Source organism: Halobacteriovorax sp. CON-3, assembly GCF_043196995.1.
Classification (GTDB): domain Bacteria; phylum Bdellovibrionota; class Bacteriovoracia; order Bacteriovoracales; family Bacteriovoracaceae; genus Halobacteriovorax_A.
Genome location: NZ_JBEBNA010000001.1, coordinates 1,258,557 through 1,433,312 on the forward strand (window position 1 = coordinate 1,258,557; position 174,756 = coordinate 1,433,312).

The window sequence follows — 174,756 nt, forward strand, 5'->3', positions numbered from 1 at the left end:
GAAACCGAGTAACAGAAAGGCCATATGTGCAAGAAAGTTTGCGTTCTGCTTCAGCTCAAGAGTTAAAGGCCGTTGTTCGCTACGACGAAGAAGGGAATGCGGAAATTGTTAAGATTCTAAAATCGTCTGAAGATGATGATATTCATAAGATCTTTGAAACAGCTCTCGGCAAGATGAATAAGATCCCTAATATTGTCAAAGACCTAAAAGACGAAGATGGTAAGTACTATGCGATCTTCACTCTCTCAGTAAATACACGCCGCTAAGAATAGCGCGGCCACAATGATCAATTGTAATTTTCGTGGAATTCCAAAAGTAATAAAGACAAAGAAATCCTTTAAGGCCAGGTTGTACTGACGCTTTCTTATAATAGGACTCCCCTTTATCTGATCTTCTTCTTGCTCTGGGATTAACTCATCAAGCTCACGTAAAAGAATCTCTTCGACTTCGGTGTTGGCCTGATACGAATTAAAGTCATTTATGAGCTGCTGCTTTTTAAGCTCATATTCCAGTAGTTTTTGGCGACAGTCTAGGCATTGAGAAATATGTTGTTCATTTTTAACAAAGTCACGACTTTCTAAATAGGTCATCTGCTTTGAAAAAAAACATTTATTCAGATTACTATTAATTAATTGTTCTTCCATCGAAGCTCTCATTTAGATTAATGCTCTTATGCGGTAGTTGATCAATATATGATAGGACTTGCTGCTGTGAAATCTTTAAACTCTCTGAGATATGATCAACTGACTCCCCTTTAAATTCAAAAAGGTAAATACATGCCCTTTGCTCAACAGTATTTAAGCTACCACTTCTATTACTTAGGATTTGTTCACTTCTTTGCTTGGCCAGCGATACTAATTTTAATAAGAATTGGCGCTCAAAGTATTCATTATCAATCTTATAGAGAGTCTGACTATCTTGGGCAACGAAGCCTGTTGCCACATCAATAATAAGTTGCATTGCCTGCAACTGATCTTGAATCAAGTAATTGGCAACTTGATAAAATTCATCCACTAATTTTCGAATAAGTTCTTTTTTAACTATCACAAGATAATTCTAGCAAGCTTTGGAAAAAATGCTACTGAGATTTTAAACACTTAAGTGAAGATTAAAGTATATTCAATAGATTACCGATAAAATAGTGAGGAAATGTAAGAACGAGGATTACATGAGAAAATTTTTATTATTGGGAACTTTAGTACTCATGACATTAACGAGTTGTACTCAGCCGACTAATTCTAGAGCGAATTATAATAGCTCTAATGGGAATGGTTGGGACAACAACGGTAACACAGGAACAGGCAATGGTAGCTGGGACTGGGGTGACGGAAGTGGTGACAGCGGTGATGATAGCGATAATGAGCAAACTGATCCAGGTGATGGCTACGGTGATGGTAACGAAGAGGGTGATGCCGATGGTGGCCAAACTCAAAACTTCTATACTGTCGGAAGCATTATCCTACACGGAAATTCACGTGCTTCTTCAGGCTCCAATGTAAGATGGTCCTCAACATCTCTAGGAACAGGTCAGGCAATGCTCTATACTGACTCTCGTTTTAATATTCGCGTTCGTCCAAGAACAGCTCCTTCTCAAGGAACTTATGACGATAACGGCGTTAAATGTCATTACAATCCACAACAGTATAAGAAACTACAAATTAAGCTTTGTATTCGAGCGGAAGGACAAGCTTGTAACTTAACAAGAACTGTAACTTTTGGTGATATTGCAAACGGAGAAGTTTCAAAAGTTAAGGAATTTTCTGGCTCAACACTACCGTCAACATATGGGCCAATGATCGTTGATATTCTTGATGTTCAATGGGATTGGTCATGCCAATACTACCTTAATCAAGGCTATAGCCAAAGTGATGCCGTGACAAATGGCTACTGTCCTATGGCCACAGTTTGGCCTAACGACTGTGTTGCCTTTGACATTCAGTTTTCAACTGACTCGACAAAGGACTTCCCTGCTTCGGCCCCAAGAATGTAATTACTTAAATAATTCGAGTGCGAGGTTTCTTTTCATAGCAGAAGAAACCTCCACCATGAGTCCTGGACACGTCACATTTACTTCAGAAATTCTTCCACCCAAAATATCAAAAGCAATTAAATCAACCCCATCCGCCATTAGCTTTTCGCAGATATGCTGACATTCTGCTTTTACCTGAGCATCTAATTCTACTGCCGAATACTTTGCACCTTGAGCAATATTGGCAAGGAACTCTCCTTCTTTAGGAACCTTAAGAATTGTTCCCAACTCCTTGGCGCGGTAGAAGATCGTACGAATTTCACCTTCAACAACTGAGTTATCAAATTCCTGTACAACAACAGGTCCTTTAAACTCATCGCATTTGGCCTTAAAATGCCCTTCAAATTCGTTCAAGCTCACTTTTTGAACACCAATGCCCTGATAAAGATCTAAAGGCTTTAAAATCAATTCTTGAACGCCACGGGCCTCAAGGATAGAAATAAATTTCTTTGCACCGGATAAAGAAGTTCCAACATAACTGTCGAGACTTAACTCTCTTGTGTACGCCGCAAGCTTTTCATTGTGCTTCATAATCCCCAGTGGATTATTTAAAACTTGAACACCATACATATCAGTAAGGAAGTTAAGCATCCAAAGATAGCGCTGGTAGCGCGAGTCATATGGCGGGTCGATTCGCATGTGAATCGCCGTATTTGAATCAATCGAAACAACTTCTGGAGAATCCTCTACTTTGAAGTCCTCAACATAGAAGCTTTCATTAATCTTTCCACTAATTCGGTAACAGTCAAACTGAATACCGTTAGCATTTTGAACAAAGAAGTCCTTTTCAAAAAGAACGTAAACATCCTCACCTCTTTCTTGCATTGTTAAGGCAATTAAGATTGTCGAATCTTTCTTTGTGACAAGTTTTTCAATTGGATCGATAAAGAATAAGTGTTTCTTGTTTTTCATAACAAGAAAGATATCACTAATTTAGCGATTTGGAATTAAAAAGATAGTCCTCAAAACTCCCTTCGATATCTTCGTTGAGGTACTTTTCATAACGCTGTTCTATATTGGCAAAAAGAGCTTTAAGATCACCTCGAAATTGCTTTGCGTACTCAGAGATATGCGATTGGCTTTTCTCGTAAGTCATAAACGCAGCTAAAGATGCCGTGTTCCACTCCATTTTTGAAGGCCAACAATTTGTCACCTCAAGTTTAGAACAAAGATTGGCAAGCTCCTCGGGCATTGTCTTAGAGAGATACTCTTTCTTGGCACTCACCCAATCATCTTGCTTAAGAATATCCTTAAGCTTTTGAGCATGATTTGTGACGGCCTTTTTAAGCTTAGAATTTAGCTCTAGATTTTTGAAGTAGCCATCCAACTCTTTATCATCCTTGTAATATTCGATGAGCATTTGTTCGCCAAAGTAGTTGGCAAGATTTTCATTGAGGTCAACCTCACTCTTTGCAAAGAAGATAGTGTGAAATAGTTCATGAAAGACAGTTTCAGTTAAACTGTATTTTCCGTATTCAAAGAAAGAAGAAAGAATGGGATCATCAAAATTTCCCAGCGTCGAGTAAGCGAGAACATCTCTTGTATAGGTCTCATACCCTTCTCTTTCAAGCTCCTTAGCAAATTCTGTTGCAGACTCTTCTTTAAAAAAACCAAGGTAAGGAAAACAGCCATAGAATGTGAAACACTCTTTACGGGCCTTAATTTCATTTGGTCTTGAAGCAATAACGAGATAAGTAACGGCACGAGACTTCAAGAGAGTCGTCTTTGAATAAATATCTGTCGATGGCCTTTGCCAATAATTATAGAAGTAAGTCTTATAAGTTTCGATTTGTTTAATTTTCGTCTTATACTCTTCACTGACTTTTGGGTCCTCTAAAACTTCATGATTCTTTCTAGCACTCCAAAGAATATCCACTTGGCCAATACCTTGTTCTGTTAGATAGCTAATCTTGGCACATGATAGACAACTTAATAAAAGAGAGAATTGAAAGATTCTTTTTAGAATAACCATGAGATCCCAGCGCTGTAACTTAGCTGATCCCTCGCCTCTTCAAATTTGAATGCGCGAAAGACCGTTCTTACTGAGCCCTTAATTGAGAAAGTTCTCGTTAGCATCATTTTCAGTGCAAAGGCACCAAACATGGCATCGTAACTCGACTTCTCTTTTCCGGACTTAATGAGATATTCGGTTGAAGTATCCAAGTCCTTAACTAAAGTTGTTGAATAAAGAGTATATTGTTGTCTACTCCATCCCAATGAGATGAGCGGTTGAAGAAATGATTTACGGCCAGAAAGCGCCTGTCTAATACCAATCCCAAAGCTTTGGGTTTTAATATTAGTATATTCATTTTCAATTACTAGGCCTGTCGAAAGATCAGAGTTGTCATACTTTCCAATAATTTCATTTTCAGATTGAGAAATATTAAACTCGATACCTGTTTTGGAAAGAAAGTAGAATGTAACTGATCCAGCATATGTTCTCTTTGTTTCATACGACTGGCGATCAAGCCCAAAGATATTCTTATTGTAATTAAAATCCAGATCCAGTTCTGTAAGGGCCATTGAATTCAACGATAAAAAGCCTAAGAACATAATTTTACAAAGTAAGGGTAAGCGTAATTTCATAATATCCTCAAAATATACTCAAGGATATTTTACAACTTACGAACTCATCAATGCCTATTTAGGCAAAGAACTCCATTTTACTTTGTCATTACAACTACTTATTTAAGCGGCGTCCATGACCTTGAAGTAGTTCACCCTGACAAGAAAGAGCAGTTGTCGAAATACACTTAACGTCAACCCAATGCCATTTAAGATTAAGATCTTCGTTTTCTGCTGGTCCCTTAAAGTGAATAAGGCGATTACAATTTGTTCTCCCCTTCCACTTCGTTTCACCTTTCATTGTGTTCGAACCTTCGACTAGCACGCGGTATTCATTGCCAACCATCTTAGCGCGAATCTTTTCTTGGATTGCAAGTTGAAAGGCCTGTACTTCATGAAGACGTGACTTTCTAATTTCCTGAGTTAGGAAATCTTCCATTTTTGCGGCACGAGTTTTACTTCTTTGTGAGTAAACATAAGAATAAATGAAATCAAATTGAGCTTTTTCAAGTAGATCAAGTGTTTCTTTGTGTTCTTCGTCAGTCTCATTAACGAAACCACAGATAATATCAGTTGAAAGAACAATATCAGGTCTGGCAGCACGAAGTTTTTCTAGGAGTCCTAAATAGTGTTCTTTCGTATACTCACGATTCATTCTTTGAAGAACTGTATTTGATCCAGATTGAACTGGTAGGTGTAAGTGTTTTGATAATTTTTTCGCTGCTCCGTGAGCTGCAATTAGGTCATCCGACACATCATACGGATGTGAAGTTGTATATCTTAAAATTTCTAGGCCGTTAATTTGGTCAAGATCCATGATTAGATCACTTAATCTCTCTCCATTTTCTTTTCCAAATGAGTTTACGTTTTGGCCAAGTAGCATAACTTCTTGAACACCTTGGTATTCAACTAGTCTTCTTACGTCCTCAACAATCTCGGCCTGTTTTCTTGAACGTTCACGGCCACGAGTGTAAGGAACGATACAGTAAGTACAATATTTATCACAACCTTTGATAATATTAACGAATGCTTGAGGTGTTCCGTGATTGATTTTAGTTTCAATCGAAAAATTACTTGAGCGGTCCCAAGTATTAACAGAGAATTTATCATCCCCTGCATATGTGCGGTAAACCATATCGTTTATTGTATCAATTGTATCTGGTCCGAAGGCAAAGTTTAGATGCTTGAATTTTTTAACAAGATCCTTTCCTTCTGTTTGGGCCACACATCCGCCGACACCGATGACAAGATCATCACCTTTTTCTTGCTTTAAGTGCTTTAACTCACCTAATTGTGAATAAAATTTATTATTGGCAAGTTCCCTAACAGCACATGTATTGAAAAGAACAAGACTGGCCTCTTCCAAATCTTCAGTATGAGAGAAATTCAAATTCTTTAGGTGTGAAAGAATTCGTTCAGTATCATGATAATTCATCTGACAACCGTAAGTTTTCATCCAAACTTTTCTTGGTGGAAATGTCACATCACCTAGTTGAACGATGCGATCACCAGACTTTTCATCAATAAATGATGAAGCTACGTGATTTTGCTTACTTACACCTAGACCTGTTGGAGAAATATCTGTTGTCATGAACTTTTCCTTCTAACGCCTTTCTTTTCATTTCCCCTGACCAACCTACGGGCAGAATTAAGAGATGAAAATCTTATAAGTAACTGAAATGACAAGAAAACCAAGGAGATAACTACAGTTCAAAGCACTGTAACGTGTTGAAATCATTGAATTATTCTTATCGTATCAGCTATAAAATCTGGCGATAATATGGTCTTTTTTTAGATGTTTTTGGGTGGAATGTAAATAGATTTGAAAATAAGAAGGCCCGCTAATAGCGGGCCGACTCATTATTGAATTAAGAATTGTGCTTCTTATTTCTTTTTAGCAACTTTTTTCGTAGCTTTTTTAGCTGTTTTCTTAGCTGCTACTTTTTTTGTAGCTTTTTTTGCTACTTTCTTAGTTGCTTTCTTTGCAGTTGCTTTCTTAGCTACTTTTTTAGTAGCTTTCTTTGCAACTTTTTTCTTAGTAGCTTTCTTAGCTACTTTTTTTGTAGCTTTTTTAGCAACTTTTTTCTTTGTTGCTTTCTTTGCTACTTTCTTAGTTGCTTTTTTTGCTACTTTTTTCTTTGTAGCTTTCTTTGCAACTTTTTTCTTTGTTGCTTTCTTTGCTACTTTTTTCTTAGTTGCCTTCTTTGCAACTTTCTTAGTTGCTTTCTTTGCTACTTTTTTCTTTGTAGCTTTCTTTGCAACTTTCTTAGTAGCTTTTTTAGCTACTTTTTTCTTTGTAGCTTTTTTTGCAGTTTTCTTTGCTGCTTTCTTAGCTACTTTTTTTGTAGCTTTTTTAGCTACTTTTTTCTTAGTTGTCTTTTTAGTAGTTTTCTTAACTGCCATTGACATCCTCCTGGTTTTTTCAATACTTATGTTTATGGTAAACATAATTTTATTTGTGTGCAAATAAAAAATTACTTTTTGATAAGCATAAGCATCTTTTTTATTTCCCTATGTTCCTTTTTAACTTCGGATTAATTTTGAAATTACTTTACATTATTTTTAAAGAAAACCTCGAAACGAGCCGACAGCAAGGCTTCTCCATAAAACATAAAACTTTCTAATCTTCCTGATAGACGTTAGTTTCGGACTTACTCTTATAAAAAAATTAAGCGAATTTTTTTTTCATTTTTTTTCAAAAGAATAAGCAAAAACTGCCCTTTCAGGGCAGTTTCAGCATTTAAAAAATGTAAGTTTGATTGTAATTTGTCTTAGAAAAATTTTAAAAATTCAATTTTAGATCATCGTTTTCAACGACAACTTCTATTTTTCCACCGTGAGTTAAACTTCCAAATAGAACTTCAGTAGAAATTGGCTTCTTAAGCTTCTGATCGATGATTCGAGCGATTGGTCTTGCTCCCATTTTTTCATCAAATCCATTTTCGGCAAGCCAAATTTTAGCTTCTTCACTTAAAACGATCTCAATATTTTTAGCAGCTAACTTAATTTCAAGTTGTGAAACGAATTTTTCAACAATTTTAACAATGTACTCAGTAGAAAGTTTCTCAAAGTGTACAATTCCATCTAAACGGTTACGGAATTCAGGGCTAAAAAAGTTCTTAATGGTCTGATCTCTCTTACCAGTATTCTTTGAAGATGACTTTGCAAGGCCAATAGATCCACTATCCATTTCCTTAGCTCCAGCGTTCGTCGTCATGATTATCACTGTGTTTGTGAAGTCTGTTGTTCTTCCTTGAGAGTCTGTTAGAGACCCATGATCCATCACCTGGAGAAGAATATTATAGATATCCACATGTGCTTTCTCGATTTCATCAAGAAGTAGAACAGAATGTGGGTTTTTCTTAACAGCATCTGTTAATAAACCACCTTGGTCATGGCCAACATAACCAGGAGGCGAACCAATTAGCTTACTGACTGAATGTTTTTCCATGTATTCAGACATATCAAAGCGCTCAAGGTGACAACCTAGTTGGATGGAAAGTTGTTTAGCTAATTCTGTCTTCCCTACTCCCGTTGGGCCTGCAAATAGGAAGCTTGCAATAGGTTTTCCTTCATCGCCAAGGCCAGATTTTGACATATAAATGGCCTGAGACACTTCATCTACAGCGTGGTCTTGTCCAAAAATGAGCATTTTAAGATTTTTATTTAGATCCTTAAGCTTATCTTTTTCAGTCGTCTCAACTGTAATCTTTGGAATATTGGCCATTTTGGCCACAACATCTTCAATATCTTTCTTTGTAATCGAAGATTTCTTCTTACTTTCAGGTCGAATTTGATTTAAAGCACCTGCTTCATCAATGGCATCAATTGATTTGTCTGGATTTTTACGATCCATTAGGTAGCGAGATGTTAGAGCAACGGCTTCCTTGATGACATTGTCAGAGATCTTAACACCATGGTAAGACTCAAACTTAGGTCGAAGTCCTTTTAAGATGGCAATTGTGTCTTCATTTGAAGGTTCATCCACATCAATTTTTTGGAATCGACGGTTAAATGCCGGATCTTTTTCAATAAACTTTCTATGTTCAGCATATGTTGTTGAACCAATGATACGAACAACTCCACGGCTTAGTGCAGGCTTTAATAAGTTAGAGGCATCCATACTTCCACCAGAAGTTGCCCCCGCTCCCATTACGGTATGCATTTCATCGATAAATAGAATGGCCTTCTTACCATCTTTATCGAGCTTTTCCAGATCTTTAATGACTCCCTTAACTCTTTGCTCGAAGTCACCTCTAAACTTTGCTCCTGCAACGAGAGCGGCCATATCTAAATTGAAAATCGTCGTACCTTTTAAAATGTCAGGTACTTTTTCTTCAACAATACGCTGTGCTAGTCCTTCGACGATCGCAGTCTTTCCAACTCCGGCTTCTCCAACAAGGAGAGGGTTATTCTTACGACGACGACAAAGAATTTGAACAATACGTAGCGCCTCTTCTTCTCGGCCAACAAGAGGATCAATACGATTCTCCCTGGCCAGTTCATTTAAGTTCACAGTGAACTTAGCTAAGAATGAATCTCCCTTCTTTGAACGAGATTGAGGTTCTTCACCTTCCACATATTCAATGCGAGGAACTTCCTCTTCATCATCGGGGCCAAGTCCATGAGAGATGGCCTTAACAATATCGAATCTTTCGATCCCCTGCTTTTGCAGAGAATAAAGAGCAAAGCTTTCTTTCTCTTGAAATAGAGAAACGAGTAGGTTGATCCCTAGAATCTGACTTTTTCCACTTGATTGCACATGAATTGCGGCCCTTTGAATGACTCTTTGTAGAGACATCGAAATTTCAGGCTGGTAAACAATTCCATTTTCTCGTGCCAACTCCCTTAACTCATCGTTAACGAATTGTTGTTTAGAAAGAGATTCGATTTGGTCATCTGATAGAATGCTAAAGTTAGATTCATCGTGGATAAACTCGTTAAGCTCACTTTCAATTTCTTCAAGATCACCACCACAATATTCAATTATCTCTCTTACATTTTCATCTGCAAGTAGAGACAAAAGGACATTTTCAAGAGTCAAATATTCATGCTTCAAAGTATTTGCTCTTTGAATTGACTCATTAATGATGGTTTCTAATTTTTTTGACATCATTTTATAATTCTCCTGTGCCTATTCAGGCTCAACAGTACAAAGTAGTGGGTGCCCTTCTTTCTTTGCTTCAGACATAACCTTATTCATCTTTGTTTCTGCAACTTCATATGAATAAGTTCCACATACCCCTCGTCCATTATTGTGGACATCGAGCATAATCTTCATGGCCTCTTCTTGACCTCTATTAAAGATATGCATCAACACCCAAATGACAAACTCCATTGTCGTATAGTCATCATTGTGTAGGATGACATGATATTTAGAAGGCTTCTTAACCCTTACTTTATCTTCTAGTGCTACATCACCATCCTCTTCTGTACTAAAGATGGTATTCATTTTTCTAATGTCAATATCGCCAACTTCAAACTTATCCAATTTACTTCCTCGACTTTGCTAAATTTTTTTTCTTTTTTTCCATTATCGCCCATCTGTGTTACTCTTTTCAAGGTATATACGACTGAAAATCTCTAAAAAAGGTCCATAATGAACTTCTTCGAATTTTTCAAATCACTGAAGGCCGATCATCAATCAAATTCTATAAATCAGATACACGCATACTTAAATAAGAAATTTCCAAATATGAACGATGAAAGAAAGGTAATCATCTCATGTATCTGTGGACTCCTTGCCCGTATCGCCTACTCGGACTTTCACGTCAGTCAAAATGAAAAATCAAAGATGCAAAAGATTATCACAGGTATGACACAATTAAATGCCGAGGAAGCCGAGTTAATAACTGAATACTCTATCGAGAAAATGAAAGAGCTTTCTGGACTTGATACCAGAAGTTACTGCAAGCCACTTGTTGAGATCATGTCACAACACGAGCGCTATCAAGTTTTAAAGGCACTCTTTGCAATTGCCGCTGCCGACGGCGAGGTCGACAATGTTGAATCCAATGAGATTAGCTACATTGCCAATGCTCTTGTACTTGAGAAGAAGTACTTCTTGAGTGCACAAGCAGATGTGAAAGAGTATTTAAAAACTTTTCAAGTCTAAAACTATTTTCTACACTCTTTAAGTAATTAAAATTTATGACAAGGAAGTTTAATGAAAGAGAGTGTTGATTCTAACAAAAATCTAGAGAACTCATTAAAGAAAGCCGCGCAATTTATGAATGACGATTTTCAAGGTAATTTTAACTTTTCAAACCTACTTGAAAAGAATGAGAAAAAGATCTCAAAAAGCCCTATATCAAATCTCCTTCAATCAACAACTCAAACAGTAGTCCCTTCAGAAGATGTTGAGACACATGTGGCCAATATAGAACGAGAAGAGAAGAAAGATAATCTCTATAAGAAGATCGAAGATCTTGAAAGAAGATTTGAAACTAAAGAAGTAAATGAGAAATTTGAAAGACTCGAATCACTTCTACAATCAATAATCATTAATCAAAAGAATGTTCGTGAGCAGATCGAACTTAAGTCTGCCCCGGAATCTTCTCCATCACCTAAAGAGTCAAAAGACCCAAAGGCACTTTATATTGCAGCCTCTATTATTGCACTTTCACTTATAGCAAGTGCGATGATTTTCAAGTCTGAACCAAAGACTCAAGTTGTAGAGAGAGAAATCGTTAAGCCTGCTGTCGTTTCAGTCCAAAAATCATTTCACACTCCAGTTAAGTACCTTAACTTAAGAGCGATCCCAAGTACAAAGGGTGAAAAACTTGAAGTTGTCGCACCAAATACTCGTGTTGAAATCTTAAAAACAGATGGTGACTGGGTTCAAATTAAGTATAAGAATTATCTAAAAGGATCAACTCACGAAGGTTGGGTTTACGATTCTAAGAACTTAAAATCTATTTAATATCAATAACATACAATGGGAATTTCGACTCTTCGAGATTCCCTACCTTGACATCACTAAATCTCATCCCATCTTATAGGTACACAAAAATAAATGAGGTACCATGTTTCCAATATTAGTTATGTTATTCACAGTTATTCCTGCAATTGAGATCTACCTACTCTTTTCAATTGGTGGCCAAATCGGTGGAGGAAATACTTTTCTACTCGTTCTAATTACTGGTGTAATCGGAGCGGCCCTAGCAAAATCGCAAGGAGCAGCACTACTGGCCAAGATTCAAGGAGAACTTGCCCAAGGACGTGTTCCTGCCAATAGCTTTATCCATGGTCTTCTTGTCTTTGGTGGAGGTCTTCTCCTCTTAACTCCAGGCTTTCTGACAGATGTCCTGGGTCTATCAATGGTTCTTCCACTAACTCGTCACATCTGGCTTATTTACATGAAGAAATTCTTTATGAGCTCAATTGAAAGTGGCAATATGCAATTTTATTCATTTAAAAATGGTGGTGGATTTTCTTCTTATTCAGGAAATGCCTATAATTCTCAGGCCCGTCACGAAGGCACTCAAAATGGCCCGATCCAAGTGGATGAGAACACATTTGAAGTTGATTACGAAAAGAAGTAAGATCTCATTATGACAACAACGAACGTAACGCTAAGTGATATTCAAGATGCAAGGCTTGCTATTGAAAATCGTATTATTAAAACACCATTAACTTACTCGACAACATTGAGTGAGAAGTTTGACTGCCAAGTTTACTTAAAACTTGAAAATTTACAGTTAACGGGAGCCTATAAAATAAGAGGGGCCCTTAATCGTCTTTCTAAACTAACAAAAGAAGAAAAAGTTAAGGGTGTTATTGCATCCTCAGCAGGAAATCATGCTCAAGGTGTTGCTCTTGCAGCAAAACAACTTGGAATTCAGGCAACAATTGTTATGCCTGAATCAACTCCCCTAGCAAAAATTCAAGGAACAAAGAAATTTGGTGCAGAAGTTATCCTTCACGGAAACTTCTATGATGATGCCTACCAAAAGGCCCTTGAGATTCAAAGAGAGTCGGGACAAGTTTTTATTCATCCTTTTAACGATAAAGATATTATTGCTGGCCAAGGAACAATTGGTTTAGAAATTATTGATGAGCTACCTGATGTTGATCTCGTTGCTATCCCTATTGGTGGCGGTGGCCTCATCTCAGGTATTTCAACGGCCATCAAAGAAAGTGGAAGTAGAGCGAAGATCGTTGGAGTCGAAGCAGTCGAAATGCCTGCAATGAAGACATCCATCGAGCAAGATAGAATTGTTACCGTGGATAAGAAAAAGACAATTGCTGACGGTATTGCTGTCACAACTGTTCTTGATAATACATTTAATACTGTAAAAAAATATGTGGATGAGATTGTAACAGTTAAAGAAACTGAAATCTCACACGCAATAGTGACTCTTCTTGAGTATGAGAAGGTCCTTTGTGAAGGTGCTGGAGCAACTTCTGTTGCGGCCCTCTTATATGACCAGTTCAAGGATATAAAAGGAAAGACTGTTGTCCTAGTTGTCAGCGGTGGAAATATTGACTTAAATATCCTCGACCGCATTATCGAAAGAGGTCTCATTACTTCTGGGCGCTCTTGCTCAATTATTGTTAATGTACCTGATACACCTGGAACAATTGCAAGAATTTCAAATATCATCGGTTCTAAGCAGGCCAATATTTTAGAGATTCACCACAACAGGGCCTTCACAACAAGTGTCCTAGGTGAAACAGAAGTTGAATTCTCTCTTGAAACAAGAGGCCATCTTCATATTAAAGAAATTGTTGATGAGCTCAATTCAATGGGCCTTAGTGCCAAAAGAGTCTAGGATATTCTAATGAGTGAATTAAACTTCCTAAAGACAACAAGAAATAACGAAGATACCCTAGCGCCAAGCACTTTTGACGGTGAGAATTGTCACTTTCAAATTCATGATACAGGTATTATTGAAGTCACGCCAAAATCCGTGACAACAGATGATATCTACATAATCTCTTGTGGTATACACGGCAATGAAACTGCACCTATAGAATTTACAAATGAGACACTCGAGAAGATTTATCGTGATGAACTTAGCATCAACTCTCCGACTCTCTTTATCTTTGGTAATCCAAAGGCCATGAATATTGGTAAACGCTTTAGTGAATACAATTTAAATCGTTGCTTTAATGGAGCCTATAAAGATTTAGCTGAGAACTATGAAGTTAAAAGAGCAAGTGTACTTGAAAAACAATGCTATGACTTTGTTGCTAAGTACGATGGGAAACAACTCTTCCACTTTGACCTTCATTGTGCCCTAAAGAAAAGTGAAATGGAGCGCTTTGCACTTGTACCAAAGTCAGCTGATCGACAACGAGATCATCACTTTAACTTGGCACTCGCAAATATGGGCGTTCAAGCTTCTTTATTTTCTCATAAAGAATCAACAGTATTTAGTTCGTTTAGCTTTGAAAAGCTAAATGCCTATAGTGCCACCGTTGAACTTGGCAAGGTCTATCCCTTTGGGCAAAACCCTGAAGGTAAATTTAGAGCAGCACAAGAGACAATCGAATCACTACTAAGCTCTAGGCAATTAGAAAATAAGGTTCTTCCAAAAGCATTTACAATCTATGCTTCAATCAATAAAGAATATGATGACTTTAGTTTTACTTTTGAAGAGGAAGAAAGCGCAAACTTTACTCTCTTTAAAAAAGGTGATCATATTTTTACGCAAAATAACGAAAAGTACCTCGCTGCGGAAGATAACTTACGTATGATTTTTCCAAACTCTAAAGTTATTTTAGGGCAAAGAGCATTACTACTTATTAAAGAATTAGAATAACAAATCAGGAGAGAAAATGAGTGATTTTTTAATCGTTACTTCAAGTGACGGAATGAATCTAAAGATGGCAGACAAGATTCTTGAACTAGCACAAGAAACTGGTAAGTCTTTTGAAATCGTAAAACTTAGTGATTATAAGCTTCCACTATATACAGCTGAAGAAGAAAAGAATGGAATTCCAGAAGATGGAGTTAAACTAACAGAGAAGTTTATCGCGGCCAAAGGTTTTGTTTTCTTAACACCAGAATACAATGGCTCTGTTACACCATCATTTATCAATGCTATTGCATGGGTATCTCGTTCAGGTGGAGAATCTTGGCGTGAAGCATTTGTTGATAAGCCAGCTGTTCTAGGAACACACTCTGGTGGTGGCGGACAATACGTAATCCAAGCAATGCAAAATCAACTTTCTTTCATTGGAATTCATATTGTTGGCCGTAAACTTCTAACGAATTACAGTAAGCAATTAAATGAAGATGGTGCAAGAGGTGCGCTAGCTAGTTTAGTAAAACTTGCATAAGTTTCAGATAAAGAAAAAGCTCCGAAAGGAGCTTTTTTTATTTCTTACATGATTTTAATAAGACTAATTTCTTTGGCGGTTCAATAACAGAAGCACAGCCATCCCCTTGCTGGGCCCTTTTTGAGACATTGATATAGAAGCGAAGGCTATCTTTTACAACACTCTTCTTTCCTTTTAAGTCTTCTACATTTACTGTGTACTTTGCTTCGTATGTATGAACATCTTTATCAATAAGCTTCACTTCTGAAATCTTAATTGATTTCTCTGAAACTGCAAGATATTGCAACGACTTTGGAGCATCATAATCAGGATCTTTATTGAAACGATAATACTTTTGATATTTTTCTTTTAAGCATTCATCCTTTGCACCGCTAATGAGTCTAATGCCACTCATTTCAATTTCGGCCAATTGAGCAGCTACTTTTTTAACATCTTTATTGAAAGGACAAATCTCTTTAGCATAGATAAATTGAGAAAATATAATAGTAGCAATTAATAGTTTATACATTCCTTGCTCCTCTTACTTCTTCTTGAAGACATTGATTGATACAACTCTCGCCCTTAAGCTTTGCTGGCTCTTCATACCAACACTTAGAGTTTGAAGAATCATGTCTTAAAATACTGAATCGTCCCGACATCATTTCACTTGAATGCTCTTGCTTAGCAATGATTGCTTTACATGAAGCAACTGCTTTTGCTCTTAAAGTAGAAAACATCGTTGAACGATTCTTTGCGTGAGTTTTTGCATCAACTCTGGCAGGGCCATAATTCTTAAGAGCACCACTATGGATATAAGTAAAATTAAAGTCACTAATTGTAATATCATCACAACGGCCTAGTTCAGAAAATCTTCTAATAGCCAGAGGATCTTCTCCAATAGTATCTACCATCACAACATGGCTTCCCTTCACATTAATAATATCACCTGAATGAAGTGAATAAGGTAAATTAAACTTAACCGGCTTAATACATGAGTTCTTACTTTTAACAGTATCGTGAAGTGATGTTGTCGTTAGTGAACGATAGTCTCGATCATTAGTTGTAAATTTTAATCCCTCTGCTGCATAAGCTGCAGAAATAAACTCAGAACAATCAATACCTGATGCTTTTGCACCTTCTTTTGAAACACCTTGCCCACGAGTAAATAGATTAATCTCCTTACTACGAAGTCCTTTACGTGAGCCATAACCATAAACAGGTGGAACCTTAGTTGCATCCATACATCCTTCACCAGGATAATCAGGATCTTGATCAAGCTTTCGTAAAACCTCATGAGATCTCACCATTGCAACACGATCATGGACAACTCTTTGTTTAAAGTCTGTTCCATTACTGAATGTCGCTTCTTGAGTTGAAACTCCACTTAAACTTGGAGTATCTGAATTAATGATTGTATTAATTGGCCGACACGACTGATAAATCGTGGCCAAAACCTTACGAGCACCAAAAGAGCCAGTACCTACATTTTTAACAAATGACCATTCACGCTCTTGATCAGTCATCGCACACTGTGTCCCCATCGCCGCGACATTACCATTTATATAATCTGAAATATCGTATGATGTTGGGAAGTTTGAAAAGTTGTCTGTTAGGTCACGCAGGTCTTCATTAACACCTTGGCCCTCTTCTTCACGCACAACATCATCAACCACATCGAGAATATCACTTTCACGTGAAACCCTCTTTGCTTGACTCTGGGCCTTTCCACTTAAAAAGTCGCCATTGGTTAGCTGACAAGACGTATTTAACGCGGCCAAGAATATAAAAGTTAAAATTGTATTTTTCTTCATAAGTCTCTCATCTTAAGGACTTATCGGATTTGGCCACAGATAACTTTAGATGTGATTATCAACACTTATAACTCAACGTAAATAATTTACATGGAATGTAAGGATTTGTAATTTTTTATTGAAGGCCCTTTTCTGTACTTTTCAACGCCTCATTGTTTTAATGCGCCACTCACAAAATAAGGATAAATAAATGAACTTTTCTCTTGCCCTGCTAGCTGTTGTTTTTACTGTTAACCTTTCATCGATGGCCATTGATAAAGTTGTTTATGGTGAAGATAATCGTCTGGACCAATTCGAAGTAACTGATCAAAATAAACTAGATGCGCAAAGATCTACTTTAGCAATGATCCCAAAATCAAAACTTAAAAAGAACACTAAAAACACTTACCTTGCAGCAGATTCAAAAATTGAATTATGTCAGGGAGAGAGATTTAATAAGCAAGTTGATGTTGCTGACTGTTCAGGATTTCTAGTTGAAAAAGATAATAGACAATATGTTATAACGGCCGGCCACTGTATGACTTCAAAGTCTGACTGTTACGATAACTACTGGGTATTTGACTACGCTAAGAAGTCACCAAAGGATGATGCTAGAACAATTCATGAAAAGAATGTTTATAGCTGTCGTCGAATTGTTGCTCAACGTCTAGAGCGTGTAAAGCCAGACGGTGAAGACTTTGCAATCATCGAACTTAATCGTGAAGTAACTGATCGCAAGCCACTTGAGTATCGTAAAGAAGGTGATGTTCATGGTGGAGATATTAAAAAAGGTGAAAAGATCTTTGTTATCGGACACCCATCAGGGCTTCCATCGAAAGTAGCAACAGATGCATATGTACGTAAAAAAGACTGGAACAGCTTTTCAACAAATCTAGATACTTTCTCAGGAAACTCTGGTTCAGCTGTTTTCAACGAAGAAACAGGACTAGTTGAAGGTATCCTTGTTCGTGGTGACCAAGACTACAGATACAATCCAAGAAAAGATTGCTACGAAGCAAATCACTGTAACATGAATGGTTGCGGTGGCGAAGATGTGTTTAGAATTACAAGAATTCTATTCCTTAAAGACTAAAAAATCTAAAAACTAAACTTACCATCCAAGCAAGAGTTCACACGTTCTTTTGCTTGGTTGATATCTTCATTAAAGACTGCACCAACTTCCACAGATAAATTTTCTAATAGCATTTCTAAGTACTTTGACTCGGCCGAACCTTTGTCCGTAATTTGAAGTAACTGCTGAATATTATCAACGAACGTATCGATATCTTGTTTTTGAATATTTGATTTAAAGAAATTAATACGATCTTTTTTAGAATCGAATTGCCTAATCTCACTATTTTGAGAAAGTTTATCAAGAGTTTCTTCTAATTCTGTAGGACTACTTAAAGGTCTAAACGCGTCTTCCTTCACTGTTGGAATCATCGTTGTTGAGCGTCCTTGGGAAGATTCAATAATGTAGAACTCCGCTCCACTCATATCTTTTATTTCAGTAATTACGCCAACTCCAAAGTTAATCGATACTACCTCTTGTCCTATTTCTAATTTTGGCATAAATCCCCTTTCGTTAGATAAGTATTATAACACAAGTGAATTAGAATTTCTCGAAGGCAATCTATTCGTTAATAGGTAGCGTCAATTGACGCTCAATCCTTTTTACTTCATCCCAAAAGTGATATATGTCTTCTAATATACTTTATTTTAAGGGGATTTAAGAATGAGTACGGATAGTTTTAAAGAAGCTATATTAGAGGGTATTCCTAAGACTTTACCAAATTATAAGAAATATGAAGAGGATATTAACCACGCTCCAAAACGTAAACAAATTCTATCTCAAGAAGAAGAAAAGCTAGCACTAAGAAATGCACTTCGCTACTTCCCAAGTGAACAGCATGCTGAATTACTTGCAGAATTTAAAGAGGAGTTAGAAAAGTACGGACGCATCTATATGTACCGCTACCGCCCTGATTATAAAATTCATGCTCGCTCAATTGAAGAGTATCCACATAAGTCCAAGCAAGCTGCTGCAATCATGCTAATGCTTTCAAATAACCTAGACTACGCTGTTGCACAACACCCTCATGAGTTAATTACTTATGGTGGAAATGGTGCCGTTTTTCAAAACTGGGCACAATATCTTTTAACAATGCAATACCTTGCGACGATGACTGATGAACAAACACTAGTTCTCTACTCTGGTCACCCTGCGGGATTATTTCCATCTCATAAAGATGCCCCAAGAGTTGTTGTCACAAATGGAATGATGATTCCAAATTATTCAAAGCCAGATGACTGGGAAAAATTCAATGCCCTTGGAGTGACTCAATACGGACAAATGACTGCAGGTTCATTTATGTATATTGGGCCACAAGGAATTGTTCACGGAACAACAATTACAGTTCTAAATGCTCTAAGAAAAATTTCAAAGGAAGCGGTTACAGAAACTGCTGGAAAAGTTTTTGTGACAGCTGGACTTGGTGGAATGTCTGGAGCACAACCGAAGGCCGCAGTTATTGCAGGTTGTATTGGTGTTGTTGCGGAAGTAAATCCAAAAGCTGTTAAGACAAGACATGAGCAAGGATGGGTTGATGAAGTTTTCACTGACCTTGATGAGCTGATGGCAAGAATTAAGAAAGCACAAGATAATAAAGAAGCTGTTTCACTTGCCTACCAAGGAAATATAATTAACCTTTGGGAAAAGATCGCTGAAAGCGATATTTATATTGATATTGGTTCTGACCAAACATCTCTTCACAACCCATGGGCCGGAGGCTACTACCCTGCGGGCCTAACATTTGAAGAATCAAATGAGATGATGGCAAATAACCCAGAACAATTTAAAGTTGAAGTTCAAAAGAGTTTAGTAAGACACGTGAATGCGGTTAATAAACTTGCCGACAAAGGGATGTACTTCTTTGATTATGGAAATGCATTCTTATTAGAAGCATCTCGCGCTGGTGCCGATATCATGAAAGAAGGATCGACTGAAGATTTCAAGTATCCTTCATATGTTCAAGATATTATGGGCCCAATGTGCTTTGATTATGGATTTGGACCTTTTAGATGGGTTTGTACTTCAAGCACACAAGAGGATCTTGATCTAACTGACAAACTAGCAACTGAAGTTTTAGAGAAGCTAATGCAAGAGTCACCAAGTGAGATCACGCAGCAAATGCAAGATAATATCACTTGGATTAAGGGTGCAAAAGAAAATGATCTCGTCGTTGGATCAAAGGCCCGCATCCTTTATGCAGATAGTGATGGAAGAATTGAAATCGCTCTCGCATTTAACAAGGCCCTTCGCGAAGGAAAGCTTAAAGCGCCAGTTGTTCTAGGACGTGACCACCACGATGTATCAGGAACAGACTCTCCATTTAGAGAGACTTCAAATATTTATGACGGCTCACGCTTTACTGCAGATATGGCCGTCCAAAACTTTGTTGGCGACTCATTTAGAGGAGCAACTTGGATTTCACTTCACAACGGCGGTGGTGTCGGATGGGGTGAAGTTATGAACGGTGGTTTCGGAATGGTTCTCGATGGAAGTGAAGACTGTGATCGTCGTATCAAGTCGATGCTTTTTTGGGATGTAAATAATGGAATTAATCGTCGAAGTTGGGCCCGTAATGAAGGAGCAACTTTTGCAATTAAGAGAGCGATGGAAAAAGAGCCTCTTTTAAAAGTAACGCTTCCAAATTTAGTTGATGACTCTTTACTATAAGAAAAAAAAAGCTCCCACTATGGGAGCTTTATTTTATGCCGCAGCTTTGTAATTTAAACTAAAGGGGTAGTAAATTTCCTGGGCATCTTTATTAATAATATCCTCGACCAAGGATATAAATTCAAATTCGTCTAGGCCATTTAATGAAGCCGCTGTCCAAATTGGCGTTAGTTTTTCAGAAAAAAGGTCTGAATTAAAATCTCCGTCAGTTGTTGTTTCTAAGTAAATTCCCTGAACCTCATTTCTTGTTTCATTTAAAAAAGTTTGTTTAAAATTATCTTTTTGCATTCGAACGTCCCCCGTAAAATAAGTACATGTACTTTATTTCTACTCATTCATTTTGCAGCAATTTTGAAATTTTAAGAATTAATTCATGCAATTCAATAAATTCAATGACTTATTTTTATTCATCTGAATAAAAATACATGAGCATATGGTTATTTTTTGTCAGCTTTCCTTGGCAATAAATAAAAACTAATGAACTTGTCCATTTGTCTAAACTCTTCGTTGTTTTCTTTTTAAAAGCGAATTATATTGTCGCCATGAAAGGTATCATCTTATTAAGTATTGCTTGTGCAATCTGGGGGCTCGGCTTTGCCGGAACTCGATTTACACTTACAGACTATTCTCCAGTGTGGTCAAACTCGCTACGCTATATCTTCGCTGGTTCATTCGCTTTTCTAATTCTTTTTTTTAGAAATGACTTTAAGAAACTTGCCGGAAAAAAGAATGAAGTTCTAGGTGGGCTAATTTGCTCAGCACTTCTAATGATGGCCCTGCAACTTCAAACTGTTGGTATCGCCATGACAACAATGGCCAAGGCCGGCTTCTTCACTGTCTTCTACGCTATTATTACTCCTATAATCTCTGTGATATTTCTAGGACAAAGAGTTCGCAAAACATTCTGGTTTCTGCTTTCAACATCAATGCTTGGAATCATGATGATGAATGGGATGGATTTTAGTAATTTTAATATGGGAGATATCTTTGTTATTACTTCAGCAGTCTTCTTCTCTCTCCATATCATTGCAACTGATCGTTATGCCAATGATGTCGAAGCCGTTCGCTTTAACTTTCTCCAATGTATTTTTATGGGAATCATGGGACTAGTTTTTGCACTACTTTATGAAGGGCCAACGAGCTTAGCTGTTCTCTATACGAACTCACCCCTAAACTTCCCTTCTCCACTGTGGGGATTTTTAATACTATCAATTTTCTCATCACTAATTGCCTTCTCTCTTCAGATTACGGCACAAAGAAGTATTCCGGCCCATATTGTAGGACTAGTCTTCTTAAGTGAATCAATCTTTGCTGCATTATTCGGCTATATCTTATTTGGAGAGACGCTAGATCCGACAGCAATTGCTGGTTCGATCGTCATTGTTATATCAGTAGCTCTTGTTCCAAGATTTACAAATATCAAAAAAGATGAAAGCGAAGATGGTGAGTTAATAGAAAATACCGGGGTATCGTCTGTTGTCAACGATACCCGAGCATAGTTTATAAACAGCGCTAGGCTGCTAGTGGTATATCGTTTGTGAATGGAAAGATAACATTATCGATTTGAGTTGGGATAACTTCTTCAACAATAGTTGCGAACTCATCTTCGGTAAGGCCATTGATTTGTGCTTCTGACCAAATGATTGTTAATTTCTCATTAAAGACACTGCAATCAAACTCACCTTTAATTTTTGATTGAGAAACGATTGATTTAATCTCATCTCTTGCATGGGCAATAAAAGTCTCTCTAAAGTTCTCAATATTCATTTGTGTTCTCCTCGTCATTTAACCAACTGGCAACCCTCTGGAACCGCTTTGGCTATTTAGCTATTATGCAAAGGTTTTGGTTAATTCTGATGAGAAAATTAATTTAATCTAATTACAGATACTTAAATTATGAGCAATGAGATAAGTCGTAGCTATTTTATTGATTAGAGTAATTTCAAAGTGCCATCTTCCTATGTCACACTCAATAAAAACATAGACTTATAAATTCACCTAAATTTATAGCGAGCAACTCGTAAGTCCCTTCTTTTTCAAGTACTTCTGATGATACTCTTCGGCCTTGATGTAATTATTCAACAATTCAAGTTTAGTCACGATAGGATTTTTAAAGCAACCACTTTCTTCAAGCTCTTTTATGGCCTTTGCTCCAGCTTCCTTTTGCACTTCGTTACTATAGAAGATCACACTTCTGTATTGAGAACCGACATCAACTCCCTGACGATCAAGGGTAGTTGGATTGTGGTTATTAAAGAAGATATCCAATAGGTTTTCAAATTTAATTATTGATGGGTCGTAAGTAATTTTAACTACTTCAGCGTGACCAGTCGTATCAGTACAGACCTCTTCGTAAGTCGTATGATCACTATTTCCACCAGCGTAGCCAACTTCGGTTTCAACAACTCCCGCAAGCTTTCTAAAGGTTTCTTCAACACCCCAAAAACACCCTGCTCCAAATACTGCGACTTCAATATTGTTCATTGCAAACCTCCGATTTATTTCGTAATTTAACCGACATATGAGCAAGAAAACAAGAAAATTCTTAGAAAAGAAATTTGAAAAAGAGCTAGAAATAGCTAAAGAAAAAGCCGTTCATGGGCAACATGAAATCATCATTATTTTAGATCATCTTAAGGGTGGCTTTAATATTGGGAAGATCTTGAGGTCATGTGAAATCTACAGTGTTCACGAAGTCCATATTGTTGGGACGAAGTTCTTTGATGTCACAATTGCAAAAGGAGCTCTTAAAAGAGTTAAGACTTTCTTCTACGAAAATATCGAAGAGTCGATTGAGCGCATAAGTGAACTTGGCTACACTCCCCTAACTCTGGACTCTAATGCACAAACGTATCTGAATAAGAGTGAACTTCCTAAGAAGTCGGCCTTTATTTTTGGCCATGAAGAATTTGGTCCTCTAAAAGAAATGCCAGGGATCGAAAGACTTAAGATTAAGCAATACGGAATGACAGAATCGTTAAACGTTTCTATTGCTGCAAGCATTGTCATGTACGAGTACACTAACCAACACGCTAGCGAGTAAGATTAAAATGATTGAAACAAATAACCTCACAAAGAAATTTACAAGTTATAAGAAAGAAGAAGGATTTAAAGGAAGTATCAAGTCTTTCTTTAATCGAAATCCCATTACGAAGTATGCCGTAAACGACTTTAGCTTCAAGGTCGAAAAAGGTGAAATCAAAGGTTTACTAGGTCCAAACGGAGCAGGAAAAACGACACTCATGAAGATGCTGACAGGAATTATTGTTCCTTCAAGTGGAGAGGTCACAATTGCAGGATACAAGCCTTGGCAACGTGACAAGGAGTTTAGAAAGAAGATCGCTCTTGTTATGGGACAAAAGTCACAGCTGTGGTGGGACATCCCAGCAATGGACTCATTTCAACTACTCCAAAAATATTATGAAATTCCAGATGACCAATTCAAGAAGAAACTTGGTTATATGGGAGAGCTTCTCGATGTCACAGAGCTATTTCATATCCATGTAAGAAAACTTTCTCTTGGTGAAAGAATGAAGCTAGAACTTATGGCCTCACTCTTACACGAACCAGAAGTTCTCTTCTTAGATGAGCCTACAATTGGACTTGATCTAGTGGCACAAGAGAATATGAGAAACTTCCTAAAAGAATATCATGCCAGGAATGACCTCTCGATTATCCTTACATCTCACTATATGGCCGACGTACAGGCTCTTTGTAAGGACCTTGTTCTAATTTCAAAAGGACAAAAAGCATATGATGGGCCACTTCAAAATCTCGAAAAAATCCTTGGAGATAAGAAGTCAGTCTACTTCAGTTTTGATAAAGCAATTGATTCCAAAGAAGATTTTTGGTCAAAACTTGATTGTGATTTTCTAGATAATGGATCAAGTGTTGAGCTAAGAGTTGATAAAGAAGAACTCTCTGAAATCTCTGCGGCCATCTTATCAAAGTATCCAGTTATTGATTTTCATACAGAAAAGCTTCCAATAGAGAAAGTAATGAAGAAGATTATGGAGAACCCGGAGATTCTAAGTAATGTCTAATCTTATCAAATGGTGGCAAACCATTAAGATCTCCATTGTAAAGTACACGGCCTATCGTTTAAACTTCTTCCTTCAAATTATTGGACCAGCGCTAGTCTTTCTTTTTATTAAGTACAACTTGTGGACGGCCATTTTTGAGAGTACAGGAAGTGGTACAATTAAAGGCTATACACTGAAGGCGATGCTTACATACCATGTTTGGGCCTTTGTCGTGTCACAACTTGCCCAAGGTCACACAGCTCTTAACTTGGCCCTTGATATTAGGATGGGAAGAATTTCAACTTATCTCATCTATCCGTTTAACTTTTGGGAATTTCACACGGCCTCATTTATTGGCTTTCAAGTTATTCAACTCTTTGTTACAGGGTTTGCAATATTCTTTTTTTCAGTAATTGGTATTTTACCAAGTGTCGACTTCCCTACACTACTAAACGGTGTTGGCGTTTGTCTCTTTGTTAGCCTCTTTTGGTTCTCGCTACAATACTTAACGGGTGTTATGGCCTTTTGGTTAGAAGAGACTTGGATCTTACGAGTAATGCTTCAGATGATTACAGTATTTCTTTCGGGTGCAATTATTCCACTTGAACTATATCCGGACTTCTTTAGGGAAATCCTAATGTATACACCATTTCCTTATTTAACTTACTATCCAATTAAAGTCTTTATGGGAGAGGCCGTAAGTTATGCAACATTCTTTAGTGTCTTATCTCCATGGCTAATTCTTGTTAGTCTCATTAGCGCACTAACGTGGAAACGTGGAATTAAACTTTATACAGCGGCGGGGATGTAATGAGACTTGGTTCTTTTAGTTCAGAAGTTAAACACTATCTATCAGTATATAAGAAATTTATTTCAACAAGTACGGCCGTGGCCATGAGCTTTCGCACAAGCTTTGTCCTCATGGTTATGATGGATCTAATGTTCTTTGGTTCAGCTTACTTTACTGTTGATTTTATCTTTGATCACGTGGATATGGTTATGGGCTGGAATCGAAACCAATTCATGCTATTTCTATCTTATGTCTTACTTGTTGATGGTTTTCACATGATCATCTTAAGTCAAAATTTTTGGCGCTTCAGTGATGATCTCAAGTCAGGGCAATTAGACTACACAATTCTTAGGCCTCTTAGCTCAATCTTTAGCGTCTTTTTTCGCAATATTAGACCTTCATCAATTCCAACACTAATTCCAGCAATAGCGGTATTTAGTTACTATGCAAATCTTAATGGATTTAACATATTACAATGGGCCCTCATTCCTCTGCTTCTAACACTTTCACTAGCATTACTTGCTGTCGTGGAGTTTGTTATTAGCTGTGCTATGTTTTGGTTAGTTGAAGGTGTCGGGATTAACTTCTTTAGAATGCAGATGCAGCAACTTTCGCGCTGGCCTGATCTTATTTATGGGGCAGCGACAAAGAGAGTGTTCTCGACACTCGTTCCAATACTACTAGTAGGTTCGGCACCAATTCATTTCTTATTAGATATGAACAAGTGGCACTACCTTCTTATCATGGTAGTTGCCACTGGTGTATTCTGGTTTATTTTATTAAAACTTTGGGAGAGAGGACTACAAGTCTATGACTCGGCGTCTTCGTAGCCTCAACTTAAGCTGCTTGTTTTCTTTCTTCTTCACCTAAGAAAACAAGCTCGATCTCACCAATTGAGCGATTGACGAAGCTAACTTCATTCAATAATTGATCTGCAATATTTGATGCTCCCTTGGCAATTCCTGTATTGGATTTTGAGGATACATCAATGCTTGAAATTGAGCCTTGAAGTTCGGTAATCCCCTTTGATTGCTCAAAAGTTGCAGATGAAATTTCGGTAATTGAGTTTGTCACATTCTCCACACTAACAACGATTTCTTCAAGTATTTGCCCACATTCATTTGCCACTTCAGATCCAGATGTCACACTATCTCTAACCTTTTTAACGAGATCTGATAGCTTCATATTTGACTCTGCTACAATTGAGTTAACCTCATTAACACTTGTACTAACCATATCTGAAATTTCGACAGAAGCATTACCACTCATCTGCGCTAGTTTTCCAACTTCTTCGGCCACAACAGCAAAGCCCTTACCTGCTTCACCGGCCCTTGCTGCCTCAACTGATGCATTAAATGAAAGCAGCTTTGTTTGGAAAACAATATCGTTAATAACTTGAGTCCTCTCCTCAATACGATTGATTAGCTCTACGATGTGAAGCATCTTCTTGTTATTATCAGAGAACTCCTCCACCATAACATCAATATCGCTGTCGATTCCATTCATTGAATGAATCATTTTCTTTACAATCTTCTTCCCAACGGCGGCCTTACCTAAACTCTCTTGCGCAAGGTTATTAGATTTTTGTGCATTATCAGCTGTCATTCTTACCATTGAACTAATTTCTTCAAGTGAACTTGATGACTCTTGCAGTGATGAATCTTGTCTCTCACTTGAAAGAGAGAGTTCGTTAGAAGTCGAAGCAATACTTTTTGCACTCTTCGTTAGTGAACGAGATGTATCAGTAAGAGCAGAAATTGTAGCTTTAATTTTTTGTGAAATATTTGATGCGTACGCTACTCCAATAGAGAAGCCAAGGATAATTCCTATAAATGAAACAACCACGAGAGTAATTTGTAAACTACGTGCTGTTGCACTAACGACTGATGCCGAAGAAATAACTTCTTTTGATAAGCGAGTATTGTATTTATCTAGAACTCTTTGGTAATTTTCAGCGGCCTCTGGACAATGAACTAAGAAAATTTCTAGGAGTTCAGCTCTAGCTGTAGGATTATTAATTTTTGCAAGTTCAAGTGCTCTAGCACCAACTTTCTTAAAGTCACTCCACTGTACTTGAAGCTCATTAAATATTTTTTGTTCTTCAGCATCAGTGATAATATTACGTAACTTATTTGCAGCTAACTCATAATTATCAATCATCTTTATCGTATTAGAAATCGCATTATTCCGATTCTTACTATCTAAGTCCTCAAGCCCTAGGGTTCTCACTTGAATTCGCGTTTTCTGATAGCTAACATCCATCTCGCTAAGTAGAGAACTACGTGGAATAATATTTTCGCTAAAGAAATTTGATTGCTCGCTTAAGTCACTTACACCAAAGTAAGAAACAGTACTGATAACAATACTGACGACCGACAAAAAGAAACATAATAAAATCAGTTTAACTTTAAAATTCTTATTTTTCATTAATCCTCCAGAACACACTGAAGTATCGTACAAAGACATTTTCAATTAAAGTTCAGTCTTTAAACTAAACCTATACAAAGTGAAAATAAATAGAATTGAACCTGTTGAAAATTCACAGTTTACATCGAAAAAAAAGTTGAAAAAAAATTAAAAAACTAAAAAGTAAAATTAGTGGGTTTCAATCTTCTCGCATGCCCCCTGGTGCTTTATTTGCACTTTTTCACAGTTTGCATTACAAGCGCTACCATAGGTCTTCCCATCCACTCCACACACAGGCATCCAAATCATGGGACAAATACACGGAGCTTTTACCTGCGGACGATGAGGTTTCATCGGAGAAGTTGCTTGTGGCCTTAAGTGTTTTTTATTTGTAGACGTATTTTTATCATTAGAACAAGGGCCATCCTTAATGTCAGTGGCATCTACCACTTGGGCCATGCAACGATTTGAATAGGTTTTTCCGTTAGCACAAACTGGACGATATTCTTTTGTACATTTAAATGCATAACTATTTATAGCTAAAATTAAAACCAAAAGGAATTTCATACCGACCTACTTTTTTCGAAGTTTACACATATAGAGTGGACCAATTGATCCCTCTTTATCAGGTAGAAATATTGTACCATATTCAGTTTTTTCCCCAAAACCGAAAGTATCTAGGTCATGAACAAGCTCAACTTGTTCGCCTTTCTTTTTCAGGACCTTAGCGATCACTTCATCATTTTCAAGACTAGAAATAGAACATGTTGAGTAGAGAACTTCGCCACCACTTTTCAGTGTTAGAAGAGCCGAACAAAGTAGAGAGTATTGAAGGCCAGCAAGATTTCGCGTTCTCTTCTTTGACCACATATTAAGATATTTTTGATCGTTTAGCGTATGGCGCTCTCCAGAACAAGGAGCATCGAGAAGAACGAAGTCAAACTCATCTTTTAAGTTAAGCCCGTACTTATTCCCATCAAAACCGCGGATATCAATGATATCCCTCATCTCTTGTGGGACATACTCTGATACCACTCGACGTAGACGCTCTTTACGATTACGTGAAAGCTCATTCAGGACAAGGTGCCCCTTGCCCTCCATTTCCTCAAACAGCACTAAACTCTTACCGCCGGGTGCCGCACACATGTCGAGAACTTTGGACCCAGAGGTTGGTTTGAGATTGCGAGCAACGATAACACTGGCAGCATCCATCACATAATGAGACTTTAGATCTTTAGATTCCGTTACCTCTCCCTTGGCATACACCCCAGGAATTAGCTCACCTGAATCAATAAATTCTCCTGAAAACCACTTATTTCGACGATAGGCCTTCTCTTCTTTTTTAGTAAAAGAATCTTTTAAGGAACTCCATCGAGAACCCCACATTTTTGAGTAAAAATATTCAAAGCCCTCAGGCCCTTTCGTTGCTGCAGCTTGGTTTTTCATGCGCATCATGTTACTAAATATGACCTAATCGAGCAAAGAAAAGGATGTTGAAATGGAAAAATTTATTGATCAAATTATCAAGAATTTAAGTGCCAATGGCTTCCCAGAAAAGAAAGTATCTCTTCCTACTGAAAAGATGTATGAAGTTGCAGATAATAAAGGTCTAAGCCTTAATAAAGTTCTCGAAGAACTAAGAGAAAAGAAAATGATCGACAGTGAAATTGGTCCTGAGAAGATCGTTTTTACAATGCAAAAATTTGAAAACCAGCAAGACATGTATGCTAAGGCACAAGAGATGATGTCTCAAATGTCTCCAGAGGAGCTACAGAAGATGCAAGAGATGGTACAGAATATGTCTCCAGAGCAGCGTGAGCAAATGATGGAGCAAGCAAAGAAAATGGGGATGATCTAATAGAATCATTCTTTTCTACCCCACTTTCAAGTCTTGAAGACTTTATCATTGGGCATGGATTTACAAGAGTCCATGCCCAGACAATCTATACCCAAGTTTATAAGCATGGGGCAGTATCCTTTAAGGAAATTACTGGCCTACCTCAAAAGCTCTACTCTCTCTTAGAAGAAAAGTACTGTTTTGATTTTCTTGAAATTGCCAAGACCCAAGAATCAGTTGATGACAAGACTGTTAAGCTTTTATTCAAACTAAGTGATGAACGAACAGTGGAAACAGTATGTGTTCCCTTTCAAAAGAAATATACCCTATGCCTATCCTCTCAAGTTGGATGTGCCATGAAGTGTTCATTCTGTTTTACAGGAACACAGGGGTTAACACGTTCGCTAGAGAAGAAAGAAATTATTCTGCAATATATGCAAGCCTATGCCTATATCAAAGAAAAGTTTGAAGGCCATCAGGCGGCTCCTAATATTGTCTTTATGGGACAAGGTGAGCCTCTACATAATATCGATAATGTAGCGGATGCCATTGAAATCCTAAAGACAAAAGAAGGCATGGGATTAGGCCCAAGACAGATCACACTATCAACGGCCGGTTATTTACCAGGTATCAAGAGATTCAGTGAACTAGGGAATGTTAACTTTGCCCTCAGCTTCCACTCTCCATTTAATGAAGAAAGAAATGAGCTCATACCACTCAATAAGGCCTACCCTATTGCAGAGTTAATAAATGAGCTTAAGACGATCAAATTAATGAAGCGCCAGTTTCTAACTTTTGAATACTTAATTATTCGCGACTTAAATCATACAAGAAAACATGTGGAAGAGATTGGTCGACTATTAAAAGGAATGCCCGTTATTTTTAATCTCATTCCTTTTAATGAATTTCCAGGCGCTCCTTATAAGAGACCAGAGATGGCGGCCGTCGAAGAGTTTAAGAAGGGCCTCATCGAACTTGGCTTTCACGCCATGATTCGCACAACTAAGGGCGATGACATACTAGCGGCTTGTGGCCAGTTAACATCACAAGATTCATAGAAAGCGACTTGCTAAATCCTTATCAGGAATCGGACAAGTCTCTAACTTCTTACCAAGTCGGTAACGATTTTCTGCAACGACTTCATAGAGCCAATTTCTTAGTGGCCTAGGTATTATTTTAAAGACTTTAAAATAGCAATGACCTAACTCCACCATTACCGCAATGGCCGCATCTGACTTCGTTGAAATCTCACCATTTTGATAGAAAACCACTGTTGAGAGATTCTTAACAAAATCTTGTTGAAGATAATCCAGCGCTTTTGGGTCCTGTAGATGACAGAATTTAACCTTCTTCTTGCGATCGATTCGATAAATAATCTTGACGAGGCCATTACATATTAAGCACTTACCGTCGATAAAGATAATATTCATACTCTCCATTCTACACCATCTGGGAAATTGTAAAAATTATATTTGCTGAGTTAGAACTACATTGTTCATATTTATTATGCTAGATTTTGCCAACTTTTACCCTATTATCGAGAGAGCAATCTATGAAGAAAATTCTACTTCTTGGTGTTAGTGCCATTACCCTTTTAAACCTAACTTCATGTGGGAACCGTTCAAGTATTTATGAGGACAAGGGACCAACTATTAATAGCCAAGGGCTAAAGGGTGACGCTGTTGCATCAGAAGTTGCAGGAGCTAATTTCGTATGTGACCGCTTCTCAAAAAATGGTTGTATCGACCAAGTGTTAATGATGGGTAAACTGAATCGTGGAAAGCTTCAAACATGTGCGGCCTTCTTTGTTGGCGATAACCTAATTGCAACAGCTAAGAAATGTCTTCCAAGTAGACAAAAAGATCAATCATACTCAGACTGGCTAGATTCAGCTTGTTCAGAAGTTGCTTTCAAAGACCTTAAAGGCTTTACATATACTTGTTCTTCAATTGAAAACCAAAAATATTCAGAAATAGTTCTTGTTTCAACAAAGCAGAAATCAAAAGTTGGATTTCTTGAAACAACTAACCAAGGTATCAACTTCGGTGGAGAAAATAAGATTTTTGAACTTACAAGTTTCAAAAGAGGATTTGAAGTTAACTACGCTGTTTCTGAAGGGAAATACACAAGAGCAAAGAAGAAGTGTAACGGTCTAACAGATTCACTACTAACAACAATTAACGGATCAAAAGATTCAAAGAACTTTGTTCTTTCAAACTGTGCTATCGACTGGAACTCAACAGGTTCTCCTGTCCTAGTTGATGGAAAAGTAGCAGGTATGCTTCACGGTAAAATTGAAGGTGATGCAGACTTTGGAACAAAAGTAAGTGACAGAGATGGAGTTGCACTTGCAGAAAATTTTGCATGTCAGACTAAGTTCTATGCAGAAACTCCAGCGGCATGTGATCTACATAAACTTGGGGATAAAATTAGCAGCTTAAAAAATACTCTAAAAAGTACCCTTGTTAATAATGGGACTGCTTTTGATACTGTTACTCAAGATATTACAATCTTTAGAAAAGATTCAAATCTAATGGTTCTAGCAACTGAAAAAGCAACGACTTGTGCTACAGAAGGAGAAAAAGGAAGTTTCCAAGCTTGTAAGGTAAACTTACCACTTAAGAACAAATTTCTTTCAACTCTTGATCTTGCAAATGTCGCTCTTGATTGTGACAACGCTGTGACAACAAATTGGAAAACAATCAAAGTTGATGAGAAGCTTACAAGACAGTTTAGCTTTGAAGATTATACGCTAGATGGATACCATGCAGATAGATTTTGGGTAGAAGTTCCAGCTTGTGAATAAGTAGTAAAAAGAAAAAAATATAAAGGCCGCTCAATGAGTGGCCTTTTTTATTTAAAGTGTATTCTGTAGAAACTCTCTCATTAAATCCCAAGACTCTTTATCTGCCTTTTCATTATAGGCCAAAGGAAGATTAAATTTCTTTCCATTCTCAGTCGCCTTTGGATTTGTGAAGGCATGAGTTGCACCAGGTAGATTCACAAACCTCATTGGTAGTTGTGATCTTCTAATAACCTTCTTAAAATTGGTAATATCATCTTTTGTTACAAGTGGATCGTCGGCACCATTAATGACTAAAAGCTTTGCTTTTGAGTTCTTCGTCACTTGTTTTATACCTGATAAAGACCCGTGGAATGAAACCACTCCTTTTAGGTCAGCTCCTTGAGTCGCATTAAAAAGAACAACGGCCCCTCCAAAGCAGTATCCAATAGCACCAATGCGTTCAGCATCGACACTTGGCTGTTCTTTTAAAAGATCCACGGCCTTATTGAATTTTGCTTTAAGAAGTGTTGGGTTCTTAAAGGCCTCAGATGAAAACTTCATAGCATCTTTTGGGTGGTTTGCCGTCTTTCCATCTCCATACATATCAAGGGCAATAGCATTGTAGCCAAGAGCTGCAAGCTGGTCTGCACGCTTTCTCGCATAATCATTATGTCCCCACCATTCGTGAACAACGACAACGCCTGGCTTCTTATTATCCTCGTCGCCAGTAAGGGCCATATAGCCTCGATAACTCTTATCCCCTACTTTGTAGTCAACATCCTTCGTTGTCACAGATGAACAGCTTGCAAAGCCCATCACCATCAAAATTGGCAGTAAAATTCTCATTTTTCCTCCTAAAATATTGACTGCCACAACGCAATCAGATAATTATGCATTATGACAAAAACAAGCCTATATAATTTAACTTTAGAAAGTTTCCCATATGATGAAGCAAAAATCATGGGAAAGTGGGTCTATAAAAAGTTAAATTTTAATCCTGACACTTGGGAGAATGCCCCACGTGTTGTCAGAGAAAAGGCAAAGGAATATGACTTATCGCTACTTAAGATTCTTTGGCAGGGCCTTTCCAAAGATGGTACGCGAAAATTTCTCCTTGGTTTAGATGATAAGAACTCAATAGAGGCCGTACTTATTGAAAGCGAGAATGATAAGCGCCTAAGATCGACTCTGTGTATTTCCTCACAAGTCGGCTGTGCCATTGGTTGTACTTTTTGTCATACGGCCACACAGGGACTAACAAGACACCTAGAAACATCAGAAATCGTCGGACAGTACCTAACTGTCTCTAAGTGGATGCAAGAGAATGTCGATCCGAAGTATCAGATTTCAAATATCGTCTTTATGGGTCAAGGTGAACCCCTTCATAACTTTGAAAATGTTAAGAAGGCCTGCTACCTTTTAACAGACCCACTTGGAATCGCTCTTAGTAAGCACAAGGTTACGATTTCCACTTCAGGACTTGTCCCAAAGATCAAGCAATGGGAAGAGTTACCTGACGTCAATGTGGCCATCTCTCTTCATGCTATTAGAAATAATCTACGCTCGGAGCTGATGCCAATTAATAAGCGCTACCAAGTTGATGACCTTCTTGAGGCCCTAAGATCAATTCCAGTTAAGAATTCTCGACGAATTATGTATGAGTATCTCTTAATAAAAGACCTTAATGATACTCAAGAAGATATTGATGGGCTTATTGAAAACCTTCCTAAGAAGGAATCAAAGATTAATATTATTCCTTTTAATGAATACCCAGAAAGTAAGTTTAAGCGCCCAAGCGATGAACATATTGAATGGTTTCAAAGATCTCTACAAGCAGCAGGACTTACTTGTACCGTTAGAGAGACAAAAGGTGATGATATCTTAGCAGCTTGTGGCCAATTAAAAACACAATACGAAAAACTTAATTTGCCTTCTCAGAAGTAGTTTCTTCTTTAAGCTCCCAGCCTCCTCCGAGTGCCTTATAGAGATTTACATAAGCGATGAGATTATCTTGCTTTATACTTATATAATTAAGTTCACTTTCAAAAAGCGCTCTTTCACTGTCAAGTACCTCAAGGAAACTAGTCACACCATTATTATAACGATTTAAAGAAATCTTCTTAGCTTCCCTAAGGGCCAATACCTGCTCTCTGAAGTTAATGGATTCACGATTAATCGTATTAACTGCAACAAGAGAATCTTCGACATCTCGAAATGCCCCTAGAACTATTTGTTTATAAGAGTAGAGTAATTGTTTGTACTGTGCTTTTTCCACATCAATCAAATCAAGATTTCGTCCCCACTGAAACAGAGGCCCAACTAAATTCGCTCCTAGGTTCCATATAAATTCGCCGCTAAAAGGATTAAAGCTACTATCTGAATTTCCAGCAACACCTGTTAAGCTAATGGTTGGAAAGAGATTGGCCTCGGCCACTCCTATTTCTGCATTTTGGGCCCTAAGACTTGCTTCGGCCTGGGCAACGTCTGGCCTTCTTCTAAGTACATCAGAGGGGATTCCGATAGGAATATCAGGCACCATCATGGCCTGTGTTATGTCTTGGGTTACTTTTATCTTAAGCTTACCTGGATTATGGCCAAGTAGAATACGAATAAGATTTTCACTGGCAATAATCGCCCTTTCAAATCGAGGGACTGATGCTTTTGCAAAAGATAATTGTGCCTGGGCCTGATTTAAGTCAAACTTAGAAACAGTTCCATTGTAGAATCGTGCCTTAACAATTCGATAGGACTCTTCCCTTGTATCGACTGTTGCCTTAGCTATTTTTAAAGAAACCTTATTCTTTAATAATTGAAAATATGCTGTAGCAATAGCAGCACTTACTTGTAGTCGAACTGAATCATAAGCATACGTAGTGGAAAGTAGCTGGCCACGGGCCGCTTCGTTAGCATTTCTAAGCTTTCCCCAAAAATCGATTTCCCACTGAACGGAAGCAGCAAGAAATGATGACTCAACAGAGTCTGGGAATACTGCTCCTTGAGAATAATTGCCCTTTTGGAAATTACCTTGATAATTGAATAAAGGATATAAATCCTTCTTTTTAAATCCATAAAAAGCTGCCGCTTCTTCTATTCTGGCCAATGCAATCTTAATATCAAAATTTTGCTTTAATCCAATAGCGACTAATTTTGACAATTGTTTATCATTAAAGACCTCCCACCACTGTTCATTCATTTGAATATCTTTCTTATTATTATCGTAGCGATACTTAGAGGGAGCTGGCATATCAGGACGTTTATACTCAGGGCCAACAGCGCAACCAAATAAAACCAGTAAGAATAAAGAAAGAGATACTCTATTCACTATCCTTCTCCTTCTTCTCATAACCAAATAACTTGCCAATAAAGACGAAGAGCATAGGATAGAGGAAGATTCCAATAACAGTAGCAATGGTCATACCTCCTAACAGAGACATTCCCATTACTTTTCGAGATTCCGAACCTGTCCCGGTAGCAAAGACCAGAGGTAGAACCCCTAAGATAAAAGAGACGGCCGTCATAAGAATTGGCCTTAAGCGCTGCTTGGCCGAATCCATTGCTGAATCAAATAAGCTCATCCCTTCTTCTCTAAAATTTATATTAGCAAATTCAACAATGAGAATTGCATTCTTTGCGGCCATTGCTATAAGCATAACGAGGGATACTTGCATAAAGACATTATTTTCATAGGTATTGCTAAAAAGACGGGCCAGATAAACAAAGAGCATTGCTCCAAAAATCGCAAAAGGTGTGCCGAGTAGAATACTTAGAGGTAGAGACCAGCTTTCATATTGGGCAGACAAAATGAGGTAGACAAAAATTAGAGCAAAAACAAATACAATTGCACCTGAGCCTTGTGATCTCTTTTCTTGAAAAGACATATTTGACCACTCATAGCCCATCCCTTCATCTAGTGTTTGGCGTGCAACTTCCTCCATAACCTTAAGGGCTTGGGCCGAAGAGTAACCAGCAGCAGGACTGCCAGTGATTTCGATCGAGCGGTATAGATTGTAGCGAGTGATATAATCTGGCCCACTGCTTTCTTTAACTGTCACGATTGAAGAGAGAGGGATTTTGTCTCCACTCCTATTGACGACATAGAAAGTTGAAAGTTTTGATCCATCGAGACGATATTGTGGCTCGGCCTGGATATAGGCCTTATACAATTTACCAAATCGATTGAAGTCATTAACATAAGAGCCACCTAGAAAGGCCGAAAGAGTCACATAGATATCATTTAAGCGAATCCCCATTTTCAGTGCCTTTTCACGATTAATTTCAATTAATTTCTGTGGAACAGATGCCTTAAATGTCGTAAAGACCTGTGATAATTCTGGTCTCTTATTAGCAGCGGCAATAAGCTTTTGGGCATTTGAATATAACTTTTCAACAGATGTCCCTAAGCGGTCTTGAAGCATGAAGGTGAAACCCGAACCGTTACCAAGGCCAGGAATAGCAGGAGGACTAAGGGCAAAGATTTGAGCTTGTGGAAACTTTGTAAAGAAGACTCCATTTGCTTTTCTAACGGCCATATTCAGATCCACGCTTCGCTCACTCCAGTCTTTTAGTTGGGCAATAACAAAAGCTGAATTAGTTGACTTTGCACCGGATAAAATAGAGAAGCCCACAACAGAGGTCACAAATTGGATTTCTTCAAATTTCATCAAAGTGTCTTCAACTTTTGAAACCACTGCATCGGTTCTTTGCAGTGAGGACGCCTCTGGAAGTTGAACATTGATAAAGTAATAGCCCATATCTTCAACTGCAATAAAGCCCGCCGGTAGGTACTTCCCAATAACTGCGATACAGCCAGTAAGAATCAAGATAAATAAGAATCCCCTCTTTGTTCTTCGTGCAAAGACTTCAGTTAAGTTCATATAACTTTTTGATGAGCGATCAAATGCCTTATTAAAAAGATGAAAAAAACCGCCCAGAATACCTGAGTACTCCTTTTTCTCTTTTAATAAAAGAACACAAAGAGCAGGTGACAAAGTCAAGGCATTAACAGAGGAAATACAAACAGAGACAGCGATTGTGATTGCAAATTGCTGATATAATAATCCAGTAATACCGGCCATTCCAGCAACAGGAACAAAGACGGCCACAAGAACAAGGGTTGTGGCCATAACCGCACCAGTTACTTTTCTTATGGCCTCAGTCGTTGCTGTCTTCACGTCCATTCCATTTTCAATATTTACTTGTACAGCTTCAACCACAACAATGGCGTCATCGACAACAATTCCAATGGCCAAAACCAGGCCCAATAGTGACAAAGTATTTATTGAAAACCCTAAAAAAGGAAAGAAGATAAAAGCCCCAATAAGAGATATCGGTATCGCAATCGTCGGGATCAAGGATGCACGCCAGTCTTGAATAAAAATAAAGACGACAAAGATAACAAGAAGAAGAGCGACAACTAAAGTAATGACAATTTCTTTAATACCCGCCGTAATCGGTAGAGTTGAATCATATGAAACTTGATAGGACATCCCAGGAGGAAACTTCTTGCTTAATTCATGAATCGTCTTTTTCACGTCGTTAGCTAATTCAACACCATTGGCGCCAGGGGCCTGATAAATCGCCACAAGAGCAGATGGATCAGCATTGACACGAGCGAATGCTTCATAATTTTCGACACCTAGTTCAATACGGGCCACATCACTTAAAAAAACCTGTGAACCATTCTCATTTGTGCGAACAACAATTTCTCCAAACTCTTCTGGGGTCTGCAATCGATCTTGCATCTTTACACTATAGGTAAAGTCGGTTCCTTTCGGAGCTGGCTCAGCACCAAATTTTCCTCCGGGGACAATCACATTTTGCTCTCTAACAGCATTTAAAATCTCTGGAACAGTGAGGCCGTACTTTGCAAGTAACTCAGGTCTTATCCAAAATCGCATTGAATAATCACTAGAGCCGAGCATATCAACCCTACCGATTCCCTTAAGCCTTGCTAAGACATCTTTGATGTTGAGAATTCCATAATTTGAAAGAAACTCTCGAGAATAACGATTATTCTCACTTGTAAGCGTGATAAACATGAGCATTGTTGGAAGAGACTTTCTAGTATTCACCCCTAGCCTCTTTACTTCTTCGGGAAGTTTGGCGGTAGCAGAAGCAACACGATTTTGGGTAAAAACTGTATTCATATCTGGATCAGACCCAACTTCAAATGATGTTGAAATATTAATCGTTCCATCATTTGCATTAGTGGATTTCATATATAGCATATTATCAACACCGTTAATTTCCTGTTCTAATGGCGAAGCAACAGAACTTTCCATATTCATTGCATTTGCACCAGTGTAGGCCGTCGTAACAGAGACCACTGGAGGTGTGATATTGGGATATTGTTCAGTGGCCAAGTCAAGAATAGAGATTCCACCAAGAATGAGGGTAAAGAGAGAGATGACAAATGCAAAAATTGGTCGCCTAACAAAGAAGATATGCTTTTTATCATCATTATGATTCATAAGGTCTATCCTAATTTTGCTTAAATTTAACGGAAGCCTGCATAGGAGCAACAAGCATTCCGTCTCTTACCTTTTGAAGTCCTTCATAAACAATGGTATCCCCCTCATCGAGCCCATTTACGATGATCCAAAAACCATTTATTTTTCGTCCAACAGTTACATTTTTAATTTGAACTTTATTTTTCTTATCCACGACAGCAACTTGATAGATTCCCTGTAACTCCGTTACACACCTTTGTGGAACAAGAATTGCTTCATCTGACGTTGCTACTTTTGCACGTACGGTAGCAAATAGACCCGGCCTTAAGATTCCCTCAGGGTTTGGAAATGTTGATTGAATAAGAATTGTTCCAGTTGAAGGGTCCACATTACGATCAAGAAAATCAATTTTACCTTTATGAGGATACTCAACACCATTTGCTAAGATAAGTGTTAATTCAATATTTCTTGTACTCTGTGCACTGGCCTTATCTCGTCTAAGATGAATTACATCCAGATAAGTATTTTCAGAAATAAAAAATTCAACACGTACATTTTCAAGAGATGAAACAGTATTTAGATCACTATTATTTGGGTTACTTCCAACCAGATCTCCGACCTTAAAACGGGTTTTACCAATAACACCCTTAATTGGAGAATAAACTTTTGTGTAACCAAGACGAACCTTAACTGATTCAAGATTTGCTTCTTCGGCCTTTAGTGCTGATTTCGCAGCATTATAACTTGCGATGGCAGCATCGAGATCGGATCTTGCAACGGCATTCTGCTGGGCAAGTGGACGAATTCTTCTTAGGTCATTTCTTGTTTTAACAACCTGGCTCTGTGCCTTTGCAACTCGTCCCATCTGCTCCTGAACAGCGGCCTGATAGCTATCGGACTCAATTTCATAAAGAAGCTGATCCTTTTCCACAAACATACCTTCACGAAACCTTAAGGATCTTATATACCCCTCAATACGAGCACGAATAATAATATCCTTCTCACCATAAACTTGTCCGACAAAATTATTATAGAGAGATACTGTTTCAGGTTTAACAAGATAAACTTCAACCGTTGGAGGAGAAAAGCTCACCCTATCCTTCTGACATGAAGTCAGAATACTAAAGATGAAAAGAATTAATAATAATGTAAATGAATTGCTCACTTGATACCTCTTTTGGTTTCAAGTGAGCCTATCGATTATCTATGACTTTTTTTAAAGAGAGATTTGGATAAGAAATTCTTAATTAGATTAAAGAGTCTTTTACAATCTCTAAGATATCCTTAACTAATAAAGAATTCTTCTTCTCGACACGATAAACCAATGAGATTTGATCTTTAACAATTGGAGAATCATTTATAGGAACAAGGTTCTTATAATTAGAGGCCACTCGGCTTGGAAGAAGACCTATGCCTACTCCTTCGTGTGTAAGTTTTGCGATAACTTCCAAATTATCACTTTCAATATGTCCATCAATAAAGATTGAGTCATCTTTTAACTTTCTAAGTAAGTCCTGACTTTGTGCCAATTGAGGATTATATATTAACTTATTATTCTTTCTCTTTGGACGAGCTGATTCAAATAACTTAACTTCATCAACTCCCATTTCATTAATAATTAAATCAGGATGTTTAATTGGATTAACGACAATACCAAAATCAACTTCAAAATTGATTACTTTACCAGCAATGACACGAGAAGAGTCATGAATGAGATTGAAATTTAAGCGTGGAAATTTCTCATAAATTAAAGGTAGTACATTTGGGAGAGAGTAAATTGCAACAGAAGGGTGAATTCCTACTTTAAATTCACCAACAATATCTCCCCCCTCTTGATTAAAGATATTCTTAGCATCTTGCCAGTCTTGTAAAAGCTTATTGGCACGATGATGAAACTCTTCTCCAAACTTTGTATGTTCAATACCACTTTTTAGACGAATAAAAACAGGGGCCCCTAATTCTTCCTCTAGTCGCTTTATTGAATAACTTAGGGCCGGCTGAGTTAAGCCTAGCTGCTCAGAAGCTCGCGTTACATTCTTTAACTCTGAAACCACAATAAAATTTCTCAAATCATCTAATTTTAATGACATCTCACACCTACTTTATAATTTCATTAATGAGTTTCTGATAATCCATTCCAGCTAGCTTTGCGGCCATAGCAAACTCGTCTTTACTGGCCACATTAGGATTCGGATTGGCTTCAATAATATAAGGCTCTCCCTCCGGACAAACTCTTAAGTCAAGACGAGCATATCCCGTCAGTTCCAAAACTTTATAAGTTCTCTTACATATTTTTATAATTTTATCTTCTAACTCTTTCGTAATTTTCGCCAGGCCAGTTTCGATCCCTTTTTCTTGACGATATTTCATGCTCCACTTTGCTTTTTCTGAGTAGAGCTGGGCCAGTGGATTTTCTATATTATTAAAAGAGAGTTCCAAAACCGGCAGGACTTTCAACCTCTTTGTTCCCATAACTCCAACAAAGAATTCACGTCCTTCAATAAATTCCTCAACGATCACATCTTCATCGTACTTATCCATGAGATAAATAATTCTTTCAATTGCCTTCTCCGGTGTTTTAACGATTGAAGCAGAACTAATTCCCAGTGAAGCATCTTGATAAAGACATTTTACAATAAGTGGAAATTTTAATTTCTTCGATATCTTCGTCACCTTGGCCTTAGATCGACTTGTAAAAACCTGAAAGCCTGGAGTTTTAATTCGGTGATAAGAGAGAAGTTTCTTTGCAAGGGCCTTATCTCTAGCAATCATCAATCCTCGTGGATTTGCCCCTGTGTATTTAACTTTTAGTAATTCTAAATATGAAACAACATTTTGATCTAATAGGACCTTGCCATCAAATTCTTCTAAAAGATTGAAAACAATATGTGGCCTGAATTCATCAATGGCCACTCTTAATGGCAGAAGGTCTGAATAGACACCGACAACTTTAACCTCATGACCAAGCTCATTAAGTGTTGATATAACATTGTATTCCGTTATCCACGGCTTAAATTCAAACTCTTCTTTTTGCTTATCTTCTTTAGAAATATTCTCAGGCGGGATGAGGTCCGAATGAACAAGAACTAAGACCTTTTTCTTTCTTTTATTGCTTCTTACTTTTTGGCTCACATGACTATCCTGTCACGCCCCTCTTTAAAATATTTATCAGCATGTGATAGAACAATTTCCTGTACAGTTTGAGGGCCGTACTTTTCTGGAATCATAAGCTTCTTCTTATTTGAAATATCTTCCAGATCATTTACAACAGATTCTATTTTATATTGATATTCTTTTGTCAGCAAGGAGATATCCCTAACCAGATCCCTTCTTAAGCTACCTATGAGCTTGTCGAGTTCAACACCGCTAGTCTCATTCTGGCTAAGATATTGTTGAATATGCTGGACACTTCGTCGTGCCTGCGAACTCTTACGAAGTTTTCTTCTTTTTTGGAGTAGATACTCTCTTACAGTTAATTCGCTTTCATCGATACTATCGATTTCTTTATAGCAAATAACATTAGGTTTCTTATTGCTTAATGATTTCATCAACTGATCAACATATTTTAATTTTCTAAGTGCTGGCCAATTTTCATAAACACGCTTCCAATTTGAACGCGGTGTAAGCCATACTGAGAATGTCTCAGCAAAGTCTTCTTCAGGGTGCGCTTGCGCGTAATTGTCCTCTAGATGATAGACATACTTTTTAGAGAACTTCTTTGGCCCATATGAAGAAGGATAAGATTTATCGTGATCACCAAATATGGTTTTACGATTATTTTCGTCTTTTAGAAAATAGGCATTATCCATAACGTGGCCACACTCATGTCTCATGAGTTTCATAAACCAGTCATGACCTTCACCTTCGCAAACTCCAGTGAATTCTTTTTCTAACTCGATTAGTTTTGGATGCATTAATGAGAAAGGAATAGCAATTCCAGAAATTGCTTCAGGACAGAACCACTCATCACTTAGCCAAACCTTTGGTCTTACAAGTAGCTTCTTAGCGTCTAATTCACGTACTAGCTGATCAAGGCAAGGAGCAAACTTGCTTTTTTCAAAGCAAATATCCAGCTCCCACAATTGAGCATTGAGAATGTCTTCACGACACGCATGTTCCAAATCTAATTTAATCATATCAATCTCTTCAAGGTAGAGGCGATTATAGCTCTAACTGAAAGAAATTAAAGAGATAATGAGGACCTATGAATTATTTATCGACTCATAAGTCGTTAATGCAAACCTGGCCATTGCGATTGATCTTGATCTTGAAATCAACACCTTTAATTTTTGCACGGATATGGGATAAGTGAGTATTGATTGTCTTATTTGTAACGACAACTGGGCCCCACGTCCCTAGTACTAACTCCTCAAGAGTGTAGATACGTCTTTGGCTAGAAATTAAAAAGTTTAGAACTTTAAATTCCGTCTTTGTTAATGAGATTTCCTCTTCATTGACAAAAACCGCCTGCGTGTTGGTGTTGATTCGCAAATTACGAAATCCAATCCACTCATTTTGAAAAATAAATGACATTTTTTTCTCTCCTCCCCCCTTAATTAACTAGATTAAGTGGAAGTAAGATATTTCTCAAGTCGTAAAATCAATAAGTTACGAATCTTATCGCCGCTAACAAAAATAAGTTTATTTAGGCTAACAATTACGGTTATTTGACGCTTTTTTCTTTAGAGGTCGTGCAAACATATCTGATTATTGCGATTAATACGTATTCTAAAGTCAACGCCTTTTGTTTTATGTCTTAAGTGAGTCAGGTGAGTATTGACAGTTTTATTTGCCACTTCTACATCACCCCAAATATATTCAACTAGTTGCTCGCGTGGGTAGATCCTTTTTCCACCATTTAGCAGAAAGTAGAGAATTTTATACTCTGTCTTAGTTAATTCGACCTTGCGCTCATCAACAAATGCGACTCGCTTTTCTGGATCGAGAGATAAGTTTCGAAAGCTTAGCTGCTTTTCTACTTGGGCCTTGTCATTATCAAAAGCGTGCATAATTATTCTCCTCTAAAGCTATACTTGAGAGAAGTTTATTCCATTGAACAAGTCCATGTTTTTGAGGTAAAAAAAGACACGTAAAGAATATTCAGTTATTAATTATTATTAATCAAAAGATAAGAGTTATTCATGAAAAATAAGAAGGCACTCTTTTGGAGTGGAGGCTTAAGCTCTCTAAATTGCTTAAAACATTTAATAAAAGATGGTTGTCCAAAGAGTGAAATCGTTCTCATTACTCTACTTTCAAAAGAGGGGAACGAAGTTGGTTATACCGGAATCCCTGAGGAGATCATTTCCCTTCAGGCCAGATATATGGGAATGAAGCTCGTTAGATTGTATAACGATGAAATGAGTAACAAGGTCATAAAGAAACTAAGTGAACAAGGTTATGAGTTCTATAGTGGCCAAAGAAATGAAGAATTCACAAAACAATCAGTTTTAGCAGATATCAATATTAATACTCCTTTTATGGGCCTTGCTTATACAAAATTCCTCGAAGACCAAAACAATCGTACCATACTTACAAGTGTCGATCGTGAAGACCATCAACGCTTCCTAGGAAAAGAGCTTAAGGATATTGATATAGACTTTAATGAGATGGATATTGATACATTTGTTATCTTTGATCCCCTTATACGTATTCGAATTCCATTTTCAAAAAATATCATTGTGGAAAGGGATAATCATTTTATCTGTAAAATAAGAAATGTCTGATGCCATAGCATCAACGTGAACTTTGAGGTTTCTTTAACATTAACTCCATACTTGCTTGCCCCTTCGACAATATAATCATTAGTGATCATATTTGGAGGTTGTATGAAGAATAAAAAGAAATTCTTATTTGTAGGTGCGCGAATTCTCATGGGTGCGACCTTACTCTTGGCCGGTGTCACCCCAGGACTTGGCCTACTCACGGAATCTCAATTTACACCAGAAGCTTTGGCCTTTATCAATTCCCTTCAGGATACAGGTTATCTTTACTACATGATTAAAGCTCTTGAAATTGTCCTTGGAACGATGTTCTTACTTAATCTCTTCGTTCCACTGACGGCCGTAATAACCGCTCCCCTAGTTATTAATATTTTGTTCTTTGAGCTCTTTCTTTGTAACTCGTATCTGATTGCACCAATTATCCTTATTGTGTGTGAGTTTATGGTTTACCGCGAGCACCGTAAGTTATTTAATTGGCTCTTTAAGTATCAAGTCCACACTCATACAAATGATCTCGATGCACCTGATATGATCATTCTCTCAGACCTAAAGGAGAAAGACCCTAAAATGTACAAGAGTGTCGTCGATTCGCAGTACTACCACAATATTTAAGACTTAATTCCATTGGGCCTATTATCTGTTTATTGACAGATAATGGGCTTCTTGTAACTATCTTTGCTAGTAAATACAGCACAAAAGGTGAACTCTGTGAAATTCAGAGACTGTCCCGCAACGGTTAGAGTCCGAGCCCTTCAATATTTCTATGTCTCGGAGGAAGATCATAAAAACACTATTTTATTACGCCACTGCATTTTTACCATTAACATCAATTGCACAAATTACCATTAAGGCCACAAAGCTTGAAACGAGTTCAGAACGAGTAACGAGTGCCGTCACTGTTATCACTCGTGAAGAAATTGAAAATACTGATGCCACAACATTACAACAGCTACTACAAAGTAAAGCGAGCATCTTTATTGGACAGTCTGGCCAAATCGGAGCGGCTTCAAGTTTACGACTTCGCGGTTTACCGACAGGTTTTTCAAAGGTTCTCATTGATAATATCGAGCTTACAGATCCAACTGATATCAATAACTCGTATCAAATTAACCACATCAACTTGGATAATATTGAAAGTATAGAGATCCTAAAAGGTAGTCAGTCAATTCTATACGGCTCTAATGCAATTGGTGGTGTTTTAAAAATCAATACAAAAAAAGGTATTAAGAGCTCAAGAGTTAGTGCAGAGTATGGGAGTTATAACACAGCAAAGGTTGCGGCCCAGACGAGCGGACACATGGAAAGGTTAAGTTACGGATTTAACTTTTCTTACTTACATTCTGATGGATACTCTTCAGTTAATGAAGATAGGCTAACTAATGCAGAGGCTGATTCTTATAAGAACCTTAGCTTCTCTTTGAATACAAGCTACCTCATTAATAACCAACTTGAATTAAACTACCAAGCACAATTTATCGACTCAGAAATTGAAATTGATGGATTCAATTTTGCACCTCCATTTAATCCAATCGATGTCGCCGACAATGATTTAAATAAGTACAATCAATACAATAACTTCCTTAGTCTTAACTATAATAGTGCAGATGAAAGGTTTACTCTTACTCCTAGTATTAGGTACTCAACAATAAGAAGAGAAGACCCTCAGGGCTTCACTCCTCTATTTCGTGGGGAAGAAACAGATTTAAAGCTTGATGCTACTTATGAGTTTTCAAAGAATTTAAATTCTTTCTATGGTGTTCAATACCTTAAGCAAGATGACCTGACTCTTGGTAACTATAGTGAATTATTCTCACTCTATACAACATTCAATTATGCATATAAAGATTGGTTTTCAGATATAGGACTGCGTTTCGACAAATTCTCAACATTTAATTTAAATACCATTGCAAGCTTTGGTCTTGGTTATAACTTCACAAGAGAACTCTCCCTTAAAGGTCATTTATCAAGTGGATATAAACTTCCAACGCTTTATCAAATCGCTAATCAACTTGAAATGCTTGACCCGACTGATAGTATTAATAGTGAACTAACTCTTTCGTATAAGAAGATTACTTATCAAGCAGAACTTACGATATTCAACTACGACCTAAAAAATCAAATCGATTACGATACGATTAATATGGGCTACTTAAATATTACAAAGTCACAAATTCAAGGAATCGAGTTTAATTTCAACAAAGAATTTCAAAACTCATTTAGCATTGCAACCTCAGTAACAATTCAGAAGGCCACAAATAAAATAACCGACTCAGACCTTGCAAGAACACCAGAAGCACTGGCAAGCCTAGAGCTTGGCTATCAAATTAATGATAACCAGAGTATTTCAAATTGGTGGCAATACGTAGGAAAACGAGAGGACTTTGGAAGCATGCCTTCTTATGTGATTGGTAATATCAACTACGAATATCAAAACTTAAATTTCAAAATAATAAATATTCTCGATAAGGATTATGAGAATATTCGCTACTACGGGACAATGGCCCGTAGTTACTTCCTAGGCTACAAGCTCGACTTCTGATGATATTTCTTTACCATTGCAATTGCGATGGTAAAGAAAATTATTGATCCAATATTTAAGAAATAAAAGAAGTTAATCGCATTCTTTGCACCGTAGTTGTCTGCGATGGCACCAAATATAAAGTGCATAATCGCGATACTGACACCGATATAGCTCATCGTTTGAGCAAGAACGACATGGTTCTTCTTTGGAAAACTATTTGAAACCCAATCAACGATGACAGGAAAACAAAAGGACATAAATAAAGCGGTCATCGGATAAAATATATGATGAAATTGTCCTAAGCTAAAACAAATGAGGCTTGTTACCAGTGAAATATAAATCAAGCGATTCGACGATAACTTAATATTTAAGAAAGCAAACCCTAATCTCCCCAACATTAAGAATAGAAAGAAATAAGATAAGTAATTATTAGCGACAATATCTGAATACTCATGGGCCTCCACCAAATAGAATTTTAATCGCGACGAAAGCATAATTTCAGAAGCAACATAGAACCCCGCAAATAGGCCAATCATAAGATTCATAAAGAAAGCATTAGGCATTGATCCATGATTTTCTTTTATTTCTTCATGGTGTGTATCATCCACAAAGAAAGAATAGATAAAAACTAAAGCACATGGAATGAGTAAGAACTTAAAGAAGTGAATCCAATCTGAATTTAAAAAGTAAAATAGAGAAAGAATTTGAGGGGCCATTAATGAGGCCACTCCGTAGACACCATGAAGTCCTGATAAGTAGCGCCTCTTATGCTCGGCCGGCGCTCCATTATCAACCATGAAATTCATTGTAATTCCAGTAATCCCAAAGCCAAATCCGGCCCAGGCTCCGAAGAATAAACTCAAGTCAAAGTTGAGAAAGTCTCCACCAAGTCCAATTCCAAACGTCCCTATTCCCATCATGACCATGGCCATGCGAGTTGCCTTAACCGGGCCAAAACTTGGTAGCCAAAAAGACGTTGTCAGGTAAGCAATGAAAGAAGTGATCGACATCAAGGAAAAGATTAACGATCCCTTATCTGGTCTGATTTGAAAATATTGTAAAAGCTCAGGATAGACACTTCCGCGTCCATTATCAATAAGACTTAACGCCACAAGTGACAGATACCCTAGCGAGACATAACCAAAATTTTTCAAATCAACTTCCTTCTAATTCAAATTAAGCAATAAGTGTCTTATCTTTGAATAGAATCCAAAGTTGGTGAATTGCTCTTGTCGCAGCAAGGTGAAGCCTCTTTCTTGCTGTATTATTTGCAGGATAAAGGTCCTTATCACAGTCTGGAATAATAACGTAATCAAATTCAAGACCTCTAATTTGCTCAACAGTTGTCACATCAACACCTGGCCTTAGAGAAAAATTCTCATCAAGAACAAGTCGAATACTTCCAACTTCTTCAATTTCAGAATATAGCTCTCTTGCAATGCTCTCTTTTGAACAAATGATTGCAATTGATGCTTTCGGCTCACGATTCATTAGCTCAACTAGCGCACTACTAATTAGCATCGAAGCATGCTCAAGATGTTGAACTGATGTTTCAATAATTGGTCCACCATCTCTCTTCGACTCTGGAAGCTCCTTAGGTGCTAGAGGTCCAAGAACCTTATGCGCAAAAGAAACAATTTCTTTTGGAGAGCGGTATGAAACATTAAGTTCTTCAACTTGCATATCATCCACATCAAGCTCAAGCGTATGACAAACGTCGTGCCATGAAGTGAACTCAAATGTGCTATCAATTTGTTGAACACTGTCCCCTGCAATTGTGAAGTTTCCATCTTGATGTTTAATTTGACCAAGCATAACAAGCTCAGACTTAGATAGCTCTTGTGCCTCATCTAAGAAAATATGACGATAAGACTTAAACTCACGGCCAAAGTATTTAAGGTGTCCAAATTGTTTTACAATTAAATAGTTAAATAATGGCAGGTCGTATTTATCAACAAATCCTGAAAGGTCTTGTCCCTGATTGGCATAATCAGAGTCTTTATCTAGGCCTTGAATTTGTTTTGCCGTATAGAATTTTAAGTCATTTAACATGTGAGTCGTTACCATACGATTTGTCATCTCAGGTAGCTTCTCCATAAGCTTCGCATCAGAGAAAACATTTAAAAGCTCTTCTCTTACATTCTTAAAGCCATTTAAGATCTTCTTCACTTCAACTTTTAAAAGAGGATCACGTGTATTCTCATAAAGATTCTTAACACGTACATATAATGGACGAGTGCGATTCTTTGTAAAGAACTCAAGGTCTGTTCCCTTAAGTTTCTTTTCAATATTCAATTCTTTTACTGCCAAGTACTCATCAATCAATTCAAGAAGCTTAGGGTTTCTCTTAATTGTGGCAATTGAATCAAGTGGGTTGTCCTCAATCTTCTTAGGAACTGAGCGCATATTTTGGAAGACGATCTTTTTAATTAGGTCATCAAGTGTTGAAACTCGAACTTTCTCAAGTTGTGACTCAACTAAGAGCTTCTTAGATAATTTCACAAGGCCATTATTTGGAACGATAACCATAACCTCTTCTTGACGAATTCCATCTTCACGACAAAGCTTTGCAATACGATAAAGAGCAACTGTCGTCTTACCAGAACCGGCCCCACCAGTGATAAGAAGCGGCTTCTTTGCACTTTGATTAACAAGATCATACTGAGTCTTATCAAGAAGAGAAATAACCTCAGGGCCATCAAATCCAGTACGGCCACTACCAAGACTTTGGTTAGCGCTTCCTTCTCCACCAGCAAGCTTTTGTGCTGATTCATTTAGAGAGATCCACTCACTTTCTCTTAGGACACTAGTGTTACCTTCTCGGTCAATTCTTACCAGTTGCTTCTCTCTAACTGTTAGAATTGATTTCTCTAGAATATGACCTTCAATAATTCGGTCATCTAAGTCGAAATCAAAATCATCACCTTCGCCGTACTGGTAAAAGATACGTGCCATAGGAGATTTCTTCCAGTCGATGATTTTAAACTTTAATTCCTTATGTGAAAAAGGAGTGTGGCCAATGAGAAAATCCTTAAGCTTTCCATTTTGTTTAATTTTAAAATGGCCAAAGAATGGAGATTCAATATTTGGTAAACTTTGGTGTTGTTCATAGCGATCTGCGAGTTGATTTAGAAGGTTCATCTGCTGAATAATTCCAGGCAGATCATCTTCTTTACAGTTAAGAGATTCGTCTCTTAAGGCCCTAATATTGGCCGCAATATCGGCCAATGCCGCAGCATTTAAATCTGGAACTCTATCAATTAAATCAACGGTTTGCGCAAGAAAATCATTAATTTTTTGGATATATTTTTGATTTACTAATTCACTCATTCTTTATTTGCCTTTAATCATCTAGCTTGTTAGTGTTGAACTTTATTTACTATATTAATAATCAACAATTAGAGGGCCCTATTATGCCAAAAGTTATCGGATTTCACTACACATTAACGAACTCAAAGAACGAAGTTTTAGACAATTCTGCTGAACATGGTCCACTAGTTTTCTTAGAAGGTGTTGGTCAAATCATTCCAGGTCTAGAAAAAGAGATCGTCGCAATGAATATTGGTGATAAGAAAGTTATCAATGTACCAGCTGCTGACGCATACGGTAACAAAAATGATGAATTAGTAATCACTGTTCAACGCTCACAATTTCCAGAAGATGCACAATTAAATATCGGTGACGTATTTCAAGTTAACCAAGATCAAGGTCTTCCTCCATTTGCAGTTATTGCAATTGAAGGCGATGAAGTTACTTTAGATGGTAACCACCCTCTTGCAGGTGAAGATCTAAACTTTGATATCGAAATCACTGAAGTAAGAGAAGCGACTGAAACAGAAGTTGCCCATGGTCACGCTCATGGACAAGGTGGATGTGGCCACTAATCAATCTTTACCTTTCTTAAGTTAAAAGATCGCATAGATCCTTACTAAAATTAATTTATCGATTATTGATTTGAGTGAGGATTCTATGTGGGTTTTAAATTTAAGAAAGTCTCTCGCGTTTTCTCTATGTGCGAGTTCATTTCTTTATTCTAATTCAATTTCAGCAAAGAACCTCGGTGACAATTTTGAGCTATACGGAAAAATTTCAATGGCGGCCATTGGCCAAGCCGGAGCTCAATCATTAAATAATAACTCTTCTCGATTTGGGTTTAAATATAAGAGAGATGACCTACTCGAGAAGTTCACCACTGGTCTTCGTGCTGAGTTTGGAATCAATACCAGCAATACGAGCCAAAATATACAGAGTATCCCGAACACAACGGGACGATTTCAAGTAGACGATACTAGCGACCGGCCCTTCTCAACGAGGCTTGCTTATCTTTGGATAGAGAGAGGAGATTTTAATGCAACTCTTGGGAAGAGCTGGTCTATCTGGTATCAAATCTAGCTCTTTTACTTGAAGGTGATTTACCTATTTAGACAACCTTAAGGCGAATGAAACCTAATAAGATATAGCTTTGATTATAGCACCAAGACAGTAAAGATGTATCAATCAAGCTCAATAAACAGTTTACTTAATTTTTTACTTTCTTACTCATCGTTATTCTCCCCTAGGATTATTGTAATAGGCTACTTCTTAATTAAGTAGCCCTTTTATTACACTAAAGTTTTAAAAAATTTAGATTAAACACCAGAAAATTTTAAAGCTTCTGTAAATTATCAAATAAAGTATAGAAGAAACCAATTGTTTTTGCGTATTCATCTACTTTGATTCGTTCATTTACACCATGAAACCCTTCAAACTCTTTTGTATTCTCTAATTGAATTCCTGTGATTGTATAAACATCAGGAGCAAATTTTCGTGCTTGGAAGTGTTTAGAATCTGATCCACCAATGACAAAAAATGGTGAAACAATTAATTCATTCCCCCATGTTTGACGGATTGTTTTTTCTAGTAATTTGTAGCCTTGTCCCTCAGGGTTTGCAACGTTAGTAGCAGGAGTTGAAGCAGAAATATCACGAATTGTAATTCTATCATCTTTAATAACATTCTTTACATAATCAATGATGACATCAGGAGTATCTCCAGGCATCGGTCTGAAGTTAACGACAGCTGTCGCTGATGGAGGAAGAACATTATCTTTAATTCCTGCATTAAACATTGTTACTGCAATCGTTGTATGAAGCATGGCACGTGTAACTTGATTCGTTGCCATCTCATCAATAAACTTCTTTTCTAATCTCGTAGGACTGCCGTCTTTTCCATATGCGACAGCGGCATACATATCTTGCTTACTCTTATCGAGTTCTGGCCCCATATAGCGATACTGATGTCGGACAGCTTCATGAATCTTGTATGGAAACTGTGCTTTTTGCAATTTACTTACAGCGTCTGCCAGAATAACAATATTTGCCTCCTTAGGAGGTTGAGAAGAGTGTCCTCCTACATTGTCAATCTTCATCTCAAGGCTAACATATCCCTTCTGTGCAATACCAATAAGAGCTGTATTGTCTTTAATGCCAGGAAAAATACCAGGTGTAATCGGTGCAGACTCATCAAGCACAAAAGCAACTTTTTTAATTCCTCGCTTTTCTAACAAATCAGCTGCATGCTTTGCCCCTTCTGGCCCTCCTACTTCTTCATCATGACCAAATACAAAGTATGTTGTTCTCTTGGGGCGAAAGCCTTTTTTCAATTTCATTTCAGCCGCTTCTAGGATTCCGTGAATTTGGTTTTTATCATCGAGTACTCCACGTCCCCATATATAACCATCTTTAATTGCTCCCGAAAAAGGAGGTACCTTCCACTGATCTTTTGAGTCTGGTGCAATAGGTACAACATCCATGTGTGCCATAAGGACGACTGGAGGTAATTTTGGATCCGTTCCTTTCCAAGTATAAAGTAAACTATATGGACGAGGACTACCAATCCTCTCTCTCTTTAAATGTTTATGAACAAGTGGATATGTCTTTTTTAAATAATTATGATATCCACGAAATGCTTTTTTATCAAAGTCACTTCGATCTTGATTTGAAATTGTTTTGTACTGCACGCCTTTTGCTAACCTCTTTGCCGCAGCCATCTTATCAACCTTAACAGTGACCTTTTCAACACCTTTCATCTGCAATGATGTAAATTCTTTTGTACTTGTTTCACTATTAGCACAAGAAATTAAACTAGTTGCAACCATAGCAGTACTCAAAAAGTTGTATAACTTTTTATAAATATCCATATGAAACTCTCCTTAACAACAAACAATAAACTATATAAGTACAGATAATAAAAATCTTACTTCATGAAAGAAAATAAAAATAAGTAAAGTTTAAGAACAAAAAACTTAACAGTTCTTTTAGGATCAAGACAACTCTCGACATAATAGCCCAATCTTCAAACAAATATATGAATATCTGTACTTTAACAAAAGGCTGTTTTAAGTACTTTTTTACCATGTCATACTTTCTGTAAAGTTCACATAGTAAACAAGTATTTCTGCTTTAATTCCGCTGTAGCCAACCTATATAAAACAATAGATAAAGGTTTACCATATACAAGATCCAAATACTTTAATTGGTAAAGAATTAGCTTAGTGCCCTTATTTAGATGATCTAACGAAATATAAAATTTTTAGAAAAATATAAGTTTACCCATTTTGAATACAATTTTTAATATAACTTATCGTCGTAAAGTAAATAAGAGGTAAAATGAAAAAAAATCTACAAATTTTCATTCTAATAATTGTAGCTTCATTCAATATGAAGGTTTTTTCTAAGGATGAAGTATCTGATTTCGTTGTTCAGCCTGGTGAAATAAGAGATTATCATCGCGTTGACACAGGTACAATGCTTGAGAACAAAGACTTCCCAGGGTCTTGGCCGATGTTTGGAACAGATATGCGTATGAAGATTGGCGGTTATTTTAAGGCTGATATAATCGGAGATTTTGACGGATCGGGAGACAAGGATCAGTTTTTAATCAGTAAAATCCCAGTTGATGGAACACCTGAAGCGAATAACGATGGATATTTCAATGCTTTAATCAGAGAAACACGTTTTAATTTTGATATTCGAAAAAACACGGCCGGAGAACCTCCACAACAATTCTTCTTAGAAATGGATTATTTTGATACCGATAAAACCTATGCAAGGGTAAGACATGCTTACTTCGTCTACGGTAAGATTGTAGTAGGTCAAACCTGGACAAACCTATCCGAACTTCGCTCACTTCCTTTTATGATCGACTTTGCTTATGGTGATGCACTTTATGGTGGACGAACTGTACAACTTAGATGGCAAGACCAAGTATCGTCAAGTACGAGATGGGCTATCGCACTAGAGAAAATAACGGAGGCTGCAATAGATAATCCAGCGAACTTCAACGGAGAGGCAGTTATTCAGCTCCCTTCTTTATCTGCTCGAATTGATTTAGAACGTGAAGACGGTTTCATCATGCTTGGAACACAAATTGCGCAACTTAAATGGGATGGACAAAATATCGGAAAAGATGCAACGGCGACACAATGGTCAGCAGTATTTGCAGGTCGACAATACTTTGGGCAAAAAAGAAGTTATTTCACCTGGAATATCTCGTACGGTGATGGTGCGGGAGCCACTATTCTCGCACTAGCAGGAAGTAATGCAAATGCAACACTAGTTGCCGATGGCATTTTAAAAACGAACAAAGGCTATAGTGCAACATTTGGGTATGCTTTCAAGCTTACAGACACGCTTTCCACAAACTTTGCGATTGCTTGGACTGAGCTTGAAAAGTCTAGCCAACGGCCTGATGATGCAATCGCAGGAGGTGGAGTTCTTCACGTTAATTTAATAAAAGAACTGGCCAGTAAAGTTTCAACAGGAGTTGAATACATGTACGGAGTTCGTGTTAACAACAATGATGATGATGGCGATGCGAGTCGTATTCAGGCAATGATAAAATTCGACTTTTAAAATATAACAGATCAGCGATACAACCTATAATAAACTCTATGAATAAGAATTCAAGAATAAACTAAAGAGGAAAAGTGAAGTGAAAAAATACCTTGGAATAATAATTCTTTTAATAAGCTTTAGTATATCAGCACAAGACAAAGGATTTAAAGATATGTCTGATCCTCTCGCTGTCTTCACTTCAGTAGGGTTTGGCGCCACAAACAGAGGACTTAATGCTAAATTCACATTAGCATACCCAAGTGGCGAACCAGGAATTGCATCACTAAACGCATTAGAAATTAAAGGCTTCCTTGGCGAAGAACTTGGATGGGATAGAACATCGAGAAAGTCTAATGACATTGATACTGTACGCTTAAGAAGATTTTCGGTAAATGGAGCAAAGCAGACGGCAACTCAGATTGATGCGACTTATAATTTTAAAGGCAACAATCTCGCGGAACAAAATATAAGTGCTGCTTATTCATACGTGCATGGTATACCTGAGTTCTGGAATATCAATCTTTATCCTCTAGGTGGAGTTGGACTCGAAATTGGAAAGAATGCCATTGAGGATGATGATACAATTGACAGTGGATATTCCATAATGGGTATTAACGCAGTTATTGGTATGTTTGCAAAACTTGCTATTACGAAGAAAATTTGGTTGAACTATAATCCTCTCTGGATTGTTGCAATATCTGGTTCAGACCGCTTTGAAAATCATGCTTATGGTAATAAAGATAATTTACTTACTCATGAGTTCGCAATTGGCTACCAAATCAATCCTCAGTTAAATCTTCGCTATTTCGCGAATTGGAATAACTTAATCGATTACACTGATGGCGATCATCGTTTGGAATTTAATTATCAATTCTAAAGAGTAAATGCTTCTTAAGAAGTTGCAACTCTACTCTCTTTGTAAACTACTGTAATCACTTTAGACTTAGCTTAAAAATCAAGCCAAAGACCTGATTGAGCAATTGAACGTGGAGTTTTTCGATAGCTCAACATAATTAAGTATTCATCAAACTAATATATACGCAAAAGAATCAAATATATAAGACACTTGGCCAGAACAAAATATCTAAAATACTAAAGATAGAAGCAAATAAAGTAGTCAAAAAAATTCAAAACTTTTGGAATATTTATTTTAGCAGATGACTTTCACTTAATTTTCCTACCAAAACAAACAGATTAATTTTAAAGTAATACTAATCCATATTTACTCATTCCCCTTAAGTACCAATTAATATTTTTAGCTTTCTTTACTTAAATAACAACATAAAACCTTATTAAAATTAATTAATTTTTTAATGAGGGTACTATGCAATTAAATAAAGTAAGACTTGAAATCATCCTTTGTTCATTTCTTCTATCAAATACGATTTTCGCAATAGAACTCGCTGATGGCTTCGATCTTTATGGAAAGATCTCAATGGCTTTTGTCGGTAAAGACGGAACACAATCATTAAATAATAACTCATCTCGGTTTGGATTTAAATATAAGAGAGATGACTTAATTGAGGGGTTCACCACTGGTTTTCGTGCTGAGTTTGGAATCAATACCAGTAATACGAGCCAAAATGTTCAGGGTTCAAGCGACCCCCTAAATACAGGGCGCTTTGTAGTCGACAACACAAGTGACAAACCCTTCTCTTCACGTCTTGCCTATCTTTGGTTAAGTAAAGGTGACTTTGAAGCCACAATTGGTAAGAACTGGTCCATCTGGTATGATATCACAGGCTTTACCGATATTTTTATGATCACTGGAGCCTACACATCTTCAACATATACGGCCAATAGTGAAATCATTGGTACTTCACGTGCTGTTGACGTATTAGACCTTCGCTATAAACTTGGATATTTCCACTTCGGTGCTCAATATAAGCTGACAGGTGATGTCTCAACTGACTACGATTCGGATGGAGATGGAATTGACGATGCGAATCTCACTCTTGAAAATTCAACGGCTGCTTCAATTCGCTACCTAAGAGAGAATATGATTATCGGTATCGCGGCTATTCACCTTGAAAGCAATAATAATGGCAATAAAGTTGATAAGGTATCGGTCTCAATTGGAACAAAGTTTATCTACAAGGACTTCTTCTTAGCAGCCGTTTATGGCGATGCAAAAGATCTAGAACTAATTGAAGGACAATTTATTGAAACGGATAATCTCGAAGCTTTAGTCGGTTGGAGGCTTAATAAAGAGAATCAATTTATGGTTGGTTACAATTGGCAAATATCTAGTGAAATAGGTTATGAAAATTATGAAATTGGTAAATACTTAGCCTCTTATATTTATGCTTATAAGACGATGGAGTTTGGAGTTGAATTTGTATATGATGACTCGACAGCCGTTGACGGCGGTTCCCTTGAAGACCATGAGGTCTTCGTGGGAGCGACGCTATATTTTTAAATTCTAATAATTTTCAGGTGGTACTTTTTTAAACATAAAGGCCGGTATTACACTTGAAACAAGAGTGTAGATAACAAGACCTGAAATAATCTCTAAAGGAACTTCAAAGCGCTCCCTAGCAATCTGGGCCATAACTAAACCAAAGATTAGAGTTGGTAGTAAAGAAACTGTAATCTCTTTGCGGTCTGGCCAAAAATCCTGCATAAAGAATTTCATATTTGAGTATGTGTTAAAAATTCTTAAAGGAATGAAAATTCCTAAGAAAGCTAGTCCAATATAAAGTCCGTCTAGTGTAAATAGATCTTGCGTAAAGCCAATACCGGCCTTAAAGAAATAAAATGGAATGAAGAAAGAGAAGAACATTTGTAAATTCTTTAAAATTTCTTCTGACTTTTCTGACTTACCAAAGTGCTTAAATTCTGAAGCAATAAATCCAACAAGGAAAGCCCCAACAAGATAGTAAGTTCCGATTTTCTTTGTGATCACTCCGCAGATAAGGGCCGTAAGAATTAAGAAACCAACTTCTGAATCCTTGGCATATGGAGCGATATATTTGAAAAATAATTTATAAGATAGAGGTAAGAAAATACTGAGGGCAACTAAAATAAGGGTAGAACTACCAAGGTTTACTAAACTCTCCGACTGAAGAGTAATAAATAGCAGTAAGATGGCAGAGATCTCCTTAGAAATTGCTTTTGAACGAATCCAATACTCTTGCCCTTCACTAAATCCATAATTCTTTAGAGAGTTTAAAATAAAACCAGTTGAAGGAGTCATAATCCCTAGAGCAATTAAAGTTGCTGCACGAAAGCCAATTGAGAAGAATAAGTGAATGATGAATGCCACAACGAGTGTTATCGACATTGTCTGCGCCACTCCTCCTAAAAGCTCCTTCCAATTTTGCTTAAGTTCTTCGAACTCAACTTCAAAACCTGCGAATAAGAATAAAGAAGTGATCCCTAGACGAGAAAGCATAAGAAGAAGGTCATCACCTTGAAACCAGCCAAGACCAAGCCCTGCTCCAATTCCTAAAAAGATTGATGAAATACCAATCGGAATTTGAAAGCGAAGTAAAAGTTTTGGAAGAATGAGAAGAATTGTGAACAGTAGTAAGTACTGCACTTCCGTATTCTGCAAGTTAATCATTATTGTCTCTCCATGTATTCAACGTATGAACCCGGGAAGATGCGAACTTCCCCCTTATCCACTTCATAAACATTTTCTGCTAACTCGCTCAGAAAGTGTCTATCGTGGGATACAAACATCACTGTTCCCTCATAACGTTTTAGTGCATCCAGTAGAACCTCTCTTGATTTAATATCAAGGTGGTTTGTCGGCTCATCTAGAACTAAGAAATTATTATTTTGTGAAAGGAGTACGGCCATCACAAGGCGAGACTTCTCCCCTCCAGATAGGTACTTAACCTTCTTATCAACGTCTTGGCCTCTGAATAAGAAGGCCGCAAGTAGGTTTCTAATATAGCCATCACTTGCTGTAGGAAGATCCTTTCTCACTTCATCAAAAACACTTGCTTCAGGGTTTAAAACCTCAAGTGAATACTGAGAGAAGTAACCGATCTTAATACTTGGGCCAATAGCAACGCTACCAGCAGTTGGCTCCGTATGAGCAGTAATACATTTTAAAAGTGTCGACTTACCGGCACCGTTAACTCCAACAACTGCAATTTTATTTGTTCTTTTAACTGTTGTTGATAGGCCATGAAAGACTTCATGTGCACTACCGTCAGATAGTGGCCATGATTTTGAAAGGTCTTTGATAATAACAACATCATCCCCACCTCTTGGAGGCGTTGGGAATTGAAAATTAATTGTTTCTTCTTCGGCCGGAACTTCAATACGATCAATCTTTTCTAGCTTCTTAACACGAGATTGAACTTGGGCCGCGTGAGAAGCACGTGCCTTAAATTTTGCAATAAACTCTTCTTCTTTTGCTAGCATATCAGCTTGGCGAGAAGCTTGAGCAATTAATTGTTCACGACGTAGGTCCCTCTCCTTCTCATAGAAGTCATAGTTTCCTGTATAAGTCGTGATCCTTTTATGAGCGATTTCAACAATCTTATTACAAACATTATTCATGAAATCACGATCGTGGGTTGTCATAAAGATCCCACCTTTGAAATTCTTTAACCACTCCTCAAGCCATAGGATAGATTCCATATCAAGATAGTTGGTAGGCTCATCCATTAAGATTAGTTCTGGATTGATAACGAGAACACGGGCAAGAGCAATACGCATCTTCCATCCACCAGAGAAGTCTTCGATCATCTTATTGTGATCAACTGGCATAATCCCTAGACCTGTTAGCACTTCTTCTGCGCGTGTTTCTAGATCGTATCCACCACGCTTTTCAAACTCCGATTGAACATCACCCATTTTCATTAGGACATCATTCATTTCATCGTCGCTCATATTAGCGCAGTCTACTAGCTTTTCTTCATACTCTTTAAGCTTAACACCAAGTTCAGAAATCTTTACGTCACCAGACATAACAACTTCTTTGGCCGTCTGACCTGCCATTTCCCCTACTTTTTGAGAGAAGTAGGCCCAGCGAAGCTTATCAGGAAAAGAGACTTGTCCTTCATCAGGCTTCTCTTCACCAATAATCATACGAAATAGAGTTGTTTTTCCTGCACCGTTTGGACCAACAAGCCCAACTTTTTCACCAGGATTTATCTGAAAGGTTCCACCACTATATAGGGTTTCACTACTTTGAATTTTAGAAATATTGGAAACATTTAACATATGTGATAAATCCCACTCAACGTTTTGTATTTATTTAGCTATTTAATCTGAATATACGAATTAGTTCAGTCTAGCATGGCACTCCTAAATCTGTCTTTAATATTCGACACTTTTAACGCATTTAATCGTTTGGAAATTAGCTATTTGGCCTTATAATTTCGCTATGACTTTAGATAATATATTCGTCGACACACAGGGTGATATTAAGAAATCAGTACATGTAATACTTGTGCTGATTTTGTTTTATTTAACAAATCATATTTTCTCTTTCATCTTAAAGAAAACAAGCTCAATTAATATTGAAACCAAAAGACGATATGTTGTTAATACGAATATTTCTTTAACGATTATCTTCGTTTTTATAACGCTCTATATCTATTCAACTGAGCTAAAGAACCTCGCCTTCTCTCTTGCGGCCCTAATGGTAGCCATCGTCCTTATAACAAAGGAATTATCTCTAAATATCATGGGTGGTATTTATAAGACTTTCTCTGGTGGCTTTATTATCGGTGACACAATTGAAATCGAAGGAAAGCGTGGAAGTGTTATTGATCGCGACCTCTTTACAACAACGCTCTTAGAAGTTGGGCCAAATAAGACGTCTCACAATTATACGGGACGCTCAATAATTGTTCCCAATTCTATTTTTTTAACGAATCGAGTAACAAACGAGTCATTCCTAAAAAGTTTCGTTCTCCATACTTTTAAAGTGATCCTCTCTCCTGATTGTGACTGGGAAAAGGCGGAGAAAATTCTTCTTGAGAGATCCGAGTTCTACTGTTCCGAGTACTTTGAGCAGGCCCAAGTTGTGCTAAATAAGCTATTTACAAAGTCTCACTTAGAAACGCCAATCTTAAAGCCTCGTGTTCAAATCAACTTCACAACTAAGGATGAAATTGAGCTAAATGTGCGAATTACGGCACCGGCAAGGACGAAAGGATCTGTTGAGCAGAAAATCCTTAAAGATTTCTTACGTGAGTTTTATAAGTAAGAACCTGGTGCCAAACTGTCTCTAGACGGCCTATTTCAATATAAGATATTTATCTTCTACAATTTCAGTAGGGAGAAATTATGACGAAGAATATCTTAAGATTGTTACTATTTGTGACTATTTCAATTACATGTATCCAGGCCAGTGGAGCTCCAACAGAGTTGGCCCCATTTGATCAAGCGGGCTCATACTTTGATGAAGACCAAGGTCTTATTATCGGAAGTGATGGACTAAGATATTGGCACCAAACTAACAATACAATGAAGAATGAAAATGGTGTTATTTTCAAGTTCAGACTCTTCTCAATTAAGGCATCTGATGGAAAAAGATATAAGAAGGCCTCAAGATCTCATATCAAAGAGAACTGGGAACTCAAGCGCTATCCAGTAAAACTTAGTCAACGCATGCTTACAATCAGAGAAGATGCTGGAGTTGATTTTAAAGAGCTATCTAATGCTATTGAAAATGGTGATAGCATTTACCTTTCAAAGCAAGAAAGAGATTCTCTATCGGCTTACTTAAGGGTTAGACAACATGAGCAAGACAGCTGGGATGGAAGCTTTAGAACAAATCGTACAGGTCGAACAACTTGTACAACTGTTGGTATGAATACTGTTTGTACGACGACTTCATATTAAAAAAAAAGCCTTCGTAAGAAGGCCTTTTTTTATTTTTAATTTAGATCTTTATTTAACTTTTTGAATTCTTCACCAATTCGTATCTCAAGCTTCTTATCTGATTCGTTGAACTCTTTTACGATTGCATCAGTCGTTGTTAAACGAAATGCAAAAACTGGAAGCTTATTGGCCTTATTATTCTTATACTCTTTATCCATTGTCTTCATATGCTTTAGACGATCATCTAAAAAGAAGACGGCCTTATACTTCTTTTCAAGTCCTGGGCGGTTAATTAAGTGAGTCAGCATTTGTCCTTTATTAAGGCCAGAAGTCATAAAAACGCCATCAGCATAGCGTACTTCTCTTCCATAAAGCTTCGTAATAAATGGAAGCCTTGGGGCATTGGCCTTCTTTAGATCAATTCCACTCTTATTAAGTTCACGAATTGTTGCAGGATAATTAACAGGTCCTCTTGAAGTAATTGAAGCGACGCCGTAGCCAGACTCTTGTAGTTTTTCAATTAGACTTGGAATTTCTTTTTCAACAAGAATCATATCAGAAATAAAAGTTGCCTTATAAGAATAATCCAAAAGCCCACGAACAGACTTAGCAATACAGTGAACAGGACAACCCTTCTTTATTTGATCATTCTGCCAACCATACCATTGGTCACTTCCAAAACTCGTTTTAAATCTTAGAAGAGTGTTATCAATATCGTAAACAACAAGGACATCACTTGTTTTAAGTTTATTCTTCTTCGTATACTCTACAATCTTCTTGTAGAAATTCGTATGGGAAGAGATCTCTTGATATGAAAGTGCGCTGAATGTGATCAGAATTGAAATAATTAACTTCATCTTGTCTCCTTTTCTTGACCAGCAAGCATACCAGTATCGGAGGCAAAATAAAAGCCTTCCATTACGGAAGGCTTTACGTGACTTTATATACAGAAAGTATGTTTATATTAAGTGATTAAGACGCCATATCGTCGTAGTCCATCCACGCATCATTTGGATCGAGGATTTCCATATCTTTATGTGGCATCTTCTTCTTATTAAGCATCTTCTCTTTCTTCTTCTGTACCTGCTTTTCAATCTTAGCAACAACAAGATCAATGGTCTTATATAGGCTATCAGAGTGAGCTTTTGCATGATAGTCAAACTTAGGTCCAATTACTTCGACCTCAGCGTAATGCTCGCGACCATCCCTTACTTCGCAACTCCATTTCAGATGAAGATTTCCATCAAGGTACTTGGCAATTTTAGCTGATTTCTCTTGGATTCTCTCATCAAGTGCTGGCGTATGCTCAAGGTGTCTAAAACTTACTGTTACTTTCATAAAATACGTTCTCCTCTATGTGTATAGTATCTTGGGTAAACCTATCGGCAGTTTCTCCAAAATATCGAGCTATTTTACTTTTCTTTTTGATGACGACAAAATCCCAAGCATTTCTCTATACTTAGCGACCGTACGCCTCGCAACCTTCACATCTTCTTGGCTCAAAAGGTCGGCAATCTTCTGATCCGATAAAGGCTTCTTCTCATTTTCGTTATCGATAAGTTCCTTAATTTTTAGTTTAAGAACTTCACCTGCAACGTCGATTCCACCCTTGTCTCCACCAATTCCTGCATTGAAAAAATACTTTAATTCAAATAGGCCAATTGGTGTGTGCATATACTTATTTGAAGTAGCACGAGAAACTGTCGACTCGTGAACTCCCAGCTCATTAGCAACATCTTTAAGAACCATTGGTTTTAAAAGCTTCGGTCCCTTTTTAAAAAACTGCTGCTGCTTTTTCACAATTGACTTTGCCACAAGATCAATTGTTCGCTGTCTCTTATTTATAGACTTTATTAGCCATAAAGCCGACTTAAGTTTTTCTTCTACAAATTCTTTAGCTTCTTTATTTTTCAGGGATTCTGCTTGATTAAGCATATCCTGATACATTTTAGAAATTCTTAATCTTGGTACACCATCGTCGTTAACCTGAACAACGAACTCTCCACCAACTTCAACAACAAAAACATCAGGAGTTACATAGTGAGTATCTCCACCACCAACAAGGCGACCTGGCTTTGGGTGAAAATTATGAAGCAGTTTAGCTGTTTCAATAATCTGCTCTTCCGACACTCCAGTGTCTGCAGTAATTTTTTTATAATCTCTATTTTTTAGGTTCGTTAAATGGAAACGAATAATCTTTTCAAGTAGTGGTGAACGCTCTTCTGCAATTCTTGCTTGCGCAAGAAGACAGTCAACTAAGTCTTGGGCACCACAACCAACTGGATCGAGACGTTGAACAACTTCTAAAATATGAAGAGAGTGTTCACGATCAAGATTCCCTTTTTCAATAAGCTCATCAAATGCACATGAAAGGTAGCCATCATCATTGATATTTCCAATGATCTCAATAGCAAAATCAATCTCTTGATCATCAAGATTTTCCATACGAAGTTGCCACTCGAGGTGTTCTGCAAGAGATTCACTCTTAGAAACCATATTCTCGTAATTAGGCATATCATCAGGACTTAGAGAAGGTGCGGCCATATTTGGTTCATAAGTTGTCGAGTTATAGCTATCGACATACTTTTGCCAATCCATATCGTCGCCACTACTCATCATGGCCTCTTCTTTAAAGTCGTCGGCCTTGGCTTCTTTTGTTTGATTTTCTAATTTATCAAGTTTGTAATCACTTTCACCAGGTGAGAACTCTTCCAGCATTGGGTTTTCCACCATCTCCTTAGCGATAACATCTGTCATTTCTAAATGGCTTAATGTCAGTAATTTAATCGCCTGCTGAAGCTGTGGCGTCATCACGAGCTGTTGAGTTTGACTGAGATTCTGCGAAAGTTTTGTGGCCATATTGGTTCCTTATTTCTTAGTAACCAGATCAGCTTATTTGCTTAGGTCTAGCTACATTCTAAATTCTTCACCAAGATAGAACTTCCTTGCTCTTTCGTTGTTTACAATTTCATCCGGTGTCCCACTTACAAGTAATTCTCCACTACTCATAATAAACGCTCGATCAACTACTCCTAATGTTTCCCTTACGTTGTGGTCGGTGATCAACACACCGATATTCCTTCTCTTTAGGCTGTTAATAACACTTTGAATGTCATTAACTGCTAATGGGTCAACTCCAGCAAAAGGCTCATCGAGAAGTACAAACTTAGGCTCAAGTGCCAGAGTTCGTGCAATCTCAACTCTTCTTCTTTCACCACCGGAAAGAGCTGAACCAAGAGATTTTCTAATATGTCCAAGTCCAAAATCTGCTATCAAGTTATCAAGAAGTGTCTTCTTCTTGGCCCTTGGTAGGTCTCGGTTTTCTAGAACCGAAAAGATATTGGCCTCAACCGTTAAATCTCTAAAGATGCTGGCCTCTTGTGGAAGATAGCCGACACCCTTTAATGCCCTAATATGAATTGGTTGTTCAGTTAAGTCTTCGCCAGATAAATCAATTTTTCCTTCATCTGCCTTAACCAGCCCTACCATCATATAAAACGATGTTGTCTTACCTGCACCGTTTGGGCCGAGTAGTCCTACAACTTCCCCTTGCTTAACATCGATGCTTACGCCTTTAACGACTTCTCTGCCGCCGTAGACTTTCTTTAAACCATGAGCTGATAATTGTGCGATTTCTTCAACCATGCTGCTATTACCTTATTTTAAAGTTCGTATTAGCATCATCAACTTCTATGGTCTCGATGTCACGCCTAAGAACAATTGTGTTTCCTTTTAAAACGTCTTTCTTTTGATAAACCCTTGGAAGGCCAAGCAGAACGATTTTATCCTCTGCCATATACCCTTCAAGCCTCTCACTGAAAGCCTTTCTTTTAAAAGGAATTTGTCCCTTAGGAGAAACAGTTTCCTCAATGACCACATCGTCATAAAGTGCATAATACTTGAGTTTTTTATTGTAGTTATCTAGATAGATTTCGCCATTTCGGGCACTTGCAAGTAGTTGAGATTTTTGAAATTTTACATTTCCACTCATGTTGGCATTGCGATTGCTTTTATCAACAACAATTGAGTCAGCAAAAAACTTAACTGAGTCCTCATAGGCCCTCACTCTCTGCACTCTTCCCTCAACATTTCCATCGTAGGTTCCAACCTCAGAAACAAGGTTGTAGCTTAGCTCATCTGCATTAACCGCAACCTCATAAGCAGAGTCAAAGTCTTTTGAAATTGACTGGGCCTTACCACGAAAATTTACGATTTGAGAATTGTCAGAGTAATTCATGCTTTCAGACTTGATGCTCATATTGCGATTTCTAAGAACCACCTTCCCTCTTAGCGAAAGGTATTTTTCTTTTGCATTTAAAACACCTGTGTAAGCATCGTAGTACATTGGATCAGCTTGGTGGTCATTAATAAGGACACCATTCGGCTCTGTAAGGATGAGCACGTCTGTTGTTAAGTTTTGTGAAACCTCTGCGGCCTCTAAATGGTAGCGCGCATCTTTGTCTGTCATCTTAAAATACTTCACATTCTTAAAATACGAGTAGATATCTTGGTTCAAAAGATCCGTCATCGACTGGTCGAATTCATTTTCTTCGTAACGACTAAAGAGACCAAAAAGTGTAGATGAGACGATGCCAATGAGAAATAACCAAATTGACAGATGTTGTCCAACGCTTAGCAAAAAGAGCTTCCTTCAGTTTATGTAAATAATCAGCTATTTACGTCCTTCTATTTTACGACAAATAAGTGCGTCATGCCAATTGTAAGTATTGAAGTCTTTTCCATCGGTGGCGCATTTGGTAGAGTTAATCGCTCAAGAATACACAACACTTAAGGGAATCAACAATATGACTTTAGAGATTGAAAAAATCGTTGCCGAAGGCGTTAAGCTTACACCAATGATGACCCAATATCACGAGATAAAAGTTCAGTATCGTCACCACATGCTGATGTTTCGCATGGGCGACTTTTACGAAGTTTTCTTTGAAGATGCCATTAATGCTTCAAAGATTTTAAATATTGCCCTCACTCACAGAGGAAAGCTTGGTGATCACAAAATCCCTATGGCCGGAATTCCACACCATGCTGCTGCAACTTATATCGATCGCTTCTCAAGTGAAGGCCTCAAAGTTGCTATCTGTGAACAAGTTGAAAATCCTAAAGAAGCAAAAGGAATCGTAAAGAGAGCGGTAACTCAAGTTGTCTCTCCAGGAATGCCATACGATCTTGATAAGACCGATTCAAAAGAAGACCAATTCATTATCGCGTGTAATGAAGTAAACGGCCGTTTTGAAATCGTTGCCATTGATTTCACAACAGGTTTTTTCAAAGGCTTCATTCTTGATAGCTTTGAAGACTTCATTGAAAAGATTCGTGTTCTTCACCCTAAGGAATTTATCACTTACTTAGGTCAGTGGGATAAGTACGAAAGTGTTGCAACTCTTAATGAGCACAATGGAACACTTGTTACTCACCTTTCTGAAGAGTATTTTGATGAGAAGTATTCAAGTGTTTATCTTGAAAAGCTAATTCCAACTTATAAGCGTGATCAACTCTTAAAAGAGAATGAAACAGTTCTTAGTCCGATTGGCGCGCTTTCATATTATATTTGTTCAACTCAAAACCATGAAGAGTTCACTCACCTTCATGCTTTCAGTCTCTCTGACCGCACGGGTGCGATGAAAGTCACAATCCCAACTCTTACAGGACTTGAAATTCTTCCAAAGTCACGTGAGACATATAAAGATTCACTTCTTGGCTTCATGGACAAGACAAAGACTTCAATGGGTTCTCGAAAACTTAAAACAGTTTTTACGAGTCCACTAACAGATAAGAAAGAGATCACAAATCGTCTTGATACAATTGAATTCTTTTTAAAGAATGATGATCTTTTACAAGACACTCGTGAAGCACTTAATAATGTTCGTGACCTTGAAAGAATTCTAGCAAAGGCCGCAACAAATCGTGCTAATGCAGGAGACCTTCTTAATATTGCAAGTGCCGTTGATGTTTTTGAAGAGTTAGTAAACTCTCTTCATAAGCTTCCAACAAATGTATTCACAGACCTAGAAGAAAACGCAAAGAAAGAGCTCTTCTCTCTACGTGATGAAATTAAGAAAACAATTAATGACGAAATCGGTGCCAACCTTGATAAAGGAAACTTAATCAAAGAAGGTGCAAATGAAACTCGTGACCATCTTGCTAAGATGTCACAAAATACAGCACAGGCCCTAGTTGAACTTGAAAATCGCTACCGCGAAGAAACAGGGATTCAAAAGCTTCGTATTAAATCAAATAACGTAGCTGGCTACTTTATTGAAGTTTCAAAAACTCATACTGATAAGGTTCCTGAAAACTTTATCCGCAGGCAAACTCTTGTAAACTCTGAAAGATACGCGACAGAAGAGTTAACTCAATTTGAAAAAGAAGTTGTTGTTGCTCGTGAAAAGCTTGAAAAACTGGAAAGAGAAATCTTTAAAAGTCTTATCAAGCAAATCACAAATCTTAGCCTGGCCATTCAAACACTGGCCAATATCTTATCGGCAACAGATACTCTACAGTCTCTAGCTTGGATTGCTCGTAACGAAGAGTTCTCAAGACCTACAATTTCAGATAAGTCTCGTGACATGGATATTCGAGGTGCATGGCACCCGCTAATTAAAGCGGCCATTAAGGATCAATTTATTCCACACGACTTAAAACTTAATGATGAAACATACTTTGGTCTTATCACAGGTCCCAACATGGCCGGTAAGACAACTGTTATGCGCGAGATTGCCATTATTCAACTTTTAACTCAGATTGGTTCATACGTTCCTGCTGATAATGCTAAAGTTAGCATTTGCGACTTCCTCTTTAGTCGTCTTGGTGCAAGTGATGATATCTTAAAAGGTCAATCGACTTTCATGGTTGAGATGGCCGAGACAGCAGAGATCTTAAGACACGCGACTGATAAGTCTCTTATCATTCTTGATGAGGTTGGACGTGGGACATCAACTTATGATGGCCTTTCAATCGCATGGGCACTCGTTGAGCACTTCATTGAAAATACAAAAGCACTTTGTCTCTTTGCAACTCACTACCATGAGTTAATTGATTTAGCGGATCGCTACCCTCAAGCAAAGAACCTGACGGTAGAAACACAGAACCATAGAGGTAATGTTAAATTCCTATACCGTCTTGTTGAGCAAGCGGCATCACAATCATTTGGTATCTACGTTGCCAAATTAGCAGGGCTTCCTCCAACAGTTCTTAAGCGTTCACAATCAATTCTTAAGAGCATGGAAAAGGAATCAAGTGTGTCTCAAGCGTTACTTGATAGTGACCATAGTGAACAATTAGATTTCTTCAGTGTACAAACACCAGCAGAAATACCTGAGTACTTAAAACAAGTTGAAGATCACTTATCAAAAGTTGATATCAACAACTTAACTCCGATTCAGGCGCTAAATAAGCTCAATGAATTAGTTGACCAAATTACTTTAAACTAGAAATAATTTCCAAGGGCGCTTTCTTAAGCGCCTTTTTTTTACTCTCCTGCGTTCATACCGATAAATACTGTATGAGCACGAATAATAAGCTATCTGAAATTTACGATTACTATAAAAAGAGCAAAGCAGCTAAGAAGGTTCGACAAGACCGTCTTAGAAAGAGATTCTATGCTTTCATCCTAGATATCTACATCGTCGTTTTCGCAAATAAGGCCCTAACTTTTATTTGGCTATCATTTGTAAATAATTTCATTTCAAATATTTCAACTTCACCAAAAGTTTCATCGATGGCCTTCCAAAGCCAAACGACGCAGCTATCACTTGCAATCATGTTCTTTAGCTACTTCTTCTTTTCTTACTATCTAGGAAATGGACAGACCCTAGGGAAAGCATTTTTCAAGTTAAAGGTTGTGAAGTCACACAATGTAACTGAGCCACTAAGCGCTCTTGATTGCTTTGGCCGCTCTATTGGTTATGTTTTCGCTAACCTACTTTTCTTTCTACCACTTGTGATTAATTTCTTAAGACACGATCAGAAGGGTGTTCAAGACTTCATTTCACAAACTCATGTGATCAGCACAGAAGAGTTCGCTTATGCACTTGCTGAAATCCAAGCTGAAAGTGAGCCTGTCGAAGAAGTCGAGCAAATCAGCCTATTCGGTTAGGGGGAGCCCCTAAAGACCTAAAGATCAAGGTTGGCGAAGATTTCGCTAGCACGGCCCACAACTCGTGACTTTAGCTTTTCGTCACAGCTCACTGACTTACTCGGGCGACTCCCCTCATTCTCTTTTTGATATGGCTTCATGACCGTTTTATTTGCGACCTTAGACTTGTTATAACCTTCACTACTTCCATTAAAGAGATCTCGCTGAGAACTATCATTTGAGTCCCACGGTCTTTTCACACAGGCCTTATGCTCACCTTTTTGGGTACGACGAGAACGCTCCTCTTTATGATCGAGAATTATCTCAAGTAAAGATTCATCAGAGTTTTCAATACGATTTTTAATCTTATTCTTTGTCGTTTTAATAAAAGTTTTTTCTAAACTAAGGGCCATAATATTCTATTTTATCTGCCCCTATGATTTCGTGCAACAAAGAACTTACTGGTCTCCGTAAAGGCTATTAATACTGGCCTTTAGCTTCTCCATACTCTTGGTTCTTAAAATTACTTCATCACTATTTAAGAGAACTTCAACTTCACGATCAACAGTCTTCCCACCTTTTCTCACAATATTATCAAGAACAGAAATACTACAACCATTTCTCCCCTCATTATAATTGTGTTTAACATTTGAGTTTTCTGTACGCTCAGACATTTGAAGATTTCGATTGGTCTGTCTTTCAAGAATATATGCAATGGAAGCAGCATCACATAACTTCGCTAAATCAAGGCGAGAAACATCTTTGTAGCAATCATCCTGTACAAGCCCAAGAGAGATAAGCTCCTCTTTAGCAAAATTAGCAAGAAGCCCTTCTCTATGGGCAACTTCGAGATAATCCCTTGGATACATACCATCTGCACAAACCGTATCAATACTTCCGCCTAGGGCCTGGTAATGAAGAAGGCTATTCATATTATTAAAAATGGTAGAACTTTTGAGCTCTTCCATCATCGCCTGCTGCTCATAAGAGCCAAACATATTACCTGAACTGGCGATTGCTGGATATGTCGAACTTATCGTTTCTTTCATATGATCAGTATTAAGATAAACCCCTTTAGCAAATTCACATGCCAAATTATCTCCTAACCCATTTCGATAAGACTCTGCTACATCAATATGCTTTGATATTAAATCAGAAATTGGTGAGGGCTTCCCTCCAAGTGATCTTAATAGAATCTCTTGTCTAATTAATTGCATGACCTTTGTATCATCAAGTCCCCCAGATTCGAGAGAAAGCTTTAATAATTTATAATAGTCGTCTGAAAGGTTCCCATTGGCATCCATACCGATATAACGAGGATATTGATTTGCTGCCTTTGCAAGCTTGGCCCCTTTATAATTTTCTTTAAGATAACTAATTAGTCCATCCACATCACCTTCATAAGTAATGTAGGCCTTTGCTAATTCTAGGTCTTTATATGACTCATCATCAACAATATAGCCAGAAGCTTGGGCCGAACGAATTAGACGCTCGATAGCGGGATTAACTTTATAGAAACCAGTATTTGTTTCTACATTATATTCATAATATGGAGCTGTGGAGTTACTTATAATTTCAGTGACTAATTTTTCACGCTCACTACGACTTAACTCATTCTTTGGATCAACACTTGCGAAATAACTTTCTAAGTCCACTGTATCATTAGCTGGCCGAGATATATGATGCTGTAATTGATTTTTTGCAAATGCTGATGCAATCGCTTTTTCATCTGGCATCTCCAGATTAACACCATATTTAGTGAAGCTGCCCCCCATGCCTATTCCCATACCAGGATAGCTCCCCCCAGAAGAGTTCATATTTTGATTCTGTTCTTGAACCATGACACATTCGATACATGCATCCATCTCGGCAAAGTCTTCGAACTTGTCATCAAAGGAAAAAGTAAAAAGAGAACAAAGTGATAATGTGGTGATTTTTAGTGCTTTCATGCTCTCCTATTCGGAAAGAGCAATTAGTACGCTTAAATAATTAATGAACTAAATAAAATTAGGAAGAAAATGTCAGAGCTAAGATAGCATCACAATTAAGGCCAAACTAATAAAGGCCACAATATTGAGAATAACGCCAAAGCTAATCATACGGTTCATCGGAACGAGACCTGTTCCATAGACAATCGCATTTGGTGGTGTGGCAACTGGTAACATAAAGGCCATATTACAACTAAAGGCCACCACAAAGGCGGCAGTAATACTTGAGAAATTTGCTTGAGTTGCTGCTGCAATCAGGATTGGGACCAGAACATTGGCCGCGGCCGTATTGCTCACAAGCTCAGTGAGTAATATTGAAATTCCAACAACAAGAACAAGAAGAGCTGCAAAGCTCCAGTTGCTAAAAATACTGATCAGGTTATTTGCCACAAAATCAGCAATTCCTGTTTTAAAAAGTGTCGTTCCTAGAGAGAGACCGGAAGCGAAGAGTAATAGTGTTCCCCAATCAATCGTCTTAATATCTTCTTGATCCAATAATTTTGTACGACTATAAATTGGTGCCATAAAGAGCGTACAAGCAGCAATGATAGCAACCATTCCCGCTGTTAAATACTTTTGTACATAAATTGAAACGATATGTTCCTTACCTAATATGAGGGAGCATAAACTTGGAGCAAACCAAAAGAAAATCGTAATCGCAAAAATAACCATTAAGCGAATTTCGTTATTTGTAATTTTATTATTCTTTCCTAAGCTCATCATGAGATCATTCTTATCAACTTTCTTAATATCTTCAGTAATTTTTCTCTTTGCATAGAAGAATAAAATAATTGAAAAAAAGATTGTCAGGGGAAACCCAAACTTACACCAATCCCAAAAAGTTAAAACTTGATCTGTATGCTGCTCAAGTAGTCCCATTGTAATAAGGTTTGGAGGTGAACCAATTGGAGTGGCCATTCCACCAACCGATGCGGCATAAGCAACAATTAATAGAAAATACTGCTTCGTTGTTTCTTCTTTCACTTTAAAAGACTTAAGTAGCCCAAAACCGATTGGTAACATCATTGCAGTTGTAGCGGAATTTGAAACCCACATCGAAAATAGACAAGTGACACCAATAACGACGGCCAGAGTGCGATTGAAGTCCCCATCGATGAAGCGAGAGTTTAGAATCGTCACTGATAACTTTCGATCAAGGCCAAGCTTCTCCATGGCACGCGCTAAAAGAAAGCCTCCCATGAAGAGAAAAATGATCTGTGAACTGAAGCTACTAAAAGCTTCTTCAAAAGTAACCACACCAAAGAGAACAGTAAGTGCTACTCCCATCATGCCAGAGATAAAAAGTGGAGTACTTGAAAGGAGCCACTGAATAACCACGTAAGAGAATATCGCTAAAAACGTTTTAGCATTACTGTCGAGATTTAAATTCGAAGTATAGACAAAAAAGAAAGTGATGATGCCAAGAAATTGAAAGATTACTGACATTGTCGAGCTATGTTTCCACTCATGTAAGAATTCACGGTATAAGCTTTTAAACATAGATCAATATTCCAAAAAAAAAGGCCCTCCTAACAAGAGGGCCTTCTGCAATTATTTTAAGAAACCAAAGTGTAATTCGTCAGTCTGCTCTTTTGCAGGTACTGATGGTGCATTCGACATCATATCACTTGCTGTCGTTGTTTTTGGGAAAGCGATAACGTCACGGATATTATCAGTTCCGGCCTTAACCATAGTGATACGGTCTAGACCTAAAGCAATCCCTCCGTGTGGAGGAGTTCCGTACTTAAGTGCATTTACGAAGAATCCAAATTGACTAGAAACTTCTTCTTCACTCATTCCAAGAACTTCAAACATTCTCTCTTGAACAGCACCGTTGTGAATTCTAATTGATCCACCACCTAGCTCGTATCCGTTACAAACAAGATCGTAAGCTTGAGCAGGTAGGTCACGAAGAGTTTTATTATTTACATTAACTTCTTCATTCATGAATTTATCCATTTCACTAATCTTAGGAGAAGTGAATGGGTGGTGTTTTGCATAGAATCTTTCTTCATCTGTTTCAAAACATGGGAAATCATTTACCCATAGGAATGCATAACCATCTTTAATAAGACCAAGTTCGCGTCCTAGGTGACGACGAAGAGCATCTGCACTATCGTGTACAATTCCCTCTTGGTCAGCGAAGAATAGCCATGTTCCGTTTGCAGCATCACCATCTAAGTCTGAAAGATTAGAAAGTGAAGCAAGAACATCATCAGTGATGAATTTTGAAATACCACCAGATGCTTTCCCCTCTTCAACTTTAAAGAAGGCCACACCTTTTCCACCATGTGGCTTAACTACATCAACAAATCCATCAAGGATCTTACGTGAGAAAGTTCCCATTGAAGCTGGTACGAACATCGTCTTAACCATGCCACCACTTTCAATAGCTGATTTGAAAACACCAAATTCAGTATCTTTGAAAAGCTCTGAAACAATATGTTGTTTTAGGCCAAAGCGAACATCTGGCTTATCTGAACCATAATCTCTCATGGCATCGTTATAGTGCATAACTGGAATTTCAAAGTCAGCACCAAGCTCAAAAATATTTCTCATAAGATCTGTTGCAAGGTTTTTCATATACTCTTCAGTAGCGAATGAAACCTCAATATCGATTTGAGTAAATTCAGGCTGACGATCAGCTCTTAAGTCCTCGTCACGGAAACACTTACAGATTTGGAAGTACTTATCAGTTCCACCAATCATGAGAAGTTGTTTAAGAGTTTGTGGTGATTGTGGAAGTGCATAAACGTGACCTGGATGAACACGAGATGGAACAACATAGTCACGAGCACCTTCTGGTGTCGACTTATAAAGAATTGGCGTCTCAACTTCGATGAAGTCATTTGCGCTCATTGTATTTCTTACGTCTAGAGTGATTTTAGAACGAAGCTTTAGAATATCTTGAAGCTTCTTTGTTCTAAGGTCTAGGTAGCGATACTTAAGTTTATTATCTTCAGTTGCTTCAGTAGCACCGTATGGAAGAAATGGAATATTATTAATATCACACTCAGATAGAACTTGAAGGTCTGTTACATGAACTTCAACTTCACCTGTTGGCATATTCTTATTTAGTGCTTCTTCAGGACGGCCTGCAACTGTCCCAACAACTTTAATAACTGATTCAAGGTGGCATTTTTTAAGAAGATCAGCGTCGCCCTTGAAATTTGTGAAGTTAAGTTGAGTTACACCAAACTTATCTCGTAAATCGATAAAAGTTAGACCACCAAGGTCACGGTTCTTATTTACCCAACCGCATAGTGTTACTTCATTTCCGATGTGCTCGGCCCTTAATTCTCCTAAATTGTGAGTTCTCATCAAACCCTTAATCTGTGACATGCTAATCCTCTTGATATATAGTTTTTTGGTATGAAATTTATAACAAATTCTTCACATATTCTCAGTACATTTTTTGTATTTCTACTCTTAACGCTAAGCACACACGCCCATGCCCAATTCATTAACAAGAAGTGGAATGAGAAAATCCTAATCACACCAAAGAATAGTGAGATAAATGTCTCGTGGGCAGTGTCAGAAGAAGAGAAGCAGCAGGGCCTAAGTGGACTCAAGGCCAATAAAATGAAAAAGAACGAAGGGCTCGTCTTTGTCTATTCGAAAGAGATGCCCCTAAAGTTTTGGATGCCTGATACTCACTTTGATCTCGATATTATTTTTTTAGATAAAAACTTTAAAGTAGTAGCGATTGAAACACTTCCCCACTATCCGAGTCGCAATGAACCGCAAAAGATTCCAACGACAAAGGTTTATCAGGGTCAATTTGTATTAGAACTGCATGCCGGAATGGCAAAGAAGTATGGAATTACCAAGGGCTCCCAACTTAAATGGAAGAAAGCCCTCGATCAGAAGTTTCAGAAGTCTCTGGGAATAAAATAAGATACTCATCACGAGCAATATACCCAAGGTGATCACGCACAAGCTTCTTCTTGTAGCGGTGATTATTTCTGATTAGATCCAGCTCTTTCATTAGGCCATCATTCTCTGCTTTAAGTAATGTTACTTCATGGTAGGCCTGATCAAGTGTCGACTTCTTATCAAAGTACTCAATGACTCCACCCTGAGAAAAAACTAAACGCCCAAGTAGAAATAAGCAAAATCCCCAGCAAAGCTTCACACCCCAGTGTGTAAGCTCACCTTTCTTTTTAGACTTTGACTTTACTTTTCTCTTTGCGCTAACAGCTGTCTTTGCTTTAGCAATTGCTTTTGCAGGTGTTTGATCTGCATAATTAACAGTTGCCGGTGCAGTCGCCTTCTTTCTTAGAGGCGAAGACATTTCAATATTATCAGCTTGAGTAATTGGTTTTCTTGTTGGAGTCCCACTTGCAGAAGGAGTCGGAGTTGGTCTTGGCGCAGCTGCCGGCTTTGGAGCGGCACTTGCCTCTCGTTGAGCGCGTTGAGCACGAAGTTTTGCTAAAACAGAAGAGCCCGATTCACTAGATTCTCCCTCATCACGTGATGGAGCAGACATCGGTCTTGGTCTTGGACGAGCAGTTGCTGATGCACCAGGAGTTGGAGGTGGAGTTCCCATCGGTCTAGAAGTACCTCTAGAGGCCATCTTTGCACGATTTCTCTCAATCGCCTTTTGCATTGCTGCACTTCTTGAATTTTGCTCTGAACTACTATTAGTCTTCGATGCAGACCCTGACGCAGAAGGTCCACGATTTCTTCCTAGTGAAAACTGCAAACTTACATCCTGTTTTTTGCGAAGTATTCCTCATGAATACTTTTTTTCCCAATATCAATATTTTAATGCGTTTCAAAATTTCGCACAAGTAGTTTTCTCACGGAAAACTTATCGTGACAAAGCGCACAAAGGCATTTCGGCCGTTTTATTGACGACTAAGACAGAAGATTCTGAGTTGTTGAATAATCGAAATTTGTATTTAAAGCTTCGATATGAAGCCAAAACTTTCTGATTGTTGCCAACTCAATTAGATATAATTTTAAAGTATCGTCTAGTCCCTTAAGAATTTGAGCATCGTTATCAAGCTCTCCTTCTTCAAAAACAAGTGACAATTCTTCAAAAACTCGGTGAAAGCGATCTTTTGGTTTTATAATAAAATGCTTTTCGGAGATGCTGAATTCTAAAAGATTCATCTTCTCTTCAATGGCCTTTTCCAGACGTGTAAATAGGATACTTGCAATACAAACATCACCAATTGGTCCTAATTTCAGTCTTTCTCCACTGCCCTCAAGCTTATGGCTTTTGAAGTTAATTCTAATCGCATCATCACTTCTTTGATACCACCAGCTAAAGCCAGGGTCAGAGATATTGCAAATGAGGTCTTCCTCTAAAGGAAAGCGCTTATTAAAAATTTGATCGTAAATAACTTGAGCAAGATCTAGGTTTGATATTTCATAGTAAAGAGTTGCGGCCACTTCACTCTCATCGATTCTTAGTGACTTTAGTGTTGTCAGATCACCTGAGTTTGCCAGCTCGAATGTTTCGCTAATATTGTCCGAGATTACGCCGCGAATAGAGAATGTTGAGCTACTCTTAACGATATTGTAAACGAAGCCAGAAGTTTGTGGATATTCTGCACTCGACTCTGATTCAGACTCTAAACTATCTGAGCCAAAAAGAAATTCATTTCGAAAATCTTCATCGGCCAAAAAAGTATCTCGTGTATTTAGGTTAAAAGTCTCTTGTGTAAGAAAATCAAACTCGTTGTGCACTAACCCCTCCATAGGCAATACATATGATTATAGTTTAATAACTTTTGATACGTATTGGCAAGAATTTGAAATTACAAAGAAACTAAAAAACTGCGACAAAAATCTTTAAAAATAAAATGACAATCATTGGAGAGATATCAAATGGAATATCCATTTCAGGTAACATGCGACGAACTGGCCCGCATGTGTAGTCTGAGAGTTGCTTAATTCTGATACAAATTGGATGTGACTTATATTGAGGAATATAAGAAATAATCACATCAATGATGAGAATAAAAATATAAATATCAATTAATGTTCGAATCAAAATAGAACCCCTTTGAACTGCTCAATAGGATATATAAGAAGCGAAAAAAGTTCAAGCGATGGTAAGGAAATAAAAGTGAGTCTATTTCACGATAGTGGCTGGAAGTACCTTCCCTAGCTTATTACAAGCGATTTCGTATTTATTCTGACAAGAAAGCTCAAGATACTTTTGCGCCTTTGCATGCTCCCCGTCATCCTGATAAATATCAGATAATAAGAAACAGGCCGGGGCATTATTCTCTTGTTCACAGACATATAAATAGAGGTCGCGTTTAAAGAAAACGTAGATGATGGCCATAACAAAGAACACAGAACCCATAAAGGCCCAATTCTTTTTGTAGCTTTTTCTAGAATGTATTACTTCTTGTTGCTCGCTCATTCAAATAAACTCATTTGTGAACCCATGACAATATCGTCAAAGGAGATACCCATAAATTTTAGCACATCAGTTGCCACTGGAGACAGTTGTTTGTCAATATAGTGCTGATAATCGATATCTTTTGGCGCAAAGTCCAGTGGAACAGGCCCATGCATTGTTATTAAGTAGTCGATTTTCCTGATATTCTTATCAGGCTCCTTTTCTTGCAATAACCTTGCGGCCTTCACATGAGGAGGGTTAGACTTTGTGTACTCACTAATATCTTTAGATAACCTCTTTGAATAAATCAATTCTTTATCAAATAGGCCATTTTTAAGATCATTTACATAATTCTTAATATATTCGTTTAAAGATTCTGCATTAAAAAAGCGCTTGTAGATTTCGTATTGAAAGCTCTTTGCGGCCTTAGTCCAATCAGAACGAACAAACTCCATGCCAGAAAAATATAATTCACCATTATCAAAAATTCCGGCATAGCGTTTCTTTGCCCCCATTTCAGAACTTCGTGATTCAGGAATAAAAAGCTTCTTAAAACACTTTTCATATTCCATCTCAAGATGTGACTCAAGATCATAATCTCTTTCAATTAATTCTGTTAAATGAGTTGTTATTTTGCGTGCTAGATCTGTACCCGCCTTATCCTTTTGAGAAGTCTCTAAGAATTTTAGCTTGATAAAGACAGAGTCAGTGTCACCATAAACAACTTCATAACCAAGTGAGCGGGCATAATTCATGGACTCATTTAAAAGCCACTGGCCTGTTGAAGTTATCGAGGTTGCAAGGTCCGCATGATAGAAGCGACAGCCACCTGAGCCCATCACCCCGTAAAATGAATTCATTAGAATTTTTACGGCCTGTGATAAGTTCTTATCTTGTCTCGTTTTTGCAATTTCACGTTGCTTTAAAAGAAAGTCGATTTGTTCAGGAAGAATATGCTCCGTCTTAGAAAAGGCAACACCGTTTTTAAGAATTGTTGAATTCACATCACCTTTTAAACGAGAAAGAGGATCTATTTTAAAAGTTTTAATAATCGTTGGGTAGAGAGACTTAAAATCTAGAACCACAACGTTTTCATGTAACCCTTTAGTTCCCTCAATAACGAGTCCACCAAGAGATGCACTTTCTTTATCAATATCTAAGGTATTTCCTGCAATAAACCCTTTACGGTGAAGACGCGGTAAATAGATATGATCAAAGGCACGTGTTGAGCCAGAGAGGCGATCAATTAACATCCCACTAAGTTGTACGCGGCGATAAAGGTGATCAATAATTTCTAGCTTCTTATAAATATCAAGAACGAGGGTACAGTCGAGAATATTATATTTTGCAAGAGCATGCTTCTCTTCTAAAAAGCGCCTTGTGATCTCTTCAACCTTATCCATCCCTGTTTCAGTAATATCTTTATTCGCACCAAGCACAGCAGTAGCGACAGTATCGAGTTTAAAATTTTCAAATTGATAAAAAGCCGCTCTTAAAGTTGGTGGCCCATCAATGACTTGGCGACCAGCAATTGTTGAAAACCAACCGGCCCCCTTTCTTTCTCTCAAACGAACTTGAGAGCCATCGCGCCCAAGATTAAATTTAATACCAAATTGTTGGCACTTTCGTTCTAAGAACTTTAAGTCAAAACCAATAACGTGCCAGCCGACGATAAAGTCTGGATCGTAATTAGGAAAATCGTTAATGAATGAAATCATTAATTCTTTTTCACTACGATAGAAAGTTGTTAACTCATCATTTGAGTACTGGCCACTTTCATCAACCATATAAACTTTTTTGATATCACGATCACCTATTTGATGGATTGCAATTGAGTAGAGATCATTTCCCATACTCGTTTCAATATCTAAGGACATAATATTAAAATTAGGCGTTGGTTTTTGGGCGGACTCATGAATTCCCAAGGCCTTCATTTGTGGGTTATGAAAAACACGCATCTTGCCCATCACTTGAGCTTGCCCTTGAATAAGAACTTCACCATTAATGAATCTCTCCATCAAGAATCGCTCATTTGGTCTCACATCACTTTCATAGGTACGGATTCCATTTTTATGAAAGTGCTCTCTTGTATCCATGAGATCTTTATGACGATTAAAATAAATACCATCTAAGCTTCTGCCATTGAAAGCTTTTAGGTTTAACTTCTTTCTCTCACCTTGAAAGCTAAGATTTAAGTTGGCATCACTTTCAATAAAAAAGAGAGGACGCTCGTTTGAAATAATCACTTTAACAACATCTTCTGGCGTTTTAATCCAAAAGATAAGTTCCATATGATTGGCCTGATCAAAAACTTGATCGTGAATGATAAAACCCTGTGTGCTTATGATATTCGTCATGGACAGAGCGTAGCTTATTTAGAGCAATTTGTTAAAGAGGATTTAGCCTTTTTTAGTATTTTCTTAAGTTTAGACATTGGCAAAAGCCCCGATATGCAGGGCATGACAATAACAATCGTATTCACAGTATTCAATTTAGTTTTTTTAGTGGATTTCTTTTCGGAAAAGGATGACAAGGGCAAGAAGTATCGCTTACTGAGCTATATGTTCTTTGGTGTCTTGGCACTCTTATCCATTCAAGTTTTCCAAAACCCTGTAATGACCGTGGTATTTACAGCACTTTCACTACTGTCCTTAGGATTCGCTCTATTAAATGAGTTCTTAAATCCCCCTAAGAATTCAAAAGAAAGAGTCTACAATGGCCTAGTGAATATGCTCTTACCAGTTGCGATTTACTTTATTGCCCTAAGATGGTTTCCCTCAGCTGGAAACTTCGTGGCAGCAGAAGGAGGACAGGATATTAATCGCAATATCTTCATTATCCAAACTCTTCTGGTTCTGGGTGTAGCTTTCAAGTATTCCCCTACCCTCATCTTTACCAAAAAAGCTACCAAAGAACTTAATGAAGATATCAAAACTATCAAGTTATAGTCCCTTCTGGGACTAGATCATGTGGCCATGATTACCCGATCTATGCTAGTGTGTAGGTACTTAAACGGAGATAATTATGGCCACTTTTAAATCAACAAAACACTTCTATGGTTTCCCATGTACACATCGTCAATGGAAAGCAGATTCACACTGTCGCTTCGTTCACGGATACTCTCGCTCATTTCATTTTGAATTTGAATGTTCTGAATTAACAAAGGAAATGTGGGTTATGGACTTCGGTGATCTTAAAGATGTAAAGGCCTGGCTTGATGATATGTTCGACCACACTTTTCTTGCATCACAAGATGATCCATTTATGGATGAATTTAAAAAACTTGATGAAGCAGGTGTCGTTCAACTTCGTGTTCTGCCAAATGCAGGAATGGAAGGAACGGCAGAATTCGTTTACGAAAAAATGTCTGAACTTATTAAGAAGAAAACTGACGGCCGTGTATGGATTTCTCGTCTTGAAGTAAAAGAGAACGAAAAGAACTCGGCAATTTATATTCCATAATTCTTATAGTGGGTTCATTATATTTTGAATATCTTGGACCCATAACTTTCCCTAAGCAAATAATTCCATTTACATCAAATAAACACTGAATAAATTAAGAAAATTTAAGTCAATTTCGATGAGTTAAAGACTTGAATAGTATTGTATTGAGTAATATAAATTTATCTTAATACTTGACCAAAAAGGATGTCACATGAAAATAGCGCCACTAAACTCTTGGATTAAAATAGATGAAAAGCCTCTTGTTATCGCTGGACCATGTTCAGCAGAAAGTGAAGAGCAAGTTTATCAGATTGCAAAAGAGCTAGTTGAAAATGGCAAAGTGGACGCCTTTCGTGCTGGTATCTGGAAGCCAAGAACTCGCCCAAATACATTTGAAGGTGTAGGACTAGTTGGCCTTCCTTGGATGGAACAAGTTAGAAAAGATTTTAATATTCCTATTACAACAGAAGTTGCTAATGCTTCTCACGTTGAATTAGCTCTTAAGCACAATGTTGATATTCTTTGGATTGGAGCACGTACGACGGTTTCACCTTTTGCTGTTCAAGAAATCGCTGAGGCCCTCAAAGGTGTCGACATTCCAGTTATGGTAAAGAATCCAATCAACCTTGACCTTGCGCTTTGGATGGGTGCTATTGAAAGATTTTCAAATGTTGGCCTAGATAAACTTGCTGCAATTCACAGAGGTTTTTCAAGTGCAGAAAAGACAAAGTACAGAAATAAACCATACTGGGCCATTCCAATCGAACTTAAAAGATTAATGCCAGATCTTCCAATTATCTGTGACCCTTCACACATTGCCGGTAACAGAAATCTTATTGGAGAGGTTTGTCAGAAGGCCATGGATATGAATATGGACGGTGTGATGGTTGAAACTCATATCACTCCAGATAAAGCTTTAAGTGATGCCGCTCAACAGGTAACACCTAAGATGCTTCATGAAATTATCACTCACCTACAAGTTAGAGATGCCGTTGGACACAATGACGGATTTGAAGATGAGTTAAATAAACTTAGAAATAAAATCGATCAAATTGATAATGATATCCTTGAATTTATGCATATGCGTATGAATATCGTTAAACAAATTGGAGCACTAAAGAGTGCAAATAACGTCACTCCGCTTCAAGTAGGAAGAATGGATGCTCTAATGAATGATCGTATTGCTAAGGGAGAAAAGCTTTCACTAGATCGTCGATTTGTGGAAGAGCTTTACCATGCAATTCACACTGAGTCAGTTAGAGAACAAACTCGTATGATGAATGATTTTAAGAAAGAATCATAAAAAGTGATATAATAAAGTTATGAAAGTATCTGAAAGAGTGGAAGGAATTGCTCCGTCTGGTAGTATCCAGATTTCGGCACAAATTACAAACCTTAGAAGTCAAGGAAAGGATATCATCGGCCTAAATGTCGGTGAACCAGATTTCCTGCCCAAAGAAAGTATTCTAGAGGCCATCTATGAGGCCCTTAAGAAAGGGAAAACTAAATACTCTTCTGTAAGTGGTGAGCCAGAACTAAGGCAGGCCATTGCAAGCTACTTTAATCATCGTTGTAAAACTCAAATTGAACCTCAAAATATCCTCGTTGGAAATGGTTCAAAACAAATTATCTTCAACTCATTTCAATCAATTCTAGATGAAGGTGATGAAGTTATCGTCCCTATTCCATACTGGGTCACAATTCCAGAAAGTATCAAGCTTGCTGGAGGAAAGTCTGTCTTTGTTAACTCACAAGAAGATTTTCACCTCGATCTTGATGCCATTAAGAATGCAATTACATCAAAGACAAAAGCAATCTATATCAACACACCAAATAATCCGTCTGGTGCAGTTTATACAAGAGAAGAACTAATAAAACTTGGTGAAATGGCCATTGCACACGATTTAATTATCGTTAGTGATGAAGCCTATGAATCTCTTACTTATGATTGTGAATTCGTCTCACCTCTTATGCTTGGTAAAGAAATTGCAGATCGATCAATTTCGATTCAAAGTTTCTCAAAATCATTTTGTATGACAGGCTTTCGCGTCGGTTACATGATTGCCAAGGAGGAGTTCATTAAGAAAGTAGATAGCTTCCAAGGCCATCTATGTGGAAATATTCCACCATTTACACAATATGGTGCCATCAATGCCATTGAGCATAGTGATGAAATCATTGGCGATATGTTAGAGACAATGACTGAGCGTAAAAAACGTGCTTATGAGTTATTCTCACAAATCTTCAAAGTAACTCAACCTCAAGGGGCCTTCTACCTTTTTCTTGATATCAAACCATTTATTGAAAGAGGAATTGTGAATGACTCGGTTGAGATGGTGCAAAAGCTAATTGAAGAAGCTGGCGTTGCCCTTGTTCCTGGAAAGTTCTTTGGACAAGATGATTATATCCGCCTGGCATTTACAGATTCTGTTGAACGTATTGAACAAGCTTATGAAAATATAAAAAAGGTTCTTTGTTAATGAAAGTTGGAATAATTGGTTTCGGACGACTTGGTAAGTTAATTTCAAAATACCTAGAAGAAGATTTTACAGTTGAAATTTATGATATAAACGAAAGTGTAAAAGCAGAAGTTGAGGCCATAGGGTGTCACTTCAAACCTCTTGAAGAAGTTTGTAAAAATCCAATCGTCATTCCTTTTGTTCCAATGAATAAATTTGAATCTGTTATTGAAGAGATCGCTCCACTACTATCTAAAGATGCTCTCGTTGTTGACGTCTGTTCCGTTAAAGAGATGCCAGTTGCTGCAATGAAGAAGCATCTGCCAGAAACAGTCAGCATTCTTGCCACTCACCCAATGTTTGGGCCAGACTCAGCAGGTGAAACATTATTTGGAACTAAAATAGCTGTTTGCCCTGTTCGCATCGAAGATAAATACTATCAAAAGATTTGTGCCTTTATGCGCTTTCATGGAATCAAGGTAATAGAGACAACAGCGGCCGAGCACGATAAACAGATCTCCCACTCTCTTCTACTCACTCACATGATTGGAAGAACGCTAATGGATATGGATGCGAAAAAACTTCCGATCGACACAAAAGGTTACCGTAGACTTTTAAAAATTTTAAAGACTGTCGAAAATGACTCATGGGAATTATTCGCAGATATGAATGAGCATAATCAATATGCTAAACAAACTCGTGAAGACTTCCTAGAATCGTTTAATAAAGTTATCAAAAGGCTTGAAGATTGAATAAAGGAATGAAGGTAGCATTTCAAGGCACCAAAGGTTCTTACTCAGAAGAAGCACTCTATAAATATTTTGGCAAGGAAGTTGAGGCCGTGGGCATTGCCCTAAGTGAAGACGTATGTAGCGCCCTTGAAAATGAGGAAGTCGCTTGTGCCATCTTACCTATCGAAAATAGCATCGTCGGAAACGTCGATATCAATATGGATTTAATTTTTAAACATGACTTCTTTGCCATTGGCGAACTCTACCTAGAAATTAACCATTGCCTTATGGCCAATCAGGGTGTTGATGTAGCGGATATCAAGGCCGTCTACTCACACCCGATTGCCTTGGCCCAATGTCATGGCTTCTTTAAGAAAGAAAGCCTAAAACCAGTTGCCGAGTTTGATACTGCGGGCTCTGCCAAAATCATCTCTGAATCAAAATCTGAAAATGAAGCCTGCGTTGGTTCACGCCTTTGCGCTGACTACTACGGCCTCAATATCATTCAGGAAAAGATTCAAGATGAAGCAGACAACTTCACTCGCTTCCTTATTTTCGTTAAAGAAAAGAATATCCCAACGGGAATTGGAAAAGAGAAAACAAGTATCGCCTTCACAACAAAGCACCATCCTGGAGCACTTCTAGGCTGCCTACAAGTTTTCGCTGACTACAGCATCAACTTAACGAAGCTTGAGTCACGCCCAATCCCTCATCAACCATTTAAGTATATCTTCTACGTTGATTTCATGGGTGCCCTTCACAATGACAAGGTTCAAGAATGCCTTAAAGAGTTAAAGCGCGACGCCAATGACATTAAGATCCTTGGAAGTTATCCTGCTGGACAATTCTAAGTTCTAAGTGCCATGCACCGACTAGGCCTTAACCTTTCGAATCGCGATAAAAGAAATGTCATCGTATTTAAGCCAGGCCTCTTCGTTTTGAATCTTGCAAAACTCAGCGAGGTTTTCAAATGACTTATCAAAGATCCCCTGTCCAATAAGTTCAGTAAGGGAGTCGTGAGGAATATTATCAAAAAGCCCATCACTTCCAATAAGGATCGTGTGACCTTTTTTGATACTGGCCCCAGAGGTTGATTCAATTTTTATAACGTCGTCACCCATGAGGTTATTGACATAATTTCTTTCAGGGTGAGCAAGAGATTCTTCCTGACCTAGGACTCCTGCCTTAACCATATGGCCAACTCCAGAGTGTGGAGTAGAAGTATAGATTTCATTCCCATGGGCATTCCAGTAGAGAATTTCAGAATCACCAACATGGTAGAAGCGAACCATATCATCTTTAATCTGGGCAAAGGCAAGAGTTGATCTTGCACCGGCCTTAAGATCTGATACGTTCTGATTTGCGGTTTCAATGAGTTCCAAACAATTGCTACCGTCTTTATAATTTGCAATGGCCTCAACGATTGCAACAGCAGCATCGCGCCCGCGCGGATGACCACCGGCCCCGTCAGAAACTCCAACAACAAAAGACTTCTCCTCTCCGCTAATAAAGAGAGCATCTTCGTTATTATCGCCTGATTCTTTTAACTTATGTTTGGCAATGAAGTAGCCAATGCGATAATCACCAAAGTCAAAAATATCGTGTTCAAATTCCGCTACGTCGGAAACAATTTTTTTAAACGGCATCTGACCAATCCATGGTTTCTAGGTGGTAACGAAGCATACTGATATTTTTAAATCGTTTAAGAATGATCCCACGCTTAAGTCCACAAATGATGTACTTAATGGAAGGAGATAATTTCTTATAATGCTTCTGTCCTCCTAGGATATCATAGAAAATTCTGATGATTTTAATAATATCTTCGTCGCGATTATCTTTTTTCGAGTCACCCCAGTGGTGAAGGTCAATAATCTTCAAATCAAACTCTAATCCAAAGCGGCGAATGATAATATTTTCGGTATGAAGGTCTCCGTGATACTCACCTTCAAGGTGAATAGACTCGACCCCTACGACTATTGAATAAAGTAGATGAATAGCAGAGAAGATTTCAAGGCGCTTACCTTTTTGCTTTTGGATAAACTCTCCAAGCATCTCCCCTTCAATAAACTCAGAAGTTAGACATGCTACTTTTTGACCTTTTAAAGTTACCAATTCATGAGAGATACAATCCATCACAATTGGACTATGACTGAGCTTTTCAAGTTTAAGAGCATATCTTGTGCTCACTTTAAATTTCTTATTTCTTTGTGGGAAATAAATCTTAATGGCCCTTTCAATATTGGTGTGTTTCTCCCTTACGCGGTAAACCTCACCCTCATAGCCAGAACCTAGTTTTTCAAGAACCACATAGCGATTTGCAATTGTTCTTCCTGGAGAAATATCAAACTCTTCAATCTCAACAATATCGCTTGCCTTAGTCAATGTGGCCTCCGTGGTGTGTTTGAATCATATCGGCTTGGGCCTGCATTTGCTCAAGCATAATCTTCTTTACTTCACGTCTTATTAAAATAATTTCTAGAACCAAAAAGACCGCAAAAACAATATAGAATCCAATGGACTTAAAAAAGGCCCAACGAGAAGTTGTTTCATAGATGGCCAAGTAACCCATAAAAATACCATTGAATAGTAGGAAGTAGGCCAAGTGGTACTCAATCTTTGTCATTATCTCTTCTGGCACATTGGCCTTCTTTTCCATATCTTCCATCATCGTAAGCATAAGACTTTTGCCTTGCTTGAGATTGAAGATAAGAAATCCACTTAAGAAGAGCCCCGTAAAGAATGGCTGTAACTTAAACCAAACTCCATCATGGCCGATCAAGGAGATTGGTCCAAGAATTAGAATAATGATAAAATTTAATTTAGAGATTGAATGAATGTGCTTAAAGAATACCTTCTCAAAAATGATTTCTAAAATCGCCAGCGAAAGACCGCCAATGATGGCAATCTCCACTGTCTGTGTTTCTTCAAGATACCAGTACAGGAGTGCTGGAAGAAACGATATTAGAAATAAGTTATTCTTTTTCATCTCATGTCGGATTATGCAGCATTTCTTCTTTTCTGGCAAAACTCCTCGAATTCTTCTTTAATACAACTCGGTTCAAGAATTTCAATTTGGTCGCGCATTGAATATAGCCAGTCAAATAAATAAAGAGACTTTTCGACAGATGCAGCCCAAATGATTTCACCATATTGATTCGTTGTTGAGTATGGATGACCTAGAAAGATTAAATTACTAATTGGCGTTAATTCAAAACCATAGTTTAACTTTAAAACTAAACGCTGATCGCTGCCATCAATATGCCTTAGCGCATTGATATACTCTTCAATTTCAAATCTTGAATACATTGAAGCGTAGTCAAAATCTTGAAATTCAATATCATCGACTTCGTTCATATCAATTGTGATTAGCTTCTTTGTTACCACGTCTTCACTAATGACTTTATAAAGATTTTGAGAAAGTACCACTCGCCAAGGGCGAACCTTCTTCTTAGAGTGATCTAAGAATGTAAACTCACAGACTCGTCCATCTTTACAGGCGGCCTGAATATCCTTAATAAGTTCTCGGTGTGATGTATTCTCAAGTAAGATATCACCGTAGTCCCTACGCCATGATAGTGGCATTAATAAGAACTCATCATCTTTGGGACGAAGGTCAATCGATAGTCCGTAGAAGTGAGACTTCTCATAGAACATATAGAATTCATCGCGATTAATATGATTTTTTCTTAGGAATGAAACCAAACTTATTGGCTTTCTAATTTCTTCTAAATTAAATAAAATATTCCAAAAATTTTGATCTTCCATAGACGAAAATGACGTCATTACAGCTCCTTAAATAACCTACTATATTTATCGGATATGGCCATCATTTCCTTTAGTGATTTTTATATAATTTAGTGCGATAATATTGCTATGGTATTGAAATCACTACTTAGGAATCCAGTACTAGGGTTCGGAATATTAATATTTATTATCTTTATCTTTCAATTAAGAGAGAATGGCGCCTTCCAAAAGCGTGCAGATCGCATGTTAGCGACATCATGTCGTTCAGTAAAAGTGCGTCTTGATAAGTATATGCACCCTTCTTGGAAGATTGAGTGTAATAAAAATAACCTAGAAGTGACAATTCCTGTGGATGAAAAGATCGTACCAGAGGGAACGGACAAAGAGATTCTTCGTCGTGAGATGTATAAGGCACTGGCCAATTCTTATATCTCAATTTCTCGTTATGCTATGGAAGAAAGTCTTGAGCGAACGATGATGGTTGTTGTGAAACTTGTTCACCCAAAGATGATTCTCTCATCTCTTTCTGAAGGAAAGTATGTAGTGAAGCTAAAGACACTTAAGAATAAGAATAACCTAGCTCGCCACATCCATCAGACTATCCAAGTCCAAGAGGTCGCAGAATAAATCTGCCGTCTCGGCCTTAAAGCAAGTCGTGTGTCCATTTACATCTAAGCAGTATTGAAAGGCGTGAAGATAAAGTCGCTGGTCTTCTTTCTCGTTATAGTCTTCGTTATAAAGAGGGTCTCCTATAATTGGAAAACCTGCGTGTGAAAGTTGAACACGTATTTGATGGCGATGGCCTTCATTTAAAGTAACCTTAACTAAAGAAAGATTCTTCTTGTCCTGATAGAAAACAGGCTCAACTCTTAAAGTCGCTTCAACTCCAATCTCATTGACGATCATCTTCTCACCTTTGATGCCACTTGAGACAAGGCGATCAGTTAAATCCATCCCCTCTTCAACCTTTCCTTTAACAATAGCAAGATAGGTTTTCTCCTTAGCGATTTGAGAAAAAGAATTTCTAAGATTTTCGTGAATAAGCTCATCTTTGATATAGATAAGAACACCACTCGTTAATTGATCGAGGCGATAAAGAAGGCCTTTCTCATAATCAGAGCGAGAGTTTCCAAGGCTTGGGAGATTAAAGTGGGAGCGCATGAAATTTAGAACAGTATCAGTTTCACTATACTCCATTGGGTGGCCGTGAATCCCCTGAGGCTTATTTAAGACGATAAAAATATCGTCCTCATGAATTACTTCAATGGCCTGGCCAGTATAGATAGGATTAACGTGAAAGCGATTTAAAAGATCTCGAGGTAGGTATAACTCACTCTTTGGAGCGAGATGAGACTGCAGTGCAACCTTTGAAATATAAGAGGTCTTAATTGCTTTATTAGAAAAATGGAGCTCCCCTTTAAGGAACTCCTTCAAACTATCTTTTTCAGTGAGATTACAAAAATTCTTATTGTGCTTCAACTTTGTGGCCATTATCTTCAAGATCACGTTTTCTAATCATAAATTCAACTTTACGATTTTCGTTATCAATCTCCATTTGAGATCGTCCCGGAAGGTCAGTTAAACGAGTATCACCATAGAATACCGTTGAAATTCTTTCTGGATTAATCCCTCTTCTAATAAGAGATTTAGTGGCCGCAGTGGCACGGGCGGATGATAACTCAAGAGCATCACTCTTTCCATCATTAGATACCTCACCGCGAGCGGCATAACCCATAACAAAGACTTTCCAATTACGTTTTTTAAGAAGGTCAATCATTCGCTGGTATGATGAAACAGCTATCTTTGTTGATTCAATTTCAACTGAACCACGCTTAAAGTAAATCTTGTCTTTAACACGAACGACAATCCCCTCGGCCTGTTCATAAACTGTTACGTTCTCACTTAAGTTAAACTCTTTTAAGTCATGACGCATATTTTTAAGAACTTCTTCTGAACCACGATTGATTTCATGCTTATCAAGAATTCCTTCCATTGTTAAAAACTCAATTGGAAAAGGTTTGATTGGTGTTTGAGATTCCATCATCGTTGGAAAGTTATCAGGAGACTTCCCCTTTTGAATAACTTCACCCTGTTGAAGAACGTTACCACCAAAGGCATTGCGAATTGAACCAAGGGCCGCTTCATATTTGGCCGTCTCAGTCTTTGCAAAAGAAAGAAGTAGTACGAAGAATGTAAGTAGAAGCGTTACAAGGTCAGAGAACGTCGCCATCCAACCGGGAAGGCCCGGGACACACTCAGGACACTTCGCGTTTCCACCGTCATCAACTACTGCAGCACTATCATCTGCCATTTCTTACTCCTTGATTACCCTTAGTATTTATTCCTCAAATACTCTTTTTAAATTTGTTTAAAACTTATTCTTATTCCTCACCTTCATCCGAAGCAGATCTTTCACTTGGTGGAAGGAATGAATTAAGTTTTTCAATAATCATACGTGGGTTCTCACCTGCTACAATTCCAAGTGTTCCCGCAACAACGATACTCATAGACATAAGCTCCATTTGAGATCGATATGAAATTTTATTCTTAACAGGCCCTGCAAAAACGTTGGCAATAATCGCACCATAGAACGTTGTTAGAAGGGCAACGGCCATGGCAGGACCAATCGCTGAAGGATCTGAAAGGTTCTGAAGCATCTGTACCAGACCAATCAGGGTCCCGATCATTCCCATCGCTGGGCCATCGGCTGCAACACCATCAAAAACATCAGCACCAGTTTTATGGCGTGACTCCATTGAATCAATATCCATTTGTAGAATTGAAGCAATAACTTCAGGAGGTCTGTTATCTGCTGCAAGAGTCATTGCCTTCTTCATAAACGGGTCATCAATTTCTGCTTTCTCTAATGCAAAAACTGACTCTCGTCTGGCAAGTTCTGCTAGCTCTTTAATCTTGTTAATTTTGTCTTTTGGATCAACTGGTGTGAAGAAGATTGATTTCATTGCAATTGCAACAAGACCTTTTACGACTTCCATTGGCCAACGATAAAGTGTTACTCCGACTAGACCTAGACCAACAACGAGTACTGAAGGCACATCAATGAAAATTGAGATCGCCCCACCTGACATAATGGAACCCATGATTCCACCTACTGCTAATACTAATCCTATGACTGATGCTATATCCATACAACATTCCTATGAAAATTTTCCTATTTCATTCTAAGTATCGGAAATGAGACGGACTACCTTAACAAAAATTTAGTAAGCACTTTAAATTGCATAGTTGTGGAAATTTCTACCGATTGAAGATGTTCAGCAAGGGGAAAATAAAAATGCCCCTCTTACTAAACCTAAGCTTAATAAGAAGGGCATTAAGGAGATTATTGAGAAACAAGTCCTATGTTTCCAAAAGATTAACTGACTATTTTACTTTAGAAGTATCGACACCATGCTCTTGAAAAGTAGTGTCGAGAAATTTAAGCATTTTTGATCTCAATTCATCCATTGAAACAGTATCATCAAGCATTAACTCTTTCTTAATGAAATCAGTTGGTACACCTGAGATTTCAACTAAATCATTTAATTGCACCATAACGTCCTTGTTGTGAGTATCTTTGTTCTGTGTTGTCTGTGTTGTGTTGTTTGTCATATCCATTGACTTCCCTCTCCTGCGACAAATTTTCAACGATCCATGTTGGAGCAATCCTTTGCTTCACTTTGTCACAAAAAAATCATATCTAGCGAGAGATTTGAATGTCAAAACTATCAAATAACATGTAAGAATTTATTAGATTTTTACATCCTTAAAGAAAACCTTAAGAAAGCTATTAGCTTTGGCTTTTAGTTCTTGAAATTCACTCTGAGCGTCACTCAGTAGTGTGATTCCTCCTCCGGCCCCATATAGTGCGCGGTTAGAAGATGATGCGACATCTAAAGTACGGATGTTTATAGATGCTTTAGAAATTGTGTCGAAATTTAAAATGGTAGAACCTGTGTAAATTCCTCGGTCTTTATTTTCGATCTCTTTGATCAATTCAACGACTCTTTTCTTGGGTGCACCAGTAATGCTTCCACCTGGAAAAAGAGATGCGACAAGCGCCAATGTATTACACTCCTCTAGTTCAACGCTAATTTTGGAGTATTGATGAATAAGGCCTGGAACGCGGAAAAATTCACGTAGAGACTCTACTTTGGAGAAGTTCTTACCAATGGCCGATAGGTCATGCCTTAAAAGATCGGTAATGATATTGAGCTCGCTTGTATTCTTAATATCATTAATGAGAAAGTCCTCACCTAGCTCTTGGGCAACTGTTCCTTTGATAGGCCTAGTTATTAATTTCTTCGTAGCTTGGTCGTATTCATAGAGACACTCTGGTGAGTTACTAATGACAAGGCGATCTTCAAAAGGAAAATTTAGAATATGAGCAAACTCGCTAAGCTTAGAGAAAAGCTCCTTACTTAGAAATGTATTAACGAGATCGTCTGAATTTGAAATCTTCACTTCGATAAGCGAAGTTAGATTTAGTTGGTAACAATTTCCCGCCAGTAGGTTCTCAAAAGTCGTCTTAAAAAGTTTCTCATACTCTTCTTCACTTATAATCTTTTCAATTATCGCTGTTGGTTTTTTACATCCCTCTGAGGGGCCTATAAATTGATTCAATTCAAAGTTAATAAGAGTTGCAAGGCCAACCTCACCTTCAAAACGAGGGGCCTCTAATAAGAAATAGTGGCCTAATTCATAGTGAAGAGATTGCACATGCCAATTGTGCCCTAATAACTCTTTTAAAGCAGCAACAGAGAAGTCCTGTTCAGTCTCATTTAAACGATCGTAAATTTTCTTATTTGTTATATGAAGGTATTTTGAAGGCCTCTCAAGTTTTAAGAAGCCTTCTTTATGCTTAAAGATTGCGTAAGCAGATTGCTTAACTTCTTCCATCGTCTTGTGCATAAGCGATATTTTCGAAACTAGTGTGAGCACCAACGAATGTTAGCTTTGCAGTTCCTACTTCACCACCACGGTTTTTACCAACGATTACTTCAGCAATCCCTTGATCTTTTGTATCTGGGTTATAGTACTCGTCTCTATATACGAACATGATAATATCCGCATCCTGCTCAATCGATCCAGATTCACGAAGGTCAGATGTCATTGGACGTTTGTTAGGACGAGACTCAACCCCACGGTTAAGCTGTGAAAGTGCAATAACCGGGCACTCAAGTTCTTTGGCCATATTCTTTAGGCCCCTTGAGATTTCAGCAATCTGCTGTTCACGAGGAAGCATCTTATTGTGAGAACTCATTAGCTGAAGGTAGTCGATAACAACTAAACCTAGCCCTTCAGAAGCTTTAATCTTACGACAAGCAGACTGAATATCAAGAAGGTTTGTCCCGGCGTTATCATTGATGTAAATTGGCATATCAGCAAGCTGCTGAATCCCCTGTCCAATTTTTCTTAAATCTGTTTCAAGGAACTCTTTCGTACGGATTCTTTTTGAATCGATCTTCGCACGTTGAGTTAGAAGTCTCATTGAAAGTTCCTTTGCCATCATCTCCAGAGAGAAGAGAGCAACTGGAAGTTTTGAGAACTCACATGCGTTTTGTGCAACGTTAAGAGCAAGAGCAGTCTTACCCATGGCAGGACGGGCAGCAAGAATAATGAGCTGACCAGGTTGCATTCCAAGTAATAATTTATCAAGAGCACCATAACCAGTTGGTACACCATGAATCTCACCAGCAATGCGAGATGTATCTTCAATTTCTTTAATATTTTCTTTAAGACACTCATTAAGTTTAATCATACTTCCTTGCTTGGCTTCGTTTGTAAGACCAAAGAAAATTGATTCTACTTCCTGAATGAAGTCTTGTGCATTTCCTGAGAAAGTTGCACCTTTGTCCGCTACTTTTCGAGCTTGGCGAACGAGGTCTCTAAGAGACGCCTTGTCCTTTACAGTCTTTGCGTAATGGCGAAGGTTGGCACTCGATACCTGATCTTCAGTAATATCGAGAATAAAGTTTTGACCACCGATTTCTTCCAGGCGATTGTGATCTGAAAGGTATGAGCAAATTGTTACGTAATCAACTGGGTTATTCGAGTGAACCATATCTTTAATGGCATCGAATACAATTCCATACTTCGGATTATAAAAGTCCTTCCCTTCTAACTTTAAGTCAGAAATTTCATCAAAAGACATACTATCTAGAATTAAACATGAAAGTAGAGATTTCTCAGAAAGAGTATCGTTTGGAAGTGTTCTTGCGTTGTTCGAGTTGTTTTGCTCAACCATATTCTGCCCCATAATATGATTAGAAATAAAAAGGGAGGCTCAAGGCCCCCCCTCTTTAATATAAGAAAAAAATTAGCTTCTTAGAATTCTATTAGCTTCCATTTTTAACTTTTCTTCTTCAGTCATTTCACCAGAAGTGTCACCTGAAGCAGCAGCTTCTGCTTGCTCTTTAGCAAGTAGTTCTTGAGCAGCTTTCATTGCAGCTAGCTCTTCTGCTTTTTTCTTGTTTTCTTCTTCTTGTGCAGGGTCCATTTTTACAGTTACTGTAAAAGCAGCTTCAACACCATTGAAGATCTTAGCTTTAACATCGTAGCTACCAACCGCACGGATTGGGTTTTCAAGAAGAAGGTGTCTTCTTTCTACGTTGTGACCTAGTTTACCTAGTTCAAGAGAAAGCTCGTGAGTAGTAACAGAACCAAATAGTTTACCGTTAGTACCAACTCTTTTGATTAGTTCAATGTTTAAACCATTGATTGTACCAGCAACTTTTGTCGCTTCTGCTTTATCAGCAGCAACTTGCTTAGCAAGTAGTTTTTCAAAGTGCTTAACCTGAGCTGTGTTTGATTCATCAGCTAGAACTGCAGCACCATTTGGTATTAGGAAGTTTCTTGCATAACCAGCTGAAACGTTAACGATCTCACCAACGTTACCAAGAGACTTTACAGTTTCTTTAAGAATAACTTTCATTTTATATCTCCTTATTATTTTTAAAAAATCTTCTAAAGTTGACCCAATAGTCTAATAGGCCAACAATCGCAATAAAACGATGAGCAAAGAAAATAGTCATAATCGCAAGAATCGAGCGAACAAACCCAGTCACCTTAATATATTTTAAGAAGTCTAGGTAAACACCCATTCCTTGAAAGAAATAGAATATTCCTAAGCAAAGTAAGATATTAAGGCCAATAACCTCAACAATCTCACCACCGATATACTCTCCACCTAAGAAGAGAGCTAGCCCAACAACTACTATAAGGGCAAAGTACTCAGGCACTTGAAAGCGCACAAAGTGCTTTAGACCATATTTGTAGCCATGAAGCATTTTCCATAACTTTGCATTTCTTAAAAGCATGAAAACCGTTAGCCATAAAATAAAGAATGTACTTACAAAGATAACAGCGAATCCCCACTGATAGATTCTCTTAATGATATCATCAGGGTTCTCGAAAACACTTTGATAAGTTGCTGCGACTTCTCCACCGCGAGCAATCAGTTCTTTATAATCTGGCGAATTCTTTAATTGTGACAAACCTTCATTTACTGAAGTTGTAATCGTCGTTGAGATTGTTGAAGGAAAAATCACTTCAATAGTCCCCATAATACCGAAGATTACGAGTAGTAAGATAAATCCTCTTTTTAATAATCCTTTTACAGGATCTTCATTGCGCAAAATAGTCGCGGCACTTAGGTAACCAATGATAACAGCGTAGAATAAAACATACGCCGAGTTAGCAAGGATTAAGAAAGAGTCGCTAGATTGAGCAGCAATAAAACAGAGAACAATCGTTACACCGAAAGTCACAAGCGTCTTTAAGTTTCCATAGATCAAGAAAGCGAATGCCACTGGAAGCGGTGAAAATACACCTAGTGGATAAGCAACGCTTAAGATCAAACTCACAACACATAAGAAAAGTAACTTCCCAATTGTGAAGTTATCTTTTGAGATAAGTGTAAATGTGTTTGGTTTCTTATCGTTCATTATCTTTTTCTAATTCCCTTAAGACTAAGTTCTCAACACTCTTAGTGAGCGAAGTCACCTCTAACGTGAGAAACTAGACCAATATTTCTTGCTCTCTTAATTGCAGATTGTGCCCATCTGTGGTGCTTAGTTGAAACACCAGTAACTCTTGATGGTTGGATCTTACCAAACTCGTTGATTAGCCAGTTATAAGTCTTTGGATCTTTCCAGTCTGCAGTGATGCTGTTTGCTTTGAACCAACAGTTCTTTCTCTTAGCAAATCTTCTCTTATCTTTTTCTGCACCTTTTTCTAGTTCATCAGTTTGTGAACCTGGGTGAGCTTTTGAGAATGGAGTTTTGTAACCTTTAACAACTGCTTCAGCAGCTTCGTTGTTATCAGCTAATTTAATGATAAGGTACTTGTGAACGTCTTCGTTGATTTTGAAACGTCTTTGAAGTTCTGTGTTTAGGTCTTTGTTACCTGAAACGATGAAATAGATGTAGTTACCTGTTTTAGAACCGTTTTTGGCAGTTTGAGCAAATGTTCTCATTCCCCAATCATCAGTTAAAAGGACTTCACCTTCGTAATTTTTTGCAACTTCAGCTACTAGGTTCTTAAGAGCTGTTTGCTGATCTTCTGTTGCGCCCGCGTGAGCTACTAATGCTAACTCATAAATCATACTTTATCTCCTGGACAATAGTTATTATTGGCCTCCCCACCACAGGGAAGCGAGTAAATTAACGGTCAAATGTGGTGCTAATCTATCAGTAACTGCGCTTTGTGTAAAGCAAGTTCGGGTACGCGCCACCTTTACGTGATTACAGATAGTTGGCCAAGAACTGTTGAATGAATAAAGCATAATTTCAATAGGTTACGTAGTGACTCTGGGAATAATATCCCCCAACTCAAGGCAAAATAGCCTAAATACGCGAATATTTTTCAATTTTTTGTCGTGCTGGATCTCTAAGTTACTGAATTCTTGAAAAGGTGGCGCGTACCACTAGTCGAGCCATTCGAGAAGGACATCGATTTTGGCGTTAATGTCGTCGATTTCGAGAATCCCCTGCTTGAGGTCGGGGGAAGTCACGACAAATTCAGTGATGGCGCCAACTAAAACCACGGGATCTTGTGTTGCCTCCATCAGGGCATCGTACTCCACCTGGTTCTTAAAAAATGACTTTGCCCAGTGGCGAAAGAGCAGCCCAAGTCTTTGCAGTGAAATCATATGCTCCGGCATCACTGTTAAGAATTCAGTAATGGGGTCAACTTCGATGGTGTTATACGGAAGCTCTTCATTATAGACATCCATAATGAGTCCCTTAAACATCGGCTCAAGGATAACAAGCATGGTGCCGTCTTTTGATTTTTGTAAAATTTGAACGCGGCCAAGTCCCACCATGCGCTTTACTGCATGGTACTTTTCGTGATCAATAGCAATAGTGTCAGCTTCTTCATCAGCGTCTTGCAAGGTCGCATAGGCCAAAGCAACAGGAGTGTTGGTCTGTTCGGCTTCGTGAATCATGTGAATATAGCGTGGTTCAAAAATATTGAGGGGCTTCTTTAAGATCGCCTGATATGAAACTTTATGTAATGGGAATAGAAGTGCTCTCATATCAGTTAAACCCTAAAAGCAAGCATGGGTGCCTTAAGCACCCAAGCGGCTAAAAAATTTCGTATTGTTCAACGTGGTAAGAGTTCTCCGAGCGAATCTGAAGATTGACACTAAAGACTTCTTCCATCGTTTCGATGATATCAAGTTCTTCACCACATAATGATGCCGTCACCTCAGGGTGAGCATAAATTGATATCTTCTTCGATTCTGGATTGTTGCGAATCTTCTTTCCAAGTTCACGTACAATCTCATAGCAAATCGTATTAACTGTTTTTACAATTCCATTTCCTTCACAATACGGACAAGGCTCGCACATGATACGTGTTAGCGTGTCACGAGTTCTCTTACGAGTCATCTCAACAAGCCCAAGCTCAGAGATTGGAAGTACTTTTGTTTTCGAACGGTCTTTCTTAAGAGCGTCTACTAGTGAGTTATAAACAGCTTCGCGGTTTTCAACTTTTTCCATATCGATAAAATCGATAATGATAATCCCACCACAGTTTCTAAGTCTTAGCTGATAAGCGATCTCTTTAACTGCTTCAAGGTTTGTGCGAAGGATTGTTTCTTCTAATGTTTTTCGGCCAACAAATTTTCCCGTGTTAACGTCAATTGAAACGAGGGCCTCTGTTTGATCGATATTTAGAGAACCACCTGAACGAAGATAAACTTTGTTACTTAGTCCCCTTTCAATTTCGATATCAACATTAAATTTTTCAAAGATCGGATTTGTTTCATCAAAGAATTTTGCCTTCCCCTTAATTTGAGGAAGATACTTCGTTGCAAATTTCTCGACTTCTTTTACGCCGTCTTTATCGTCGATAATAATATTATCAACGTCTTCATCTGTAATATCTCTTAAAACTCGTTGAATAAAAGTTAAGTCTTCATAACAAAGGGCCGGTGCTTTTTCTTTTTCAGATTTCTTTTGCACCTCTTTCCAAATCTTTGTCAGCATATCGTAGTCAGACTTAAGAGTTTTGTATGAGCTTCCTTCTGCAACAGTACGAGCAATAACACCCTTACCTTCAGGACGGATTGTCTCAAGCATCTCTTTTAGACGATCACGTTCTTCTTCATTTTCAATACGACGAGAAACACCTGTATGCTCAATAAACGGCATGTATACAACATAGCGGCCAGGGATTGTTACATGACGAGTAACACGTGGTCCTTTTGTTGAGATTGGCTCTTTGGCAACTTGAACAATGATCTCATCCCCTTCTTTTAGAAATGATTCAATTGTTGCTGACTCTGGACGCATCTTCATATCCATTGACTCAGATAGAGTTGCTAATTCGTCTGGAATTACTAGGCCATTTTCTTTCTTTTCTTTCTTAATAACCTCGGCCTTTTTGGCCATCTCTCTTTGCTCATCAAGAGTTGGAAGATAAGCGTCATCGACGTAGAGGAAAGCTGCTTTTGAGTAACCAATATCAACGAATGCAGACTGCATTCCTGGTAGTACTCTTAAAACTTTTCCGCGGTAGATATTTCCAAGGCGTGGGTGTGGCGTTGTTGTTGGTTTCGTTCTCTCCATAAGGAAATCGAGAATTTCACCATTCTCCATCAAAACAGCACGCCACTCGTTAACTGTTTTGTTAATAATCAAATCTTTAGACATATATATTCCTTTTAAACTTAAATCGAAATACGAAATAAAAGTGCGAGGCAAGTCGGCGAGCATTGCTCAAGCCAAAGACTTTAACCTACTAATAATTGTACGTCTGAGCAAGGTTTTGCGCTAGAAGATATAATATTCCGCGTTACCCTACTCAATTAATTTAGAATTAGACGAAGACGGTATTAAATAAATATACCCGCAATACATGCTGTCATGAAACAAGCAAGTGTCCCGGCAATTAGAGAGCGAATCCCAAGCCTTGCAAGGTCATGTTTACGATTCTCAGCGATCCCACCGATTCCACCAATCTGAATCCCAATTGATGAGAAGTTAGCAAAACCACAAAGGGCATAAGTAGAGATAATGGCCGAGCGTTCTGATATATTACCCATATTTGCTCTTAGATCTAAGTAAGCAACGAACTCATTTAGTACTAACTTCTTACCAAGAAGTGTTCCTACGATTTGAGCATCTTTCCACTCAACACCTAATAACCAAGCAAAAGGAGCAAATAATTTCCCCATGATTAGCTCAAGAGTAATTCCCTCAAAACCAAACCAACCTGTAACTAAGGCAAGGCCACCATTAATCATGGCAACAAGTGCGATAATCGCGACAAGCATTGCACCAACATTAATAGCAAGTTTTACACCTTCACTAGCACCGTTGGCAGCGGCATCAATAAAGTTAACACTAGTATCATTTAATTCTAATTTTAAATCACCTTTAGTCAGAGACTCTTGTGTCTCTGGGATCATAAGCTTGGCACATACAAGTGCCGCCGGAGCTGACATAACCGATGCTGAAAGTAAGTGAGCAGCGTCAATTCCGAAGCCAACATATGAAGCAAGGACTCCACCTGCAACTGTTGCCATCCCACCAGTCATCAGGGCCATAAGCTCTGACTCAGTCATTTTTGAAATAAGAGGCTTAACAACAAGAGGAGCTTCTGTTTGGCCTGCAAAGATATTGGCAGCGGCCGCAAGAGATTCAGCACCAGATGTTCCCATCACAACAGACATTACTTTCGCGAACGCTTTAATAACTAATTGCATAATACCGAGGTGGTATAGAACACTCATTAAAGAAGACATGAAAATAATTGTTGGAAGAACCATAACGAAGAAGATGAATCCAGTTTTTGGAACATTTGTCAGTGGACCAAATAGGAATTCAGAACCTTCATTTGTGAAATTTAGGATTGCAGTAAAGAAGCCACGAGCACCTTCGAAGAAGTTTTGTCCGGCATCTGTTTTAAGAATGATGAGACCAAAGAAGATCTGAAGAGTTAGACCAGATAGAATTAAGCGCCAATTAATTTTCTTACGGTTATTAGATAATGCAAAAGCAACACCAACCATAACGATTAAACCAAATGCCGAAATAACTCTTTCCATGGAATACCCTATAACTAAATTAAATTAATTCTAAAAACAGCCTTAGAGTATAGGTTTGAGCATAAATGGACAATAAAAAAGAATAATTAGAAGTTAAACGACCAACCAACTTTAGGATTTACAGCATTGAACTCTTTGATATCTTGTGCCGTATTTGACGCATGCCAATTTAAACGACTAGTCGTATCAAAGTCGCGGAATCCTGTTTGGCGAATTGTTGCCTGAGACTTTGCCGCTTGATTATAGGCCACAACACCAACACCAATAACGATCCCTACAGCTGCTCCCACAAGAATATTTTTAAGGTGGTCTTTAGGTTCCTCAACAAATGAAAGTGTTGAAAGTCCAAGAATAGCTCCACCTAGGCCAAGGCCTGCAACTGTTGTTAAGTCACGTAATCCCTCTTCTTTAAAATTTGTTTGTGCTACTGAAGAGAATGAAAATGTAAGAGCTAAACATATAATGATAATTTTTTTGAACATTTCTAAAACCTTAAAATCCCTGCGCTACGCATTAAGTTTCATCATTGCCACCTCTAATGGCCGTGTCTATAATGACCCTTTTACTATTCTATACGCATAAGTAATTTGATGCAATAAATGCACAGGAATTATTAGGGAATTAAATTTTTAAAAGGAATACTATGTCGGAAAATTTTAGCGCATATCAGATCATCTCAAAAAAAAGAGATGGTAAAAAATTAACAGATGAAGAGATTAAGTGGTTCATTAATGGAATTACAAATGGTGATGTTGCCGATTATCAAATGTCTGCACTACTTATGGCCATCTACTTAAATGGGATGAGCGTAAAAGAGACGGCAGCTCTAACAGATGCCATGCTCTACTCTGGAAAGACGCTAAAATTCAAAGGCGTGAACGTGATCGACAAGCACTCAACTGGTGGTGTTGGAGATAAGGCATCGTTCATTCTTGGACCAATTGCTACGGCATGTGGAGTAAAGGTTCCAATGATGGCCGGACGTGGTCTTGGTCACACAGGTGGAACAGTTGATAAAGTTGAATCGATTAAAGGGTTCAAAACTGAACTAACTCTCGAACAATTTAAGAAACAACTTAATAAAGAGAAGATCGTTCTTATCGGTCAAACAAAGGACATCGCTCCTGCTGACAAGATCATCTACGGTCTAAGAGATGTAACGGGAACAGTTGAATCAATCCCATTAATTACAGCTTCAATCATGAGTAAGAAATTAGCAGAGGGTGCTAATGGAATCGTTATGGATATTAAAGTTGGTGACGGTGCATTCATGGATAATATCAAGGATGCAAAAGCACTAGCGAAGAGTCTTCGTGATACTTCAAAGCGCTTTGATAAGCGTATGATCACAATGATTACAGATATGAACCAACCACTTGGTCAGTATATTGGTAACTCACTTGAGATTATTGAATCAATTGAAACACTAAAAGGTAATGGCCCAAAAGACTTAACTGATATTAGTGTTAAGCTTGCTGGTGCCATGATCTATATTGCAGGAAAAGCAGACTCACTTAAAGAAGGTGAAAAGAAAGCTCAAGCAGTAATTGATAATGGAAAAGCACTTAAAGTTTTCAAAAACCTTATTAAAGTTCAAGGCGGAGATGAGAAAGTTTGTGACGACTACTCTCGCCTACCACTAGCAAAAGAGAAGACTGTATTTAGCGCAACTAAGAATGGTTATGTTTCAGCTATCGCTTGTAAGAATATGGGCCTTCACTGTGTAAGCCTTGGTGGTGGACGTGCAAAGGCAACTGATAAAATTGATTTTGGTGTTGGATTTGTTCTTAATAAGAAAGTTGGTGACAAGGTTTCTAAAGGTGAAGCTCTTGTTGAGATCTATCACAATAAAAACCAGAAGAAACAAGTTGAAGCTATCCTTGCTGACTTAAAGAAAGATATTAAAGTTACAACTGCTAAGCCTAAAGCAAGCAAGTTAATCTTTGAAGTGAAAGAAATCTAGAGGTACGTATGCACGCAATTTTTAAAAGATTAGAAGAATCAAAGAGCTATATTCAAAGCAAATATGACAAAGCACCTGATATTGGAGTGATCCTAGGTTCAGGACTTGGTGAATTTGCTAACCTTTTAGAAAACAAAGTTGAAATTCCATACGAAGAAATTCCAGGTTTTAAGAAGACAAAAGTTATCGGCCACAAAGGTCAGCTTGTTATGGGTGAACTTGGAGGAAAAGTTGTTGCAGTTATGCAAGGACGTATCCACCGCTATGAAGGCCACTCTCTTGATGAAGTTGTTTTCCCTGTTCGCGTTTTAAAAACTCTTGGAATCAAAAATCTAATCATCACAAATGCTGCTGGTGGGATTAATTTAGACTACAGCTCTGGCTCACTTGTTCTAATTAAGGATCACCTAAACCTAACAGGCGAAAATTGTCTTGTTGGTGAAAATATTGAAGAACTAGGAACTCGTTTTCCAGATATGACATATGCATGGTCACCTGCTCTTCAAGAGATCGCTTATGCTTCGGCAAAGAATATTTCATATGATCTTAAAGAAGGTGTTTACGTTGGTGTTATGGGGCCAACTTATGAAACACCTGCTGAAATTCGCATGTATCGTAACTTTGGTGGAGACCTTGTTGGAATGTCGACAGTACAAGAGTGTATTGCTGCAAACCACATGGGACTTGATGTTCTTGGTATCTCTTGCGTGACAAATATGGCCGCAGGAATTGAGAATACTAAACTAAATCACGATGATATTAAGCACGAGGCCGCACGTGTTATGAAGAAGTTCCTAGAGCTTCTTGAAGAAGTTATCTCAAATATCAAATAAAAAAATCATATTTTCTCCCTACCTCGGTGGGGAGAACTTTGCTATAATCTATTCAATACCTAACCACGAGTGAATACTCGGCTTTCATGGATTGTTGATGGAAACACATTCTTCAAAGAAAATGCTAGCAGACATGAGCTTCTGCGTCTTCGATTTAGAGACAACTGGTGGAAACCAGAAAAAAGATAAAATCATTGAAATTGGACTCGTCCAAATTGATAACCTGGAAGTAGGAGCGAAAAAAAGCTTTCTCATCAATCCAGAAAGAAAAATCCCAGACTTTATTCAAAAGCTAACTTCTATCACACAAGATGAAGTTGAAGGCGCACCAACAATTGATGCCGTTATTGATGAAGTTCTAGAGTTTATTGGTGACCGAGTTCTTATCGCTCACAACTCTTCATTTGATATTCCATTTTTAAATTCAGTATTAGAAAGGCTTGGAAGAAAGCAACTTGAGAATAAGGGACTATGTACAAACCTTATGACAAAGTATCTTATTCCAACTCTAATGAACTCGAATCTAAACTATATGTCGCGTATTTTTAATATCTCTCACCAAAAGGCACACCGTGCCCTTGATGATGCTATCGCGACAGCGCAACTCTTCTTAAACTATCTCAATATCTTTATTGAAAAAGACATTAAGAAGATCAATCACCTTTACTACCCTAAGAATCGCTACGAGCTTGATCTTTGTAACTTTAAAAAAGATACAAGTGAGCACGATGAGATTGTGGCAAAGATGAAAAAGATTTTTGCTCCTTTTGTTATTACAGTAAAAGGACAAAACGGAATCATCCTATTCTCTTTTCCGTGCACGAATAAAGAAAATGAAATTCAATTCATTAGCGAGCGTATTAAAGATCTCGAATGGCAAACTATTTCCATTAAACTTAGTGGACCAATTCTTGAGGCCCTTATTCGCTTTAATCATTCATTTAATAAAATGGATGAAGCCGATCAAGAAGAGGCCATCACAATGCTTCGTCAAAATTTGATTGGAGACGGTACGAAAGAAGAACTAAAGGCCGAGTACAAAGAAGAGCTTCAAAAAATCAAGCAAGCTGACTTCGTTCTTATGAATCACCTTGTGCCAGAACAATTTACAATCTACCCTCTTGGTGCCCTAGGAATTAGACAAGGATTAATCTTTCGCTACCCTGGTCACGACAAGAAGCTAATTCAATATATCAATTCAAAGTCTAATCGCAAGAAAGCGCAGAAGCTTAAAGAGATTCACTTCCCTGAAATGCTGCAAGACCTTGTTAATCTTTATATGGCAAAGAATCTACGCCAAGAGCGCGAGCTTATGATCTTTAAGGATTCTTTTGCCCTTAAGAATAAGGACTTCTTCTTTACTCAACTTGATAAGTTCATTGAGACGAATCCGAATAAGTATAATTATCCGGAAGCGTTTATTTAATCAGACCAAATTATAAACAACAATATCCTGCCCATGAATTTCAACGCGTGAATTTTCAAGTGCAAGTAAGTGGATGATTAAGCGGTTTAAGATCTTACTCTTTTGTCCTTCAATATTGAGATTCTTTACCGTAAGAATGATGTCGTGTTCATTACGATAGAAGTTACAGTCAATAGAGTTAGAGCTAGCATCAATTAAGAGTTCGTGATTTTTAAGCGTCATCATCTCACTTAGGATTAAGTAGAGAATGATTGGAAGACTCGCACCACTAATCGCATGTTCTTTCAGATCATTTGAAATATTTGTTTGAATTGATATTCCCGATTCGATTTTTCGATTGCTCAGTAGCGAGATTGCCTGTTGGAGAATACTCTCAAACGTACTTTGACGACTTAGTTGATCATTGACCTTGGCAAAACCAAGGAAAGTATTGATTAGGCTCTTGCAACGATTTGCTGACGCCTTCATTTCATTTAGGATTGTTAAATCGTCTTCTTCCCACTCTTCAAGCTCAAGCATGTTAATGGCCGCAAGAATTCCCGCAAGAGGATTATTGAGTTCGTGAGCAATGGAGCTTGTAATAATACCAAGTTCAGAGTGTGACTTTGTATAATTGAATTCCTGCTTCACAAGACAGATCGTTCTTAGATTTGAAGTCGTACTTGAGAGGATCTTATATTTTTGATCATCAATATCAATCCAACCGGACTCAAGATTTTTGATAAGATTATTTGGTGTGATTCCAAGCTTTAGAAAGTGGTCATTATGATAGTGAACGATACCATCATCACTGATGATAACAACTGGATAAGTTAGCTTGTTAATCAAGTCAGTAACACCAAGCTGTTCACTTGAGAGTTCTTCTTCATTTGCATTTATTAGTTGGATCACATTAGCAATGGCCAGGGCGGCCTTTTGAGCTTCTTCCCACTCACCCTTTACAGTAAGTAGATAATAAGAAGCTGTATCTTCAAAGCAGTAATCTTCTTTAACAGGATAAAGATGTGAATCGGCCTTATCGATTACCTTGATATTGAATTCATTTTTTACTTCTGAAATTTTAAAAAGTTCTGGAATAAAATTGTCGTCGTTGTCTTGGTATACCTTCTCAAGATAAAGGCCCGCAACTTCCATCTCATCGAGATTAGCACTGGCCATACTAGAGTTTAATTTAAGAACTCTCGCAAGCTCTCTTTTAAAGTGCAGAAGCTCTTTAAGATTCTCGATGGTTTCAATCTCGATAATGTGGTCATCTAGTTTAACAATCAGAGGGATACTTGATTCAATTGAGAAGTCGAATTCATAGTCACTAGAGCTAAATCCAGAATAATTTAAATTGCGCTCTAACTCTTCATCAATTTCGATATTTGAGTGATAGTAAAAATTCTGCTTAGGTGAATTTACTTCATTATCTTGAAACCCAAGAGATGCACTCACGAGTTAGCTCCCTTGTGAAGAGTCACCTTACCGTCAGCGTAGTGAATATCCACATCGACATTTTCAAGCTTTGCCATGTCTTTGGAGGAGCTAATGACCTTGTCACCAATCTGCGTGTAGGCATAGCCTCGCGTAAGAACATTTTTTGGATTTAAGGCCCCTAGGATCTTCTCAAATTCCATATTCTTATTTTTATAATTCACAATTTTATTTTGAATAGCTTTCACAAGATCACGGCTTAGGCGATCTAGCTCAAAAGTATATTCATAAAGAGAAAGGATCTGTTCTTTTCTCTTAATTAGATTTAGCTTTTCAAGCTCATGCTTATAATCTGAAATTTTCGATTTAAGAGCAATGAGAAAACTCTTCGGTGACGTTTCAGAAAGGACATCATAACGACGACGAAGTTCCATATTCATGGCACCTTTTAAATCCTTACGAATGCGATTCATGTCAGAATCTAACGCCATAAATTTTTGAGTTAGAACCTCAGCTGCTGCCGAAGGTGTCTCCATTCTAAGATCGGCCACATAATCAGAAATCGTGAAGTCCACTTGGTGTCCAACGGCACTAATGGTTGGAATTGGACAATTGTAGATATCCCAGGCCAGGGCCTCATCATTGAATGCCCAAAGGTCTTCCATCGAACCACCACCACGAGTGAGAACGATAACATCCAGCATATCTTTGGTACGCCCCTCTTCTTTTGCCTTTAAATGATAAGCAATAAGTTTCTCAAGGGCCTTACGGATTGAAGCTGGAGCATTGATTCCTTGAACTAGCGCCGGAGAAAGAAGTACCTGATGATACTCAGATCGTCTTTGAGATACATTTAAAAAGTCTTGCAAGGCCGCGGCTCCCTTTGCCGTAATAACACCAATGCGTTTTGGCATCGTCGGTATCGGTTGCTTTGAACTCATATCAAAAAGACCTTCGACCTGTAGCTTCTTCTTTAGTAATTCAAATTGTTCCTGAAGATCACCCTTACCTGCTGGAACGATTCGTTTCACAATTAATTGAAACGTTCCTCGAGTTGGGTAAACAGAAACGGAGCCAGAGACAATGACTTTGTCTCCTGCGCGAATATTTTTAATAATCGGATTTCTCATGGCATCCATTTTAAAGAGCGCCATTTGCATAAGTGCATTACCATCACCAAGTGAGAAATACCAATGTCCTGCACCAGAGGAGCTAAGGTTTGAAACCTCTCCTGTTACACTAATATTTTGGTAATTAGACTCGAGATTTTTCTTTATGTGATTTACGAGTTGTGAGACTGATGGGACTTTATTATTCATCCCTTTATGATGCAAAATATTAAAGAAAGTGAGAAGACGCAGAGCGCCTATTTAGAAGATTATCCAGCTAATTCAAATTTTACTTTAAAAGCTTCTGCAATTTTAAGAAGTGTCATTGCTGTTGGGTTTGACTTTCTAATATATTCTAGCTTTTGATATGTCTGAAGCTTCATATCAAGAAGATCCGCGGCATGCTGTTGAGTGAGCTTTCGTGATTTGCGAGCTTCACGAATCATCAAAGGAATCGATATCTCTGGACTTGGAGTAATCCAATTAAAATTCTCGCCTCTATGATTCTTAGCTTTTGGAAGAGGCCACTTTGGATCGTTAGCTTCTTCAAGATATAAGTCTAACGCTTCAACAGCATTGGCCATTGCTATTTCCTTATTTTCACCGTAGGAAAAGCACCCTGGTAAGTCTGGGAATATAACATTGATACCATTTGAATCATTTGTGAATTTAGCTTTGTATTTAATCATGAAATCACCTTCCCTCTAAATCAATTTTACGCCGGTTTGTTTTTCAATTGCCTTTATAAGACCGAAACCAAGATCTTTTCCTCCATGATCAGGGATAATTACAGTAACCAATCCCTTTTTAAATTTCTTGTGAGAACCACGCTGACTAACTTGAACAAAACCATTATTCTTGAGTATTCTTATAATATCTTTGGCCCGTCTATTTCCCACAACTCACTCACTTATTATACAATAATTTCCAGCTCAACTCCACAGCAAATGAGCTGTGTAACCATTCAGAATTAATCAGTTTTGTTTAATAAGTTTTTGAAAATAAAAAGGCCACCCTATTAGGTGGCCTTATTAAAGTAATTCAATATTTGAATAAAAATTTAATATTTTAAAATTTATTGACTGCGTTTAGGAATTTAATCGCTTGCAGAACTTGGTAGTCCTTGTCTGCTGCATACTTTCTGTGAACAGGTGATTCTTCTTTCTTTTTATTGATTTCCTTAGCTCTTTCAATTCTCTTTAAACGAGCTGCCTTTTCACGCTTAAGACGGGCCTGCTTTTCTTCTTCTGTTTCAACTGTTGCTGTTAAGTGGTTTCTAAGATCAACTTCTCTTACCCCACCATCATCATACATATGCTCTTCAACAAACTCCCCTTCAACCTGAGAAACTTGCACATCTGGCTTAATTCCAAGGGCCTGAATTTTTCGACCTTTTGGTGTCATATACTGAGCAATCGTAAGCTTGATACCCTGTTCTTCTGAAATTTGAGAAACAGTTTGTACACTACCCTTTCCAAATGAGTTTGTTCCCACAATAAGGGCACGCTTATGGTCTTGTAGGGCACCCGCCACAATTTCTGAAGCAGAAGCACTTGAGCCATTAATAAGAACAGCAAGCGGAATATCTAATTCTTTATGGCCACTCTTTTTTACGTAGCGAATTTCTTTATTCTTCGGATCGCGCCCTTCTGTTGACACCACGACACCATCATTTAGAAAGATTGAAGAAAGGTTTACGGCCTCATTTAAAAGACCACCTGGATTTGAGCGAAGGTCAAGAACGACACCTCTAAAATTCTTTCCAAGCTTCTTCTTTTCTTTCTTAAGAGCTTTAACAACGTAAGCTGCTGCATCCTTTTGGAATTGGCTTAAACGAATAACAGCGTAGTTATTTACCGCAAATGACTTAACTGGTTTTGTTTTAATTTTTTGGCGCTTTACCTTGAAGTTGCGAATATCTTTTTCGCCAGCTCTTAGAATTCCTAGGTTAATAACTGTCCCAAGCTCCCCTTTCATACGATCAACAGCTTCATCAAGAGTAATACCTATTGTTGATTCATTATTGATCTCAACAATCTTATCCCCAGGAAGAAGTCCTGCTTTCTCTGCTGGTGAGTCTTCAATTGGAGTTGTGATCACAAGAACACCATCTTTTTGTGTTACTTCGATTCCAAGGCCACCGTACTCTCCACTTGTATCTTCTTGCATCTTCTTAAAGACTTCTTCATCTAAGAATGCAGAGTGAGGATCAAGTGTTTGAAACATCCCTTTCAAAGCTCCATCAATGAGCTTATCAATATCAACCTTACGGTAGTAATTTGTTTCAATGATATGAATAACTTTATTGAAGAGTTCGAGTTTTTCAAAACGCGACTTCGTCGTTTCTTTTGCTTGTACAGGTGCTACAAATGCCGTCAGCATTAGAGCAACAAATAGCTTTTTCATTATTATTCCTAATTTTAAATATTAATTTTAGTATTAATTAATTGAGCTGTATTTTGTGCTGTATTTTTCTTTCTAATTTCAAAGTAAACCTTACTTAGATTCCCCTTCTTAATTGAGAACCTCGTTTTAGCAACAGAAGATCCAAGATCGACGGCCTGTCCCTTCTTTACACTTGAAGCAAAATCTCCAAGATAAATACTACGGATATCATTTCCATGATCAACCATAATAACATTACCAACGTTTGCTAAAGAGCCTACGTATTCGACCTTTCCGGCCTTTGTAGCAAAGATCTCTTGTCCACTCTTAACAGTATAAGTTATCCCCTTCTTACCATTTTCAGTAGAGATATACTTCTTAACTGGAACAGCGAAGTTTGCCACAAGCTTTGAAGAAGAAGAGTTCTTACTCTTTGCTTTTCTTGCTTTTAGTTTGGCCTGGGCCTTCTGCTTCGCTAAGCGCTGAGATTTTCTTAGCTTACTATATTCTGATTTTAGTTTTTCGTGATTTTCTTTTTCAGTTAAAAACTCTTGAACAGTTGAGCTCTTACGAGTCTCAAGTTCTTGTAGTAGAGTATAAAGTTCTCTTTCAATTTTAACTGTTTCAGTTAAACGAGTTCTAAGCTCAAAAGTCTTTTTCTTTAAATTTGTACAGTAATCGATCTTTGATTGAATTTCTTTCTTCTCATTCTTAAGTGATCTTAAGAGAAGCTGACTTTTGATAAGATCTTCATGAGTTGAGTTTTCCATATAGCTTAGAGCAACATGGCGAATTGTCTTCTTTACTCTCACCTTATCTGCTTCTAGATCAAAAAGTGATTGGTTAAGATTTTTTTCTAGTTCAAATATTTGGTAATCAAGGTCTTGCCTAGATTTCATGGCCTGAAGGTAGTCTTCATTCTTAGTTTGAAGCTTTGTTTCAATAGACTGGATTGATTTCTTATAATTATCAATCTTAGTACGTGAGTCTGTAACCTTCCCCTTAATCGCCTTAAGACTTGGAGCGGCCTGTGTCCTCATTGAAACAGAAGAGATTAAAAGTACTGTGAAAAGAACTAAGCTTTTTGCCATTCAAGTTTCCCGATCGTGTACCACGCTGAAGTTGTTAATAATGCTCCACTTACAATTAATGCAAATACTTCATTTGGTGAGAAGAATGCAAATGAGAGAGCGCAACCAACAAGAGTTGAAGCAACGATATTTACTGTATACATTTTGAAAGCAACATTCTTCTTTCTTTGAAACTTTTCAATAAGGTAAGAAACTTGCTTTAGGTTGCGTCTAATTGTCATAAATGCAACAACCCAAAACAGAGAAAGAACTGTGATAAGAACCTGAAGTGGTCTCCTCTTTAGTTCTGTCATCACATTTTTCCACGATTGAGTATTTGAAATCTTCTTTCTAATGCTTCCAAGAACAACATTATCCTTACCAGTAAGACGTACTAAGTACTCTCTAATAAGATTTGTCGAACTCTCCGAAACTTTTTCATCTAAGATGATTTTTAGTCCCTTCATTGAAATAATTGATGTGATTTCATCTTTACCAAGTTCAAGAACATCTTTAAGCTCGTTTGTCACGGCCATGCTCTTTGTCGCACTAATGGCCTCAACACCCTTTACACCAGGTAATCCCTTAATCTTTCTTGAAATACTATTTGTATTTAAGTCCCCATCAACAAGAGCATTAAAGTAGTACTCATTTTGAATGGCAGGAAGAGCATTTGAAATCTTCTTCTTAAAACTGTCATAATTAGAAACAGAAATAACAAGAGAGATTGTTAAAAGAGAGAAAAGCGCTTGCCCAAAAAGATTATTTTTTGTGAAACGAGCTAATTCTTTTAAATAAAACATGCATGCCCCGAGTGGATTAGACGAGAGTTATCTAAGTGGATAATACGTCCCGTGAAACGTTGTACTAATTCGCGATTGTGAGAGGCCCAAATAATTGTTGTTCCTCTTTTCGCATTATAGATATTTAATAAATCAAAAAGTCTTTTTGTATTATCAAAATCTAGAGAGCTTGATGGCTCATCAGCAATAAATACATCTGGCTTAGCAAGCAGGGCGCGAATGATGGCAACCTTTTGTCTTAGTCCCCCATTAGCATCCTTGGCCTTAAGATTTACGCGATTTTTAATTCCTAGAATTTTAATTAGTTCGCTTAGATCGCTCTCAAATTCTTTACGAGAGCGGTAAACACTTGGATCAAATGCAAATTGTAAATTATCAATAAGACTCATATTTTCAATAAGCCTTAGGTCTTGAAAAACTTGTGTTGTAAAAATGCGATCTTCAATTTTGATCGTTCCACCAGTAGGTGAAACATTACCAGCGAGAACATTTAAAAGCGTTGTCTTCCCTGCTCCAGAAGCTCCTGTAACAAAGACAATTTCACCTTTTCTGATTTGCAAATTGATATTGGAGATGGCCTTGATACCGTTGTAATCAACAGTGACATTTTCCAGGGTAAAATACATATTTGTATTCAAATTCTGGTTTCCAAATAAATTACTTGCTTGATTCGCGTAACTGCTTGAGATCATTGATATGAGTCCTTCATTTCTATATTCAAATCTTCCTAACTTGAATTGGGCAAAAATCCTCTTTGCCACTCTCTAATTTTATAACAAAATCAGATTTTAAGCAAAGGTAGATAAAAAGACCGACCACATGCGTCAAATAAGTAAATCTTAATATTTCAGCTGTTGCTGGAAGCAAATTTTCTACGTAGAATCAGCTGCAAATCTGTAAAAGAGAGGTCAAAGTGCTTGAAAAAATTAATGGAAAGCAAATCGATGCTCACCTACTATCTTCCCTCTTACAAGATAGTAGTGTTGATGGAGATAGGGAAAGTAGAAATCTTTCATTTTATGACATCATCTATGTCATCGATACACCTGTCGATATTGGCCCTCGTTTTAAAACAAATAAAATTGATGAGGCCGGAGTCTATGTCACCCTGGCCTTTACAGACAAAGTTCTTTGCAATGAATATCTTGAGCAAAATAGTCGTATACGTGCAATCACTGTTGGTATGTTGTGTGGTGAGGTCGAGTCTAATTTCATTGAGGTCATTGGGTTAAATCGAAATTCGTCAGGCCGCTTTGAAGAGTTCATTTTTGTGCCTCCCTATGACAAGCTAACTTGTCAGTATATTCTCTCACCTCGTGACGAAACGATATCTCTCTTATCAATTGATAATGAGTCTCATCGCTTTATGGGAGTTGAGGCAACCTTCTTTTCTATTACGAATAAGACCATGGTTACTTTTGGGCAAGAACAAAGAGATGAGTATCTCAATAATCTCATTGAGAATTTAAGCTTTATCATTCCTCGTATTCCTCAAAGAAGAGGAAGTGCAAATATCATCTGCTTACTTTTAAATCTTGAAAATTCGATTGAAGAAAAGGCATTTGTGAGAGACTACCCTACATTTGAGGGCTATACAGAAGTGCTCTTTGTAAACTCTAACCTCGAGCTACTCACAGGAAACCTGACTAGAATCGAATACGATGGGGCAAGTTTAGAAGGTATCTACTTACCCCTAATCGAAAGGGCCAAAAAACTTAAATCACACCTTGCTCTTTAAGCAATTTATATGCCCCGTCAGAGCAGAAGCAATTTGGCGTGTAGCTCATTGTATTTGAAAGTTTTGAAATGATTGAATTTTCAACATCAGCCAATAGTTTAACTTGCCCATCATCTAAACGAATCTTAACTGGATCTCTTTCTAAGAGAAGATTAGCAAGTGTTGTCTTCTTAGCAAGCTCTCTTGGACTCTTAACAAAGATAATTTTCTTCTTAGGAATATCTGGAATAACCCAATCAGCGTCACTCCCCTTCTCTTTCACAAGGTTAACAATGTCATTGGCCTTATTACTTGTCTTCTTAAAAAGCTTATCATTAAAGCCAATATTATCTTGTTCAAGAAGAGACTGTGAGAAGTCGCTTGTGTCAATATTCTTAGCACCATGGCGTAGAAGAAGGATACGTGCCATATCTTTGATATCTGCATATTTATCGAATTGGCCATCGACAAGTAGCTTGTGAATTGTATTCATAAAGTACGAGTCATTAAAACCATAAAAGCGCATTGGATCATTGCTGATAATATCAAGTAGATCACTGTAGCGATAAATATGACCTTTCTCCAGCATGTGGTAACAAAGAGCATCTGCAATGGCATCATACTTTGATCCACGTGGTGATCGAATAACTTGTGAGTACCAAGCAAAGCGCGCGCTTAAAAAGTCTTCAACACAGTGAAGAGCATTTTCTTTAATTGCTAGAATATCGTGACCTGCAACTTTCTCTGTCGTGAAATGGTGTAGAAGATATTCTCTATCGTAAGTTCCATACTTAAGACCTGTATAGTGAGCATCTCTTAAAAGATAGTCCATGCGGTCACAGTCAATTTCTGAGTGAAGAATTTGATTGGCCAGAATTGACGAGTGCGTACCTTTAACAAGGTCTGAAACTTCTTGTGGGTCAATTCCATGATCTTTTAAAATTCGAGTAAGTCCACCTTCGTAGTCAGTATTCTTAATAATGAAAGAGCCAAGGTTTTCGTGATCGTCTTGTAATCCCTTTCCACCTTTCTTATTTGTTGTCTCCCCTATCTTGATATAGGCCATCTCTGTTGTGTGAGAAAAACAGAATGTTCCAATATCGTGAAGAAGAGCTGAGACGCGAATGGCCTGATGATATTTGGCCTCTTTTGTCTTTTGAACTTTTTGAAATAATTCACCATCTTCCACACCGCGGCCAACTGACCTTAGAATATGGTGAGCATTATTAAGTACACCAATTGAGTGGCCGTAGCGAGAGTGTTCAGCACCGTGAAAAACGTAGAATGAAAACCCTAGTTGTTTAATCCAGCGTAGCCTTTGAAAGAATGGGCTGTGGATGATCTCCATCTCAAGTGGAGTTAAGTCGATGAATCCATATAATGGATCATAAACTTTTAGACCTAATTTAGCGTTTGAGACAACTTCCATGTTGATCCTTTGGTATATATAAGAAGGCCCGTTATTTAACGGGCATCTTATATTTTATAATGAATTTGTTGATAGATACAAGGATTAAGACTTTTTCTTTCTTCCTCTTTTCTTTACAGGAGTTGTAGCGACTTTTAACGCTTCAAAAATTTTCTTCGCTTCACTTCTTAAGTTATTTTCATAAATAAAGCGGTAGAAGTTCTCTAAATCTGGTGAACTTCTGAAGTTCTTTGGTAGTCTATTGTCTTCTGACATGGGCTCTCCTTTTAGACTGTCATAATAACTTCAAAATTACGCTTTATCAATTTTCTTTAAGCTTCTTTAAGAGTTGATTATGCTTCTTTTGCTTCAATCATACCGTAGCTGTGCAGCTTGTTATAAAGAGTCTTAACTGTAATCCCAAGAACTTTAGCTGTCTTAGTCTTATTACCACCTAAGTGATCTAGAGTTTGGCAGATGTGTTCTCTTTCGATTTCACCTAGCGTCATTTCTCTAAATACTCTGATTTCTTCTTTTTCTTCAGAGATTTCAGCTTGCTCAACTTTGATGCTATCAGCAAGGTGATCTCTTTCAACAATCATTCCTGGAGATAGAACATATGCTCTTTCCATGATTGAGTGAAGTTCTCTTACGTTTCCTGGCCAGTTGTAATCTTCAAGAAGCTTAACAACACCTGGAGACATTGACTTTTGAGCTTCTGGTAACTTTCCTAGGTTAAGGAAGTGGTTAGCTAGAATTTCAATATCTGACTTTCTTTCTCTTAGTGAAGGAATTCTTAAACCAATTGTTGATAGGTTGTAGAATAGATCTTCTCTAAAAGTACCTTGAGCAACACTTTCTTTCATATTGATTGAAGAAGCTGCAATAATTCTTACGTTTGATCTTAGTTTTTCATGAGTTCCAACTCTTGAGTAAGCAAGGTCGTTGATGAAGCTCATTAGTCTCGCCTGTACTTTAACTGGCATTTTATCAATATTGTTGATGAAGATTGTTCCACCGTTAGCTGCTTCTAGAGCACCTTTCTTAATTCTGAAACCTCTTACAGCATCAACTTCTTCTTTCCCGAAGATTTCTGACTCTAGGTACTCATCGTTACCCATTGAACAGTCTACTACGATGAAAGCGTGATTCTTTCTTTCTGAACGACAGTGGATTCTTCTAGCGATCATTTCTTTACCAACACCAGTCTCACCTGCCATATAAGAGTTAACATCTGATGCAGCTACACGATCAACTGCAACTAGAAGCTCTTGCATAATTTCTGACTTACCGATGATTTCTTTCTCTTGAGTTGTTGAACGAGATAGAGTTACACCAGGTACAGAATTCTTTAGTTCATTTTCTTTTTCTTCGATCTTCTGCTTAAGTGACTCATTTAGGAACTTAGCAGATAGATACATTTTCATATTCTTAAGTGGCTTCTGGATAGAGTTTAGGCTATCGATAACCATATTAATGTCTTCTTTCTTAAAGTTAACTTCTTCGCTATTTCCTTTGAAAGAAATAGTACCGATAATTACACCGTCGATAATCATTGGAACACACAGTTCAGAGTGAGAAATCTCTGTTTTTGTTGAAGCAAATAGAGGATCTCTTTGTACGTTGTTTGAGAAGTAAGCACGCTTAGTTTTGATTACGTGTCCTACAGCACCAAGACCTTTTGAAATTCTTTGTGCGTTCTTTACAGCGCGAGCATTCTTAGCAACCATGCGACAGCTTCCGTCTTCATGTGCAATGTTTACGATAATTTCATCACAAACGATTTCTGATTTAAAGAATTTTGATAGTTCAGAAAAGAAAACCTGCTCATCTAAAGTCGTAAGAAGTGTAGACAGTAGATTTTCAATTTTTGTTGATTCTTTTTTCATTTCGATTGTCATGTAAAAACTCCCGTGTATTTTTTAGTGTGTGTTCTGCGAAGCGTTAAACTAAATTCATGATACAGCGCGTCTGAATTTTTTACAAGACTAAAATACTCGGTTGTTCAAAAAAAATATACTTTTACTGTGATTATAGTGACTTAAGCCATCTACCACTTGTACACTTTCCGAAATTTGAGGTCAGTGGCCCTAGGATTTTGCCCCAAGTGTCCATAATATAGACACTTTGAGTGGCCCTCGACTGTGAAAGAACCCTCAAACTTGTAAAAATAATGAACTGTCCATCTTTTGAGTACTCTGGATCCTCATTTGAACCGAAATCCTTCGTTAAACGATGAAGGTTTTGGCCATCTGATCCTACTTTAAAGAGGTCAAAGCGATTATCTAACCAGCTTGAGAAAACAATTTCTGAAGCACTTGGGTGAAAACGTGGAGTGGCGTTGTACTTACCAACATAACTAATACGCTTAACATCTTTTTCTAGGCCATTTGGATCCATTGTATAGATCATCGGCTTTCCTGGGCGTCCAGATAGAAATGTTAGGATTGAGCCATCAGCACTAAGTGATGGGTCAACATCAGGTGCGTAGCTTTTCGTTAGGCGTGTAATTGCACGAGTCTTTAAGTTCATGCGATATAATTCGGCATTACCTTGATGTGAAAGAGTTAAAATGATTTCATCACCATTATTAGTAAAGATAGCACCAGAGTTTAGGCCCTTTCTTTTCGATAATATAGTCGACTTCTTAGTGGCCACATCATAGAGCATAAGGTTTACGTTCTTCTTTGCTCCCTTAATAGACTCATCAATAAGGCTGTAAACAATCTTTGAGCCGTCATGTGATACAGCAGGAGAAAGAACAACACCATTATGCCATGTTAGCCTCTTTGGATTAGCACCATCAAAGTCCATGATGAATAGCTCTTTCTTTCCATCAGGCATTTTATAATCAGAAACAAAAACGATCTTATCCTTAAAGATAGAAGGCTTACCAACAATGGCGCGGTAGATTTCATCAGATACTGCGTGAATGGCCTCTCGGTTATTAGCATCATATGGAATTGATTTCGAAATAAGTTCTTGCTCGGCTGCAATATTCCAAAGCTTATATGAAAGAGATGTTTGATTTGCAGTTCTTACAATTTTAAAGCGAACTAAGAAATTAGTTTCCTTCGTCTTGTAATTCGTAAAGCGCACATTATCAAAAGAAGTCTGCGAGATACGGCGAGGTAGAACATTAAAGTAGTTCTGATAGAATTTAAAATCGTTTCGTACGATATTAATATAATTCTCAGACTGCTCAACCTCATTAGGAGTAAAGACTCCCTCAGAAAAAATCTTTTCTACAAGTAGGCTTTCTTTAACAACTTCGGCGTCCCCTACAGAGACAACAGTTAGTCCACCATCAGCAATAACGTTTAAACATATAAGTAGTAATACTAAATACTTCATAAAAACTCCTATATAGGAAAGGCAAGAACGAGTTCTCCGGCCACTAGCCTATTAGTAATTTCTTTTTTCGGACGAGGAAATGATCCAACAGCGCGAATTGATCCCACCGCTTTGCTATCATACTCCGCGTTCCCACTCGATTTTATAATTTTATATTCTAATAATTTTCCCTGCGAATTGATAAAGACCTGAACGTGACACGACAATTCAAGATTTGCCAGATATGCCGGAAGTCTCCAATGCTTGCGAACAGCTTCCATCACAGAAATAACATAATTATCAAAGTCCCCTTGGGCCTGGGCACTGCCAGTTCCAGTATAAGAAGAGCCTTCACTTAATTTGTTTCCAGCAGCAATAATATTGCTATAGTCAGTTGTGTCCTCAGCAATTTTTTGTTTTTGCTTAGGTTTTGCCTTTCTCTTTGTATCTGTTTTGACATCACGATTAGCAAATTTTGAAAGCATATCCTTTAAAGACTTCTGTTTAGTAGCCTTCTCAAGAATGGCCTTGTCACTTCCACCAGTATCCTTGGCCTTCTTCTTTACCACCTCAACTTGCTCTTGTGGTGGAGGAGTCATTTTCTTAAGCTCTTGATAAGTCATCTTGGGCATGGCCACAACATCAACTTTGATGGCCTTACCAATAACGCGAACCTTATCGAGGTTGGCCCTCTTTGGGTCGAAAGGAGTCCCAAGCTTAAAGATCGATAGAAGATACAGTCCCAAAATTAGGACAGCATGCGCTCCTAATGAGATAGAAATGTATTTGTTAAAACCCTTTTCGATACTACTTATCCTCTAGCTCTGTAACCAGAGCAATATCATTTATATTATTTGATTTTAAATAAGACATTAATTTTGCAACTTTACCGTACTCTAGCTGATAGTCAGCTCTTAGAAATAGAGTCTGCGACTTCGTTTCTTTTAGCTTACTTGAAACAACAGCGATAAGTTCACTTAGGAGGATTTTATCCTTCCCCACATAGAACTCTTCAGAATTAGTGAAACTAAGAACAACTTGCGAAGAGCTTAAGCTCATCACATTAACTTCCTTAGTCTTTGGTAAAGTCAGTTCAATCCCATTTAACATCAAGGGCGCTGTAATCATGAAGATAACAAGTAGAACTAACATAACATCAACAAGTGGTGTTACGTTAATCTCTGATACCGGTCCGTCTCCATTACCACCAGAATTCATACCCATTACTAACCCCTAAATTATGATTTTGAAGAAATATATCTTTCAACTTCATTGATAAATTGATTACCAAAGATATGAAGTTGTTCTCTAAGCTTATTTCTTCTTTGTCCAAATTTATTAAAATACCAAGTTGCAGGAATTGCGGCCACTAGACCTACGGCAGTTGCAACAAGTGCTTCGGCAATCCCAGGAGCAACAGTCTCAAGCGTTGCACCACCACTGGCAAGGCCAGAGAATGAATCAATAATCCCCCAAACTGTTCCAAATAAACCAACGAATGGTGTAATCGAACCAATTGAGGCAAGAGTTGTTAGTCCATTACTCATTTGCTGATCAACTTCTACTGCTTCATTTGATAAGGCACGCTCCATTGATTGATTAGCAATTGAAGAATAATGTTCTTTAATTAGTCCATAGTCTTCACCTAGTGCAATCTCTGTTTTCTTAAGTTCACGGTAACCAGAAAGAAATAATTTCTTTAACGGACTATCTTCAATTGTTTGAGCATCATGATATGCTTCTTCAAGAGAGGCCACACCACTAAAGAAGTTTTTAAACTCGCGATTGGCCTTTTCTGTTTTATTAAAAAGTGATCTCTTTTGGAAAATAATCGTCCATGAAAGCACTGATGCTAAGATTAAAAGAAGTAAGTCTAATTTAACGACAATACTTGAGTCTAAGAGGATTTGGAAAATATCTAAATTATGACCTTCCACTATACTTCTCCTTGCTTTTTTAAAATATATGAATATGCGGATGTAACAATTAATAAACTAATAGCTGGAACCAAAAGGTTTCCTAACTTTGAAAAAAATATTGAGTAATATGTACCCCATAATGGATCGTGACCCAAGAAGGCAAAAAGAGGTACAAAAACAACTGAAATAAAAATCATCCCTTTAAGTACTGAGTAATTAAATAGATAGAGATGAGTATATGCTAAGAAGAATAGAAACATATGACCTATTTCTAAACTCGTATTTCTTGGAAATAAAACAAAAAGAGAAAGATATAAGAGAGAGCCTTCGGTTAAAATATGAAATCCCTTCCCTACACGTCTCGACTTTAAAAAGATTTTTGAATTCAAGAATTCAAAAAAGAAGAATGCAAAAATAAGTACATTGTGAACGATTAGTTGCCAAAAACTAAATTGCACGTTTTCCATATGAGAAGGTCGACTAAAGAAAATAAATACAATGAGTGTACCCAGCGAAATTAAATAAGTTGGGACATTAACACTATTGTACCAATCAAAAGACAGCTGGCCTTTAATATCTCTAAACTTCATATCTGAAAAGAAATAGATTGAAACGAGGTATCCTAAAATTCTTGCGGTAACTAGCACTTGCCAAGAGAAGTCGTATAGCCAATTCTCTACAATGATCAGCTTGTGCCCTAGTCTAAAGTGGAAGAACGTAATAATTGAGACAAGAATAAAGTAAATAATCCAGTATATTATTGTCGATGTGGCGTACTTTGCCAGATAAATAGATTTTTCTTTGGCGAATAACTTCATACTAATTCGTCGTTGGGTTTATCCAATTAAGCTGTAGTTCAGGCGCTGGATAAATCTTTGAATAATTCTTATAAAGTAAATTCCCTTTCGTTAAAGAATCAATCTTCTCTAGTAAGTGATAATAGTTTTTCCAGTACTTTGGATTATTCTTTAAAATAGTATCCATTTTCTTAGTTGTTTTAAACTGATCCTTGAAAGTAAAACCAGTATTAAAAACCACATCACTAAAACGAGTTAAAACCTTATGAAATTCTTCCTTTGGGAATTGTTTCTTATAAAAATTATTATTCATTAATTTTAAAAGTGTTTCATCATCAAATTTTTTAATAAATTGCTGATCCTCTAACCTCAATAAGTCTTCAAATAAAAGAAGTGAGATTTGTAACTTCGATAAGTCCATTGCTCTAATAAATGGAACACTAATCACAAATAGGTAGTGATTAGTCGATAGAGGAAAGCCGAAGTGAGTTACATTTGGTGAGTTCAAATATAAAATATCAAACTTGATACCAAAGTATCCGACTTCTTTTAAAAACTTAGCGTAATATTCACGAACACCAAAATCAGGCTTATGAAAGTCCCATTTTAGTATCCCTACATTCTTAACAAGCCAATACTGAGTCATGATATGCCAGAAATCTTTCCCGGCCGGCGTGTTGTAGAATGCTTTTTTTACAGCATCAACATCAACTTGTTTCTTTTTCGCTTGTTTAGCCTTTTCTTTTGCGGCCTTCTCAAGTCCGTCCTTCTTTAGAACTTTTTGAATTTTATTAAAATTCACAAATTCATTCTCAACCGGAAGGTTTTCTTGAGCATAAGAGCTAAAGATATTAAAGATAAGGAGAAGTGATAAGAAGTACTTCATTACTTACTCTCCCCTTTAATGAGAAGATCCTGTAGTCTTCCCCAATAGTGAATCTCAGTCACACCAATTTCAATTTGGTCAAAGAAGCGACGATACATATCTTGCCAACAACCATCTGGTTTTCTTTGAGAGAGAACATTCGTACTCATAAAACCTTTATAATTTGAGTACTCAACTTGATAGAACTCAGAGATTGGTGAACTTAAGACGTAGAAAGGTTGTCCACATTCAAAGGTAGACAGCACTCGAGAGAATTTTGAAGGGTTTTGGTGTAGCTGAGAATAAACAGACTGCACGTAGTAAATCGTCTTCTTCTGAGCATTACGAGACTGGGCCTTTTGTTGAGCAAAGACCGGTAGAAGAAGAAAAAATACTAGAAATATTCTCATTATACTTTCCATCTAAACTGTATTGTTTCCCACTCGTGACATTGCGGACAACGCCAAAAAATCTCATCAGAGTTGTAGCCACATTCACGACAATAGTGCTTTGTAAGAGTTTGGTGCATATTCTCTAGAAGATCTTTCGTTTGTGAAACGGCCTCTTCTTTCTTACCTAACTCAATTAATATTTTAATATACTCAGATTTTAAGGCTTCTGAAGTGGCATTAGAGTTCTTATCCCACTCACTTAGTAATTCGTAAGCTTTGTGCAATTGATGCTGCTGCTTAAAAAGTCTAATCTTTGTAAGAATGATTGATTCGTTAGAAAGTAATTCTTCATCTTTCATTTCTAAGAAGTATTCAATTAAAAGATTTAATCTCTTAAAATACTTCTCTTTTTCTTCTTCACTGCCCTTAAATCCCTCTTCAAGTGATTCAAATGCAAAAGAAGCATACATTGGCTGCTCTTTTAAAAGTTCAACGAGATAGAATTTCGCTTCATCAACATTACCTTCGTGAAGAAGAATTCTAAGTTTTAGAATCTTTGCTGATACAGAAGGTGCAAAACGAAAACCGTCTTCAAGATCTTCAATGGCCTTAGAAAGCTGACCATTTTCAAAGAACTTCTTGGCCTTTTGAACAAGAATATGTGAAATCGTCTCAGACTGATTCTCATGCCCTACTTTTGAAAGCATGATGCGATAATTATAGGCTTGATCCCAATCACCAATATCTTCATAGATACGACAAAGTGATTGAATAACATCATATTCATCACGATTGATTTTTAAGACATCTTTATAAGTTTCAATGGCCTTATCAACAAAACCACCCTTATCGAAATCGATAGCTAACTCTTTAAGAGCACGAATGCGGTGAGATTCTGAAATATTATCTCTAGCTATAAGTGAGCGGTGGATACTGATGGCCTTTTCTATTTCACCATTACTTCTGAATAGTCCACCTAGAGCAAAGTATGTATCAATTGTTTCTCTGTTAATATCAACGGCACTTAAGAATTCTTTAATCGCAAGATCGCGATTTCCCGAGATTAGGTATTGAGTTGCATTTAAGAATACTTTCGACTGAGCTTCAAAGATCGAGTTACGATATCGTTTAGAAAGTTTTACACCTGTGTCTTTCTCACTGAAGTAGTGATAGATCAGAATTAGTGTAAATACGAATGCTACAACTGCTAGTATATGATCTTGTAGCCAATTTAAGTATATATGCATTATGCCTCTATTATTTGTACATTAAAGTCGTCGAGCTGTTAGCTTTTACAAAATTCTTAACTGCTCCTTTAACATCTTCTAAGTCTTCAATGATTGAGAAGAAGTTCGCCTTCTTCTTAATCTTCATTTCTGAAAGGTTTAAGTCCCCTTCAAGCTCTAGCTTCGCATGAAGCTCGCGAGCACATGGCCAAAGCCCAACAAGTTCATCAACAAGTCCAAGCTTCTTTGCTTGTGCACCTGAAAAGACTTGCCCTTGAGCAACATCGTTAATTGAACCTTTAATCTTCTCACTACGCTCAGCTGCAACATCATCAATAAATTGCTTGTGAACATCTTTTGTCATCTCTTCCATTAGCGCAGCTTCTTCTTTAGTCATTGGACGATTTGGTTGTCCAATGTCTTTATAGCGTCCGGCCTTAATTGTTTGTGGGTTAACCATGGCGAATTTGTATAACTCAGAAAGGTCAACAAATTGCATGATCACACCAATTGAACCTGTAAGTGTTCCTGGAGATGAACAAATCTTCTCTGTTGCCGCACCAATATAGTAACCACCACTTGCAGCGATTGATGAGAATGATGCATAGATTGGCTTTGGATTCTTTGTTACTTCAGCGTAACTTCCCGCCCCTCTAATTCTTAAAATTTCTTGATAAATCTCTTGAGTTGGAGCAACTGCACCACCTGGTGAGTTAACTCTTAAGATAATTCCCTTAACTGCTTCATCCGCTTCTGCGCGGTGAAGAAGTTGAATTGTTTTCTTAGCGTCCATGATGACACCTTCAACTTCAATTAGGGCAATCTTATCTTTAGACTTCTTACTCGACGAAGCAATATCGTTATTTCCTTTGAAAATTGTCACGGTATAAGCAGAAAATAATATTAGTACAACGAAGAAAACTGCAACCATTGCCATAAGGCCTATGACCGCACGATCTTTTGATTTTGTATTCGACAAAGCATCCTCCCTGAGCTTATAAATCTACCCTTCTATCTTCCCAAAAATATTGGATTTCGTAAACTTTTTAACATGTTACAAACTTGCCGATTAAAGTAAATTTGTCCCTATCCGAAAAGATAGAGGAATAAAACCGCAAATGCGAAGTGAGGGATATATGAAAGGTTTCAGCGTTAAAACAATTGCCATAATTACTCTAGTAATTCAGTCTAGCTTTGTTTTTGCTGAGAAGTATGAAGCTCCTTCATTTTATCAAGAAGCGAAAAAACCAATTTCATTTAAAAAGAAAGTAGTCCACCATAAGACTCAAGAATCTTGGGAAGACTCATATCAAGTTGAAGACGACTCTAAGTCGGAGAAGTCAAAGCGTCTTCCATCTTCTAAAAATACAAATGTTAAGTATTGGGATTACGAAAATAAGAAGTAATCTTATTTCCAAAGATTTAGATCTTTTTCTAGCTCACTCTTAAGCTGGCCACAGGCCGCTAAGATATCACTCCCCTTTGTCGTACGAATTGTTGTCGTGATTCCACCATTATCAAGTTGATTCTTAAACCAGTTGATACGGCTAACACTTGGGCGTTTAAAATTCGATTCAGGGTACTCATTAAAAGGAATCAGATTCACTTTAGATACTTTCTTAGGAAGAAGTTTTAAAAGTGCTTCAACATCTTCGGCGCGATCATTGTACTGGTCAATGAGAAGATATTCATAAGTAATATAGCGATGGGCCTTAAGTGGAATTTCCTTAATCGCCGTTAGAAGCCTGTCCAGATCATAGGCCTTATTAATTGGCATAAGTTCTGTACGAATCTCATTGTGAGCAGCATGCAGAGAAATAGCAATATTAACAGATGGGAATTCTTCTAGCTTCTTAATTGCTGGAACTAATCCCGATGTTGAAATCGTTACTCGCCTCTGAGAAAGGCCTAAGGCCTTTTCATCAACCATAAGTTCAGTTGCTGCCTTAACTTGTTCAAAGTTATGAAGAGGTTCACCTTGGCCCATAAAGACAACATTTGATAGTCGTTCTTCTGGCCCAACTTTTTCTCTTAGAAATTTTGTAACGGCCAGAAATTGGCCAATAATTTCCCCGGCCTCAAGGTGGCGCATCAGCCCCATTGTTCCGGTATGACAGAAAGTACAGCCGATTGCACACCCTACTTGCGAAGAAACACAAAGAGTTTTTCGGTTTGAGCGAGCAGGAATCATAACCGTTTCAACAGTTTTTCCATCTCTCATGGCAACAAGAAATTTTCTCGTTCCATCTTTTGATAGGCCATTCCATACAATTTTAGGAAGTGTAAAATCGAAGTTCTCTTCTAATAGCTCTTTGAGACTCTTAGAAATATTTGACCACCCCTCAGGAGTGTACTCGTGTTTTTCATAGACCCATTGAAGAATTTGATTTGCCACAAAAGGCTTCTGGCCATTCTCTACGAGGAATGATTTCAAAGACTTAGGTGAAAGCGAGTAAAAAAGCTGCTTTTGCATATGATTCTCCAATATTAGGTGACATTTATATGGTCAGGGACTAAATATTACAAGCTCCTCTGTAGAATTTTTGCTATTTAGCCTATTCTTTGATCTATTAAACCTAAATTACAACAAAATCTGCTGATGTCAGAATCATTAGGAACAAATATGAGAAAGCTTGGCCTATTAATCACATCCCTACTGCTACTTCAAGGATCTGTCTTGGCCGCAAATAATATGGCCAATCTTATTTACAAAGTTCCCTCTAAAGACAAAATACTTTCCACAAAGGGAGAGCTTAGCTGTTCTGATTGTAGGCTTAGTACACGATTTAGCGTAACAGTATGGAATATGTACAAAGGAAAAGAGCCTTCTTGGGCAAGAGATTATCTAAAGCTAGCAAGCGAGAGTGAAATCATCCTTGGTCAAGAGTTTCTACTTCAAGGAGAAATGCAGGAGATACTTTCAAGCGGCCAGCGAGAAAGTGTACTAGCAACTTCATTTTATAATACAGATGGAAAAGCAACCGGTGTCTTTACTAGCTCGACGGTAAATGCTGTCACAAAGCAGGCATTTCAAAGCAGTGATCGAGAGCCCATTGTAAATACGCCAAAGCTTTCTGTTTTGACTCAATACCCAGCTGATAATGGAAAAAATGTTACTTTTGTTAATATCCACGCACTCAATTTCGTCGGTATTCAACCTTTTACAATTCAAATAGCAACGCTTCTTAAAGCTGTAAAAAATATCAAAGGCCCAGTTATCTTTGCGGGTGATTTTAATACTAATGCTCCAACAAAAACTCTCATCATGAATATGCTATTTAAAAAAGAGGGTTTCAAACAGGCCCGTTATACTGGAGCAGATGATCGCATGACATTCTTAGGTCAGCCGCTAGACCATATTTGGTATCGTGGACTAAATCTCGTGGAAGCAAGAGTTCTTGGAGAGATAGAAGGATCTGATCACACTCCTCTTCAGGCAGAGTTCGAGCTAATTGATTAGGTATTAGCTTTGACAGTTTAGCTTATAAAAAGAAAAATTCAGCTGCATTTCTTTGCACATTCGTTCTCTCTTATAGATAATTAAAGATATTAAAAAATTAGTTTCAAACAAAAGGATTTGTTATGAAAAAGCTTATGATAAGCTTAGCAGTTGCTTTACTAGCAACACCATCTTTTGCACAAGAAAAGCTCATTCACAAAATTCCAAGTTCAGATAAGATCATTCAAGTAAAGCAAGACCTTTCATGTGATGATTGTCCTTTTCCTAATGAATTCACGATTACTGCGTGGAATATGTACAAAGGAAAGAATGAAACCTGGCGCGAAGACTTTGAAGAACTTATGAATGAGAGCGATATTCTTCTCGGACAAGAGTTTAGCTTTAAAGGAAAAATGAAGAAGCGTCTCTTTACTCCAGAAGATGAAGAAATTATTTTGGCCACTTCATTTATCAGCTGGGGAAAGTACAACACAGGAGTTACTAATATTTCAAAGTATCCTGCAATAGCAATTACGCCTCTTAGAAGTAAGGTAAGAGAACCATTTATCCGCACACCAAAGCTATCTCTAGCAAGTCAGTACAAGCTTGAAGATGGCCGTAGCATTACCTTTATTAATATTCATGCTATTAATTTTGTCAGAAAGAAATCTCTAAAAAAACAAATCACTCAAGTTGTTAACTATATAAGAACAACAAATGGACCAGTTGTTTTTGCTGGTGACTTCAATACGAACTCAAAGTCTAAGATTAAGATGATGAGAGATATTTTAAAGAGAGAAGGCCTTAAGGAAGCTATCTACACAGGCCGTGATGATCGTATGAAATGGCTTGGTAATAAACTTGATTATATTTGGTATCGTGACCTAGAACTAATTGAAGCTAGAGTTCGTGGAGATATCGAAGGATCAGATCACAAGCCTTTACAAGCTAGCTTTAGAATTCCTATCGAATAAAACTCGATAGGAATCCCTTCTTTGTTCTTTCTGGATTTTCTAAGACATTTCCATGTTCAACAAAAGACTCAAGTAAACCACCAATTTTCTTAGTTGTTTCTAAAACCTTATTGAAGCAATCTGGAGAAATTAAGCATACTCTATCTTGCTTTAGACGATCACTAAGATCATACGCAAATTTTGTTAATTCCTCTTCATCAAAGAATCCACTGAGGTGGCCATCAGAAGTTATTTCCATTCTTGGACCCAGCTCGACCTCACTAAAGTCAACTGATGACTTGGCCGTGAAGATCGAACGAATAAAGAAGAGACTGTGCTCTTCACTATAGACATAACTTACATATAAAACTTTATCACTTGCACCCATCTCTACTCCGAAATTATCCCAAAATCTAATGAAATACTTCCCTTAGGCATGAAGCTCAATTCAATCTCATGTGGAGTATTATTTATCTCAACATGGTTTTGATCGATCATCTTTTGAAAAACGTATTCCGATGGATATTTAATATTAAGTTTTTGCTTATAACTTGAAGGATTAAAAAAGCTAATGCGCTTTACCTTATCGTATTTAAGATCAGAAGAAGCAATGGCCCTTTCTTGCCACTTATAGCGAACTTCTCCGCTTTGAGAAATATCACAACCAATATAGCCAATACTCTTCGTTACTTTATTCCAGAACGTATTAAGTTCATCGTCACTACACTCTTGAAAATCATTTGAGTTAAAGATAAGCAGTCGCCCCTCACCCATAGTGACAGTATTAATCTCAGTTAAGAAACGGATCTTCTCGACACTTAATTCATTTTCCAAGTAGAAAGACTCAAGTCTTCTTCTTAAATTCTTTTCAAGGTAAGCAATATCGATAAGAACCTTTCCACCACTCATAAAGAGCTTTAGGACCTTACCTAAAAGCTCAGCATTAATCTCTTTTCCATTGAAGTAGAAGAACTGAAATGGACTTTCAACATAGTCTTCCCAATGAAATTCATTAATATCGCTATAGCTATAATTCCAACTGAATTGATTCTTGCAAAAATCGATAAAACCAGAAAAAGCGATAAGCTCCTTACTTTTAAAGTCCTTCACATTGTGGAAAATATTAACTGCATTTGAAGTTTTAAAAATATAGTCGTTATCCGCGAGAATCGTCTTATCATTATAGAATTCATCTAAACGAGAAGAGTTAATAACCTGCTTCTTTAAATCGGAATAAATCCCATTCTTATTGCGATTAGGAAGAAGAATAGAAGATGGAAGAATTCCATTATCTAAACTCTTAAGGGCATCATCAATGATCTTTGTGTCACTCACTTGATCAAGCATACGATTCTCAATCGAGTTCATCGAGCCTTCTAAGAAAGAGAAGTTCTTTACACCTTGCCAATTCTTTTCCATCGAATGCTTAACAATATCGATATAGATGCGAGAAATCGTTTCATTATACTCTATAATAAACTCATGCTCTTGCTCGGCCGTAATCTTCTCAAGCTTAAGCTCACCCTTTTTCATTTCAACAAAGCGACTAAAACCACTTTGGAATGCTACCGAACGATCAAAGATATAAGAATGAAAGTGGCCATGAGAGTAATGACCGCAGTTGGCCCCCCACAAAGGTGCTTTAATTCCACTTTCTTGAAAGTATGAGTTTAGTTCTGAACAAAAACGAGTAAAGCCTTTATAAACTCGAGGATCATAGAAGCTATAGAAATTATGAATTGTTCCATCACTGTCTGCACTTGCACGGTTTAGGCCGTACTGATCACAGCTAGCAGTTCTAGCTAAAAGATATGGAATACCACCATTTGGTAGATATGGTACCGGTGAAACAGGTAAGAGAAAGATAATCTCCTTATCTAACTCTTTACAAATATCATATAGGCGCTTGAAGTCCGTCTCAGGTTTTTGCTTTGCAAAATCAATCTTATCGCCGGTATCCGTATGGAAGCTCCAATTTATCGGTACGATAATCTTATCTGTTAAAGACGTTTGTTCAATTTTAGATTTCCAAAGAGAAGCTGAAGTTTTCCAGTAGAAAAACCAATTCTCCCCTGGAAATACCGTGTCCTCATCCTTGACTACAGGTGTTGTAAGCATCAATCGACTCCTTAAAAAAATTGTAGGTCATGTAAAACACTTTGACAATTTCAAGTACTTACAATTTTTATCTTCTCACTAAATATAGTCTATTGGCTAAAAACATCTGTGGCATTATTGCCATAGGATGTAAGACACGGTAAGTTATTTTGATTAAAAAATGACAGAGGGGACAGAGTATGTGGTATTTCACAGAAGAAGAAAAACAAATCCAAAAAATGTGTCGTGATTTTGCAAGACAAGAGCTTGCTCCTGTAGCGGAAAAGCATGATACAGAAGAAAGTTTCAACATGGATGCTTTCAAAAAAATGGGTGAAATTGGAGTTCTTGGAATTACTGCTGATCCTGAGTATGGTGGTGCTGGAATGGGTGCCCTTGCTGCAACAATCGTTATGGAAGAATTTGGAAAAGCATGTGCTTCTTCAACTCTTTCTTACCTTGCCCACTCTATCCTTTGTGTTAACAATATTGAAAATAACGCTTCTAAAGAACAAAAAGAAAAATACCTACCAAAACTAATTACAGGTGAGCATATCGGTTGTATGGGTATGTCTGAGCCAGAATACGGATCAGATGCAGTTGGTATTCAAACAAAAGCAGAGAAAAAAGACGACCACTACCTTCTAAATGGAACGAAGATGTGGATCACTAATGCACAATACGCAGATATCGCTTACGTCTATACTAGAACAGGAAAAGAGAGAAAGAACCTTTCAACTTTTATCCTTGAAAAAGACAAAGGTCACTTTGACTTTGGTAGCCCAATCCACAAGATGGGTATGCGTGCTTCACCAACTGGTGAGCTTATCTTTGACAACGCAAAAGTAGGTCTTGAGCAACTTGTTGGTAACGAAGGTGATTCAATTTACCACATGATGAAAAACCTTGAGATCGAAAGAATCACAATTGCTGGTATCTCTCTAGGTATCGCGCAAGCTTGTGTTGATCAATGTATTAAGTATGCAAATGAAAGATCACAATTTGGAAAAACAATTGGTGAGTACCAAATGATCCAAAAGATGATCGCTGAAATGGCAACTGAAACAGAAATGATGAGAAACTTCCTTTACAACGTAGCTTACCGTTACGACCAAGGAGAGAAAGGGCCAGTTGTTGCTGCTCAAGTTAAGCTTGCTATTCCAAAAATGGCAACGAAGATCGCTCTTGATGCTATCCAACTACATGGTGGATACGGTTACTCAAGAGAATTCCCAGTTGAGCGTATGATGAGAGATAATAAACTTAATGAAATTGGTGCTGGTACTAATGAAGTTATGATTATGATCATCGCTAAGAATCTTCTAAAAGCAGCTCAAGTTTAAATAGAAATTCAAATTAAGAAATAAAAAAGCAGCTCCTAGAGCTGCTTTTTTTTTATTATGCTACTTTTAAATCTGGTCTCGTTTCGACAGAGCCGTATAAATCCTGGGCCCAGTTATGGACAAGGTTTTCGATCTCAGTCTTCTCATCTTTTTCTTTCGTGATACGAGTACGTACAAACTTAACAAATTCACGCCAGCTATCATCTTTTCCAGCAATGATTTTACTCTTTCTCATCTCATCACGTTCAACAGAATCAAACTCAATTTGCATAAGATCACGGGCCTTAGTTCCATCTGGTGCAAAAAGGTCTAAGTAATACATTCTCTCAGACTCTTCCATAGCAAAAAGTAATGAAACTTTCTTTCCAAGGTCGTAATTAGCAAGCGCTTCTTTTAGGAACTTAGAAGGTAGCTCACTTACAAGCTCAGAAGGGAAATTCTTCTGGCTCAGCTCTGTAAACTCTTCAACATTAATATTCTGCTTAAGCGTATTGAAAATACTCTTTTCCACCGCCGCAGAAACGTTTGGAAGAATATCGAATAATTTCTCAACGAATGGAAGTTTCGACTTCGATTCAACATATTGAGAAAGGACTTCTTTAATACGAGCTTGGTTATCTCTAACCTCTTGTTCTTTAATGATAACTGAAGACATTAGAATTTGATCAACAGTTTCTGTGTCACAACTTGAAAGAACTTCAGCAACAAAGCTTTCACTTAGAGCATTAAGAACAAGTGAAACAATGTACGGATCTTTTTCATAGATCTGATTAATCATTTCAGCATTAAGCTTAAGAAGTAAATCGTAAGTATTAGGGTCTTCAATGACAGAAGGAAGAATAACACTTTGTACGATTTGATTACTAATATAGTCATTTGCTAAAGATAACTCACTTGCATTAAGCGGTTTATTAAGGAGATCTCTCCACTTCGCCTTTTCTGGCTCACTTAGCATCTTAAATACATCTGTTAATGCACTATTATCAATTTGTTGAACAAGTGCTCTAAGGGCCGCATGTCCGCTCTTTGTATCTTGTGCAATCCATTTCTTAACCAGAAGAATTGCTTCTTGAGGAGTGTTATCTGCAAAAACCTTAAATCTTTCAATACCATTAAGAGAGTGTACGCCACCAAGGCCATCTCCACCGCCACCACCAGCGGCCAACATCTCTCCAGCTCCCCCATCATCGTCTGATTCAGAGCTATCACTTTGCATTGTAAAATTACCACCTGCTTGAGCAGCACTATTAAGTTCAAAGAACTTAGAAATAAGACGATTTCCAACAAATCCAATCAGTAGAACACCAAGAACGATTGCAATAATATTTGAAACGCTACTTAATGCCTTTAGGAAATCACTTTTAGAAATCACATCTTCTTTTTGAGGTACATTAATCGTATAAGAAAATTTAAAGTTAGGAGTAATATCATTTACACCAAGCTTGATTGACTTAATCAGTCCTTCAATTCTAACTCTTTCATCCTTAGCAATATCATTTGGAAGACGAACAGAAATATTAATTTCAGAGATATTTTTGAAAATATCAATAGAAGTATTATACTTCCACATCTGTTCAATCATACTAGGCTTGGCCTTAGATGCGTCTCTTAGTTTTTTAATTTGATCAACTAGCTTCTCTTTTTCCTTAGAGAAGTCTTCTTTCATTTTATTAATCTTATCTTTAGAGTTATCCCCCATTGTCAGTAAGATCTTACCAGAAGGAGAAAAGTCATTGAAATCATCGATAAGTGGAGCTTCCATACCTAAACGAGAGAAAACAATACTCTCACCGTAGTCAGTTTCTGGAACATCATTAGTAAATTTAATTTCAGCGTCAGATTTTGTTTTACCATCTTCAGCTGCATTAGCTTGATCAGAATCGTCTGCAAGATCTAATTCCTTACCACCTTTTCCATTAACACCTCCGGCACCACCTTGAGGCGAAGGATTCAATGGAATACTGAAGTTAGGAGTTTCAGGAGTATTCGTTACGATTTCAACATCAACAAAGAAATGCTCATGGCCAAGAATAACTTCCGTCCCTCTTTGTAACTTATCATGAACTTTCATTTCTAGTTCATTCTTTTGCCACTCAAGACTTGGCAGGACATTCATCTTTGGATTTGAAATGGCCGCAGAAGAAAGTAGTAGTAATGAGATAAACGCAAACTTCTTCATTATTTACCTCCTTCATTCTTAGAAACATTAAATTTCTTCTCTAAGTAAATCTTCATTTTATAAGCTTCTCTATTTTTAGGATTAATCCCAAATGCCTTACGATAAAAAGCAAGAGAGTTTTTAAAATCTTTCTTAAGGTATGAAATTGAACCTTTCATTTCATGGATAATTGAGAAATGAGGAAATTTTGCTTCTAGCTTTTCTAGTTTAGCGAAAGCAAGATCAAAGTTCTTCCCTCTCATTAGTCTTAGAACATCAAATAAATCACCGACAAGGAAATCAAAATCCTGTGCTAATTCAATATCTTTTTCAACCTTTAAGTTCGCGCTGATATCAATATCTGATTTTGCTAGCATTGGAACAGATAAACTATATGGCTCAAAACCAGGCTTAAACACTTCAATTTGAACTGGCCCATTTGCACCGTAATTGGTCTGCATTGTTTCAACATCAGTTTCATAAGGAGTCTTTCCAAGAGAAACTCTTTTACCATTTTTATCAATAACGTATACGTCACAATCACTAGGATCGGACTTAACATTAAACTTAGCAGCAAATACAGATGTAGATAGTAATAATAGTAATAAGTACTTCATTAAAAATTTATTTATAGATATTGGCTAATACCTACAAATACCCCCATTTTAATTCCAGTTGTTTTAATTCCTGTTGCACGACTAACTGCCGCTTCAGCTTTAATTGTTCTATTTTTACCCCAACGCCAACCAGCGCCTAGGTTTACCCCTAAATCAAAGAAAATATCTGAGTATTTAGCAGAATCAGTATTATAAATAACGTAACCAGGGCCTACAAAAGCACCCCAGTAATACTTACTTGTTGGTGTGATCGTTAGATTTTGGCCATTACTTGTGTATGTGTACTTCGTACCAATATCGCCAAAGTACCAATTCATTCCAACAACAGTTGAGTAAACACCCGTCCCCTCTGCTGACATCATTGGAAGAACACCACTAATATAGTAACTTTTCTTTAACTCTGATTTGAATTCCCAATTTACCTGAATTGAAATTGCAGATACCGCAGCAGCTGCTGCATCGGCAGTCTCATCACCTGTTGAAGTACCATCAGTATTTTGAAGAGTACTTTCATTAGGAGTTACAGAGTAATTCATCATCCCTAGTGAGATACTAGCAGAGTTATAAAATGTTTCGTTTGCAAAGAGACTTGAACTTAATAGCCCAAGAATCAATAGCTTTTTAAAGGCCACCTACAGTCCCTTTTGAAACATGCCATCGAACGCCGTCGATATCATTTACATTCAAAGTTATTTTTAGTTTTGACTGATGATCTGCTCTAAAGTTCTTAACATAGAGAGAAGTATAAAGATCTGGTAAGCGTGACTCCATCACCTTACAAATATCATTCAGACGCATCTTTCTTCCATGCCAACTAATATTTGACTGAAAGTCACCATCCGAGAAGTTAAAGCTAGAGAAAACACCAGTAATTTGTAACCCGTTTTTTCCTCTAGAGAACTCAACTGCACAATGAGACTCTTCTGTCTTCATATTTAAAACACCGTAGAGTAGCTCAACAAAGTCTCTTAGTAGCATCTTTGCTTCATTATTATTTGAGTAAAGAATGCAATCATCAGCATATTGAAAATCTGATAATGTCAGATTGTTATTAATCCAGCTAAGTCTCTTACCAAACACTTCATCTTCAATCAGATTATATGCATCTAGCTTTTTTGACTCCATCAGTGCCGTTCTCTTTTGAGAGACCTTATTCATAACATCAACAGGGATTTTGTAAATCCAACCATAGCGGTAACCTGTCGACTCATCCATCGATGTGTGGATGATATAGTCATTTAGAATATCATTACAATTCTTGAAAAGATTACTTGTATCAGCAAGTCCCTTCTCTTTACGAAATGTTTTCTTAAAGAAAGCATCCCAATTTCCACCTTTAAGGTTTACATTATTAAACATTTTTCTGAACTCAGAATTAACTTTGATTACTTGGTCGTTTTCATCAATCACGACTAGAGCAATACCTGGAAGGTTCTTAAAGACCTTAGTCTTTTTAACTGTTTTATCTAATTCAACCTTTTGGTTTGTGTTATCTGCCACATCAAAGAACTTCATTTAATACCTCACGATTTCTAAACTGTAGAAAATCTTTTTCATCAATATTTTTATATTTAACTTTTAAAACTAAATTCGTTTTCTTAGCGCTACGAGTGAGCCTAATTGCAACAAGATTCTTAAGTCCACGTCTACCAAAGATGTCACTTTGCATATTACTTACCGACGTTCTGATATTTCCAATGTCACATAGCTGAATCGTCATAAAACTAGGTGTTACATAGAGCTTCACACCAGCAATATCCCCTACAACTCTCTTTAAAAGCTTCATTTCATCAATTAATAACTTTTGAACAAGATATGCATTGATTAACTCTTTCTCTAAACAATTTTGTAAGATCTTAATCTCAACATTCTTGATTTTTAGGGCCTTTAAGCATTGATCCTTAAAAGACTTACTAAAAATTGAAAAATCTTTAACCTGTTGCCTTTGATTATCACCAAAATAAATTAGTGTTTCCTCTTGAATAGGCTTTACCTCAGGTACCGAAGAAGAAAATAGGCTTTCAATTTTGTCCTTAAAATCCATAGTAATTATTCCTAATTATAAACTAGCCTTACGCCAAAGATCTGGTGAGAAGTATCAAAAGCTGACGTTGCCGCTGAAGCGAGATTTACAACTTCAACATATCCACCAAGACCAAAATTTTTATATAAATTCACTGAGAAATCTAACACGTACTTATCACCATCTAATGGCGTTGAATCCCCTGTCGTACTTAAGTCAGAAGAACCAATAAGGGCCTTCTTATAGAAGCCTTCAATAACAGTCTTCTTTGCAAAATGCTCACTGATATACTTAAAACCAAAACCAAACCAAAAAATATTATTAGAAAAACCAGAGATCCCCGTTCCTCTATCTTTAATATTGGCAAAACTTATGCTTTCATATTCAGCATCAACTGAAGCAAAAAATGAATCACCGATTAGAAGCTTATTATAAGCACCGTAAGCAGACATACGAGGAGAGATTCCATAAGGATTTTCACTAAGAATATTTGAAAATGAACCACCAACAGAGAAGTACTCTTGCCACTCCTCTACCTTGTAATTACTTAGATACGTAATATTCACACTTGTAAGATTGGTTCTTGTATCAACGACTTCACTTGTATTAAGTGTATTTGAAGCTAATGTTGTCTCTTTTAAGTATCCAATTGCATAGAAGCTATCTGGAATTAGCGTAAGTGTTGATGCCTCAACCTTTTCAGGCTTAGCATTCATTCTGAGGTCTAGATCAGGAGATTTGAAATTACTAATTTTAACTTTCTCTTCTTTCTTTTTGGCCTTCTTCTTTTCTTTTTTCTTTTTATTTATCTTTTTGACATCTCCAGCAACGATAATCTCCTCGACAACAGGAGACTCATCAACAGAAAAAATGCTTACAGCATTCGTATCATTAACTCGTGGAGAATTGAGAGAATTGATTGCTGAAACAATCTCATTCTTTAACTTCTTCTTTGCTTTCTTTTTCTTAGGATCTTCCTTTGGTGGCCTAAGGCTTGATGAACCGTCACCATAGAATAGTTCATAAAGTAGCTTTCTTACTTCTAAATGAAATCTCTTTCTAGGAACATTATCTTTAAAAACTTGTGTTACCGTCTTTCCGTTTTGAACATCTAAGATTTTAAAGTCGAGAACATATGAATTATTACGGTTTTTCTTAGTCGAAAGATCAAGTGCGAAAGTATTTTGATAAATTGCTGCTGCACTATCTCCCATTAAAATTTCAAATGAAGAAGTTCCAAGCACAATTTCCATTGCTGACTTACGAATTAAGGCAAGATCTCGCCTATCAATTCCCTTTGCCTGCGTCACTTTAATCATCATATAAGGAGTAATCTCCTCTTCCTGAGCAGCGTCCTTACCTTCAACTTGAACGGCCTTAGCGTCCTGTGCAATTGAAGAAAATGAGAGAAAAAATGTAAGAATATAAATGTAAAACGTATTCATCACATAAATATTCTAAGTTAATTAAATACTAAATAATACGGGGCAAAATTCTCTTAAAACACCTGAATTTATTGAGAATTTCATAAAGATTTCGTTAAGATTTAAACAAAAATTAAGTTTGTATTACCTAACTATATTTTAATTGGTAATACAAACTTAATATTATTAGAAATCATCTTGTGAAACACGACATCTAGCTGCACCACTAAAGTCGTCGTAAGCATAAATAATTGTATCGAGTGGGAAGTCTTCCCCTCCAACAATTTTCGATAAGGTATTACAAGTACAATTATCACAGCTCTTAATAAACATAATGCTATCATCTTCATTGTGCATATTTGTTAAATCACAACTAAAACCTGGAAATAATGGTGCAATATCCTCAGGTGCATCGGCCAACCAGTGTGGGAATGCAAAGAATGGATAATCACTATTTGTGTCGTCTGCATTAATTAAGTAGTAATCGTTTAAGTTAATAAGCTCTTTAGCTCTACTTCTATTACCACCATTTTTTCTAATTGTACGAGTTGCTCCCTCACAATTTTCAATCGCTTCAGACTTGGTAATGAAAGTTGGCGAGCCAGATCCTTCAGGTAGAGCAAATTTATCGATAATAAACCCTCTCGAGTAATCGTAAATTGCAGACTCATCAGGAACGACAACTTCTTTCGTTGAGAATCCATTAGGCATCGAAATATACTGTTTACCAGATGATGTTTCTCTAACTGCAACAACTCTTAAGTAATAGAATCGATTCTGTAGAAGTCCAGTAATCTCAACATTTGGAGTCATTCCCGCTGTTTCAACAAAAGTTAAACCAGTTGAGTTGTAAAGGTCACTTAAACTACTTTCAAACTCACTATAGTAAACACGATAAGAAATAATTGGACCCCAGTCATTATTGATTGGCGCAAAGTCAACCCATTCTAAATAAACTCTTCCCGTATCATCTGTTTCAACATTAAAAATTTCATTCGTCATTGCATTTGAACGATTTGGTTCAATAAATCCTTTGACATAAATTGGCAGTGTCGAAACTGACGCCCTCTTACTGTCGTAGTATTTTAAAATGGCATAGTTTTCACTTTCATCTACGTACTGCCCGAGGTATGTATCATCAAATGTGAATGTTACTCTCATTGTACAAGTACTCGTTGTATTTACGTTAAATCCCCATTCCTCTTCAGGAAGGGCGCCACCTTCATCATCACCAAAGAAACAAGGTCGATTTAATTCAACCTGAATAAATCCTTGATTGTAGATTGTATGAAAGTCCCCTGCTGGAATCGTTGCACTTTGATTACCTACGAATTCCCTATACTCTTTTAGAAAACTTGCTTTCTCATCACTTGGATTATTTAAATTAATATTCTTAATCAAAGATCCACTTGGATAAGCTGAAAGAATCGGGTGAGCTGGATTCGTGTAAGTTCCAATATCAATAAAGTATGCATTTGGGATAGTTCCACCTGAACCATCACTAATATTATTTGTGATTAAATTCCCGGCAGCTACTTTGGCCGGATCGACTGCTGTAAATTGAATTCTAAATGATTCTGCATAATACTGATCTGTACCAATATCATAAGAAACAATACCGTAGCGAGTTGTTATCGGTAATTCCGCGATACTAGCCTTATGTTTTACATCAGCAAAACAAGAAGCGCCGGGAGCTAAGGTTGCTCCACAATTAACAGACTCAAGAGAGTATCCCACACCGGCCCCATTATTATCGTGGATGGCACCAAGTAGTGATGTCTTTAAGTTAAATTTCACATTATTTACAGTAGTCGTTCCTTCATTTGTAAAAACAAGGCGAGTTTTTGCATAAACATTTGAACCTCTAACGGCTTCAACACCAACAGTTGTTGCAGCATCATAATCATTCATCACAAGATTGTGATTCGTTTGTGCTGGGTCTAATGTTTCAGTATGTGAAGAAGTTAACTCATCGTATTCAACTGTATACTTTTGAGACTTCAATGAAAGTCTTCCTGTATTTGCTGGAACAGCTTCAGCAACCACTAGAATACGTAGTGATTTAATGTTGTCCGTGTAAGCATAAGTATCGCGATCAACTAGAGTTTGAGAACCATCTCTATATTGAACTTCTAATTCAGTCTGAAATGTTCCTTGTGTTGCAGGTGCAAAACTTAATTCAATATTTGCCAGAGATGCTTGCCCAACAGTTCCAGGCATTGTTGTAACAGCAAATTCACTATCACCATTTAACATTTGAACTAACGAAGAAGCTTGTCTTTCTCCAGCATTATAAAGCTGAAATGGAAGAGCTACAGTCTCTCCTGCATAGAAAGTTCCTGCATAATAAACATAATCATAAGTTGTATCACGATATGGAGCAATTCTATTGATAGACTTTGTCGGAGCATAGGAGATTGGCTCAGCTGCCGTTCCCTTTGCAAGATCACGATACATTGCAGGGATAGTATAACTTCCAAAGCTTTGTCCCCATTCTCCTGCTTGTGGTGAATGAGAAGGAATATTAACTTGTTGACGCCATAGAATTGCACTAATCATTGGCTGGGCGCCTTCTGGGACAAGTGCAGCTGATCTTCTAGAATTGATAGCAATCGGATAAGCTTGAGTTGTATAAAATCCACCATGGCCATCTAAGTCAGGAGTGTATCCAGTTGCAGCGTCAGCAATACCATCTCCATCAAAATAGTCAAAAATGAAGAAGTCTTGAATCATCATCCCACTAGTATATTCTCTAAGCGCATGCGAACCATTTAGAGGTGCAGAAAAATGACGTTGCCATCTACGATCATTTGTATTGTAGTAACTATCTTCTCGTTTATCATTTGATAACTTTTCCAATTCAATTGTTAGGCTACAAACTTCTCCAGGAGAAAGAAGTGAAGGAGCATTTGTACCAGCAGGAGTTGAAGCCGGTCCCGTCATTCCACCAAAGTCCATAAAGTCATAACAGTCTTTATCAACACCTGCGACAAGTGCTGAACTTGGGTTATCAACAATTTCACCACCAAATAATGGCATTCCTGGACTAGGTGCCCAAAACGGAACACCTGGATAAAAACCTGGTGCACTAAAATCAATATATGTGATACCACCAGTACCAACATTTTCTAATTTTAAATGGAAATAACGTGTTTCATTGGCCGTAACAGGTGAGTAAGTAATCCCATCAGTCATTGCAAAATCAGAGAAAGCTAGGAATCCTTTTCTAACAAGAAGGCCACGCATCTTCATTTCAATTTCACGATCAGTGCGAGGAGACATATCATCATTATAAGTTGTCCCATCTTTGTATTTGATTCTGAAAATTTTATAACGTTCTGGATACGCATTAAGTACATCATACATTGCTGAGTTTTCTTCATTCTCTGCCGCTGTACTATCTGGATTTGTTGATACAATTGGGTTTAGATCAAATAAGATATCACATTGCCCATTATATGGATTCAGAAATCCACATCCTGAATTTTTAACATTTTGGTAGTAGTTATTAATATGATAACTTGTTTCAGTAATAACATTTGCAGTAGGTTGTGCACCATCTGTAACACTTACAACCTCTCCAAATGTCGAACCACTATTATTAACTCTGATTCTAAGTCTTTCTTTGTAGTTTGAGTTTGCAATAAGAGAGATACGTCCTAAGTCATAGTCAAATAAATCATTATCAGCAGTATCTAAATTATTATATATTCCATTTTTGTATTCAATTACATCAAAGCTTAGTTTTGCAGCGGCCAAGTAATTAGCATCTTCAACAACGTAGTTATTCTCATCTGAGTCTAGGTCATTTTTAATAACGACATTATCTTTCCAAGTCGAATCATAACGAACATTAAAACGGTAATTATTAAAATTTCCATCTGCTTCAAACTGAACACTAGGATGAAAAGTAACGTTAAAGAAACAAGAACCACCTGGATCAGCAATCGTTCTACCAGCAACTTGTTTTAATGCTGTATTTGTAATTCTTCCATCTTCACCACGGATATAGTTAAAATCATTTACATCAATAAAACACTTACTAGTATCAAAGAATTTAAAAGGAATTGTTGTCAGCGGAAGATCACTTGCACTACTTGTTAAATCTCCTGCAGGATCTCGACAGACAAGATTATCACCACCAGTACTATCATCTCTTAAACAACGTGCAACAAGTGTATTTGAAGCATTTCTTACGTCAACACTTAGAACAATCGCTTCTTTATATCCCTTATTTGAAACTTTTAATGTTTGCGTATCGATATTCCCAACAACGAGATCATCGAAACTTAAGTTAGGAAGACCACCGATTTGGATATCACCTTCGATTCGAATTGACTTGGCATCAAAGTAAACGTTAAGAGCATTAATACCACCCTCAGGATCACGGCCATAGTCAAATCTTATATTTGAGTTGTAATCAACATCAACATTTCCATCTGGTGCACCAACACCGTAGTTCTTTGCCTCAAATTCAACAACAAGTTCACAAGTTTCATTTTGTAAGAGCACAGTTCCACATGTATTTGAAACAATGCTGATCGCATTTGACGTCGTGTTATCTAGCTTTGTCATTGTAATATTGCGGGCCCTTAACTCTCCCGTATTAACAACAACAAGTCTTTGAGAAAATACTTTTGGTTCTGTTCTTTCAACAACACCGAATGAATAATTAATTGTCTCCTCTTCAAATACTAATGATGCAGGAGTTCCTGTTAAGAATTTTAGCTGAGTTGATTGTGAGAAATTATCAATAAGGGTCTTATAGTTAAATTGAAGATCTTGCGTGTGGATTCCTGAAGTACGTGCTTCATATCTCAACTTATAATAACAAGTTGCTTTAGAGGCAATAATAAGGCCACAATCTCCACCAAAACCAGGGCTTTCTGATTCCCCTGCTTCATCAGGAAAGAATTTAACACCTGCAGATGAAGCTTGATCAATAAGTAATTGAGCATCACTTAGGTTATATCCAGTATTATTCTTAACTCTAATAAGAATTTCGTCACCAAGACCGCCTAGAAGGAATTCACCTCGATCGAGATTTCCAACGACTGAAAATTCTACCGTGCCATCGACTCCATCATTTAAGATTTCAGCAGTCTCCTCCGCCTTCTCGACAGGGGTACACGAGATTATTGTAAAAAAGAATAAGATCAACCAAACGTACTTCTTCATTTATTCTACCTTATTTTATTGATAAGACTCATCTTCGATGCGTACTACACATCTAACTGCTGAATACTCAGTTCTCATCTGTTCGTAATCGTTTCTAGCATTAAACTTTGCTGAGTAACGTCCACTACTCTTTGTATTCGATTCTCCAAAATTCAGCATATAGATAGGAGTGTCTCGAGAAAGACTCCATCTTACATAGTCAACCGCCGTTCCATCATTATCGAGAGAAGACTTTAACGCTCCACCGTTAGTACTTGAATATGTGGCATATGTATCCGTTGCAGGATCAACTGATTCAATAAAGTCATAGAAATACTCTCTTGCAGAAGGAGACATATAACGGTTACGACCAATATTAATTTCAGACATCCCATCAGAGAAAATTTGACTATCACCAACAGGGAAATTTGGAATATCCATTGTCGATGGATCAAGACTAAAGTCCGTTACAAAAGTATCAAGAGAAATCGACATATTATCTAAACTCTCTGAACACAGACTTCCTTGACACTCTAGTGGTAAGCCTAGGATAGGGTTAAAGTAGCGACCACGACGTGGATCTGTTGAGATATCCTGTGCACGATCAATTACATCCTGATCCCACTTAAGGGCCATCGTATCGTTAATTGATAGCTTCGGTGCAAAGTTATCTTGCCCAAAGTCTAAGAAGAAACCATCACCATTTCTTAAGTAACTAACACTTCCTGGGTCAATTGAATTTACAGACTCAGCAACACCAGTATTCACATTTCCGAAGATATCAAAGATAGGTGTAAAGGCACCATTTACAAGGTAATTACCACCTCTTGCACCACCTGGTTCAACAAATGAACAGCGGCCAGTATCTGTATCAGACATAACCCAAGAAATTAATGTATTAATATAGTAAGCACCATTTGGAGCCTCAACTGAGTTTGAAGCAAGACCCGCTCCAAGCATTAGCTTTTCACTATCAAAACCACAAAAGATTTGTTCTGATGAAATTTCGGCCTTATTTCCAATAATATCTTGGACACCAAAGCGAGATGTACAGGCTTGAGTCGTAAATTGCGTCCCACCGTTATCATAGAAGCTTGAACCAGTAATGAATGGTACACGACGTGGCGTCGTTACAGTCCCTTCATAATTAACTGGCATATTAATCATTAAACGATCTCCTGATCTTTGCTGATTAGTAGCCGCTCCACTAATAACATCTCTATCATAGACGTTACACGAATTATCAAAATTCACACCACTTGTTACAGGAGCATCATTTCTTGTTCCTGTCTCAACTTCTGCAACAGCTGCTTCATCAAAGTCTTTAGGATATCGACTTGCCGTAATCCCTTCTCCACGACGCATCAGCCTCTTTTCTCTTACGGGCCCAATTTGTTTAAATTCATTTGCATCATCATCATATGTTCCAATCTTTACTTCATATGAATTACAAACACGATTGGCCTGAGTTTGACTAAGCCCCGTAAGAGGAGGAAGCTTTGAATCATTCGAAGAGAAAACACGTGATAATTTTGTATTTCCACGGTAGCGAGGTGATGCATCAACATTAGTATAAGCAGGGCTAGGAGTTGCATTTATCCCAGAATCAAATAGCTTATTATTAGTAAGGATATCATTCATCGACATATCAAGAATGTCGACATCATCTACTCCATGAGCAAGTGTTGAAAGATTATTAACAGCTATCCATCTTGGCTTTAGCTTATCACCGTCAGTTGAATCCGAAACAGGAATATTAATCATACAACGTGATGGCCCAAGAGAGTTTTTATTTCTTAGGTTATTACCATCAGCTAGGGCAGCACCACCGGCTCCTCTATAGTAACCATGACTAATACGGTCTTCATAACTCTTAACTGCATTTCTTGAATAGTAAACTGCCGCAAATTCACTTTGCACATTATAAGAAGCATAGCTTCCATTTCCAGCATACGGGTTAAAGAAATTTGTCGCAATATTGGCCGGATCAGTACAATCAGTGAAGTCACCAGTAAGTCCAGGAGAGATGAAGTTTCTACGGTCAGCAGTATCTGGATCGCCACATGCAGTACTTGTAATTGCAATTGAAACAGAATCTTCACCAAAACAATCACCGACACGAAGTTGGCTACGATCAGTATAAGACTCTCCAGTATTAGGGTGATTAGCACCAGAAGTGTACCCCGGAGGGTTTCCATTAAAGCACCCCTTAAATCCAGAGCCTAGATCATTAGAACCTGTAAAATTAGGAATTGTTCCGGAGTAATTACTTCTTTCATAAGCGTAATCCCCTCTTGTGAAATTACAACCTAATTCAAAACGGTCAATTAGCATACTTGGGCCAAAGTCATAAACTGTTGAGCCTTTAATCCATGGAGATGTTAGACCTCTGGCCCCAACTCCATTCCAAGAACAAGTATATTTCTGACTAATATCTTTTGAGTGAACTTTTCCAAGTTCACGACATTGTTGGCGATTGGCCATTAGCCTATGAACAAGGGCCATATTTTCAGGAGGAAGAACAACTTTAATAATATGCTGAGGATTAGTTGTTTCTCTTTCATACTCGAGCTCAACTCCTCTAAAAACAGGAACTACTTTATAGTAGTAAACACGAGCGTGATTAAAGTCATCTCCGGCCTGAATATGCTTTACCGAGTAGTCAGTAAACATAACGGCACGATATGTTTCAAGAACTTCATTAGTACGACTTCTTTCCGTATAATCAGCTGGGTGGATTAAACCTTTATTCGTCAGAGTTTGGTAATCGAAGTCACCACTTGTAATATCTTTCCAAGTGATTTTATTATCATCAGAACGGTATACACGATATCCAATTTTATGATCTTTCTTCTGCATACCAGTCTCATAGGCATCAATGAAAGTTTGCATTGAAAGCGTTCCACTTGTAAAAGTCACATCTTTCCATGCAATACGAATAATTCCAGAGTTTGAATATTGATGAAGAGAGTTAGTTGTTACTCCATCTTTAGATCCATAAACACCACTGAATTGAGTACTACCATTTGCAACACCAAATTGATCTTCAAAACCAGATGTAGGTGAAAGTGTTGCAGGATCAACCTCAACTTCAATTGGTTGCCCACTAGCATTTAATGTTTCTAAAATATAATCTTTATTACGATCAGGTCCCGTTGGTGTAACCATACCATTTGCTTTTGGACCAATAGCAAAAATATCAACCCATTCCTCAAATTTTGGCTTAGGTACTTCAATCTTACACTCACCTAGTCCAGTGTTGATATCTGCATAAATCGGAGTTGGACCGTCAATATAAGGAAGAACACCAAATTGATAAATTTTTCCAGGAACAAGAGATGGAATTGTATACGTATAAGTTGTCGCAACAATATCATCAACTCTAGTGTAGGCCGGGTCATTTGCTAGGGCATCTGTATACTTAAATACTTTCCCATCTTTTTCCTTATAGAAAACAGCATACTTGTCATAAATACCACCAGTCGGAGCATCCCAACCAACAGTAATATAATCGGCACCTGTATTACATGCATTAATAACACCAGGAAATTGCTCTACCGTTGGAACCTTAACAATTGGTGTAATACATTTTACGATCGCATTTTCAACATCGTTTAGAGAGAAGTTATTCCCAGAAACACTAGGAACGGCCGCAAAACAATACTCTTTATCAGCAACAGTATCCCCAGCTCCAAAGAAGTTTCCTTGGATTCGCACACTTGTATACGAGCCAAATCCAGCGTAGTCTCCTGGATTGTCATCTAGTCTGATAAGTCCATCACATGAAGCTTTCCCACTTGAATTTGCAACATTAAAGTTTAGGAGTGTCGGACTCGCGTCACTTTCACCCTCATAGCAGTAAATATCAAATCCGTTTAAGAAACCTGTTTCAATAACTGGTGGATCAAAATTAATTGTAATTTCATTAAGGTTGTTGATATCTTGTGGACTCTGAATCCCTAAGATACCAGAGAATGCTGCTAGCTTTGGTATGGCACGATAGAAAACTGGCTTCCCAATAATTCTCTCACCATCACCACAAGTTAGAGTACGACAAGCAATTGCAAATGTTAGGTAGTAATCATATTCTTCTAAACTACCTACTCTTTTTGAGAACTCATCTGCATCAGCTGTACGGTAATCACCAGCTAAGTTTAATGGGTCGATAATTGAAGCATCAATTTCTTCAGGAATTCTTGCTCTTACAAGATCAACATCTTCCTCTGCTTCACCAAGTTTATAGTTATAAATTCTATAATTTTCAAATGGCCCTACTGCAGGAGTCCAAGTTAAATCGATTGAAGTTAGACCTAAGTTTTTGTCTGGAGTGGCCGCTCTAAGAGAGAGTGTATCCCAATCAAAAAGCCCACCTGAACCTAAAGTCGTAACAGAAGCAATTTTATTATTTTCTTCAAAACGATAGCCTTGTGTATCTTGATAAACTCCATAACTCTTATGAATTGATCTAACTCTGAAATAGTACTGCTTACCTGGCATTAACCCTGTAACTTGTCTCTCTCTTTCAGTTGTTCCACCAGTTGATGCCGTGATATCACCAGGCTTTAGATCTCTTTGAATTGCTGGGTGTGTATTATTGAATAAGTCAGAAATTGTTCCATCATCAGCAGCGATATAAGCGACTTCATATGCAATTGGATCATTCGGCATTGGATTATAAGTTGACCCTAAAGTCACTGCCGGTACCCATTTTACAAGGACAGTATTTTGTCCAGCAGCACCAACAAGAGGTTCGACACTTGATACCCCTGCGAAGTCGGCCGTGTAATTTGAAAATGTTCTGGCCGATAAAGTTGCATCATTCTCACTTTGACTACCAGTACTACCGTCACGTACACCAACAGAGAATGTATATTCAGTATTTACATTTAAATTACGTACCGTAAAACGATACATCCCTTCGTCATTTACAGACAAAGAGTCCGCCTTAACTTCAATAGGAATTGTCGCGTCGTTTACTTTAATAAGATATGTTAGCTCTGAAGCCGGCCCAGTAGCAGGAAAGAAGTAAACTTCAACCTTATTATTTGAAATTGGAATAACTTTAGAAATACCTGCAAATTGAAAAGTCTGCCTTCCACTCTCTGCATTTTTTGCATTTTCGAGATTAGCGTCTTCTACTTTTCCAACACAACTGGCAAGTAATAATAAACAAAGTACAATTGATAAAAATTTCATAAATTACTCAACCACCAGTGTTTGAATACTATTGTTAAATTCAGAGTATTTGTCTTCTTGGTACAGATAAGTAAGGGCACCAAAGTAATATGTTCCAGCAGGAATGAAAGGAATCGTAATTCCAAGTGCATTCTCTTCTGCCTCAAATCTTAAGTAGTCATTGTCGCCATTAACAGCATCACTGAAACTGAATGTTCCAGTAGTTGTCTTCATAAAGACAACATATCGGTCGTATACACCCTCTTCAGGTGGAGTCCATGAAATGGCCGCCGAATTATTTGAACTATCAAAGTACAGAGAGCTAATTCCAGTAAAGTCTTCATATGTAGGAGTCATAACTTGTGGAACAATACAACTCACAACTTCAGAGTCACGATTTGGCGTAACAACATCTCCAACGTAAACGAATGGTAAAAGAGCGAAGCAGTACTCTTCCGTCGAGTTAATATCGATCCCTCTAATTGAAACTTCCGTACCATTAGTAAAATCAAGAGTTGATGGATTTAATGATGTTGGATTATTTCCATCTGGAAAGTTAATAAATGTATCAATATATGGCTCTCCAGAACTTCTTCCTTTGACCTCAATTAACATTCCATCGATAACACCACTTGCTAGATCAACTGGCTCATAACTTAAGTAGATTTCATTAAGTGCCCAGTGGTAACGTGGGTTATTAACTTCTGTAATTCCAGAAAAGCTTACAAGCGGAGGGCTTGTGCGATAAACATTTGGAGAATTATAAATAATAGACTTACCTGGCGAACACAGAGAGTCTAGACACATAATAAGATATACTTCATATGAAGTATAAGGCTCTAGCTCAACAAGTTTTGACTTGCTATCTTCATATGTAACTTGCTTACAAAAGTAAGCAGTATCCGTCGTTTCCTGGCCATTACAAATATCGTCGCGACTATTCTTGTAAGTCGACCACGCCTCACCTGTTCCATTTTCTTTGTAGTAAATTCGATAATGATCAATGGCACCAATACCTGTTGCCCAACTTAAATCAAGAGAAGTTTTACCAGTACTATTACTTGGAGTCGTCACTTCAAAAGAGTCTAGGTCAACTTGAATATCACCTACACTATCACTTAGTGTCGTTGCACTTAAGTAGCTATTATTCTTTTCATAAAAGTAACTTGGATCTGAACTATACTTACTAAAACCGTGGTGAATACCTCTTACTCTTACATAGTAAGTTGTTCCAGGAAGAAGTCCGTTAACTTGTTGAGAAATCTTCTTTCCATCAACATAATTCACAATACGAGTTGGTGCTGTAAATGAAGTATCATCAAAAGCAACTGGAGTTGCTGTATCAGAATTAATTAAGACAACTTCATATTTTGAAACATCTGAGTCTTCAGGAATATAACCACCTGTACGCTCAGCTGCCGGCCACTCAATTAATAATGAGTTTTTAGAAGCTCCACCAGATAGATTTTTAATACTACCGATTCCTGTAAAGTTAGAAGTCTGATTTGAAAAAGTCGTCACAGATTTAAAGGCATCATTTACTGACTGCTGCCCCTTATCGTCTTTTGCCTGTACGTTGAAAACATATTGTTCATTGATATTTAGGCCAGTTACTGTATAGCGAAGAAATCCACGATAATCAGGAACCAGAGTTCGCCCTGGTACTGTAATTGGAGCGATAGCACCATCGTAATTGATGATATATGTTACTTTTAACGGGTCTAAATTAGACGGCGGGAAGTAAATTTCAACCTTATCGTGTGCTATTGCAAAAGCATCTTGAATCCCAGTGTAATTAATGACAGTCTCCCCATCATTAATCCCCTTTGTTAATTCAGAATTTGCATCCTCTACCTTACCAACACAGCTAAAAAGTAAAAAACAACTTAAAATCAGTAAAAATTTATTCATATCAATACCAAACATTGTGAAATTATTGCACGTAACTCATAGCGTCACATCGTTAATAATAGAATAAAAATATAACTATTTTAAGTTCTTAAAATTAAAGGAAAATTATTCCGAACAGTGATTATTGGTAAAATCATTAACTTTTCAATCTTGAGGACCGATGCCAACCATAGTTGCCTCTACATAGACGAGTAAAATGCTCTAAGTACTTTAATATACGATGGGAAAAAAGTGACCATATCGTAGAGAGTTAACCTAAGTGGTTAAAAATAGTAAAATTTTGTTATGAATATTTACAAAGGTGAATAAATGAATATTTTTTCTTTAATTGGACTAATAATATCGGCCGGTGTTCTCTTTGCAGGGCTAAGAATGTCTTCGAGCAACTTAGGCCTCTTCGTTGATGGGCCATCCCTCTTTATTGTTATAGGTGGAACTTTCGCTGCAACTTCCGTAGCTTTCCAACTAAATAAGATTGGTGCTCTCTTTAAAATTTTCCTTAAGCAATTTCTTGGTGGAAAAATGGTCAATTCGGCCGAAGTTATCAAAGAGATCATGCAAATATGTGAAGCTTACCGTTCAGGGGAAGCTGCAGAGAACCTACCAGGTAAAGCAAGCGATGAGTTCCTAAAGGAAGGACTTGAGTTAATCGCAGATGGATTCCTTCAAAAAGAAAAGATTATCGAAATTCTCGAACAACGTGCAGTTAATATGCATGCTATTCGTAGTGAAGATACAAGAAAGATTAAGACCCTTGGTAAATTCCCACCGGCATTTGGAATGATGGGAACAACAATTGGGATGATCGTACTTCTTGCCAACCTTGGTGGAGCCGATGCCATGAAAATGATTGGGCCGGCCATGGGTGTATGTCTTATTACAACACTATATGGAGTAATCATTGCCAACTTAGGGTTCATCCCAATCGCTGAGAACTTAGAAGATATCCAAATTCAAATGGAAACTAAGGACAATATCATCATCGAAGGAATTAAGCATATCCTAGACAAGTCTAACCCGGTTCTTGTGGCAGAAGAGTTAAACTCATTCCTTTTACCAACTGAAAGACTAGACTGGAAATCAGCGAGTTAATAATGGCAGTTAAGAAAAAAGCAGTAAAACAAGATAGCGGGGGCGGTGAAGGCGATTGGATGACATCATATGCAGATATGATGACCCTAATTGCATGTTTCTTCATTCTGATGATGGCCTTTGCTAATTACGATCCAGTGGGGTTTAACAAGAAAGCAAAGGACCTCTCAACTTCCTTTCAAAAGGACAAGTATAAAAGTTCAGAAACAGAATTATCAGAGCTAACAGAAGAAATATCAAAGCACCCTGAACTTGAAAAAAATAGTAAAATATCACTCGTTGATAATGAGCTAATTATTTCATTTTCAAGTAGTATCCTCTTCCCTGAAGGGAGTACTAAGTTAAGTAAGAGCAGTATTCAATCTCTTGATACAATGATTGATATTATCAGAACAAAGAACCCTAACTATCGTATTATGATTGAAGGGCATACTGACTCTGATGAAAGAAGTATTGCTCCAGGAATCGAAGGGCCGTGGCAATTAGGAGCAGTTAGAGCTGCAAAAGTTCTTTCTCGCTTTGAGTACTTTGGTTTTCCTCCAACGACACTTGCGGCCACAACAAAGGGTGACTCTGAACCTCTTATTACAAAAGAAGAGCTCGAAAAGTTAAAAGAAAAAAATAAAAAGAAAGTTTTCTTTAACCCAAATAGAAGAGTTATTATTAAAGTTGTAGAACCTAAAGATCCAAAATCTAAAATCAAATTTGGATTCGGGATATATTTTAATGACAAGAAATAAGCTTAAAGACTTTATAAAATTTATCGTTGTATTTGTCGTATTCTTAGGAGTAACGATTCCAACTTATCTTTTTCTAGTTCCTTCAGTGGCACAAGAAAGAATTAATAAGATAGATTACGACAAGTGCATCCAACAAGATAAGCAGACAGAGTATCAATCATGCCTTAGACGCGATATCACACAAATTATCTCTGTTGCAAGGCCAATTGACGTTACTACAATTGAAGAGTTTATCTATTCACTCTACGAGCGTGACTTAAAAAACAGCTCAACTAATGAAGAACAAAGTATCGCTGCTCTACTCTATCTTGAGAATATGGCTATTTACTTTAACAGTATGAGAGAAATTTCGATTGCAAGAAATAATATTACATTCCTGGATGTATTCTTTATTGGCAAGACACGAGAAGATCTTTCGAAACGCTATAAGGAATTTATGAGTACGATCGATGTCATGGACTTCAGGGCCCTACCGAGCGACATTACTTATCGAAAGGATATGGCCATGAATCTTCTTTCAAAGTTTGAGAACAATTAGAACTCCATATTATTTGAACGCCACTCATCTGACTCAACAGCACCCTTTTGGTTAGTAAGTACTCTAGCGTTCACCGGCTTATTTCCTTTAAATTGAACAACATGACGTGTAGCACTTGCTGGTGCACGCGTCTTTAGACCAGCACTATCAACTTCGGCCATCATCTTACGTCCCATACGAGTGATCGTTTCAGTACTTGCTCTGTTGTGTGCATCGAGACGTTTTTGGTATTCATTTTCGATTTGTGCAAGTTGAGTCTTGTACTCTAGCTCAGACATCTTTAAGTTCTTAAGCTTATCAATTTCAAGGTTGGCCTTGGCGAGATCAACTTTGCTTTTTGCAATAATGGCATTCAATGAATCCACGTGAGCAACTTTACTTTTTAAAGTTTCCTTTGAAATTTCTTGGATCTTCTTGTCTGCCATATATTTCATCGAATTCATCTGAAGATCTGCAATCTCTTTAGTTAAAGAAACATTCGCCTCTTTTAACTGAGCAACTTCAGATGACTTCTTATATTGTCCAACACCCATAAGAACTGCACAGAGTGCAAGTGCTACATTTGTAAGATTCAAAGAAGAGCTCCCCTTTTTGGCCTTCTTCTTATTCTTGCTAGCAACACGAACTTTCTTTGCTTTTCCGTTGCTGATGACATTTTTGTGAGTTGGTCTAAATTCTTGTAGTGTTTTCATATTCAAATTATAAAAGTTATCGGGTTAGAAACGAAGAATTTCGGTAATGAAGGTATAAAATCAGACACTTAGCTTAGAAACGACTAAGATTTCAGCGACAAAATTCTGTGGCACGACGCTTAAAATCCAGCGAAGTTCGCTGCAAATTGCTTTGCTAATGGATACAGAATTAAGTGCATGATAGTGATCACGGCCATTGAGGCAATCAAGAGCATGTAGGGAAACGAATTCGTTAACTCAACTTCTTCTACATTGGCCTTATCAGAATGGGCCAAATTGATATCGTGTCTCATTGTATTCTCCTTGCTAGCGCCTAGGAAGGGAGTTTCACCCTTTGTACTATTGTATCGCACAAATTCATTAAATAAAACCTAGTTAATGGATATACCTTCTAACATACTGTAATTACGTTTGAGAATTCAAGCAGCTCACACTGAATTTCATAAAATTTAACCATTTATGATTTATTTGGTACTGTAGGTGGATTTTATAATGAATTAAATGACTTAAAGAACTTACTTAAGAACTCAAAAGGATATAGATATGAATGAGATGCAAAAAGAGATCGTTGAAGGACTAAAGCGTTTTCGCCTTGAAAAAATCGAGCCACATATGGAGCACGATGACTTTGAAGGTAAGTTTCGCATGGAAATCTTCAATGAGCTTGGAGAGCTTGGCTTCACAGGAATGACTGTTTCAGAAGAATATGGAGGTCTAAATCTTCCTGTTCAAGATTATAGTTATGCATTAGAAGAAATTGCAAAATCTTCAGTTGCCTATGCTGTGACAATCTCAGTTTCATCAATGGTTCAATCTATCCTCGATACATTTGGGAACGAAGAACAAAAGCAAAAATACCTTCCTGAATTAACTAGTGGTCAGGCAATTGGTGCTTTCGCACTTTCTGAATCAGGCGCTGGTTCAGATGCAGCAGGACTTAAAACGACAGCAAAGAAAGTTGAAGGTGGATATATTCTAAATGGTTCAAAACTTTGGATCACTTCAGGTGGTATTGCTAAAACATATATCGTCATGGCAAGAACTGGTGGCGAAGGAGCAAAAGGTGTTTCTGCATTTATCGTAGAAGATGGAATGGAAGGATTCTCATACGGTAAAAAAGAAAGAAAGATGGGATGGAATATCTCACCTACTCGCGAACTTCTTTTTGAAAACTGCTTTGTTCCAGAGGCCAACCTTCTTCAAAAAGAAGGAGAAGGATTTAAAGTTGCAATGAGTGGCCTCGATAAAGGACGTATTGCCATTGGTTCAATCTCTGTAGGTTGTGCAACTCGTGCTCTTGATGAAGCAATTAAATACTCACTAGAGAGACAACAATTTAAGCAACCAATCTTTGACTTCCAAGGACTGCAATTCATGATGGCCGATATGGCCTGTGATGTAGAGGCCGCAAGACTACTTGTTCAAGCTGCTGCTAAGTCAATTGATGATGGAGCCTCTAATCAAAAACTTGCTTCAATGGCAAAGATGCGTGCAAGTGATACAGCAATGAAAGTAACAACAGACGCTGTTCAAATTCTTGGTGGTGTTGGTTATACAAAAGAATACCCTGTTGAAAGATTTATGAGAGATGCAAAAGTTCTTCAAATTGTAGAAGGAACAAATCAAATTCAAAAAGTTGTCATTTCTCGTCTTCTTAAGAAGGAATACGGAGCCTAATGAAAATTTCAATTAACTCCTTTATTCAAGAACAGGACAAGTCAGAGCAAGTCTCAACGGAAATTGAAAAATTTCAAACGAACCCTCGCTTTGAATTTGTAACAAAATTAAGTGAAGAATATTATCCACAACAATGTGTTGATATATTTAATAAATATAGTGACCGTCGTGACTTTATCCAAGTCGGTATTGGCGGAAGTGCACTTGGCCCAGAGATGCTTGTAAGCGCACTTAAAAAAGATATGAAACGCCGTATTTATTTCTTTAATAATATTGATCCAGATGACACGAACCAATTATTAGAAAGTATTGATTTAAAAAATTCTCTAATCTATGTGGTTTCAAAGTCTGGAGGAACGGCAGAGACTCTTGCTTCATTTGCAATCCTTGCTAATGAATTGGTTAAGAGTGGAATTAAAGAAGAAGAATTTAAGAACTACTTTGTCTTTGCAAGTGATCCTGAAACCTCTCAACTGAGAGAGCTTGGAGATGAACTTGGTATTACAACACTAGATATTCCAACAAATATTGGAGGCCGTTTTAGTGTCCTGACTCCTGTAGGCCTTCTCCCTGCCCTTTTTGCAGGGATTGATATTCACGCTCTTTGTAAGAGCGGCCTTGAATATGGCCATTCACTAAAAGAGTCACAAGAGTTTAAAGAAGTAACCAACACTTTCTTAAATCATCAAGAGCAAGGCTACGATCAAACAGTCATCATGCCTTACTCGAGTAAGATGAAAAACTTTGCATATTGGTTCGTCCAACTATGGGCCGAAAGTCTTGGTAAGAAGAAAGAAGATGGTTCACGAATTGGTCTGACTCCAATTCCTTCATATGGTGCAACTGATCAGCATTCACAAATGCAGCTATTCATGGAAGGGCCACTTAATAAAGTGATGCTACTCATCCATGTTAAAGAGTTCGAAAACGATTTTAGATTAAGTAATTCATTCAATCATCCGAAATTACAAAAACTCGGAAAGTATACTTTGAAGAACTTAATGGACTCGGAATTCTATGGAACTCAGAAAGCTTTAGAAGAACAAAAAGTTCCACATATTACTTTTGAAATAGAAAAGCTAAACGAACAAGGTTTGGCCAAGTTGATTGTATTCTTCGAGTACTTGACAGCTATCACAGGTTATTGCCTAAATATTGATCCTTTTAACCAACCTGGAGTTGAGGCCGGAAAAATATATAGCTTTGAATGGCTTGATAACCTATGAGAAATACTCGATTTAGACAGATAGAAATGTTTTCCAATCTTGATTAAAATCGGGGCGCTAGTTAAAATCTACAGGGAAAACAATCTATTATAAAGTACTGAAAGGACGAATATGAGTGATGACGCTACTCTAGTATTAACTGACATCAAAGCTGCCCTAGCATCAGCGAATAAAGAAGCCGAAGATAAGCCTGCGGCCCTTCTTGTTGTTGGTGGTGATTTAAACGGTACTCTTTTCGATTTAAAAGAAGAAGAGATTACAGTTGGTCGAAGTGCAAAGTGTGATATTCCACTTGAATTTAATGGAATCTCAAGAGAGCACTTTAAACTAGTTTCATCAGCAGATGGATATCAGGTAGTTGATCTTGGTTCTAGAAATGGAACTTTCTTAAATAACAGTAAAGTTGAGGCCCCTACTGAATTACAAAAAGGTGACATCATTAAGATGGGTGCAATGGCGCTAAAATACCTTCCAAAAGGTGATCCAGAAAGACTTACATATGATAAGCTTCAACTAGAAGCTAATACAGATGGACTAACTGCTTGCTACAACAAGTCTTTCTTCAATAAGAAACTTGATATTGAAGTAAAGAAGTCAAAAGTAACTGGTACTCCACTTTCTCTTATTGTTTTCGATCTAGATCACTTTAAGAAACTTAATGATAATTACGGACACGATGCTGGTGACTACGTTTTAAAAGAACTAGCAGAAGTTATCCGTTCAAATGGAATTAGAGAAACAGATATCTTTGCCCGCTACGGTGGAGAAGAGTTTGTTGTCCTACTTCCAAAAACAAATATTAAACAATCATACGAAATCGCTGAGCGCCTAAGAAAGGCCGTTGAGACTCACGATTTCATTTACGACGATAATAAGTTACCGGTAACTGCATCGATTGGTGTTTCAGACTACAGACAGGGAGTTAGTAGCGGAACAGACCTATTTAAAAGGGCCGACTCTGCAGTATACAAGTCCAAGGAAGGTGGAAGAAACCAGGTTAATTTCTATCGCGACTAGTTCGTACAATGGAAATATCAGAAAATACACAAAATAGAATTAACCTTCTTCCCGAACACTTAATTGATCAAATCAAGGCCGGTGAGGTTGTTGAACGCCCGGCCAATGTTCTTAAAGAATTACTAGAAAATTCAATTGATGCAAACTCAACTAAAGTTCGAGTTACTATTATCAATGCAGGACTTGACCTCATTGCAATTGAAGACAATGGTGATGGAATGTTCTTTGACGAACTCCCCTACGCCTTCTGCCGTCACGCAACTTCTAAAATAAATAATTTTGAAGATATTTATCGCCTCAATACTTTTGGCTTCCGTGGAGAAGCTCTAGCTTCCATCTCTTCGGTTGCACGTATCTCTTGCCACTCTGCCCCTCGCTCTAATCCAGAAGAAGGTGCAAAGTATGTCATTCACGGTGCGCGAACAGTTGAGCATTCAAAGTATTCAACACATAAGAGTGGGACTTCGACTTATGTCAAAGACCTCTTCTTCAATACGCCAGTTCGTTTAAAATTTGTGAAGTCTGGTCAAAGTGAGAAGAATGCACTTAAGCGTGTTATCAATTCTTTCTTAATTAACTACCCACAAGTTGAGTTCTCTATTACTTGGGATGATCAAGACCCAGATATTTACCGAGCTCAAGAGCATACAGTTAATCGTGTTGGTGAAATTTTTAAGAAGAAGTCACGTAAAAATAGACCAGAGATACTTCAGTCCTATGGTGAGTATCTTGGTTCAAGTTGTCAGTTCTATATTTCAAAAGATGCCTCTAAAGGTTATAGCGGTAAGCAACAGTTTCTCTTTGTAAACAACCGCCTTTTTACTGATAAGAAGATCCATCAAATCATTATTCGAAATATGGAAAAGTTTTGGCCTCAGGGCCTAACTGGTGATTACATCATGCAATTTAAGGTTCCCGAAAATGAAATTGATGTAAACGTTCACCCTAATAAAACCATTATTAAATTTTTAAAGAGTAATGAGATTTTCTCTCTAACGAGTGCAACAGCAAAGAAACTCATTTCAGAGAATCAAGATCATATTACAGAAAATCACTCATTGGAGATGAATGAGGAAGAAGCGAATTTTAATTCTCTTTCAAGTGCCCTCTTCAACCAAGGTGCAGATAATATCGTTGCCGACAATTTTGGTGGCGGATTAAATCTTCAAAGATTTCAAAATGAGCTCAATCAATCAACGGACTTTCATGGCCAGAGTTCTCTGTTTGGAGAAAATGCTAGTGGCCAACAAAGTGAGCTTACAATTTCGGTCTTAGGAGAGAATGTCTTTCTTTTTAATCACGTTGAAAGAGGTCCATACTTTGTAGACGCACAGGTCTTCTTAGACGAAGCTTGTGAACAAATTGATATTGATAATATGACTCCTCTGTTAATTTCTGAGCCTATCTCAAAAGATATCTCTGATATGGAAAATCTTGCGCAATATATGGCAATGGGAATTGAGATCGAGCGTCTTGATGGACACACATGTGTTCTAAGATCTGTCTCTCATGTATTTGAAGACCTTCCTTACGCAAAGATTGCGACTAATATTATTAACGGAAGTGAACTGCTTGAAGATTTAGAGCTTCAAGTGAATGAGGTCAGAAAACTCCTTTCATTTACTTCATTCTACGATCTTGTTGAGAAGAAAATTGCAAAGAAAATCTCACCAAAGAAATTGAGAAAATTATTAAAATGACAAAGAAATTGATTCTTATATTAGGGCCTACGGCCTCTGGAAAAACAGGCATTAGCATTGAGCTAGCCAAGCGAATTGGTTTGGAAAAGTGTCACGTTATCAATTTCGATAGTGTCCTCTTTTATAATGAATTAAATATTGGAAGTGCTAAACCTGACGAGAAAGAGATGGACGGTGTTCCCCATCACCTCGTTAGCATCTCCCCTATTACGAATGAACTTAATGCATCCGACTTTGTGGAGCTAGCAAAGAATAAAATCAATGAGCTACATGCAAGAGGAATTATTCCTATTCTTGTTGGAGGAAGTGCCTTCTACCTTAGAAGTTTAATTCGTGGCATGTACGAGTCGGAATCAACAGATGAGGCCATTCAACAAGAGGCCCGTGCGCTCTATGAGAAAGAAGGTATGGAGCCAATTGTCGACTACCTTAAGACTCACGATCCTGAATCTCTTGAGAACCTTCATGAGAACGACCACTATCGTCGCACTCGAGCCTACGAGTATCACCGCATGACGGGCAAGAAGATCTCTGAGCAAAAGAAGCAGGCCGATGACCAGGGAGCCTATGACTTTTCAACAAATATTCACGGTTGGGAAACTCTAAATATCTGCCTTGATTTACCAAAAGAAGAACATTGGGAAATTATTTTAAAACGCACAAAGCAGATGCTCTCTCAAGGTTTATTAGATGAAGTCAAAGAGATCATGGGAGATAGTAAGCATCATGCTGAACTTAAGGCCTTAAAGACCATAGGCTACAAAGAAAGCATCCAATTCTTAAATGGCGAGATTACATCTGAAGAGGAATTAATCGAGAAGATTTATTTTGCAACTCGCCGACTTGCGAAGGCTCAAAAAACCTTCCTAAAGAAAGTGACTCCTTTATCTCGCTTTCACCCATTAAGTCAGCGAAATGACATCTATAACCTTGTCGAAGACTTCATTCTTGAATAAAGTAGATTAAAGAATTAAATCGAGGCTAAATTTTGAAAAAGATGAAAATAATTATTATTTCTGATGGAACAGGTTCAACAGCAAAAGCGATTAGTCGCGCGGCCATGACACAATTCCCAGAAAGCGAAGTCTTCTATACAGGTTTTAAGAATGTTCGCACAAAGGAACAAATTAAATCAATTTTTGACGAAGCAGCTATTCATCACGACCTCGTAATTTATACAATCGTTTCAGCAGAACTTAGAGAATATACAAAAGAAATCTCAATGCAAAAGCATGTGCGCTCCCTTGATCTAATGGGGCCAGTTTTAACGACTTTCTCTAATTACTTTCATCAAGAACCTAAGAGTGAGCCAGGCCTTCTACACGCTGTGAACTCAGAATACTTTGACCGTGTTGCTGCAATGGAGTTTACGCTTAACCACGACGATGGAAGGAATGTTGAAACTCTCCACCTAGCAGATGTTATTCTTGTGGGGATTTCTCGTACATCAAAAACACCTCTTTCAGTGTACCTATCTCAACACGGAATCAAGGTTGTAAATATCCCTATTATCAATGGACAAGATCTTCCAAAAGAACTCTTTGAAATAGACCAAAGAAAAATCTTTGCCCTTACGATTGACCCTGAAGCACTTTATTCAATTCGTAAAAACCGTTTAAATAAACTTGGCGCAACTGAGCACACAGGTGATTATGCGGACACGAATAAAGTAATCGAGGAACTAGAATGGGCCAATGAAATCTTTGGCAAGAATAAGAGATGGCCGGTATTTGATGTTACTGACCGCGCCCTAGAAGAGACGGCCACAGATATCATGAAACTGCTTCAAATGAGAAAGAATAATATTTTCAAGCAGTTAATGAGTGAGTCTGACGAATAAATTCCATGATAATTAGTTAAATTTCAAATTTTATAGGAAATTTACTTAACTTAATACCCAATCGTTCCGATTAACTAAATAACATTATCAATTTAGTAACTACGGGGTTCGTTGTGTCTAAGGTCTTATTTTCTGGAAAAATCAAAGTTAAAGGTGCTGGAGCTGATGTAGTTTATAAATTCGATACTCAAGAGCCTACCTTTGATGAAGTGATGATGAATAATTTTTCTCACCTTAATTTTTCAGAGAATGAAAAAAGAGTTCTTACTGCTAAAAACAGAAAAGATATCTTCAAGTTTGAAAACTTAAATACAAAAGAAATCGAAAAATATTCAAATGACCTTCTCTCTCTTATTAAAAGAGTTAAAAGCGATAGAATCCAAATTGAAACATCAAATGCCGGTGCCTTTATTTGCTTGGCCCTTATTTATTCAGGTAAGATTCCTTCTCACCTCGATGTTCACTTCAAGCTTCACGGAGCACCATTAAGATTGTTTCCGAGAAGTTTAGCAAAGAATAAAATTCCAAGACATAATATTTCAATTTCACTTTGTAACATTGATAGCTGGGTTCAAGAATTTCGCTCTCTTCAAAAGAAACCAAAGTTCATTGAACTAAGTCATATTTCTCCTCAAGCAGACCTCGATCTGGTTGGTTAAGAGTTCATTTCATTGACATTTTGCGCCACCTCTTCAATCATTTAAGAAGTGAAGAAAATAATTTTTGCCATTCTTTTAACGCTTTCAAGTTTTGCCGAGTATCCGTACTTCAAATTTGATTCATCAAAACTAAAGCTAAGTGATTATAGCTATCGTCGCTATGTACGTCCGCAACTTCGTTCAATCAAGAATGACTTCTACTATATCGTAAAGAGAATCACCTACACATCTCAAGACTTTATCAACTTAAGAGAGAATACATTGAAACTCGTTCTTCAATTTGATGGTGCATATAGTGATTGTAAGAAAAATCAAAAGACCTGCTATCAACACATAAAGGAAGTCATTCCGCTTATTCAAGCAATTGAGCGAAATATCAAAAAGCTACGAGAAGACTTTATTTCTCTACCAAGTAAGCAGTACGGAAATGTTGATGATTATATCAACCTTATCTCTCTTCTTGATAATATCGATAACCTCAACCTTAGGATTCAGTCTTATATTCAACTTCTTCACCTTACAGAGGGTACTAATTTCTCGACTTATACTCCTCATATTGAAAAGTATAAGAATTACGTTGGTAAGATGTATAACTATTCAAATGATGCCTTCATCTACATTATTCCAAATGAGTTAAAGCCATCTTTTGAACAATTTCTTGATAACTTCCTCTCACCTCTGGAATTAAAGATGATTCCAGAACTCGATAGACGCTGGTTTATCGATCGCCTTGGTGATCTCAATATGCAATGGAATGTTTTTCACATGGACCTAGAAAAGGGCCAAACAGGATTTCCAAGAGAGTATGTTCGTAACGTTAAGGTTATGCACGCTCGTTGGAATAGTATTTTAAAATTGATGTTTTACTAGCCTACATATAAGAAAAGGCTCCTTACGGAGCCTCTCTTTATATAAGAAATTTAAATCAAATTAGATTTTAGAACCTCTACTGTACTTCGTCTGAGTTTTCTTTCTTCTCTTCTCAGCCGCTTGTAGCTTTTCTTTATTTCTAATAGAAGGCTTCTTATACTCTTGTCTCTTTCTGTATTCTCTAATAACACCGAAAGCTTCGCAGTATCTCTTGAATTTCTTAAGAGCTCTTTCCGCACTTAATCTTTCATCGATCTCGATTTTGATTGAGTAATCTTTAGACATAACATTCACCTCCTTCTATTTTTTTTTCTCAACGCCTTTAACGACGCATTTGCGAGATTTATTAGCACGTTACTACATGCAAATTTTGTCTAGCTTTAATTGGTATGTTAAATTACACGACGGCCCCACAGTGTGTCAATGGCCAATAACGAATAGGTAATATATGCAACAAGGCTTATTTAACGCAAAAGACAACAAAGTTACTCCCCTGGCCCATCAGGTTAGACCTGAGAGTAGACAGGATTATGAAGGCTTTGACGCGCTTGCTAGGCGCTTTCCCTTTCTTAGAGGTGAAAGTATTCCTTCTCTTATTATCTGGGGACCTCCAGGAAGTGGAAAGACGACTCTGGCAAAGGTCTTAGGTAATGAAATTCATGCAAATTTCTATGAATTCAGCGCCGTTTTATCAGGTGTTGCAGACCTAAAGAAGCTTATTCAAAAGGCCCAGGAAGAGGCCCGCGACTTCCAAAGAAAGTCCATTATCTTTATTGATGAAATACACCGCTTTAATAAGGCCCAACAAGATGCTCTACTTCCTCACGTTGAGCAAGGTAGTTTTATTCTAATTGGTGCAACAACTGAAAATCCACGTCGCTCAGTGAATCGAGCTCTTCTGTCGCGCATGAAGATCATTGAGCTTAAGTCATTTACAACAGATAAGATTCGCTCACTTATAAAGAGAACGATCAGTAAGCTTGAAAAGGATCTATCGCAAGAATATCTCGAACTTATTTGCGACTACGCAAATGGTGATGCAAGAATCGCTCTTGGTAGTTTAGAAGTTATCTTCTCTCTTCTTGAGCAAGAAGACGAAATTGATTTTGAAACTGTTAAAAATATCATCAAAGAGAACTCTCGTAATTTTGATGCTGGTGGAGATCGTCACTATGATGTGATTTCTGCCTTTATTAAAAGTATGCGTGGAAGTGACCCTAACTCCGCCATTCTTTGGTTAGCTGTTATGCTTGATGGTGGCGAGGACCCTGTCTTTATTGCCAGACGACTTGTTATCTTTGCCAGTGAAGATGTTGGTAATGCTGATCTAAATGCACTGACAGTAGCAACGAATGCCCTTCATGTTGTGCAAAATATTGGAATGCCTGAAGCAAGAATCACACTCGCTCAAGCGACGACTTATCTTGCCAGTACAGTTAAGAGTAATGCTGCTTATAATGCTATAAACGAGGCCCTAGCCTACGTTGAAAACTCACAGACGATTGAGGTTCCTGAGCATTTAAAGAATTTTCCAGATAAGTTTCACAAGGTAAAGTATCAGTACCCGCATAGTTTTGAGGGCTCATTTGTAAGACAGCAATATGCTCCAAAAGGAACACCAAGATTCTATCAACCTAAAGAGATAGGTGTTGAGAATAATATTAAAAAGCGCTTATCAGAATTATGGGGTGATTAATCCCAACGAGAATAAACAACAAAAGCGTCTGTTTGTAGATCTTTTGTCACAAAGAAGAATCCCATATTCGATTCAATATAGCAGCTCATTGAATAGTCTTGTCCAGGAACAAGCTCTACACAACGGCTCTTAGCACGCCCTGATGGTGTTTTAGAGAAGTTAATTGTGTTATGACTATTACATCCATTAAGCTCAAGAGTCGTTCTAATGATAGCAATTGCTTCATCTAGAGGTCTTCCCTCGAAATCAATATCTGCATCAACCTCATCTGTATTAACTTTAAAGGCACGGCTATCGACATTAAGATCATATGTTAGCTTCTTAATACAATTAAGAGTTGTCTTAGTGTAAGCAAATGCACTTGAAGATATAAGCAATGATGCAAGTAAGATGTATTTCATATTAAGTTAGCCTAATAGTGTTGTTATTTTCTTTGGTGACTTATACAAAAACACACTAAATAAATCCAGATTTTTCGGATCTTTTGTCAAAGTTTCATTAAGAGCAATGCGTCTAATTGCTGAAAATAGATTCTGTGTCAGATTTTATTAGAAAAACTTAAGATTCCTATTAGCCAATTTAATAATTATGTCATATAAAAGTTTCACACACACAAACACCAAAGGGGATTTGATGAAAATCGCAATCGTTCTATCAACACTACTTTTCGCTCTTACGAGTAATGCTGCAGAATTAGACAACTACTACCCAAAAGAAACAAAAGACGTTCTTTCTAGAGGTGGAGAAGAGCTAAAGAGTTACCTTTTTGAAGTTCTAAACTCAACTCACCAAAAGACAAACTCTCAAGACGTACTTGGTTGCGACTCTAAAAACAAAGGTCGTTGTTATGGCCAAAGAAGCCTTGGATACAAAGGTGCTAGAAAAGTTCTTTTCGGAAAAATCCACTTAAAAGAAGATGATAAAGGTTACTACATTAAAGATGTATACTGCCAAAAAACACTAAGAAGATACCAAACTCGTTCAATGGGTCCAGGGCAAATCCCTAACTCAAACGTTCTTAACTGTGAGCATACTTGGCCACAATCTAAATTTACTGGTCGTTTTGATAAAGGACTTCAAAAGTCAGACCTACACCACCTATACCCAACTGATTCAAAAGCAAACTCTGTAAGAGGTAACTACGAATTTGATAATGTAGATGGTTTCCCAGTAGATTATGAAGATTGTACAGCTTCTCAAACTCAAGGTAACGGTGCATTCGAGCCACCAGCTGATCACAAAGGAAATGTTGCAAGAGCACTTTTCTACTTCTCTGTAAGATACGATATCTCAATCTCAAGCAACCAAGAAAGAGTTCTTAGAGAGTGGGACAAGCTTGATCCAGTTGATGCTGAAGAAAGAGAAAGAAACGAAATTATCTATTCTGTACAAAATAACAGAAACCCATTTATTGATATCGCTAACCTAGCAGATAAGATCAATAACTTCTAATAATTGACTAATCCATTTCAGTACTAATATTGGCCTTCTGTTAAGAAGGCCTTTCTATTTGATTTTTTATTTTGCAAAACCTTTTATCTTTGAGATGCTTTTATGTACAGGAACATTATCAAGGATTAGATTTTGAAATTAAGACTCTTAGTAGTGGCATTATTGGCCCTAACGACCACTGCCGGATATTATCCGGAATCATTTAAAGCAGATATCGCAAATGATCTCTTAAAAAATGAAAACCTAAGAACAAAACTACAGAAAATTACCAGTCAAAATCACACAAAAAATTCATACTCTCAGGCCAAGCGCTACCTATTTAATGAATTACATTTAAGATACGATGAAAGTAACCAACCTTATGTAAAAGGCGTTTACTGTAATAAAGTATTCAATGAAAGAACTCCAAATATTGGACCGATTGGTAATGGAAGAATTCCTAACCACCAAATTGTAAACTGCGAGCACACTTGGCCTCAGTCGAAATTTACAGGTGGTTTTAGCTCAAAGCTACAAAAGGGTGATCTACACCACCTCTTCCCAACTGATTCTAAAGCAAATAGCGTACGTAGCTCAAATGACTTTGGTGATATTAAAAGTGGAAAGAGTGCGACAAGAGATTGCTTTGCTTCTCACTCAGATGGACACTACTTTGAGCCACCTACAGAGCACAAAGGTAACGTTGCTCGTGCAATGTTCTACTTTGCGACACGCTATGGAGCAAAGATTAATAGTAGAATGGAGAGCTATCTAAGAAGATGGCATGCGGAAGATCCAGTAGATAGCGAAGAGATCGAACGCAATGATAAAATCGAGAGGATTCAAGGAAATAGAAATCCTTTTATCGACTTTCCTGAGCTAGTTTCAGATATCAAAGACTTCTAATATATTTTCAACTTTTTGGCGGCCTTGTAAATTGAGGCCGTCAATAAATACCGTCGTCACCGCAGCATTCGCTAAAGTCACAAGCAAACCTAAAAATACTAAAAACTTAATCATAGGAACCTCCTATTTGGCTTCTTAATATATTTTAAACACTTAATTAAAGTTCTCACAAATTCTAATTGATTAAGATTTCATGAAGATAGAATTTTAAAGAAAATAGGAGTATAAAAAACTATGTTTCAAATAATTCGAAAATTACTTAGTCAGAAGGGATTCAACGCTAAAGCAAAGCAGGCCTTTTCAAATTACTACCGTTTTGCAAAAGAATCACAATCATATCTAACATACTGTAAAGAAATGCATGGAATTGACTGTTTCATGCAAAATAACCTTTCAAAGAAGCAATTCTCGGCCCTAACATCCCACTTTAAGCCTCATCAGAAAGTTCTCGATATTGGCTGTGGTACAGGTCAGTTAACATCTTACTTTGCCAAAAAGTACAAGCTAAAGGCCAAGGGATTTGATTTAGTTGAAAGTGATCATGAGTATAAAGAAGCAAATTATGAAACAACATGGCTGGGAGAAAACGAGTTTGACCTTGTGATCTCACTAGATGGCTTCTATATGCTAAATGACCTTTATCGCACTCTAAATAAGGTTATGGACAGCCTAAAGCCAAAGGGAAGATTCATCCTCACCTATACTTCTGAGAGGCCATTTCACAAGACTCGACTTGGTAAGGCCTTAGCTAATAAGTATAAGGATAAATTTGAAGTTCAGGATTTCACTCAAGATGATCTTATTTTTAATAATAAGGCCAAGGAGCTGCTAGAAAAGCTGGCCCCTGATTTTATCGCTGAAGGAAATTCAAACCTATATCGTACTAAGTTCAACGAGATTAATAAGAATGTTGAGTCACACAAGGCCAAGAAGATGTATCGAAGCCTTGTTACTATTTATAAGTAGTTAGAAATTTAGTTTGTTGGCCAACTGTTTTCTTTGTTAAGCTTTTGTGAACTTGTTTTACTTCAATATCGATGAAATCTATAGTTCATAGTTATGAAGAAGCTAGTACTGATATCCTTTGCCCTTATCCTAACCTTTAAAACTTTTGCTGCTGAAGTCTCAGGTATTGCCGTTTCTAGTCACGTTAGTGAGTTCTCAGTTGTGGACTCAAAATATGCGAGGGAAATCTTTCTAGGCCTACCTGTTAAGAATACCTATGCCGATCTCGTCCATGGCCTTGTCTTTCGCTACCACAAGTATTTCTTTTGTGTACGAGAACCAAGTCATAAATTTCATTGTCACCTTTACTTGAATGGCCTCGGAAGCGGACAATTATCTGCCTTTGACAAGGATACGGATTTTGGAAAAGGCACCATTAGTGAATTTCTTGGAACCTCAAAGGCCAATGGAAAATCAACTATTAGCTACGATAATAATACCTTAAGAATCAAATTTGATTCCCATCTAGCGAAACGCTTCTGGGATAAGCTCGATCTTATCGCCGAGAGCTATCATACAATTGGAAATAAAAAATACGAGGTAAGAAAAGGAAAGCACCTTAATTGCTACGTTGAAAAGAATGAGAAAAAAGATATCTACCAATGCCAATTTAACGTTACGATCAAGACAAATCGGCCAAAGATTGAAATTGATAAAGAGTTGAATTAGAACGAAATAGGAATAAAAAAAGGCTACCGATGGTAGCCTTTCTTATTATGAAAATTTAAAACTTCTTAGAATAATTGTGCCCAATCAGTAGTCTGAAGAGTGTTGATTACGTGTCTAAGGAATTTAGAACCAATCTCACCATCAATTAGTCTGTGGTCATATGTATGAGTTGCATACATCATCTGACGAATTGCGATTGCATCATCTTCAGTAACAATTGGACGCTTCTTCATTGTACCAACACAGAAAATACCAAGTTGTGGTTGAAGGATAACTGGAGTTGCTGCAAGAATTCCAAATGATCCGTTATTTGTGAAAGTATAAGTTCCACCTGACATATCATCCATTGTAAGCTTCTTAGCTCTTGCCTTTTGAACAAGCTCATCAAGCTTTCTTGCCATACCTCTAATATTTAAGTTATCAGCACCTTTGATTACTGGAACCACTAGACCATTACCAGGAACAGCTACAGCACATCCAAGGTTGATATCTTTCTTCATATGAATCTCATCTCCAACAATTGAAGAGTTAACCATTGGGAACTCTTTAAGTGCTTGAACAAGAGCATAAAGAATAAAGTGAGTATAAGTTAGAGAGAAACCTTCTTCTTTTTTGAATTGGTTCTTAAACCCTTCTCTAAACTTAAATAGGTTCGTCATATCAACTTCATCAATTGAATTAACGTGTGGAGAAGTCATTTTAGAAGCGATCATATTCTTAGCAATCGCTTTTCTCATATTATCCATTTTGATAACTTCAACACGTCCGCTTGTTGCAGATGGAACTGAAGCTGCTGCAGGAGCTGGTGCTGCTTTTGGAGCCGGAGCTGCCGCTGGCGCAGGTGCCGCTGCTGGAGCTGAAGTTGTTGCAGCAGGAGCTGCCCCTCTATTATTTAGGTAGTTCATGAAGTCAGCTTTGTTAACACGTCCGCCTGCTCCACTACCTTTAAGGTGTGCTAATTCATTAACATCAACTCCGTGCTTTTGAGCAAGAGTTCTAACAAGTGGTGTGTAGAAACGACGTCCTGCTGGAACTGAAGCTGCTGCTACAGGAGCTGCTGCAACTGCCGCTGGTGCTGCCGCTGCTGGAGCGCTTGCTACTGCTGCTGTCGTAGTCGCTGCTGCACCAAATGCTTTAGAAGTATCTGTTTCGATAGCTGCGATTTTAATCCCAACATCAATTGTCTCACCTTCTTCAAAAAGAATTTGTTCAACACGACCTGCGTATGGTGATGGAATTTCTGATTCAACTTTATCAGTCGAGATCTCAAGAAGAATTTCATCGATTTCAATCATATCACCTGGCTGCTTGTGCCACTTAGTAATTGTACCGTTAGTGATTGACTCACCCATTTGCGGCATAACAACATCTTCAAGAGTATCTGAAGAAGAAGCTACTGCTGCAGGAGCTGGTGCTGCCTCAGGAGTTGGAGGAAGTGTTTCAGCAGCAGGTGCCGCTGGAGCTGCCGATACAGCTGCGTTTGCATCATCATCGATTGCTGCGATTTTTACACCAACATCAATAGTCTCACCTTCTTCAAAAAGAATCTCAACGATCTTTCCAGAGAATGGCGATGGAATTTCTGATTCAACTTTATCAGTCGAGATCTCTAGTAGGATCTCATCGATTTCAATCGTGTCACCAACTTGCTTGTGCCACTTTGTAATCGTTCCGTTTGTAATAGACTCACCCATTTGTGGCATTACGATATCATTTTTCATATTCAGTCCTTATATATAAATTAAAAGTTTATTGATCTACCTTTAGCGTTTAACACAGACTCAGCTAGGAATTCACCTAAAGTTGGGTGTGGGTGAATTGTTGCGAACATTTCTTCATCAACACCTTCCATTTGTCTGAACAGTACATACTCGTGAATAAGTTCAGTTGCATGAGTACCGACAATATGTGCACCAAGCATTTCTCCATCTTCACCCATAAGAGTTTTAACAAACCCTTCTGTTTCGTTAGATGCCATGGCCTTACCATTTGCAGTAAATGGAACCTTACCAACTGAGTATTTAATACCTTGCTCTTTAAGAGCTCTTTCTGTGTAACCAACAGATGCAACTTGTGGCTGACAGTAAGTACAACCAGCAACATTCATCTTATCTAGTGGGTGTGGATGAAGACCTGCAATTGCTTCTGCTGCAATAATACCTTCGTGAGAAGCTGCGTGCGCTAGAAGTGGTGGCCCAGCAAGGTCACCAATTGCGTAAATATTAGGTACATTTGTTTGGTAAGTATTATTTACGGCAACAAATCCACGATCTGTTTGAACACCAACAGTCTCAAGCCCGATACCGTCGATATTTCCTGTCATACCAACAGCGATTAGACCCATATCAAACTTATGCTCAACAGTCTTTCCACCTTTTACTTCAGTGATTGTTACGTCATTACCATTGTTCTTAGCTGAAACTTTTTCAACACCAAGAGACATTTTAATCCCGTATTTCTTATATGCTTTTTCTACAACTTTAGATGACTCTTCATCTTCAATTGGAAGTAAGTGCTTTTGAAGTTCAAAGATATGAACATCAACACCAAACGCATTCCAGAAGTAAGCAAACTCAACACCAATTGCACCTGCTCCGATGATCCCAATTGACTTTGGAAGCTCTTCCATTTTAATCGCTTCCCAAGCACCAATTAGTCTCTTCCCATCATGCTCAAGTCCAGGGAATGAGCGGTAGTGAGCACCAGTAGCAAGGATGATATTTGTTCCTTCAATTGTTTCAGTGTGACCACGAGATGAAGTAACTTCAACTTGTGTATTTGTGCGAAGTTTTCCGTATCCTTCAAAAACTTCAATTTTATTTTTCTTCATTAGGTAAGCAACACCACCAGAAATCTTAGCAGAGATTCCCTTTGCACGCTTAACTGCTTGGCCACCGTTTAAACCTTTAAGTTCAACATCAATACCAAGATCTTTCATATCAGCAAGCTCGTGTACACTGTGAGCTGCTTTAAGAACCGCTTTAGTTGGAATACATCCACGGTTAAGACAAACACCGCCAAGCTCTTTACTTTCTACGATAGCAGTCTTCTTTCCAAGTTGGGCTGCACGAATAGCGGCGACATATCCACCAGGCCCAGAACCAATAACAATAACATCAAATTTCTTCATAAAAATATTTCCTCAAACTATTGACCATAAGGCCCATAATCAGTAATAAAAGTTAAGATTTAAGGTTCTTCAACGTACTAAAATTATTTAAAATTGGCATGACACGTTGCTACGATTCGTTAATATTTACAAATCGTTGTAACTGCCCTCTATAAGCCAACTTAAAGGGATTATCATTAATTTTACACAGAGCGAAATTAAAAATATCAATAAGTATTTCCCAGAAGGCCTTATAGCACTCGATCTAGAGACCTCTGGACTCTCCCCTTTAGTTGACGAAATCATTGAAATTGCGGCTATTAAAGTCATCGGGAACAAAATCGAAACTTTTGAAACCCTTGTAAAACCTAAAAATCCAATTCCAGAATTCACAACAAAAATCCATGGTATCACTGATGAGATGGTTAAAGAGTCTCCTTCAATTGAAGAGGTCTTACCAAAATTTCTTGAGTTCTGTGGAACTCACACTCTCGTGGCCCATAATGCAAAATTTGATATAGGCTTTATCGTCTTTGCCATGCATCAACTTAAGATGGAATTACATAAAGCTAAAGTTTATTGCTCATGCAAGCTTTCTCGTAAATATGTCAAAGGAAGCGAGAACCATAAACTAAGTTCATTGTGTAAACATTTTGATATTCCACTTGAGAACCACCATCGTGCACTAGACGACACAGTCGCGTGTCTGCGAGTTTTTGCTAAAACTCTCGATGAAGTAAAGTCGAATCGTCAGCTCAAAGAAGGTGAAATCTTAAATATTCAAGATTTCAGAAAGGCCAATATTGCAGAAGCTCCTGAAACGATTCAAAAACTTCAGCAACATATTGCTAAACAAGAAGTGATTGATATCAAGTATAAGGGTGGAACTTACAAAGGTAAGTTTAGACCAATAAAACCTGTTGCCTTACTTCCCATGCCAGCGGGAGATGTTCTCTACGCTCACTGCCTACTTACAGATATCTACAAGTCTTTTGCCATTAAAAAGATTCAAGAAATCCGTGAGCATGTTGAAAATGACTCAAAGTAGTTATATAAAGACGCCATGTTAGCAGGAAAATCAATCTCATATAAAATCCAATTTGTTGTGATCTTCATCATTCACATCGCCTTACTCTATTGGATTTACTGGTTACTTCAAAACACAGGTGTTCTTTCAACGGTTAGTGTAATGCTTCACTTTACAGGAATTGCACTTTACGGTGCCCTACTTATTCGTGGTTGTGCAGCTTGGGCCAAGTGGCATCATTTAAACGACATTAAGAAGTACGAAGAAGCACAAAGAAATCAAGAAGATCAAGATCAAAAATGAGAAAAGGACTTCGCAGCACAGATGAAGTCAATGCTCGCTTTGGTCTTAATTTAGAACCATCTCGTTACGAAGTATTTATTCCAGATCATATAAATGAAATCATTCAGAAAGAAGGTCTAGACGGCATCCACGCCAAACAATTTCTTCCTTCGCATGAAGAGCACTCTGATACTGGGCTTGAAGACCCTATCGGTGACCAAGAAAAGTATGTCGCTCCTCAACTTATTCATCGCTACGATAATCGCGCCCTCTTTACACCGACGACAATTTGTCCGGTAATTTGCCGCTACTGTTTTAGAAAGAACGAATTAAGTGACAAGCATGAAATCTTTAAGGCCGACTTTGAAAAAGTTATGACTTACCTCAAGGCCCATCCAGAAATTAATGAAGTCATCTTCTCTGGAGGTGATCCATTCATGCTTGCAGCTTCAAAGATTGATTTTTACTTAAGTGAGTTTAGTAAAATAGAGCATATTAAATTCATTCGCTTTCATACGAGAACTCCGGTCTCTCTTCCAAATTATATTGGTAATGAAGTGATTGAAGTTCTAAACAATTACAAAAAAGTTTTTAACGATATCAATATTGTTATTCACATTAATCACGCAGATGAGATCACAAGTGATGTACGTGATTGTCTTGCAAGACTTGGAAGCAACTTTTCTCTGCTTTCACAATCAGTACTGTTAAAAGGCGTAAATGATAGTGTCGATGATTTAGTAAAACTGATTTATGCACTACATGAACTTGGGATGAGACCTTACTATCTCCACCACCCTGATCAGGCAAAGGGTGCCATGCACTTTTATCTCTCACAAGAAGCAGGCCGTGAGATTTACCGCAAGCTACGCCGCCAAATTCCAGGCTGGTTACTGCCTCAGTATATTCTTGATTCACCAGATGGCTCTGGGAAGCGCAACTTATAACTTAAATAGAGTTTTAATTAACTTAGAGTTTTTTTAAAATTCGCAATATGACAAAATTAAAAAGAACTCTCAATACATTTCAAGTTTCTTTGTATGGTATTGGTACAATTTTAGGAGCAGGAATTTATTCGCTAATTGGAAAGATTACTGCAACCTCGGGAGTCCTGGCCCCAGTTTCATTTATAATCTCTGCACTCATCGCTTCTTTAACAGCAGTATCATACTCACAACTAGTAAAGCTCCATCCAAAAAGTGCAGGAGAAGCAGAGTACGTTTACCAAGGGTTTAAAAACCTGAGTCTATCAAATATCGTCGGCTGGTTAGTGGCCTTTACTGGTGTTGTTAGTGCATCGACATTAACTAAAGCATTTATTGGTTACTTCAAAGTAATAATAAACCTACCCAATTCTCTCATCGCCGCCCTTGTCATTCTAATAATCACCCTTCTCGCCATCAAAGGAATCAAGGAATCAATCAATCTAGTTATTGTCTTTACTCTTATCGAAGTTACTGGACTTATTTTAGTTTGCTTAGTGGCGTGGCCAGAGCTTGTTGAAAATGACTTCATGATTCCAGTAATACTAGAAAGTCTTTCTTGGAATCAATCTCAGTCAATCATTGCTGGAGCTTTTATTGCTTTCTACGCCTTTATTGGTTTTGAAGACATGGTAAACCTTGCTGAAGAAACGACCGTTGCAGGAGTTACTATTAGTCGCTCCATATATATCGCATTATTCACTTCAACAATTCTCTACATCTTGGTGGCCGTTGTTGCAATCTCAAGTATTCCCTTAAATAAATTAAACACTAGCTCTGCTCCAATCAAAGATATGTATGTTCATCATGGAGGCAATCCCCTCGTTATTAGTCTGATAGGAGTTTTTGCGATATTCAACGGGATTATGGCCCAAGTGATTATGGGTTCTCGAATACTCTATGGCCTTCGCCACCCCTATAAGTGGATGAGCTTTCTATCTGTGGTTAATGAAAGAACAAAAACTCCTATCTATGCAACACTTGTCATCGCTGTCGTCATCACCTTACTCATAAGTTTTTTTGAATTAAAGTCGCTGGCCATGGCCACAAGCTTTATCATTCTAATAGTCTTCACTTTTGTTAATACTTCTCTCATTTTCATTCGAATAAAGAATAAGCAGGTCAAAATTAAATATCTTTGGAGTCCGATTTTGGCCGTCGTAGTAAATATATTATTTCTTATTAGTTAATTGTACGGGGGTAATTTGATTGTAAAATTAAGTATTTAAACTTTTTCTTAGATTTTTTTATTCCATAAGTATTGACAACTTTTTCTCTCAGCAATATATTTCTTCTCACTCAAATAAGCGCGTGTAACTCAGTTGGTAGAGTGTCACCTTGCCATGGTGGATGTCGCAAGTTCGAATCTTGTCACGCGCTCCATTCTCTATTCCAAATTAAGATCCTATTTCATTTTATACGATACACCGGCACTAACGCTTGGTTAATCTTGCTGAATGCTTGCGCATTCAGTATCACGCGCTCCATTCTTTAAATAAATAAGATATTTCCATTTTTAAACGATACGCTAGCGCTGACGCTTGCTAATCTTGCTGATTGCTATTCGCAATCAGTATCACGCGCTCCATTCTTTAATTCAAATTAAGATCCTATTTCATTTTATACGATACACCGGCACTAACGCTTGGTTAATCTTGCTGAATGCTTGCGCATTCAG

General features: G+C 37.5%; 170 protein-coding genes, 1 tRNA gene and 1 riboswitch (1 of these 172 cut by a window edge). Of the genes, 68 read left to right on the forward strand and 103 right to left on the reverse strand.

Annotation, left to right across the window (positions count from 1 at the left end; all coding sequences use genetic code 11):
• Positions 1 to 266, forward strand: partial view of a hypothetical protein gene (locus ABMA72_RS05895; RefSeq protein WP_392857007.1) — the end only. The gene continues 532 nt to the left of window position 1, outside the view; 266 of the gene's 798 nt are visible here — the last part of the coding sequence; its start codon lies off the left edge, out of view; its stop codon occupies positions 264 to 266.
• On the opposite strand, the gene ABMA72_RS05900 is transcribed toward ABMA72_RS05895, so the two are convergent.
• Together ABMA72_RS05900 and ABMA72_RS05905 are read right to left on the reverse strand one after the other, a co-directional pair.
• Positions 246 to 644, reverse strand: a complete 399-nt coding sequence (locus ABMA72_RS05900; RefSeq protein WP_393056484.1) for a hypothetical protein — start codon at positions 642 to 644, stop codon at positions 246 to 248. The genes ABMA72_RS05895 and ABMA72_RS05900 overlap by 21 nt on opposite strands.
• Positions 625 to 1,047, reverse strand: a complete 423-nt coding sequence (locus ABMA72_RS05905) for a hypothetical protein (protein ID WP_393056486.1) — start codon at positions 1,045 to 1,047, stop codon at positions 625 to 627. The genes ABMA72_RS05900 and ABMA72_RS05905 overlap by 20 nt, the downstream gene beginning before the upstream one ends.
• Before the next feature lie 121 nt (positions 1,048 to 1,168).
• Between ABMA72_RS05905 and ABMA72_RS05910 the strand changes: the two genes are divergently transcribed.
• Positions 1,169 to 1,990 carry a hypothetical protein gene (locus ABMA72_RS05910; protein ID WP_393056488.1) on the forward strand — a complete coding sequence of 274 codons (822 nt, stop codon included), beginning with the start codon at positions 1,169 to 1,171 and terminating at the stop codon, positions 1,988 to 1,990.
• Here the strand turns inward: ABMA72_RS05910 and ABMA72_RS05915 are convergent, their stop codons facing one another.
• The 7 genes from ABMA72_RS05915 to clpS form a co-directional block, all read right to left on the reverse strand.
• Positions 1,991 to 2,941 (reverse strand): hypothetical protein, encoded by a 951-nt coding sequence (locus tag ABMA72_RS05915; RefSeq protein WP_393056490.1) that lies wholly within the window; start codon positions 2,939 to 2,941, stop codon positions 1,991 to 1,993.
• A 16-nt stretch (positions 2,942 to 2,957) separates the two neighbouring features.
• A complete protein-coding gene (locus ABMA72_RS05920) occupies positions 2,958 to 4,001 on the reverse strand; it encodes an aminopeptidase (RefSeq protein ID WP_392857016.1) in 1,044 nt (347 codons plus the stop codon).
• Positions 3,989 to 4,615: a hypothetical protein gene (locus tag ABMA72_RS05925; protein ID WP_392857018.1), complete on the reverse strand. Its 627-nt coding sequence runs from the start codon at positions 4,613 to 4,615 to the stop codon at positions 3,989 to 3,991. Before ABMA72_RS05925 ends, ABMA72_RS05920 begins: the two co-directional genes overlap by 13 nt.
• 94 nt (positions 4,616 to 4,709) lie before the next feature.
• Positions 4,710 to 6,185, reverse strand: coding sequence for a tRNA (N6-isopentenyl adenosine(37)-C2)-methylthiotransferase MiaB (gene miaB, locus ABMA72_RS05930; protein ID WP_393056492.1), 1,476 nt, complete (start codon positions 6,183 to 6,185; stop codon positions 4,710 to 4,712).
• A 293-nt stretch (positions 6,186 to 6,478) separates the two neighbouring features.
• Positions 6,479 to 7,060 carry a hypothetical protein gene (locus ABMA72_RS05935; RefSeq protein WP_392858021.1) on the reverse strand — a complete coding sequence of 194 codons (582 nt, stop codon included), beginning with the start codon at positions 7,058 to 7,060 and terminating at the stop codon, positions 6,479 to 6,481.
• A gap of 316 nt (positions 7,061 to 7,376) precedes the next feature.
• Complete coding sequence (clpA, locus tag ABMA72_RS05940) at positions 7,377 to 9,710, reverse strand: ATP-dependent Clp protease ATP-binding subunit ClpA (RefSeq protein WP_393056494.1); 2,334 nt, start codon at positions 9,708 to 9,710, stop codon at positions 7,377 to 7,379.
• A gap of 18 nt (positions 9,711 to 9,728) precedes the next feature.
• Positions 9,729 to 10,085: an ATP-dependent Clp protease adapter ClpS gene (gene clpS, locus ABMA72_RS05945; protein ID WP_392857024.1), complete on the reverse strand. Its 357-nt coding sequence runs from the start codon at positions 10,083 to 10,085 to the stop codon at positions 9,729 to 9,731.
• A gap of 108 nt (positions 10,086 to 10,193) precedes the next feature.
• On the opposite strand from clpS, the gene ABMA72_RS05950 reads away from it, so the two are divergent.
• The 6 genes from ABMA72_RS05950 (at position 10,194) to ABMA72_RS05975 (ending at position 14,881) form a co-directional block, all read left to right on the forward strand.
• The gene (locus ABMA72_RS05950; protein ID WP_392857026.1) at positions 10,194 to 10,709 is read left to right on the forward strand and encodes a TerB family tellurite resistance protein; all 516 of its coding nucleotides are present in this window, start codon (positions 10,194 to 10,196) and stop codon (positions 10,707 to 10,709) included.
• A gap of 51 nt (positions 10,710 to 10,760) precedes the next feature.
• Positions 10,761 to 11,516, forward strand: a complete 756-nt coding sequence (locus tag ABMA72_RS05955) for an SH3 domain-containing protein (RefSeq protein ID WP_393056496.1) — start codon at positions 10,761 to 10,763, stop codon at positions 11,514 to 11,516.
• Between the two features lie 103 nt (positions 11,517 to 11,619).
• Entirely contained in the window at positions 11,620 to 12,138 is a 519-nt protein-coding gene (locus ABMA72_RS05960; RefSeq protein WP_392857028.1) for an FxsA family protein, read from the forward strand.
• Between the two features lie 9 nt (positions 12,139 to 12,147).
• Positions 12,148 to 13,368 carry a threonine ammonia-lyase gene (ilvA, locus tag ABMA72_RS05965; RefSeq protein ID WP_393056498.1) on the forward strand — a complete coding sequence of 407 codons (1,221 nt, stop codon included), beginning with the start codon at positions 12,148 to 12,150 and terminating at the stop codon, positions 13,366 to 13,368.
• A gap of 9 nt (positions 13,369 to 13,377) precedes the next feature.
• Complete coding sequence (locus ABMA72_RS05970) at positions 13,378 to 14,361, forward strand: succinylglutamate desuccinylase (RefSeq protein WP_393056500.1); 984 nt, start codon at positions 13,378 to 13,380, stop codon at positions 14,359 to 14,361.
• A gap of 16 nt (positions 14,362 to 14,377) precedes the next feature.
• On the forward strand, positions 14,378 to 14,881 hold the full coding sequence (locus tag ABMA72_RS05975) for an NADPH-dependent FMN reductase (RefSeq protein ID WP_393056502.1): 504 nt from the start codon (positions 14,378 to 14,380) through the stop codon (positions 14,879 to 14,881).
• A 37-nt stretch (positions 14,882 to 14,918) separates the two neighbouring features.
• Here ABMA72_RS05975 and ABMA72_RS05980 read toward each other — a convergent pair whose 3' ends face one another.
• Both ABMA72_RS05980 and ABMA72_RS05985 read right to left on the reverse strand, forming a co-directional pair.
• Entirely contained in the window at positions 14,919 to 15,389 is a 471-nt protein-coding gene (locus ABMA72_RS05980; RefSeq protein ID WP_392857036.1) for a hypothetical protein, read from the reverse strand.
• Positions 15,382 to 16,671 (reverse strand): hypothetical protein, encoded by a 1,290-nt coding sequence (locus tag ABMA72_RS05985; protein WP_393056504.1) that lies wholly within the window; start codon positions 16,669 to 16,671, stop codon positions 15,382 to 15,384. The genes ABMA72_RS05980 and ABMA72_RS05985 overlap by 8 nt, the downstream gene beginning before the upstream one ends.
• Before the next feature lie 190 nt (positions 16,672 to 16,861).
• Here ABMA72_RS05985 and ABMA72_RS05990 point away from each other — a divergent pair, with 190 nt between their 5' ends.
• Positions 16,862 to 17,743 carry a trypsin-like serine peptidase gene (locus tag ABMA72_RS05990; protein ID WP_393056506.1) on the forward strand — a complete coding sequence of 294 codons (882 nt, stop codon included), beginning with the start codon at positions 16,862 to 16,864 and terminating at the stop codon, positions 17,741 to 17,743.
• Positions 17,744 to 17,748: 5 nt separating this feature from the next.
• On the opposite strand, the gene ABMA72_RS05995 is transcribed toward ABMA72_RS05990, so the two are convergent.
• The gene (locus ABMA72_RS05995; RefSeq protein WP_392857043.1) at positions 17,749 to 18,222 is read right to left on the reverse strand and encodes a CarD family transcriptional regulator; all 474 of its coding nucleotides are present in this window, start codon (positions 18,220 to 18,222) and stop codon (positions 17,749 to 17,751) included.
• Positions 18,223 to 18,385: 163 nt separating this feature from the next.
• Between ABMA72_RS05995 and ABMA72_RS06000 the strand changes: the two genes are divergently transcribed.
• Positions 18,386 to 20,389: a urocanate hydratase gene (locus ABMA72_RS06000; RefSeq protein ID WP_393056508.1), complete on the forward strand. Its 2,004-nt coding sequence runs from the start codon at positions 18,386 to 18,388 to the stop codon at positions 20,387 to 20,389.
• A 33-nt stretch (positions 20,390 to 20,422) separates the two neighbouring features.
• Here the strand turns inward: ABMA72_RS06000 and ABMA72_RS06005 are convergent, their stop codons facing one another.
• Positions 20,423 to 20,677: a hypothetical protein gene (locus ABMA72_RS06005; RefSeq protein WP_392857047.1), complete on the reverse strand. Its 255-nt coding sequence runs from the start codon at positions 20,675 to 20,677 to the stop codon at positions 20,423 to 20,425.
• A 254-nt stretch (positions 20,678 to 20,931) separates the two neighbouring features.
• Here ABMA72_RS06005 and ABMA72_RS06010 point away from each other — a divergent pair, with 254 nt between their 5' ends.
• The gene (locus ABMA72_RS06010) at positions 20,932 to 21,888 is read left to right on the forward strand and encodes a DMT family transporter (RefSeq protein ID WP_393056510.1); all 957 of its coding nucleotides are present in this window, start codon (positions 20,932 to 20,934) and stop codon (positions 21,886 to 21,888) included.
• Positions 21,889 to 21,901: 13 nt separating this feature from the next.
• Here the strand turns inward: ABMA72_RS06010 and ABMA72_RS06015 are convergent, their stop codons facing one another.
• Together ABMA72_RS06015 and msrA are read right to left on the reverse strand one after the other, a co-directional pair.
• The gene (locus tag ABMA72_RS06015) at positions 21,902 to 22,156 is read right to left on the reverse strand and encodes a hypothetical protein (RefSeq protein ID WP_392857052.1); all 255 of its coding nucleotides are present in this window, start codon (positions 22,154 to 22,156) and stop codon (positions 21,902 to 21,904) included.
• Between the two features lie 237 nt (positions 22,157 to 22,393).
• Positions 22,394 to 22,873 (reverse strand): peptide-methionine (S)-S-oxide reductase MsrA, encoded by a 480-nt coding sequence (gene msrA / locus ABMA72_RS06020; RefSeq protein ID WP_393056512.1) that lies wholly within the window; start codon positions 22,871 to 22,873, stop codon positions 22,394 to 22,396.
• A 37-nt stretch (positions 22,874 to 22,910) separates the two neighbouring features.
• Between msrA and ABMA72_RS06025 the strand changes: the two genes are divergently transcribed.
• The 4 genes from ABMA72_RS06025 to ABMA72_RS06040 are packed head-to-tail and all read left to right on the forward strand — an operon-like array spanning position 22,911 to position 26,031.
• Positions 22,911 to 23,432, forward strand: coding sequence for a TrmH family RNA methyltransferase (locus ABMA72_RS06025; RefSeq protein ID WP_392857057.1), 522 nt, complete (start codon positions 22,911 to 22,913; stop codon positions 23,430 to 23,432).
• Positions 23,433 to 23,439: 7 nt separating this feature from the next.
• Positions 23,440 to 24,432, forward strand: coding sequence for an ATP-binding cassette domain-containing protein (locus ABMA72_RS06030; RefSeq protein ID WP_393056514.1), 993 nt, complete (start codon positions 23,440 to 23,442; stop codon positions 24,430 to 24,432).
• Positions 24,425 to 25,222: an ABC transporter permease gene (locus ABMA72_RS06035; protein WP_392857063.1), complete on the forward strand. Its 798-nt coding sequence runs from the start codon at positions 24,425 to 24,427 to the stop codon at positions 25,220 to 25,222. The genes ABMA72_RS06030 and ABMA72_RS06035 overlap by 8 nt, the downstream gene beginning before the upstream one ends.
• Positions 25,222 to 26,031 (forward strand): ABC transporter permease, encoded by an 810-nt coding sequence (locus tag ABMA72_RS06040; RefSeq protein WP_392857064.1) that lies wholly within the window; start codon positions 25,222 to 25,224, stop codon positions 26,029 to 26,031. The genes ABMA72_RS06035 and ABMA72_RS06040 overlap by 1 nt, the downstream gene beginning before the upstream one ends.
• A 7-nt stretch (positions 26,032 to 26,038) precedes the next feature.
• Here ABMA72_RS06040 and ABMA72_RS06045 read toward each other — a convergent pair whose 3' ends face one another.
• From ABMA72_RS06045 to ABMA72_RS06055, 3 genes are all read right to left on the reverse strand, one after another.
• Complete coding sequence (locus ABMA72_RS06045) at positions 26,039 to 27,628, reverse strand: methyl-accepting chemotaxis protein (protein WP_393056515.1); 1,590 nt, start codon at positions 27,626 to 27,628, stop codon at positions 26,039 to 26,041.
• A gap of 168 nt (positions 27,629 to 27,796) precedes the next feature.
• Positions 27,797 to 28,174, reverse strand: a complete 378-nt coding sequence (locus ABMA72_RS06050; protein WP_393056517.1) for a Kazal-type serine protease inhibitor — start codon at positions 28,172 to 28,174, stop codon at positions 27,797 to 27,799.
• Positions 28,175 to 28,180: 6 nt separating this feature from the next.
• Complete coding sequence (locus ABMA72_RS06055) at positions 28,181 to 29,053, reverse strand: RsmB/NOP family class I SAM-dependent RNA methyltransferase (RefSeq protein ID WP_393056518.1); 873 nt, start codon at positions 29,051 to 29,053, stop codon at positions 28,181 to 28,183.
• Between the two features lie 52 nt (positions 29,054 to 29,105).
• Here ABMA72_RS06055 and ABMA72_RS06060 point away from each other — a divergent pair, with 52 nt between their 5' ends.
• Positions 29,106 to 29,465, forward strand: coding sequence for a hypothetical protein (locus tag ABMA72_RS06060; RefSeq protein WP_393056520.1), 360 nt, complete (start codon positions 29,106 to 29,108; stop codon positions 29,463 to 29,465).
• Positions 29,465 to 30,502: a 23S rRNA (adenine(2503)-C(2))-methyltransferase RlmN gene (rlmN, locus tag ABMA72_RS06065; protein WP_393057074.1), complete on the forward strand. Its 1,038-nt coding sequence runs from the start codon at positions 29,465 to 29,467 to the stop codon at positions 30,500 to 30,502. The genes ABMA72_RS06060 and rlmN (ABMA72_RS06065) overlap by 1 nt, the downstream gene beginning before the upstream one ends.
• Here the strand turns inward: rlmN (ABMA72_RS06065) and ABMA72_RS06070 are convergent.
• Positions 30,497 to 30,874, reverse strand: coding sequence for a thiol-disulfide oxidoreductase DCC family protein (locus tag ABMA72_RS06070; RefSeq protein WP_392857074.1), 378 nt, complete (start codon positions 30,872 to 30,874; stop codon positions 30,497 to 30,499). The genes rlmN (ABMA72_RS06065) and ABMA72_RS06070 overlap by 6 nt on opposite strands.
• Before the next feature lie 122 nt (positions 30,875 to 30,996).
• On the opposite strand from ABMA72_RS06070, the gene ABMA72_RS06075 reads away from it, so the two are divergent.
• The gene (locus tag ABMA72_RS06075) at positions 30,997 to 32,250 is read left to right on the forward strand and encodes a hypothetical protein (protein WP_392857076.1); all 1,254 of its coding nucleotides are present in this window, start codon (positions 30,997 to 30,999) and stop codon (positions 32,248 to 32,250) included.
• A gap of 51 nt (positions 32,251 to 32,301) precedes the next feature.
• Here the strand turns inward: ABMA72_RS06075 and ABMA72_RS06080 are convergent, their stop codons facing one another.
• Positions 32,302 to 33,075: a dienelactone hydrolase family protein gene (locus ABMA72_RS06080; RefSeq protein WP_392857079.1), complete on the reverse strand. Its 774-nt coding sequence runs from the start codon at positions 33,073 to 33,075 to the stop codon at positions 32,302 to 32,304.
• A gap of 51 nt (positions 33,076 to 33,126) precedes the next feature.
• Between ABMA72_RS06080 and rlmN (ABMA72_RS06085) the strand changes: the two genes are divergently transcribed.
• Positions 33,127 to 34,173: a 23S rRNA (adenine(2503)-C(2))-methyltransferase RlmN gene (gene rlmN / locus ABMA72_RS06085; protein ID WP_392857081.1), complete on the forward strand. Its 1,047-nt coding sequence runs from the start codon at positions 33,127 to 33,129 to the stop codon at positions 34,171 to 34,173.
• Here rlmN (ABMA72_RS06085) and ABMA72_RS06090 read toward each other — a convergent pair.
• The 8 genes from ABMA72_RS06090 to ABMA72_RS06125 form a co-directional block, all read right to left on the reverse strand.
• Entirely contained in the window at positions 34,151 to 35,551 is a 1,401-nt protein-coding gene (locus ABMA72_RS06090) for an efflux transporter outer membrane subunit (RefSeq protein WP_392857083.1), read from the reverse strand. The two genes, rlmN (ABMA72_RS06085) and ABMA72_RS06090, sit on opposite strands and share 23 nt — an antisense overlap.
• Positions 35,544 to 38,699 (reverse strand): efflux RND transporter permease subunit, encoded by a 3,156-nt coding sequence (locus ABMA72_RS06095; protein ID WP_393056522.1) that lies wholly within the window; start codon positions 38,697 to 38,699, stop codon positions 35,544 to 35,546. The genes ABMA72_RS06090 and ABMA72_RS06095 overlap by 8 nt, the downstream gene beginning before the upstream one ends.
• A 10-nt stretch (positions 38,700 to 38,709) precedes the next feature.
• Complete coding sequence (locus ABMA72_RS06100) at positions 38,710 to 39,843, reverse strand: efflux RND transporter periplasmic adaptor subunit (protein WP_393056524.1); 1,134 nt, start codon at positions 39,841 to 39,843, stop codon at positions 38,710 to 38,712.
• A gap of 82 nt (positions 39,844 to 39,925) precedes the next feature.
• A complete protein-coding gene (locus tag ABMA72_RS06105; RefSeq protein ID WP_392857088.1) occupies positions 39,926 to 40,768 on the reverse strand; it encodes a LysR family transcriptional regulator in 843 nt (280 codons plus the stop codon).
• Positions 40,769 to 40,775: 7 nt separating this feature from the next.
• Positions 40,776 to 41,810 (reverse strand): ATP-grasp domain-containing protein, encoded by a 1,035-nt coding sequence (locus ABMA72_RS06110; protein ID WP_392857091.1) that lies wholly within the window; start codon positions 41,808 to 41,810, stop codon positions 40,776 to 40,778.
• Positions 41,807 to 42,814 carry a putative zinc-binding metallopeptidase gene (locus ABMA72_RS06115; protein WP_393056526.1) on the reverse strand — a complete coding sequence of 336 codons (1,008 nt, stop codon included), beginning with the start codon at positions 42,812 to 42,814 and terminating at the stop codon, positions 41,807 to 41,809. Before ABMA72_RS06115 ends, ABMA72_RS06110 begins: the two co-directional genes overlap by 4 nt.
• Before the next feature lie 85 nt (positions 42,815 to 42,899).
• The gene (locus tag ABMA72_RS06120) at positions 42,900 to 43,211 is read right to left on the reverse strand and encodes a winged helix-turn-helix domain-containing protein (protein ID WP_392857095.1); all 312 of its coding nucleotides are present in this window, start codon (positions 43,209 to 43,211) and stop codon (positions 42,900 to 42,902) included.
• A 149-nt stretch (positions 43,212 to 43,360) separates the two neighbouring features.
• The gene (locus ABMA72_RS06125; protein ID WP_392857097.1) at positions 43,361 to 43,687 is read right to left on the reverse strand and encodes a winged helix-turn-helix domain-containing protein; all 327 of its coding nucleotides are present in this window, start codon (positions 43,685 to 43,687) and stop codon (positions 43,361 to 43,363) included.
• A gap of 132 nt (positions 43,688 to 43,819) precedes the next feature.
• On the opposite strand from ABMA72_RS06125, the gene ABMA72_RS06130 reads away from it, so the two are divergent.
• The 3 genes from ABMA72_RS06130 to ABMA72_RS06140 all read left to right on the forward strand — a co-directional run bounded on the left by ABMA72_RS06130 (position 43,820) and on the right by ABMA72_RS06140 (position 46,940).
• Positions 43,820 to 44,404, forward strand: coding sequence for a hypothetical protein (locus tag ABMA72_RS06130; protein ID WP_393056527.1), 585 nt, complete (start codon positions 43,820 to 43,822; stop codon positions 44,402 to 44,404).
• A gap of 102 nt (positions 44,405 to 44,506) precedes the next feature.
• The gene (locus ABMA72_RS06135) at positions 44,507 to 45,013 is read left to right on the forward strand and encodes a hypothetical protein (RefSeq protein ID WP_392857099.1); all 507 of its coding nucleotides are present in this window, start codon (positions 44,507 to 44,509) and stop codon (positions 45,011 to 45,013) included.
• Positions 45,014 to 45,038: 25 nt separating this feature from the next.
• A riboswitch (cobalamin riboswitch) is annotated at positions 45,039 to 45,174 on the forward strand.
• Positions 45,165 to 46,940: a TonB-dependent receptor plug domain-containing protein gene (locus tag ABMA72_RS06140; RefSeq protein WP_393056529.1), complete on the forward strand. Its 1,776-nt coding sequence runs from the start codon at positions 45,165 to 45,167 to the stop codon at positions 46,938 to 46,940. Its footprint overlaps the riboswitch before it by 10 nt.
• Here the strand turns inward: ABMA72_RS06140 and ABMA72_RS06145 are convergent.
• Both ABMA72_RS06145 and ABMA72_RS06150 read right to left on the reverse strand, forming a co-directional pair.
• A complete protein-coding gene (locus tag ABMA72_RS06145; protein WP_392857103.1) occupies positions 46,922 to 48,076 on the reverse strand; it encodes an MFS transporter in 1,155 nt (384 codons plus the stop codon). The genes ABMA72_RS06140 and ABMA72_RS06145 overlap by 19 nt on opposite strands.
• Before the next feature lie 22 nt (positions 48,077 to 48,098).
• Complete coding sequence (locus ABMA72_RS06150; protein ID WP_393056531.1) at positions 48,099 to 50,252, reverse strand: UvrD-helicase domain-containing protein; 2,154 nt, start codon at positions 50,250 to 50,252, stop codon at positions 48,099 to 48,101.
• Between the two features lie 83 nt (positions 50,253 to 50,335).
• Here ABMA72_RS06150 and ABMA72_RS06155 point away from each other — a divergent pair, with 83 nt between their 5' ends.
• Positions 50,336 to 50,806: a peptidylprolyl isomerase gene (locus tag ABMA72_RS06155; RefSeq protein ID WP_392857108.1), complete on the forward strand. Its 471-nt coding sequence runs from the start codon at positions 50,336 to 50,338 to the stop codon at positions 50,804 to 50,806.
• An 85-nt stretch (positions 50,807 to 50,891) separates the two neighbouring features.
• Positions 50,892 to 51,314, forward strand: a complete 423-nt coding sequence (locus ABMA72_RS06160; RefSeq protein ID WP_393056533.1) for a hypothetical protein — start codon at positions 50,892 to 50,894, stop codon at positions 51,312 to 51,314.
• A gap of 253 nt (positions 51,315 to 51,567) precedes the next feature.
• Here the strand turns inward: ABMA72_RS06160 and ABMA72_RS06165 are convergent, their stop codons facing one another.
• The gene (locus tag ABMA72_RS06165; RefSeq protein WP_393057076.1) at positions 51,568 to 53,058 is read right to left on the reverse strand and encodes a M20 family peptidase; all 1,491 of its coding nucleotides are present in this window, start codon (positions 53,056 to 53,058) and stop codon (positions 51,568 to 51,570) included.
• 511 nt (positions 53,059 to 53,569) lie between these two features.
• On the opposite strand from ABMA72_RS06165, the gene ABMA72_RS06170 reads away from it, so the two are divergent.
• The 3 genes from ABMA72_RS06170 (at position 53,570) to ABMA72_RS06180 (ending at position 57,215) form a co-directional block, all read left to right on the forward strand.
• Positions 53,570 to 54,814 (forward strand): DcaP family trimeric outer membrane transporter, encoded by a 1,245-nt coding sequence (locus tag ABMA72_RS06170; protein WP_392857113.1) that lies wholly within the window; start codon positions 53,570 to 53,572, stop codon positions 54,812 to 54,814.
• Positions 54,815 to 54,893: 79 nt separating this feature from the next.
• Positions 54,894 to 55,673 (forward strand): hypothetical protein, encoded by a 780-nt coding sequence (locus ABMA72_RS06175; RefSeq protein ID WP_393056535.1) that lies wholly within the window; start codon positions 54,894 to 54,896, stop codon positions 55,671 to 55,673.
• Between the two features lie 447 nt (positions 55,674 to 56,120).
• Positions 56,121 to 57,215, forward strand: a complete 1,095-nt coding sequence (locus ABMA72_RS06180; protein WP_393056536.1) for a porin — start codon at positions 56,121 to 56,123, stop codon at positions 57,213 to 57,215.
• A 3-nt stretch (positions 57,216 to 57,218) separates the two neighbouring features.
• Here the strand turns inward: ABMA72_RS06180 and ABMA72_RS06185 are convergent, their stop codons facing one another.
• Both ABMA72_RS06185 and ABMA72_RS06190 read right to left on the reverse strand, forming a co-directional pair.
• Positions 57,219 to 58,361 carry a cation:proton antiporter gene (locus tag ABMA72_RS06185; protein WP_392857120.1) on the reverse strand — a complete coding sequence of 381 codons (1,143 nt, stop codon included), beginning with the start codon at positions 58,359 to 58,361 and terminating at the stop codon, positions 57,219 to 57,221.
• Positions 58,361 to 59,977 carry an ABC-F family ATP-binding cassette domain-containing protein gene (locus tag ABMA72_RS06190; RefSeq protein ID WP_393056538.1) on the reverse strand — a complete coding sequence of 539 codons (1,617 nt, stop codon included), beginning with the start codon at positions 59,975 to 59,977 and terminating at the stop codon, positions 58,361 to 58,363. The genes ABMA72_RS06185 and ABMA72_RS06190 overlap by 1 nt, the downstream gene beginning before the upstream one ends.
• A 163-nt stretch (positions 59,978 to 60,140) precedes the next feature.
• On the opposite strand from ABMA72_RS06190, the gene ABMA72_RS06195 reads away from it, so the two are divergent.
• Both ABMA72_RS06195 and ABMA72_RS06200 read left to right on the forward strand, forming a co-directional pair.
• Positions 60,141 to 60,968 carry a mechanosensitive ion channel domain-containing protein gene (locus ABMA72_RS06195; RefSeq protein ID WP_392857122.1) on the forward strand — a complete coding sequence of 276 codons (828 nt, stop codon included), beginning with the start codon at positions 60,141 to 60,143 and terminating at the stop codon, positions 60,966 to 60,968.
• Positions 60,969 to 61,048: 80 nt separating this feature from the next.
• Positions 61,049 to 61,606 carry a hypothetical protein gene (locus ABMA72_RS06200; RefSeq protein WP_392857124.1) on the forward strand — a complete coding sequence of 186 codons (558 nt, stop codon included), beginning with the start codon at positions 61,049 to 61,051 and terminating at the stop codon, positions 61,604 to 61,606.
• A gap of 35 nt (positions 61,607 to 61,641) precedes the next feature.
• Here ABMA72_RS06200 and ABMA72_RS06205 read toward each other — a convergent pair whose 3' ends face one another.
• The 5 genes from ABMA72_RS06205 to ABMA72_RS06225 all read right to left on the reverse strand — a co-directional run bounded on the left by ABMA72_RS06205 (position 61,642) and on the right by ABMA72_RS06225 (position 66,224).
• Complete coding sequence (locus ABMA72_RS06205; protein ID WP_392857126.1) at positions 61,642 to 62,442, reverse strand: DUF2608 domain-containing protein; 801 nt, start codon at positions 62,440 to 62,442, stop codon at positions 61,642 to 61,644.
• Positions 62,443 to 62,557: 115 nt separating this feature from the next.
• Entirely contained in the window at positions 62,558 to 62,923 is a 366-nt protein-coding gene (gene hpf / locus ABMA72_RS06210; RefSeq protein WP_021266419.1) for a ribosome hibernation-promoting factor, HPF/YfiA family, read from the reverse strand.
• Positions 62,924 to 62,992: 69 nt separating this feature from the next.
• Positions 62,993 to 64,444, reverse strand: coding sequence for an RNA polymerase factor sigma-54 (gene rpoN, locus ABMA72_RS06215; RefSeq protein ID WP_392857127.1), 1,452 nt, complete (start codon positions 64,442 to 64,444; stop codon positions 62,993 to 62,995).
• A gap of 51 nt (positions 64,445 to 64,495) precedes the next feature.
• A complete protein-coding gene (gene lptB / locus ABMA72_RS06220; RefSeq protein WP_392857130.1) occupies positions 64,496 to 65,230 on the reverse strand; it encodes an LPS export ABC transporter ATP-binding protein in 735 nt (244 codons plus the stop codon).
• 7 nt (positions 65,231 to 65,237) lie between these two features.
• Complete coding sequence (locus ABMA72_RS06225; protein WP_393056540.1) at positions 65,238 to 66,224, reverse strand: LptA/OstA family protein; 987 nt, start codon at positions 66,222 to 66,224, stop codon at positions 65,238 to 65,240.
• Positions 66,225 to 66,339: 115 nt separating this feature from the next.
• On the opposite strand from ABMA72_RS06225, the gene mutS reads away from it, so the two are divergent.
• Positions 66,340 to 69,033, forward strand: coding sequence for a DNA mismatch repair protein MutS (gene mutS, locus ABMA72_RS06230; RefSeq protein WP_392857134.1), 2,694 nt, complete (start codon positions 66,340 to 66,342; stop codon positions 69,031 to 69,033).
• A 71-nt stretch (positions 69,034 to 69,104) separates the two neighbouring features.
• Positions 69,105 to 69,698 carry an RDD family protein gene (locus ABMA72_RS06235; RefSeq protein ID WP_393056542.1) on the forward strand — a complete coding sequence of 198 codons (594 nt, stop codon included), beginning with the start codon at positions 69,105 to 69,107 and terminating at the stop codon, positions 69,696 to 69,698.
• A gap of 17 nt (positions 69,699 to 69,715) precedes the next feature.
• Here the strand turns inward: ABMA72_RS06235 and ABMA72_RS06240 are convergent, their stop codons facing one another.
• The 4 genes from ABMA72_RS06240 to aspS all read right to left on the reverse strand — a co-directional run bounded on the left by ABMA72_RS06240 (position 69,716) and on the right by aspS (position 75,007).
• Positions 69,716 to 70,090, reverse strand: a complete 375-nt coding sequence (locus ABMA72_RS06240) for a hypothetical protein (protein ID WP_392857136.1) — start codon at positions 70,088 to 70,090, stop codon at positions 69,716 to 69,718.
• A 45-nt stretch (positions 70,091 to 70,135) separates the two neighbouring features.
• Positions 70,136 to 71,626 (reverse strand): hypothetical protein, encoded by a 1,491-nt coding sequence (locus ABMA72_RS06245; RefSeq protein WP_393056543.1) that lies wholly within the window; start codon positions 71,624 to 71,626, stop codon positions 70,136 to 70,138.
• A gap of 78 nt (positions 71,627 to 71,704) precedes the next feature.
• Positions 71,705 to 73,165: an SLC13 family permease gene (locus ABMA72_RS06250; protein ID WP_393056545.1), complete on the reverse strand. Its 1,461-nt coding sequence runs from the start codon at positions 73,163 to 73,165 to the stop codon at positions 71,705 to 71,707.
• A gap of 51 nt (positions 73,166 to 73,216) precedes the next feature.
• Positions 73,217 to 75,007, reverse strand: a complete 1,791-nt coding sequence (gene aspS / locus ABMA72_RS06255) for an aspartate--tRNA ligase (protein WP_392857141.1) — start codon at positions 75,005 to 75,007, stop codon at positions 73,217 to 73,219.
• A 30-nt stretch (positions 75,008 to 75,037) separates the two neighbouring features.
• On the opposite strand from aspS, the gene ABMA72_RS06260 reads away from it, so the two are divergent.
• The gene (locus ABMA72_RS06260) at positions 75,038 to 75,562 is read left to right on the forward strand and encodes a DUF192 domain-containing protein (RefSeq protein ID WP_393056547.1); all 525 of its coding nucleotides are present in this window, start codon (positions 75,038 to 75,040) and stop codon (positions 75,560 to 75,562) included.
• Here the strand turns inward: ABMA72_RS06260 and ABMA72_RS06265 are convergent.
• The 5 genes from ABMA72_RS06265 to ABMA72_RS06285 all read right to left on the reverse strand — a co-directional run bounded on the left by ABMA72_RS06265 (position 75,507) and on the right by ABMA72_RS06285 (position 80,383).
• Positions 75,507 to 76,370 carry a septum formation initiator family protein gene (locus ABMA72_RS06265; RefSeq protein ID WP_393056548.1) on the reverse strand — a complete coding sequence of 288 codons (864 nt, stop codon included), beginning with the start codon at positions 76,368 to 76,370 and terminating at the stop codon, positions 75,507 to 75,509. The two genes, ABMA72_RS06260 and ABMA72_RS06265, sit on opposite strands and share 56 nt — an antisense overlap.
• Positions 76,371 to 76,525: 155 nt before the next feature.
• Positions 76,526 to 77,362, reverse strand: coding sequence for a hypothetical protein (locus ABMA72_RS06270; protein WP_393056550.1), 837 nt, complete (start codon positions 77,360 to 77,362; stop codon positions 76,526 to 76,528).
• Positions 77,363 to 77,444: 82 nt separating this feature from the next.
• Complete coding sequence (locus tag ABMA72_RS06275; protein ID WP_392857147.1) at positions 77,445 to 77,669, reverse strand: YggT family protein; 225 nt, start codon at positions 77,667 to 77,669, stop codon at positions 77,445 to 77,447.
• A gap of 81 nt (positions 77,670 to 77,750) precedes the next feature.
• Positions 77,751 to 78,047: a hypothetical protein gene (locus ABMA72_RS06280; RefSeq protein ID WP_392857149.1), complete on the reverse strand. Its 297-nt coding sequence runs from the start codon at positions 78,045 to 78,047 to the stop codon at positions 77,751 to 77,753.
• Positions 78,044 to 80,383: a DNA polymerase II gene (locus ABMA72_RS06285; RefSeq protein WP_393056552.1), complete on the reverse strand. Its 2,340-nt coding sequence runs from the start codon at positions 80,381 to 80,383 to the stop codon at positions 78,044 to 78,046. Before ABMA72_RS06285 ends, ABMA72_RS06280 begins: the two co-directional genes overlap by 4 nt.
• Before the next feature lie 102 nt (positions 80,384 to 80,485).
• Between ABMA72_RS06285 and ABMA72_RS06290 the strand changes: the two genes are divergently transcribed.
• The 6 genes from ABMA72_RS06290 (at position 80,486) to pheA (ending at position 85,511) form a co-directional block, all read left to right on the forward strand.
• Entirely contained in the window at positions 80,486 to 80,974 is a 489-nt protein-coding gene (locus ABMA72_RS06290) for a hypothetical protein (protein ID WP_392857152.1), read from the forward strand.
• 76 nt (positions 80,975 to 81,050) lie between these two features.
• A complete protein-coding gene (locus ABMA72_RS06295) occupies positions 81,051 to 81,488 on the forward strand; it encodes a 6-carboxytetrahydropterin synthase (RefSeq protein WP_392857154.1) in 438 nt (145 codons plus the stop codon).
• Between the two features lie 193 nt (positions 81,489 to 81,681).
• Complete coding sequence (locus ABMA72_RS06300) at positions 81,682 to 82,773, forward strand: chorismate mutase (RefSeq protein ID WP_392857156.1); 1,092 nt, start codon at positions 81,682 to 81,684, stop codon at positions 82,771 to 82,773.
• Between the two features lie 19 nt (positions 82,774 to 82,792).
• Positions 82,793 to 83,950 carry a pyridoxal phosphate-dependent aminotransferase gene (locus ABMA72_RS06305; protein ID WP_393056554.1) on the forward strand — a complete coding sequence of 386 codons (1,158 nt, stop codon included), beginning with the start codon at positions 82,793 to 82,795 and terminating at the stop codon, positions 83,948 to 83,950.
• Positions 83,950 to 84,681, forward strand: coding sequence for a prephenate dehydrogenase/arogenate dehydrogenase family protein (locus ABMA72_RS06310; protein ID WP_393056556.1), 732 nt, complete (start codon positions 83,950 to 83,952; stop codon positions 84,679 to 84,681). The genes ABMA72_RS06305 and ABMA72_RS06310 overlap by 1 nt, the downstream gene beginning before the upstream one ends.
• 8 nt (positions 84,682 to 84,689) lie before the next feature.
• Complete coding sequence (gene pheA, locus ABMA72_RS06315) at positions 84,690 to 85,511, forward strand: prephenate dehydratase (protein WP_392857161.1); 822 nt, start codon at positions 84,690 to 84,692, stop codon at positions 85,509 to 85,511.
• 21 nt (positions 85,512 to 85,532) lie between these two features.
• Here pheA and ABMA72_RS06320 read toward each other — a convergent pair whose 3' ends face one another.
• The 4 genes from ABMA72_RS06320 to ABMA72_RS06335 are packed head-to-tail and all read right to left on the reverse strand — an operon-like array spanning position 85,533 to position 88,443.
• Positions 85,533 to 86,306 (reverse strand): PP2C family protein-serine/threonine phosphatase, encoded by a 774-nt coding sequence (locus ABMA72_RS06320; RefSeq protein WP_392857163.1) that lies wholly within the window; start codon positions 86,304 to 86,306, stop codon positions 85,533 to 85,535.
• Positions 86,296 to 87,042, reverse strand: coding sequence for a protein kinase (locus ABMA72_RS06325; RefSeq protein ID WP_021266293.1), 747 nt, complete (start codon positions 87,040 to 87,042; stop codon positions 86,296 to 86,298). Before ABMA72_RS06325 ends, ABMA72_RS06320 begins: the two co-directional genes overlap by 11 nt.
• Entirely contained in the window at positions 87,035 to 87,646 is a 612-nt protein-coding gene (locus ABMA72_RS06330) for a septation protein IspZ (RefSeq protein ID WP_392857166.1), read from the reverse strand. The genes ABMA72_RS06325 and ABMA72_RS06330 overlap by 8 nt, the downstream gene beginning before the upstream one ends.
• A gap of 11 nt (positions 87,647 to 87,657) precedes the next feature.
• Positions 87,658 to 88,443, reverse strand: a complete 786-nt coding sequence (locus ABMA72_RS06335; RefSeq protein ID WP_392857169.1) for a WYL domain-containing protein — start codon at positions 88,441 to 88,443, stop codon at positions 87,658 to 87,660.
• A gap of 90 nt (positions 88,444 to 88,533) precedes the next feature.
• Between ABMA72_RS06335 and ABMA72_RS06340 the strand changes: the two genes are divergently transcribed.
• A complete protein-coding gene (locus tag ABMA72_RS06340; protein WP_392857171.1) occupies positions 88,534 to 89,031 on the forward strand; it encodes a hypothetical protein in 498 nt (165 codons plus the stop codon).
• Here the strand turns inward: ABMA72_RS06340 and ABMA72_RS06345 are convergent.
• The 13 genes from ABMA72_RS06345 to ABMA72_RS06405 form a co-directional block, all read right to left on the reverse strand.
• Positions 88,981 to 89,895 (reverse strand): pseudouridine synthase family protein, encoded by a 915-nt coding sequence (locus ABMA72_RS06345; protein WP_392857172.1) that lies wholly within the window; start codon positions 89,893 to 89,895, stop codon positions 88,981 to 88,983. The two genes, ABMA72_RS06340 and ABMA72_RS06345, sit on opposite strands and share 51 nt — an antisense overlap.
• A complete protein-coding gene (locus ABMA72_RS06350; RefSeq protein ID WP_392857174.1) occupies positions 89,870 to 90,715 on the reverse strand; it encodes a flagellar motor protein MotB in 846 nt (281 codons plus the stop codon). The genes ABMA72_RS06345 and ABMA72_RS06350 overlap by 26 nt, the downstream gene beginning before the upstream one ends.
• Before the next feature lie 70 nt (positions 90,716 to 90,785).
• Positions 90,786 to 91,553, reverse strand: coding sequence for a motility protein A (locus tag ABMA72_RS06355; protein ID WP_392857175.1), 768 nt, complete (start codon positions 91,551 to 91,553; stop codon positions 90,786 to 90,788).
• A 235-nt stretch (positions 91,554 to 91,788) separates the two neighbouring features.
• Complete coding sequence (locus ABMA72_RS06360) at positions 91,789 to 92,022, reverse strand: hypothetical protein (protein WP_392857177.1); 234 nt, start codon at positions 92,020 to 92,022, stop codon at positions 91,789 to 91,791.
• Positions 92,023 to 92,154: 132 nt separating this feature from the next.
• Entirely contained in the window at positions 92,155 to 93,315 is a 1,161-nt protein-coding gene (locus tag ABMA72_RS06365; RefSeq protein ID WP_392857179.1) for a chorismate-binding protein, read from the reverse strand.
• The gene (gene dnaB, locus ABMA72_RS06370) at positions 93,290 to 94,651 is read right to left on the reverse strand and encodes a replicative DNA helicase (protein ID WP_392857180.1); all 1,362 of its coding nucleotides are present in this window, start codon (positions 94,649 to 94,651) and stop codon (positions 93,290 to 93,292) included. The genes ABMA72_RS06365 and dnaB overlap by 26 nt, the downstream gene beginning before the upstream one ends.
• Before the next feature lie 72 nt (positions 94,652 to 94,723).
• Positions 94,724 to 95,338, reverse strand: a complete 615-nt coding sequence (rplI, locus tag ABMA72_RS06375) for a 50S ribosomal protein L9 (RefSeq protein ID WP_021265893.1) — start codon at positions 95,336 to 95,338, stop codon at positions 94,724 to 94,726.
• Position 95,339: 1 nt separating this feature from the next.
• Entirely contained in the window at positions 95,340 to 96,350 is a 1,011-nt protein-coding gene (locus tag ABMA72_RS06380; RefSeq protein WP_392857182.1) for a DUF2232 domain-containing protein, read from the reverse strand.
• A 41-nt stretch (positions 96,351 to 96,391) separates the two neighbouring features.
• Positions 96,392 to 97,009 carry a 30S ribosomal protein S18 gene (gene rpsR / locus ABMA72_RS06385; RefSeq protein ID WP_021265803.1) on the reverse strand — a complete coding sequence of 206 codons (618 nt, stop codon included), beginning with the start codon at positions 97,007 to 97,009 and terminating at the stop codon, positions 96,392 to 96,394.
• Positions 97,010 to 97,330: 321 nt separating this feature from the next.
• Positions 97,331 to 97,942 carry an LON peptidase substrate-binding domain-containing protein gene (locus ABMA72_RS06390; protein ID WP_392857184.1) on the reverse strand — a complete coding sequence of 204 codons (612 nt, stop codon included), beginning with the start codon at positions 97,940 to 97,942 and terminating at the stop codon, positions 97,331 to 97,333.
• A gap of 49 nt (positions 97,943 to 97,991) precedes the next feature.
• Positions 97,992 to 99,563, reverse strand: a complete 1,572-nt coding sequence (locus ABMA72_RS06395) for a ribonuclease E/G (protein ID WP_392857187.1) — start codon at positions 99,561 to 99,563, stop codon at positions 97,992 to 97,994.
• A 182-nt stretch (positions 99,564 to 99,745) separates the two neighbouring features.
• The gene (locus ABMA72_RS06400) at positions 99,746 to 100,960 is read right to left on the reverse strand and encodes a NupC/NupG family nucleoside CNT transporter (RefSeq protein ID WP_392857188.1); all 1,215 of its coding nucleotides are present in this window, start codon (positions 100,958 to 100,960) and stop codon (positions 99,746 to 99,748) included.
• An 86-nt stretch (positions 100,961 to 101,046) separates the two neighbouring features.
• Entirely contained in the window at positions 101,047 to 101,442 is a 396-nt protein-coding gene (locus ABMA72_RS06405) for a hypothetical protein (RefSeq protein WP_392857190.1), read from the reverse strand.
• 161 nt (positions 101,443 to 101,603) lie between these two features.
• Between ABMA72_RS06405 and ABMA72_RS06410 the strand changes: the two genes are divergently transcribed.
• The 3 genes from ABMA72_RS06410 to ABMA72_RS06420 all read left to right on the forward strand — a co-directional run bounded on the left by ABMA72_RS06410 (position 101,604) and on the right by ABMA72_RS06420 (position 105,182).
• Positions 101,604 to 102,923: a thymidine phosphorylase gene (locus ABMA72_RS06410; RefSeq protein ID WP_392912260.1), complete on the forward strand. Its 1,320-nt coding sequence runs from the start codon at positions 101,604 to 101,606 to the stop codon at positions 102,921 to 102,923.
• An 8-nt stretch (positions 102,924 to 102,931) separates the two neighbouring features.
• Positions 102,932 to 103,756: a purine-nucleoside phosphorylase gene (locus ABMA72_RS06415; RefSeq protein WP_392857194.1), complete on the forward strand. Its 825-nt coding sequence runs from the start codon at positions 102,932 to 102,934 to the stop codon at positions 103,754 to 103,756.
• A gap of 97 nt (positions 103,757 to 103,853) precedes the next feature.
• A complete protein-coding gene (locus tag ABMA72_RS06420; RefSeq protein ID WP_392857196.1) occupies positions 103,854 to 105,182 on the forward strand; it encodes a PolC-type DNA polymerase III in 1,329 nt (442 codons plus the stop codon).
• Here ABMA72_RS06420 and ABMA72_RS06425 read toward each other — a convergent pair whose 3' ends face one another.
• The 8 genes from ABMA72_RS06425 to ABMA72_RS06460 all read right to left on the reverse strand — a co-directional run bounded on the left by ABMA72_RS06425 (position 105,183) and on the right by ABMA72_RS06460 (position 112,726).
• On the reverse strand, positions 105,183 to 106,619 hold the full coding sequence (locus tag ABMA72_RS06425; RefSeq protein WP_393056558.1) for a histidine kinase dimerization/phospho-acceptor domain-containing protein: 1,437 nt from the start codon (positions 106,617 to 106,619) through the stop codon (positions 105,183 to 105,185).
• Positions 106,616 to 107,917 carry an exodeoxyribonuclease VII large subunit gene (gene xseA, locus ABMA72_RS06430; protein ID WP_393056560.1) on the reverse strand — a complete coding sequence of 434 codons (1,302 nt, stop codon included), beginning with the start codon at positions 107,915 to 107,917 and terminating at the stop codon, positions 106,616 to 106,618. Before xseA ends, ABMA72_RS06425 begins: the two co-directional genes overlap by 4 nt.
• Before the next feature lie 59 nt (positions 107,918 to 107,976).
• Positions 107,977 to 108,396 carry a helix-turn-helix domain-containing protein gene (locus ABMA72_RS06435; RefSeq protein ID WP_392857202.1) on the reverse strand — a complete coding sequence of 140 codons (420 nt, stop codon included), beginning with the start codon at positions 108,394 to 108,396 and terminating at the stop codon, positions 107,977 to 107,979.
• A gap of 15 nt (positions 108,397 to 108,411) precedes the next feature.
• Positions 108,412 to 108,606 (reverse strand): type II toxin-antitoxin system HicA family toxin, encoded by a 195-nt coding sequence (locus tag ABMA72_RS06440; RefSeq protein ID WP_392857205.1) that lies wholly within the window; start codon positions 108,604 to 108,606, stop codon positions 108,412 to 108,414.
• A gap of 169 nt (positions 108,607 to 108,775) precedes the next feature.
• On the reverse strand, positions 108,776 to 110,113 hold the full coding sequence (locus ABMA72_RS06445; protein WP_392857207.1) for a S41 family peptidase: 1,338 nt from the start codon (positions 110,111 to 110,113) through the stop codon (positions 108,776 to 108,778).
• Between the two features lie 14 nt (positions 110,114 to 110,127).
• A complete protein-coding gene (locus ABMA72_RS06450) occupies positions 110,128 to 111,183 on the reverse strand; it encodes a murein hydrolase activator EnvC family protein (RefSeq protein WP_392857208.1) in 1,056 nt (351 codons plus the stop codon).
• Positions 111,168 to 111,965 carry a hypothetical protein gene (locus ABMA72_RS06455; protein WP_392857210.1) on the reverse strand — a complete coding sequence of 266 codons (798 nt, stop codon included), beginning with the start codon at positions 111,963 to 111,965 and terminating at the stop codon, positions 111,168 to 111,170. The genes ABMA72_RS06450 and ABMA72_RS06455 overlap by 16 nt, the downstream gene beginning before the upstream one ends.
• Complete coding sequence (locus ABMA72_RS06460; RefSeq protein WP_392857211.1) at positions 111,953 to 112,726, reverse strand: cell division ATP-binding protein FtsE; 774 nt, start codon at positions 112,724 to 112,726, stop codon at positions 111,953 to 111,955. The genes ABMA72_RS06455 and ABMA72_RS06460 overlap by 13 nt, the downstream gene beginning before the upstream one ends.
• Before the next feature lie 152 nt (positions 112,727 to 112,878).
• Here ABMA72_RS06460 and ABMA72_RS06465 point away from each other — a divergent pair, with 152 nt between their 5' ends.
• Positions 112,879 to 113,703, forward strand: a complete 825-nt coding sequence (locus ABMA72_RS06465; RefSeq protein WP_393056561.1) for a hypothetical protein — start codon at positions 112,879 to 112,881, stop codon at positions 113,701 to 113,703.
• Here the strand turns inward: ABMA72_RS06465 and ABMA72_RS06470 are convergent.
• The 12 genes from ABMA72_RS06470 to sppA form a co-directional block, all read right to left on the reverse strand.
• Positions 113,681 to 115,111 (reverse strand): HD domain-containing protein, encoded by a 1,431-nt coding sequence (locus tag ABMA72_RS06470; RefSeq protein WP_392857214.1) that lies wholly within the window; start codon positions 115,109 to 115,111, stop codon positions 113,681 to 113,683. The genes ABMA72_RS06465 and ABMA72_RS06470 overlap by 23 nt on opposite strands.
• An 84-nt stretch (positions 115,112 to 115,195) precedes the next feature.
• Entirely contained in the window at positions 115,196 to 115,366 is a 171-nt protein-coding gene (locus tag ABMA72_RS06475; protein WP_021266323.1) for a hypothetical protein, read from the reverse strand.
• A 77-nt stretch (positions 115,367 to 115,443) separates the two neighbouring features.
• A complete protein-coding gene (locus ABMA72_RS06480) occupies positions 115,444 to 116,991 on the reverse strand; it encodes a sigma 54-interacting transcriptional regulator (RefSeq protein ID WP_392857216.1) in 1,548 nt (515 codons plus the stop codon).
• A gap of 130 nt (positions 116,992 to 117,121) precedes the next feature.
• On the reverse strand, positions 117,122 to 118,444 hold the full coding sequence (locus ABMA72_RS06485) for a TolB family protein (RefSeq protein WP_392857218.1): 1,323 nt from the start codon (positions 118,442 to 118,444) through the stop codon (positions 117,122 to 117,124).
• A gap of 8 nt (positions 118,445 to 118,452) precedes the next feature.
• Positions 118,453 to 119,169 carry a TonB family protein gene (locus ABMA72_RS06490; protein ID WP_392857220.1) on the reverse strand — a complete coding sequence of 239 codons (717 nt, stop codon included), beginning with the start codon at positions 119,167 to 119,169 and terminating at the stop codon, positions 118,453 to 118,455.
• Positions 119,170 to 119,230: 61 nt separating this feature from the next.
• Positions 119,231 to 119,647, reverse strand: coding sequence for a biopolymer transporter ExbD (locus tag ABMA72_RS06495; RefSeq protein WP_392857222.1), 417 nt, complete (start codon positions 119,645 to 119,647; stop codon positions 119,231 to 119,233).
• 14 nt (positions 119,648 to 119,661) lie between these two features.
• Entirely contained in the window at positions 119,662 to 120,360 is a 699-nt protein-coding gene (locus ABMA72_RS06500) for a MotA/TolQ/ExbB proton channel family protein (protein ID WP_392857223.1), read from the reverse strand.
• Positions 120,360 to 121,160 (reverse strand): hypothetical protein, encoded by an 801-nt coding sequence (locus tag ABMA72_RS06505; RefSeq protein WP_392857225.1) that lies wholly within the window; start codon positions 121,158 to 121,160, stop codon positions 120,360 to 120,362. The genes ABMA72_RS06500 and ABMA72_RS06505 overlap by 1 nt, the downstream gene beginning before the upstream one ends.
• Before the next feature lies 1 nt (position 121,161).
• Positions 121,162 to 122,025, reverse strand: a complete 864-nt coding sequence (locus tag ABMA72_RS06510) for a hypothetical protein (RefSeq protein WP_392857227.1) — start codon at positions 122,023 to 122,025, stop codon at positions 121,162 to 121,164.
• Positions 122,025 to 122,414 carry an SH3 domain-containing protein gene (locus ABMA72_RS06515; protein WP_392857229.1) on the reverse strand — a complete coding sequence of 130 codons (390 nt, stop codon included), beginning with the start codon at positions 122,412 to 122,414 and terminating at the stop codon, positions 122,025 to 122,027. The genes ABMA72_RS06510 and ABMA72_RS06515 overlap by 1 nt, the downstream gene beginning before the upstream one ends.
• Complete coding sequence (locus ABMA72_RS06520; RefSeq protein ID WP_392857231.1) at positions 122,414 to 123,643, reverse strand: hypothetical protein; 1,230 nt, start codon at positions 123,641 to 123,643, stop codon at positions 122,414 to 122,416. The genes ABMA72_RS06515 and ABMA72_RS06520 overlap by 1 nt, the downstream gene beginning before the upstream one ends.
• Positions 123,644 to 123,653: 10 nt before the next feature.
• Entirely contained in the window at positions 123,654 to 124,601 is a 948-nt protein-coding gene (sppA, locus tag ABMA72_RS06525) for a signal peptide peptidase SppA (RefSeq protein ID WP_392857234.1), read from the reverse strand.
• A 157-nt stretch (positions 124,602 to 124,758) separates the two neighbouring features.
• Here sppA and ABMA72_RS06530 point away from each other — a divergent pair, with 157 nt between their 5' ends.
• Positions 124,759 to 125,028, forward strand: coding sequence for a hypothetical protein (locus ABMA72_RS06530; protein ID WP_392857236.1), 270 nt, complete (start codon positions 124,759 to 124,761; stop codon positions 125,026 to 125,028).
• A 2-nt stretch (positions 125,029 to 125,030) separates the two neighbouring features.
• Here the strand turns inward: ABMA72_RS06530 and rlmN (ABMA72_RS06535) are convergent, their stop codons facing one another.
• The gene (gene rlmN / locus ABMA72_RS06535) at positions 125,031 to 126,095 is read right to left on the reverse strand and encodes a 23S rRNA (adenine(2503)-C(2))-methyltransferase RlmN (protein ID WP_392857239.1); all 1,065 of its coding nucleotides are present in this window, start codon (positions 126,093 to 126,095) and stop codon (positions 125,031 to 125,033) included.
• Between the two features lie 126 nt (positions 126,096 to 126,221).
• Between rlmN (ABMA72_RS06535) and ABMA72_RS06540 the strand changes: the two genes are divergently transcribed.
• Together ABMA72_RS06540 and ABMA72_RS06545 are read left to right on the forward strand one after the other, a co-directional pair.
• Positions 126,222 to 127,082: an endonuclease/exonuclease/phosphatase family protein gene (locus ABMA72_RS06540; RefSeq protein WP_393056563.1), complete on the forward strand. Its 861-nt coding sequence runs from the start codon at positions 126,222 to 126,224 to the stop codon at positions 127,080 to 127,082.
• A 122-nt stretch (positions 127,083 to 127,204) separates the two neighbouring features.
• Positions 127,205 to 128,035 carry an endonuclease/exonuclease/phosphatase family protein gene (locus ABMA72_RS06545; protein ID WP_392857243.1) on the forward strand — a complete coding sequence of 277 codons (831 nt, stop codon included), beginning with the start codon at positions 127,205 to 127,207 and terminating at the stop codon, positions 128,033 to 128,035.
• On the opposite strand, the gene ABMA72_RS06550 is transcribed toward ABMA72_RS06545, so the two are convergent.
• Together ABMA72_RS06550 and ABMA72_RS06555 are read right to left on the reverse strand one after the other, a co-directional pair.
• Positions 128,025 to 128,402 carry a hypothetical protein gene (locus ABMA72_RS06550; protein ID WP_392857245.1) on the reverse strand — a complete coding sequence of 126 codons (378 nt, stop codon included), beginning with the start codon at positions 128,400 to 128,402 and terminating at the stop codon, positions 128,025 to 128,027. The two genes, ABMA72_RS06545 and ABMA72_RS06550, sit on opposite strands and share 11 nt — an antisense overlap.
• Positions 128,403 to 128,404: 2 nt before the next feature.
• Positions 128,405 to 130,132, reverse strand: a complete 1,728-nt coding sequence (locus tag ABMA72_RS06555; RefSeq protein WP_392857247.1) for a hypothetical protein — start codon at positions 130,130 to 130,132, stop codon at positions 128,405 to 128,407.
• A 179-nt stretch (positions 130,133 to 130,311) separates the two neighbouring features.
• Here ABMA72_RS06555 and ABMA72_RS06560 point away from each other — a divergent pair, with 179 nt between their 5' ends.
• On the forward strand, positions 130,312 to 131,454 hold the full coding sequence (locus ABMA72_RS06560; protein ID WP_392857249.1) for an acyl-CoA dehydrogenase family protein: 1,143 nt from the start codon (positions 130,312 to 130,314) through the stop codon (positions 131,452 to 131,454).
• A gap of 55 nt (positions 131,455 to 131,509) precedes the next feature.
• Here ABMA72_RS06560 and ABMA72_RS06565 read toward each other — a convergent pair whose 3' ends face one another.
• From ABMA72_RS06565 to ABMA72_RS06605, 9 genes are all read right to left on the reverse strand, one after another.
• The gene (locus ABMA72_RS06565; protein WP_392857252.1) at positions 131,510 to 133,633 is read right to left on the reverse strand and encodes a hypothetical protein; all 2,124 of its coding nucleotides are present in this window, start codon (positions 133,631 to 133,633) and stop codon (positions 131,510 to 131,512) included.
• Positions 133,633 to 134,229, reverse strand: coding sequence for a tetratricopeptide repeat protein (locus ABMA72_RS06570; protein ID WP_392857253.1), 597 nt, complete (start codon positions 134,227 to 134,229; stop codon positions 133,633 to 133,635). Before ABMA72_RS06570 ends, ABMA72_RS06565 begins: the two co-directional genes overlap by 1 nt.
• An 11-nt stretch (positions 134,230 to 134,240) precedes the next feature.
• Positions 134,241 to 134,861: a hypothetical protein gene (locus ABMA72_RS06575; protein ID WP_392857255.1), complete on the reverse strand. Its 621-nt coding sequence runs from the start codon at positions 134,859 to 134,861 to the stop codon at positions 134,241 to 134,243.
• Positions 134,851 to 135,744 (reverse strand): hypothetical protein, encoded by an 894-nt coding sequence (locus ABMA72_RS06580; RefSeq protein WP_393056565.1) that lies wholly within the window; start codon positions 135,742 to 135,744, stop codon positions 134,851 to 134,853. The genes ABMA72_RS06575 and ABMA72_RS06580 overlap by 11 nt, the downstream gene beginning before the upstream one ends.
• Positions 135,731 to 136,273, reverse strand: a complete 543-nt coding sequence (locus tag ABMA72_RS06585; RefSeq protein ID WP_392857260.1) for a hypothetical protein — start codon at positions 136,271 to 136,273, stop codon at positions 135,731 to 135,733. Before ABMA72_RS06585 ends, ABMA72_RS06580 begins: the two co-directional genes overlap by 14 nt.
• Before the next feature lie 11 nt (positions 136,274 to 136,284).
• Positions 136,285 to 137,697, reverse strand: a complete 1,413-nt coding sequence (locus tag ABMA72_RS06590; RefSeq protein ID WP_393056567.1) for a hypothetical protein — start codon at positions 137,695 to 137,697, stop codon at positions 136,285 to 136,287.
• A 165-nt stretch (positions 137,698 to 137,862) separates the two neighbouring features.
• Positions 137,863 to 142,854 (reverse strand): fibronectin type III domain-containing protein, encoded by a 4,992-nt coding sequence (locus tag ABMA72_RS06595; protein ID WP_393056569.1) that lies wholly within the window; start codon positions 142,852 to 142,854, stop codon positions 137,863 to 137,865.
• Positions 142,855 to 142,869: 15 nt separating this feature from the next.
• A complete protein-coding gene (locus ABMA72_RS06600) occupies positions 142,870 to 148,029 on the reverse strand; it encodes a fibronectin type III domain-containing protein (protein WP_393056571.1) in 5,160 nt (1,719 codons plus the stop codon).
• A gap of 3 nt (positions 148,030 to 148,032) precedes the next feature.
• Positions 148,033 to 149,919 (reverse strand): hypothetical protein, encoded by a 1,887-nt coding sequence (locus tag ABMA72_RS06605; RefSeq protein WP_392857267.1) that lies wholly within the window; start codon positions 149,917 to 149,919, stop codon positions 148,033 to 148,035.
• A 309-nt stretch (positions 149,920 to 150,228) separates the two neighbouring features.
• Between ABMA72_RS06605 and ABMA72_RS06610 the strand changes: the two genes are divergently transcribed.
• From ABMA72_RS06610 to ABMA72_RS06620, 3 genes are read left to right on the forward strand one after another with little or no spacing between them, the layout of a single operon-like run.
• Positions 150,229 to 151,011 (forward strand): motility protein A, encoded by a 783-nt coding sequence (locus ABMA72_RS06610; protein ID WP_392857269.1) that lies wholly within the window; start codon positions 150,229 to 150,231, stop codon positions 151,009 to 151,011.
• A 2-nt stretch (positions 151,012 to 151,013) separates the two neighbouring features.
• The gene (locus ABMA72_RS06615; protein ID WP_392857271.1) at positions 151,014 to 151,751 is read left to right on the forward strand and encodes a flagellar motor protein MotB; all 738 of its coding nucleotides are present in this window, start codon (positions 151,014 to 151,016) and stop codon (positions 151,749 to 151,751) included.
• Positions 151,738 to 152,289 carry a hypothetical protein gene (locus ABMA72_RS06620; RefSeq protein WP_392857273.1) on the forward strand — a complete coding sequence of 184 codons (552 nt, stop codon included), beginning with the start codon at positions 151,738 to 151,740 and terminating at the stop codon, positions 152,287 to 152,289. The genes ABMA72_RS06615 and ABMA72_RS06620 overlap by 14 nt, the downstream gene beginning before the upstream one ends.
• Here the strand turns inward: ABMA72_RS06620 and ABMA72_RS06625 are convergent.
• Both ABMA72_RS06625 and ABMA72_RS06630 read right to left on the reverse strand, forming a co-directional pair.
• Positions 152,286 to 152,981 carry a hypothetical protein gene (locus ABMA72_RS06625; protein ID WP_393056573.1) on the reverse strand — a complete coding sequence of 232 codons (696 nt, stop codon included), beginning with the start codon at positions 152,979 to 152,981 and terminating at the stop codon, positions 152,286 to 152,288. The genes ABMA72_RS06620 and ABMA72_RS06625 overlap by 4 nt on opposite strands.
• 119 nt (positions 152,982 to 153,100) lie before the next feature.
• Positions 153,101 to 153,274: a hypothetical protein gene (locus tag ABMA72_RS06630; protein WP_393056575.1), complete on the reverse strand. Its 174-nt coding sequence runs from the start codon at positions 153,272 to 153,274 to the stop codon at positions 153,101 to 153,103.
• Between the two features lie 250 nt (positions 153,275 to 153,524).
• On the opposite strand from ABMA72_RS06630, the gene ABMA72_RS06635 reads away from it, so the two are divergent.
• From ABMA72_RS06635 to ABMA72_RS06670, 8 genes are all read left to right on the forward strand, one after another.
• Positions 153,525 to 154,658 (forward strand): acyl-CoA dehydrogenase family protein, encoded by a 1,134-nt coding sequence (locus ABMA72_RS06635; RefSeq protein ID WP_393056577.1) that lies wholly within the window; start codon positions 153,525 to 153,527, stop codon positions 154,656 to 154,658.
• On the forward strand, positions 154,658 to 155,884 hold the full coding sequence (locus ABMA72_RS06640) for a hypothetical protein (RefSeq protein WP_393056579.1): 1,227 nt from the start codon (positions 154,658 to 154,660) through the stop codon (positions 155,882 to 155,884). Before ABMA72_RS06635 ends, ABMA72_RS06640 begins: the two co-directional genes overlap by 1 nt.
• A gap of 111 nt (positions 155,885 to 155,995) precedes the next feature.
• Positions 155,996 to 156,901, forward strand: coding sequence for a diguanylate cyclase (locus ABMA72_RS06645; RefSeq protein ID WP_392857279.1), 906 nt, complete (start codon positions 155,996 to 155,998; stop codon positions 156,899 to 156,901).
• 8 nt (positions 156,902 to 156,909) lie between these two features.
• A complete protein-coding gene (mutL, locus tag ABMA72_RS06650; RefSeq protein WP_393056581.1) occupies positions 156,910 to 158,601 on the forward strand; it encodes a DNA mismatch repair endonuclease MutL in 1,692 nt (563 codons plus the stop codon).
• Entirely contained in the window at positions 158,598 to 159,557 is a 960-nt protein-coding gene (gene miaA, locus ABMA72_RS06655) for a tRNA (adenosine(37)-N6)-dimethylallyltransferase MiaA (protein ID WP_393056583.1), read from the forward strand. The genes mutL and miaA overlap by 4 nt, the downstream gene beginning before the upstream one ends.
• A gap of 41 nt (positions 159,558 to 159,598) precedes the next feature.
• Entirely contained in the window at positions 159,599 to 160,441 is an 843-nt protein-coding gene (locus ABMA72_RS06660) for a pyruvate, water dikinase regulatory protein (RefSeq protein ID WP_040314013.1), read from the forward strand.
• A gap of 113 nt (positions 160,442 to 160,554) precedes the next feature.
• Positions 160,555 to 161,100, forward strand: a complete 546-nt coding sequence (locus ABMA72_RS06665) for a hypothetical protein (RefSeq protein ID WP_392857284.1) — start codon at positions 160,555 to 160,557, stop codon at positions 161,098 to 161,100.
• 48 nt (positions 161,101 to 161,148) lie between these two features.
• Entirely contained in the window at positions 161,149 to 161,970 is an 822-nt protein-coding gene (locus tag ABMA72_RS06670; RefSeq protein ID WP_392857286.1) for a hypothetical protein, read from the forward strand.
• 60 nt (positions 161,971 to 162,030) lie between these two features.
• On the opposite strand, the gene rpsU is transcribed toward ABMA72_RS06670, so the two are convergent.
• Positions 162,031 to 162,255: a 30S ribosomal protein S21 gene (gene rpsU, locus ABMA72_RS06675; RefSeq protein WP_021266202.1), complete on the reverse strand. Its 225-nt coding sequence runs from the start codon at positions 162,253 to 162,255 to the stop codon at positions 162,031 to 162,033.
• A gap of 163 nt (positions 162,256 to 162,418) precedes the next feature.
• Between rpsU and ABMA72_RS06680 the strand changes: the two genes are divergently transcribed.
• A complete protein-coding gene (locus tag ABMA72_RS06680; protein ID WP_393056585.1) occupies positions 162,419 to 163,666 on the forward strand; it encodes a replication-associated recombination protein A in 1,248 nt (415 codons plus the stop codon).
• On the opposite strand, the gene ABMA72_RS06685 is transcribed toward ABMA72_RS06680, so the two are convergent.
• The gene (locus tag ABMA72_RS06685) at positions 163,663 to 164,067 is read right to left on the reverse strand and encodes a hypothetical protein (protein ID WP_393056587.1); all 405 of its coding nucleotides are present in this window, start codon (positions 164,065 to 164,067) and stop codon (positions 163,663 to 163,665) included. The genes ABMA72_RS06680 and ABMA72_RS06685 overlap by 4 nt on opposite strands.
• 232 nt (positions 164,068 to 164,299) lie before the next feature.
• Here ABMA72_RS06685 and ABMA72_RS06690 point away from each other — a divergent pair, with 232 nt between their 5' ends.
• On the forward strand, positions 164,300 to 165,118 hold the full coding sequence (locus tag ABMA72_RS06690; protein ID WP_392857293.1) for an endonuclease I family protein: 819 nt from the start codon (positions 164,300 to 164,302) through the stop codon (positions 165,116 to 165,118).
• A gap of 132 nt (positions 165,119 to 165,250) precedes the next feature.
• Entirely contained in the window at positions 165,251 to 166,003 is a 753-nt protein-coding gene (locus ABMA72_RS06695; protein WP_393056589.1) for an endonuclease I family protein, read from the forward strand.
• On the opposite strand, the gene ABMA72_RS06700 is transcribed toward ABMA72_RS06695, so the two are convergent.
• Positions 165,983 to 166,117 (reverse strand): hypothetical protein, encoded by a 135-nt coding sequence (locus tag ABMA72_RS06700; protein WP_021265781.1) that lies wholly within the window; start codon positions 166,115 to 166,117, stop codon positions 165,983 to 165,985. The genes ABMA72_RS06695 and ABMA72_RS06700 overlap by 21 nt on opposite strands.
• A gap of 120 nt (positions 166,118 to 166,237) precedes the next feature.
• Here ABMA72_RS06700 and ABMA72_RS06705 point away from each other — a divergent pair, with 120 nt between their 5' ends.
• Together ABMA72_RS06705 and ABMA72_RS06710 are read left to right on the forward strand one after the other, a co-directional pair.
• Complete coding sequence (locus ABMA72_RS06705; RefSeq protein ID WP_393056591.1) at positions 166,238 to 166,969, forward strand: SAM-dependent methyltransferase; 732 nt, start codon at positions 166,238 to 166,240, stop codon at positions 166,967 to 166,969.
• 93 nt (positions 166,970 to 167,062) lie between these two features.
• Positions 167,063 to 167,677 carry a hypothetical protein gene (locus ABMA72_RS06710; protein WP_393056593.1) on the forward strand — a complete coding sequence of 205 codons (615 nt, stop codon included), beginning with the start codon at positions 167,063 to 167,065 and terminating at the stop codon, positions 167,675 to 167,677.
• A 65-nt stretch (positions 167,678 to 167,742) separates the two neighbouring features.
• Here ABMA72_RS06710 and sucB read toward each other — a convergent pair whose 3' ends face one another.
• On the reverse strand, positions 167,743 to 169,398 hold the full coding sequence (gene sucB, locus ABMA72_RS06715) for a 2-oxoglutarate dehydrogenase, E2 component, dihydrolipoamide succinyltransferase (protein WP_393056595.1): 1,656 nt from the start codon (positions 169,396 to 169,398) through the stop codon (positions 167,743 to 167,745).
• Between the two features lie 20 nt (positions 169,399 to 169,418).
• Positions 169,419 to 170,807, reverse strand: coding sequence for a dihydrolipoyl dehydrogenase (gene lpdA, locus ABMA72_RS06720; RefSeq protein ID WP_392857307.1), 1,389 nt, complete (start codon positions 170,805 to 170,807; stop codon positions 169,419 to 169,421).
• Between the two features lie 232 nt (positions 170,808 to 171,039).
• On the opposite strand from lpdA, the gene ABMA72_RS06725 reads away from it, so the two are divergent.
• The 5 genes from ABMA72_RS06725 (at position 171,040) to ABMA72_RS06745 (ending at position 174,461) form a co-directional block, all read left to right on the forward strand.
• Complete coding sequence (locus ABMA72_RS06725) at positions 171,040 to 171,834, forward strand: exonuclease domain-containing protein (protein ID WP_393057078.1); 795 nt, start codon at positions 171,040 to 171,042, stop codon at positions 171,832 to 171,834.
• Positions 171,835 to 171,849: 15 nt separating this feature from the next.
• Positions 171,850 to 172,116 carry a hypothetical protein gene (locus ABMA72_RS06730; RefSeq protein ID WP_393056596.1) on the forward strand — a complete coding sequence of 89 codons (267 nt, stop codon included), beginning with the start codon at positions 171,850 to 171,852 and terminating at the stop codon, positions 172,114 to 172,116.
• Positions 172,113 to 173,042 (forward strand): KamA family radical SAM protein, encoded by a 930-nt coding sequence (locus ABMA72_RS06735; RefSeq protein ID WP_393056598.1) that lies wholly within the window; start codon positions 172,113 to 172,115, stop codon positions 173,040 to 173,042. The genes ABMA72_RS06730 and ABMA72_RS06735 overlap by 4 nt, the downstream gene beginning before the upstream one ends.
• A gap of 47 nt (positions 173,043 to 173,089) precedes the next feature.
• Positions 173,090 to 174,268, forward strand: a complete 1,179-nt coding sequence (locus ABMA72_RS06740; RefSeq protein WP_393056600.1) for an APC family permease — start codon at positions 173,090 to 173,092, stop codon at positions 174,266 to 174,268.
• A gap of 117 nt (positions 174,269 to 174,385) precedes the next feature.
• A tRNA-Gly gene (locus ABMA72_RS06745) sits at positions 174,386 to 174,461 on the forward strand.
• Positions 174,462 to 174,756: the final 295 nt, after the last annotated feature.

What these genes read in the sequence shown, in the direction of transcription:
- ABMA72_RS06415 (WP_392857194.1), top strand. Translation starts at nt 102,932, where the DNA reads ATGCACGCAATTTTTAAAAGATTAGAAGAATCAAAGAGCTATATTCAA.
- ABMA72_RS06365 (WP_392857179.1), bottom strand. Translation starts at nt 93,315, where the DNA reads ATGCACAAGACGATGGAAGAAGTTAAGCAATCTGCTTACGCAATCTTT.
- ABMA72_RS05985 (WP_393056504.1), bottom strand. Translation starts at nt 16,671, where the DNA reads ATGAAGAAAAATACAATTTTAACTTTTATATTCTTGGCCGCGTTAAAT.
- ABMA72_RS06200 (WP_392857124.1), top strand. Translation starts at nt 61,049, where the DNA reads ATGACGAAGAATATCTTAAGATTGTTACTATTTGTGACTATTTCAATT.
- lpdA (WP_392857307.1), bottom strand. Translation starts at nt 170,807, where the DNA reads ATGAAGAAATTTGATGTTATTGTTATTGGTTCTGGGCCTGGTGGATAT.
- ABMA72_RS06620 (WP_392857273.1), top strand. Translation starts at nt 151,738, where the DNA reads ATGACAAGAAATAAGCTTAAAGACTTTATAAAATTTATCGTTGTATTT.
- ABMA72_RS06320 (WP_392857163.1), bottom strand. Translation starts at nt 86,306, where the DNA reads ATGCCGTTTAAAAAAATTGTTTCCGACGTAGCGGAATTTGAACACGAT.
- ABMA72_RS06485 (WP_392857218.1), bottom strand. Translation starts at nt 118,444, where the DNA reads ATGAAGTATTTAGTATTACTACTTATATGTTTAAACGTTATTGCTGAT.
- ABMA72_RS06280 (WP_392857149.1), bottom strand. Translation starts at nt 78,047, where the DNA reads ATGAGCGAGCAACAAGAAGTAATACATTCTAGAAAAAGCTACAAAAAG.
- ABMA72_RS06380 (WP_392857182.1), bottom strand. Translation starts at nt 96,350, where the DNA reads ATGAACGATAAGAAACCAAACACATTTACACTTATCTCAAAAGATAAC.
- ABMA72_RS06345 (WP_392857172.1), bottom strand. Translation starts at nt 89,895, where the DNA reads ATGGCCACAAAGTTGAAGCACAATAAGAATTTTTGTAATCTCACTGAA.
- lptB (WP_392857130.1), bottom strand. Translation starts at nt 65,230, where the DNA reads ATGGTTGAAGAAATCGCACAATTATCAGCTCATGGTTTAAAGAAAGTC.
- ABMA72_RS06585 (WP_392857260.1), bottom strand. Translation starts at nt 136,273, where the DNA reads ATGGATTTTAAGGACAAAATTGAAAGCCTATTTTCTTCTTCGGTACCT.
- rlmN (WP_392857081.1), top strand. Translation starts at nt 33,127, where the DNA reads ATGACAAAAACAAGCCTATATAATTTAACTTTAGAAAGTTTCCCATAT.
- ABMA72_RS06340 (WP_392857171.1), top strand. Translation starts at nt 88,534, where the DNA reads ATGGTATTGAAATCACTACTTAGGAATCCAGTACTAGGGTTCGGAATA.
- ABMA72_RS05995 (WP_392857043.1), bottom strand. Translation starts at nt 18,222, where the DNA reads ATGCCAAAATTAGAAATAGGACAAGAGGTAGTATCGATTAACTTTGGA.
- ABMA72_RS05975 (WP_393056502.1), top strand. Translation starts at nt 14,378, where the DNA reads ATGAGTGATTTTTTAATCGTTACTTCAAGTGACGGAATGAATCTAAAG.
- ABMA72_RS06735 (WP_393056598.1), top strand. Translation starts at nt 172,113, where the DNA reads ATGAGAAAAGGACTTCGCAGCACAGATGAAGTCAATGCTCGCTTTGGT.
- ABMA72_RS05915 (WP_393056490.1), bottom strand. Translation starts at nt 2,941, where the DNA reads ATGAAAAACAAGAAACACTTATTCTTTATCGATCCAATTGAAAAACTT.
- ABMA72_RS06295 (WP_392857154.1), top strand. Translation starts at nt 81,051, where the DNA reads ATGGCCACTTTTAAATCAACAAAACACTTCTATGGTTTCCCATGTACA.
- ABMA72_RS06310 (WP_393056556.1), top strand. Translation starts at nt 83,950, where the DNA reads ATGAAAGTTGGAATAATTGGTTTCGGACGACTTGGTAAGTTAATTTCA.
- ABMA72_RS06400 (WP_392857188.1), bottom strand. Translation starts at nt 100,960, where the DNA reads ATGGAAAGAGTTATTTCGGCATTTGGTTTAATCGTTATGGTTGGTGTT.
- ABMA72_RS06250 (WP_393056545.1), bottom strand. Translation starts at nt 73,165, where the DNA reads ATGTTTAAAAGCTTATACCGTGAATTCTTACATGAGTGGAAACATAGC.
- ABMA72_RS06690 (WP_392857293.1), top strand. Translation starts at nt 164,300, where the DNA reads ATGAAAATCGCAATCGTTCTATCAACACTACTTTTCGCTCTTACGAGT.
- miaA (WP_393056583.1), top strand. Translation starts at nt 158,598, where the DNA reads ATGACAAAGAAATTGATTCTTATATTAGGGCCTACGGCCTCTGGAAAA.
- ABMA72_RS06335 (WP_392857169.1), bottom strand. Translation starts at nt 88,443, where the DNA reads ATGACGTCATTTTCGTCTATGGAAGATCAAAATTTTTGGAATATTTTA.
- ABMA72_RS06190 (WP_393056538.1), bottom strand. Translation starts at nt 59,977, where the DNA reads ATGTTAAATGTTTCCAATATTTCTAAAATTCAAAGTAGTGAAACCCTA.
- clpA (WP_393056494.1), bottom strand. Translation starts at nt 9,710, where the DNA reads ATGATGTCAAAAAAATTAGAAACCATCATTAATGAGTCAATTCAAAGA.
- ABMA72_RS06510 (WP_392857227.1), bottom strand. Translation starts at nt 122,025, where the DNA reads ATGAAGTACTTCTTATCACTTCTCCTTATCTTTAATATCTTTAGCTCT.
- ABMA72_RS06105 (WP_392857088.1), bottom strand. Translation starts at nt 40,768, where the DNA reads ATGTCATTAAAATTAGATGATTTGAGAAATTTTATTGTGGTTTCAGAG.
- ABMA72_RS06045 (WP_393056515.1), bottom strand. Translation starts at nt 27,628, where the DNA reads ATGAAAAATAAGAATTTTAAAGTTAAACTGATTTTATTATGTTTCTTT.
- ABMA72_RS06550 (WP_392857245.1), bottom strand. Translation starts at nt 128,402, where the DNA reads ATGGGTGCAAGTGATAAAGTTTTATATGTAAGTTATGTCTATAGTGAA.
- ABMA72_RS06115 (WP_393056526.1), bottom strand. Translation starts at nt 42,814, where the DNA reads ATGATTAAATTAGATTTGGAACATGCGTGTCGTGAAGACATTCTCAAT.
- ABMA72_RS06135 (WP_392857099.1), top strand. Translation starts at nt 44,507, where the DNA reads ATGAAGAATAAAAAGAAATTCTTATTTGTAGGTGCGCGAATTCTCATG.
- xseA (WP_393056560.1), bottom strand. Translation starts at nt 107,917, where the DNA reads ATGAATAATAAAGTCCCATCAGTCTCACAACTCGTAAATCACATAAAG.
- ABMA72_RS06155 (WP_392857108.1), top strand. Translation starts at nt 50,336, where the DNA reads ATGCCAAAAGTTATCGGATTTCACTACACATTAACGAACTCAAAGAAC.
- ABMA72_RS06445 (WP_392857207.1), bottom strand. Translation starts at nt 110,113, where the DNA reads ATGAAAAAGCTATTTGTTGCTCTAATGCTGACGGCATTTGTAGCACCT.
- sucB (WP_393056595.1), bottom strand. Translation starts at nt 169,398, where the DNA reads ATGAAAAATGATATCGTAATGCCACAAATGGGTGAGTCTATTACAAAC.
- ABMA72_RS06300 (WP_392857156.1), top strand. Translation starts at nt 81,682, where the DNA reads ATGAAAATAGCGCCACTAAACTCTTGGATTAAAATAGATGAAAAGCCT.
- ABMA72_RS06240 (WP_392857136.1), bottom strand. Translation starts at nt 70,090, where the DNA reads ATGGCCCTTAGTTTAGAAAAAACTTTTATTAAAACGACAAAGAATAAG.
- ABMA72_RS06710 (WP_393056593.1), top strand. Translation starts at nt 167,063, where the DNA reads ATGAAGAAGCTAGTACTGATATCCTTTGCCCTTATCCTAACCTTTAAA.
- ABMA72_RS06555 (WP_392857247.1), bottom strand. Translation starts at nt 130,132, where the DNA reads ATGCTTACAACACCTGTAGTCAAGGATGAGGACACGGTATTTCCAGGG.
- ABMA72_RS06010 (WP_393056510.1), top strand. Translation starts at nt 20,932, where the DNA reads ATGAAAGGTATCATCTTATTAAGTATTGCTTGTGCAATCTGGGGGCTC.
- hpf (WP_021266419.1), bottom strand. Translation starts at nt 62,923, where the DNA reads ATGAAAGTAACAGTAAGTTTTAGACACCTTGAGCATACGCCAGCACTT.
- ABMA72_RS06565 (WP_392857252.1), bottom strand. Translation starts at nt 133,633, where the DNA reads ATGAAGAAGTTTGCGTTTATCTCATTACTACTACTTTCTTCTGCGGCC.
- ABMA72_RS06595 (WP_393056569.1), bottom strand. Translation starts at nt 142,854, where the DNA reads ATGAAGAAGTACGTTTGGTTGATCTTATTCTTTTTTACAATAATCTCG.
- ABMA72_RS06120 (WP_392857095.1), bottom strand. Translation starts at nt 43,211, where the DNA reads ATGTCATTTATTTTTCAAAATGAGTGGATTGGATTTCGTAATTTGCGA.
- ABMA72_RS06640 (WP_393056579.1), top strand. Translation starts at nt 154,658, where the DNA reads ATGAAAATTTCAATTAACTCCTTTATTCAAGAACAGGACAAGTCAGAG.
- ABMA72_RS06495 (WP_392857222.1), bottom strand. Translation starts at nt 119,647, where the DNA reads ATGGGTATGAATTCTGGTGGTAATGGAGACGGACCGGTATCAGAGATT.
- ABMA72_RS06610 (WP_392857269.1), top strand. Translation starts at nt 150,229, where the DNA reads ATGAATATTTTTTCTTTAATTGGACTAATAATATCGGCCGGTGTTCTC.
- ABMA72_RS06515 (WP_392857229.1), bottom strand. Translation starts at nt 122,414, where the DNA reads ATGAGAATATTTCTAGTATTTTTTCTTCTTCTACCGGTCTTTGCTCAA.
- ABMA72_RS06635 (WP_393056577.1), top strand. Translation starts at nt 153,525, where the DNA reads ATGAATGAGATGCAAAAAGAGATCGTTGAAGGACTAAAGCGTTTTCGC.
- ABMA72_RS06025 (WP_392857057.1), top strand. Translation starts at nt 22,911, where the DNA reads ATGAGCAAGAAAACAAGAAAATTCTTAGAAAAGAAATTTGAAAAAGAG.
- ABMA72_RS06170 (WP_392857113.1), top strand. Translation starts at nt 53,570, where the DNA reads ATGAAAAAAAATCTACAAATTTTCATTCTAATAATTGTAGCTTCATTC.
- ABMA72_RS06705 (WP_393056591.1), top strand. Translation starts at nt 166,238, where the DNA reads ATGTTTCAAATAATTCGAAAATTACTTAGTCAGAAGGGATTCAACGCT.
- ABMA72_RS06560 (WP_392857249.1), top strand. Translation starts at nt 130,312, where the DNA reads ATGTGGTATTTCACAGAAGAAGAAAAACAAATCCAAAAAATGTGTCGT.
- ABMA72_RS06450 (WP_392857208.1), bottom strand. Translation starts at nt 111,183, where the DNA reads ATGGCAAAAAGCTTAGTTCTTTTCACAGTACTTTTAATCTCTTCTGTT.
- ABMA72_RS06435 (WP_392857202.1), bottom strand. Translation starts at nt 108,396, where the DNA reads ATGATTAAATACAAAGCTAAATTCACAAATGATTCAAATGGTATCAAT.
- ABMA72_RS06360 (WP_392857177.1), bottom strand. Translation starts at nt 92,022, where the DNA reads ATGGATATGACAAACAACACAACACAGACAACACAGAACAAAGATACT.
- ABMA72_RS06470 (WP_392857214.1), bottom strand. Translation starts at nt 115,111, where the DNA reads ATGGAAGTTGTCTCAAACGCTAAATTAGGTCTAAAAGTTTATGATCCA.
- ABMA72_RS06185 (WP_392857120.1), bottom strand. Translation starts at nt 58,361, where the DNA reads ATGATTAACTTGCAGAATACGGAAGTGCAGTACTTACTACTGTTCACA.
- ABMA72_RS06050 (WP_393056517.1), bottom strand. Translation starts at nt 28,174, where the DNA reads ATGAAATTCCTTTTGGTTTTAATTTTAGCTATAAATAGTTATGCATTT.
- ABMA72_RS05980 (WP_392857036.1), bottom strand. Translation starts at nt 15,389, where the DNA reads ATGTATAAACTATTAATTGCTACTATTATATTTTCTCAATTTATCTAT.
- rplI (WP_021265893.1), bottom strand. Translation starts at nt 95,338, where the DNA reads ATGAAAGTTATTCTTAAAGAAACTGTAAAGTCTCTTGGTAACGTTGGT.
- ABMA72_RS06035 (WP_392857063.1), top strand. Translation starts at nt 24,425, where the DNA reads ATGTCTAATCTTATCAAATGGTGGCAAACCATTAAGATCTCCATTGTA.
- ABMA72_RS06290 (WP_392857152.1), top strand. Translation starts at nt 80,486, where the DNA reads ATGACAATAACAATCGTATTCACAGTATTCAATTTAGTTTTTTTAGTG.
- ABMA72_RS06685 (WP_393056587.1), bottom strand. Translation starts at nt 164,067, where the DNA reads ATGAAATACATCTTACTTGCATCATTGCTTATATCTTCAAGTGCATTT.
- ABMA72_RS06160 (WP_393056533.1), top strand. Translation starts at nt 50,892, where the DNA reads ATGTGGGTTTTAAATTTAAGAAAGTCTCTCGCGTTTTCTCTATGTGCG.
- ABMA72_RS06070 (WP_392857074.1), bottom strand. Translation starts at nt 30,874, where the DNA reads ATGAATATTATCTTTATCGACGGTAAGTGCTTAATATGTAATGGCCTC.
- ABMA72_RS06180 (WP_393056536.1), top strand. Translation starts at nt 56,121, where the DNA reads ATGCAATTAAATAAAGTAAGACTTGAAATCATCCTTTGTTCATTTCTT.
- ABMA72_RS06615 (WP_392857271.1), top strand. Translation starts at nt 151,014, where the DNA reads ATGGCAGTTAAGAAAAAAGCAGTAAAACAAGATAGCGGGGGCGGTGAA.
- ABMA72_RS06540 (WP_393056563.1), top strand. Translation starts at nt 126,222, where the DNA reads ATGTCAGAATCATTAGGAACAAATATGAGAAAGCTTGGCCTATTAATC.
- ABMA72_RS05925 (WP_392857018.1), bottom strand. Translation starts at nt 4,615, where the DNA reads ATGAAATTACGCTTACCCTTACTTTGTAAAATTATGTTCTTAGGCTTT.
- dnaB (WP_392857180.1), bottom strand. Translation starts at nt 94,651, where the DNA reads ATGGTTGAGCAAAACAACTCGAACAACGCAAGAACACTTCCAAACGAT.
- ABMA72_RS06150 (WP_393056531.1), bottom strand. Translation starts at nt 50,252, where the DNA reads ATGAGTGAATTAGTAAATCAAAAATATATCCAAAAAATTAATGATTTT.
- ABMA72_RS06605 (WP_392857267.1), bottom strand. Translation starts at nt 149,919, where the DNA reads ATGAATAAATTTTTACTGATTTTAAGTTGTTTTTTACTTTTTAGCTGT.
- ABMA72_RS06455 (WP_392857210.1), bottom strand. Translation starts at nt 111,965, where the DNA reads ATGTTTTATTTAAAAGAATTAGCTCGTTTCACAAAAAATAATCTTTTT.
- ABMA72_RS06245 (WP_393056543.1), bottom strand. Translation starts at nt 71,626, where the DNA reads ATGAAAGCACTAAAAATCACCACATTATCACTTTGTTCTCTTTTTACT.
- ABMA72_RS06730 (WP_393056596.1), top strand. Translation starts at nt 171,850, where the DNA reads ATGTTAGCAGGAAAATCAATCTCATATAAAATCCAATTTGTTGTGATC.
- ABMA72_RS06405 (WP_392857190.1), bottom strand. Translation starts at nt 101,442, where the DNA reads ATGTTCAAAAAAATTATCATTATATGTTTAGCTCTTACATTTTCATTC.
- ABMA72_RS06390 (WP_392857184.1), bottom strand. Translation starts at nt 97,942, where the DNA reads ATGAGAGCACTTCTATTCCCATTACATAAAGTTTCATATCAGGCGATC.
- ABMA72_RS06125 (WP_392857097.1), bottom strand. Translation starts at nt 43,687, where the DNA reads ATGCACGCTTTTGATAATGACAAGGCCCAAGTAGAAAAGCAGCTAAGC.
- ABMA72_RS06060 (WP_393056520.1), top strand. Translation starts at nt 29,106, where the DNA reads ATGGAAAAATTTATTGATCAAATTATCAAGAATTTAAGTGCCAATGGC.
- ABMA72_RS06580 (WP_393056565.1), bottom strand. Translation starts at nt 135,744, where the DNA reads ATGAAGTTCTTTGATGTGGCAGATAACACAAACCAAAAGGTTGAATTA.
- ABMA72_RS06740 (WP_393056600.1), top strand. Translation starts at nt 173,090, where the DNA reads ATGACAAAATTAAAAAGAACTCTCAATACATTTCAAGTTTCTTTGTAT.
- ABMA72_RS06165 (WP_393057076.1), bottom strand. Translation starts at nt 53,058, where the DNA reads ATGGTTGCAACTAGTTTAATTTCTTGTGCTAATAGTGAAACAAGTACA.
- ABMA72_RS05900 (WP_393056484.1), bottom strand. Translation starts at nt 644, where the DNA reads ATGGAAGAACAATTAATTAATAGTAATCTGAATAAATGTTTTTTTTCA.
- ABMA72_RS06680 (WP_393056585.1), top strand. Translation starts at nt 162,419, where the DNA reads ATGCAACAAGGCTTATTTAACGCAAAAGACAACAAAGTTACTCCCCTG.
- ABMA72_RS06030 (WP_393056514.1), top strand. Translation starts at nt 23,440, where the DNA reads ATGATTGAAACAAATAACCTCACAAAGAAATTTACAAGTTATAAGAAA.
- rlmN (WP_392857239.1), bottom strand. Translation starts at nt 126,095, where the DNA reads ATGCAAAAGCAGCTTTTTTACTCGCTTTCACCTAAGTCTTTGAAATCA.
- ABMA72_RS06600 (WP_393056571.1), bottom strand. Translation starts at nt 148,029, where the DNA reads ATGAAATTTTTATCAATTGTACTTTGTTTATTATTACTTGCCAGTTGT.
- ABMA72_RS06545 (WP_392857243.1), top strand. Translation starts at nt 127,205, where the DNA reads ATGAAAAAGCTTATGATAAGCTTAGCAGTTGCTTTACTAGCAACACCA.
- ABMA72_RS06355 (WP_392857175.1), bottom strand. Translation starts at nt 91,553, where the DNA reads ATGGATATAGCATCAGTCATAGGATTAGTATTAGCAGTAGGTGGAATC.
- ABMA72_RS06130 (WP_393056527.1), top strand. Translation starts at nt 43,820, where the DNA reads ATGAAAAATAAGAAGGCACTCTTTTGGAGTGGAGGCTTAAGCTCTCTA.
- ABMA72_RS06330 (WP_392857166.1), bottom strand. Translation starts at nt 87,646, where the DNA reads ATGAAAAAGAATAACTTATTTCTAATATCGTTTCTTCCAGCACTCCTG.
- ABMA72_RS05910 (WP_393056488.1), top strand. Translation starts at nt 1,169, where the DNA reads ATGAGAAAATTTTTATTATTGGGAACTTTAGTACTCATGACATTAACG.
- ABMA72_RS06195 (WP_392857122.1), top strand. Translation starts at nt 60,141, where the DNA reads ATGACTTTAGATAATATATTCGTCGACACACAGGGTGATATTAAGAAA.
- ABMA72_RS05990 (WP_393056506.1), top strand. Translation starts at nt 16,862, where the DNA reads ATGAACTTTTCTCTTGCCCTGCTAGCTGTTGTTTTTACTGTTAACCTT.
- ABMA72_RS06015 (WP_392857052.1), bottom strand. Translation starts at nt 22,156, where the DNA reads ATGAATATTGAGAACTTTAGAGAGACTTTTATTGCCCATGCAAGAGAT.
- ABMA72_RS06055 (WP_393056518.1), bottom strand. Translation starts at nt 29,053, where the DNA reads ATGAAAAACCAAGCTGCAGCAACGAAAGGGCCTGAGGGCTTTGAATAT.
- ABMA72_RS05950 (WP_392857026.1), top strand. Translation starts at nt 10,194, where the DNA reads ATGAACTTCTTCGAATTTTTCAAATCACTGAAGGCCGATCATCAATCA.
- rpoN (WP_392857127.1), bottom strand. Translation starts at nt 64,444, where the DNA reads ATGGCCACAAAACTTTCGCAGAATCTCAGTCAAACTCAACAGCTCGTG.
- ABMA72_RS06285 (WP_393056552.1), bottom strand. Translation starts at nt 80,383, where the DNA reads ATGACGAATATCATAAGCACACAGGGTTTTATCATTCACGATCAAGTT.
- ABMA72_RS05920 (WP_392857016.1), bottom strand. Translation starts at nt 4,001, where the DNA reads ATGGTTATTCTAAAAAGAATCTTTCAATTCTCTCTTTTATTAAGTTGT.
- mutL (WP_393056581.1), top strand. Translation starts at nt 156,910, where the DNA reads ATGGAAATATCAGAAAATACACAAAATAGAATTAACCTTCTTCCCGAA.
- ABMA72_RS06630 (WP_393056575.1), bottom strand. Translation starts at nt 153,274, where the DNA reads ATGAGACACGATATCAATTTGGCCCATTCTGATAAGGCCAATGTAGAA.
- ABMA72_RS06590 (WP_393056567.1), bottom strand. Translation starts at nt 137,697, where the DNA reads ATGAATACGTTTTACATTTATATTCTTACATTTTTTCTCTCATTTTCT.
- rpsU (WP_021266202.1), bottom strand. Translation starts at nt 162,255, where the DNA reads ATGTCTAAAGATTACTCAATCAAAATCGAGATCGATGAAAGATTAAGT.
- ABMA72_RS06260 (WP_393056547.1), top strand. Translation starts at nt 75,038, where the DNA reads ATGAAATTTATAACAAATTCTTCACATATTCTCAGTACATTTTTTGTA.
- ABMA72_RS06625 (WP_393056573.1), bottom strand. Translation starts at nt 152,981, where the DNA reads ATGAAAACACTACAAGAATTTAGACCAACTCACAAAAATGTCATCAGC.
- ABMA72_RS06660 (WP_040314013.1), top strand. Translation starts at nt 159,599, where the DNA reads ATGAAAATAATTATTATTTCTGATGGAACAGGTTCAACAGCAAAAGCG.
- ABMA72_RS06000 (WP_393056508.1), top strand. Translation starts at nt 18,386, where the DNA reads ATGAGTACGGATAGTTTTAAAGAAGCTATATTAGAGGGTATTCCTAAG.
- ABMA72_RS05970 (WP_393056500.1), top strand. Translation starts at nt 13,378, where the DNA reads ATGAGTGAATTAAACTTCCTAAAGACAACAAGAAATAACGAAGATACC.
- ABMA72_RS06475 (WP_021266323.1), bottom strand. Translation starts at nt 115,366, where the DNA reads ATGTCAGAAGACAATAGACTACCAAAGAACTTCAGAAGTTCACCAGAT.
- ABMA72_RS06700 (WP_021265781.1), bottom strand. Translation starts at nt 166,117, where the DNA reads ATGATTAAGTTTTTAGTATTTTTAGGTTTGCTTGTGACTTTAGCGAAT.
- ABMA72_RS06075 (WP_392857076.1), top strand. Translation starts at nt 30,997, where the DNA reads ATGAAGAAAATTCTACTTCTTGGTGTTAGTGCCATTACCCTTTTAAAC.
- ABMA72_RS06645 (WP_392857279.1), top strand. Translation starts at nt 155,996, where the DNA reads ATGAGTGATGACGCTACTCTAGTATTAACTGACATCAAAGCTGCCCTA.
- rpsR (WP_021265803.1), bottom strand. Translation starts at nt 97,009, where the DNA reads ATGATTTATGAGTTAGCATTAGTAGCTCACGCGGGCGCAACAGAAGAT.
- ABMA72_RS06235 (WP_393056542.1), top strand. Translation starts at nt 69,105, where the DNA reads ATGAGCACGAATAATAAGCTATCTGAAATTTACGATTACTATAAAAAG.
- ABMA72_RS06410 (WP_392912260.1), top strand. Translation starts at nt 101,604, where the DNA reads ATGTCGGAAAATTTTAGCGCATATCAGATCATCTCAAAAAAAAGAGAT.
- ABMA72_RS06420 (WP_392857196.1), top strand. Translation starts at nt 103,854, where the DNA reads ATGGAAACACATTCTTCAAAGAAAATGCTAGCAGACATGAGCTTCTGC.
- ABMA72_RS06350 (WP_392857174.1), bottom strand. Translation starts at nt 90,715, where the DNA reads ATGGCAGATGATAGTGCTGCAGTAGTTGATGACGGTGGAAACGCGAAG.
- ABMA72_RS06305 (WP_393056554.1), top strand. Translation starts at nt 82,793, where the DNA reads ATGAAAGTATCTGAAAGAGTGGAAGGAATTGCTCCGTCTGGTAGTATC.
- miaB (WP_393056492.1), bottom strand. Translation starts at nt 6,185, where the DNA reads ATGACAACAGATATTTCTCCAACAGGTCTAGGTGTAAGTAAGCAAAAT.
- ABMA72_RS06040 (WP_392857064.1), top strand. Translation starts at nt 25,222, where the DNA reads ATGAGACTTGGTTCTTTTAGTTCAGAAGTTAAACACTATCTATCAGTA.
- ABMA72_RS06080 (WP_392857079.1), bottom strand. Translation starts at nt 33,075, where the DNA reads ATGAGAATTTTACTGCCAATTTTGATGGTGATGGGCTTTGCAAGCTGT.
- ABMA72_RS05960 (WP_392857028.1), top strand. Translation starts at nt 11,620, where the DNA reads ATGTTTCCAATATTAGTTATGTTATTCACAGTTATTCCTGCAATTGAG.
- ABMA72_RS06395 (WP_392857187.1), bottom strand. Translation starts at nt 99,563, where the DNA reads ATGTCTAAAGATTTGATTATTAACAAAACAGTTAACGAGTGGCGTGCT.
- ABMA72_RS05955 (WP_393056496.1), top strand. Translation starts at nt 10,761, where the DNA reads ATGAAAGAGAGTGTTGATTCTAACAAAAATCTAGAGAACTCATTAAAG.
- ABMA72_RS06505 (WP_392857225.1), bottom strand. Translation starts at nt 121,160, where the DNA reads ATGAAGTTATTCGCCAAAGAAAAATCTATTTATCTGGCAAAGTACGCC.
- pheA (WP_392857161.1), top strand. Translation starts at nt 84,690, where the DNA reads ATGAAGGTAGCATTTCAAGGCACCAAAGGTTCTTACTCAGAAGAAGCA.
- ABMA72_RS06095 (WP_393056522.1), bottom strand. Translation starts at nt 38,699, where the DNA reads ATGAATCATAATGATGATAAAAAGCATATCTTCTTTGTTAGGCGACCA.
- ABMA72_RS06530 (WP_392857236.1), top strand. Translation starts at nt 124,759, where the DNA reads ATGAAAGGTTTCAGCGTTAAAACAATTGCCATAATTACTCTAGTAATT.
- ABMA72_RS06480 (WP_392857216.1), bottom strand. Translation starts at nt 116,991, where the DNA reads ATGACAATCGAAATGAAAAAAGAATCAACAAAAATTGAAAATCTACTG.
- ABMA72_RS06520 (WP_392857231.1), bottom strand. Translation starts at nt 123,643, where the DNA reads ATGCATATATACTTAAATTGGCTACAAGATCATATACTAGCAGTTGTA.
- ABMA72_RS06140 (WP_393056529.1), top strand. Translation starts at nt 45,165, where the DNA reads ATGTCTCGGAGGAAGATCATAAAAACACTATTTTATTACGCCACTGCA.
- msrA (WP_393056512.1), bottom strand. Translation starts at nt 22,873, where the DNA reads ATGAACAATATTGAAGTCGCAGTATTTGGAGCAGGGTGTTTTTGGGGT.
- ilvA (WP_393056498.1), top strand. Translation starts at nt 12,148, where the DNA reads ATGACAACAACGAACGTAACGCTAAGTGATATTCAAGATGCAAGGCTT.
- ABMA72_RS06570 (WP_392857253.1), bottom strand. Translation starts at nt 134,229, where the DNA reads ATGAAGTACTTATTACTATTATTACTATCTACATCTGTATTTGCTGCT.
- aspS (WP_392857141.1), bottom strand. Translation starts at nt 75,007, where the DNA reads ATGTCACAGATTAAGGGTTTGATGAGAACTCACAATTTAGGAGAATTA.
- ABMA72_RS06205 (WP_392857126.1), bottom strand. Translation starts at nt 62,442, where the DNA reads ATGAAGTTAATTATTTCAATTCTGATCACATTCAGCGCACTTTCATAT.
- ABMA72_RS06005 (WP_392857047.1), bottom strand. Translation starts at nt 20,677, where the DNA reads ATGCAAAAAGATAATTTTAAACAAACTTTTTTAAATGAAACAAGAAAT.